General features: G+C 71.7%; 144 protein-coding genes, 1 pseudogene and 1 riboswitch. Of the genes and pseudogenes, 96 read left to right on the forward strand and 49 right to left on the reverse strand.

From position 1 onward, the window contains the following. On the forward strand, positions 1-228 hold a 228-nt coding region (locus ABZ857_RS28535; RefSeq protein WP_357048420.1), incomplete at its 5' end, for an MGMT family protein. Here ABZ857_RS28535 and ABZ857_RS28540 read toward each other — a convergent pair. From ABZ857_RS28540 to ABZ857_RS28560, 5 genes are read right to left on the reverse strand one after another with little or no spacing between them, the layout of a single operon-like run. Next, positions 191-1,813 (reverse strand): amidohydrolase, encoded by a 1,623-nt coding sequence (locus ABZ857_RS28540; RefSeq protein ID WP_357048423.1) that lies wholly within the window; start codon positions 1,811-1,813, stop codon positions 191-193. The two genes, ABZ857_RS28535 and ABZ857_RS28540, sit on opposite strands and share 38 nt — an antisense overlap. Positions 1,814-1,826: 13 nt before the next feature. Next, entirely contained in the window at positions 1,827-2,948 is a 1,122-nt protein-coding gene (locus ABZ857_RS28545) for an extracellular solute-binding protein (protein WP_357048426.1), read from the reverse strand. Positions 2,949-2,954: 6 nt separating this feature from the next. Next, on the reverse strand, positions 2,955-3,749 hold the full coding sequence (locus ABZ857_RS28550) for an ABC transporter permease (protein ID WP_357048429.1): 795 nt from the start codon (positions 3,747-3,749) through the stop codon (positions 2,955-2,957). Next, positions 3,746-4,777 (reverse strand): ABC transporter permease, encoded by a 1,032-nt coding sequence (locus tag ABZ857_RS28555; RefSeq protein ID WP_357048432.1) that lies wholly within the window; start codon positions 4,775-4,777, stop codon positions 3,746-3,748. Before ABZ857_RS28555 ends, ABZ857_RS28550 begins: the two co-directional genes overlap by 4 nt. 44 nt (positions 4,778-4,821) lie before the next feature. Further along, a complete protein-coding gene (locus ABZ857_RS28560; protein ID WP_357048435.1) occupies positions 4,822-5,913 on the reverse strand; it encodes an ABC transporter ATP-binding protein in 1,092 nt (363 codons plus the stop codon). Between the two features lie 167 nt (positions 5,914-6,080). On the opposite strand from ABZ857_RS28560, the gene ABZ857_RS28565 reads away from it, so the two are divergent. Beyond that, complete coding sequence (locus ABZ857_RS28565; protein ID WP_357048438.1) at positions 6,081-6,770, forward strand: TetR/AcrR family transcriptional regulator C-terminal domain-containing protein; 690 nt, start codon at positions 6,081-6,083, stop codon at positions 6,768-6,770. A gap of 9 nt (positions 6,771-6,779) precedes the next feature. Here ABZ857_RS28565 and ABZ857_RS28570 read toward each other — a convergent pair whose 3' ends face one another. The 5 genes from ABZ857_RS28570 to ABZ857_RS28590 form a co-directional block, all read right to left on the reverse strand. Then, complete coding sequence (locus ABZ857_RS28570) at positions 6,780-7,178, reverse strand: hypothetical protein (RefSeq protein WP_357048441.1); 399 nt, start codon at positions 7,176-7,178, stop codon at positions 6,780-6,782. A 798-nt stretch (positions 7,179-7,976) separates the two neighbouring features. Then, positions 7,977-11,594, reverse strand: coding sequence for a glycoside hydrolase N-terminal domain-containing protein (locus tag ABZ857_RS28575; protein WP_357048444.1), 3,618 nt, complete (start codon positions 11,592-11,594; stop codon positions 7,977-7,979). Between the two features lie 368 nt (positions 11,595-11,962). Then, a complete protein-coding gene (locus ABZ857_RS28580; protein ID WP_357048447.1) occupies positions 11,963-12,463 on the reverse strand; it encodes a hypothetical protein in 501 nt (166 codons plus the stop codon). Further along, positions 12,460-13,983: a HAMP domain-containing sensor histidine kinase gene (locus tag ABZ857_RS28585; RefSeq protein WP_357048450.1), complete on the reverse strand. Its 1,524-nt coding sequence runs from the start codon at positions 13,981-13,983 to the stop codon at positions 12,460-12,462. Before ABZ857_RS28585 ends, ABZ857_RS28580 begins: the two co-directional genes overlap by 4 nt. An 8-nt stretch (positions 13,984-13,991) precedes the next feature. Continuing rightward, on the reverse strand, positions 13,992-14,666 hold the full coding sequence (locus ABZ857_RS28590; RefSeq protein WP_357048452.1) for a response regulator transcription factor: 675 nt from the start codon (positions 14,664-14,666) through the stop codon (positions 13,992-13,994). 191 nt (positions 14,667-14,857) lie between these two features. Between ABZ857_RS28590 and vanY-N the strand changes: the two genes are divergently transcribed. Then, complete coding sequence (gene vanY-N / locus ABZ857_RS28595) at positions 14,858-15,430, forward strand: D,D-peptidase/D,D-carboxypeptidase VanY-N (RefSeq protein WP_357048455.1); 573 nt, start codon at positions 14,858-14,860, stop codon at positions 15,428-15,430. A 357-nt stretch (positions 15,431-15,787) separates the two neighbouring features. Next, on the forward strand, positions 15,788-16,510 hold the full coding sequence (locus tag ABZ857_RS28600) for a FadR/GntR family transcriptional regulator (RefSeq protein WP_357048458.1): 723 nt from the start codon (positions 15,788-15,790) through the stop codon (positions 16,508-16,510). A gap of 114 nt (positions 16,511-16,624) precedes the next feature. Here ABZ857_RS28600 and ABZ857_RS28605 read toward each other — a convergent pair whose 3' ends face one another. Both ABZ857_RS28605 and ABZ857_RS28610 read right to left on the reverse strand, forming a co-directional pair. Next, on the reverse strand, positions 16,625-18,604 hold the full coding sequence (locus ABZ857_RS28605; protein WP_357048461.1) for an alpha-L-fucosidase: 1,980 nt from the start codon (positions 18,602-18,604) through the stop codon (positions 16,625-16,627). A 453-nt stretch (positions 18,605-19,057) separates the two neighbouring features. Then, a complete protein-coding gene (locus tag ABZ857_RS28610) occupies positions 19,058-19,771 on the reverse strand; it encodes a FadR/GntR family transcriptional regulator (RefSeq protein ID WP_357048464.1) in 714 nt (237 codons plus the stop codon). Between the two features lie 470 nt (positions 19,772-20,241). Here ABZ857_RS28610 and ABZ857_RS28615 point away from each other — a divergent pair, with 470 nt between their 5' ends. Genes ABZ857_RS28615 through ABZ857_RS28625 form a run of 3 tightly spaced genes read left to right on the forward strand, consistent with a single transcriptional unit; the run spans position 20,242 to position 23,929 of the window. Beyond that, positions 20,242-21,309 carry a sugar ABC transporter substrate-binding protein gene (locus tag ABZ857_RS28615; RefSeq protein ID WP_357048467.1) on the forward strand — a complete coding sequence of 356 codons (1,068 nt, stop codon included), beginning with the start codon at positions 20,242-20,244 and terminating at the stop codon, positions 21,307-21,309. A 12-nt stretch (positions 21,310-21,321) separates the two neighbouring features. Next, entirely contained in the window at positions 21,322-22,890 is a 1,569-nt protein-coding gene (locus tag ABZ857_RS28620) for a sugar ABC transporter ATP-binding protein (protein WP_357048469.1), read from the forward strand. Beyond that, positions 22,883-23,929 carry an ABC transporter permease gene (locus tag ABZ857_RS28625; RefSeq protein ID WP_357048472.1) on the forward strand — a complete coding sequence of 349 codons (1,047 nt, stop codon included), beginning with the start codon at positions 22,883-22,885 and terminating at the stop codon, positions 23,927-23,929. Before ABZ857_RS28620 ends, ABZ857_RS28625 begins: the two co-directional genes overlap by 8 nt. Before the next feature lie 171 nt (positions 23,930-24,100). Here ABZ857_RS28625 and larE read toward each other — a convergent pair whose 3' ends face one another. From larE to ABZ857_RS28640, 3 genes are read right to left on the reverse strand one after another with little or no spacing between them, the layout of a single operon-like run. Then, complete coding sequence (gene larE, locus ABZ857_RS28630) at positions 24,101-24,964, reverse strand: ATP-dependent sacrificial sulfur transferase LarE (protein ID WP_357048475.1); 864 nt, start codon at positions 24,962-24,964, stop codon at positions 24,101-24,103. Next, complete coding sequence (locus ABZ857_RS28635; protein WP_357048478.1) at positions 24,961-25,677, reverse strand: FCD domain-containing protein; 717 nt, start codon at positions 25,675-25,677, stop codon at positions 24,961-24,963. Before ABZ857_RS28635 ends, larE begins: the two co-directional genes overlap by 4 nt. Before the next feature lies 1 nt (position 25,678). Continuing rightward, positions 25,679-26,971, reverse strand: a complete 1,293-nt coding sequence (locus ABZ857_RS28640; RefSeq protein ID WP_357048481.1) for an L-fuconate dehydratase — start codon at positions 26,969-26,971, stop codon at positions 25,679-25,681. Positions 26,972-27,141: 170 nt separating this feature from the next. On the opposite strand from ABZ857_RS28640, the gene ABZ857_RS28645 reads away from it, so the two are divergent. The 10 genes from ABZ857_RS28645 to ABZ857_RS28690 all read left to right on the forward strand — a co-directional run bounded on the left by ABZ857_RS28645 (position 27,142) and on the right by ABZ857_RS28690 (position 36,341). Then, complete coding sequence (locus ABZ857_RS28645; protein WP_357048484.1) at positions 27,142-27,990, forward strand: fumarylacetoacetate hydrolase family protein; 849 nt, start codon at positions 27,142-27,144, stop codon at positions 27,988-27,990. Next, positions 27,987-28,724 carry an SDR family oxidoreductase gene (locus ABZ857_RS28650; protein ID WP_357048486.1) on the forward strand — a complete coding sequence of 246 codons (738 nt, stop codon included), beginning with the start codon at positions 27,987-27,989 and terminating at the stop codon, positions 28,722-28,724. The genes ABZ857_RS28645 and ABZ857_RS28650 overlap by 4 nt, the downstream gene beginning before the upstream one ends. After that, positions 28,721-29,632, forward strand: a complete 912-nt coding sequence (locus tag ABZ857_RS28655; protein WP_357048489.1) for an aldo/keto reductase — start codon at positions 28,721-28,723, stop codon at positions 29,630-29,632. Before ABZ857_RS28650 ends, ABZ857_RS28655 begins: the two co-directional genes overlap by 4 nt. Further along, on the forward strand, positions 29,622-30,878 hold the full coding sequence (gene larA / locus ABZ857_RS28660) for a nickel-dependent lactate racemase (RefSeq protein WP_357048492.1): 1,257 nt from the start codon (positions 29,622-29,624) through the stop codon (positions 30,876-30,878). The genes ABZ857_RS28655 and larA overlap by 11 nt, the downstream gene beginning before the upstream one ends. Position 30,879: 1 nt before the next feature. Further along, positions 30,880-31,002, forward strand: a complete 123-nt coding sequence (locus ABZ857_RS28665; protein ID WP_357048495.1) for a hypothetical protein — start codon at positions 30,880-30,882, stop codon at positions 31,000-31,002. A gap of 156 nt (positions 31,003-31,158) precedes the next feature. Next, the gene (larB, locus tag ABZ857_RS28670) at positions 31,159-31,890 is read left to right on the forward strand and encodes a nickel pincer cofactor biosynthesis protein LarB (RefSeq protein ID WP_357048498.1); all 732 of its coding nucleotides are present in this window, start codon (positions 31,159-31,161) and stop codon (positions 31,888-31,890) included. Further along, positions 31,887-33,080, forward strand: a complete 1,194-nt coding sequence (gene larC, locus ABZ857_RS28675; protein ID WP_357048501.1) for a nickel pincer cofactor biosynthesis protein LarC — start codon at positions 31,887-31,889, stop codon at positions 33,078-33,080. Before larB ends, larC begins: the two co-directional genes overlap by 4 nt. Next, positions 33,077-33,925, forward strand: coding sequence for an amidohydrolase family protein (locus tag ABZ857_RS28680; RefSeq protein WP_357048505.1), 849 nt, complete (start codon positions 33,077-33,079; stop codon positions 33,923-33,925). The genes larC and ABZ857_RS28680 overlap by 4 nt, the downstream gene beginning before the upstream one ends. Positions 33,926-34,147: 222 nt before the next feature. Beyond that, a riboswitch (cyclic di-AMP (ydaO/yuaA leader) is annotated at positions 34,148-34,290 on the forward strand. 306 nt (positions 34,291-34,596) lie between these two features. After that, positions 34,597-35,259, forward strand: a complete 663-nt coding sequence (locus ABZ857_RS28685; protein ID WP_357048789.1) for a CHAP domain-containing protein — start codon at positions 34,597-34,599, stop codon at positions 35,257-35,259. 281 nt (positions 35,260-35,540) lie between these two features. Then, positions 35,541-36,341: an IclR family transcriptional regulator C-terminal domain-containing protein gene (locus ABZ857_RS28690; protein ID WP_357048508.1), complete on the forward strand. Its 801-nt coding sequence runs from the start codon at positions 35,541-35,543 to the stop codon at positions 36,339-36,341. Positions 36,342-36,377: 36 nt separating this feature from the next. Here the strand turns inward: ABZ857_RS28690 and ABZ857_RS28695 are convergent, their stop codons facing one another. The 5 genes from ABZ857_RS28695 to ABZ857_RS28715 form a co-directional block, all read right to left on the reverse strand. Continuing rightward, the gene (locus ABZ857_RS28695) at positions 36,378-37,340 is read right to left on the reverse strand and encodes a zinc-binding dehydrogenase (protein WP_357048511.1); all 963 of its coding nucleotides are present in this window, start codon (positions 37,338-37,340) and stop codon (positions 36,378-36,380) included. 111 nt (positions 37,341-37,451) lie between these two features. Then, positions 37,452-37,811 carry a hypothetical protein gene (locus ABZ857_RS28700; RefSeq protein WP_357048514.1) on the reverse strand — a complete coding sequence of 120 codons (360 nt, stop codon included), beginning with the start codon at positions 37,809-37,811 and terminating at the stop codon, positions 37,452-37,454. Beyond that, on the reverse strand, positions 37,808-38,671 hold the full coding sequence (locus ABZ857_RS28705) for an extradiol ring-cleavage dioxygenase (protein WP_142562453.1): 864 nt from the start codon (positions 38,669-38,671) through the stop codon (positions 37,808-37,810). The genes ABZ857_RS28700 and ABZ857_RS28705 overlap by 4 nt, the downstream gene beginning before the upstream one ends. Further along, positions 38,664-39,494, reverse strand: a complete 831-nt coding sequence (locus ABZ857_RS28710) for a citryl-CoA lyase (protein ID WP_357048517.1) — start codon at positions 39,492-39,494, stop codon at positions 38,664-38,666. The genes ABZ857_RS28705 and ABZ857_RS28710 overlap by 8 nt, the downstream gene beginning before the upstream one ends. Next, positions 39,487-40,671, reverse strand: coding sequence for a CoA transferase (locus ABZ857_RS28715; protein WP_357048520.1), 1,185 nt, complete (start codon positions 40,669-40,671; stop codon positions 39,487-39,489). The genes ABZ857_RS28710 and ABZ857_RS28715 overlap by 8 nt, the downstream gene beginning before the upstream one ends. A gap of 263 nt (positions 40,672-40,934) precedes the next feature. Between ABZ857_RS28715 and ABZ857_RS28720 the strand changes: the two genes are divergently transcribed. The 3 genes from ABZ857_RS28720 (at position 40,935) to ABZ857_RS28730 (ending at position 43,515) form a co-directional block, all read left to right on the forward strand. Continuing rightward, positions 40,935-42,395, forward strand: coding sequence for an amidohydrolase family protein (locus ABZ857_RS28720; RefSeq protein WP_357048522.1), 1,461 nt, complete (start codon positions 40,935-40,937; stop codon positions 42,393-42,395). Between the two features lie 90 nt (positions 42,396-42,485). Continuing rightward, positions 42,486-42,731: a hypothetical protein gene (locus ABZ857_RS28725; protein ID WP_357048525.1), complete on the forward strand. Its 246-nt coding sequence runs from the start codon at positions 42,486-42,488 to the stop codon at positions 42,729-42,731. A gap of 166 nt (positions 42,732-42,897) precedes the next feature. Then, positions 42,898-43,515 (forward strand): hypothetical protein, encoded by a 618-nt coding sequence (locus ABZ857_RS28730; RefSeq protein ID WP_357048528.1) that lies wholly within the window; start codon positions 42,898-42,900, stop codon positions 43,513-43,515. A 214-nt stretch (positions 43,516-43,729) separates the two neighbouring features. Here the strand turns inward: ABZ857_RS28730 and ABZ857_RS28735 are convergent, their stop codons facing one another. Beyond that, positions 43,730-44,233 carry a MarR family transcriptional regulator gene (locus ABZ857_RS28735; protein ID WP_357048531.1) on the reverse strand — a complete coding sequence of 168 codons (504 nt, stop codon included), beginning with the start codon at positions 44,231-44,233 and terminating at the stop codon, positions 43,730-43,732. Between the two features lie 191 nt (positions 44,234-44,424). Continuing rightward, a complete protein-coding gene (locus ABZ857_RS28740) occupies positions 44,425-44,832 on the reverse strand; it encodes a four-helix bundle copper-binding protein (protein WP_357048534.1) in 408 nt (135 codons plus the stop codon). A 246-nt stretch (positions 44,833-45,078) separates the two neighbouring features. Here ABZ857_RS28740 and ABZ857_RS28745 point away from each other — a divergent pair, with 246 nt between their 5' ends. Both ABZ857_RS28745 and ABZ857_RS28750 read left to right on the forward strand, forming a co-directional pair. After that, on the forward strand, positions 45,079-45,258 hold the full coding sequence (locus ABZ857_RS28745; RefSeq protein ID WP_193207189.1) for a DUF4236 domain-containing protein: 180 nt from the start codon (positions 45,079-45,081) through the stop codon (positions 45,256-45,258). A gap of 433 nt (positions 45,259-45,691) precedes the next feature. Then, positions 45,692-46,253: pseudogene (locus ABZ857_RS28750) on the forward strand (DUF1062 domain-containing protein). 110 nt (positions 46,254-46,363) lie between these two features. On the opposite strand, the gene ABZ857_RS28755 reads toward ABZ857_RS28750, so the two are convergent. Further along, positions 46,364-46,591 carry a DUF2945 domain-containing protein gene (locus tag ABZ857_RS28755; protein ID WP_357048538.1) on the reverse strand — a complete coding sequence of 76 codons (228 nt, stop codon included), beginning with the start codon at positions 46,589-46,591 and terminating at the stop codon, positions 46,364-46,366. Positions 46,592-46,764: 173 nt separating this feature from the next. Here ABZ857_RS28755 and ABZ857_RS28760 point away from each other — a divergent pair, with 173 nt between their 5' ends. The 4 genes from ABZ857_RS28760 (at position 46,765) to ABZ857_RS28775 (ending at position 50,142) form a co-directional block, all read left to right on the forward strand. After that, complete coding sequence (locus ABZ857_RS28760) at positions 46,765-46,989, forward strand: hypothetical protein (protein WP_357048540.1); 225 nt, start codon at positions 46,765-46,767, stop codon at positions 46,987-46,989. Positions 46,990-47,214: 225 nt separating this feature from the next. Beyond that, entirely contained in the window at positions 47,215-47,814 is a 600-nt protein-coding gene (locus tag ABZ857_RS28765) for a hypothetical protein (RefSeq protein WP_357048542.1), read from the forward strand. A 256-nt stretch (positions 47,815-48,070) separates the two neighbouring features. Beyond that, positions 48,071-48,742 (forward strand): fasciclin domain-containing protein, encoded by a 672-nt coding sequence (locus tag ABZ857_RS28770; protein WP_357048545.1) that lies wholly within the window; start codon positions 48,071-48,073, stop codon positions 48,740-48,742. Between the two features lie 608 nt (positions 48,743-49,350). After that, the gene (locus ABZ857_RS28775) at positions 49,351-50,142 is read left to right on the forward strand and encodes a hypothetical protein (RefSeq protein ID WP_357048548.1); all 792 of its coding nucleotides are present in this window, start codon (positions 49,351-49,353) and stop codon (positions 50,140-50,142) included. A 65-nt stretch (positions 50,143-50,207) separates the two neighbouring features. On the opposite strand, the gene ABZ857_RS28780 is transcribed toward ABZ857_RS28775, so the two are convergent. After that, on the reverse strand, positions 50,208-50,408 hold the full coding sequence (locus tag ABZ857_RS28780) for a transposase (protein ID WP_357048550.1): 201 nt from the start codon (positions 50,406-50,408) through the stop codon (positions 50,208-50,210). A 167-nt stretch (positions 50,409-50,575) separates the two neighbouring features. On the opposite strand from ABZ857_RS28780, the gene ABZ857_RS28785 reads away from it, so the two are divergent. The 7 genes from ABZ857_RS28785 to ABZ857_RS28815 all read left to right on the forward strand — a co-directional run bounded on the left by ABZ857_RS28785 (position 50,576) and on the right by ABZ857_RS28815 (position 59,378). Further along, a complete protein-coding gene (locus tag ABZ857_RS28785; RefSeq protein ID WP_357048553.1) occupies positions 50,576-52,786 on the forward strand; it encodes a glycogen debranching N-terminal domain-containing protein in 2,211 nt (736 codons plus the stop codon). 30 nt (positions 52,787-52,816) lie between these two features. Further along, complete coding sequence (locus tag ABZ857_RS28790) at positions 52,817-53,287, forward strand: DUF6157 family protein (protein WP_357048556.1); 471 nt, start codon at positions 52,817-52,819, stop codon at positions 53,285-53,287. Positions 53,288-53,479: 192 nt separating this feature from the next. Then, on the forward strand, positions 53,480-54,148 hold the full coding sequence (locus tag ABZ857_RS28795; RefSeq protein WP_357048559.1) for a dienelactone hydrolase family protein: 669 nt from the start codon (positions 53,480-53,482) through the stop codon (positions 54,146-54,148). Between the two features lie 24 nt (positions 54,149-54,172). Next, a complete protein-coding gene (locus ABZ857_RS28800) occupies positions 54,173-55,150 on the forward strand; it encodes an aldo/keto reductase (RefSeq protein ID WP_357048562.1) in 978 nt (325 codons plus the stop codon). A 96-nt stretch (positions 55,151-55,246) separates the two neighbouring features. Then, positions 55,247-56,359 (forward strand): carotenoid biosynthesis protein, encoded by a 1,113-nt coding sequence (locus tag ABZ857_RS28805; protein WP_357048565.1) that lies wholly within the window; start codon positions 55,247-55,249, stop codon positions 56,357-56,359. Continuing rightward, positions 56,347-57,915 (forward strand): FAD-dependent oxidoreductase, encoded by a 1,569-nt coding sequence (locus ABZ857_RS28810; RefSeq protein ID WP_357048568.1) that lies wholly within the window; start codon positions 56,347-56,349, stop codon positions 57,913-57,915. The genes ABZ857_RS28805 and ABZ857_RS28810 overlap by 13 nt, the downstream gene beginning before the upstream one ends. After that, positions 57,912-59,378: a glycosyltransferase family 2 protein gene (locus ABZ857_RS28815; RefSeq protein ID WP_357048572.1), complete on the forward strand. Its 1,467-nt coding sequence runs from the start codon at positions 57,912-57,914 to the stop codon at positions 59,376-59,378. Before ABZ857_RS28810 ends, ABZ857_RS28815 begins: the two co-directional genes overlap by 4 nt. Here the strand turns inward: ABZ857_RS28815 and ABZ857_RS28820 are convergent. Then, positions 59,329-59,943, reverse strand: coding sequence for a glycerol-3-phosphate acyltransferase (locus ABZ857_RS28820; RefSeq protein ID WP_357048575.1), 615 nt, complete (start codon positions 59,941-59,943; stop codon positions 59,329-59,331). The two genes, ABZ857_RS28815 and ABZ857_RS28820, sit on opposite strands and share 50 nt — an antisense overlap. Here ABZ857_RS28820 and ABZ857_RS28825 point away from each other — a divergent pair. Further along, a complete protein-coding gene (locus ABZ857_RS28825; protein ID WP_357048578.1) occupies positions 59,900-60,664 on the forward strand; it encodes a spheroidene monooxygenase in 765 nt (254 codons plus the stop codon). The genes ABZ857_RS28820 and ABZ857_RS28825 overlap by 44 nt on opposite strands. A 115-nt stretch (positions 60,665-60,779) precedes the next feature. Here ABZ857_RS28825 and ABZ857_RS28830 read toward each other — a convergent pair whose 3' ends face one another. Continuing rightward, complete coding sequence (locus ABZ857_RS28830) at positions 60,780-61,193, reverse strand: hypothetical protein (protein WP_357048581.1); 414 nt, start codon at positions 61,191-61,193, stop codon at positions 60,780-60,782. A 187-nt stretch (positions 61,194-61,380) separates the two neighbouring features. On the opposite strand from ABZ857_RS28830, the gene ABZ857_RS28835 reads away from it, so the two are divergent. Next, on the forward strand, positions 61,381-63,369 hold the full coding sequence (locus ABZ857_RS28835) for a GAF domain-containing protein (RefSeq protein ID WP_357048583.1): 1,989 nt from the start codon (positions 61,381-61,383) through the stop codon (positions 63,367-63,369). Beyond that, positions 63,353-64,039: a response regulator transcription factor gene (locus tag ABZ857_RS28840; protein ID WP_357048586.1), complete on the forward strand. Its 687-nt coding sequence runs from the start codon at positions 63,353-63,355 to the stop codon at positions 64,037-64,039. Before ABZ857_RS28835 ends, ABZ857_RS28840 begins: the two co-directional genes overlap by 17 nt. 46 nt (positions 64,040-64,085) lie before the next feature. Here the strand turns inward: ABZ857_RS28840 and plsX are convergent, their stop codons facing one another. The 3 genes from plsX to crtI are packed head-to-tail and all read right to left on the reverse strand — an operon-like array spanning position 64,086 to position 67,547. After that, positions 64,086-65,123: a phosphate acyltransferase PlsX gene (gene plsX, locus ABZ857_RS28845; protein ID WP_357048589.1), complete on the reverse strand. Its 1,038-nt coding sequence runs from the start codon at positions 65,121-65,123 to the stop codon at positions 64,086-64,088. 1 nt (position 65,124) lies between these two features. Further along, entirely contained in the window at positions 65,125-66,054 is a 930-nt protein-coding gene (locus tag ABZ857_RS28850; RefSeq protein WP_357048592.1) for a phytoene/squalene synthase family protein, read from the reverse strand. Further along, the gene (gene crtI / locus ABZ857_RS28855) at positions 66,051-67,547 is read right to left on the reverse strand and encodes a phytoene desaturase family protein (RefSeq protein WP_357048594.1); all 1,497 of its coding nucleotides are present in this window, start codon (positions 67,545-67,547) and stop codon (positions 66,051-66,053) included. Before crtI ends, ABZ857_RS28850 begins: the two co-directional genes overlap by 4 nt. A 328-nt stretch (positions 67,548-67,875) precedes the next feature. Here crtI and ABZ857_RS28860 point away from each other — a divergent pair, with 328 nt between their 5' ends. From ABZ857_RS28860 to ABZ857_RS28870, 3 genes are all read left to right on the forward strand, one after another. Next, positions 67,876-68,973: a MerR family transcriptional regulator gene (locus ABZ857_RS28860; protein ID WP_357048597.1), complete on the forward strand. Its 1,098-nt coding sequence runs from the start codon at positions 67,876-67,878 to the stop codon at positions 68,971-68,973. Positions 68,974-69,084: 111 nt separating this feature from the next. Continuing rightward, a complete protein-coding gene (locus ABZ857_RS28865) occupies positions 69,085-69,606 on the forward strand; it encodes a sigma-70 family RNA polymerase sigma factor (RefSeq protein ID WP_357048600.1) in 522 nt (173 codons plus the stop codon). Positions 69,607-69,617: 11 nt separating this feature from the next. Continuing rightward, positions 69,618-70,589 carry a DUF523 and DUF1722 domain-containing protein gene (locus ABZ857_RS28870; RefSeq protein ID WP_357048603.1) on the forward strand — a complete coding sequence of 324 codons (972 nt, stop codon included), beginning with the start codon at positions 69,618-69,620 and terminating at the stop codon, positions 70,587-70,589. 68 nt (positions 70,590-70,657) lie between these two features. On the opposite strand, the gene ABZ857_RS28875 is transcribed toward ABZ857_RS28870, so the two are convergent. Beyond that, positions 70,658-71,818, reverse strand: coding sequence for a pyridoxal phosphate-dependent aminotransferase (locus tag ABZ857_RS28875; protein ID WP_357048606.1), 1,161 nt, complete (start codon positions 71,816-71,818; stop codon positions 70,658-70,660). Positions 71,819-71,874: 56 nt separating this feature from the next. On the opposite strand from ABZ857_RS28875, the gene ABZ857_RS28880 reads away from it, so the two are divergent. Next, positions 71,875-72,423 (forward strand): XRE family transcriptional regulator, encoded by a 549-nt coding sequence (locus tag ABZ857_RS28880; protein ID WP_357048792.1) that lies wholly within the window; start codon positions 71,875-71,877, stop codon positions 72,421-72,423. A gap of 87 nt (positions 72,424-72,510) precedes the next feature. Here ABZ857_RS28880 and ABZ857_RS28885 read toward each other — a convergent pair whose 3' ends face one another. The 3 genes from ABZ857_RS28885 to ABZ857_RS28895 form a co-directional block, all read right to left on the reverse strand. After that, complete coding sequence (locus tag ABZ857_RS28885; RefSeq protein WP_357048609.1) at positions 72,511-72,702, reverse strand: hypothetical protein; 192 nt, start codon at positions 72,700-72,702, stop codon at positions 72,511-72,513. Positions 72,703-72,981: 279 nt separating this feature from the next. Continuing rightward, a complete protein-coding gene (locus ABZ857_RS28890) occupies positions 72,982-73,296 on the reverse strand; it encodes a hypothetical protein (RefSeq protein ID WP_357048612.1) in 315 nt (104 codons plus the stop codon). A 196-nt stretch (positions 73,297-73,492) separates the two neighbouring features. Continuing rightward, a complete protein-coding gene (locus ABZ857_RS28895; protein ID WP_357048615.1) occupies positions 73,493-74,005 on the reverse strand; it encodes a MarR family transcriptional regulator in 513 nt (170 codons plus the stop codon). Between the two features lie 86 nt (positions 74,006-74,091). On the opposite strand from ABZ857_RS28895, the gene ABZ857_RS28900 reads away from it, so the two are divergent. Further along, the gene (locus ABZ857_RS28900; RefSeq protein ID WP_357048618.1) at positions 74,092-76,392 is read left to right on the forward strand and encodes a phosphoketolase family protein; all 2,301 of its coding nucleotides are present in this window, start codon (positions 74,092-74,094) and stop codon (positions 76,390-76,392) included. Between the two features lie 148 nt (positions 76,393-76,540). Further along, on the forward strand, positions 76,541-78,517 hold the full coding sequence (gene thrS, locus ABZ857_RS28905; protein WP_357048621.1) for a threonine--tRNA ligase: 1,977 nt from the start codon (positions 76,541-76,543) through the stop codon (positions 78,515-78,517). Between the two features lie 127 nt (positions 78,518-78,644). On the opposite strand, the gene ABZ857_RS28910 is transcribed toward thrS, so the two are convergent. Then, entirely contained in the window at positions 78,645-79,166 is a 522-nt protein-coding gene (locus ABZ857_RS28910) for an Asp23/Gls24 family envelope stress response protein (RefSeq protein ID WP_357048624.1), read from the reverse strand. Positions 79,167-79,300: 134 nt separating this feature from the next. On the opposite strand from ABZ857_RS28910, the gene ABZ857_RS28915 reads away from it, so the two are divergent. Beyond that, complete coding sequence (locus ABZ857_RS28915; protein WP_357048627.1) at positions 79,301-80,002, forward strand: 2-phosphosulfolactate phosphatase; 702 nt, start codon at positions 79,301-79,303, stop codon at positions 80,000-80,002. Positions 80,003-80,034: 32 nt separating this feature from the next. Here the strand turns inward: ABZ857_RS28915 and ABZ857_RS28920 are convergent, their stop codons facing one another. After that, positions 80,035-80,793: a MerR family transcriptional regulator gene (locus tag ABZ857_RS28920; protein WP_357048629.1), complete on the reverse strand. Its 759-nt coding sequence runs from the start codon at positions 80,791-80,793 to the stop codon at positions 80,035-80,037. A gap of 10 nt (positions 80,794-80,803) precedes the next feature. Beyond that, the gene (locus ABZ857_RS28925) at positions 80,804-81,688 is read right to left on the reverse strand and encodes a DUF2268 domain-containing putative Zn-dependent protease (protein WP_357048632.1); all 885 of its coding nucleotides are present in this window, start codon (positions 81,686-81,688) and stop codon (positions 80,804-80,806) included. A gap of 255 nt (positions 81,689-81,943) precedes the next feature. Here ABZ857_RS28925 and ABZ857_RS28930 point away from each other — a divergent pair, with 255 nt between their 5' ends. Next, complete coding sequence (locus ABZ857_RS28930; protein WP_357048635.1) at positions 81,944-82,495, forward strand: HIT domain-containing protein; 552 nt, start codon at positions 81,944-81,946, stop codon at positions 82,493-82,495. Between the two features lie 54 nt (positions 82,496-82,549). Here ABZ857_RS28930 and ABZ857_RS28935 read toward each other — a convergent pair whose 3' ends face one another. Beyond that, positions 82,550-84,739: a hypothetical protein gene (locus tag ABZ857_RS28935; RefSeq protein WP_357048638.1), complete on the reverse strand. Its 2,190-nt coding sequence runs from the start codon at positions 84,737-84,739 to the stop codon at positions 82,550-82,552. A gap of 101 nt (positions 84,740-84,840) precedes the next feature. Between ABZ857_RS28935 and ABZ857_RS28940 the strand changes: the two genes are divergently transcribed. Beyond that, the gene (locus ABZ857_RS28940) at positions 84,841-85,092 is read left to right on the forward strand and encodes a TfoX/Sxy family protein (protein ID WP_357048641.1); all 252 of its coding nucleotides are present in this window, start codon (positions 84,841-84,843) and stop codon (positions 85,090-85,092) included. Between the two features lie 9 nt (positions 85,093-85,101). On the opposite strand, the gene ABZ857_RS28945 is transcribed toward ABZ857_RS28940, so the two are convergent. Both ABZ857_RS28945 and ABZ857_RS28950 read right to left on the reverse strand, forming a co-directional pair. Then, positions 85,102-86,781 carry a family 10 glycosylhydrolase gene (locus ABZ857_RS28945; RefSeq protein WP_357048644.1) on the reverse strand — a complete coding sequence of 560 codons (1,680 nt, stop codon included), beginning with the start codon at positions 86,779-86,781 and terminating at the stop codon, positions 85,102-85,104. A gap of 248 nt (positions 86,782-87,029) precedes the next feature. Beyond that, positions 87,030-89,159, reverse strand: a complete 2,130-nt coding sequence (locus ABZ857_RS28950; protein WP_357048647.1) for an elongation factor G-like protein EF-G2 — start codon at positions 89,157-89,159, stop codon at positions 87,030-87,032. Between the two features lie 268 nt (positions 89,160-89,427). Here ABZ857_RS28950 and pgsA point away from each other — a divergent pair, with 268 nt between their 5' ends. The 19 genes from pgsA to ABZ857_RS29045 all read left to right on the forward strand — a co-directional run bounded on the left by pgsA (position 89,428) and on the right by ABZ857_RS29045 (position 109,142). Beyond that, positions 89,428-90,033, forward strand: coding sequence for a phosphatidylinositol phosphate synthase (gene pgsA / locus ABZ857_RS28955; protein WP_193207158.1), 606 nt, complete (start codon positions 89,428-89,430; stop codon positions 90,031-90,033). Next, complete coding sequence (locus ABZ857_RS28960; protein WP_357048650.1) at positions 90,030-91,004, forward strand: phosphatidylinositol mannoside acyltransferase; 975 nt, start codon at positions 90,030-90,032, stop codon at positions 91,002-91,004. Before pgsA ends, ABZ857_RS28960 begins: the two co-directional genes overlap by 4 nt. Next, positions 91,001-92,134: a glycosyltransferase family 4 protein gene (locus tag ABZ857_RS28965; RefSeq protein WP_357048653.1), complete on the forward strand. Its 1,134-nt coding sequence runs from the start codon at positions 91,001-91,003 to the stop codon at positions 92,132-92,134. Before ABZ857_RS28960 ends, ABZ857_RS28965 begins: the two co-directional genes overlap by 4 nt. 58 nt (positions 92,135-92,192) lie before the next feature. Further along, entirely contained in the window at positions 92,193-92,732 is a 540-nt protein-coding gene (locus ABZ857_RS28970) for a hypothetical protein (protein ID WP_357048656.1), read from the forward strand. A gap of 135 nt (positions 92,733-92,867) precedes the next feature. Next, complete coding sequence (locus ABZ857_RS28975) at positions 92,868-93,869, forward strand: DUF3048 domain-containing protein (protein WP_357048659.1); 1,002 nt, start codon at positions 92,868-92,870, stop codon at positions 93,867-93,869. Positions 93,870-93,976: 107 nt separating this feature from the next. Beyond that, on the forward strand, positions 93,977-94,891 hold the full coding sequence (pdxS, locus tag ABZ857_RS28980) for a pyridoxal 5'-phosphate synthase lyase subunit PdxS (RefSeq protein ID WP_357048662.1): 915 nt from the start codon (positions 93,977-93,979) through the stop codon (positions 94,889-94,891). Positions 94,892-95,156: 265 nt separating this feature from the next. Beyond that, on the forward strand, positions 95,157-96,845 hold the full coding sequence (locus tag ABZ857_RS28985; RefSeq protein WP_357048664.1) for an alkaline phosphatase D family protein: 1,689 nt from the start codon (positions 95,157-95,159) through the stop codon (positions 96,843-96,845). Between the two features lie 86 nt (positions 96,846-96,931). Beyond that, positions 96,932-97,357 (forward strand): MarR family transcriptional regulator, encoded by a 426-nt coding sequence (locus tag ABZ857_RS28990; RefSeq protein ID WP_357048667.1) that lies wholly within the window; start codon positions 96,932-96,934, stop codon positions 97,355-97,357. 66 nt (positions 97,358-97,423) lie between these two features. Further along, entirely contained in the window at positions 97,424-98,014 is a 591-nt protein-coding gene (gene pdxT / locus ABZ857_RS28995) for a pyridoxal 5'-phosphate synthase glutaminase subunit PdxT (protein ID WP_357048670.1), read from the forward strand. Positions 98,015-98,017: 3 nt separating this feature from the next. Continuing rightward, a complete protein-coding gene (locus ABZ857_RS29000; RefSeq protein ID WP_357048673.1) occupies positions 98,018-98,770 on the forward strand; it encodes a YebC/PmpR family DNA-binding transcriptional regulator in 753 nt (250 codons plus the stop codon). Between the two features lie 142 nt (positions 98,771-98,912). Continuing rightward, a complete protein-coding gene (locus tag ABZ857_RS29005; RefSeq protein WP_357048676.1) occupies positions 98,913-100,118 on the forward strand; it encodes a GNAT family N-acetyltransferase in 1,206 nt (401 codons plus the stop codon). Positions 100,119-100,239: 121 nt separating this feature from the next. Then, complete coding sequence (gene ruvC, locus ABZ857_RS29010) at positions 100,240-100,860, forward strand: crossover junction endodeoxyribonuclease RuvC (RefSeq protein ID WP_357048796.1); 621 nt, start codon at positions 100,240-100,242, stop codon at positions 100,858-100,860. Beyond that, positions 100,857-101,477 (forward strand): Holliday junction branch migration protein RuvA, encoded by a 621-nt coding sequence (ruvA, locus tag ABZ857_RS29015; protein ID WP_357048679.1) that lies wholly within the window; start codon positions 100,857-100,859, stop codon positions 101,475-101,477. Before ruvC ends, ruvA begins: the two co-directional genes overlap by 4 nt. 79 nt (positions 101,478-101,556) lie before the next feature. After that, positions 101,557-102,606: a Holliday junction branch migration DNA helicase RuvB gene (gene ruvB / locus ABZ857_RS29020; RefSeq protein WP_357048682.1), complete on the forward strand. Its 1,050-nt coding sequence runs from the start codon at positions 101,557-101,559 to the stop codon at positions 102,604-102,606. Between the two features lie 260 nt (positions 102,607-102,866). Then, positions 102,867-103,223: a preprotein translocase subunit YajC gene (gene yajC, locus ABZ857_RS29025; protein WP_357048685.1), complete on the forward strand. Its 357-nt coding sequence runs from the start codon at positions 102,867-102,869 to the stop codon at positions 103,221-103,223. 98 nt (positions 103,224-103,321) lie between these two features. Then, the gene (secD, locus tag ABZ857_RS29030) at positions 103,322-105,055 is read left to right on the forward strand and encodes a protein translocase subunit SecD (RefSeq protein ID WP_357048688.1); all 1,734 of its coding nucleotides are present in this window, start codon (positions 103,322-103,324) and stop codon (positions 105,053-105,055) included. Next, positions 105,055-106,095, forward strand: a complete 1,041-nt coding sequence (gene secF / locus ABZ857_RS29035; RefSeq protein ID WP_357048691.1) for a protein translocase subunit SecF — start codon at positions 105,055-105,057, stop codon at positions 106,093-106,095. Before secD ends, secF begins: the two co-directional genes overlap by 1 nt. 83 nt (positions 106,096-106,178) lie before the next feature. Next, entirely contained in the window at positions 106,179-106,685 is a 507-nt protein-coding gene (locus tag ABZ857_RS29040; protein ID WP_357048693.1) for an adenine phosphoribosyltransferase, read from the forward strand. Between the two features lie 276 nt (positions 106,686-106,961). Continuing rightward, positions 106,962-109,142, forward strand: a complete 2,181-nt coding sequence (locus ABZ857_RS29045; RefSeq protein WP_357048799.1) for a bifunctional (p)ppGpp synthetase/guanosine-3',5'-bis(diphosphate) 3'-pyrophosphohydrolase — start codon at positions 106,962-106,964, stop codon at positions 109,140-109,142. Positions 109,143-109,291: 149 nt separating this feature from the next. Here ABZ857_RS29045 and ABZ857_RS29050 read toward each other — a convergent pair whose 3' ends face one another. Further along, complete coding sequence (locus tag ABZ857_RS29050; RefSeq protein ID WP_357048696.1) at positions 109,292-110,521, reverse strand: DUF349 domain-containing protein; 1,230 nt, start codon at positions 110,519-110,521, stop codon at positions 109,292-109,294. A gap of 59 nt (positions 110,522-110,580) precedes the next feature. After that, the gene (locus ABZ857_RS29055; RefSeq protein ID WP_357048699.1) at positions 110,581-111,429 is read right to left on the reverse strand and encodes a peptidylprolyl isomerase; all 849 of its coding nucleotides are present in this window, start codon (positions 111,427-111,429) and stop codon (positions 110,581-110,583) included. Positions 111,430-111,697: 268 nt separating this feature from the next. On the opposite strand from ABZ857_RS29055, the gene ABZ857_RS29060 reads away from it, so the two are divergent. Genes ABZ857_RS29060 through aspS form a run of 3 tightly spaced genes read left to right on the forward strand, consistent with a single transcriptional unit; the run spans position 111,698 to position 115,394 of the window. Further along, a complete protein-coding gene (locus ABZ857_RS29060; RefSeq protein WP_357048802.1) occupies positions 111,698-112,381 on the forward strand; it encodes an MBL fold metallo-hydrolase in 684 nt (227 codons plus the stop codon). Beyond that, positions 112,381-113,637, forward strand: a complete 1,257-nt coding sequence (gene hisS, locus ABZ857_RS29065) for a histidine--tRNA ligase (protein ID WP_139575019.1) — start codon at positions 112,381-112,383, stop codon at positions 113,635-113,637. Before ABZ857_RS29060 ends, hisS begins: the two co-directional genes overlap by 1 nt. Beyond that, positions 113,634-115,394 (forward strand): aspartate--tRNA ligase, encoded by a 1,761-nt coding sequence (aspS, locus tag ABZ857_RS29070; RefSeq protein ID WP_357048701.1) that lies wholly within the window; start codon positions 113,634-113,636, stop codon positions 115,392-115,394. The genes hisS and aspS overlap by 4 nt, the downstream gene beginning before the upstream one ends. A gap of 65 nt (positions 115,395-115,459) precedes the next feature. Here the strand turns inward: aspS and ABZ857_RS29075 are convergent, their stop codons facing one another. Beyond that, positions 115,460-116,383, reverse strand: coding sequence for a peptidylprolyl isomerase (locus ABZ857_RS29075; RefSeq protein WP_357048703.1), 924 nt, complete (start codon positions 116,381-116,383; stop codon positions 115,460-115,462). A gap of 213 nt (positions 116,384-116,596) precedes the next feature. Between ABZ857_RS29075 and ABZ857_RS29080 the strand changes: the two genes are divergently transcribed. The 17 genes from ABZ857_RS29080 (at position 116,597) to ABZ857_RS29160 (ending at position 133,610) form a co-directional block, all read left to right on the forward strand. Next, positions 116,597-117,064, forward strand: coding sequence for a hypothetical protein (locus tag ABZ857_RS29080; protein WP_357048705.1), 468 nt, complete (start codon positions 116,597-116,599; stop codon positions 117,062-117,064). 16 nt (positions 117,065-117,080) lie between these two features. After that, positions 117,081-118,388 (forward strand): replication-associated recombination protein A, encoded by a 1,308-nt coding sequence (locus ABZ857_RS29085; protein WP_357048708.1) that lies wholly within the window; start codon positions 117,081-117,083, stop codon positions 118,386-118,388. Positions 118,389-118,492: 104 nt separating this feature from the next. Then, entirely contained in the window at positions 118,493-118,963 is a 471-nt protein-coding gene (locus ABZ857_RS29090; protein WP_357048711.1) for a DUF948 domain-containing protein, read from the forward strand. After that, entirely contained in the window at positions 118,960-119,229 is a 270-nt protein-coding gene (locus tag ABZ857_RS29095; RefSeq protein WP_079316531.1) for a hypothetical protein, read from the forward strand. Before ABZ857_RS29090 ends, ABZ857_RS29095 begins: the two co-directional genes overlap by 4 nt. Position 119,230: 1 nt before the next feature. Continuing rightward, positions 119,231-121,903, forward strand: a complete 2,673-nt coding sequence (gene alaS / locus ABZ857_RS29100) for an alanine--tRNA ligase (RefSeq protein ID WP_357048715.1) — start codon at positions 119,231-119,233, stop codon at positions 121,901-121,903. A gap of 7 nt (positions 121,904-121,910) precedes the next feature. Further along, complete coding sequence (ruvX, locus tag ABZ857_RS29105; protein WP_357048718.1) at positions 121,911-122,414, forward strand: Holliday junction resolvase RuvX; 504 nt, start codon at positions 121,911-121,913, stop codon at positions 122,412-122,414. Next, a complete protein-coding gene (gene mltG, locus ABZ857_RS29110; RefSeq protein WP_357048721.1) occupies positions 122,411-123,445 on the forward strand; it encodes an endolytic transglycosylase MltG in 1,035 nt (344 codons plus the stop codon). Before ruvX ends, mltG (ABZ857_RS29110) begins: the two co-directional genes overlap by 4 nt. A 276-nt stretch (positions 123,446-123,721) precedes the next feature. Further along, positions 123,722-124,876, forward strand: coding sequence for an endolytic transglycosylase MltG (gene mltG, locus ABZ857_RS29115; RefSeq protein WP_357048724.1), 1,155 nt, complete (start codon positions 123,722-123,724; stop codon positions 124,874-124,876). Then, the gene (locus ABZ857_RS29120) at positions 124,873-125,712 is read left to right on the forward strand and encodes a shikimate dehydrogenase (protein ID WP_357048727.1); all 840 of its coding nucleotides are present in this window, start codon (positions 124,873-124,875) and stop codon (positions 125,710-125,712) included. Before mltG (ABZ857_RS29115) ends, ABZ857_RS29120 begins: the two co-directional genes overlap by 4 nt. A 306-nt stretch (positions 125,713-126,018) precedes the next feature. Then, the gene (gene infC / locus ABZ857_RS29125; protein WP_357048805.1) at positions 126,019-126,636 is read left to right on the forward strand and encodes a translation initiation factor IF-3; all 618 of its coding nucleotides are present in this window, start codon (positions 126,019-126,021) and stop codon (positions 126,634-126,636) included. 144 nt (positions 126,637-126,780) lie between these two features. Next, complete coding sequence (rpmI, locus tag ABZ857_RS29130) at positions 126,781-126,975, forward strand: 50S ribosomal protein L35 (protein WP_030504936.1); 195 nt, start codon at positions 126,781-126,783, stop codon at positions 126,973-126,975. Positions 126,976-126,997: 22 nt separating this feature from the next. Beyond that, complete coding sequence (rplT, locus tag ABZ857_RS29135) at positions 126,998-127,378, forward strand: 50S ribosomal protein L20 (RefSeq protein ID WP_139575007.1); 381 nt, start codon at positions 126,998-127,000, stop codon at positions 127,376-127,378. A 70-nt stretch (positions 127,379-127,448) separates the two neighbouring features. Then, entirely contained in the window at positions 127,449-128,282 is an 834-nt protein-coding gene (locus ABZ857_RS29140) for an RNA methyltransferase (RefSeq protein WP_357048730.1), read from the forward strand. Between the two features lie 157 nt (positions 128,283-128,439). Next, positions 128,440-129,474: an ATP-binding protein gene (locus ABZ857_RS29145; protein ID WP_357048808.1), complete on the forward strand. Its 1,035-nt coding sequence runs from the start codon at positions 128,440-128,442 to the stop codon at positions 129,472-129,474. 110 nt (positions 129,475-129,584) lie between these two features. Then, entirely contained in the window at positions 129,585-130,685 is a 1,101-nt protein-coding gene (gene pheS / locus ABZ857_RS29150; RefSeq protein ID WP_357048733.1) for a phenylalanine--tRNA ligase subunit alpha, read from the forward strand. Then, entirely contained in the window at positions 130,685-133,255 is a 2,571-nt protein-coding gene (locus tag ABZ857_RS29155; protein ID WP_357048736.1) for a phenylalanine--tRNA ligase subunit beta, read from the forward strand. The genes pheS and ABZ857_RS29155 overlap by 1 nt, the downstream gene beginning before the upstream one ends. A gap of 64 nt (positions 133,256-133,319) precedes the next feature. Then, complete coding sequence (locus ABZ857_RS29160) at positions 133,320-133,610, forward strand: hypothetical protein (protein ID WP_357048739.1); 291 nt, start codon at positions 133,320-133,322, stop codon at positions 133,608-133,610. Positions 133,611-133,618: 8 nt separating this feature from the next. Here the strand turns inward: ABZ857_RS29160 and ABZ857_RS29165 are convergent, their stop codons facing one another. After that, a complete protein-coding gene (locus ABZ857_RS29165; RefSeq protein ID WP_357048742.1) occupies positions 133,619-136,798 on the reverse strand; it encodes a penicillin acylase family protein in 3,180 nt (1,059 codons plus the stop codon). Between the two features lie 419 nt (positions 136,799-137,217). Here ABZ857_RS29165 and ABZ857_RS29170 point away from each other — a divergent pair, with 419 nt between their 5' ends. Both ABZ857_RS29170 and ABZ857_RS29175 read left to right on the forward strand, forming a co-directional pair. Then, positions 137,218-145,638: a DNRLRE domain-containing protein gene (locus ABZ857_RS29170; protein WP_357048745.1), complete on the forward strand. Its 8,421-nt coding sequence runs from the start codon at positions 137,218-137,220 to the stop codon at positions 145,636-145,638. A gap of 41 nt (positions 145,639-145,679) precedes the next feature. Next, positions 145,680-146,129: a hypothetical protein gene (locus tag ABZ857_RS29175; protein ID WP_357048748.1), complete on the forward strand. Its 450-nt coding sequence runs from the start codon at positions 145,680-145,682 to the stop codon at positions 146,127-146,129. Positions 146,130-146,197: 68 nt separating this feature from the next. On the opposite strand, the gene ABZ857_RS29180 is transcribed toward ABZ857_RS29175, so the two are convergent. Then, positions 146,198-146,809, reverse strand: a complete 612-nt coding sequence (locus ABZ857_RS29180; RefSeq protein WP_357048751.1) for a Uma2 family endonuclease — start codon at positions 146,807-146,809, stop codon at positions 146,198-146,200. Between the two features lie 594 nt (positions 146,810-147,403). Between ABZ857_RS29180 and ABZ857_RS29185 the strand changes: the two genes are divergently transcribed. Continuing rightward, entirely contained in the window at positions 147,404-148,189 is a 786-nt protein-coding gene (locus tag ABZ857_RS29185; protein ID WP_357048754.1) for a hypothetical protein, read from the forward strand. A 66-nt stretch (positions 148,190-148,255) separates the two neighbouring features. Here ABZ857_RS29185 and ABZ857_RS29190 read toward each other — a convergent pair whose 3' ends face one another. The 4 genes from ABZ857_RS29190 to ABZ857_RS29205 all read right to left on the reverse strand — a co-directional run bounded on the left by ABZ857_RS29190 (position 148,256) and on the right by ABZ857_RS29205 (position 153,306). Continuing rightward, on the reverse strand, positions 148,256-149,557 hold the full coding sequence (locus ABZ857_RS29190; RefSeq protein ID WP_357048757.1) for an MFS transporter: 1,302 nt from the start codon (positions 149,555-149,557) through the stop codon (positions 148,256-148,258). A 190-nt stretch (positions 149,558-149,747) separates the two neighbouring features. Next, on the reverse strand, positions 149,748-150,833 hold the full coding sequence (locus tag ABZ857_RS29195; protein WP_357048760.1) for a polysaccharide deacetylase family protein: 1,086 nt from the start codon (positions 150,831-150,833) through the stop codon (positions 149,748-149,750). A 364-nt stretch (positions 150,834-151,197) separates the two neighbouring features. After that, a complete protein-coding gene (locus ABZ857_RS29200; protein ID WP_357048763.1) occupies positions 151,198-151,563 on the reverse strand; it encodes a nuclear transport factor 2 family protein in 366 nt (121 codons plus the stop codon). 87 nt (positions 151,564-151,650) lie between these two features. After that, complete coding sequence (locus ABZ857_RS29205) at positions 151,651-153,306, reverse strand: class I adenylate-forming enzyme family protein (RefSeq protein WP_357048766.1); 1,656 nt, start codon at positions 153,304-153,306, stop codon at positions 151,651-151,653. A 194-nt stretch (positions 153,307-153,500) separates the two neighbouring features. Here ABZ857_RS29205 and argC point away from each other — a divergent pair, with 194 nt between their 5' ends. From argC to tyrS, 9 genes are all read left to right on the forward strand, one after another. Continuing rightward, positions 153,501-154,523 (forward strand): N-acetyl-gamma-glutamyl-phosphate reductase, encoded by a 1,023-nt coding sequence (gene argC, locus ABZ857_RS29210; protein WP_357048769.1) that lies wholly within the window; start codon positions 153,501-153,503, stop codon positions 154,521-154,523. Positions 154,524-154,631: 108 nt separating this feature from the next. Continuing rightward, positions 154,632-155,786: a bifunctional glutamate N-acetyltransferase/amino-acid acetyltransferase ArgJ gene (argJ, locus tag ABZ857_RS29215; RefSeq protein ID WP_357048772.1), complete on the forward strand. Its 1,155-nt coding sequence runs from the start codon at positions 154,632-154,634 to the stop codon at positions 155,784-155,786. After that, the gene (gene argB / locus ABZ857_RS29220) at positions 155,783-156,763 is read left to right on the forward strand and encodes an acetylglutamate kinase (protein ID WP_357048775.1); all 981 of its coding nucleotides are present in this window, start codon (positions 155,783-155,785) and stop codon (positions 156,761-156,763) included. The genes argJ and argB overlap by 4 nt, the downstream gene beginning before the upstream one ends. 41 nt (positions 156,764-156,804) lie before the next feature. Further along, positions 156,805-157,950, forward strand: a complete 1,146-nt coding sequence (locus ABZ857_RS29225) for an acetylornithine transaminase (protein ID WP_357048811.1) — start codon at positions 156,805-156,807, stop codon at positions 157,948-157,950. Further along, positions 157,943-159,016, forward strand: coding sequence for an ornithine carbamoyltransferase (gene argF, locus ABZ857_RS29230; RefSeq protein WP_357048777.1), 1,074 nt, complete (start codon positions 157,943-157,945; stop codon positions 159,014-159,016). The genes ABZ857_RS29225 and argF overlap by 8 nt, the downstream gene beginning before the upstream one ends. Then, entirely contained in the window at positions 159,013-159,597 is a 585-nt protein-coding gene (locus ABZ857_RS29235) for an arginine repressor (RefSeq protein ID WP_357048780.1), read from the forward strand. Before argF ends, ABZ857_RS29235 begins: the two co-directional genes overlap by 4 nt. A 522-nt stretch (positions 159,598-160,119) precedes the next feature. Beyond that, on the forward strand, positions 160,120-161,532 hold the full coding sequence (gene argH / locus ABZ857_RS29240) for an argininosuccinate lyase (protein WP_357048814.1): 1,413 nt from the start codon (positions 160,120-160,122) through the stop codon (positions 161,530-161,532). Continuing rightward, positions 161,514-162,197: a DNA-3-methyladenine glycosylase gene (locus ABZ857_RS29245; protein ID WP_357048783.1), complete on the forward strand. Its 684-nt coding sequence runs from the start codon at positions 161,514-161,516 to the stop codon at positions 162,195-162,197. The genes argH and ABZ857_RS29245 overlap by 19 nt, the downstream gene beginning before the upstream one ends. Before the next feature lie 132 nt (positions 162,198-162,329). Continuing rightward, positions 162,330-163,595, forward strand: a complete 1,266-nt coding sequence (gene tyrS / locus ABZ857_RS29250) for a tyrosine--tRNA ligase (protein WP_357048817.1) — start codon at positions 162,330-162,332, stop codon at positions 163,593-163,595. A 368-nt stretch (positions 163,596-163,963) separates the two neighbouring features. Here tyrS and ABZ857_RS29255 read toward each other — a convergent pair. Then, the coding region (locus ABZ857_RS29255; protein ID WP_357048786.1) for a hypothetical protein at positions 163,964-164,280 on the reverse strand (317 nt) is incomplete at its 5' end.

A 164,280-nucleotide genomic window follows, 5' to 3' on the forward strand; every position in this document is an offset into this window, starting at 1 on the left:
GCCGTGCCGTACGGCAGCGTCACCACCTACCAGGAGATCGCCGAGCGGATCGGACGGCCGCAGGCGCCCCGCGCGGTGGCCAACGCCCTGGCGCCCGCCATCCCGCCGATGGCGGGCCGAACCGGACAGGTCGGAGTCGGGCGGGCGGGGTCAGGCGGGCGGGTCAGGCAGGCGGGTCAGGCGGGCGGGGTCAGGCGGAGTACACCTGCCGTCCCGCGACGTACGTGAGCGCCGCGCGCGCCGCCGCGATCTCCTCGACGGGCGCCGCGAACGGGTCGCGGTCCAGGACGACCAGGTCGGCGAGCATGCCCGGGGCGATGGTCCCGGTCTCGTCGAGGTGGTTCACCCGGGCCGAGCCCGCGGTGTAGGCGGTGAGCGCGGTCGCCAGGTCGAGCGCCTGACCCGGGAGGAACGGCGTGGTGCCGCTCTCCCTGGCCCGGTTCACCGCGACGTGGATGCCCCAGATCGGGTCGGGGCTGCTCACCGGCCAGTCGCTGCCCATGGCGAGCGGCGCGCCGGCCCGGTGCAGGGCCCCGAACGGGTACTGCCACGCCGCCCGCTCCTCGCCCAGGTAGGGAATGGTCAGCTCGTCCATCTGCGGCTCGTGGCAGGCCCAGAACGGCTGCATGTTGGCGGTGACGTCCTCCTCGGCGAACCGGGGGACGTCCTGCGGCCGGACGACCTGGATGTGGGCGACGTGGTGGCGGTTGCCCGACGGGCCGTTGGCGGCGCGGGCGGCGGCGACCGCGTCGAGCGCGGCGGTGACCGCCCGGTCGCCGATCGCGTGGAAGTGGACCTGGAAGCCCTCGGCGTCCAGCATGCTCACGTAGCGGGGCAGTTCGGCGTAGTCCACGAAGCCGATCCCGCGGTTGCCCGTGACGCAGCCGCACCCGTCGAGGTACGGCTCGTGCAGGGCGGCCGTGAAGTTCTCCGCCACGCCGTCCAGCATGATCTTGACGCTCGTGGCGGCGAAACCGCCCTCGGCGGTCCTGCGGGCGATCAGATCGGGGATCTGCTCGGCGCCGCGGTCGCGCTCCCACCACAGCGCGCCCCGGACCCTGGCGGTGAGCCGCCCGGACCCGGCCACGTCGAGGTAGACGGGGGTGACGTCGCGATGCCCGGCGTAGTCGCCGAGGATCGCGTCCTGCCAGGCGGTGATGCCCAGGGAGTGCAGGTGTGCCTGGGCGACGAGCAGGGCCTCCACGTAGTCCTCGTGCGAGGTCTCCGGCAGGTGCGGCTCGACCAGCGCCATCGCGCCCTCGTGCAGGGTGCCGGTCGGCTCGCCGGCCGCGTCGCGCTCGATGCGCCCGCTGGCCGGGTCGGGGGTGTCGCGGGTGATCCCGGCCACGCGCAGCGCCGCCGAGTTCACCCACGCGCTGTGGTGGTCCCGGTTCGGCAGGAACACCGGGCGGTCGGGCACGATCGCGTCCAGGTCCTCCTTCACCGGGGTCCCGCCGGGGAAGGCGTCCATCGACCAGCCGCCGCCCGTGATCCACTCGTCGTCCGGACGCGCGGCGGCGTAGTCCGCGACGGCGTCCAGGTAGCCCCGGCGGTCGGTTATCCCGGACAGGTCGCAGCGCAGCCGTTCCAGGCCGCCCATCACCGGGTGCGCGTGCGCGTCCTGGAAGCCGGGTGCGAGCAACCGGCCCGCCAGGTCCACCACCTCGGTCCCGGGCCCGCGCAGGTCGCGTACGTCATGGTCGTCGCCGACCGCGACGACACGGCCGTCCCGCACGGCCACCGCCCGCGCTCGCGGCGCGGCGGGGTCGGCGGTGAAGACGTGGCCGTTCAGGAACAGCAGATCCGCGTGCATCGTCGTCGTCCTCTCAGCTCTTGAAGTCCGTCCAGACCTTGTCGTAGAGATCCAGGGCGGTCTGGGAGCAGGGCGGCACGGGCTGCGCGAGCGCGGCCTTGTCCGCGGGCGGACTGATCGCCGGATCCTTCGCGAGGTCCTTGTCCATGTACGCGTCCGAGCCGGTGACGGCGTTGGCGTAGCCCACGAAGTTGGTCGCCTCGGCGGCGTTCTTCGGGTCGAGCATCCAGTTGATGAAGATCTTGGCGTTGTCGACGTTGCGCGCGCCCCTCGGCACGGCGAAGTTGTCCTGCCACAGCGGAAGGCCCTCGGAGGGGTAGACCCAGGTGATGCCCTTGTTCTTCACCGAGGCCCGGTGGAAGGCGCCGTTCCACATCATGGCCAGCGTGGTCTCGCCCGACGTCATCCGGTCGATCTGGCCGTCGGAGCTGATCACCTTGAGCTTGCCCTTGACCCCGGAGAGCAGCGCCTGCACCTTCTGGTAGTCGGCCGGCGTCTCGCTGCACGGTTTGGCGCCGACGGCGCGCAGCGCCGCGGCGACCACCTCGTTGGAGTCGTTCAGCATGCCCATGTTGCCGCTCGCGCCGGCCGGCGGGTTGAAGAACTCCGCCCAGCTGGTGACCTTGCCGCCGACCTTCGCCTCGTCGACCGCGATGCCCGTGGTGCCGTGCATGTACGGAGCGGTGAACTTGCGCCCCTGGTCGAAGTACACGTCGTTGAACTCGGGCTCGATGTTCTTGCCGTTGGGGAAGGTCGCGGTGTCGATCTCCTGCAGCAGGCCGAGCTGGACCATCTGCTGCACCATGTAGTCGCTCGGCACGATCACGTCGTAGCCGGTGCCGCCGGCCTGCAGCTTGGCCAGCAGCCCCTCGTTGGACTCGAAGGTGTCCAGGTGCACCTTGATCCCGGTCTCGGACTCGAAGCGCTTGAGCAGGTCGGGGGAGATGTAGTCGGTCCAGTTGTAGAGGTTCAGCTCGCCGCTCCCCTTGGCGGGGAACGCCGCCGAGCCCCCGGAGGAGGAGCCGGAGCCCGAGGACGTGGCGGCGCCGGTCGAGCCGCCGCCGCAGGCGGCGAGCGCGAGCACGCCCGCCCCGAGCAGGGCCGTGAGGGGGAGGAAGCGGTGCTTGGAAACCATGTGCGGTCAGCCTCTCTTGCGGCCGACGAGATACGACGCCGCGAGAACGAGCAGGGAGACGAGGAGGATCAGGGTGGACAGCGCGTTGACGGCCGGGGTGATGCCGACGCGGAGCATGCCGTAGATGTAGATCGGGAGCGTGGTGGTGCCCGGTCCGGCGACGAAGAAGGTGATCAGGAAGTCGTCGAGGGAGACGATGAAGGCCATCAGCGCCCCGGCGACGACGCCGGGGGCCAGCAGCGGGAGGGTGACCCGGCGGAAGACCCGCCAGGGCGAGGCGCCGAGGTCGGCGGCCGCCTCGAACACCCGCTGGTCCATGTCGGCCAGCCGGGCCCGGATCGGCAGCAGCGCGAACGGCACGCAGAACGCGATGTGCGCGAGGGTCACGGTCGTCATGCCCAGCGGCACGTCGAGGAAGGCGAACATCGCCAGCGTCGCGACCGCGAGCACGATCTCCGGCAGCACCAGCGGCGCGCCGGCGACCAGCATGACCGCCCCCCGCGCCGTACGGCGCAGCGCGGCCAGACCGAGGGCGATGCCGATGGCCAGCACGACCGAGCAGACCGTGGCGACGGCCGCGACCTGGAGCGAGGTCAGCGTCGCGTTCCTGATGTCGGCGTTGGCCACCACGTCGCCGAACCAGTGGAGGCTGAAGCCCTCCCAGATCGTGGCGATCCTGCCGGTGTTGAACGCGTACACCACGACGACGAGCAGGGGGAGGTAGAGGAAGACGAGCAGCAGGACCGAGACGGTGGCGAAGGCGGGGAAGCGCCGCAGGTCGACACGGCGGGCGCGGTTCACATGAGGCTCACCTTCTGGTCGCCGCGGCGACCCGCCAGCGCGAACCCCATGAGGGTCAGCAGGGTGAGGACCAGCAGGGCGACCGCCACGGCCGAGCCGAGCGGCCAGTTGCGGGAGGCGCCGAACTGCTGCTCGATGAGGTTGCCGATCATCAGCGACTTGCCGCCGCCGAGCAGTTGCGGCTGGAGGAACGCGCCGAGCGACGGGATGAAGACCAGCACCACCCCCGCGACGAGCCCGGGCCGCACGGCCGGGTAGACGACCCGCCGCAGGACGGTCAGCCGCCGGGCGCCCAGGTCGTAGGCCGCCTCGGCCAGGCGGAAGTCGAACTTCTCCGCGCTGGAGTAGACCGGCAGGATCATGAACGGCAGCGACACGTAGACCAGCCCGACGGCGGTCGCGAACGGCGTGTAGAGCAGCTCGATCGGCGTGCCGAGCAGGCCGCTGACCGGCCCGTTGTCGTTGAGGATCAGCACCCAGGCGTACGTCCGAACGAGCGTGTTGGTCCAGAACGGGATCGTCACGGCGAAGACGAGCAGCGCCCGCGTGCGCGGCGACCTGGTGGCCATCCACACCGCCATCGGGAAGGCGAGGACGGCGCAGCAGACGGTCGTGAGCGCGGCGAGCCAGATCGACTGCCAGAACACGCCGATGTAGCGGGGGTCGAAGGTCTTCGAGCCGTCGAGCTGCGTGTCGAACAGCAGCCGCACGTAGGAGTCGACGGAGAACGGCCCGGCGACGCCGACGCCGAACATGCCGCGCGACAGGAACGAGTAGGCCACCACCACGACCAGCGGGGCGCCGACCAGTGCCAGCAGGAAGAGCGTGCCCGGCAGCACCGAGGACCGGGCGCCCTGACCGGCCGGCCGGTGGAGGCGGCGGGCTCCGGAGGAGGACCCCCGCCCTGGCCGATCGCCTGCCGTCCCGGAGGCGGCCGAGGTCGCCGCGCCGTCCGCCGGGGCCGACCCCGGAGTCGGCCCCGGAGCCGGCTCGGCTCCCGGCGTGCGCGGCGTCGGGGGGCCCGACACCGGGCCTGTCACTGGGCCCGTCGCTGGGCCCGTCACTGGGCCCGTCATGAGGCCACCGCCCAGCCCCGGCCCGGCAGCACGTCCAGGCCGATCCGTTTGCCGGGTTCGGGGAACGCGGCGCCGACCGGCAGCCGCACCACGACCTGCTCGCCGCCGGCGAGTTCCGCGCCGACGCGGACGTCGCTGCCGACGTAGACGGACTCGCGTACGACGCCGCGCAGCGGGGCGTCCTCGCCCCCGATCACCAGATGTTCCGGGCGCAGGGCGATCGTCACCTCGCCGCCGCCACCCGTGCCGCCCGTGCCATCCGCGCCGCTCACCCGGTCGGCGGGGAGCACGTCCCCGCCCCTGAGCCGGAAGCCGGCGTCGGTGCGCTCGGCGGTCAGGAAGCTGGTCTCGCCGATGAAGTCGGCGACGAACCTGTTGGCCGGCCGCTCGTACACCTCCTGCGGCGTGCCGATCTGCGCGACGGTGCCCTCCTGGAACACCGCCAGCCGGTCGCCGAGCGAGATGGCCTCCTCCTGGTCGTGGGTGACGAAGACGAAGGTCACGCCCGTCGTCTGCTGGATGCGTTTCAGCTCCGTCTGCATGCCCCGGCGCAGCTTGAGGTCGAGCGCGGCGAGGGGCTCGTCGAGCAGCAGCACCTCCGGCCGCTTGGCGAGCGCCCGGGCGAGGGCGACGCGCTGCTGCTGGCCGCCGGACAGCTGGGCGGGCCTGCGCCTGCCGTGCTCCGGCAGGCGCACCAGCTCCAGGGCCTCGGCCACGAGCGGGGCCGCCTGCCTGCGGCTCATCCCCTCCATCTCCAGGCCGAAGGAGACGTTCTCGGCCACGGTGAGGTGGGGGAACAGCGCGTAGCTCTGGAAGACGGTGTTGACCCGGCGCTTGTACGGCGCAAGCACGTCCAGTCGCTCGGAGCCGAGCCACACCTCGCCCTCGTCCGGGTATTCCAGACCGGCGATCGTGCGCAGGAGCGTGGTCTTGCCGCATCCCGAGGGGCCCAGCAGGACGAAGAACTCGGCGGGCTCGATCTCCAGGGAGACGTCGTCGAGCGCCGTGACGATCCCGCCCTCCGGCGCCGGGAAGCGGCGCGTGACTCCCTTGATGCGAAGCCCGTCATGAGACGCCGCTGAAGTCATGGGCGACCTCCGAAAGAGCAGCTGAGCGGCCTCGGCGGTGGGCGGGCCGCGAATGGGTGGGGAAAGAGAAGCACGGCGTAAACGGCGTTGTCAACGGTGATGACAACGCTTCTCGTGATGTGAAGAATGTGTCGCGACGATCACGTCTCACTGAGGAGAATGTGCTCATGCCCCCACGCCGTACCGTCGCGCTCTCCCAGGAGCGGATCGTCACCGCCTGTCTCGAACTCGTGGAAAGCGGCGGCCCCGCCGCCCTGACGTTCCGGAACATCGGCCGGCATCTCGGCGTGGACGCGACGGCGGTCTACCGGCATTTCCGGGACAAGGACGACCTCGTGCGGGCGCTGGCCGACCGGCTGTACGAGGAGGCGCTGACCGGGTTCGCCCCCGGGGAAGACTGGCTGGACACGCTGCGGGACGCGGCCATGCGCGTCTACCGGGCCTTCGCCGGCCATCCCCAGGCCGCGGTGCTCGCGGCCAGCCGCTCGACCCGGCGGGAGGCCGAGATAAACGCGATCGAGGTGCTGCTCGACGCGCTGCGCCAGGGAGGCTTCGAGCCGCCGGAGGCCGCGCGGTACGAGCGCGCTCTCGGCGACCACGTCCTGGCCTGGGCGGCCTTCGAGGCGTCGTTCGTGATGCTCCCGCCCGAGGTGCGCGAGGGCGACGCCGGGGCGCCGCTGGTCTACGCGGCGCAGAGCCGGGACCGCTATCCGCGGCTCGCCGAGTGCGCCCCCCACCTGCCGCCCGTCACGGTCCCCCAGTTCGAGACCGCGCTGGAGATCTTCCTCGTCGGCCTGCGTACGCTCGCGCCGGCCGAGCCCGCTTCCGCCGAGCCCGAACCCGCTGCTCAGACCTGAGCCGGCCCGTTACGGCACCCCGGCGGGGGTGGTCTCGCGGCGAGTGGCCGGGCGTACGGCGAAAGCGGCGGCGGCGAGTGCCGCCGCGACGAGCAGGTGCCAGCGGATCAGCATGCTCGCCTCCAGTTGGAACTCCTGCCAGAGCGTGCCGGCGTCCGCCAGGATCGCGACCGGGACATAGGCTTCGAACGCCGCGAGGACCAGGAGCGCCGCGACCGCCAGGGCGACACGGCGCCGCGGCCGGTCCGCCATGACCTGGACGGCCGTCGCGGCCAGGGTGACGAGCACGACCAGTAGTCCGTCCGCGTCGGCCTTGCAGCCCCAGAGCCCGGGGAACTCCCAGGCCGACCGCGGTTCGGGGAGAGCGAACCAGCCGGAGAAGCCACCGGCCTCCCCGTGCAGGAGCACGGAGAGCCGGAGCGGTCCCCAGGCCGCCGCGACGACGACCGCCCCCAGAGGGCGACCTCCTTCCCCGCCGCCGGGCGGGGCGCCCGTGGCGCCGCGAGCAGCAGGAGCAACGCCACTGCGTAACAGGCGAACGACGGCCAGGGCGACTCCACGAAAGGCAGCCGGACGGCGAAGGGACCGGCGCCGGGCGCGCGGACGGCGGCCAGCAGGCGGAACGCGAGGACGGCGAGCACCGCGCACCCGCCCAGGCGCGTGGCCCACCGGGAGGAGAGCTGGAGGAGCCCGGCCAGGATCACCGGAAGCAACAGCTCGGCCCAGGTCAGGAGTGTCCAGGTCGTGCCCCGGGACAGAAAGGACGGAAGGTGCATGGACCGCCCCCAGCAGATCATGGTGTCCATGTCCACCGGGCCGAGCGCGAGGGACCTCAACACGACGGGCCCGGAGGCGGCCAGGAGGATCCCGGCACGTAACAGCCCCGCCCGGCGGGCCGCCGGGCCGTCCGTTGCTCTGTCCACGCTGCTCCTTCACGGGCCCGCCGTAGATCGACTCGCCGACCGTAACGGACACACGCACTGCGGGGAAGCGGTGCGCTCCGCAGGAGAGGGGACGTGCGGCCGCTTTCGGCGATCGGCGTTCGCTCGCCCGGGCGATCGGGGACGACCGACCGCCTGAGGAGCGCCTCTTCGGCGCCGTCGCCACCGCGGCAGGTGGACCGCCGGGGGCGGGGCCGGCCCGGTTGGCCGGCCCCGGCATGCGACGCCGGTGTGGTCAGCGGCAGCTGACCGCGGTGTAAGCAGCTCAGCCGCAGGCGGCCGCGGTGTAGGCGGCGTCGTAGGTCGAGGTGACCTGCTTGCCGTCGATCGTCGCGGTTCCGGTCACGGTCACCGTGCCGGCGTCGATCTGGACGGCCCGGGTGTTGAAGGACTGGTAGGCCTGCTTGCCCGGGGCCACGTCGGTCACGGTCTTGGTGCCGAACGGGGTGGTCAGCGTGATCGTCGCCGGCACGTCGGAGTTGTTGACGGCCGTGACCGCCACGTACGCCGAGGTGCCGATGCAGCGGGAGGAGGCGGTGACCGTCAGCTTGACCTCCGGCGAGGACGGCGTGACGGACTCGAGCGAGACGGCGAAGATGTGCATGGTCGCGACCCCCGAGGCGGCCCTCGCGCTGATGTTCGGCAGGTCGACGCGGGAGACCTCCTTGTTCTGCAGCGCCACGCCCGAGTAGTAGACGGCGGCGGGGGTGTTCTGCCGCTGGTTGTTGGGCCGGTTCTGGTAGGCGGCGACGACGGCCGCGTCGCTCCCCGCGGCGGGAGCGCCGTACCAGTCCGGCGAGCTGAGGCTGAAGGTCTGCCTCGTGCCGTCCTTGTAGACGACGGTGGCCGGCCCGGACACGGCGCCGTAGGTGCCCGCCAGCAGGAAGCCGAGCGTCTTACCGGTGCCGGTCACCTTGATCGACTGTCCCGAGGCGATCGCGTTGTCGGGGCTGCCCACCGTGACCTTGGGCCAGGTGAACTTCACCCCGTTCTTGGTGACGGTGCTCCCCGGGGTGACACCGGCCGCCGCCAGCGCCTGGGCGGAGATGCTGGCGCCGTTGCCGTCGAAGTTCCCGGGAGCGGTGTTGGCGTCGTCGGTGACGGCGACGTTGCTGAACAGCTCCTCCAGCGGCTTCGCCTGGCCGGCCCACACCCGGACCCTGGCCTTCGCGGACGCGGTCCACTCGCTGCCGGCCTGGGTGCCGCTCGCCCTGCCGAGCAGGACCACGTCGCCCGCGGCCTGGCCCTGGGCGGGGGTGACGGTGAACTCCACGGTGGCCTTCGCGTTCGGCGCCAGGGGCCCGACGTCGGCCTTGGCGGGTGTCACGGTCCACCCTTCCGGCGCCTCCAGGGACACCGTCGCTCGGGGCGCCACCGGCATCTCGATCGCCCGGAGGGTGACGCCGACCTTCGCCTCCTGACCCGGGCTGACCTCGACGGGCACGCTCATCGTGACCTTCTGCAGCGCGTACGCGCGGTAGGTGTGCCCGGCCTTCCCGGTGAGTTCGATCAGGTCGGGCTCGGCCTTCTTCGCCTTGACCGTGCCGCCGCGCGTGTCGTCGACCACCTTGTAACGCCCGGCGAAGATCGCGCCGCGCACCCTGACCACGCCGTCGCGGTCGGGCGTGATGAGGTACTCGTCGCCCTGCCCGTCGCTCCACGCCGCGCCGACGGTGTGACCGCCGCGGCCCCGCAGGCCCTTGACCCGTCCCTCCGGCCAGGCCTCCGGCAGGGCCGGCAGCAGGTGCAGCTCCCCGTTGTGGCTGTGCAGCAGCATCTCCGCGATGCCGGACGTCGCCCCGAAGTTGCCGTCGATCTGGAACGGAGGATGCAGGTCGAACATGTTCGGAGCGAGCCTGGCCGGCGTCACGAGGAGGCGGACCAGGTCGTGCGCCCGCTTGCCCTCCTCCATCCGCGCCCAGTAGTTGATCTTCCAGGCCAGCGACCAGCCCGTGCCGTCGTCGCCGCGCAGTTCCAGCGTCCGCCGCGCGGCCTCGAACAGCTCGGGGGTGCCGCGCTTGCTGATCTGGTTGCTGGGATGCAGACCGTAGAGGTGCGAGATGTGCCGGTGGTTCCGCTCGGTCTCGACCCAGTCGTACAGCCACTCCTGGATGTTGCCGCGCGAGCCGATCTTCATCGGGGCCAGCCGCTTCCGGGCCTCGAGAACCCGGGCACGGAAGCCGGCGTCCATGCCGAGAACCTCGCTCGCCTCCGCGCAGCCGTGGAACAGGTCACGCAGGATCTGGTTGTCCATGGTGGGACCGGCGGCCACGCTGGCGTTCGCGTGGTGGCTGAGCTCGGGCGAGTTCGAGGGGTTCGTGACCAGGTATCCCAGCTTCGGTTCCTCCACGAGGGTGTCGAGGAAGAACTGGGCGGCGCCCTTCATCGCCGGGTAGTTCTTCCGGAGGAACTCGACGTCGCCGGTGTACAGGTAGTGGTCCCAGATCATGGTGGCCAGCCACGCGCCGCCGGTCTGCCACATGCCCCAGAACGCGCCGTCGACGACGGAGGTGGCCCGCCACGCGTCCGTGTTGTGGTGGGTGACCCAGCCGCCCGCGCCGTACTGCACCTGAGCCGTGCGTGCGCCGGTCACCGTGAGGTCCTGGATCATGTCGAACACCGGCTGGTAGCACTCGGACAGGTTCGTCGAGCCGGCGGGCCAGTAGTTCATCGGCAGGTTGGCGTTGATGGTGTACTTCGAGTCCCACGACGGGGTCAGGGAATCGTTCCAGATGCCCTGCAGGTTGGCCGGCTGGGTCCCGGGGCGCGAGCAGCTGATCAGCAGGTACCGGCCGAACTGGAACAGCAGCGCGGAGAACCGCGGGTCGTCCACGGCCGAGTGCTGCGCGATCCGGACGTCGGTCGGCTGGTCGGCCGCGTCGGTGCGGGGGAGTTCGAGCGTCGTCCGCCGGAACAGGGCCTGGTAGTCGGCCACGTGCCGGTCGCGCAGCTTGTCGTACGGCGTCTGCCGGGCGGCGTCGAGGTGCCGCCGGGCGATGCCCTGGTAGTCGCCGCCGACGTCCTTGTAGTTCACGTAGCTGGAGCCGATGGAGATCAGCAGTGTCACGCTGTCGGCGGCGGACACCTGGAGCGTTCCGCCGGAACTGGTGACGTCGCCGCCCTCGGCGAGGGCCTGGGCCAGCGCCAGGAACTTGACCGAGCCGGTGACGCCCTCGAAGTCGCCAGAGACGCCGTCGAGCGCCACCGTCGTGCCGTCCGGGCTGGACCTCGTCGTGCGCTGGGGGCTGTCGAACGTCGCGGTGAACGTGATCGAGCCGGGCTTGTCGGCCGTCAGGCGAACGACGATGACCTGGTCCGGTGCGCTCGCGAACACCTCGCGCCTGTACCGCACGCCGTTCAGGAGGTAGGTGACCGACGTGGTGGCGGTGGTGAGGTCGAGCTGGCGGTTGTACTCCGAGAACCCGCCGGTGCCGGGGAAGTTCAGCCTGAGGTTGCCGACGGTCTGGTAGGCCAGCTGGCCCGCGGGGCTCCCCAGCATGGTCTGGTTGATCAGGTCCTGGGCCTGGGTCCACTGGTCCTCGAAGACCAGGCGCCGGATCTCCGGCAGCGCCTGCGCTCCCTTCGGGTTGCTCTGGTCGTACGGGCCGCCGGCCCATACCGTGTCCTCGTTGAGCTGCAGTCGCTCCTGGTCGACGTTGCCGAACACCATGGCGCCGAGGCGCCCGTTGCCGATGGGGAGCGCACGGAGCCAGTCTGTGCCGGCGGCCCTGTCGTACCAGAGCGCCAGGTCGTCGGCGGCGCGCACCTCGGGGGGCGCCACCGAGGCGGCTCGGGCGACCGCCGTCCATTGCATCGGCAACAGCAGGGCTCCGGCCCCTGCTGTCCCGATCTTCATCAACTGCCTTCGCGTGAGGTCTGGCATCGCTTCTCCAAGCGCACGCGGCCTTGCAGGCGACCGGCACGCGTCAGGGCAACGACCGCTCGAAACCGGCGGGAGAAACGGGTTGCGCGGACCGGCAGCACACGAGGCTCCGTTAGGGGGTGACCGCAAAGCTACAAAGATTTGATGTATCGGTCAACGCTTGTTATCAAACCTCCCTAAACTTCGCGATCCCGTCGCCTCTCACGCGCAAACATCTAACCTTTGGCCTCGCTCAAGGCCCCCGACGCATGCGTGCGGAAGAGCGGTTCCGGACAGCCGCCCGAAGACGGGAGTAGCGGCCCAGCCATACGGCGGCCGCCCGTACTGACCAAGACCACGGCGATCTGTCCGAGGTGGCGAACAGGTCGCTACCGTAACTCCGGACAGTTCCGGGGGCCGACGCTCTGCCCGGCACCGACGACGGTGATCTGGGCAGGGCGTTCCGGCGCCGCGGCGGCGGCCGTGCACACGATCTGCTCGACGGCCAGCGCGGACAGTTCGCCGGCCGGAGTGGACAGGCTCACCGCCAAGTGGCCTGCCGGCCCGGCGGTCACCGAGAACGGGCCGGCTTCGGGCGGGACGTCGGTGGTGAGTCCGTCCGCCTGTTCCGTCGCGGTGGGTCCGGCAGCCAGCAGCGCGAGCGTGTCCGCTTGAGACAGCCGGCGGCCGGGCCGTGTTACCGCACTGAGCCGGCCGTTCTCCACCAGATAGAGGATGATCTTCATGGCTGGTGCGATGGTGGGTGCGACACCACCGCTCGGCGGGTCGCCGGCGCGGATGGCGTCGCTGGGTTGCACGCCGCAGCCGGCCACAGCGACGAGCGATACGAGGCCCGCGGCGAGCACGCGGCGGGCGGGCCCGGTCCTCACTCGGGGCCTCCGTCCGGATCAAGTGCCCGGCGTGGCAGGCGCAGCGTGAACACGGCGCCGCCGTCCGGGGCGTTGGTGACGGTGAGGTCGCCTCGATGTAGGCGCGCGTTCTCCTGCGCGATGGCGAGGCCGAGGCCGCTGCCCTCGGACCTCGCCCTGGCCGCGCTGGCCTTGTAGAACCGGTCGAACACGTGCGGCAGCACCGCTTCGTCCAGCCCCGGTCCATGGTCGCGGACCTCGAGAGCGATCCAGTCGGCGTCGGCGCGGAGCCTTAGCGACACCGGTGGCTCGCCGTGCCGCAGGGCGTTGCCGACCAGGTTCGCGAGGATGACGTCCACTCGGCGCGGGTCCAGCCGTGCCGTCACCGCGGATGGAAGCTCGGTGCGCACCTGCTCCGTCCAGCCCCGGGCACGCAGGGTCGCGCGCACCAGTTCGGCCACGTCGACCTCGTTCAGCGCGAGGGCCGCGACGCCGGAGTCGAACCTGCTGATCTCGATGAGGTCGTTCACCAGAGCGGTGAGGCTGAGCGTCTCCTGGCTGACCAGCCTGGCGGCCCTGCCGGCGGGCTCGGTCAGCCTGGCCGCCTCCTCGTCGAGGACGTCGGCGACCGCGGCGAGCGCGGCCAGCGGGGTGCGCAGCTCGTGGGACACATCGGCCACGAACCGGCGGGCGTCGGCCTCCATCTCGCGCAGCTGCTTGACGTGCCGTTCCAGCTCCGCGGCGGTGTCGTTGAACGTGCGCGCCACCTCGGCCAGCTCGTCGGAGCCGCGGACCGCGATCCTGGTCCGCAGCTCGCCCTGACCCAGCAGGCGTGCCGCCCGGCCGAGCTCGCGCACCGGGCGCAGCACGCCACGGGTGGCCAGCAACGCCAGGACGACCGCGAACGCCAGGGCCGCCCCGCCGGTGAGCCAGGCGCGTGCGGCGAGCCGGTCGATGCTGCGCTGTTCGGGAAGCAGGCTGTGCGCGACGTAGACCTCGATGCCGGACGCCCGCGCCGGCCGGCCCCGCTCGGCGATCAGCAACGGCGTGCCGATGATCAGGTGGGGCCCGTCCTGCCACACCACGCGTTGCCATGCCATGTTGCCGTCGGCCACCTGCCGCCGCAGCGCCTTGGGGATCATTTCGGTATCGAGGCCAGGCCGGCATGGCCTGCCGGAAGGCAGGCATGGCAGGCCGGGGCCGGGCTGGCAGCGTTGCCGGCCGAGAGGCGGGCATGGCAGGCCGGGGGCGGCCGGCGAGCGCGTCTCGTGGTAGACGGCGACCGCGTCGTTGTTCCCGTCGGCCACGGTGCCGGCGATCTCGCCGAGCTCACCCGCGTCCGGCGCCGGATTCCGCAACGGGAAGAGCGCATCCAGGCGGCTTCTCATCGCCTGCACCGCGGTATCCTGGGCCCGCTGCAGGATTTCGTTGCGGGCCTCGACGTACATCCCGCCCGCCACCGCCGCCGCGGTGACCACACACAGCAGCGCGAACGCGGACAACAGCCGGGCACGCAGACCCAGGCTCGGCCGAGATGCCACCGGCCGCTTCACACCGGCCCGAACCGGTACCCGAACCCGCGCACCGTCTGCACGTAGACGGGCGCCGCCGAGTCGTCCTCGATCTTCGCGCGCAACCGCTGCACGCACGCGTCCACGAGACGCGAGTCACCGAAATACCCGTGCTCCCACACCGACTCCAGCAGCTGCTGGCGGCTGTGCACCCGGCCCGGCGTACCGGCGAGCTCAAGCAGCAGGCGCAGCTCGGTCGGGGTGAGGCTGACCGGTACGCCGCGCTTGGTGACCACCAGCCCGGCCCGATCGATGGTCAGGTCCGCGTGCCGCTCCAGCTCCGCCTGGTCCCGGCCGATCCGCCGGAGCACCGCGCGAATGCGTGCCTCGAGCACCCTGGGCTGCACCGGCTTGACCACGTAGTCGTCGGCGCCCGCCTCCAACCCGGCCACCACGTCCATGTCGTCGCTGCGCGCGGTCAGCATGATGATCGGTACCTCGCCGGCGGCCCGGATGCGGCGACAGACCTCGAACCCGTCGATGCCAGGCAACATCAGATCGAGCACGACGACGTCGGGAAGGTCCGTACGCAGGCGGTCCAGCCCCTGCTCGCCGGACTCCGCCGCGCGCACCCGGTGCCCGTGCTGGGTCAGGGCCAGCTCAAGGCCCTCCCGTACGGCCGGGTCATCCTCGATCAACAACACTCGCGACACGCCGCCGAGTTTCACAGCACGCTCCGTAACTTGCCCGCCGGTCAATCCCGTCCACTGTCGACCGGCCGTGTCCCCGCCTCGTCCGCGCCATGTCATGGTTGTGTCACGGTCGCGCCGGCGGAGGCCGCCGTCGATGAACGGTGACATACGGCGGACAACCCACGGACATTCGATGCCAATCGTATGTCGTCATGAACGAACCACGCATCATCCCACCTCGGCCCCGAGACCGGCTGTTCGCGGTGGTCACGCTGGTGCTCGCCGTGCTCCTGCTGCCCGCGGCCTTCGTCCGGCATCCCCGCCGCGCCGGCGAACTGGCCTGTAACTGGGCGTTACGGATGCGATTCCCCGCCGAGGACCTCACCGGGCTCACCGACGGCGCCAGGGCGGCGTTCACCGCCGCGCGCACCGAGGCGCTCTGGCGTCACGGCCAGCTCATCGGCCTCACCTCGGGATACCGCGATCCCCTTGTCCAACAGCGAATGTTCACCGAGGAGGTGCGCCGTTCCGGGTCCCCGGCCTCGGCACGAATGCTCGTGTTGCCACCTGCGGAATCCTCCCACGTCAAGGGGATCGCGCTGGACGTGCGCCCCCACGAAGGCGCGCGCTGGCTCGAGGAACACGGCGCCCGCCATGACCTCTACCGGATCTACGACAACGAGTGGTGGCACTTCGAGTACCGGCCGGACTGCGGCGGCATACCGCCACGACGACGACCCCACCCCGGCGTGGGCTACGAAATGGAGAACGGGGACCAGCGGTAGCCCGGCCCACGAGTTTTCGGGTGAGGGGAAAGCTGTCCATGTCCCGAAAGCAAACCGGGGCATCGTGTGGCGAGGACCACCTCGACCGTGAAGCTTTCGTGAAGGGGAAAAGCAGGACCGGGAGCCTGGCCTGGCGCGTTTCAGGGTCCGGATCAGAGCGGTGTGATCTTCTCCAGGACGGCCGGACCTGTCCGCATACAATCGATGCCTTGGGAAGGTGCCGCCCCGGCGCATGGCCGGATTCGCCGGCTACCCGCGCGAACGCGTCACCGACCCGTGCGCCGTCCAACTGCTCCCGAGCCGCCCCCGGTGAGGGGCGAACCGGAAGCTCGGCCGGAACCCTTAGGAACTCCTGTCATGTCACGCGCAGACGACGTAGTAGACAGCATCAAGCGGATGATCCTGGAAGGGGTTCTCCGGCCCGGCGACCGCCTGCCTGTGGAGAAGGACCTCGCCGAGTCGCTCGGCGTATCACGCGGTGCGTTGCGCGAAGGCGTGTCGGCGCTGTCGATCCTCGGAATCGTCAGCACCCGCCAGGGCGACGGGACGTACATCACGAATCTCGACGCGACGCAGTTGCTGGCTCCGATGGGCTTCGTCGCCGAGCTGCACGGTCAGGGCGACCCGCGGCACGTGTACGCCGTCCGGCGCCTGATGGAGTGCGAGGCGGCGCGCCTGGCCGCGACCAGGATCACGGATGAAGCGCTCGGCCAGGCCAGGGAACTGCTCGACGAAGCGGCCCGGATCGTCGATGAGGCGCCCCACGACCACGAGCGTCTCATCGAGATCGACGTCGCCTTCCATCGGATCATCGCCGCCCACACGGACAACCCGGTCCTGGTCGGCCTGATCGAGGCGTTCGCCAGACGGACCGTCCGCGGGCGGCTGTGGCGGAGCCTGCACGAGGAGGACGCCGACCGCCGCACCCACGACGAGCACGTGGCGATCTGGACGGCACTCGCGGCGCGCGATCCCGAACGGGCCCGCATCCGGATGGCCAACCACCTGATCGGGGTCGAGGAGTCCCTGCAGCGCCTGCCCGACGACGGCGACCTGCCGTCCGCGCCCGGGGCCGGCTGACAGCCGGGAAGGGCGGGTGCGGCGCCGAGCAGGGGACCGCGGCGACGTCGCACCCTCGCGGGGAGCGGAAGGCCGCGCGGCCCGGTCGCCGGTTCGTCCGCGCGGCGGAGCGGGTCAGACCCCGATGACGGTCCACTGGTTGTTGGTGCTGGAGTTCGGCGCCCACATGGCCGCGGTGGAGCCGGCGGTGGTGTATCCCATGCCGTCGAGGGCGGTCCCGGTGCCGCGGTTGATGATCTGGTAGCGGCCGTTGCCCACGTCGTTGAGGCGCCACTGCTGGTTGTTGCCGCCGTTCCAGGGCGCCTGCAGGCAGGAGGCGCCGTTGGCGGTGTTGCCCCAGCTGTCGGCGACCATGCCGTTGGTGCGGTTGACGATGCGATACCACCCGCCGCCGAGGTCGACGAGCTGCCACTGCAGGTTGGTGCTGCCGTCCCAGTTCCACTGCTTCAGGTTCGAGCCGGAGGCGACGTTGCCGCCGCTGTCCAGCACCAGGCCGGTGCTGACGTTGGCGATCCGCACGAAGCCGGTGGGGGTGCCGCCGGAGCCCAGGGCGGGGATCTGGCCGTTGAAGGTCAGCTTCACCACGTACGCGGGGGCGCTGAACGGGGCGGTGGACGAGGGCATCGAGATGTGCAGGGCGGAGCCGTCCTGCGTGCGGTTGGGGAGCGTGACGTACTGGCCGGCCGAGGGGCCGAGCAGTTGCGCCGAGGCCAGGGTGCTCAGGTTGATCCGGTTGGCGCCCAGGGTCGTGATGTGCAGGGTGCTGCCCGGCCAGCCCAGCACGGTGGCGTACAGCACCGTGTTGTCCTTGCTGCGGGTGAAGCGGATGTCGGTGTTGGTGCCCGCCCGCGGCGTGGTGAAGGAACCGCCGCCCATCTGGGTGGGGCCCTCGCCGTAGACGGCCCAGGCCCGGGTGGCGTAGACGGACTCGCCGAAGCGCTTGAGGTAGTCGCCGATGCCCAGCAGGATCGACCGCTGCCCGGACGGGATGGTGCCGTCGGCCATCGGGGCGATGTTCAGCAGCATGTTGCCGTTCTTGCTGACCCGGTCGATCAGCGAGTGCAGCATGGCGTTGAGCGAGTAGTAGCCGATGCCGGCGGTGTAGCACCAGCTGGAGCTGGAGATGCTGTCGTCGGTCAGCCAGTAGGGGTTCTGGATGGCGGCCGGTCCGCCGCGTTCGTAGTCGAAGACCTCGCCCCTGGTGTTGAACCCGTCCTTGTAGGTGGCGACGACGTCCTTGTTCCAGGCGACGGCCTGGTTGTAGTAGTACGCGAGGAAGGCCAGCCGCCGCGACTCGTCCAGCCGGCTGAGGTTGAAGTCCTGCCAGATGATGTCGGGCTGGTAGCCGTCGATGACCTCCTTGAGCTTGTCGTACCACAGCTGCTGCTCGTCGGCGAAGCTGAGCTGGCCGTACAGCTTCTTGAGCGAGGTCGTCGACTGGGCCGGCACCCACTGGTAGAAGCCGGTGAAGTTGTAGGTGTGGTGCATGGCCACCAGCAGCTTCAGGCCCTTGGCCCGGATGGCGTCGGCGTGCAGCCGCAGCAGGTCGAGCCTGGGACCGGTGGCGACCGAGTTCCACTCGTTCACCCGGCTGTTCCACATCGAGTAGCCGTCGTGGTGCTCGGCCACCGGCCCGGCGAACCTGGCGCCGGCGTCGGCGAACAGCTGCGCCCATTCGTCGGGGTCGAAGTCGCCCCCGGCGGACTTCAGCTTGGGTGCGAACTGCACCCAGTTGCCGGCCTTGTCGCGGGCGCCGTTGACGAAGTTGTGGTACGGCCACACCGACGGGTCGCCGTAGACGCTCTTGTGGTGGTTGTTCTCGTTCGACCCGTTGTTGTACATGTTGCGCGGGTACCACTCGTTGGCGAACGCGGGCACGCTGAACACGCCCCAGTGGTAGTAGATGCCGAACTTGGCGTCCTGGAACCACTCGGCGGCCGGTGGATGCTGGTCCACCGACGACCAGTTCGGGCTGTAGCTCTGCGGGCCGGCGGTGGCCCACGCCGGGCCTGCCTTCAGCACACCGGCGGCCGTGGCGACCGCGGCCGCGGCGAGCAACCGGCGCCGGCTGAGCTGGAACGACGATGAAGACATGGGGGACCTCTCGCGACGGAAAAGCTCTCCCGGGTCACATGCGCTCGGCGGGTGAACCCTGCCGGCGGTACGCGTGGTGGAGGCGGTGGTGCGCATAGGACCCGAACCTCGTGGATGTTTCGCAGCGATGTAGGGCCTTCACCACGTGGACATGGGATGTTTGTAGGTCAGCCCTGGCCGTCTGTCCAGACCCTCGACCGCGTGGCGGGCCGCCGCCCGGTGCCGGGTCGCGGCCGGGGGCGAGATGAGGGCCCGAAGGCGACGCGGACGTTTCCGCATTCCGGGACGGCGCTGCCCGCGCTCGCTTCAGCGTCTCGCGCAGACAACCCATGTCTGCGCGGGCTGTCATCCAGTTCTCGTCCTGGAAACGGGATGTCTTGTAACTTTCATGGGCGGCCGGACCTCGCGGGCCCGAGGGCGTGCCGAAGGAGGGCTTCGGCGGTCACCGCCTGATCACTGCAGCGGTTCCGGAGCGGCACCGGACAACGAGCGGCCGAGGTTCTCCCGCAGCCAGGTCTCGGTGGTGCTGACATGCATGAGCGCGGCCGCCTGGGCGAGGGGTGCGTCGCCGTCCGCGAGTGCCTGATATATGGCGGCGTGCTCGGCGATCGTGCGGCCGGCCGCGTTCTCCTCGACGAGGCCGCGCCAGACGCGCGAGCGGAGAGTCCGGCCGGCGATTCCGCCGAGCAGGGCGCACAGTGCCCTGTTGCCCGTCGCGTCGAACACGGCGCGGTGGAAGGCGTCGTCGTGGTGGTTGAGCGCCTCCACGTCGCCCTGGGCCTCGATCATGGCCTTGAGGTGCCGTTCCACCTCCGCGAGCTGGTCGGGGGTGATGCGGGTGGCGGCCAGTCCCGTGGCCACGGGCTCGAACAGGCGCCGCACCTCGGTGATCTCGAGAAGGTCGTCGGCGCGCATCATCTCCACGGCGAGGCCCACTCCTTCGAGCAGCAGCTCCGGCGTGAGGCTCGTGACGTAGGTGCCGTCGCCCCTGCGTACCTCCAGCACGCGCGTGGTGACGAGGGAGCGGACGGCCTCTCTGAGTAGGTTGCGGGACAGGCCCAGCTCGGCGGCCAGGTCCTGTTCGGGAGGCAGCCGGGCGCCGGGGGGAAGGGTCCCGTCCTTGATGAGCTGCCTGATGCGTTCGATCGCCTGCTCGGTCAACGACATATCTGAATTTTGGTACGTCAGGACAGCGGACCTCCACACGCCCCTCCGTCCGGGCGGCGGGGCCGGACGCCCGCGGCGCTCGCGCCGGCTCCCCGCAACGGCGAGGAGACATCCGGCCGCCCTCGGCGGGAGGAGAGGCCGGCGCCGCATGAGCCGGGCGGCCCGGAGCGTGGCGCCCGAGACCCCTTCAGCGGAGGCGAACATGCGATGTATCTGTGTCCCTTCCGTGCTGTGAGAAGCGCGATACGTCGGATCCCTTGCCCTGAAGTGCCGGTAAACTCCCGGATTTTCGCGATTCTGGCCCGGGGGTCTGGACACTGGCCGGGGTTTGGTCATAGAAAGACATCCCATGTCCTGTCGTCGATGAGCCCGCTCAAGGAGGTCCTCGCCAGAGTCCGGAGCGAGGCCTCGCCCGAGTGCGGCGCGGTCGGCGACGGCATGGCAGCCGTGGTGCTTCAGAAGGAGAGACGATGGAACGCAGACGGTTCGCGCTCGCCGCGGCCCTGGCCATATCGGGGTCCCTCGCCGTGGCCTGCGGCGGGAACGGCGGCACCGGTGGCGGGACCGGCACGGCGGCGAAGCCGGTCATCGGTGTCGACTATCCGCGTTCGGACACCGACTTCTGGAACTCCTACATCAGCTACGTGCCGAAGTTCGCGGGAGAGCTGGGCTCGGAGATCAAGACCACCAACTCGCAGAACGACGTCGCGAAGCTCACCTCCAACGTGCAGACCCTGGTCGGGCAGGGCGTGAAGAGCGTGGTGATGGCGCCGCAGGACACCGCGGCGGTGGCCCCCACGCTCCAGCAGCTGGAGGGCAAGAAGATCCCCGCCGTGCTCGTGGACACCCGACCGGACACGGGGAACGCCTACATGGTCGTACGGGCCGACAACCGCGCGTACGGGGAGAAGGCCTGCCGGTTCCTGGGCGAGAAGCTCAAGGGCAGCGGCAAGGTGGTCATGCTGGAGGGCGACCTGGCCTCCATCAACGGCCGGGACCGCACCGAGGCGTTCAACGACTGCATGAAGCAGAACTATCCCGGCATCAAGGTCTTCGGCGAGGCGACGAACTGGGACGGAGCCGTGGCCTCCCAGAAGCTCTCCACGGTCCTGACCGCGAACCCGGACGTCAAGGGCGTCTACATGCAGTCGAGCTTCGCCCTCGCCGGCACGCTGCAGGTGCTCAAGCAGCGTGACCTCCTGGTGCCGCCGGGCGACCCCAAGCACGTCTTCGTCGTCTCCAACGACGGCATCCCGCAGGAGCTCAAGGACATCGCCGCCGGGAACATCGACGCCACCGTCTCCCAGCCCGCGGACCTGTACGCCAAGTTCGCGCTGTCGTACGCCAAGGCCGCGATCGAGGGCAAGACGTTCCAGCCGGGCGAGACCGACCACGACAGCACCATCATCCAGGTGCGGCCAGGCCTGCTGGAGGACCAGCTGTCCGCGCCGCTCGTCACCGCCGACGGCGGCACCTACGGCGGCATCCCCAGTCTCAAGCACGACGACAAGTCGTTGTGGGGCAACAACCTGAGCTGAGAGGGCGTGGCGATGGACGAGTTCGCGGGAGGGCCCGCGAGCCCTCCACCCGCCCGCGGCGGCGGGCCGGTCCCCGCAGACCGGCCCGCCGTCGCGGAGGCGGAGCGCATCACCAAGAGGTACGGCGAGACGGTGGCGCTCGACCGTGCCCGCATAACGGTCAGGGCGGGGGAGACGCACGCGCTGGTCGGCCGCAACGGCGCGGGCAAGTCGACCCTGGTCTCGATCCTGACCGGGCTGCAGGCACCCGACGAGGGGGAGGTACGCCTCTCCGGCGCCCCCGCTCCGCGGCTGTCCGACCGCGACGCCTGGCGGGAACGGGTCGCCTGCGTCTACCAGAAGTCCACGATCATCCCTGAGCTGACCGTGGCGGAGAACCTGTACCTGAACCGGCACGACCGCAACCGGCTCGGGCTGGTCGGCTGGAAGAGCCTGTGGCGGAAGGCGGCCGAACTGCTGGAGGAGTGGTCGGTGAACGTCGACGTGAGACGGCCGGCCGGGGAGCTCGGAGTGGAGCAGCGGCAGTTCGTGGAGATCGCCCGGGCGCTGTCTTTCGGCGCGAGGTTCATCATCCTGGACGAGCCCACCGCCCAGCTCGACGGCGCCGCGATCTCCCGGCTCTTCGAGCGGATGCGGGCGATGCGGGATCAGGGCGTCACCTTCCTGTTCATCAGCCACCACCTGCAGGAGATCTACGAGATCTGCGACACCGTCACCGTCTTCCGCGACGCCCGGCACATCCTCACCGCCCCGGTGGCCGAACTGCCGCAGGGGGAACTCGTCGCGGCGATGACCGGCGAGGCCGCGGGGCTGCGGGAGCACGCCGTCCGTCCGCCGGTCGGGGCGGACGCCCCGGTGGTCCTCGACGTCCTGGGGCTCGGCGACGGTGACACCTACCACGACGTGGACCTGCGGGTTCGCGCCGGGGAGATCGTCGGCCTGGCCGGCCTGGGCGGCAGCGGGAAGACCGAACTCGCCGAGACCGTCGTCGGGCTGCGGGCCCCTCGGGCGGGGACCGTGGAGGTGGCCGGACGCCGCCCGCGCCCCGGGAGCGTGCCGGAGTCGCTGGCCGCGGGCGTGGGATTCGTCCCCCGGGACCGCCACCATCAGGGGCTCGTCCCCTTGATGTCGATCGCCGACAACGCCACGATGACCGTTCCGGAACGGCTCGGCTCCGCGGGCTTCGTCAGCGGTCGCCGCAAGGACGCGCTGGCCCGCGAAATGATCACAAATCTCGCGATCAAGACGCCCGGCCCCGAACTGCCCGTCTCGGGGCTGTCCGGCGGCAACCAGCAGAAGGTCGTCATGGCCCGCGCCCTGGCCAACGACCCCCGCCTGCTCGTACTGATCACGCCCACCGCCGGTGTCGACGTCCGGTCGAAGGAGTTCCTGCTCGGCAAGGTCGAGGAGATCGCGGGCACCGGGACCGGCGTCGTGATCGCCTCCGATGAACTCGACGACCTGCGGCTGTGCGATCGGGTGCTGGTGATGTTCCACGGCCGCGTCGTCGCGGAACTGGCCGCCGGCTGGCACGACCACGAGATGGTGGCCGCCATGGAAGGAGTCGACCTCGATGCCTGAGACCACCGCCGCTCACGCCGCGACGGGACGCCCGCCGGGCTCCCCGGCGCCGCAGGACGCGGGAAGACGCCGCGTGGGGCCTTCCCTGGCGCGGTTGCGGGACTTCGCTCTGGTTCCCGCGGTCATAGTGATCGCGATCGTCGGGCAGATCGTCAGCCCGATCTTCCTGCAGAGCGACAACCTGATCAACATCCTCCAGACGATGTCGGAGATCTCGCTGCTCGTCCTCGCGCAGACGCTCGTGCTGATCGCCGGCAGGATGGACCTGTCGCTCGAGTCGACCTTCGGACTGGCGCCCGGCGTGGCGGCCTGGCTGACGGTCGCCGCCGGAACGGGGGCCGGGCTCGGGCTGCTGCCCGGGGCCTGGGCGATCCCGGTCACCCTCGCGGTGGGGGTGCTGGTCGGGGTGGTGAACTCGCTGTTCATCGTCCGCTTCGGGCTCAACGGCTTCATCGTCACGCTGGGCATGCTCATCGTGCTGCGCGGGCTGCTCACGGGCATCTCCGGCGGGCAGACCTTCTTCAACCTCCCGCCGTCGATGACCTACCTCGGCTCGGCCATGTGGCTGGGAGTGCCCGCGTCCATCTGGATCTGCCTGCTGCTGTTCGCGGCCGGCATCGTGGTCATGGGGTTCACCCGGTTCGGCCGGGCGCTCTACGCGATCGGCGGGAACGTCGACGCCGCCAAGGCGGCCGGCATCCGGACCGACCGGGTTCTCTGGATCACGCTGATCTCCGCCAGCCTGCTGGCCGCGATCGGTGGCCTCCTGCTGACGGGACGGCTCGCCTCCGTCGCCGCCGCTCAGGGCGACGGGGCGATCTTCACGGTGTTCGCCGCCGCCGTCATCGGCGGAGTCAGCCTCAACGGGGGCAAGGGCACCGTGTTCGGCGCGTTCACCGGCATCCTGCTGCTCTACATGATCCAGAACGTCCTCACCCTGGCGGGCGTGCCCGCCCAGTGGATCCAGGCGCTCAACGGGGCGATCATCCTCACCGCCCTGGCGATCTCCCGCCTCACCGGCGGCAAGTCGCAGGACTGACGGGTTCGGGCAGCCCCGGGCGCGGGCCGCCGCCGTACGCGCGCGGGCCGCCGGCGTCTTCGAGCCGAGGAGGCGCTGTGCGGGCGCGGCGGCCGTGCGGCCCGCGGGAGCGCGGCCGTCGGCCGAGCTCGTAGTGGGGGAGGCCTGGCCTCATCAAGGGCGAGGCCCTGTTCATGAAGAGGGCAGCAGCGGAAGTAGGGCGTTGAGCCGCCCGGAGGCGAACCCCGACAGATCCAGCGAGCAGAAGGTGAACCCGGCGCCGCGGACGGCGGCGTCGACGCGCTCACGCAACTCGCTCACCCGCGGGATCTCCGCGCGCGGCACCTCGACGCGGGCGAGCGTGCCGCCCGCGTGGGCGCGCACCCGGCACACCGCGAAGCCGAGGTCGCGCAGCGCGGCCTCCGCGGTCTCGATCCTGCGCAGGACCTCCGGCGTGACCGGGTCGCCGTAGCTCACCCGCGAGGCCAGGCAGGGCGCGGCGGGCTTGTCCGCGGTGACCAGCCCCAGTTCCCGGCTGACCGCGCGGACGTCGGCCTTGGTCAGCCCGGCGTCCACCAGCGGCGCGACGGCTCCGCGCTCGGCCGCGGCCCGCTGTCCCGGCCGGTGGTCGCCGAGGTCGTCGAGGTTGGTGCCGAGGGCGATCCGGGCGCCCATCGCCGCCGCAAGCGGCGCGAGCGCGTCGAACAGCGCCGACTTGCAGTGATAGCAGCGGTCGGGGCCGTTGGCGGCGTACTCGGGCCGGTCGGCCTCGTCCGTGCACACCTCCAGGTGGGCGAGGTCGTGGCTGCGGGCGAACGCCCGCGCCGCGGCCCGCTCGGCGGCGGCCAGGCTGGGGGAGACCGCGGTGACGGCGAGCGCCCGTGCGCCGAGCACCCGGGCGGCGGCGAAGGCGAGCAACGCGGAGTCGGCGCCGCCGGAGTAGGCGACCACGAGGCCGTTCTCCCGGCGCAGCCGGGCCGTCAGCCGGTCCATGGCGTCGCGCACAGCGCTCACGCGTTCCTTGGCCCCGCTCATGCGTTCCTCGGCCCCGCTCATGCGCCGTCACCCCGATTGCCTGCGAAGGGACGTGAGCCGCTGAGGCTCTCCTCGACGCCGAGCACGTGCAGGGCTGCGTGGAGCCTGGCCCGGTCGGCGTCCCGTGCCAGCAGGGCCCGATGGACGGCCCGGTGCTCCCGGAGGGTGCGCTGGACGGCCTCGGGGTCGCTCATGCCCCGCCAGATCCGGGCCCGTACGGTGCGGCCGGACATGTTCTGGATGACGGCGGCCAGGACGGCGTTGCCGCAGTGGGAGGCGATGAGGGAGTGGAAGTCCTGGTCGAGGGCGACCAGTTTCCCGTGGTCGATCGTGGTCTGCGTGGGGAGTCGTTCGGCCTCGTCCAGCAGGTCGCCCAGGTGGGCGAGATCGGCGTCGGGGATGCGGGTGGCCGCCAGCGCCGTCGCCTCGGCCTCCAGGATCCTGCGGACGTGCAGGAACTCCCCGGCCCCGGCGTCCAGGTGGATGTCGGCGACGAAGCTCATCCCGTCGAGCAGGAGGTCGGGGGACAGGCTGGTGACGTAGGTGCCGTCCCCCTGACGCGTCTGCAGGACCCGCATCGCGATCAGCGCGCGTACCGCCTCGCGCAGGGTGTTGCGGGCGACGCCGAGCTGTTCGGCGAGCTCCTTCTCGACGGGGAGCTTCTGTCCCGGGCGCAGCTCCCCGTCGATGATCATCTGCTTGATCGTGTCGATCGCGGTCTCGATGACGCCCACGTCAGCCTCCCCAGCGGTGGCCATCAGGGTAGCGGTAGGCGGCGACCGACTCGGGATGCATCCGGGCGCTGTAGCCAGGCGATCCGGGCAGGCGGTAACGGCCACGCTCGATGCGGACGGGATCGGTGAAGTGCTCATGGAGGTGGTCGACGTACTCCAGGACGCGGCCTTCGAGGCTGCCGCTCACGCACACGTAGTCGACCACGGACAGATGCTGGACCAGCTCGCACAGCCCCACACCTCCCGCGTGCGGGCAGACGGGCACGCCGAACTTCGCGGCCATCAGCAGGACCGGGACGATCTCGTTGACCGACGCCAGGCGGCAGGAGTCGATCTGGCAGAAGTCGATCGCGCCCGCCTGCAGGAGCTGCTTGAACATGACCCGGTTGTGGCAGTGCTCGCCGGTGGCGACGCCGACGGGGGCGACCGCCTTGCGGATGGCCGCGTGGCCGAGGACGTCGTCGGGGCTGGTCGGCTCCTCGACCCACAGCGGCTCGTACGGCGCGAGCCGGTTCACCCATTCGATCGCCTGGGGCACGTCCCACACCTGGTTGGCGTCGATCATGAGCGTGCGGTCGCCGATCTCCTCCCTGGCGATCGACAGGCGGCGGACGTCGTCCTCGATGTTCGCGCCGACCTTGAGCTTGACGTGGGTCCAGCCGCCGGCGACGGCCTCGCGGCACAGGCGCCGCAGCTTGGCGTCGTCGTAGCCGAGCCAGCCGGGGGTGGTGGTGTAGGCGGGGTAGCCGTGCTCGGCCAGTTCGGCGATCCGCTCCTCGCGCGTGGGGACGAGCCGGGCCAGCATGGCGACGGCCTCGGCGGGGGTCAGCACGTCGGACAGGTAGCGGAAGTCGCAGGCCGCCACCAGCTCCTCCGGCGTCATGTCGGCGACGAAACGCCACAACGGCTTGCCGGCCCCGCGGGCCGCGAGGTCCCAGGCGGCGTTCAGCACGGCCGCCGCGGACAGGTGCACCACACCCTTCTCCGGTCCCAGCCAGCGCATCTGGCTGTCGGACATGATCTCCCGGTAGAGGCCGCCGAGGTTCCCGGCCAGCTCGTCCACGTCCCGGCCCATGAGGCGTGCCCCGATCTGCCGGGCCGCGGCCACGCACAGGTCGTTGCCGCGCCCGATCGTGAACGTGAGGCCGTACCCGGCCAGGGCGGAGTCGTCGGTCTCCAGCACGACGTACGCCGCCGAGTAGTCGCCGTCCGGGTTCATCGCGTCCGACCCGTCGAGGGTGGCCGAGGTCGGGAACCTGATGTCGATCACGTTCACAGATGTGATCGTCGGCATGGGCCAGCTCCATGATTGATCCGATGAATATGACTCGAACAGTAGGGTCACGCCTGGAGAAGGTCAAGCAATTCCCCAGATATCCCCCTCAAAGGCCTTTACTCCAACCCGATGAATCTGGCAGGCTCGGCACAACATATGCCCCTGTGAACCAGCGGAGAAGGCAGATCGTGAAGCTGTTGCGGGTGGGTCCGCCGGGTGGCGAGCGGCCCTGCGTCATCGGGCCCGACGGCCGGGTGCTGGACCTGTCGTCACTGACGGCGGACATCGACGGCGCGTTTCTCGCGGGAGGAGGCGCCGAGCGCGTGCGGGCGGCCCTGGCGGAGGGCCGGCTGCCCGAGGCCGGGCCGTACGAACGAGTCGGCGCGCCGGTGGCCAGGCCGGGGAAGATCGTCTGCATCGGGTTGAACTACTCCGACCACGCGGAGGAGACCGGGGCGGTGATCCCCGCCGAGCCGGTGGTGTTCATGAAGGCGTCCAACACCGTCGTCGGTCCCGATGACGAGGTCCTGGTCCCGCGTCGCAGCGTGAAGACCGACTACGAGGTCGAGCTCGCGGTGGTCCTGGGCCGTACGGCTCGCTACCTGTCCTCGCCGGAGGAGGCCGCCGGTGTGATCGCCGGGTACGCGATCGCGAACGACGTGTCGGAGCGGGAGTTCCAGAACGAGCGCGGCGGCCAGTGGGACAAGGGCAAGTCGTGTGAGACGTTCAACCCGCTGGGCCCGTGGCTGGTCACCCCCGACGAGGTCGGCGATCCGCAGGCGCTGGGTCTGCGGTTGTGGGTCAACGGAGAGCTGCGGCAGAACGGGAACACCAAGAACCAGATCTTCGGCGTGCACCACGTGATCTGGTACCTCAGCCAGTTCATGGTGCTGGAGCCGGGCGACGTGGTGAACACCGGGACCCCGGCGGGGGTGGCGCTCGGCCGTGGCCCGCAGGCGTACCTGCGGGCCGGCGACGTGATGGAGCTGGAGATCGACGGCCTGGGCCGCCAGCGCCAGCAGGTGGGCCAGGCATGAAGAGCGAGTTCGACGGCCTGGTGGCCGTCGTCACCGGCGGCGCCTCGGGCATCGGCAAGGCGGTCGCCGACGAGCTGACCGCGCGGGGCGCCCGGGTCGCCGTCCTGGACCTGAAGGACACCGAGTTCGTCTGCGACGTGACCGACGACGCCACCGTACGGCGGGCGGTCACGGCGGTGGCCGACCGGTACGGCCGGATCGACGTGCTGGTGAACAACGCGGGCATCGGCGCGCAGGGCACGGTGGCCGACAACGACGACGCCGAATGGCTGCGGGTGTTCGACCTCAACGTGGTCGGCATCGCCCGCGTCTCCCGGGCGGCGCTGCCCTATCTGCGCCGGTCGCCGCACGCGGCGATCGTCAACACCTGCTCGATCGCCGCGACGGCCGGGCTGCCCCAGCGGGCCTTGTACTCGGCGTCCAAGGGGGCGGTGCTGGCGCTGACCCGGGCGATGGCGGCCGACCACATCCGCGAGGGCATCCGCGTCAACTGCGTCAACCCCGGCACCGTGGACACGCCGTGGGTCGGCCGGTTGCTGGACGCCGCTCCTGATCCCGAGGCCGAGCGGGCGGCGCTGTGCGCGCGCCAGCCGCACGGCCGCCTGGTGACGGCGCAGGAGGTCGCCGCCGCGGTCGCCTACCTGGCGAGCCCCGCGTCGGGCTCCACGGTCGGGATCGAGCTGGCCGTGGACGGCGGGATGGCGGGCCTGCGTCTGCGGCCGGTGTCGTCGTGAGGCTCCGGCTCGGGCCGTACGGACTGGGCACCGCGCCGCTGGGCGGCCTGTTCGCACCGGTGAGCGAGGAGCAGGCCGAGCAGGCCCTCGCCGCCGCCTGGGAGGGAGGGATCCGCTACTTCGACACCGCGCCGCACTACGGCACCGGGCTGTCCGAACAGCGCCTCGGGCGCTTCCTGCGCGGCCTGCCCGGGGGAGCCGCCGAGGCGGTCGTGTCCACGAAGGTGGGGCGGGTGCTGGTGCCCGGCCAGGGTGCGGAGGAGGGTTTCCCCGGCCGTACCGGATATGTGCGGGTGCGCGACTACAGCCGCGACGGGGTGCTGCGCTCGCTGGACGACAGCCTGGAGCGGACCGGCCTCGACCGGTTCGACCTGGTGTTCATCCACGATCCGGACGACCACTGGGAGCAGGCCGCAGGTCAGGCGTACCCGGCGCTGGCCGAGCTGCGCGACCAGGGCGTGGTCGGCGCGATCGGGGCCGGGATGAACCAGGCCGAGATGCTGACCCGCTTCGTCCGCGAGACCGACCTCGACGCGGTCCTGGTCGCGGGCCGCCACACTCTGCTCGACCGGTCCGCGGCCCGCGAGCTGCTCCCCGAATGCGAGCGGCGCGGCGTGGCCGTGATCGCGGGCGGGGTCTTCAACAGCGGCGTCCTGGCCGGCGGCAGCACCTACGACTACGACAGCGCCCCGCCCGAGGTGCTCGACCGGGTTCGCCGGATGGAACGCGTCTGCGCCTCCCACGGTGTGCCGCTGCCCGCCGCCGCCCTGCGCTTCCCCCACCGGCACCCCGCCGTCACCACCGTCCTCATCGGAGCGCGCAGCGCGGAGGAGATCGTCGAGGACCTGACGCTGGCGGCGACGGACATCCCGGATGCCCTCTGGGAGGAACTGGACCATGCGGGTTGACCTCGCCTACGGCACCGGGGGCCTGGTCGTGGACCTGCCGGACGACCGGACCACGGTCATCACACCGGTCGCCCGTCCCGCCGTGGCGGACGAGGCCGCCGAGCTGCGGCGGGCCCTGCGCGAGCCCGTCGCGGGCCCGCCGTTGCGCGAGCGGGTCAGGCCCGGCCAGACGGTGGCGATCTCCGCCTGCGACGGGACGAGGCCGCAGCCCAGGCACCTGATGATCCCCGCGATCCTGGCCGAGCTGGACGGGATCGTCGACCTCGGCGACGTGGTGATCCTTGTCGCCACCGGCACCCACCGCGGCAACACCGAGGCCGAACTGCGCGCGATGTTCGGCGACCAGGTCGTGGACGCTGTGCGGATCGTCAACCACGACGCGCGCGACACGTCATCCCTGAAGTGGATGGGCCGCCACGGCAGGGACGTCCCGGTGTGGCTGAACCGGGAGTGGGTGGACGCCGACGTTCGCGTCACGACGGGGTTCGTCGAGCCGCACTTCTTCGCCGGCTTCTCCGGCGGCCCGAAGCTGGTCGCGCCGGGGCTCGCCGCCCTGGAGACCGTGCTCACCCTGCACGACGCGGCCAGGATCGGCGATCCCCGGGCCACCTGGGGCGTGATCGAGGGCAACCCGGTCCACGACGACATCCGCGCCATCGCCGCGGCGACCGGCGTCACCTTCGCCCTCGACGTCGTGCTCGACCGGGAGCAGCGGATCGTGCGGGCGTTCGGCGGCGACCTGCCGCCGATGCACGCCGCCGCCACGGCCGCCGCCCGCGCCGCCGCGATGCGGCCGGTCGCCGAGCCCTTCGACGTGGTCGTCACGAGCAACGCCGGCTTCCCGCTGGACCAGAACCTGTACCAGTCGGTGAAGGGCATGAGCGCCGCGGCCCAGGTCGTCAGGCCGGGCGGGACGATCGTCTGCGCCGCCGAGTGCCGTGACGGCTTCCCCGACCACAGCTCCTACCGGGACGTGCTCACCTCGGCGGCCTCCCCCGAGGCGCTGTTCGAGGAGATCTCGCGCCGCACCGAGACCGTGCCGGACCAATGGCAGGTCCAGATCCAGGCCCGCATCCAGCGGCACGCCCGCGTGATCATGCACACCTCGTACCTGAGCGACGCCGACCTGGCCGCCGCACATCTGGAGCAGACCGGCGACGTCGCCGCCACCGTGCGCGGCCTGCCCGGACGGGTGTGCGTCCTGCCGGAGGGGCCCATGACCATCCCCTACCTCGCCGAGGAGTGACGTGCTCCGCCACCCCCTGATCCACCTGAACCCGCGGCCCGACTCCGCCTTCGCCGCGGCGACGGGGGACGACCGGCTCTACGCCGGCCCGCTGCCGGCCGCCGGATGCGTCGTCCCGGCATGAGCGAGCGAAGCGAGCGAATCAGTAGACACAGCGCGATTCGCTCATGCGGCTCCGAGCCGCCGGGTGAGGAGGTGGCATGAGCGAGCGAAGCGAGCGAATCGATAGACACAGCGCGATTCGCTCATGCGGCTCCGAGCCGCCAGGCGAGGAGGTGGCATGAGCGGGTCGCTGGATCTGGGGTACGCGCGGGTCGACCTGGACCGGGAGGCGCGTCAGGGGCTGCCGGAAATCGTCTACGGCCCGGGCAAACAGGTGGCCGAGATCGCCGGGATCGTCACCGGCCTGCTCGCCGGGAACACCGGCCCCGTCCTGGTGACCCGCGTCGAGCCCGACGTCGCCGCGGCCGTGATCGAGCGCGTTCCCGCGGGCGTGTACGACCGTGACGCCCGGCTGCTGGTCTGGCGACCTGCCCCGCGGCTCGGGCACACGGTGGCCGTGGTCACCGCGGGCACCGCGGACGGCCCGGTCGCGGCCGAGGCCGCCGCCGTCGCGTCCGCCCTCGGGCTTCGGACGGCGCTGATCAGGGACGTGGGCGTCGCCGGGCTGCACCGGCTGCTCGCCGCCGCGGAGGAGATCCGCTCCGCCGACAGCGTCATCGTCGTCGCGGGCATGGAGGGGGCCCTGGCCAGCGTGGTCGGCGGCCTGGTCGAGACGCCGGTCATCGCGGTGCCCACCTCCACCGGCTACGGCGCCGCGCTCGACGGCGTGACCGCGCTGCTGGCCATGCTCACCTCCTGCGCGGCCGGGCTGACCGTGGTGAACATCGACTCCGGCTTCGGCGCCGCCCTCGCCGCCTACCGCCTGACCAGAACGGTGGCGAGACGGACGCCGGGGTCCGCCGGGGGCGCGGCGGCGGGTCCGGCGACCGAGACGGAGGTGCGTGGGTGATCCTGTACGTGAATCCGTTCACCGGCCTGGCCGGGGACATGCTGCTCGGCGCGCTGCTCGACGCCGGGGCCTCGCTCGACGCGGTGCGGGAGGCGGTGGCCGCGACCGGGCTGACCGGCTGGCGCCTGGACGCGGGACGGGTGCGCACCGGAGCGCTGACCGCCACGCGTGTCCGGGTCGACGTCGAGGACGACGCCACCGAGCGTCCCGCATCGGTCCTGATCGAGATGGCCGCCCGGACGGGGCTGCCCGTCGCCGAGGCGGCGCTGACCGCGATAGCCGAGGCCGAGGGCGCGCTGCACGGCGTCCCCGCCGGGGAGGTGCACCTGCACGAACTCGGCGGCCACGACGCCCTCGTGGACATCGTCGGCTGCGCGGCGGCGCTCGGCGACCTCGGCGTGACGCGGGTCCACTGCGCGCCGCTCCCGCTGGGCTCCGGCACGGTCAGGACCCGGCACGGGGTGCTGCCGGTGCCCGCGCCCGCGACCCTCGCACTGCTCGCGGGGGCCCGGGTCCGGGGTGACGCCGCGGCGGGGGAGACGGTCACCCCCACGGGGGCGGCCCTGCTGCGCGGGGCCGGCGCGGTCTACGGCCCGCCGCCGGTGATGACGCTCCGCGCCACGGGGTACGGCGCGGGCAGCCGCGTGCTGCCCGACCGGCCCAACGTGACGGTCGCGATGCTCGGCACGCCCGAGCCCCAGCCCGAGCCCCAGCCCACGGCGCCGCCGGACCCATTGGAACCGGAGCCGGTTCCAGAGTCGGCTCCGGACCTGCCGGCCGGGACCGTCCGGCAGGTCGTGCTCTCGACCAACCTCGACGACGTGACCGGGGAGGTCCTCGCGTACGTCATCGAGCGCGCCCTCGAGGCCGGCGCGGCCGACGCCTGGGTGACTCCGGCCGTGATGAAGAAGGGCCGGCCCGCGCACGTCCTGCACGTGCTGGCGGATCCCTCGCTGGCCGGCGCCCTGAGCGACCTGGTCCTCGCCGAGACCGGCAGCCTGGGCCTGCGCCGCGTCGTGGTGGAGAAGACCGCGCTGCCCAGGCACGTCGAGACCGTCGAACTGCACGGGCAGGCCGTGCGGATCAAGCATGGGCCGTGGGGCGCCAAACCCGAGCACGACGACCTGGTCAGGCTGGCCGCCGCGACCGGGAAACCCCTACGGCACCTCGCGCGAGAGGCTCTCCGATGACGCGTATCGATGCCCATCACCACATCTGGGACCTGTCCCGGCGACCCCAGACCTGGCTGGACCCGCCGGAGATGTCGCCTGTCCGCCGTGACTTCACGCTCTCCGACTACGCGGACGCGGCGGCCGGGGCCGGGATCGGCACGTCGGTGCTCGTCCAGGTGCTGCCCGACGCGGAGGAGACCAGGGAGTTCCTCTCGACGGCGGCTCGGTCCGACGTCGTCGCCGCCGTGGTGGGCTGGGCGGACCTGACCCGGCCCGATCTCGCCGCCGAACTCGCCGCGCTGGCCGCCTCGCCCGGCGGCGACCTGCTGCGCGGCATCCGGCATCTCGTCCAGGGCGAGCCCGACCCGCGCTGGCTGGCCCGCAACGACGTACGGCGCGGACTGCGCCAGGTGGCGGCGGCCGGGCTGAGCTACGACCTGCTCGTCCTGCCCCACCAGCTGCCCGCCGCGATCGAGACCGTACGCGCGCTTCCCGAGCTGAGCTTCGTGCTGGACCATGTCGCCAAGCCGCCGATCGCCCGCGGAGGGATGGACCCCTGGGCCGGGCTGATCCGCGAGCTCGCCGCCTCGCCCAACGTGACCTGCAAGCTGTCCGGCATGATCACCGAGGCGCGGTGGGACGACTGGGACGCCGCGCGGCTGCGGCCGTACGCCGAGGTGGTGCTCGACGCCTTCGGGCCGGACCGGCTGATGTTCGGCTCCGACTGGCCCGTCTGCCTCCTCGCCGGGTCCCTGCCGGCCTGGGCCGGCGCCGCCGACACGCTCCTCGCCGGCGCGGGACTGTCGCCCGGCGAGCGCGACGCGGTGTTCCGGGGGACGGCGGCGCGGGTGTACCGCCTCTGACGCCGAGGGCGGGGCGCGGGCCAGGGGGTCCGCGCCGCCCGCGCACCCGGGCGGTTGTGTGGCGCATCTCACGGTTGGCGGCCCGCGACCGTGAGGACCTGCGGAAGCACTGGACGGCGGCGGCCAGAATGGTGCCGTTTGCCGCTTTTTGGGCCGTGTCTTACTTGTTATCTACTAAGCTTCCCGTGTATTTCGCCGGTGAGCGGTCCTCAACCCGAGGACGACCGGCGACCGCCGAATCCCGGATGTCTTCGATCCCGGGAACCGGGGACCCACGTCTCTTGGGGTGAATCCGGACCATCCGGTAGGGCTACTCCTGGCCCGAACCCGTCAGCTAACCCGGTAGGCGGCCAAGGAGAGGAGAGCGCGTGGAGTGTCGGCTCCACCTGCCCACCCGGTCCGCGTCACGTCGCCGGACCACATGCCCGCCCTGGAACGTCTCCAGGCTTCCGGGGTGATGGCGCGCCCGTGACGGGCTGCCACATCTCCCGTTTCTGATTCCGCCCCGCCGCGGCCGTGTCCTCGGGCGGTCATGCCGTCATGTCTCCATGCCGTCATGCCTGCCGTGACGCCGGCGGGCCGGTTCGTCATGTCTCGAAGCGCGCCATGAGGAGCCTCCGATTTCCACCGATCCGATAGCTCGACAGCTGCTCGACGCCGTCCGCCCCGAACTGGGCTACCGCGAACGAGCCGGGAAACACACGAAGTTCGGCGAGTGGTACGCCGACAACGTCGCCAAGGACCCCGACTTCAAGACCGCCCCCTGGTGCGACATGTTCGTCTCCTGGGCGGCGGACCGGGCCGGGCTGCGGGACCACGTCGGCGAGTTCGCGCTGACCACGCGGCACGCCAAGTGGTTCGAGAAACATCACGCCTGGAGCGACAGGCCCGAGCCGGGCGCCGTGGTCTTCTTCGCCTGGTCGGGGTCCAAGAAGATCCGCGACATCGACCACGTCGGCGTGGTCGAGAAGGTCGTCGGCGGGAAGGTCCACACGATCGAGGGCAACGTCGACGGAGTGTGGCTGAAGCGGAAGGTACGCGACAAGAGCAAGATCGTCGGGTATGGCCTGCCGCGCAAGGTCAAGGTGGAGCCGAAGGCGCCGGTGTCGGTCCAGCCCGTGGCGGCCGTGCACGCGAGCGTCCAGGGCACGGCGAGGCCGGCCGTCAGGAACATGGCGGCCACGCAGGGCCAGTCCCCCGACGCCGTGTGGTCGCCCGGCGACGCCGTCCTGCCGGCCGGTCTGCTGTTCGCGGTGGTCTCCACCGCCGTGACCGGGCTCCGGGTCAAGGCCGCGGCCGCGACGTCCGGCGGACGGCACCGCAGGCGCGGGTGACCTCCCGCGCTCCCAGGGCGATGGGCCGGTGCGGTGCCGGTGGTCCGCACGGGGCCGCCGTACGGCTTCGCGGCGGCCACACTTTCACCGTCCTGTCATGGCGCCGTTAATGCGGACAGAGGTCCGCTGCGCGGTCACGCTGGGGACGGGTCGCCGCCGAACGCCGCGTTACGGTGATGTGAAGCTGGGCATCCCGGACGACGCGGACCGCCGACAGGCGGACAGCCCGCCGGTGTCAGGGTCTAAAGTTGACTCGGCGAGTTCGAGCGGAAGAGGCGTTCATGGCACGAGGCGACACCGGACCTGACTTCATCGAGGCGCTCGCGCGCGGCCTCGATGTCATCAGGGCGTTCCAGCCGGGACGCCCGGTGATGTCCCTGACCGAGGTGGCGGCGGCGACCGGCCTGGCCCGGCCGACCGCGCGGCGCATCCTGCTCACGCTGCAGGAGCTGGGGTACGCCCGCTCGGCGCAGGGCGGTTTCGCCCTCACCCCGCGGGTGCTCGAACTCGGCGTGTCCTACGTCCGCTCCATGGGCCTGTGGGAGGTGGCCCGGCCGCACCTGGAACGGCTGGTCGCCCAGACGAACGAGTCGTCGTCGATCGCCCAGCTCGACGGGTCCGACATCGTGTACGTCGCCCGCGTGGCCGTGCCGAAGATCGTCGCCCTCTCGGTGCAGATCGGGACGCGGTTCCCCGCGCTCCAGACGTCCCTGGGCAAGGTGCTGCTCGCCGCGCTGCCGCCGGACGAGCTGGAGCGGGTGCTGGCCGAGCCGAGCCGGTCGGGCATCGAGCCGCGGTGGCGGCCCGGGCCGCAGGAACGCGACGCCATGCTGCGCGATGTGCGGGCGAAGGGCTGGGCGCTGACCGACGAGCAGCTCGCCCTCGGGATCCGGTCGGTGGCCGCGCCGCTGCGCGACGGCTCCGGCAACGTCATCGCGGCCGTGAACGTCAACAGCCACGCCGCCGAGACCTCGCTGGAGAAGCTGACCGAGGACCACCTGCCGCTGCTGCTGAAGACCGCCGGCGCGATCAGCGCCGACTGGGCCCTCTACGAGTCGGTGCCGCAGGTCACGGCCTCCTGACCCACCGGCCGCGCCTCGACGAGTGGTGAGCGGGTCTTAGGCGGACCCCGGGACGAGGACGATCCTGCCGGATGCGGTTCCGGCCGCCTGACGCCGCCAGGCGGCTTCGGCCTCCTCCAGCGGGACCGTCTCGTGGGCGACGGCCAGCCGCCCGAGCGCCGCCTGCCCGGCGACGAAGACGATCGAGGCGGCCCGCTGCTCGGGGGTCAGCTCGTTGTTGGTGTATCCCAGCAGCCGCAGCGACCTGCTGCGCAGCGTGGAGGAGTCGATCGGGCAGGTCTCGTCCGCCGAGGAGCCGAGGTTGACCCACCGGCCTCCCGGGCGCAGGGCACGGGCCGCCGCGGCCGCCGCCGGGCCGAAGAGCGGGTCGAGCACCAGGTCGGCGGGCCCGTCGCAGGCCTCGGCGAAGCGGGCGGCCAGCGTGGCGACGTCGCCGGTGTCGAGCGCCACCACGGCGTCCGCGCCCGCTTGGCGGGCGCGTTCCCCGGCGGCGGGGGAGCGGGCGCCCGCGACGACCCTGCGGGCGCCGGCGACGCGCGCGATCTGCACGGCGGCCTGCCCGACGACGCCGCCCGCCCCGAGCACCACCACCTGCTCGCCGGGGGCGAGCTCACCGCGCCACGTCAGCGCCATGTGCGCGGCGACCGCCGAGAGCCCGAGCGCGGCCACCGCGACCGGGTCGGTCCCGGCGGGCAGCTCGACGAGGTCGCGCGCGGGCACGGCCGCCGCCTGCGCCATGCTGCCGTCGCCCGGGGCCATTCCGGCCGACGTCGCGAACCACACCGGCCGCCCGTCCGCGACACCGGCCCCCTGCACCCCCGGCACGTACGGCGTGCGCGGCCTGCCGAAGTAGGACGTGCCGGTCGCGCAGAGCAGGTCGAGCGGCGTGACGGGCGCGGCGGCGACCTCGACCAGCGTCTCGCCGGGCCCGGCGACGGGTACGGGCAGGTCGGCCACCAGCGGCGGCCTGCCGGGTTCCACGATCTGCGCTGCGCGCATGTCCCACCCTCCGCTGAAGTCGTCGTCATCGGCGAGAGCCGCCGGCACGCCCCGCACGACATGCCCGGCGCCTCGCCGCCCCCGCCCGCGCTCGGTGGCGGGCAGGCTCGATCACGTCGCGATGTCGGGGTACGGCATCGTCACGTGGGCCAGCCGCCGGGCGTACTCGGTCTGGAAGCCCATCGGCTCGTGGTCGCGCTCGAACATCGCGATGAACAGCGTGAGCGTGAGGAACGGGTGCGCGCCCAGCTCGAACAGCCTGGGATAGTCATGTCCGGCCAGCGCCTCGCGCTCGGTGTCGTCGAAGCGCAGCCAGGTGGACGCCTCCCCGCCGTGACAGCTCAGCAGCCGGTTGGCGTACTCGGCCTCCCACCACTCCACCGTGCCGCGGGGGTCCTCGCGGTAGCGCTCGACCAGTTCCGGATCGCGGTCGACGGTGAACAGGAACTTGTTCAGCAGGTACTTGCTCACGCCACGCCTCCGTTGGGATACCAGGTGAAGTACGCCTCCATGGTGTGGAACAGGTCGTAGGTGTCGACGTAGTCGGCCTTGGCGCCCTCGCCGGCCACGCCCATCATCAGCATGAAGTCCATGAAGCCGTGGGTGGCGTTGCCGGGCAGGTGGAGGCTGTCGAGGGTGACCTCCGACAGGCAGCCCTCGATGTCGCCCGACGAGATCCACTCGACCGCCTTGCGGTCGAACTCGGGATCGGGGCCGTGCGGGCCGAACTGGCGCGGCCCGCCGAGCTCCAGCGACAGGTGCCCGGTGCCGATCACCGCCACCCTCTTGTCCGCCGGCCACGACTCCACCAGCTCGCGGATCGTACGGCCGAGCTGCACGAACCGCTTCGGCCGCGGCAGCGGCGGGGCGAAGATGTTGGTGTAGATCGGCACGATCGGCAGGTCGTTCTGCGGCCGGAGCGTGATGATCGGGCAGGTGATCGAGTGGTCGATCCGCAGCTCGTTGGAGAAGGCCAGGTCGAAGCCCGCGTCCAGGCCCTCCCGCAGGATGTACGCCGACAGGTCCTCCTGGCCGGTGAAGAACATGCGGGGCAGGCCGAACTCGCGTTCCTCGTTGTACCAGTTCGCGTCGTAGAAGGGCGCCTTGCCGACGAGGAACTGCGGCATGTTGTCGAGCCAGAGCTGGTGGAAGTGGTCGGAGCCGACCATGACCAGCACGTCGGGCCGCGCCTTCGTCAGCGTCTCCCGGAACGCCTCGACCTTGCGCACCCACTCGTCGGCGAACGGCGGGCGGTCCTCGCCGGTGGCGGTGCTGGCGCGGTAGTAGAACGGATGATGGGTGGACGCGATCACCGCGACCAGTTCAGCCATGCGAACCTCCAGTGGCGTCGGGGGTGTAGGGCTCGGGGTCGACGGACCGGTTGTTGAGGTCCACCGACAGGAAGATCTCGTTCGCCACCGGGTGGCGCAGTTCCTCGGCGAGCTGCCCGATCAGGCCGGCCGTACGGGCGAGCAGGGCGAAGCCGCGCAGCAGTTCGAGCGGCAGGCCGAGGTCGGCGAGCGCGGCGCCGCAGACGCCCGCGCCGTTGAGCGGCAGCTTCCTGCCCAGCACCTCGGGATGCACGCGGCCGATCGCGGCGAACAGCGACAGGTGCGGCCCGAACAGGTCCTCCTCGGCGGCGATCTCCAGCAGCCGGGGCGTGCGGGGGTCGCCCTCCTTGTGCACGTGGTGGCCGAGGCCGGGGATGAACCGCCGCGCCTGCCGCTGAGCCCGTACGGTCTCCAGGGCGAGGGCGTCCCAGCCGGCGTCATCGGACGGCAGCGGCCCGTCGTGCGCCGCCAGGACGTCGTGCAGGAACCGGCCGCAGTCCTCGGTCACGCCGAGGAAGCGGGACCCGCCGCCGAGCAGCCCTGCCGCGAGCGCGCCCTGGATCGAGTCGGGCGCGGACAGGTACGTCAGCCGGGTGACGATCGCGGTCGGGGTGAACCCGTGGTCGGCCAGCGCGGCGAGCACGGCCTCGAACACCCGGGTCTCGCCCGGCGTGGGCCGCCGCTGGGCGGCCAGCCAGAAGGCCAGCTCGCCGAACCCGACCTTCCCCATCACGTCCTCGGCGAGGTCGCAGCCGAGCAGGGTGATCGACTTCAGCGACGACGCGCCCAACGCGGTCGGGTACGACGGCCGTTCGTCAGACATCCTGGTTCTCCTCGGGAGTGCTCAGCCATTTGCGGATCTCGTCCCCGTGCTCGTCCAGCTCCGGCGGCGGCAGCCGGTAGGCGGCGGGGGTCGCGGAGAACCGGATCGGGTGGCGGGTGGTCGGGACCGCGCGGTCGCCCTCGCCCACCTCCACGATCGGGTCGAGCCCGAAGCGCTCGGCCATGGCGAACCCGCCGTCGATGGTGTTGATCGGCCCGCACGGCACCCCCGCGGCGACCAGCAGCTCGAACCACTCCAGCGCGCCGCGCGTGGCGAGCCGCCCGACCAGGATGGGCCGCAGCTCCTCCCGCCGCGCCGTACGGTCGGCCATCCGCGCGAAGCGCGGGTCGTCGGCGACCTCCGGGATGCCGAGCACCTCGCACAGCTTGCGGAACTGGCCGTCGTTGCCGGCCGCCACGATGAGGTCGTTGTCGGCGGTGGGCAGCGGCTCGTAGGGGAACACGCTCGGGTGGGCGTTGCCCATGCGGTAGGGGACGACGCCGCCTGCGACGTACGCGGAGCTGTGGTTGACCAGGCCGGTCAGCGCCGAGGACAGCAGGTTGACCTCCACGTGCTGGCCCCGCCCGGTCGCGTCCCGGTGGCGCAGGGCGGCGAGGACGCCGATGGCGGCGTGGTTGCCCGCCATCACGTCGAAGACCGAGATTCCCGCGCGGTACGGCGGCCCGCCGGGGTCGCCGGTGAGGCTCATCAGCCCCGACATGGCCTGCACCATGAGGTCGTAGCCGGGCACGTCGCGGCCCGCGCCGGAGCCGAACCCGCTGATCGAGGCGTAGACCACGCCGGGATTGGCCGCGCTCACCGAGGCGTAGTCGAGGCCGTACTTGGCGAGCCCGCCCGGCTTGAAGTTCTCCACCAGCACGTCGGCGCGGCGGGCCAGCTCCCTGGCCACCCGGGCGTCGTCGGAGTCCCGCAGGTCGAGTGCTATCGACCGCTTGCCCCGGTTGACCCCCAGATAGTAGGTCGACACGTCGCCGCGCACCGGGGGCATCCAGGTGCGGGTGTCGTCTCCCTTGGGCCCTTCGACCTTGACGACCTCGGCGCCCATGTCGGCCAGCAGCATCGTGGCGTACGGCCCGGCCAGGACCCGCGAGAAGTCGGCCACCAGCACGCCGGACAGCGGCCCGCGTCCCCGCTCGGGCGCGGTGTCGTCTGTCATCAGGCTCCCCTTCCTTATGGCAGCAGTGTCCGCTCAACGGACATCAGTCCGTGAGGCCGATTCTGGCATAGGCAGCCCTTCCGTCAAATGCGTGGCTGGCGCTTGGTCGCAGGACGAAGGGAAAACCCATGGTTGACAGTGGAGGCGGCGCTCGGGAAAGTGGCAGCGGAAGCAGTGCTGACCGTATAGCGGACAACTGTTCGTCATCACTGAGGGTGCTTGGCCAGTGGGACCCGGCCAGTGGGAAGGTGAGGAGTTCGACGATGAACGAGCCGACCGATTTCGGACCGGACCGGCCGGTGCTGCTGCGCGGCGGCACGGTGCTTCCGATGGACGACGGGCACAGCGTGCTGCCCCGCACCGACGTCCTCGTCGTCGGCGACCGGATCGCGGAGGTGGGGCAGGACCTGCCCGCGCCGGACGGCGCCGTCGTCGTCGACGCCACCGGCGGCATCGTCATGCCCGGCATGATCGACACTCACCGGCACATGTGGCAGACGGCGATGCGCGGCTACGGCGCCGACTGGACGCTGACGCAGTATTTCGTCTGGTACTACCTGGAGTACGGCAAGCTGTGGCGGCCGGAGGACGTGCACGCCGGCAACCTGCTGGCCGCGATCGAGGCGATCGACGCCGGCGTCACCACGGTCGTGGACTGGTCGCACGGGCTGCGGACCGTGGACCACGCCGACGCGGCCGTGGACGCGCTGCAATCGGTGCCCGGCCGGTTCGTGCTGGCCTACGGCAACATTCAGGCGCCGCCGGCCGAGTGGACCGGCGCGCCGGAGTTCCGCGACTTCGTCCGGCGCCGCATCACCGGCGACGACATGCTGGGCTTCCAGATCGCCTTCGACGTCACCGGCGACCCGGCCTTCCCCGAGAAGCCGGCCTTCGAGGTGGCCCGCGACCTCGGCGTCCCGGTCACGACCCACGCGGGCGTGTGGGGCGCGACCAGCGACGACGGCATCCGGCTCATGTACGAGCACGGCTTCATGACGCCCGAGACGGTGTACGTCCACGCCGCCTCGCTGTCTGCGGACTCCTACCACCGCATCGCCGCCACCGGCGGTTCCATCTCGGTCTCGACCGAGAGCGAGCAGAGCGCGGGCCAGGGCTACCCGCCCACCTGGGCCATCCGCGCGCATGACATCCCGGTCTCGCTGTCGATGGACACCAGCGTCTGGTGGAGCGGCGATCTGTTCTCGGCGATGCGCACCACGCTCGGCGCCGACCGCTCCCGGGAGCACATGGAGGCGCACGCCAGGGGGGAGACGATCACCCACTGCAGCCTGCGCGCCGACCAGGTGGTGGACTGGGCGACGCGCGGCGGCGCCCGCGCCATCGGCCGTGAGCACGACCTCGGCAGCGTCGAAGCGGGCAGGAAGGCCGACCTGGTGCTGATCAAGAACGACGCGTCGCCCGTGTCGTTCCCGCTGCTCAACCCCTACGGGCACGTGGCCTTCCAGGCGCAGCGCGGCGACGTCCACACGGTCCTCGTGAACGGGCGCGTGGTCAAGCACGAGCACCGTCTGGTCGGCGAGGATCTCGTCGGGGCCCTCGCCGCGGCCCGCCGCGAAGTGGAGCGGACCGTCGACTACCTGCGCTCGACGCTGGGCGAGGAGGCGTGGCGGAAGGGAATGAACCCCGACATCCCCGAGACGAAGATTCTCGACAACCCCTACACGTACACCGACTACCACAGCGCCGCGACGCACAGCCGCTGATCCCTCGTCCACTTTTGAGCAGAATCGGCGACCGCCCGCCGCCTACGGTGACGCCGGCCCAGGCGTTCTGAGGAGGCTGCGACGACGACGATGTACGAGCATGTCGGCGGCGAGGCGGCGCTGCGCACGTTCGCCGAGCACTTCGATGAGTCCGTGCTGCGGGATCCTCTGCTCACGAGGCTGTTCGAGTACGGGTCCTCCCACCACGCCGAGAACCTGATCGCGTCCTTCGTCGAGATGATGGGCGGCCCGAGCCGTTTCAGCGACGAGCCCGGCGAGTTCGAGGCGATCTCCCGGGCCCACCAGGGCCTGAAGATCACCGATGAGCGGGAATGAGCACACTCGGGGGACTTGCCGCGTGACTGCAGGTCACGGCCGCCGAGGAGATTCATGATTGTTTATGCGTCTATGTGAGATTTGGTCACCAGTGAGGTTAGGGTGGCTGGCTACCCGCGGAAGCCGTGGAGGTTTCCCCCGAAACGACCGCTGGGAGTTGTCTCACATGCAAGGGCGCGTCCCGTCACAGACGAGCCAGGATGACCGGTTCCGGCAGGAGATCCTCTCCAGCCAGGAGGAGCCGCCCACCACGACCAAGAACAGGAAGCCTCTCGTCATCGCCGCCGCGGCCCTGGTCGCCGTGCTGGCCGCCGGGGGAGCGGGCTTCGCGCTCCGCGGTGGCTCAGACCACGGTGGCTCGGACCCCGCGGACCCGCCGGCGGCGGGCGGCACGCGGCAGTCGGCGGCCCCCGCCCAGGAGGGCGACGCCGCTGCCGGCGCGGAGGGCGGACAGGACGCGCAGGGCTCAGGGGACCGGGCCTTGGGGGACCGGGGCTCAGGGGACCGGGCCTTAGGGGACCAGGGCGGCATCGGCTCCGGCGGGGACGGCTCCGGCGGAGGGCAGGCGTCCGGCGGGAGCGGCGCGGACACCGCCTCCGGGTCCTCGGGCGGCGCCTCATCCGGTCAGAAGAACGGCGCGGGCCGGGCCGGGACCGGCTCGTCGGGCAAGACGGGCGGCGCATCGAAGGGCGGCGCCGGCCAGCAGGACCAGGGTGAGGTGTCGTGGGACGCCGACGGCCCCCCGGGGCTCGTCCCCGGGGCCTGCGCCGCCTCCGGCTGCTGATCGGCCTTCGGCTCGCGATCGCCTCCGGCTGCTGATCGGCCTTCGGCTCGCGATCGCCTCCGGCTGCTGATCGGCCTTCGGCTCCTGATCGCCTTCCGGGCTGCGAGGGCCGGCACACGGTCTCGACCCCGCCAGGCCCCGGCCTTTCCGCCGCCGCGGGACCGCCAACCCGCCGGCAGGGCGTGCGCGCGGACAGAAAACGCGTGACGCGTGGTCAGGAGGACGGGCCGGGCCAGCCGAGCGGGAAGGCGATGCGGGCGGGCGGTTCGCCCGCCGCGTCGTTGAACTCCCGCATGGCGACGATGAGCGCCTGCCGCTGGGACGCCGGCATCCGGGTGAGGATCCCGGCGATCTCCTCCTTGCGCCGGGCGGTGACCTCGTCCACGATCCGCCGTCCGTTGCCGGTCAGCCGTAGCAGCGTCTCCCGCCGGTTCTGCGGATTCACCTCACGCTTCAGCAGGCCGGCGGCGGCGAGGCGATCGGCCATGCGCATGGCGGTCGACGGGTTCACGCCGAGCTTGTCGGCCAGCGTCACCAGCTTGGTCTCGCCCTGTCCGACCACCAGCAACATGCGGAACTGCGGCAGGGTGACCCTGTCCTCCGCGGCGGCGAGGGACCGCGCCGAGATCGCGACGAGCACGCGCGAGGCGGTGAGCACGGCGGCGGTGACGGCCTCCAGGTCGTCGCCGGTCGGCTCCTCGTCCGCTTGCTTTGCCATAAGCACCGTTTTTACACGGTCCCTCCCGCCGTCATGTCACCGCACCGGCAAACGTGTGTACGGTCCGGCGCGCCGGCCGTACACGCCCGCCCCGATGCGTGGCCGCGACCGTGAGCGGGCGCCCCAGCCATGGACGGTTCCGGGCCTCGGGCGAACCCGTGCCGTGGGGGCGGTGCGGGATCAGGCCGTGCTCAGCCGAGCGCGGCCAGCAACTCGTTGCAGGCCTGGGCGCAGCGCCGGCACGCCTCGGCGCAGACCCGGCAGTGCTCGTGTATGTGGGCGTGCAGCCCGCACTCGTCCCCGCAACTGCGGCACGCCTGCTCGCACGCCTCCAGCTGGGCGCGCGTCAGGTTCGCGTCGTAGCCCGTGTGCCGGGACAGCACTCGGCCCGTCGTCGCGCAGATGTCGGCGCAGTCGAGGTTGGTGCGGACGCAGCGGACGAGTTCCGCCACCGCGTGCTCGCTCAGGCAGGCGTCCGCGCAGGCCGTACAGGTCTGCGCGCAGTCGAAGCAGGCCTCGATGCAGTTCGCGAGCACCTGCCTGTCCACGCCGCCGAGGTCGGCGGGATAGGTCTCCAGCATCACTCCGGCGTGTCCCATGGCATCGCTCCTTCCGGTCTCGGGGCGGGTGTCTCCGTGAGGAGGGGGAGACACCGCCGGTGCGAACGGGTCCGTGAGCCCTCGGCGGTCCGGCGCGGAGTCCGCTCATGTTCCTGACGGCCGAAAAGCTCATCGCGTCCCGGGCCATACCCAGCGGGACGGCCGTAAACGGAGATGATCCGGCCGGCCGGTGTGCTGATCGCCGTCCGGGGTAGTCGCGGGGGCACGGAAAATCATGGAGGGACCATGGGCTGGAGCTACCGAAAATCGATCAAAATGGGACCGTTCAGGCTCAATCTCTCGCGCGGCGGCGTCGGGCACAGCTTCGGCGGACGCGCCTTCCGGGTCACGAAGACGGCGGACGGGCGCCGCACCCTCACCGTGAACCTGCCCGGCGGCTTCCACTGGAGGAAGACGCTGAACTAGAAGCCGGGGACGGTCGGCACGGCGGGCGCGGTCCCCGGCGCGCGCCCGCGGCCCCGCCCTTGCGTTCGACGGCCCTACTTCAGCGGGTCGTGGCCCCCAGCTGGGGGCGGCCGGAATACGGCAGAACTCCGGCACGGAAGTACCTGGCGCTGCTGTCGCCGGAGGCCTGGCCAGTCGTCCGGTGACCAGCGGCGCGCCGGTGGAAAACCGTTTGAGCCTTCCTTCCGCGTTCCCGTAGCGTGCCTGCGGCCCCGTCTCAGTGAGGACAGAGGACAAAAGCGCGTGACCCCGCCTGCTCTTTAGACCTGACACCTTCTTCCGCTCACCTTCAAGCCGACCCCTCCCGTCGGCTCTGCCGGGCTGCCCGCGTGCGCCCGGTCATACAGCGTTTGAGGCCGCGCGTGATCGGCCTCGTGTCAGGTCTAGAGAGATCATGTCTTCACAACCTCATACTGTGCTGCCCTGGGTCGTTCGCCGGACCAGGCTGCCTCTGCTGTCGTTGCGGTGCGTGGACTGCCGGTCGGAGCTGGCCACCACCGGGCGAGGGCAGGTTCCGCGTCAACGCCAACGGCAGGCTGCTGGACGTGTGGCTGCTGGTCCGCTGCGTGTCCTGCGGCCGGACGAGCAAGCTCACCGTGCACGAGCGAGCGCCAGTCACATCCTTCGATCTGGCCGAGCTCGACGGCTACCACGCCAACGATCCGGAGCTGGTGGCGTCCAGGCTGTTGGATCCGCTGCTCGCCCGGCGCAACCGCTTCACTCTGGACTGGAAGGGGGCCTGGCGGCTGGACAGCCCGCCGGCACGGCTCGACGAGGCGTGGCCGGCCCAGGTGGAGGTCGTCTTCGAGGATCCGGTGCCGGTGCGCCCGGACCGGCTCATCGCGCAGGGGCTCGGCCTCAGCAGGAACGAGGTGCTGCGCCGGATCAAGTGCGACATTCCGCTGCGCCGTCCGACGAGCGCCGGGTTCACCTTCACCGTGATGGCCGGGGACTAGCGGGGATTCAGCCGCAGCGCGCGATCCCCTGAAGCATCGATGCGACACACGCCTCGCCCCGGGGCGGCTCCGGCGGTCCGGAGTCGCCCCGGGCGGTGCCGGCGGTCACGTCACTCCTTCGGACGCAGGGCCGACGGCTTGTGCACCGCCGTCCCGCCGCTCTTCTCGCTGCGCACGAGGAACTGCGGGTCCTCGGGTGAGGCGGCCACGGTGCGGCCCGCCTCCTCCGTACGCTCGGTGATCTTCTTCTCGACCTTGCCGACCGCCTCGCCGCCGTGGCTCTTCCAGGTGACCTCGTCGCCCACCGACGGTTCTTCCTTCTTGTCTTTCCTGCCCATGAACCCGGCCCTACCCTGGGAAACGCGCCGTCCTACCGGCACGACACCGGCGCGGCTCCCTGTCAGGCAAAATTCCGGCGAACCGCGCGCGAGCCGGAGCCCGCGGGGGGAATCTCCGTACTGTTGCCCACGCGCCGGGATTACCCCGGTCCGCTCCCGCGCACGGTGGGAGCATGGGACGGACCGTGCGGCTGACCGCGACCGTCACCCCCGAAGACGGTGGCCTGTACTGCGCGCGGTGCGTCCAGGTCGAGGTGGCCTGCGAAGGGCATACGGTCGACGAGGCGCTCGACCGGCTCAGGAGTGCCCTGGTGCACTACTTCGAACGCCGGCCCGTGCCCCACCCGCCCCCGCACCCGCCGATCGTGGTGCCGATCGAGGTCAGGCTGCCGGACTGAGCCGTCCCGCTCCTCGCGGCCGACTCCTCCCGCCCGTGCGGCACAGCGTCCCGCGCCCGCCTCTTCCGGGAGCGTGCCGGGGCCGCTTGCGGGCGCGATGGGATCTTTACGGGTGAAGCGCCCGATCATCATGCTTGACCGGACATTGGTCGTCGGATGCGTGATCACTCCCCGGTGCGGCGCTTACCGTCGTGCTCGTACCATCCATGACCTCGGGGGAGTCTCATGCCTCTCTGTACAGCCGTACTGGCCGCCGCCCTGTTCTCCGGGCCGGCCGCCGTGCCGCCGGACCCGGCCCCGCCCGGGACGAGGGCCACCACGGACAAGAACAACGCCGCGCAGCCGTCCACGGGCCGGCCGCAACTCGCGTCGCTGCCCGGCATGGCGCCGCAGGCCGGGGAGTTTCCTTTCACCCTCCCCCAGTCGCCGCCATGGATGGCTCCCAGCGGGATGGACGGCAGGCGGAACGACTCCGCCACCGATTCCCGGTCGCCGGCCGGGGCGAGCGCGCCCGAAGCCACCGGCGCGTACGGCAAGCCGGGTGCGGACGCCGGGCGGCCCGCCGCGACCGCCGGTGACAGGGCGGACGGGGCGGAGACCGGGACCAAATTCGTCCCGGTGATCGATCCCAAGACACGCGACGTCTTCATCCAGCCCGTCTTCGCTCCCGGCACGTCCGGGCAGGCGCCGCAGCCGTTCACCTTCCGCCCGGTGCAGGGGGTCCAGACGACCAGGTCCTATCCGCCGTCCAGGGGGGAGCAGAAGACGGCGCGCCAGAAGACGACCACCCGCCCCCGCCAGCAGCAGTCGGCGCGCGGCTGGTGAGCCCGCCCCAGACGGCCTGATGGAAGAGGCCCGTGTGACCGGCCCGTCTGATCGGCCCGCCACACCGGTCCTGAGCCGGTGTGGCGGGCTCTTCCGGTGTCGCCGTCCGCAGGGGTCGCAAGGCGCGGGCGGTCGTGCGGGTGGCACGCCGGGCACCGCGTCCGGTCCCAGGACCGATCGGTGCGTTCGATGTGTCTCATCACGCACCCGACCCGCCACCCAGCAACGACCTTTCCACGACTAAGGAAGCACGATCATGAATACCCGTCTGCTCGCCCTTGCCGCCCTGACCGCGGCGCTCTCGATGTCCGCGGCGTGCGGCAGTCAGGGCGGCGGCAATCCCGCGGCTCCGGTCGCGGCCAACGAGACCGCCACGGACGCGGCCAGCGAGACCCCCGGCGCCGAGGCGAGCGAGAGTGTCTCCGCGACCCCGTCGGCGTCCGCGTCGCCGTCGGTCTCCGGGTCGCCGGTCGGGGCGGGTTGCTCCTCGCTCCCGGCCTCGGGCAAGGGCAGCCCCGCCGAACTCGCCAAGGTGCCGGTCGGCACCGCGCTGTCCGACATCCCGTCGCTGTCGACGCTGGCGCGCGTGGTGAAGAAGGCCGGGCTGGCCGAGACGCTCAACTCCGCCCAGGACATCACGGTGTTCGCGCCCACGAACGACGCGTTCAGCAAGATTCCGAAGAACCAGCTCGACCAGCTGATGTCGAACCGCAAGTCGCTCAGGGGACTGCTGGCCTACCACGTGGTCAAGGGACGCAAGGCGCCCACGGACATGCACGGCGAGCTGACCTCCCTTGAGGGCCGCAAGCTCACCGTCTCGGGGTCCGACTCCAGCCTCAAGGTCAACGACGCCGCTGTGACCTGCGGGAACATCGCGACGAGCAATGCCACGGTCTACGAGGTCGACAAGGTCCTCATGCCGAGGTAACCGGGCCGTCGTCCTGCGACAGCCTCACGGGGGTGAGCCGTTCACGGCTCACCCCCGTGCCGTTTCCCTCGAACGTACGCCCCGTGGTCCCAGCCGGCCGGGGCCCGGAGCGGCGTGTATTCCGGTACGGGTAGCTGTGGGCCGGTTGGAGGTCGTTTCCCGCAAACACGGCCGCCGTATTCCGGCACCCTACTTGCGGGTTCTCCCTGCCGCGAGGTCGGCGGCTCGTTCATCGCCGAGGAATGTACGGCAGAAGGGGGTTCGCATTCCCCGAACCTTGAATTCCCGCGCGGGCGTCCGGACCCGCCCCGGGCTGCTGGTCACGGCCGCCTCGCCGCCGGTCGCACCGGTTCCCCGGCATGTCTCCGGCGCTTCGGGCCAAGCCCATGCGTCTTCTGTGAGGATATTTGGCCTTTTATGGTCACTAACCCCTTTAATTCGTCCCGGGGTGTTTTCGGTATCCGTGAGCGGGGATGGCCTGTGGCCTATGTCCTGAAGCGGCTGATCCTCTTATTTGACCGGACACTGAGCATCGGGTCCGTGATCGCCCGGCATCGTGCGCTTACCTTCGTTCTTGTACTGTCCAGCAGATTTCGGGGGAAATTCTCATGCCTCTATGCACTGCCGTACTCGCCGCGGCTCTCCTGTCGGGTCCCGCGCCGGCGGACCCGGCTCCGCTGTCCGCCAAGGAGCCGATGTCGCCCGGCAAGCAGATCGCCGCGATGGCGATGAACCACCCGGAGGAGCCCGACTTCGTCGCGTCCAAGGCCCTGGACATCCTGGACAAGGGCGCGAAGGTCGGCCCGTTCTTCCCGGCGGACGACGAGGCCGACAACCGGGCGAACGGTCCGATGGCGAACGGCCAGAGCGCCAAGGGCCCGATGACCGGCAAGCAGGCGCCAGGCGGCGAGGCGGCCGGCGGCCGGCAGGCCGGCGCACAGCCGGCCGGTGGTCCCGCCGGGGGCAACCCGCTGGCGGGCGTCCCGGTGGTGGGCGGCCGTCCCGCCGGCGAACCGATGAACGGGAACCAGGCGAACGGCACGCAGCCGGCGAACGGCTCCATGTTCACGATGCCCGCCACCGGCAAGAACAACAGCCAGCGCTCGCCGCAGGACATCTTCCTTCACCCCACGTCGAACCAGCCGACGTACACCAAGCTGTCCGGCAACGACTTCGCGGGTAAGCCGCCGAGCAAGCAGGCCGACGACGAGGACGCCGGCGCCTGGGCGCGGCCGCTCCAGGGCTGGGGCATGCCGAAGGCCGGCAAGGCGAAGCCCGCCGTCGCGAAGGCCAAGGCCAAGGCCAAGGCCAAGCCCATGGCCCAGTCCAAGGTCCAGGCCAAGGCGCAGCCCAAGGCCGCGAACGCCGACGACTTCTGGAACATGCCGGGCTGGGACTGAGCGCCGGGACCGCGGTGAGGTGACGCGGTGGCACGACGGAGGGGTGAGCCGCACCGGCTCACCCCTCATCCTTGTCCACGGGCCCTGGCGGCGTGCCCCAGGTCGACGACCTCCACCAGGTCGGCGAGTTCGACGTGGGCCGCCACCTCCGCGACGGAGGCGCAGTAGCCGATGTGGAAGCCCAGGTGCCGTACGCGCAGCAACTGGCGGCCCTCGATGACGACCGGGTCCACCTCGTACCCCTCCGAGCTCACCCACCTGCGCATGCGGGAAGAGTAGGAAACGCCGGGTCATGGGTGGGTAAAGGGTGCCAGGGCCGAGCCGGTGGACCAGCTGATGCGGACATAAGACTGCAAACACGGCGAAAAATGGCTCGACCTCCGGGTATAGGGGCAACCGTCGGGACCGAGGGACCGGGGCCGGGGTGATCGGCATGACGAGCGGGTGGACGTTCGAGGGGCAGCCAAGCGCCATCGGCGGGGGCGCCATGACGCTCGTCGCCGGGGGATCGTTCTGCGTGTCGGCCCGCAACGGCGACATCCTGCCAGGGGCGGCGCAGGGGATCTACTACGCCGACACCCGGCTGCTGTCCCAGTGGGAGCTGCGCGTCGACGACGGCCCGATCGAGGAGCTCCAGGTCCTCGCCGGCGAGCCGTACCACGCGACCTTCGTCGGCCGGGCGGCGCCGCGGCCGGGACAGGCGGAGAGCACGCTGCTGGTGGTGCGCGACCGGTACGTCGGCGGCGGGCTGTCGGAGGACATCACCATCCGCAACATGTCCCACGAGCCGGCCGGCTGCATGGTGACCCTGCACGTCGGCTCCGACGTGTGCGACCTGTTCGAGGTGAAGACCCACCGGGTGCACTGGGTGGCCGACGTGACGACCGCGGCCGAGGAGCGGTCGCTGCGCATGTTCTCGATCAGCAAGGGCAGGGGGGTGCGGGTGGTGGCCAAGGCCGACGGCACCCAGGTGCTGCCGGTGACCGCCCCGCGCCTGCTCGTCTTCCGCGTGGTGGTGCCGCCGCGCGGCGAGTGGTCGGCCTGCGTGCAGGCCGACCCGATCATCGACGGGGTCGAGACCGAGCCGTGGTACTCCGAGAAACGGCTGTCGCCCGCCCTGGCCCGGCGGGCGGGACAGCTGTTCGAGTGGGACAAGCGCCTGCCCAGGGTGACGACGACCAACACCGCTCTGGCGGGAATCCTGCGCCAGTCCCACAACGACCTCGGCGCGCTGCGGCTGTTCGACCCCGTGCATCCCGAGCTGCCGCCCACCGTCGCGGCCGGGGCGCCCTGGTTCATGACGCTGTTCGGCCGCGACTCGCTGCTCACCTCGTGGATGGCCCTGCCGCTCGACCCCGACCTGGCGCACGGCACGCTGAGCCGGCTGGCCGCCCTGCAGGGCACCAAGATCGACCCGTTGACCGAGGAGGAGCCCGGGAAGATCATGCACGAGCTGCGCTACGGCGCCCGGCAGGACGACACGTCGGCCGGCGGGCACGCCTACTACGGCTCGGTCGACGCCAGCCCGCTGTTCGTCATCCTCCTCGGCGAGCTGCGCCGCTGGGGCCTGCACCGGGCGGCGGTGGAGCGGCTGCTCCCGCACGCGGACGCCGCGCTGGAGTGGATCGAGCGGTACGGCATGCGTGACGGATTCCTGTGGTACCAGCGGAAGACCGACCAGGGCCTGCTCAACCAGGGCTGGAAGGACTCCTTCGACGGCATCAACTTCGCCGACGGCACCATCGCCCGGCCCCCCATCGCCCTGGCCGAGGTGCAGGGATACGTCTACGCCGCCTGCATCGCCCGCCACTACTTCGCCCAGGAGGCGGGCGACACCGAGACCGAGCGGCGCTACCGGGACCGGGCCGCCGAGCTGCGCGCCCGGTTCAACGAACGGTTCTGGCTGCCCGACCGCGGCTACTTCGCCGTCGGGCTCGACCACGACGGCCGCCCGATCGACGCGCTCGCCTCCAACATCGGGCACTGCCTCTGGTCGGGGATCGTCGACCGCGACAAGGCCGCGGTCGTGGCCGAGCACCTGATGTCGCCCCGGATGTTCACCGGCTTCGGCATCCGCACCCTCGCCTCCGACATGGGCGCCTACAACCCGATGAGCTACCACAACGGGTCCGTCTGGCCGCACGACAGCGCGCTCGTGGCGGCCGGGCTCATGCGCTACGGATTCGTGGAGGAGGCCCAGCGCGTCGCCACCGGCCTGCTCGACGCCGCGCAGGCCTTCGACGACCGGCTGCCCGAGCTCTTCTGCGGGTTCGACCGGGCGGAGTTCCGGGTGCCGGTGCCGTACCCGACCTCGTGCTCCCCGCAGGCCTGGGCCTCGGCCACCCCGATCCAGCTCGTACGGCTCCTGCTCCGCATCGACCCGTGGGTGCCGTACCGCAAGGTGTGGATCGCGCCGGCGCTGCCCAAGGGGTTCGGGGAGCTGCGCATCTCCGGCTTTCCGCTGGCCGGTGCGCGGGTCGATCTGGAGGCCCGGGAGGACAGCGACGAGGTGTACGTGAGCGGCCTGCCCGAGGAGGTGCGGCTCATCCCGGAGCCGCGCCCGCCGGCGAGCGCCGGCGTCGGCGCCCGGCCTCGCTCCCCCTGGACTCCTCGGCCTCCGGGAGGCGCGGCCGGAGCGGAGTGAGCCGCCGATCGACTCGGGCATAGTGGAGTCGTGGCCGAGGATCTGAACTACTACTCGACGCTCATCGCTGTCGCCGACGACTGCCCGGTGACCGCCGCGGAGGTGCCCAGAGCCCGTGGCGGCAAGCCCACCGTCGCCGTCCTGCAGTACGAGCTGATCTCCGGCGCGCCGTACGGCCTGACGCAGGAGGACGTGCTGTTCGAGACCTGGCTGCGTCGCCAGGACCTGCCGGCGGACCTGCCCGGCGAGCGGCGCGCGGAGCTCAGGAAAGAGTTCTTCTCCCGTCCGCAGGCGTGCCTGAGGTCGTCGCCGCTGCCCAAGAAGTACGGCTGGGGGCTGCTGTTCGACCGGGACGGCCGGATCGCGCTGTGCCCGATGGAGTCGGAGGAATACCGGCGCCTGGTGGAGGGACCCGCCGGCGGGGCGGGGAAGGACGGGACGAGGGCCGGGGAGGACGGCGGCGTACGGGTGCTCAAGGCGCTCCGCTCGCGCCGCTCCTGATCGCTGCTCGCGCCGCTTCTGACACCCCGCGTTCCCACGCGGAGGCCACGTCGTCCCCGGTTTGCCGCGACCGGCCGGGGGTAAGCCCCCCGTTTGTCCAGCGCCGTCCCGGTTGTTCGGCGCCGTCTGGTCGTCCAGCCGTCTGGTCGTTCAGCGCCGCTCAGCCGGGCGCGGCCGGGGAGGGCGGGCGTCATGAGCGAGGTCGAACTCAGCGTACGGATCCCGATCGGCGAGGTCGTGCTCGACGCGGACGTGGCGGTCCCCCGGGAGGCCCGGGGAGCCGTGCTGTTCGCCCACGGCAGCGGCAGCGGCCGGCACAGCCCGCGCAACCGGTACGTCGCCAGGGAGCTGCAGCGGGCCGGACTGGCCACCGTCCTGGCCGATCTGCTCACGGCGGAGGAGGAGCGCGTCGACGCCGTCACCGGCCACCTGCGCTTCGACATCGGCCTGCTCGCCGAGCGGGTGGGCGCGCTGGCCGACCGGCTGCCCGAGGACGAGGTCGTCGGCGGTCTGCCCGTCGGCCTGTTCGGCGCCAGCACGGGCGCCGCCGCCGCGCTCGTCGCCGCGGCGACGCGACCCGGCGGTGTCGGAGCGGTGGTCTCCAGGGGCGGCAGGCCCGACCTCGCCGGGGGCGCGCTCCGCTCGGTGCGCCAGCCCACGCTGCTGATCGTGGGGGAGCGCGACTCCGTCGTCCTCGACCTCAACAGGGAGGCGATGCGGGCGATCACCGCGCCGGTCCGGCTGGAGATCGTGCCCCGCGCCACGCACCTGTTCGAGGAGCCGGGCGCGCTGGAGGCGGTCGCGCGGCTCGCCCGCGACTGGTTCCTGCACCACCTGGCGGGTGGAACGGCCCCCGCCTGAGCTGCCCCGCTACGATCTGACCTCATGGAACAGCGCGTGTTGGGCAGGACGGGCAGGCGGGTGGGCGTCGTCGGGCTGGGGGCGTGGCAGCTCGGGGCCGACTGGGGCGAGGTGAGCGAGGCCGACGCCCTGGCCACGCTCAACGCCGCGATCGACGCCGGGACCACCTTCATCGACACGGCCGACGTGTACGGCGACGGCCGCAGCGAGAAGATCATCGGCAAGCTGCTCAAGGAGCGGTCCGGCCTGACCGTGGCCACGAAGATGGGCCGCCGGGTGCAGCAGACGCCCGACGTCTACACGCTGGACAACTTCCGCGCCTGGACCGACCGCTCCCGCACCAACCTCGGCGTCGACACGCTCGACCTGGTTCAGCTCCACTGCCCGCCGAGCGCCGTCTTCGAAACCGACGAGGTCTTCGACGCGCTCGACACGCTGGTCGCCGAGGGCCGCGTCGCCGCGTACGGCGTGAGCGTGGAGACGGTGGCCGAGGCGCTGATCGCGATCGCGCGCCCCGGCGTGGCCACCGTGCAGATCATCCTCAACGCCTTCCGGCTGAAGCCGCTGGACGAGGTCCTCCCCGCCGCGGAGAAGGCCGGAGTCGGCATCATCGCCCGGGTCCCGCTGGCGAGCGGCCTGCTGTCGGGCAAGTACGGCCCGCAGACGGTCTTCGCCGAGGACGACCACCGCAACTTCAACCGCCAGGGTGAGGCGTTCGACGTCGGCGAGACCTTCTCCGGCGTCGAGTACGGCGTGGGCCTCCAGGCCGTCGAGCGGCTGCGCGGCCTCATCCCTGAGGGCATGACGATGGCGCAGTTCGCGCTGCGCTGGATCATCGACCAGCCCGGGGTCAGCGTCGTGATCCCCGGCGCCCGCAACCCCGGGCAGGCCGCGGTCAACGCGGCGGCGGCGCAGTTCCCGCCCCTGCCTGCCGAGACCCACGACGCGGTCCGCCAGGTCTACGACGACCTGATCCGCCCGCAGGTGCACCACCGCTGGTGACCACCCGCCGGTGCGGACGGCGGGGATGTCCCCGGCGGCCGCGCCCGCGTGAGGCGCAGCGCATCCGATCAGGGGGATCCGCTCGAATCACCCTACGTGGAGACGTGGGACACCACAGCGAAGGGGGCGGCCGAGACTGACGGCACGCTTCCCGGACGGCGCGGATCGCGTCCCGACGAGCCACGCCCCCGCCTGCCGCGCCTGATCAGCGCCCGTCTGATCAGCGCCCGTCTGATCAGCACTCGACTGATCAGGGCCCTGCTGCCCGAGGGGTGGCCGTCTGGGGGGTGGCTGCCCGCGGGGTGTCCTGGCGGGCCGCGGCCGAGCGGGCGGCCGGTGACGGGGACGTCGGCGAACGCGCCGCGCCTGGGGGGCGCGTGGCTGAACGCGATCGGCGTGGTCGCGCTGGCCGCGATGGTGGCCGCACAGATCGCGACGGGACTGAGGCCCCGGGACCCGCGCCTCACCACGGTGGTCGTGGTCCTGCTGGCGGTGACCGCGCTCGCCTTCGCGGCGGCGGCGTACACCCCGCGCAGGGCGGCGGGCGCGTTCGCGGCGGCGGTGGCGGCGGGGTACGCCGCCGAGTGGATCGGCACGAGGACGGGCCTGCCCTTCGGTGACTACCGCTACACCGACGCCCTGTGGCCGCGTCCCGGCGGCGTCCCGCTGATCGTCGCCCTCGCCTGGGGCGGCATGGGCCTGGCCGCCCACGCCGTCGCCCGCCGGGTGGCGCCGCGCGGCCGGCTGACGCCGATCCTCACCGGAGCCCTCGCGCTCACCGCGTGGGACCTGTTCCTCGACCCGCAGATGCTGAGGCTCGGCCTGTGGGTCTGGGCGGAGCCGGGGCCGTACCGCGGTGTGCCGCTCGGCAACTTCGCCGGCTGGCTGCTGGTGTCCCTCCTGGTCATGGTGCTCGCCGACCGCCTCACGGGCGAAAGGCCCGGCCACTCCGCCGCCGGCCGGTCCGTCCCCGGGCGGCCCGTGAGCGGCGTCGAGGCGGCGGGCCGCGGCGCGTGCGGCGGAGGCGGACGGGTGGCGGGCACGCCGGGCACGACCGGGCTCGCCGCGCTCTACACGGTGATGGCGGCGATGGAGACCCTCGGCTTCGCCGTGGTCTTCCGGCCGCCCGATCCGTTCGTGGCCGCCGCCGGAGGGCTCGCGATGGGCGCGTTCGCCCTGCTCGCGTGGGGGCGCGCATGGCGGAGGTGATCGTGGCCGGGGGCGGCGTCGGCGGCATGGTGGCCGCACTGCTACTCGCGCGGGACGGGCACGACGTGCGGCTCTACGAGCGGCTGCCCCGGCTCGGCGGCAAGCTGGCCGAGCACAGGCGGGACGGCTTCACGTTCTCGATCGGCCCCTCGCTGCTCACGCTGCCCGGCCTCTTCCTGGACCTCGGCGTCCCGCTCGACCTGCTCGAACTCGACGAGCTGTGCCGGTATCGCTTCGCGGACGGCTCGACGCTGTCCACCTACCGCGACCCGGAGCGTACGGCCGAGGCGGTGGACCGGCTCGCGCGGGGCGAGGGCCGCAACTGGCGGGCCTACCACCGCTGGGCCGAGCGCTGCCTGGACGCCTCCGCGCGCACCTTCTTCGCGGGCCCGCTGTCCGGGCCCGTCGTCGAGCCGCCGTTCCGGCCGGAGGGCCGGCGGCCCGGCGATCGGCCCGGCGATCGGCCCGGAGGTCGGCAGGGCGGACGGGCGGACGGGCAGCCGAACGGGCCTCTCCCGCGCCCCCGGCTGGGCGACCTGCTCGCCGTCGCGCCGGGCCGCACCCTGCATGCCCTGGCAGGCCGCTTCTTCCGGGACGCCCGCCTGCGCCAGTACGTCGACCGCTACGCCACCTACGCCGGGTCGAACCCCTACCGGGCGCCCGCGGCCCTGGGCTGCGTCCCCGCCATCGAGCACGGTGACGGCGGTTGGTACGTGCGGGGCGGGCTGCCCCGCCTCGCGGACGCGCTGGCCGCGTCGCTCGGCAAGGCGGGCGTCGAGATCCGTCTGGAGACCGAGATCACCGAGGTCGTCGCCGACGCGGAGCGGGTCGGCGGCGTCCGCACGGCCCTCGGCGAGGCGGTCAGGGCCGACATCGTGATCGTCAACGCCGACGCGGCCTCCCTCTACGGGCGGCTCCTGCCCGACCGCGCCCGGCTGCGCCGCATCGCCCGCCTGGGCCTGTCGTCGTCGGCCTTCCTGATACTCGCCGCCGTGGAGGGGCGGACCGAGGGCCTGCCGCACCACTCGGTCGTGTTCTCCGCCGACTACCGGCGCGAGTTCGGCGACATCTTCGACCGGCGGCGGCCGCCTGAGGACCCCACGGTCTACATCGGCTGCCCGGCGGTGGCCGACACCACCCAGGCTCCCGCGGGCGCGGAGAGCTGGAGCATGCTCGTGAACGTCCCCGCAGGTGACCCCGGGCGCTGGCCGAGGCCGCCGGAGGCGTACGCGGAGCTCATCCTCGACCGGCTGGCGAGCCGGGGGCACGACCTGTCCGGACGGCTGCGCTTCCTCGACCTGCTGACCCCGGCCGACCTGCGCGACCGGTACGGCGCGTGGGGCGGGGCGATCTACGGCGGCGCGTACGACGGCCCGTTCGCCCCCTTCCGCCGTCCCGGCAACCGGGGGCCGCGGCGCGGCCTGTACCTCGTCGGCGGGTCCACGCATCCGGGAGGCGGGCTGCCGCTGGTGGCGATGGGCGGGCGGATCGTGGCCGCGCTGGTGCGCCAGGACTTCCCCCGCTCCGCGCGGCGTCCGGGGGAGGCGGGACGGTGAGGGCCAAGCCGACCAAGACGGCCGGGCGCCCGTGGGCCAGGACCGCCGCACAGGTGCTCGCGGCCGCCCAGGCCGTCGCCGCCGTCGTCGTGCTCGTGCGGCTCGCCCGGGGTCGCCGGCGCCTCCCTCCGCTCACCGCGCCCATGCCCGACATGCGCCCCGGCCCCGGCACCGGCCCTGCCGCGTCCGGCGGAGGGGCGGTGCGGGCGCGCGCCGACGCGGCGTTCCAGGCGGACGGCGGCGGGGCTGCGGACGATGCCCGTGGCGGGGCGGCCGGGCCGGGTGGCGGCGGGGCTGCGGAGGGTGCCGGCGGCGGTCCGGCGCGGATGGGCCGTGGGATGGCTTGTGGCGGGACGCCGGGTGGCGGAAGTCAGGACATCTCGGTGGTCATCCCGGCCAGGGACGAGGAGCGGCGGCTCGGCCCCTGCCTGCGGGCGGTGCTGGCCGACCCCGCCGTCACCGAGGTGATCGTGGTGGACGACGAGTCCTCGGACGGCACCGCACGCCTCGCCGCCGCGTGCGGGGCGGCGGTGGTGCGCGGACGCCCGCTGCCGGACGGCTGGGTGGGCAAGCAGTGGGCGTTGCACCAGGGGCTGCGGGAGGCACGCGGCGAGATCGTGGTCACCCTGGACGCCGACACCCGGCCCCGGCCCGGCCTGTTCGGCGCGCTCGCCGCCGCCCTCGGGGACCACGACCTGGTCAGCGCGGGCCCGCGGTTCGTCTGCGGCGGCCTCGCCGAGCAGGCGCTGCACGCGTCGTTCCTCGCCACGCTGGTCTACCGGTTCGGACCCATCGGGCCCCCGGCCCCGCCGCCGCCCCACCGGGTGGTGGCCAACGGCCAGTGCCTGGCCTTCCGGCGGGAGGCGATGCGGCGGGCCGACGGCTTCGCCCGGGTGCGCGGCCACATGACCGATGACGTCGCCCTCGCCAGGGCTCTGGCCGCCGACGGCTGGAGGGTCGGCTTCCTCGACTCCGGGGGCCTGCTGGAGGTCGACATGCACGAGTCGGCGGCCGAGGTGTGGCGGGAGTGGGGGCGTTCGCTGCCGCTGCGCGACGTCACCCGCCCCGCCTGGCAGGCGGCCGACCTCGCCGTCGTCTGGCTCGCCGCCGCGCTGCCGGCGCTCCGCCTGGCCGCCGGGCGGCCGACCCGGCTCGACCTGGCGCTGCTCGCCGTACGGGTGCTGCTCACCGCCGCGCTGCGGCGCAGCTACGCCCGTCCGGGCGCGGGCGTGGCGCTGTCGTTCCTGCTCGACCCGGCCACGGCCGTACGGCTGACGCAGGCGACGCTGCGGCCCGTCAGGACCTGGCGGAGCCGTGCCTACCGCAACGCCTGCCACGGCGACGACCCCAGCGACCCCAGCGGCCCCCATGGCCCCAGCGACCCCGCCGGACCCGCGGCCTTCGGCGATGCCGTCAGGTGCGGCGCGCGGCCAGCGCCGCCTGGCCGAAACGCAGCCCGATGAGGCACATCAGCGCGCCGGTCGCGGCGACGTGGCCGATCGGGGCGAACGGCAGTTGCAGCAGCGGGATCGCGAAGACCCCGGCCCTGGCCCCGATCGCGAACGACCGCGTGAGCAGGAACGTCACCGCCAGAACGGCGAGCGCGAGCACGAACGCGGGCGGGCAGATCACCGCCATGCCGCCCGCGAAGGTCAGCACCGACCGCCCACCGCGGAACCCGGCGAAGACCGGCCAGGCGTGCCCGATCATCGCGGCCCCCACCGCCAGGTACGCGGCCGGGGCGCTCGGGCCGGTGACCACTCCCGGTCCGGTCGTGTGCGCGCCCCCGGCCAGCAGCCCGAGCAGCCCGGCGAGCACGCCCTTGGCCATGTCCCCGGCGAAGACCGGCGCGGCCGCCCGTCGGCCGAGCCGTTCGCGCACGTTCCAGAAGCCGGGGTTGCGATCGCCCACCTGCCGGGGATCGACGCCCCGTCGCCCCGCGACCAGCACCGCCACCGGGATCGAGCCGAGAAGGTAGCCGCCGATGAGCGCCACCAGCATGGGGACGAGCGGCGGGAGCGTCGTCACCTTCCACCTCCAGAGATACGCCGACCGGAGGGCGATGCGGCATATGGCCTTCGACCGCCCGGTGCTGCGCCGCACCGGCGGGCTGCTGTTCTGGCGGCTGCTCGGCACGGGCCGGGGGCCGTCGACGACCCTCGGCGCCGACCTGCGCCGCTGGGCGCTGCTCGCCGTCTGGCGGGACGAGCGGGCGCTGGAGGAGTTCCTGGCCCGCTCGCCGATCCCCGCCAGGTGGCGGCGCGAGGCGGTCGAGACCTGGCACGTACGGCTCACGCCGACCGCCTCGCGCGGGCGCTGGAACGGCGTCGAGCCGTTCGCCCCCGTGACCGGCGGCCCTGATGGCGAGCCGCGCAGCGGTCCGGTGGCGGTGCTGACCCGGGCGTCGATCCGGCCGTCGCGGCTGCCGGCGTTCTACCGGTCCGTGCCCGCCGTCGAGCGGTCGCTGCGCGCCCAGGAGGGCTGCCTCGCCTCCATCGGGCTGGGGGAGTGGCCGCTGGCCAGGCAGGCCACTTTCTCCCTGTGGCGCGACGCCGCCGCCGTACGCGCGTTCGCCTACGCCGGGCGGGCGCATCGCGAGGTCGTCGAGCGGGTCCGTGCTCACGACTGGTACTCCGAGGAGCTGTTCGCCCGGTTCATCCCCTATGCGAGCGCGGGCACCTGGGACGGCGCCGACCCCCTCGCCGCGCGGGGCATCGGACTCCCGCGAGGCGGGACGCCCGAGCGCTGAGCGGCCGGAGGAGACAGGGGCAATGCCCTGACGACACCCCGCAGGGTTGAGACTGCCATGGGCTCAGAGTACGCACCCGAGCCTCAAGTCTCCGGCAAGCGCCCGGCCTCGTCTCTCAGCGCGAGGCGGATCCGGCCGGAGACTCGAGTCCGCCGGGGGCCGCGGGCTTCCGCGTCGCGCGGGCGGACCTCCACAGCGCGACGGCGAGGATGACCGCGAAGATCGTCGGGACGACCGGGTCCGGCTCGATCACGACGACGGCCGCCAGGAACGCGAACTCGTAGAAGACGGCCCGCAGCGCCCACCGCTCGCCGCGGCGCAGTCCCGTCACCGCGACGGCGAGCATGGCCAGCGCGGACACCACGACGTAGCCGCCCCACACGGCCGCCGGCAGCGCGAGCACGCCTTCGGTCCTGTAGCCCGCCTTCACGACGTCCTCGCCCGGGAAGAAGATGTAGCTGAGGCCGAAGAACGTCACCAGGCCGTTGATGACGACGTAGGCGATCCAGCCCTTGCTGCGTGCGGTCATGTCGGGTCCCTCCAGGTGGGGGTCTGCGATGAACGACAGGGACGCTACGAGTCGCCGCCGCCGGGCGCCGCCCTGCCGGCCACCGTGTGCGGTCCGGGTGACCGCAACCGCGAACGGAGGTTGTCCGCAGCGGGGCCGGTGGGCCGCCCCCGTGCCCCTGGCGCGGCCGCCGTTCCACAATGAGCGGATGACGGCTCGGGTTGTGGTTGGAGCGCCGGCAGCGGCGGGCGCGGCCGGCGTCGCCGTGTGCGTCTGGGCGGCGCTGACGGCGTCGGCTCCCCAGGTGCTGTTTCCCGTCGCGCTGGCGGCGGTGTGGTGGCTGGCCGGTCTGGTGGCGCTGGGCGCGCGCCCTGAGCACGCCAGCGCGCGGTGGCTGGCCGCCGTCGGCACCTGCCATCTCGCCGGGTTCGGGATCGCGAGCGTCCTCGGCGTCGCCGTACCCGACGAGCCCGGCTGGCTGCCGTGGGCGGCCGCCGTCGCGTCGAACGTGGTCTACTGGGCGGGCTTCGCCGCCCTGGCGGTCCTCCTCGCCGTCTTCCCCGACGAACGCGTGCGGGGCCGCACGCAACGGGTGATGGTCGCGGTGAGCGTCGCCGCCGCGGTCGTCGTCCCGGTGGTCGCCGCCGTCACCTCTCGGCAGGCCGACCTCGCCCTGGAGGTCGGCCGGGCGGCGCAGACGGCGCCGGCCCCGCTGCCGTGGGGCCCGCGGCCGGTGGACCTGTCCGGCGCGCTGCCGCTGCTGGTGCTCGCCGGGCTCGCGATCCTCGTCGCCCGCGTCCGCGGGGCGGCCGGGGAGCGCCGCCGGCAGCTGCTCTGGCCGCTCACGATCGCGGCGGTGCTCGCGCTGATGCTCGTCGCGACGCCCGCCGGCGCATACGTGCTCGGGGACCGCTGGGCGCTGGTGTTCGTGCCGGTCGTCGGGGCGCTGCCGATCGCGCTGCTCGCGGGTGTCCGCCGATACCGGCTGCTGCAGGTCGAGCTGTACGCCGCCCGCACCCTCGCCTACGGCGGCGTCCTGGCTCTCGTCCTCGCCCTCTACGCGGCGGCCGCCGCCCTCGCCGGGCGCGGCGGCGCCCTGCCGGCCGTCGCCGTCGCGAGCCTGGCGGCGGTGAGCGGCCACCCGGTGCGCCTCCGGCTGGAAGCCCTCGTCGACCGCCTGATCAGCGGGGGCCGGGTCCGCGGTCACGCTCTCGTGCGCCACCTCGCCGAGTCGATCGAGGGCGCCGATCCGAGGACGCTCGCGGCCCGCACGGCCGACACGATCGCGACGGGGATGGACGTGGCCTGGATCGACATCCGATGCCGGCCCGGCATCCATGCCCACGCCGGGTCGCCGCGCGCCGGCGAGGCGCGGCTCGTCGTCCCGCTGGTGGCGGCCGGGGAGGACATCGGTGCCATCGAGTGCGGACCGCGGCGCGGCGGCTGGTCGGACGAGGACGTCCGGCTGCTCACCGTGCTGGCACGGCACGCCGCGCTCGCGCTGCGGGGCGCCGATCTCGCCGCCGCCCTCGCGCGCCGCGTCGAGGAGCTGGCGGCGTCGCGCGAACGGCTCGTACGGGCAGAGGACGACGCGCGCCGCCGGCTCGAACGCGACCTGCACGACGGCATCCAGCAGCAGCTCGTCGTCCTGCTCGCCCGGCTGGAGCTGCTCCGGGCGATGCTCGGCGAGCGGACGCCGGAGGGCGAGGTCGCGGCCCAGTCGCACGCGCAGGCGCAGCGGTCGCTCGCCGACCTGCGCAACCTGGTCCGGGGCATCCACCCGCCGCTGCTGACCGACCGGGGCCTCGTGCCGGCGATCGAGGCGCAGGCCGACCAGTTGCCGATCCGCGTCACGGTCGACGCCGACCCCCGGCTGGCGAGGACGCGGTTCTCACCTGCGGTGGAGACCGCCGCGTACTACGTCGTCTGCGAGGCCACCACCAACGTGATCAAACACTCGGGGGCCGGGCGCGCCCGCATCGTCGTCACTCCGCTCGCCGCCGACGGGCTGCGGGTGGCGGTGACCGACGAGGGCGCCGGCTTCGCCCCGGCCACGCCCGGTTCGGGACTGGCGGGGCTGCGCGACCGCGTCGAGGCGGTCGGAGGGCGCCTCGAGATCAGCTCGGCCCTCGGCGTCGGTACTACTGTCGTCGCATCGTTCCCGACATCGGTGATGGAAGATGCCACAACCGCCTGACACACCCCTGCGGGTCGTCCTCGCCGACGACCACTACCTCGTTCGCGAGGGCGCCCGGCAGTTGCTCGAACTCGACGGCCAGGTCCTCGTCGTCGCCTCGGTGGAGGACGCGGAACGCCTCATGGCGGCGGTCGACGAGCACCGGCCCGACGTCGTCGTCACCGACATCCGGATGCCGCCGACGCATACGCTGGAGGGCGTCGCCGCCGCGCACCGTCTTCGCGAGAGGCATCCGGCACTCGGAGTCGTGGTGCTGTCCAACCACGCCGATCCCGACTACGCGCTCGAACTCTTCAAGGACGGCATGACCGGCCTCGCGTACCTCCTCAAGGACCGCGTGGGCGACCGGAGCCAGCTCCTCGCCGCCGTACGAGCCGTCGCGAAGGGGGACAGCGTGATCGACCCTGTCGTCGTCGAAGGCCTCGTACACCGGCGCGCGCGTCAGGAGGCATCGCCGCTCAGCCGGCTCACCGAGCGGGAGCGCCACGTCATCGAAGGCATGGCGGCGGGGCGCAGCAACGCCGCCATCGCCGCCCACCTGCACCTGAGCGTGTCTGCCGTCGAGAAGAACGTCAACTCCATCTTCAGCAAGCTCGGGCTGACCGACGAACCGGCGGTTCACCGGCGTGTCGCCGCCGTGCTCGCGTTCCTGGCCCATCCTCCGTCGTGATCCGCGCCGGGGGGCGCGCGGCGCGCCCGGCCGGGGACAACCCTCGTCATCGGGCCGGAGGGATGGCGAGGCGGTCGCCGAGGCGGGCCACGACCTCGCCCTCGGCCAGGTCGCGCGCCACCACGCAGGCCCTGGCGATGGTCGCGGCCCGGGAGGAGCCGTGCGCCACGACGACGGTGCGGGTGAGCCCGAGCAGGGCCGCGCCGCCGTGCGTCTCGGGGTCGTAGCGGCGCGCCACCCGGCGGAGGCCGGTGGAACCGGTCACGCCCTCCGCCGCCGCGAGGGCGAGCGTGGCGCGCACGGTCCCCTCGACGTTCTTCAAAACGACGTTGCCGGTGAAGCCGTCGGTGACGATCACGTCGACGGCCCCGGTGAGCACGTCGCCGCCCTCCACGTTGCCGTGGAAGCGCAGCGGCATGCCGCGCAGCAGGGTCTCGGCCCTGCGGGTCAGCCGGTTCCCCTTGCCGGGCTCCGCGCCGATCGACAGCAGCCCGACGCGGGGGTCGGCCACCCCCAGCACGAGCTGCGCGTACGACGCCCCGAGCAGCGCGAACTGGGCGATCATGCCGGGCGTCGGGTCCACGGTCGCGCCGGCGTCGATCAGCACGGTGGCCCCGCCCGCCGTCGTCGGCAGCGCCACGGCCAGCGCGGGGCGCAGCACGGCGGGCGCGGCGCCCAGCCGGTCGGCCGCGCAGGCGACCACGGCCCCGGTGGACCCCGCCGACACGAGGGCCGCACAGGCTCCGTCCCGCACGAGGTCGAAGCCGACGGCCAGGCTGGAGCAGGCCATGCGGATCGCGCCCGCGCCCCGCTCGGTCATCGGCACGACGTCGGCGGCGTGCGCGACGTCGATCTCGCCCGCCGCTCCGAGCCGGGCCAGTTCCCCGCGTACGACCCCGGCCTGGCCGACGAGGACGACCGGCACGCCGTGCTGCCGCCACGCCTCGACCGCCCCCCGCACGATCTCCGCGGGCCCGTGGTCCCCGCCCATGGCGTCCACCACGACCGGCCTGGACATCACGTCCCGCTCGCGGGCGGGAATCCTCGGCCCGGGGACAGGACCGGTGTCCTGTTCGGGATCCACGTCAGGCCACCTTCCCCCGGCGCTCGGCACGCGCGGCGGCACGCGCGGCGATCAGGTACCGGGCGAAGATCGCGAGCCTGCGCCGCCGGGAAACCCTGGCCCGCCGCACCAGCACGTCGTGCCCGGCCGCCTCGATCGCGTGCAGGATGCCGCCGTACAGCTCGTACGCCGCCCTGATGCACGGCCGGGACGACGGCGCGAGCAGCGCGATCCCGTCACGGGCCCGCCGGTAGTGGTCGCGGGCGCGGTCGCACTCGTAGGCCACCAGCTCCCGCACCGCCGGCGTGGCGTACGGCGCGGCAAGGTCGGCCTCGCTCACGCGGAACTTGTCGAGGTCGGACAGCGGCAGGTAGACGCGGCCCCGCGCCAGGTCCTCGCGCACGTCGCGGATGAAGTTCGTGAGCTGGAAGGCCAGCCCGAGCTGGCGGGCGGGCTCGCGGGCCCGCGCCTCCTCGCCCGGCAGGGCCTCCAGCACCGGCAGCATCATCGTCCCGATGGCCGCCGCCGAACCCTCCATGTATCCCAGCAGGTCGTCGTAGGTCGCGTACCGGTCCACCGTGAGGTCGGCGCGCATGGACGCGAGGAACGCCCGCACGTCGGCGTGGTCGATCCCGAACGCCCGCACCGTGTGCGTGAATGCGGGGAGCACGGGATCGCGGACCCGGTCGCCGTCGAGCGCGGCGGCGAGCCGGGAGGCCAGGCGCTCCAGCGCCGCGGCCCGGTCGCCGGTCAGCGCGAGCGAGTCCACGATCTCGTCGGCGTAGCGGGCGAAACCGTACAACGCGTGGACGTGCGGCCGTTTCCAGGCGGGCAGCAGGCGGGTGGCCAGGTAGTAGGAGCGGCCGTAGGTCGCGTGCAGCCTGCGGCACCGCTCGTAGCCGGCCGTCAGCGTCGCGGCCGGCGCCCGGGATGGCGTGCTCGGCGTGCTCATGGGGCGCTCTCCAGGATGCGTTCCGCGGCCAGACGGCCGGAGATCAGCACGGGCGGCACCCCGACCCCGGGAGCGGTGTACATGCCCGCGAAGTGGAGACCGGGGACCCGCCGGGCCGCGCCGGACGGGCGGAACCACGCGGTCTGCGTGAAACGGGCGTCGAGCGCGAAGGGCGTGCCGGCCGAGTGACCGCGCCGCCGCCACGCGGGGGGATCGAACACCAGCCGGGGCGTGCCGGACAGATCGCCGTACCCGAGGCCGGAGAGCCGTCCCACGATGCGGTCCACGAGACGGGGGGTGAGGGCGGTCCAGTCGGCGCCGCCCCGCGTGTTCGCGGTGGGCTCCAGCACGCTGAGCACGGCGGCCCCGCCGCCGTCGGGCCCTTGGTTGTCAGGCCCGTGGTTATAAGGACAGGTCACCAGCAGGCTCGGGTCCGGCTGCGGCCTGCCCGCCTCCAGCGCCGCGAACGTCGCCTCCCACTCCCGCCCGAAGTGCAGGGTGTGATGGGCCTGCCCCTCCGGGCGCCGGTCGAGCGCGAAGTGCGCCACCAGGCAGGAGGGGGAGAAACGGGGCCGGCGCAGCCGCCAGTCGGCCGCCTCCTCCGGCAGCAGGCCGTCGCCGCCCCGCCGGCCGTGCGCCCGGACCAGGTCGCAGGCCACCACGGCGTGCCGGGCGGCGAGCCGTTCGCCGGTGTCGAGGCGGACGGCGACCACCCCCGCCCCGTCGGTCTCGATCCGCGTGGCCCGCACGCCGTACCGGAAGACCGCCCCGGCCTTCTCCGCGGCGGCGGCCATGGCCCGGGGGACGGCGTGCATGCCGCCCTCCCGGGGGAAGTAGACCCCGCCGACCGTGTCCATGTGGGCGATCACCGCGTATACGCCGAGCGCGCGGCGCGGCGACAGGCCGACGTACAGCGCCTGGAAGGTGTGCGCCCTGATCAGCCGCTCGTCGGTGAGGTGACGCCGCACGAGCCCGTCCAGCCGGCGGAAGCCGCCGAGCGCGGCCAGCCGCGCCAGCGCGTACGGCCGGGCCAGCGCCCGCAGCCGGGTCATGTCCCGGTCGATGAACGCGCTCCACTCGGCCTCGAACAGCTCTCCCAGCAAGCGCCGGAACCGCCGGTAGCGCCCGGCCTCCGCGGGCCCGCACAGCGCCCGCACCTGCTCGGCCATCGCGTCGGCCCCCGCCACCACGTCGAGCCGCGACCCGTCGTGGAAGGTCAGCCGATAGTACGGATCGAGCCGGCGCAGCGGCAGCCAGCGCTCCAGATCCTGGCCGGCGGCGGCGAAGGTGTCGGCCAGCACCCCCGGCATGGTCAGCACCGAGGGCCCGGTGTCGAAGCGGTGGGAGCCCAGGGTCGCCGTGCCGCAGCAGCCGCCCGGCACGTCGGCGGCCTCCACGACCGTCACCTCACGCCCCGCCCCGGCCAGGCGCATCGCGGCGGACAAGCCGCCCAGCCCGGCGCCGACCACCACGACCGGCCCGCCCGCGGTCATCAGCCGGCCCCGGCGGCGGGCCGGTCCTTCGCGCCGCCGCTTGGCCGGCGACGCGGGAAACCCGCCGCTTCAACGGTGAGTGGAGTCACGGGCACTGCTCCTTCGATCGTTACGGTGATCGGCGGCGCCGTCAGTAGAGTTTTCGCGCCCGCCCGCTCCGGCGGTTGCATCCGCGCCGGGGCCCCGGGCCGAAACAAGGTCAGGGGCGGCCACGGGCGGGCCGCGGCTCCCGATCGAGGGCGTGCGTGCCGGCGTGCCCTGTGCCGGCGGGCCCGCCGTTCCGAGCGCGGGCCGGCGGCTGGGAGGCTGGCCACATGGAGGCGTACGGGTGACGGGAGGACGGCGAGCGGCCGCGATGACCGGCCGGACGGACACGGGTGAGCACGTGACGCGCGAGGGCGCATCGGGGGCCGGCGAGAACGCGGCCGCCGGGGAGGAGCCGGGCTACGGCATCGGGGCCGTCTCCCGGCGGCTCGGCGTGCCCGCGTCCACGCTGCGCACGTGGAACCTCAGGTACGGCATCGGCCCGAGCAGGCGCAGCCCCGGCGGGCACCGCCGTTACGACGACGCCGACCTGCGCCGCCTGGAGGAGATGAACCGGCTGATCAGGGCCGGGATGCCGCCGGCGGACGCCGCCAGGCAGGCGCTGCGGCCGCGTCCGGCGCCCGGAGAGCGGGCGGCGCCCCGCGCCGGGGAGGGGGCCCCCGCCGCGCCGCCTGAGCCGCCCGGGCCGTTCGAGTCCCCCAGGCCGTTCGTGTTCCCCGGGCCGTTCGAGCCCGCCCCGCCGTCCGCCTCCGCCGTACGGCCGGCCGCGGAACCCGGATCGCTGTCGGCGGTCATGCTGGCCCGCGCGGTGTCGGCGCTGGACGCCACGACCGTGAACGCGGTGCTGGACGCGGCGCTGGCCGCGCACGGCGTGGTGTGGACGTGGGAGCGGCTCGTGCTGCCGGTGTTCGCGGCCGTCGGCCGCAGGCAGCGGGACACCGGCGCCGGGATCGACGTCGAGCACCTGTTCTCCGACCGGCTCCAGGCCGCACTGGCGCGGTTCTCCGCGCGTGCGCCCTCGCCCGTGCATCCCCGCCCGGTCCTGCTGGCCGCTGCGGAGGAGGAGCAGCACGCGCTGCCGATCCACGCGCTGGCCGCCGCGCTCGGCACGCTCGGGGTGGAGACCCGCGTGCTCGGGGCCCGCACGCCGTACACCGCGCTGGCGGACGCCATGCGCCGCCTCGGCCCCGCGGCGGTGTTCGTGTGGTCGCAGATCCGGGAGACGGGCGACCCGGCCCCGCTGGCGGGCCTGCCGAGGCTCCGCCCCGCCTGCCGCGTCGTGGTCGGCGGCCTCGGCTGGTGGGACGGCCTGCCCACGCATGTCGTCCGGGTGAACACGTTTCGTGATGCCATCTCGGCGGTAATGACCATTCTGCGGTGACTTGCGCTATTTGACCTTTTTTTACCCATCGGTACGACCGGCTCGGTTGTCACGTCCTCGCGCGGAGAGCTACGAATAGGTTTCGAATAGGTTTTCTGCCAAGGGGGCCCGATGGAGGAGACCCTGGAGTCCCGTCTCGCCGCGGGGGACGCGGGAGCGCTGGGGGAGTGCTACCGCGCCCACTCGCCGGCCGTGCGCTCCTATCTGCGCAAACTCGTGCCGGCGCAGGACGTTGAGGACGTCCTGCAGGTCGTCTTCACCGAGGTGTGGCGCTTCCGGCACCGCTTCGACCCGGGCCGAAGCCTGTCGGCCTGGCTGTTCGGAATCGCCCGCAACCGCGCGGTGGACCACCTGCGGGCGCGTACGCCGGCGACGGTGCCGCTGGAGGCGGTCCCCGACCTCGCGGGGCGCGACGGACGGCTGGACGGCGACGAGTTCGCCGACCGCGACCGGATCCGCCGCGCGCTGGCCGCGCTGCCGCAGGTGCAGCGTCAGGCGATCGAACTGGCCTACTACGCGGACCTGACCCAGCGTCAGATCGCCGAGCACCTGCGGGTCCCGCTCGGCACGGTCAAGGCGCGCACGGCGCGCGGCCTGCACCGCCTGTCCACGCTGCTGCGGCCGGCGGCCTGACCGTGGAACCGGTGGAAGGGATCAGGCCCAGGGTGGCCGTGTCGAGCTGCCTGCTCGGCGCTCCCGTACGGTTCAACGGCGGCCACAGCCGTGACCGGTTCCTCACCGGAGAGCTGTCGGAGCACGTGGACTGGGTGCCGGTCTGCCCCGAGATCGAGATCGGCCTCGGCGCCCCGCGCGAGACGCTCCGCCTGGAGCGCTCCCCGGACGGGCCCCGGCTCGTGACCCGCCGGACGCGCGAGGACCTGACCGCCCCGATGGCCGCCCTCGCCGCCGAGCGCGCGGCCGGTCTGGCGGACGTCGACGGGTGCGTGTTCAAGTCGAGGAGCCCGAGCTGCGGGCTGCACGGCATTCCCGTGTACACCGGATCCGGCGCCGCGGCAGACCGACGCGGCAGGGGAGTCTTCGCCGCAGTGGTCACCGCCGCTCGCCCGGAGCTGGCGGTCGAGGACGAGGGGCGGCTGCACGACGCCGTGCTGCGGGAGGCGTTCGTCGAGCGGATCTTCGCCTCGGCCCGGCTGCGGGCCCTGCTGGCCGGCGACTGGCGCCCCCGCGACCTGGTCGCCTTCCACTCCCGGCACAAGATGCAGATCCTCGCGCACGCTCCCGTGGCGTACCGGCGGCTGGGGCGGCTCGTGGCCGCGGCGGGCGACCTGCCGCGGGAGCGGCTGGCCCGCGAGTACGCCCGGACCTTCCGCACGGCCTTCCTGGTCAGGGCCACCGTCGGGCGCCACGTCAACGTCCTGCACCACTGCCTCGGCATGATCGGCGGGGACCTCGACCCGGTCCGCCGGGCCGACCTGGCCGAGGTGATCGCGTCGTACCGGGCCCGCCGGGTCGCCCTCGCGGTGCCGCTCGCCCTGCTCCGCCACCACGCGAGGGGCGGGGGAGCCCGGTACGCCCAAGCGCGGTACGTCCGCGACCAGACGTACCTGACCCCGTATCCCGACGCGCTGTGCCTGCGCAACCACGTCCCCGCGTGAGCGCCGAGCACGGGGCGGGAGAAAGACCGATGCAGCCGGAAGCCCGGCGCGACCCTAAGGTCTGAGGGTCAGCCGATCGCGCGGCGGAAGCGCTCGCCGAGCCCGGCCAGCCGCTCGACCGGCTCGTTGGCGAACACGAGCCGCAAATAATGCGCCCCCGAAGGGCCCCAGCCGTCCATGGGCGTCGCGGCGACCTTCCCCCGGTCGAACAGCAGCCGGGACAGCTCGGCGGGCGTCAGCCCGAGCGGGCGGGTGTCGACCAGGGCCGACCAGCCGCCGTGCGGCGGGACGACCGGATAGCCGGCCAGTTCGCGGAGGACCGCGTCCCGGCGGCCCGCCCACACCGCGGTGGCCGCCGCCACGTCCGCCTCGGCGTCCGGCGCGTCCAGGGCGGCCGCCACCGCCTCCTGGGCGATCCCCACCTGGCAGACGACGTTGGTGAGCCCGACCAGGCGGATGTCGGCGAGGACGGCGGCCGGTCCCACCACCCAGCCGACCCGCCAGCCGATGAGCCGCAGCTCCTTCGACGCCGAACCGACGGTGATCGTGCGCCCGGCCAGGTCGTCCCGGGCGGCGGGATGGCTCGCGGGCCGGCCGTCGAAGCGGATGCGCTCCATCGCGGCGTCGTAGACCAACCAGGCGTCGTGCCGCTCGCAGGCGGTGGCGAGCGCGGCCCAGTGCCGGTCGTCGAGCACGAGCCCGGTCGGCATGAGCGGGCTCATCATCAGTACCGCCGCGGTCCGTCCGCTGACCGCCGCGGCCAGCTCCTCAGGGTCGAGCGTCCAGCCCTCGGCCGTGGCCCTGGCGGGCACGAAGCGGGGGACGCCGCCCGCCAGCCGCACCCGGTTGACCAGCCCCGCGTAGACGGGGTCGCACAGCACGACCTCTTGGCCGGGCTCGACGGTGGCGAGCAGTGTGTTCAGCACGCCGTTGAGCCCGCCCGCGACGCTGACGCACTCGGTGTCCGGGTCGTACGATCGCCCGGCCATGCGGCCCACGTGCGCGGCGGCGGCCGTACGGAGGGAGCGGCGGCCCTGGAACGGCAGGTAGCTGTTGGCCGCGTCGTCGTCGAGGGCGGCCCGGGTCGCCTCGATCGCGACGGCGGGCGGCCGGAGGTCGGTGTCCAGGTTCTCCAGCCGCAGCAACTCCGGATCGTCCGCCGCGTCGGCGGCGTCGCCGACGGCGTCGACCCCGATGCCGGGGATGTCGCGGAGCCGGGACACGGTCATGAGGTCTCCGTTCGTTATGCTGATATCCGCGTACCACTATGCTGATACGCGTGAACATGGCGCAAGTGGTCGGCGACAACGTCCACCGGCTGCGGGCCGCGGCCGGCATCTCCCTGGCGGACCTCGCGGCGGCGGGCGGGATCAGCAAGACGACCCTGCACGGCATCGAGCAGGGCGCGGGCAACCCCACGCTCGGCACGCTCTGGGCCCTCGCCGCCGCGCTCAAGGTCTCACTGGGGGAGCTGATCGAACCGCCGGCTCCCGTGGTGGAGGTCGTACGCGCGGACGACGAGCGGCCCGCCGTGACCGGCGACGCCGTGGGCGCCCGTCTGCTGCACCGCATCCGGCTGCGCGGCACCGTGGAGGTCTACGCGATCGAGGTGGCCGCCGGCGGGCAGGAGTCGCAGGCCCACCTGCCCGGGGTCGAGGAGTGCCTGGTCCTCACGGGCGGCCGGATCACGGCGGGGCCCGCAGCCGCGCCCGTGGACCTGTCGGAGGGCGACTCTCTGCGGTTCGAGGCCTCTCGGCCCCACGTCTACCGGGGCCACGACGAGCACAACCGGGCCGTGCTGCTCATGCTCCACCCCGACCCGCCCGGAGCCTGAGCCCGAAGATCGGCCCGTCGCGCGGGCCGATCCGCCGCGACGGCGGCCCGGGACGGCCGCAGGACGCCCGCGCCCGCCTCCGCCGGCTCAAACGGTGGCGACCCGCGCGGCAGGCGGAGCCTTCACCACGGTCCGCGCACCCCAGCGGGCATAGTACGTGTCGGTTCGCTCACCGCCGCCGACCACGCCTTTGCGGCTGTCGCTCTTGCGCGACCACTGCGTGGTCAGCCGCACGACCCGGCCCTTGCCGTCCAGCCACAGGCTCCAGCCGATCTTCACGGGGCTCGACCTGCCGCTCCCGGCACGCCGCCGACACCGTGCACAGCGCCTTCGCGGTGACGGTGCCGCTGTAGCGCGTGGCCGCGACGCCCTTGACGCTCTGGTGCACCGCCCCGCCGCTCCGGGTGGCGTACACCGCGCAGTGTCGCGGGTTCGAAGACGTCGATCGTCTGGCCGGACGCTTGATACGGCTTGAGACGGAGGTCCCGGCTGCGTGCCCGGCTCTTGCCCGCGGGCAGGGCGTCCGACCAGAACCCGCCCTGGGCATAGGTCTTGCCGCTAGGGGGTTTCCCCCGCTCCGGACACCGACAGCACCTCGCCGGTACGCGGATCCAGATGCACCGTCTTCCCGCGTACGGCGGCGGAGTTCCCCTCCGACACCGACAGCACCCGCCCGGTGGTGGGATCCAGCACCACGGTCATCGGCTTGCCGGACCGCGGGAGTTCCCTCTCCTGGTCGCCGAGCGCCGAGGTGTCCGCGGACGGAGCCGGCGACGGGCCGGCGGCGCTGACGACGGACGCCGAAGACAGGGCCGTCCCGACAGCAGCCGCACCGACGGCCGAAGCCAGAGCGAGACGTCGCGTTCCAGGCATGGACACCTCCGAGGATCGATGGGACGTACAGGGGCGGACGCGCCGGACGCCCCCGCCGGCCGTTCGACCCCAGCCTGACACGTCCGGCCAGTGAGGGGTGTGCGATCGGATCGGCGGCCTTGGCGGTCGGGTTCCGTCACCGACGCGGACGCGAGCCCGGTACGCCGAGCATCGGTGCGCCCCCTCAGGGCGGCTCTCACGCCAATCGGGTGGCGGCGTCGAGTTCGCGGGAAGGCTCGGCCTCGATGGCTCTCTGGCACTCGAAGGACGCGAGGATCGTGGCGAGGATCTCGCCGAACTGCCGCACCTGGCCGGGGGTGAGGGGGTCGAACAGCACCCGGCGGACCTCCGCGACGTGGCCCGGCGCCGCGTCCACGAGAGCGGCGAAGCCCTCGTCGGTGAGCTCGGCGACGGTCGTGCGCCGGTCCTCCGGCCGCTTGAGCCGCCGCACCCAGCCCTTCTCCTCCAGCCGGGAGACGGCGTGGGACAGGCGGCTGACCGAATACTGCAGGATGGCGGACAGCTCCGTCATCGTCATGGTCCGCCCGGGCGACTCGGACAGGACCACCAGGATCATGTAGTAGGCGTGCGGCATGCCCGAGTCGCGCTGCAACTGCCGTTCGAGGGCCTCCTGGAGGAGCTGGCTCGTCCGCAGGTAGGCGCGCCAGGTGCGCTGCTCCTCCTCGTCGAGCCATCGGGTGCCGGACATGGCGCCAAGACTACCGGTCGGGGGCAGGCTGGATTGTGGGCGAAAGACCCTGGTTCGGCCGCCCTCGCTGGGAAAGTGTCAGGGGCATGGACGCATACGGGAACATCGACGCCTACTGGCGGGCCGCGAACTATCTGTCCGTCGGCCAGATCTATCTGATGGACAACCCGCTGCTGACCGAGCCGCTCAGCCCCGAGCACGTCAAGCCGCGGCTGCTCGGCCACTGGGGCACCACGCCCGGGCTCAACTTCTGCTTCGCCCACCTCAACCGGATCACCCGGGAGCGCGGCCAGGACATGATCTACATCGCCGGTCCCGGCCACGGCGGCCCGGCGGCGGTCGCCCACGCGTGGCTCGAAGGCACCTACACCGAGCGCTACCCCCATGTCACCCAGGACGCCGAGGGCATGCGCAGGCTCTTCCGCCAGTTCTCCTTCCCGGGCGGCATCCCCAGCCACGTCGCCCCCGAGACTCCGGGCTCCATCCACGAGGGCGGCGAGCTCGGCTACGCCCTGTCCCACGCGTACGGCGCGGCCTTCGACAATCCGGGCCTGGTGGTGGCCTGTGTGGTCGGCGACGGCGAGGCCGAGACCGGGCCGCTCGCCACCGGCTGGCATTCCAACAAGTTCCTCAACAGGGACACCGACGGGGTCGTCCTGCCGATCCTGCACCTGAACGGCTACAAGATCGCCAACCCCACCGTGCTGGCCAGGATCCCGGAGGAGGAGCTGGTCAAGCTCTTCGAGGGGTACGGCTACCGCCCGCACATCGTCTCCGGCCACGAGCCGGCGGAGATGCACGAGATCATGGCCGGCACCCTCGACACGGTCTTCGACCAGATGGCCGACGGCGGCCCGCTGCCGATGATCATCCTGCGTACGCCGAAGGGCTGGACCGGGCCCCGCGAGGTCGACGGGCTCCCGGTCGAGGGCACCTGGCGCGCCCATCAGGTGCCGCTGACCGACGTACGCAACCGGCCCGACCGGCTGGAGGCCCTGGAGGAGTGGATGCGCTCCTACCGGCCGCAAGAGCTGTTCGACGCCGACGGACGGCCGGTCGAGACGATCACGCGGACGGTCCCGGACGGGCCGCTGCGGATGAGCGCCAGCCCGCACGCCAACGGCGGCGAGCTGCTGCGCCCGCTCGTGCTGCCCGACTTCCGCGACTACGCGGTCGAGGTCAAGGCCCCGGCGGCCTCCTCAAGCGAGCCGACCCGCGTCCTCGGGGGCTTCCTGCGCGACGTCATCGCGGCGAACCCGGCGAACTTCCGGCTGCTCGGCCCGGACGAGACCGCCTCCAACCGCCTGTCGGCCGTCTTCGAGACGACGGACAAGGAGTGGGAGGCCGCCCTGCTGCCGACCGACGAGAACATCGGTCCCCGGGGCAGGGTCATGGAGGTGCTCAGCGAGCACCAGTGCCAGGGCTGGCTGGAGGGCTACCTGCTGACCGGCCGCCACGGGCTGTTCAACTGCTACGAGGCGTTCATCCATATCGTGGACGCGATGTTCAACCAGCATGCGAAATGGCTGGAGTCCTCCCGCAAGATCCCCTGGCGGCGGCCGGTCGCCTCGCTGAACTACCTGCTGTCGTCCCACGTCTGGCGGCAGGACCACAACGGCTTCAGCCACCAGGACCCCGGCTTCCTCGACGTCGTCGTCAACAAGAAGGCCGAGGTGGTCCGCGTCTACCTGCCGCCGGACGCCAACACCCTGCTGTCGGTCGCCGACCACTGCCTGCGCTCGCGCGACTACGTCAACGTCGTCGTGGCGGGCAAACAGCCCGTGCTCGACCTGATGAGCATGGACGAGGCGATCGTCCACTGCACCCGCGGTCTGGGCATCCTCGACTGGGCCTCAACCGACCAGGGCGCCGAGCCCGACGTCGTGCTCGCCTGCGCCGGTGACGTGCCCACGCTGGAGACCCTCGCCGCCGCCGCGCTGCTCCGCGAGCACCTGCCCGAGCTGCGGATCCGGGTGATCAACGTGGTCGACCTCATGCGGCTGCAGCCGGCCTCCGAACACCCGCACGGCCTGCGCGACGCCGAGTTCGACGCGCTGTTCACCACGGACCGGCCGATCATCTTCAACTTCCACGGCTATCCGTGGCTGATCCACCGGCTCACCTACCGGCGTACCGGGCACGAGAACCTGCACGTGCGCGGATACAAGGAGGAGGGCACCACGACCACGCCGTTCGACATGGCGATGCTCAACGACATCGACCGCTTCCACCTGGTGATGGACGTGATCGACCGGGTGCCCGGCCTGGGCAGCAGGGCGGCCCACCTGCGCCAGCGCATGGCCGACGCCCGGTTGCGCGCCCGCGCCCACACCCGCGAGTTCGGCGAGGACCCCGTCGAGATCCGCGACTGGACGTGGCCCTACTGATCCCCCGGGGCGGGCGAGGCGGCGGGCGCGGCGGATCACCGCCACTTCGGGGGCGGCGGCACCGGTAGCATCGGATGCGACCGGAGCCGCCGCCTCGCGTGCGCGCGGCTACCGAGATCCACGCATCGACCTGTCCTAAGGAGCCACCGTGTCCGCCGCCCTTGAGATACGCATCACCCTCGCCGGAGCCGAGCGCGTGGTGGCGGCGGGCACGACGGCCGGCGAGGCGCTCGGCGCCGACGGCAGGTCGGTGATCGCCGCCCGGATCAACGGCGAGCTGCGCGACCTGGCCGCCGAGGTCGCCGAGGGCGACGTGGTCGAGCCGGTCGCGATCGACAGCCCCGACGGCCGGGCCATCCTGCGCCACTCCACCGCGCACGTCATGGCCCAGGCCGTCCAGGAGATCTTCCCCGAGGCCAGGCTCGGCATCGGCCCGCCGGTCGAGAACGGCTTCTACTACGACTTCGACGTCCGCGAGCCGTTCACCCCCGACGACCTCAAGCGCGTCGAGAAGCGCATGCGCGAGATCGTCAAGCAGGGGCAGACCTTCCGGCGCCGTCCGGTCGGCGACGACGAGGCCCGCGAGGAGCTCGCCGCCGAGCCGTACAAGCTGGAGCTCATCGGGCTCAAGGGCGGCGCCGCCGAGTCCACCGAGGGCGCGAGCGTCGAGGTCGGCGGCGGCCAGCTCACCATCTACGACAACCTCGACCCGAAGACGGGCGAGCTGTGCTGGAAGGACCTGTGCCGGGGGCCGCACCTGCCGAGCACCCGGGTCATCCCGGCCTTCAAGCTCATGCGGTCCGGCGGCGCCTACTGGCGGGGCAGCGAGAAGAACCCGCAGCTCCAGCGCATCTACGGCACCGCCTGGGAGTCGCGCGAGAAGCAGGACGAGTACCTCAAGTTCCTGGAGGAGGCCGAGAAGCGCGACCACCGCAAGCTCGGCGCCGAGCTCGACCTGTTCTCGTTCCCCGACGAGCTGGGTTCCGGTCTGCCGGTGTTCCATCCGAAGGGCGGCATCATCCGCCGGGTCATGGAGGACTACTCGCGCCGCCGGCACGAGGAGGCGGGCTACTCCTTCGTCAACACCCCGCACATCACGAAGGACAACCTCTACAAGATCTCCGGCCACCTCGACTGGTACGCCGACGGCATGTTCCCTCCGATGGAGCTGGAGGGCGCGCGCTACTACCTCAAGCCGATGAACTGCCCGATGCACAACCTGATCTTCGGGGCGCGCGGGCGGTCCTACCGTGAGCTGCCGCTGCGGCTGTTCGAGTTCGGCACGGTCTACCGCTACGAGAAGTCGGGCGTGGTGCACGGCCTGACCCGCGTACGCGGTCTCACCCAGGACGACGCGCACATCTACTGCACGCGTGAGCAGATGCGCGACGAGCTCACCTCGCTGCTGCGGTTCGTGCTCGACCTGCTGCGCGACTACGGCCTGGAGGACTTCTACCTGGAGCTGTCCACCAAGGACCCGGAGAAGTACGTCGGCACCGACGAGACGTGGGAGGAGGCCACCCAGACCCTGCGGGAGGTGGCCGAGTCCGAGAAGCTGGAGCTGGTCCTCGACCCGGGCGGCGCCGCCTTCTACGGTCCCAAGATCTCGGTGCAGGCCCGGGACGCGATCGGCCGGTCCTGGCAGATGTCGACCATCCAGCTCGACTTCAACCTGCCCGAGCGCTTCGGGCTGGAGTATCAGGCTCCCGACGGCACCCGGCAGCGGCCGGTCATGATCCACCGGGCGCTGTTCGGGTCGATCGAGCGGTTCTTCGGCGTGCTGGTCGAGCACTACGCCGGCGCCTTCCCGGCGTGGCTCGCCCCGGTGCAGGTGGTCGGCATCCCGATCGCCGACGCCCACGTGCCCTACCTGCAGGACGTCGCCAAGCGGCTCCGCGAGCACGGCATCCGGGTGGAGGTCGACGAGAGCGACGACCGCATGCAGAAGAAGATCCGCAACGCCCAGAAGGCCAAGGTGCCGTACATGCTCCTGGCGGGCGACGACGACATCGCCGCGGACGCGGTCTCCTTCCGCTACCGCAACGGAGAGCAGAAGAACGGCGTCCCGATCGAAGAGGCGATCAACGAGATCGTCGACGCCGTCCGCCGCCGCATCCAGGTCTGACGGCCCACCACATCGAACGCGGGCGCCCCACCCGGGGCTCCCGCGTTCTCACTTCTCCCGGCGGAATGGGACGGCCAAGGAGCTCCCCGGGTGATCAGGGGAAGCCCTCCGGGGCGGACCGGGCGGCTCAGGCGGCCGGGGCGGCCTCGGCGGGGGAGTCCTGACCGGGGAGGCGGACGTCGTCGACGGTCACGTTGACCTCGACCACGCGCATGCCGAGCATCCGGCTCACCGACCGGGCGACGTTGACCTTGACCTCGGTGGCGACGTCCATGACCACGTGGCCGTACACGATGACGATGGTCACGTCGACCGAGACCTGCTGGTCCTGAATCCTCGCCTGCACGCCCTGGGTCGCCCGCTTGCTCCCCACACCGATGCGGTCGCGTACGGATTCGAAGGCGCGCTCGAAGTCGCCGCCCAGGTCGGCGACGCCGGGGATCTCCAGGGCGGCGAGCGCCGCGACCTTCTCCACCACCTCGTCGGCGACCTTGATCCGGCCCTTGAGGACGTTCGCGGTCGGCGCCTCGGGCCTGGGGGTCTCCACCGGCGCGGGCGGCTCCACGCCGCCCGGCTCGTCGAGGCTCCCCTCGGCGTACGCGTCGGTCTGCTCTTCCACTCGCTCCTCGACGGCGGCGGCCTCGCTCATGTGACGGCTCCTCGGCCCTGTTCTCGTATGGCTGCGGAGACGGAAATGTAGCACCGTGTGACTGCCCTGCTCCAGGCTGGCGCTCCAGCTCGGCGGTGAGGTGCTTCGGGTGAGGCATGCGCGATCATGACCGGATGGACACTCGTTTCCTCGCCATCGCCGAGCTGGTCGAAGCCCCGTCCACGGCGGTCGTCGTCGATGTCATGCGTGCCTTCACCGTGGCCGCCTGGGCCTTCGCCCGGGGAGCGGAAAAGATCGTTCTCGCTGAGTCGCCGGACGACGCCCTGGCGCTCAAGGCTCGCCACCCGGATTGGGTGGCGCTCAAGGACGGTCAGCCGGCGACCGGGTTCGACACCGTCAACTCGCCGGGCCTGCTGCGGTCTGCCGACCTCGGCGGACGGACCGTCGTGCAGAAGACCACGGCGGGGACGGTCGGCGCCCTCGCGGTCAAGGAGGCGTCGCTTGTACTGTGCGCCGGATTCGTGGTGGCGGAGGCGACGGCTCGGGTCTTGCGGACACGCGGGTGCGGCAGCGTCACGTTCGTGGTCACCGGCGACGACGGGCGCGCCGAAGAAGATCTGGCGTGCGCTCAATACATCGCCCAGAGGGCCACCGGTGCCTCGGTGGATGCGGCCGAGTTCCTCCGCCGCGCCGGCGAGTCACGCGCCGCCGCCGAGTTGGCGGAGGGCGTGCGCCAAGGATCCCATCCCGATGACGTCGCACTCTGCCTTGAACTCGACCGGTTCCCCTTCGCCATGGTGGCGGCCTTGGAGGACTCGCTCATGGTCGTCCGCCCGTGCGCCGTGCCCTCGCTGACCGGCGAGGCATCGCTGTGATCGCCGGTGAGGTCCGGCCCTCGCCACTCGAGCTACATCCGGGTCCGCGCGTACGCCCGCAGTGCGTCGCGGACGAATCTCGCGCCCGCGGCGTCGTCGTACATGGCGGTGAAGCGGGGGTCGTCGACGTACATGTCCCCCAGGCATTCCACCATCTCGATCGAGCGCTCCCGGTCGCCCTCGGCCGTGGGGGTGCCCGGGATCTGGCTCAGCCACTGGACGTGCCGGGCAGCCAGTGACTGAGCGTGTTCCGATGTCGGAGAAACCCCGGCCTTCACTGCGGCGACCCATGCGGCGACGAGGTCTTCGGCGGCCTGCTTCCAGGCCCGCTGCTGGTCGAGGGTCTTGCCGTGCCACCAGTCGTTGCTCGCCTGGAACGCGTGCTCGCCCCAGCGTGATATCACCTCGTCCTTGTAGTGGTCGTTGAACCCCGCCAGCATGACGTCCATCCGCGGTTCCGCTCCCGACTGCAGGGCCTCGAGCGTGTGGCGCGCCGATCGGATCTGTCGTTCGATGCGGTCCCGTTCCTCTTCCAGTGCGGTGATGTGGGCGCGGAGCCCGTCGCACGTGTCCACCTCGTCGGCCAGGACCCCGGCGATGGCCGGCAAGCCCATGCCGAGCCGGCGCATGAGCAGGATCCGCTGGAGCCGGGCGACCGCGGTGGTGTCGTAGTAGCGGTACCCGTTCGGTCCGACCCGGGACGGGGCCAGGAGCCCGACGCTGTCGTAGTGACGCAGGGTGCGGCTGGTGATGCCGGCCCTCGCCGCGAGTTCCTGGATCGTCCACTCCATCGTTCCAGTGTCACCCTCGGCGGAGTGTGGCGGCGATGATCTCCGAGCTGCCGGCGTGCAGGGCCTGCGCCGCGGTCTGCCCGGTCGCCGCCAGGTAGGTGTCGACCAGCCGGTTGCCCGCGGCGTACCCGGCGCCCATCGGCAGCCCGACCGGGGTGAGGCCGAAGCGCTCGGCGCTGGGGTCGCCGTGCACCCAGGCGGTGAAGTTCTGCATGCCTGTCACGTCGAGCCCGGTGAGCACCTTGCCGAAGACCCCGTCGTCGTGCAGGTGCGGCACGCCGATGCGGGTGGGGCCGAGTTCGTCGCCGTAGAGCTGTCGGGCGAAGGCGTCGGCCAGGCCCTCGGAGACGATGTGATCGCCGACCGTGACGGTCATCGGGTCCCACACGACCCCGCCCGGGCCGAACCGCAGGTTGTGGTGGAGTTCGTGCACGGCGGTGGCCTCCAGCCGTTCCACGTTCTCGGGGAAGGGCCAGAGCGTGATGGCGATGTGGCCCGAGATGCCACCGAACCCGGTCACTCCTTGGCAGGGACCCATGAAGTGCTCGTCACCCGGATCGCCGAGGACGAACAGCACGGTGATGTCCGGGGCCTCCAGCCCCGGCGTCGCCTCCAGCAGTACGGCGAGAGCGTGGTCGAGCGCGCGTTGCATCCGCTCCCAGGCCCCGGCCGCCGCCAGGGTTTCGAGCGCGTCGAGGCAACGCTCCTCGTCGCGGTCGATGGGGAACCCGGACGCATCGAGGTGCACGGCGACCAGGTCGAGCTCGCCGGGGTGGTAGCGGTACATGCCCCTGTTGGCCTCCAGCATCGAACGCAGCAGGTCGGCGCGGTCCGCGACCGGGGCCAGCAGGATCCGCCGCATGGTGGAGTAGGTGTCAAGAACAGTGATCGACATGGCCGCGATGCTAGAAGTTGACGCAGCGTCAAGGTCAATCCGGTGGCGCTCCTCGTCGAGGTACGGCCGGCATGCCGTCCCCAGTCCCGTCATGACCGGCGGTTCGCCGCCGCGATGGACTTACACGGCATCCTCGGTGGGGCGTCGGTCGTTGCCCGGTCGTGGCACTGGTGCAACCCGGCCGGTGAGAGGAGATCCGCGAGGTCATATGCTGCTGCCAGTGCTGAGTGCACATGAGCGGAGGAGATCGCGGACGTGGATTCAGAGCCGATCGAGCAGGCGGGCGCCGGGGTTCCCGACGACTTCCAGCGCTTGTGGACCCCGCACCGGATGGCCTACATCAAGGGCGAGAACAAGCCCAGCGGGTCCGGCGCGGACGACGGCTGCCCGTTCTGTGAGATTCCCAAGCTTTCTGACGAGGACGGGCTGATCGTGGCCCGGGGGTCGGCCGTGTTCGCCGTGCTCAACCTCTACCCGTACAACTCCGGGCACCTGATGGTCTGCCCCTACCGGCACGTGTCCGACTACGCCGACCTCGACGGGCCCGAGACTGCCGAGCTGGCCGAGTTCACCAAGCGCGCGACGCAGGCGCTGCGCAAGGCGAGCGGGGCGCAGGGCTTCAACGTCGGCATGAACCTGGGCGGCGTGGCGGGCGCGGGCATCGCCGCCCACCTCCACCAGCACGTCGTGCCCCGATGGGGCGGCGACACCAACTTCATGCCGGTGGTCGGGCGCACCAAGGTGCTGCCGCAGCTGCTGCGCGACACGCGCGACCTGCTCGCCGACGCCTGGCCCGCCGCCTCCTGACCGCTCCTGGGCCGAAAGCCCGATCTCCGCGCCCCAGAGCGGGAGAGAACGGTGTCAGGCCGCCGCCGGGCTCGCAGGCGGGCCCGGCGATCCGGCGGCCGGGACCGGCTCGCCGTGCTGCAGCGCGCGGATGCCCGCGCTGAGGACCAGCGGCACGGCCAGGGCCAGGGCCATGGACAGCACCGCGGCCCCCGAGTCGTTGACGAGCATGCCGACCAGGCCGCTCACGAGCGCGCCGAGCAGGCCCGCCCTGAGCATGGGCGCCCGTTCGAACGCGATCGGCAGGACGCCGGCGCTCGCCGCCCCCGGCCGCAGCAGCGCGAAGACGAGGAACGCGAAGGCGGCGATCACCACGGGCATCAGGTTGGGGCTGAGCAGCGTGGAGAGCATCGCCCCGAGCTTTCGAGAGATCACCGGCAGGAACGTGCCGTCGGCCACCTGCCCCACGAAGCGGCCGAGGTGCGTCTGGCTGGCGGGGGGACGCAGGTAGTCGAGGTAGGCGATCGCCATCACCAGGACGCCGCCCGCGGCGCAGAAGGCGCCCAGCTTGACGATCGACACCCGCCTGCCCGCCACGATCAGCGCGGTGACCGCGATGCCCGGCACGAAGGCGATGACGCCGCCGAAGTCGCTGCCCACGCCCGGCCAGCCGTCGAGCAGCATCGCGAACGCCCCGAGCGCGGCGACCAGGGCCACCGCGACGGCCTTGCGGCCCGCTCTGACCAGCCGGTCGGCGGCGGACGTGGTGACGAGCAGCACTGCCGTGGCGAGCAACGCGAAGGGGATGTTCCCCAGGCCGTAGTAGCGGGCGCCGACCACGCCCGTGTAGCCCATCAGGCTGTTGAGCTGCAGGGGCGTGCCGGTCAGCAGGTCGCCGAGCAGCACGGCCGCGGTCACCGCCGCGATCACGGTCAGCGGCCCGAGCACGCCGCGCCGCCACGGTCCCGCGAGGGCCGCCACGGTCAGCGCCGCGGCGATCGCCGCGATCGAGGCGAAGAGCGTGACCGCGGGCTGTGCCGTACGGGCCCACGGGGTGAGGTTGACGAGATAGGTCGAGACGGGGATCGAGGCGAGCGCCACGGCGGCGGCCCGTACGGCCGGCAGCCCGTCGCGGCGGCGCAGCAGCAGGAACGCGATGACGTAGAAGACCACCTGGAGCACGGCGAGCGTGGTGAAGAAGACGCCGGTCGTGTCACGGATCGTCTGCCCGGCGACGTCGGCGGTGCGGAGGGTCTCGACGCGCTCGCCCAGGTTTCCGCCGGTCGCGTGGGTCTCGACCGGCACGCCGACGACGGCGGGGGGAGCGGCCACCCCGGTCCTGGCCAGGATCGTGGCGGTGAGGTCGGGAAGGATGATCATGTCGTCCCGGTGGGTGGACCGGGCGCCGAGCGTCCCCGCCGGTCCGCCGCCCGGTGCGCCACCGGGTCCGCTGCCGGGTCCGCTGTCAGGGCCGTGCAGCATGGCGGTCCTGAGATGGGGGACCGAGCCGTGATCGGAGAGCCCGGCGACCAGCACCGTCGCCGATCCGAGCCGCGGCAGGAACGAGCCCAGCTTCGCGTCGGCCGCCCGCGCCGCGGCCCGCCGCGCGTCGGCGGACAGCCGCTCGGGCACGTCGCTCAGACGGTCACCGGAGACGTAGGGCGCGACGAGGTCGGGGATCTCCACGGCGACCACGTCGCCGCGCGACCACTGCGTGACCTCGGCGGGGGAGGAGGCGTAGACGTCCACCCGGCCCTCGCGGTCGGCCAGCGCGAGCGCCGCTCCCGGGCCGACGGCCATCGTCGTCCGCCCGGCCGCGTGCAGGGCCTGCCCGAGCGTGCCCGCGTCGCGCTGCTCCCGCACCTCCCACAGCCAGGAGAACTCGGGGACCACCGCTCCCTCGCCGTCGGCCTCGGGCGTGGGGGCCATGCCGCACGCTCCTCCCACCGCCGACCGCACCCCGGCCGAGACCGTGAGCCAGGCGTCGTACGGGCAGGTGTCCCTGCGTACGGCCCGCACCGACAGGGAGCCGAGGGCGGAGTCGCCGGCGAGCCGCCAGAGGTTCGGAGTGTCGGCCGGGGTGACGTCGCTCCACATCAGCCCGGGGATCCCGACGAGCACGACCCGTTCACCGGCCGCCGTCGCCGGCCCGGCCGCGAAGGCGGCGGACGCGGCCGCCGCGGAAGCGGAGGCCGCGACCGACACGCCGAACACGATGGCGACGACCGCGCGCTTCACCCACGTGCCACCCACCGGTGCCCCCAACGCATACATGATCTTGGGAAAACTCGCGACCACGCTACCGGACCCGCCGACGCCCGCGCAGCAAACTCGGCCGCGTCCCGGACGCCCCGCACAATGAACGGATGAGGCTGGAGGACATGCGCAATCTGGGACCGAAGAGCGGGGAGTGGCTGGAGCGGGTGGGCATCGTGGATCCGGGGCAGCTCGCCGAGCTCGGCGCCGTGGAGGCGTACCGGCGGCTCAGGGACGCCGGCATCCCCGGACTGTCGCTGAACGCGCTGTGGGCGATGGAGGGCGCGATCGAGGACGTCGACTGGAGGCTCATTCCGGCCGGGCGCAAGCGGGAGCTGCTCGCCGAGCTCGACGAGGGGTGACGCCCGGGGTCAGGCGGCGCGGGTCGCGGGGCTCTCGTTGCCCAGCCGGTCGACGGCGGTGACGTAGTAGGCGCCTGGGCCGCCGGCGGCGTACGACGGGGCGACGGAGGCCGGGACGACGGCCACCAGGTTGCGCGCGTCCGCCGTGGCGCAGGAGGCGTCCTTGCCCGTCACCCGGTAGATCCCGTACGCCTGGGCGCCGGGCTGGGCCTGCCAGGTCAGCGTCCCGCCTGCGGCCTTCACCCCGCGCGGGGCGGCGGGCACGGCGGACCCTTGCCTGAGCACCGGCGGCAGCGCCGGGCGGGCGTAGTGGCTCTTCACGATCCGGTCGAGCACGCCCAGCGGGTTCTTCACCAGTTGCGCGGCGCTGAAGTAGACGTCGCCCGAGATCTCCGGATACTTCTGGTTCAGCGTGAGGTGAGCGGGCAGTTCGCCGGCCTTGGTCCAGGCCGGGGTGTCGGCGGCGCCCACCCGGTAGAGCGCCTGCCCGATGTAGAGGTCGACGTCGGTGCCCTTCACCGCGTCGGCCCACCACTTGGCGAGCACGGAGTAGTCGGCCGCGGCGAAGCCCCGGGGCCAGTAGAGCTGGGGCATCACGTAGTCGACCGAGCCCGCCTTGATCCACGCCCTGGCGTCCGCGTAGATCGAGTCGTAGGCCGACATGCCCTTGGTGGCCGAGCCCGCCGGGTCCTCGGCCTTGTTGCGCCAGATGCCGAACGGGCTGATCCCGAAAGCGGCGTACGGCTTGGCCGTGTGGACCGCCCGCGAGACCTGGGCGACCAGCTGGTTCACGTTGCGCCGCCGCCAGTCGGCCAGCGTCAGCCCCTTGCCGTACTTCTTGTACGCGGCCTGGTCGGCGAACCGCGTGCCCTGCCCCGGGTAGGGGTAGAAGTAGTCGTCGAAGTGGACGCCGTCGACGTCGTAGCGCTTGACGACGTCCGTCACGACCTTGGTCACCCAGTCGCGCACCTGCGGCAGGCCGGGGTTGTAGTAGAGCTTGCCCTCGTGCTTGACGGTCCAGTCGGGATGCAGGCGCGCCGGGTGTCCTTCCGGCAGGTTCGAGGAGGCCGAGTCGGCCGCCCGGTAGGGGTTGAACCAGGCGTGGAACTGCAGGCCCCGCTTGTGGGCCTCGTCCACGAGGAACGGCAGCGGGTCCCAGCCCGGGTCCTTGCCCGCGGTGCCGGTCACCCACTGGGACCACGGCTCCAGCGACGAGCGGTAGATCGCGTCCGAGGCGGGCCGCACCTGGAAGAACACCGCGTTCAGGCGCCGCTTGACCGCGTTGTCGAGGATCTTCACATATTCGGCCTTCTGCCGGTCGGGCGACAGCCCCGGCTTCGACGGCCAGTCGAGGTTGTGCACGGTGGCGATCCATACGCCGCGAAGCTGGCGCTTGGGGTATTTCTCGCTGGTGGCGCAGGTGTCCGCCGCCGTGAGCGTCTCCGCCTCGACCTGCTGCCGCGTCGCCTTCGGCGCCGCCGAACGGCCGGCCTTGTCGGTGCCGGCCTTCTCCGCGCCGGCCTTCTCCGCGCCGGCCTTCTCCGCGCCGACCTTTTCCGTGCCGGCCTTCTCCGTGCCGACCTTCTCGGCCCGGGCGCCCGGGCCGAACGTGTACGCGGCTCCGACGGCGACGGCGGCGATGACGGTGGTCGCGATCAACGGGCGGACGACCTGTCCCCGCTCGGTCACGTGGCTACCCCTCTGAATTGCCAGTAAGTCCGGCCATAAGTCTTACACCGGCAAAAGAGCGGTTTAGCCAGAAAAACGAAATGAACTTGTGATACGCATGTGACGCGAGGCACCCTCTGGGGCTCCCCTTGCCCCGGAGGTGCGAAACCCGCACGCGGCGACGGTGCGGGTGAGCTGCGCGGACGCGGCCGGGCCCCGGCGGCCGGGAGGCGGGCCGCCGGGTCTCCGACCGTTCCCGATCGGACTACTTACTCGCCCGCCGCGGCCACCTTGTCGGCCAGGTGCGCGGGCAGGGGTTCGTACCGCAGGAAGGAACGGGTGAACGTGCCCGCCCCGTGGGACAGCGAGCGCAGGTCGATCGCGTACCGCGTGATCTCGAGCTGCGGCACCTCGGCGCGCACCAGCGTGCGGCCGGTGCCGACCGGCTCGGTGCCGAGCACCCTGCCACGGCGGGAGGACAGATCGGACATCACGGCCCCGACGTACTCGTCCGACACGAGCACCGACACCTCGTCCACCGGTTCGAGCAGGTGCGTCGCCACCTTGGACGCGGCGTCCTTGAGCGCGAGCTGACCGGCGATCTGGAAGGCCATGTCCGAGGAGTCGACCGAGTGGGCCTTGCCGTCGTAGAGCGTGACGCGCACGTCGACCATCGGATAGCCGGCGACGACCCCCCGTTCCATCTGGGCCCGCACGCCCTTCTCCACGGACGGGATGAACTGCCTCGGCACCACCCCGCCCACGATCTTGTCGACGAACTCGAACCCGCCGCCCGAGGGCAGCGGCTCGACCTCGATGTGGCAGATCGCGTACTGCCCGTGGCCGCCGGTCTGCTTGACGTTGCGCCCCAGGCCCTGCGCCTTGCCGGCGAAGGTCTCCCGCAGCGGCACGCGCAGGTCGATCTTCTCGACCTCGACCCCGTGCCGCTTGGCCAGGCGGTCGAGCAGGACGTCGGAGTGCGCCTCGCCCATGCACCACAGCACGAGCTGGCGGGTCTCGGCGTTGTTCTCCAGCCGCAGGGTCGGGTCCTCCGCGACCAGGCGGCCCAGGGCCTGGCTGAGCTTGTCCTCGTCGGCCTTGGACCTCGCCCTGATCGCGACCGGCAGCAGCGGTTCCGGCATGGTCCACGCCTCGACCAGCAGCGGGTCGTCCTTGTCGGAGAGCGTGTCGCCCGTCTCGGTCCGCGACAGCTTGGCGACCGCGCAGATGTCCCCGGCGACGCACTTGCCCATGGTCCGCTGCAGCTTGCCGAGCGGCGACGACAGCGTGCCCACCCGCTCGTCGACGTCGTGGTCCTCGTGCCCCCGTTCCGCCAGGCCGTGGCCCGAGACGTGCACGGTCATGTCCGGGCGCAGCGTGCCCGAGAAGACCCGGACCAGGCTGATCCGCCCGACGTACGGGTCGCTCGTGGTCTTCACGACCTCGGCCACGAGCGGGCCGTCCGGGTCGGCGCTGATCTCCTTGCACGGCTTGCCGTCGATCCCGGTGATCTTCGGCAGCGGGTGCTCCAGGGGCGACGGGAAGCCCTGCGTGACGATCTCCAGCAGCTCCAGCATGCCGACGCCGGGCGCCGTGGCGAGGACCGGGTAGAAGCCGGCCCGCGCGACCGCCTTCTCCAGGTCGTCGATGAGCACCTTGGTGTCGATCGTCTCGCCGGAGAGGTAGCGGTCCATCAGGGACTCGTCCTCGCTCTCCTGGATGATCCCCTCGATGAGGTCGCCGCGGTACTGCTCGATGAGCGCCAGTTGGTCGGCGTCCGGCTCCCGCTCGGTCCGGCGCCCGCCGCCGTAGTCGAACAGCCGCTGCGACAGCAGGCCGAGCAGCCCGGTGCCGTCCACCGGCAGGTAGAGCGGCGCCACGCCGTCGCCGAACGCGTCCTGGCAGGTGGCGAGGACCTCGTCGAAGTTGGCCCGCTGATGGTCGATCTTGGTGATGACCACGGCGCGGGGCATCCCGACGAGCGCGCACTCCTCCCAGAGCATCCGGGTGAGCCCGTCCACGCCCTCGGCCGCCGAGACGACGAACAGCGCCGCGTCGGCCGCGCGCAGCCCGGCCCGCAGGTCGCCGACGAAGTCCGCGTACCCCGGGGTGTCCAGGAAATTGATCTTGATGCCGTTGTGGACGACGGGGGCGACCGACAGGTTGACGGAACGCTGCTGGCGCACCTCCACCTCGTCGAAGTCGCTGACCGTGGTGCCGTCCTCGACCCGGCCGGGACGCTGGACGGTGCCCGTCTCCGCGAGCAGCGCCTCGACCAGCGTGGTCTTCCCGGCCCCGGAATGGCCGACCAGCACGACATTGCGCACCATGTCCGGCCGATCGGCCGCGGGTGCCCTGCCCGCGGCCCCTGTTGTCGCGCCGGTTGATCTTTCGGCCACATCGCCTCCCGAATCTCTGAGCGGTCGGGATGGGCACGTGGCACGCACCCCGCGCCGGCCGCTCGTGCCGTCGCTGTTCCCGCGCCCGGGGGCCGCCCTCTCACGACCGTGCGGCCGCTGACACGGGGGTTCACCTCCGTGACATCTCCGCGCGGCCCTGCGGGCGCGTGCTCTTCACCCTTTACCCATGTGGCGCATATCACAAGACTTTTCGGCGGAATGTGCTTGCGAGGTGCGGCGGCGCTGGATGGCCTACGATCGGACCGCGATGTTGAACATCCTGCGCCCCGCCGTCACCCGAGTCATGACCCCGCTGGGGCGAGCCCTCGCCCGCTGGGGGATCTCGCCCGACGTGATCACAACGATCGGCACGCTCGGAGTGGTGGCCTCGGCTCTCGCCTTCTACCCGCTCGGGCATCTGTTCGCGGGAACGCTCGTCATCACGTTCTTCGTGCTCGCCGACCTCCTGGACGGCGTGCTGGCCCGGATGACGGGCAAGGGGAGCACGTGGGGCGCCTTCCTGGACTCCACGCTCGACCGTCTCGGCGACGCCTCGATCTTCTCGGGGCTGATCCTCTACTTCGTCCTCAAGGACGAGCCCGAGATCGTCCTCGCGACAGTCGCGCTCTTCTGCCTCGTCGCGGGAGCATTGGTCTCCTACGCCAAGGCCAGGGCCGAGGGCCTCGGCATGACCGCGAACGTCGGCATCGCCGAACGGGGGGAGCGTCTCGTGGTCGTGCTCGTCGCGGCCGGCCTGTCCGGCCTCGGCGTGCCGTACGTCCTGGCGGCCGGGCTCTGGCTGCTCGCCGCCGCCAGCGCCGTCACGGTGGTCCAGCGGATGGTGCACGTCTACAGACAGGCGGTGGTCAGATGAAGGGCACGGCCGGCCCACCCCCCGGGCGGCCCTCGCGACCCGGCGCGGCGGCCCTCGCCGACCGGCTGGTCGCGGCGGCGTACACCGTCGGCTGGGCCGTGGTCCGATACGTGCCGGAACGGCTGGCCGCCTGGTTCTTCCGGGTCCTCGCCGACTGGCTGTGGCGCAGGCGGGGCAGGTCCGTGCGCCGCCTGGAGGCCAACCTGGCCCGCGTCGTCGGCGGCGACCCCGTCGACCACGCCGTACGCGACCTGAGCCGGGCCGGCATGCGCTCCTACTTCCGCTACTGGATGGAGTCGTTCCGCTTCACCGCCTACACCCGCGAGCGCATCCTCGACGGCACCCGGGCCACCGGGGGCGAGCACATCTTCGACAACCTCGCCCGGGGCAGGGGAGTGGTGGTCGCGCTGCCCCACATGGGCAACTACGACCTCGCCGGGGCCTGGCTGGTCCACATGGGGCACCGCTTCACCACCGTCGCCGAGCGGCTGAAGCCGGAGTCGCTGTTCGAGCGCTTCGTGGCCTACCGTGAGCGGCTCGGCATGGAGGTGCTGCCGCTGACCGCCAGAGACGGCGGCAGCGCGATGGCGTTCGGCACGCTCGCCAAGCGGCTGCGCGAGGGCAGGCCGGTCTGCCTGCCCGCCGAGCGCGACCTGACCGCCTCCGGCGTCGAGGTCGAGTTCTTCGGCGCCAGAACGCGCATGGTCGCCGGACCGGCCGTGCTGGCGATCCAGACCGGAGCCGCGCTGCTGCCCGCCGTGCTGTGGTTCGACGGGGACGGCTGGGGCATCCGGATCCACGAGGAGATCCCGGTCCCGACCGAGGGGACGCGGGAGGAGAAGGCCCGGGTGATGACCCAGGCCATGGCGGCGGTGTTCGAGAAGGGCATCGCCGAGCATCCGGAGGACTGGCACATGCTCCAGCGCCTGTGGCTCGACGACCTGGAGCCCCGCGCCGGGGCCGGGTCGTGAACGTCGGCATCGTCTGCCCGTACACCTGGGAGGTCCCCGGGGGCGTGCAGGCGCACATCAGGGACCTCGCCGAGGCGCTCATCGATGACGGGCACAAGGTGTCCGTCATCGCCCCCGCGGCCGACGACGCCGAACTGGAGGCGTACGTGACCCCGGCGGGCCGCGCCGTGCCCGTGCCGTACAACGGATCGGTCGCCCGCCTGGCGTTCGGGTTCCTGTCGGCGAACCGGGTGCGCAAGTGGATCAGGGAGGGCGGGTTCGACGTGCTGCACGTGCACGAGCCCGCCGTGCCGTCCCTCGGCGTGCTCGCCTGCTGGGTCGCCCGCGGGCCCATCGTGGCGACGTTCCACGCCTCCTACGAGCGGTCGCGGGCGATGTCGGTGGCCGCGCCGATGCTGCAGAGCGCGCTGGAGAAGATCACGGGCAGGATCGCGGTCTCCGACGCCGCCCGCAAGACGCTGGTGGAGCACCTCGGCGGCGACGCGGTGCTGATCCCCAACGGCGTCACGGTGCGCAGGTATGCCGAGGGCGAGCCGCTGCCGGGCTGGGGCCCGGACGGCAACGTGATCGGGTTCCTCGGGCGGATGGACGAGCCGCGCAAGGGCCTGGCCGTGCTGCTGGAGGCCTTCGCCCTGCTGGCCCCCGAGCGGCCCGGGCTGCGGTTGCTGATCGCCGGCCCGGGCGACCCCGACGACGTGCTCGGCCGGGTGCCCAAGCCGTACCGGGACAGAGTCGGGCTGCTCGGCATGGTCAGCGAGGCCGACAAGGTGCGCGCCTACCATTCCGTGGACGTCTTCTGCGCGCCCAACCTCGGCGGGGAGAGCTTCGGCATCGTGCTCACCGAGGCCATGTCGGCCGGGGCGCCGATCCTCGCCAGCGACATCCCCGCCTTCCGGCGCGTGCTGGGCGAGGGGCAGGCGGGGGCGCTGTTCGCCACCGGGGACCCCGCCGCCCTGGCCAGGGAGGCCGCCCGGCTGCTCGACGACCCCGAGCGCCGCGCGAAGCTCTCCGACGAGGCCCGCCAGGCCGTGTGGAAGTACGACTGGTCGACGGTCGCGCGGGAGGTCGTGCGCGTCTACGAGACGGTGACCCACTCCAGCACGGGTGTGGTGGAGGACGTGCTGCCGTGACGATCGACACAGGCGCGGCCGGGCGCGGCGGCCCGGCGCCGCGCGGGGAGGTGCCGGCGTGACCACGACCCTGATCCTCGTGGCGGCCGTGGTCGTCGTGCTGTTCGCCGTCTACGTCTCATGGCGGGCCGGGCGGCTCGACCGTCTCCACATCCGACTGGAGACCGCGCAGGCCGCGCTCGACGCCGCGCTGCTGCGCCGCGCCGCGGTCTGCCTGGAGCTCGCCGGCTCGCGCATCCTCGACCCCGCCACCTCCCTGGTGCTCGCGGCGGCCGCCCACGAGGCCCGTACGGCCGGCCCGGACGAGCGCGAGCACGCCGAGAGCGACCTGTCCAGGACGCTGCGCGCGGTGGTCGACCAGGAGCGGTTCCGGGAGAAGCTGGCCGAGCACCCCGCGGGGGAGGCACTGCTGGAGGAGCTGGACACCGCGGTCGCCAAGGTCGTCTACTCGCGCAGGTTCTACAACAACGCCGCCGGCGTCACCCGTACGGCGCAGCGGCGCTGGCTGGCCCGCACGCTGCGCCTGGCCGGGCACACCGATCCGCCCCGCTTCTTCGACATCGACGACGAGCCGCCCGAAGCCCTCGCTACTGGATAGTCACTTTTTGTCGGGCATTTCGGGTCAATCCCGGTAAGCTCATGCCGTTTCATTGCCATGCTGGTCAACGGGTCCGCGTGGGCCAGGTCCGTCGTGCCTGGTGGCGGGGCTCTCCACCGGGAGGAGCGGGATACGGTGCGGGCAGGGATCGGCTTCACGCTGGCCATGGCGGTCATCCTGACCGGAACCGCGTGTTCGGGCGACGACAAGCCCGCCGCCCAGTCCCAGGACGCGAGCCCGCTGGCGTCCCCGTCGCCGACGCCGCCTCCCGAGCACCCGTTCACCGGCCGCCCCGTCGCCGCCCGCAAGCCGGTCCTCGCGGTGAAGATCGAGAACACCCACGCGGGCAAGCCGCAGATGGGCCTGCGCAGCGCCGACATCGTCTTCGTCGAGCAGGTCGAGGGCGGGCTCACCCGGCTCATGGCGATCTTCTCCTCGAAGCTGCCCGCGCAGGTGGGGCCGGTCCGCAGTGCCCGCATCTCCGACCTGCACATCCTCCCGATGTTCGGCAAGCCCGCCCTGGCCTACTCCGGGGTGCAGACGAAGATGATCCCCTACGTCCAGAAGGCCTCGCTGTTCGACGTGTCCGACAGCCGGGTCCCCGGCGCGTACACCCGTGCGCAGGGCCGGGTCGCGCCGTACAACCTGGTCGGCAGCCCCAGGAAGCTGCTCGCCAAGGCGCCGGAGGCGAGCAAGGCCGACGACATCGGGTTCGTCTTCTCCGACGAACCGCCGGCCGGGGGCACGCCGCAGAAGAGCGTCTCCGTCCGCTACCCGGCGGCCCGCTTCACGTTCGCCTGGTCGGCGGCCCAGAAGCGCTGGCTGGTGACGCAGGACGGCGAGAAGGACATGGCCGCGGAGGGCGGCCAGCAGGGCGCCCCCACGATCGTCATCCAGTGGGTGAAGACCGACCGTTCGGAGTTCCACGACTTCACCGGCAGCTACACCCCGCTCGTGCACACGGTGGGCAAGGGCACCGGCGTCGTGCTCAGGGACGGCCAGGCCTACCGGGTGAAGTGGTCGCGCGCCTCCGAGAAGGAGGGCACCACCTACACCATGGCCGACGGCTCACCCATGCCGTTCGCCCGCGGCCAGGTCTGGGTCGTGCTCGCCTCGCGCAAGCCCGTCGCGCCATGATGGACAAAAGGCCTGCTCGATCCTGACATATGGGTGCGTCTGGGGCGGGATCGGCCAGCACCTACCATGGAGGGGATTCCGTAGGCCCGCCGTCGTGAGGTAGCACCGTGTCCAGCAGCACCCCCGAAGTCAACGAGACCACCGCCGTCGGCACCGCCCGCGTGAAGCGCGGCATGGCCGAGATGCTCAAGGGCGGTGTCATCATGGACGTCGTCACCCCGGAGCAGGCCAAGATCGCCGAGGACGCCGGAGCCGTCGCCGTCATGGCGCTGGAGCGCGTCCCCGCCGACATCCGCGCCCAGGGCGGGGTGTCCCGGATGAGCGACCCCGACATGATCGAGGGCATCATCAACGCCGTGTCGATTCCGGTGATGGCCAAGGCCAGGATCGGCCACTTCGTCGAGGCCCAGGTGCTCCAGGCGCTCGGCGTCGACTACATCGACGAGTCCGAGGTCCTGACCCCGGCCGACTACGCCAACCACATCGACAAGTGGCAGTTCACCGTCCCCTTCGTGTGCGGGGCCACCAACCTCGGCGAGGCGCTGCGCCGCATCACCGAGGGCGCCGCGATGATCCGCTCCAAGGGCGAGGCCGGGACCGGCGACGTCTCCAACGCCACCACCCACATGCGCAAGATCCGGGGCGAGCTCAAGCGCCTCACCTCGCTGCCCGAGGACGAGCTGTACGTCGCCGCCAAGGAACTGCAGGCGCCGTACGAGCTGGTGGCCGAGGTCGCCAAGACCGGCAAGCTGCCGGTGGTGCTGTTCACCGCGGGGGGCATCGCCACCCCGGCCGACGCCGCGATGATGATGCAACTCGGCGCCGAGGGCGTGTTCGTCGGCTCGGGCATCTTCAAGTCCGGCGACCCCGCCAAGCGCGCCGCCGCCATCGTCAAGGCCACCACGTTCTACGACGACCCCGACGTGATCGCCAAGGTCTCGCGCGGTCTGGGCGAGGCGATGGTCGGCATCAACGTCGACGACATCCCGGTGCCGCACCGCCTCGCCGAGCGCGGCTGGTAGACCTCTCCCGGAAGATTCAAGAAGCCGTCGAGAGCGGCGTGCCGGCCGGCGACTGCCGGAGGTGAGGCGAGACGCTCGGCTGGGACATCCCAGCCGAGCGTTCTGCGTGTACGGCTCCTTTTCGGCGTTATGCCGGAATTGTTCTGACCGGGGGGGTGATGCCGCCTTTTGGGGGACCGATATCGTTCCGCGGATCTTTACTGTGCCGTCACGATCGATCGTCAGGCTGCGGGCGTCCCGCCTCCGATCGTCACAGGGAGCCCAATTGCCCGGCCTCGATCGTCGTGCCTTCCTCGTCACCGGACTCGCCGCGGGCGCCGTCGCCGCGCTCCCCGCCGCCGCCTCGGCGGCCCCCGCGCCCACGCCTGAGGCGGCGGGCGAACCGGCCTCCCGCGGCCCGCGTTCCGACCCGTTCACGCTCGGCGTGGCCTCGGGCGACCCCGACCACGCCGGCTTCGTGATCTGGACCCGCCTCGCCCCGCAGCCGCTGGCCGAGGACGGGCTCGGCGGCATGCCGCAGCGGACGTTCGCCGTGCAGTGGCAGGTCTACGCCGACGAGCGCTGCCGCCACGTGGTGCGGGCGGGTGTGGCCGAGGCGAGCCCGGAACGGGGGCACAGCGTCCACGTCGAGGTGGACCACCTGGAGCCCGGCAGGGAGTACTGGTACCGCTTCCGCCTCGGGCCGTACGTCTCACCGGCCGGAAGGGCCCTGACCGCGCCGCACCCCCTGACGTTCGGCGGCCCGCTCACGATGGCCTTCGTGTCCTGCGCGCAGTACGAGCACGGCTACTTCACCTCCTACCGGCGCCTGGCCGAGGACCACCCGGACCTGGTCCTCCACCTGGGCGACTACCAGTACGAGTACACCAAGAACACCTACGTCGCCCCCGGCGGCAACGTACGCGACCACGAGGGGCCGGAGACGGTGACGCTGGCGGACTACCGCCGGCGGCACGCGCAGTACAAGACCGACCCCGACCTGCAGGCCGCGCACGCCGGCGCGCCGTGGCTGGTCGTCTTCGACGACCACGAGGTGGACAACAACTGGGCCGACGAGATGCCGGAGCGCCCGGAGGAGCAGCCCACCTTCCTCGAACGCCGGGCCGCCGCCTTCCGCGCCTACTACGAGAACATGCCGCTGCGCCGCACCTCGGTGCCGCGCGGCGTCGACATGCAGCTCTACCGGCGCGTCAGGTGGGGGGCGATGGCGAACTTCCACATGCTCGACACCCGGCAGTTCCGCGACGACCAGGGCTGCGGCGACGGCTACAAGGACTGCCCCGCGGCGGTCGACCCGGCCCGCTCGATCATGGGCTTCGAGCAGGAGGCGTGGCTGCTCGACGGGTTCCGGCGCTCGCGGGCGCGCTGGGACGTCATCGGCCAGCAGGTCTTCTTCGCCCAGCGCGACAACAACGCCGGACCGGCGAAGATCACCAGCCAGGACGCCTGGGACGGCTACGTCGCGTCGCGGCGGCGGGTCACCCAGGGCTGGATCGACGCCGGCGTGCGCAACCCCGTCGTGCTCACGGGGGACGTGCACGCGCACTGGGCGAGCGACCTGAAGCTGGACTACGACGACCCGACCGGTCCCACGGTCGGATCCGAGCTGGTGACGACCTCCATCAGCACCACCGGCGACGGTGCCGACTCCGACCCGGCGGCGCACCCGTTCCTGCAGATCAACCCGCACCTGAAGTTCTACAACAACCAGCGCGGCTACGTCCTGACCACGATCGACAGGGACGCGCTGACCGCCGACTTCAGGGTGGTGCCCGTCGTCTCGGTCCCCGGCTCCGAGGTGCACACCCGGGCGACGTTCGTGATCGAGGACAGGGTGCCCGGCGTGCAGCGGACCTACCTGCGCCCGCTCGACCCCGCGATCGCGGCGCGGCGTGAGATGACGGCCGAGGACATGGCGGAGGCGACCGTGCGGCAGGAGACCGAGCGCCCCTGACCTCGCGCTCAGGCGGGCGGCGTCCCCTTTCCGGGGCGCCGCCCGCTTCGACTGCCGCCGACCGGCCACCGTTATCGTGACCTGCTATGACGACCGACGACACCGGACGGCTCGCCGAGAACCTGTCACGTGAGCTGCGCCACATCGTGATGCTGCTGCGCCGTACGACGGCGGGGCAGCCGGTCACCGCCCAGCAGTACTCCGTGCTCGGCTCCCTGGAGGACGGCGCGCGCCGGATGACCGAGCTGGCCGAGGAGCACGGCGTGCAGCTGCCGACGATGAGCGTGCAGGTCAACCGCCTGGAGGAGGCTGGCCTCGTCGCGCGGGGCACCGACGCCTCCGACGCGCGGGTGCGCACCGTCGAGCTGACGGGCGAGGGCCGCGACCGCCTCCGGGCCGTACGGCAGGCCAGGATCGCCTATCTTTCCGGCCGGCTGGGCGCGCTGACCCCCGAGGAGCGCTCGGCCATCGCCCGCGCCCTTCCCGCCCTGGCCAAGCTGGGTCGTGTCTGATTTATCGTTTTGGGCGCGCAAGACCGCGGCCATACCCTGAACAGGGCCACCACAGGAAGGGAAACCGTGACGTCCGCACCCAAGATCGGCGTGCTCGCCCTGCAGGGCGACGTGCGCGAGCACATCCGCGCTCTGGAGGAGTCGGGCGCGACCGCCACGCCGGTGCGCAGGCAGGAGGAGCTCGCCGCGGTGGACGCGCTGGTCGTCCCGGGCGGGGAGTCGACCACGATGTGGAAGCTCGCCACCACCTTCGAGCTGCTCGAACCGCTCCGGCTGCGGATCAAGGAGGGCATGCCCGCCTACGGCTCGTGCGCCGGGATGATCATGCTGGCCGACCGGATCGAGGGCGGCATCGAGGGTCAGGAGACGCTGGGCGGCATCGACATGGTGGTCCGCCGCAACGCCTTCGGCCGCCAGGTCGACTCGTTCGAGGCCGATCTCGACTTCGCCGGGCGCGGGACGATCAGGGCCGTGTTCATCCGCGCGCCCTGGGTCGAGTCCGTGGGGCCCGATGTGAAGGTGCTGGGCCGCACCGAAGCTGGGGATAGGATCGTCGCGGTCCGACAGGGACCGTTGCTCGCGACGTCCTTCCACCCGGAGCTGACCGGCGACGCGCGGGTGCACTCGTATTTTGTCGAAATGGTGAGGGAGCTCTAGGCGATGTCCGGCCACTCCAAATGGGCGACGACGAAGCACAAGAAGGCGGCGCTGGACTCCAAGCGCGGCAAGCTTTTCGCCAAGCTCATCAAGAACATCGAGGTCGCGGCCAGGACCGGCGGGCCCGACCCGGACGGCAACCCCACGCTGTTCGACGCCATCACCAAGGCCAGGAAGAACTCGGTCCCGATCGACAACATCGAGCGGGCCCGCAAGCGCGGCGGCGGCCTGGAGGCCGGCGGCGCCGACTGGCAGACGATCATGTACGAGGGCTACGCCCCCGGCGGCGTCGCGGTCCTCATCGAGTGCCTCACCGACAACCGCAACCGCGCGGCGTCCGAGGTGCGCGTGGCGCTGACCCGCAACGGCGGCTCGCTCGCCGACCCCGGCTCGGTGTCGTACATGTTCAACCGCAAGGGCGTCGTGATCGTCCCCAAGGGCTCGCTGACCGAGGACGACGTGCTCATGGCCGTCCTCGACGCGGGGGCCGAGGAGGTCAACGACCTCGGCGAGAACTTCGAGGTGGTCTGCGAGGCCTCCGACCTCATCCCGGTGCGCAAGGCGCTGCAGGACGCGGGCATCGACTACGAGTCGGCCGAGATGAGCTTCGTCCCCACGCTCAACGTCCCTCTCGACGAGGATGGCGCCCGCAAGGTCTTCAAGCTCATCGACGCGCTCGAGGACAGCGACGACGTGCAGAACGTGTGGGCGAACTTCGACGTGAGCGACGAGGTCATGGAGAAGGTCGAAGCCTGACGCCGGAGCCGGGCACGGGCCCTCGGCCCCAGGGAGGCACGGGCCCTCGGCCCCAGGGAGGCACGGGCCCTCGGCCCCAGGGCGGCGAGGGGGCGGAAAACCGGTGGCAGAGTCCGCCGGGGCCCGCATAGCTTGGCCGGTTGTGGAAATCCGTCATCTCACCAGCGACGATCTGGACGCCGTCCTCGACAACCGCAGGCGCGCCTTCGGCCCCTTGTCCGGCGGCGGCGCCGAGACCTGGCGCAAGCTCGTCTCCCCGATGCTGCCCGAGGGCCGTTACCTGGGCGCCTTCGACGGCTCCCGCCTTCTCGGCACCGCCAGGGTCAACCCGTACGTCCAGTGGTGGCACGGCCGCCCGCAGTCGATGGGCGGCGTGGCGAGCGTGACGGTGGCGCCGGAGGACCGCGGCAGGGGAGTGGGCCGGGCGCTCATGGACGCGGTGGTCGAGCGCTGCGCGGAGCTCGGCCACGCGGTCTCCGCGCTCTACCCGGCCACCACGCCGCTGTACCGCAGCGCGGGCTACGAGCACGCCGGCGTGCTCCACCGGATCACCGTGCCCGCCGAGGCGCTGCGTACGCTGGGCGGCCCCGGCGGCCCCGGCGGCGCTGTCAACGGCGTCGACGCGGTCAAGCTGCGCCGGATGGGCCCCGCCGACGCGGCCGAGCTCGTGGCCCTGATCGGCCGGGTGCACGCCGCCACCCGCGCGAGCGGGCCGCTGTGCTTCGACGAACGGACCTGGCGGCTGTGGCTGGAGGACGACGACGACTTCTGCTACCTGGCCGACGACGGGTTCGTCGTCTACCGGTGGAGCGACGGGGACATCGAGGTCGACAACCTGCTGGCGGGGTCGGAGGCGACGGCCCGGGCCCTGTGGTCGATGGTCGGCAGCGCCTCGTCCGTCGCGAAGTCGGTGACCGCCTGCGTCGACCCGGCCGACCCGGTTCTCTGGATGCTGCGGGAGCGGTCGAAGGACGAGGTCAGCCAGACCCGGTGGATGTTCCGGCTGATCGACCTGCCCGCCGCGGTCGAGGGGCGCGGTTTCCCCGCAGGGGTGTCCGTCGAGACCCCCGTCGAGGTGACCGACTCCCGGCGCCCGGGCAACACGGGCACGTGGCTGCTGCGGGTGGACGGCGGCTCCGGCTCGGTGACGCGGCGGGACGCGGCGCGTGGTGAGGGGGCACACGGGGACGCGACGCGGCTCACGATCGGCGGGATGTCCGCGCTGTTCGCCGGCGTGCCCACGGCCACGCTCCGCCGCGCCGGCCTGCTGACCGGCGGCTCTCCCGAGGCCGACGACGCGCTGGACGCCGCGTTCGGCTGCGCCGCGTACATGGTCGACTACTTCTGACGCACCCGCGCGGCCGCTGATCGCGATAGAGTGACCGACCGAACAGATGTTCGGCGCAGTGGCGGCCGCGCCGTGGCCGCGCCGCCGGGATCAGGGAGGCGTGCCGGTGCGGTTGCCCCAACTGCGGGTGATGGGCGTGGACCCGGGGCTGACGCGGTGCGGCCTCGGCGCCGTGGAGGGCCGTCCTGGCGCGCCGCTGAGCCTGCTGTCGGTCGGGGTGGTCCGCACCCCGGCCGACGACGACATCGGGTCCCGGCTGGTCGTCATCGAGGCGGAGATCGAGCGCTGGCTCGACGAGATCAGGCCCGACGCGGTCGCCGTCGAGCGGGTCTTCGCCCAGCACAACGTCCGCACGGTCATGGGGACGGCCCAGGCGTCGGCCGTCGCGATCGTCTGCGCGGCCCGGCGGGGGCTGCCGGTCGCGCTGCACACGCCGAGCGAGGTCAAGGCCGCCATCACGGGCAACGGCAACGCCGACAAGAAGCAGGTCGGCACGATGGTCACCCGGCTGCTGCGGCTCGACGCCATGCCCAAGCCGGCGGACGCGGCCGACGCGCTCGCCCTGGCCATCTGCCACGTCTGGCGCGGCGGCGTGCAGCACCGCCTGGCCGACGCCCTGGCCCGGGCCCGTTCCGGGGGTGCGGGCACTACTGGCACCACTGGCACTGGGGGCTCTGGTAGGACTGGGAGGCCCGGCGACGTCGCGGCCGGGCGTCCGGACCGGGGAGGGGACACGCGGTGATCGCATCCGTTGCGGGGCAGGTGGCGGCGATCGGGGCCGACAGCGCCGTGGTCGAGGTGGGCGGAGTCGGGATGCTCGTCCACTGCACCCCGGGCACCCTGGCCGGGCTGCGCGTCGGCGAACCCGCCCGGCTGTCCACCTCGCTCGTCGTCCGCGAGGACTCGCTCACGCTGTACGGCTTCGCCTCCGACGACGAGCGCACGGTCTTCGAGCTGCTCCAGACGGCCAGCGGGGTCGGGCCGCGCCTGGCCCTGGCCATGCTCGCGGTCCACGCGCCCAACGCGCTGCGGGTCGCGGTGGCGAGCGGCGACATCAAGGCCCTGACGATGGTGCCCGGCATCGGCCAGAAGGGCGCGCAGCGCATCGTGCTCGAACTCAAGGACAAGCTCGGCACCCCGGCCGCGGCCGTCGACGCCGCGATCAACGGCGCGGCGGCGCCGCCCGTCTGGCGCGACCAGGTCCACTCGGGACTGGTCGGGCTCGGCTACTCGTCACGGGACGCCGACGAGGCGGTCGCGGCGGTCAGCGCGGAGGCCGAGGCGGAGGTCGCGGCCGGCCGCACCCCGCAGGTGGCCGCGCTGCTCAAGTCCGCCCTGCGCGCGCTGAGCGCGCGGTGACCGCGTGACTGGCTGACGGTTCGATGAAAGTTTCACCGGGAAGCGGACGGGTCCCGGCAGGCCGAGCGGATGGTGTCGAGTGAGCTTCGAGCGGGATCTCGTGTCGCCGGAACCGGAGGGCGACGAGCGGGTGATCGAGGCCGCGCTGCGTCCCCGGCGCCTGGACGAGTTCATCGGGCAGGGCCGGGTGCGCGAGCAGCTGTCGCTGGTGCTGGAGAGCGCCCTGCGCCGCAACCGCCCGCCCGACCACGTCCTGATGAGCGGCGGCCCCGGGCTCGGCAAGACGACGCTCGCCATGATCATCGCCTCCGAGCTGGGCGCGCCGCTGCGGATGACCTCAGGCCCGGCGCTGGAGCGCGCGGGCGACCTCGCCGCGATCCTGTCCACGCTGACCGAGGGCGAGGTCCTGTTCATCGACGAGATCCACCGCATGGCCCGGCCGGCGGAGGAGATGCTCTACCTCGCCATGGAGGACTTCCGGGTCGACATCGTCGTGGGCAAGGGTCCCGGCGCCACCTCGATCCCCCTCGACATCGCCCCGTTCACGCTGGTCGGAGCAACCACCCGGGCGGGGTTGCTGCCCGCGCCGCTGCGTGACAGGTTCGGCTTCACCGCCCACATGGACTTCTACGAGGTGGCCGAGCTGGAGCGGGTGCTGCGGCGCTCCGCCCGGCTGCTGTCGGTGGAACTGCCGGACGAGGGCGCCCACGAGATCGCCCGCCGCTCGCGCGGCACGCCCCGGATCGCCAACCGCCTGCTCCGGCGGGTGCGCGACTTCGCCGAGGTCCGCGCGGAGGGCGTGGTCACCAGGGAGGTCGCGGCGGCGGCGCTCAACCTGTACGAGGTCGACGCCGAGGGGCTCGACCGGCTCGACCGGGCCGTGCTCGAGGCGCTGCTGCGCAAGTTCGGCGGCGGCCCGGTGGGCCTGTCGACGCTCGCGGTGGCCGTGGGGGAGGAGCCGGAGACCGTCGAGGTCGTGGCCGAGCCCTTCCTGGTGCGTCAGGGGCTGCTGGCCCGCACCCCGAGGGGCCGCGTCGCCACCGCCGCCGCGTGGACGCACCTCGGCCTGACTCCGCCTCCTGACGCCGTCGGCTCGGTGGCGGTGCCCACGCTCTTCGACGAGGCCTGAGCGCTCCCGGGCGGCGGCGCGGAGGCTGGAAGGGGAAACCGGGGCAAATAGGTAACAGACCGATTGCGAAGCCCATTAAACGGGAACTTTCCTGCCCGCCGGGCCGTGGGTTCGTTGCCGGGCTTCTGCGGGCTCGCATACACTTCGTGGCTTGACTGGCCGCTCACGCCGACACGAGAAGCGTCGCGGTGGCCCGCGTGAGAAGCGCACAAGACCTCCGGCGTCAGGCCGGTTCATCACGTTACGGAAGGGTGGCCCCCGTGGGTAACAGCCCGCTTGGGACGTTCCTGCCACTGATCTTGCTGGTAGTGGTGTTCTACTTCCTCCTGATCCGCCCCCAGCGCAAGCGGCAGCAGGAGCAGATCCAGATGCAGAACTCCCTCACCCCGGGCGTCCGGGTCATGACCACGACAGGCCTGTTCGCGACGGTCGTCGCCCTCCAGGACGACGACGTCGTGCTGGAGGTGGCCCCCGGCGTCGAGACCCGCTGGGCCAAGGCGGCGATCGGCCGGGTGATCACTCCTGTGGACGAGGTGACGGGCGGGGAGGCCGAAGAGACCGTGACGGATGGTCCCGACACGGGGAACGGTGACGATACAAGCACCAAGCAGTCCTGAGTGGCCTGATCACAACCTTTCGACGAAAGAACTGACCTCCAGTGGCCCCACCGACCAGTAGCCAGAGCAAGCCTGGACGCACACTCCTGCTGCTCCTTGTGCTCATCCTCGTCATGGGCGCGACGGTCGCCCTCCAGAAGGCGTTCACTCCCAAGTTCGGCCTCGACCTCGCGGGCGGCACCACCGTGACGCTCTCGCCGGTCACGGCGAACGGGAAGGCGCCGTCGCAGGAGAGCCTCGACCGTGCCGTGACGATCATCCGGCAGCGCGTCAACGGCACCGGCATCTCCGACGCCCAGGTCGCGAAGTCGAACGAGAACATCGTGATCCAGATTCCGGGAGCGGGCCGAGACGAGGCGCTCCGGCTGGTGTCGACCACCGCCGAACTGCGCATGCGGCAGGTGCTCGCGGTGGCCGCCGCCCAGGCGCCGCCGGCTCAGGTGCCCACGGCGGCGCCCACGCCCAGCGGTTCGGCCGCGGCGACGCCGGCGGCCACTCCGGCCAAGTCCACGCCGGCCAGGGAGAGCACCGCCCCGAACGGGAACGCGACCCCGGCGGGCCGTGCCCTGTCGAAGGCGCTGACCGCGCCGTCGCCGGAGCCGAGCACCTCGACGAGGGCCACGACCCACCACAGGGCGGGCGCCGGGACCGCCCGGGGCGCCCGGGCCAAGGCGTCGCCCTCGGCGGCTCCCAGCCCCACGCCGACGGCGAGCCCGGAGGACAACAGCGACCCACTGGCCGGTCAGGACACCAGCGGCATCGACCCGGCGCTGCTCGCCGAGTTCCGCAAGATCGACTGCACCGCGAAGAACCGCGGCCAGGGCGCCATCGACGACCCGAACAAGCAGATCGTCGCCTGCAGCGACGACGGCTCGGCGCGGTACATCCTGGACAAGGCCGCGGTGCAGGGCACCGAGATCAGCGGCGCGCAGGCGGGCACCGACCCCACCACCGGTGAGTGGATCGTCCAGGTCGACTTCAAGTCGAAGGGCGCCACGCTGTTCGCCGACATCACCCGGCGCATCACCAGCCTGCCGGCCCCGCGCAACCAGCTCGCCAACGTGCTGGACGGCGTGGTCATCGTCGCTCCGACGATCGAGGAGGCCATCCCCGGCGGCAGCGCCCGCATCTCCGGCAGTTTCACCCAGAAGACCGCCACCGAGCTGGCCGACCAGCTCAAGTACGGCGCGCTGCCGCTGAAGTTCCAGCAGAGCTCCGTCGTCTCGGTCTCCTCGACCCTCGGCCAGGACCAGCTTCACGGCGGTCTGATCGCCGGCGCGCTCGGCCTGATCGTCGTCGTGATCTACCTGCTGCTCTACTACCGCGGCCTGGGGCTCATCGGCATGGCCAGCCTGTGCGTGGCCACGGTGTTCACATACCTGACGGTGGACGTGCTGAGCCACAACGCCGGCTTCCGGCTCTCGCTGCCGCACATCATCGGTCTGGTGGTCTCGATCGGCATCACCGCGGACTCGTTCATCGTCTACTTCGAACGGATCCGCGACGAGATCAAGGAGGGTCACCGCACGCTGCGCTCGGCGGTGGAGGTGGCCTGGCGGCGCGCCCGGCGGACCATCCTGGTCGCCGACGCCGTCATGTTCATCGCCGCGGTGGTGCTCTACTTCCTCGCGGTCGGCGACGTCGCCGGCTTCGCGTTCGCGATGGGCCTGACGACGCTCATCGACATCGTGGTGGTGTTCCTGTTCACCAAGCCGCTGATGTCCCTCGTGGCGCGGTTGCGGTTCTTCTCGAAGGGCCACAAGCTGTCCGGACTCGACGCGGAGCGCATGGGCCGCACCAGCCCCGCCGAGCAGACCCTGCAGGAGGCGTGATGCCCGGAGTGATCAGCCGCCTCTACCGCGGCGACATCAACATCGACTTCGTCGGCAAGCGCAAGATCTGGTACGGCCTGTCGGTGTTCCTGCTGGCCGTCTCCATCCTGGGCCTGGCGCTGAACGGGCTGAACCTGGGCGTGGAGTTCCGCGGCGGCTCCGTCTTCGACTTCAAGCGCACTCCCGGCTCCAGCATCGAGCAGGTGCGCGAGACCGTCGCGGACGTCGGAGTCCACCAGGTCATCGTGCAACAGGCCGGGCCGAACTGGCGGGTCACCACCGAGAGCCTCAAGGGCGACGAGGTGACCAAGGTCCAGCAGACGGTCGCCCGGAAGTACGGCATCCAGGAGGAGCAGGTCAGCTCCCAGGTCATCGGCGCGACCTGGGGTGGCGAGGTCTCCCAGAAGGCCTGGATCGGTCTCGCGGTCTTCATGATCGCGATCATGCTGTACCTGTCGGTGGCCTTCGAGTGGCGGATGGCGCTCGCGGCGATCGTCGCCCTCGTCCACGACCTCGTGATCACGGCAGGCGTCTACGCCTGGTCGGGCTTCGAGGTCACCCCGGCCACCATGCTCGGCTTCCTCACGATCCTCGGTTACTCGTTGTACGACGCGGTCGTCGTCTTCGACATGATCAAGGAGGTCACGGGCAAGCTCGGCACGAGCGCGAAGATGACCTACACGCAGGCCGCCAACAACGCGCTCAGCCACACGCTGATCCGGTCGCTGAACACCTCGCTGGTGGCGATCCTGCCGGTGGCGGCGATCCTGTTCATCGGCACCACGCTGCTCGGCGCCGGCACGCTGAAGGACCTGTCGCTGGCCCTGTTCGTCGGCATGATCGTCGGCACCTACTCGTCCCTGTGCGTGGCGACGCCGATCCTGGTCACGCTCAAGGAGCGGGAGCCCAAGTGGCAGGCGCTGGCCCAGCGGGTGCACGCCAAGCAGGTCTCCGCCGCCAAGGCAGCCGCCAAGGAGCCCGTCTCCGCCGGCTCGCAGAACGTCACCACGACGGCCGCGGACAAGCGCAAGAAGCGCTGACCCCGTCCCGTCGCAGGCGCCCCCGGAACCCGCCCGGTTCCGGGGGCGCCGTCGTGTTCCGGTCTCCCGCTAGGGTGAGCGTCGTGACTGACTGGACGGCTCTCATCAGGGATGTCCCGGACTACCCCAAGCCGGGCATCCTCTTCAAGGACATCACCCCGCTGCTGGCCGACCACGCGGCCTTCACCCAGGTCGTGGACGAACTCGGGGACGGCCTGGCGTTCGACAAGGTGGTCGGCATCGAGGCGCGGGGCTTCATCCTCGCCGCGCCGGTGGCCTACCACAGCGGCGCAGGGTTCGTACCAGTGCGTAAAAAGGGCAAATTGCCCGCCGACACGTACGAGGCGTCCTATGATCTGGAGTACGGCTCCGCGACGATCGAGGTGCACGCCGACGCCTTCGAGCCCGGCGACCGGGTCCTGATCGTGGACGACGTCCTCGCCACGGGCGGCACGGCCCGGGCGGCCGTGGAGCTGGTCAGGAGGACGGGCGCGGAGGTCGTGGCCGCGTCCTTCCTGATGGAGCTGTCCTTCCTCTCCGGCCGCGACCGGCTGCCGGGCCTGGACGTCCGCACCCTGCTCGCCGTCTGAGCCGCGCGGGCCGGTCAGGGGGCACGTGGCCGAGAGTGCTGTGGCAGCACGGATACACTGTGGAATCTGGACTCGACGTAAGGAGTCTGTGTGCCCCGTGATGTGGTCGTGCCCGACAGCGCGCGGGTCGATCGCGGAGTGATCTCCCGCGACGCCCCCGAGCCCGTCGCAGACGTGCCCCCTGACGCGGCGCGCGACCCGGCGGCGGGCCCGGAGGACAGGCCGGCTTCGGCCACGCGACGGAGGCTCGCCCGTTTCGGGGGGCAGTGGGGTGCTATGAATCCGGTGTTGGAACCGCTCTTCAAGACGGTCCGTGCCACCCATCCCAAAGCCGACCTGCGGCTGATCGAGCGCGCGTACGACGTCGCCGCCTACCACCACCGGGATCAGAAGCGCAAGAGCGGCGACCCGTACATCACCCACCCGCTCGCGGTGGCGACGATCCTGGCGGAGCTGGGCACGGACGACGAGACGCTGTGCGCCGCCCTGTTGCACGACACGGTCGAGGACACCGCCTACAGCCTCGACGAGTTACGAGCCGACTTCGGCGACAACATCGCGTTGCTCGTCGACGGCGTGACCAAGCTCGACAAGGTGAAGTTCGGCGACGCGGCGCAGGCGGAGACCGTGCGCAAGATGGTCGTCGCGATGTCGCGCGACATCCGCGTGCTGGTGATCAAGCTGGCCGACCGGCTGCACAACATGCGGACCATGCGCTACATGCCCGAGCACAAGCGCCAGCAGAAGTCCCGCGAGACGCTGGAGATCTTCGCGCCGCTGGCCCACCGGCTCGGCATGAACACCATCAAGTGGGAGCTGGAGGACCTCGCGTTCGCCATGCTCTACCCCAAGCGGTACGACGAGATCGCCCGGATGGTGTCGGAGCGCGCGCCGCGCCGCGACCTGTTCCTGCACGAGGTCATCGAGAAGGTCTCCGCCGACCTGCGTGAGGCGAAGATCAAGGCGACCGTGCGGGGCCGTCCCAAGCACTACTACTCGATCTACCAGAAGATGATCGCCAAGGGCGTGGCCTTCGACGACATCTACGACCTGGTGGGCATCCGCGTCCTGGTCGACACGGTCCGCGACTGCTACGCCGCGCTCGGAACGATCCACGCTCAGTGGAAGCCGGTGCCGGGGCGGTTCAAGGACTACATCGCCATGCCCAAGTTCAACATGTACCAGTCGCTCCACACGACGGTCATGGGACCCGAGGGCAAGGCCATCGAGCTGCAGATCCGCACGCGGGCCATGCACAACCGCGCCGAGTACGGCGTGGCCGCGCACTGGAAGTACAAAGAGGAGATGACCGGGGCGGGCCCCGGCAAGGTCAAGCAGGTCAACGACATGGCCTGGCTGCGGCAGCTGCTCGACTGGCAGAAGGAGACCTCCGACCCCGGGGAGTTCCTGGAGTCGCTGCGCTTCGACCTGTCGGTGTCGGAGGTGTTCGTCTTCACCCCGCGCGGCCAGGTGATCGCCCTGCCCGAGGGCGCCACCCCGGTCGACTTCGCGTACGCCGTGCACACCGAGGTCGGCCACCGATGTATCGGCGCGCGGGTGAACGGCAGGCTGGTCCCGCTGGAGTCCCGCCTCGGCAACGGCGACACCGTGGAGATCTTCACCTCGAAGTCGCCCGACGCGGGGCCGTCGAGGGACTGGCTCAAGTTCGTCAAGAGCGGCCGGGCCCGCAACAAGATCCGCCAGTGGTTCACCAAGGAGCGCCGCGAGACCGCCATCGAGGCGGGCAAGGAGGCGATCGGGCGGGCCATGCGCAAGCAGGGCCTGCCGCTGCAGCGGCTGATGTCCGGCGAGGCGCTGCTGGCCCTGGCCAGGGACCTGCGCTACGCCGACGTCTCGGCCCTGTACGCCGCCGTCGGCGAGGGGCACCTCACCGCACAGTCGGTCGTGGACAAGCTCGTACAGGCCCTGGGCGGCGTCGAGGGGGCCGAGGAGGACATCGCCGAGGCCCAGGTCCCCACGCGGCTCAAGGGCCGTCTGAGGGCCAACTCGAACGCCGGCGTGATCGTCGCGGGCGACCCGGACGTGTGGGTCCGGCTGTCGCGCTGCTGCACCCCGGTGCCGGGGGACGAGATCGTCGGGTTCGTGACGCGGGGGCACGGCGTCTCCGTCCACCGCACCAACTGCCCGAACGTCGAGCAGCTGAGCAACCATCCCGACCGGCTGGTGGAGGTCTCCTGGTCGCCCGGGGACGACTCTGTGTTCCTCGTCGCCATCCAGGTGGAGGCGCTCGACCGGCCCCGCTTGCTGTCGGACGTCACGCGGACCCTGTCCGACCAGCACGTGAACATCCTGTCGGCCTCGGTGACGACCAGCCGCGACCGGGTGGCGATCAGCAAGTTCACCTTCGAGATGGGCGACCCCAAGCACCTCGGCCACGTGCTCAAGGCGGTGCGCAACGTCGCGGGCGTCTACGACGTCTACCGCGTGACCAGCTGACGGCCCCGCCCGGCCGCAACCACGGCCCGGCGGGCCGATGGCCGGACGGCCCCTGCCCTGCGGCGGGGCGTCCTCAGGAATCCGCGGATATGCGAATCCCGGCGTGACACGAGGTCACGCCGGGATCCTGGGATGGTCCTCCGGGCCGGTCAGGAGAACTCGGCGAGCGTGCGTTCGGCCTCCTGGAGCCAGGAGCGGCGGGCGGCCAGGGCCTCCTCCGTCTCCTTGACGTCCTTGTCCCGGCCGGCCGTCTGGGCCTTGGCCAGCCGCGTCTCCAGCTGGTCGATGGACCTGCGGAGCTGGTTGACCGTGTCCTGGGCGCGGGCCCTGGCCTCGGGGTTGGAGCGCTTCCACTCGGTCTCCTCGGCCCTGCGGACCGCGTCGTCGACCTTGCGCAGCCCGCCCTCCAGGCGGTCGCGCTGGTCGCGCGGCACCGGGCCCGCGGCCTCCCAGCGCTCCAGGATGCCCCGCAACGCCGTACGGGCGGCCCGCGCGTCGGTGACCGGCAGCAGCTTGTCGGCCTCGGCCAGCAGCGCCTCCTTCACCTCCGCGTTGGCCGCGAAGGAGGCGTCCCGCTCCGCGAACACCGCCGAGCGGGCCTGGAAGAACTGGTCCTGGGCGCCCTTGAAACGCGCCCACAGCTCGTCCTCGACCTCACGGGAGGCGCGTCCCGCGGCCTTCCACTGGCGCATCAGCTCCCGGTAGGCCGCCGCGGTGGCGTTCCACTCCGTCGAGTCCGCCAGCGCCTCCGCCTCGCTCACGATGCGCTCCTTGGCGTCGCGCACCGCGTCGCGCTGCTGGTCGAGCGAGGAGAAGTACGCCTTGCGCCGCTTGGCGAAGGCCGTACGGGCCGTGGACAGCCTCTTCCACAGCGTGGCCTCGGTGGCCCGGTCGACCCGCTCCGCGGCCTTCCACTCCTCGACGAGCTGCCGCAGCCGCTCGCCGCCGGACTTCCAGTGCGTCGTCTCCTCGGCGATGCGCTCGGCCTCGGCGACGATGCGCTCCTTGACCTCGCGCGCGTGCGCCCGGGCCTGGTCGCGTGCCGCCCGCAGCTCCTCGCGCCGCTTGCCGACCAGCTCGGTCAGCGCCGTCAGCCGGTCCTGCAGCGAGCCGAGGTCGCCGACCGCGTGCGCCTCGGCCACCGTCTCCCGCAGCTTGGCGATGCTCGCCTCGGCCTGGGCCGGCGCGAGGTCGGTGCCGCGCACCCGCTGCTCCAGGAGCTGCACCTGGCCCGCCAGCTCGTCGAACTTCCGGCGGTAGTAGGCCAGCGCCTCCTCCGGCTCACCGGCCTGCCAGGACCCGACGGCCCGTTCTCCCTCAGCCGTACGCACGTAGACGGTGCCGTCCTCGTCTACCCGGCCCCACGGGTCGGTGCTCACCGTGTCCTCCCGCACTTGAATCAGCCTCCAGGGCTCGATGTGCCCTTGGTTGTATTACGTCAGCTCTTGCTGGTGATTGTCACGTCTTTGATGACCACGGGCTGCTTCGGGGCACCAGTGCCGTCCCCGCCGGCACTGGGGATGACGCCCTTCTTGGCGACCTTGTCCACGATTTCGAGTCCTTTGGTCACCGTACCGAAAGGCGTGTAGTCGGGCGTCAGCCCGGTGTCCCCGAACACGATGAAGAACTGGCTTCCGTTGGTGTTCGGGCCGCTGTTCGCCATCGCGATCACGCCCCGCGTGTACTTCGCGCCCGTCAGGTTCTCGTTGGCGAAGCGGTAGCCGGGGCCGCCCTGGCCGTCGGTCGGGTTCTTGCCGTCGGCCTTGGCCAGCGGGTCGCCGCACTGCAGGATCGGGAAGCTCGTGCCCATCCGGTGGCACTTCGTGTTGTCGAAGTAGTCCTTGGAGGCCAGGAACCTGAACGAGTTGACCGTGCAGGGCGCCTTCTCGCTGTCCAGCCGCGCGACGATGTCGCCGAGGTTGGTCTTGATGGTCATGGTCGCCGGGGCGGTGCTCACCTTCTCCGGCGGCATGCCCACGTTCTTGACCTGCCCGCCGCTCTCGTCCGTGACGTAGCCGCAGGTGCCCTTGGCCGGGTCGTACGGCTTGGGCTCGGCCACGGCGGGCTTGATGCTCGCCGACGGCGACGCGGCCGCCGTGGCGTCGCTGTCGTCGCGACCGAGAAGGGTCGTCGCCGCCACCACGCCGCCGATCACCACCACCACGGCCGCGGTGGTGCCGATGATCGCGGTGCGCCGCGACTTCTGCTCGCGTTCCGCGCGTGCCCGCAGCTGCCGTTCGTAGTGTTCCCGGGCCAGCTGCTTCTGCCGGTCCTTGCCGGTGACCACTTCGACCTCCCGACTTTCCTGTTTCCCATGGTCGTACGCCCGGACGCGATCTCGCCGGCGCGTGCCCGCCACACCCGGGAGGTGCTCCGGGAACGGCGGCCCGTTCTATAGCATCCGGCTCGACTGCTCCAAGAATGACTATTGAGGTGGGCGAATCGTATCGGCTGACGGGTATTGGTTCGCAGCCTGCCGACCCGCACCGGTACCCTTCGGTTACATTCGCTCGCGCAATCCTTGATTGATCCGTAGAGACGCAGAGGCCGCTTCCGTGCTCGTCGCCGGGTTTCCCGCAGGGTCGTTCCAGACCAACTGTTACGTCGTCGCTCCCGCAGCAGGCGAGGAGTGCGTGGTCATCGACCCAGGTCAGGACGCCGTGGAGGATCTCGACGCGCTGCTGCGCGAGCATCGGCTGAAGCCGGTCGCGGTGCTGCTCACCCACGGCCACATCGACCACGTGTGGTCGGTGGCCCCGGTGTGCGGCGCCCGCGACGTGCCCGCGTGGATCCACCCGGAGGACCGCGACCTGCTGTCGGACCCGGCGAAGGGGTTCCCGCCGCAGGCGGGCCAGGTGTTCGGCGGGCTGAAACTTTCCGAGCCGGACGACGTACGGGAGCTGGCCGACGGGGCCGTGCTGTCGCTGGCCGGGCTGGAGCTCACGGTCGAGCACAGGCCGGGCCATACCAGGGGGTCGGTGACGTTCCGGACGCCCTTCGAGGACTCCCAGGTCCTGTTCGCGGGCGACCTGCTGTTCGCCGGCTCCATCGGCCGTACCGACCTGCCCGGCGGCGACCACGCCGCCATCCTGCGCAGCCTCGCCAAGACGCTGACGCTGCCGGACGAGACCACGGTCCTGCCCGGCCACGGACCTCAGACGACCATCGGCCGCGAGCGCGCGACCAACCCCTTCCTCAGGGACGTCGCGCCGCACGCAGGCCCGACCAGGGGATTGTGATGACCTTTCAGGCGCCCAAGGGCACCTTCGACTGGATGCCCCCGCGTTCGGAGTGGGCTCTCGCCGTACGGGACGCCCTGGCCGCGCCGGCCCGCCGCGCCGGTTACGGCTACATCGAGACGCCGGCCTTCGAGGACACGGCGCTGTTCTCGCGCGGCGTCGGCGAGTCGACCGACATCGTGACCAAGGAGATGTACACGTTCACGAGCCGGGGCGGGCAGTCGCTGACGCTGCGCCCCGAGGGCACCGCGAGCGTGATGCGTGCCGTGCTCGAACACGGCCTGTACGGCGGGCCGCTGCCGATCAAGCTCTGGTACTCGGGCAGCTACTTCCGCTACGAGCGGGCCCAGGCGGGGCGCTACCGCCACTTCTCCCAGGTTGGGGCGGAGGCCCTGGGGGCCGAGGACCCGGCGCTCGACGCCGAGCTGATCGTGCTGGCGATGGACGGCTACGCCTCGCTGGGCCTGCGCGGCGTCCGGCTGCTGCTGAACTCGCTCGGCTGCAAGGAGTGCCGCCCGGCCTACCGCGCCGCGCTGCAGGACTTCCTGCGCGGCCTGGACCTCGACGAGCCGACCCGCAACCGGATCGAGATCAACCCGCTGCGCGTGCTCGACGACAAGCGCCCCGAGGTGCGCGCGCAGCTGGAGAACGCGCCGCTGGTCACCGACCACCTGTGCGGGGCCTGCAAGGCCTACCACGAGGAGGTCAGGGGCCTGCTGACGGCCGCCGGCGTGGCGTACGAGGACGACCCCCGGCTCGTGCGCGGCCTGGACTACTACACGCGTACGACCTTCGAGTTCCTGCACGACGGCCTGGGCGCCCAGTCGGCGGTCGGCGGGGGAGGGCGCTACGACGGGCTGAGCGAGCAGATCGGCGGCCCGGCGCTGCCGAGCGTGGGCTGGGCCCTCGGGGTGGACCGCACGGTGCTGGCGATGGAGGCCGAGGGCCTGCTGGCCGAGCGGCCCCGCGGCGTCGAGGTGTTCGCCGTACCGCTCGGCGAGGAGGCCAGGCGGCGCGTGTTCCCGCTCGTGAGCGAGCTGCGCCGGGCCGGTCTCGCGGTCGACATGGCCTTCGGCGGCCGTGGCGTCAAGGGCGCGATGAAGGCCGCCGACCGCAGCGGCGCGCGATACGCGCTCATCCTCGGCGACCGAGATATCGAGGCGGGAGCCGTGCAAGTGAAGGACCTGACCACAGCCGACCAGACCGCGGTTCCGCTCGCGGAGGTCGTCGAGTTCTTGAAGGGGAAACTCTCGTGATCCGCACCCACGAGGCAGGCACGCTCCGCAAGGAGCACGCGGGCCAGAAGGTGACGCTGGCCGGATGGGTGGCGCGCCGGCGCGACCACGGCGGCGTGGTCTTCATCGACCTGCGCGACGCCTCCGGCTCGGCCCAGGTGGTCTTCCGCGAGGAGGACCACGCCCACGACCTGCGCGCGGAGTACTGCGTCAAGGTCACAGGCGAGGTACGCCGGCGTCCGGCCGGCAACGAGAACCCCGATCTGCCCACGGGCGAGATCGAGGTCGTCGCCTCCGAGGTGGAGGTGCTGAGCGAGTCGGCGCCGCTGCCGTTCCCGATCGAGGGCAGCTCCGGCGTGTCGGAGGAGGCGCGGCTGAAGTACCGCTACCTCGACATCCGCCGCCAGCGGATCGCCGACGCGCTGCGGATTCGCTCGCAGGCGACCTACCTCGCCAACGAGGTCATGCGCGAGCGCGGGTTCGTCTACGTCGAGACCCCGAACCTGACCCGCTCGACGCCCGAGGGCGCCCGCGACTTCCTGGTGCCGGTACGGCTCCAGCCGGGCAACTGGTACGCCCTGCCGCAGTCGCCGCAGCTGTTCAAGCAGCTCCTCATGGTCTCCGGTCTGGAGCGCTACTACCAGCTCGCCCGCTGCTTCCGGGACGAGGACCTGCGGGCCGACCGGCAGCCCGAGTTCACCCAGATCGACATCGAGATGTCGTTCGTGGACCAGGACGACGTGATCGAGCTGGGCGAGGCGCTCATCGGGCGGATCTGGAAGGAGACGCTCGGCTACGAGCTGCCCACGCCGCTGCCCCGGATGACGTACGCCGAGGCGATGGCGCGGTACGGCTCGGACAAGCCCGACCTGCGCTTCGGCGTCGAGCTGACCGACCTCACGGACTACTTCTCCGGCACCTCGTTCCGCGTCTTCCAGGCGCCGTACGTGGGCGCGGTCGTGATGCCCGGCGGCGCCGCGCAGACCCGCAGGGAGCTCGACGCCTGGCAGGAGTGGGCCAAGTCGCGCGGCGCCCGCGGCCTGGCGTACGTGCTGGTGCAGGAGGACGGCACGCTGGGCGGCCCGGTGGCCAAGAACCTGTCGGAGACCGAGCTGGCCGGCCTCGCCGAGGCCACCGGCGCCAAGCCCGGCGACGCGGTCTTCTTCGCGGCCGGCGCGCCCGCGGCCTCCCGCGACCTGCTCGGCGCGGCCCGCCTGGAGATCGGCCGCCGCTGCGACCTGATCGACGAGTCGCAGTGGTCGTTCCTGTGGATCGTCGACGCCCCGATGTTCGAAGAGGACGGCGAGGGCGGCTGGACCCCGGTCCACCACCCGTTCACCTCCCCGAAGCCGGAGTGGGCCGAGAACTTCCAGGACCACCCCGGCGAGGCGCTCGCCTACGCGTACGACATGGTCTGCAACGGCATGGAGATCGGCGGCGGCTCCATCCGTATCCACCGCGCCGAGATGCAGCAGCGCGTGTTCGACGTGCTCGGCATCTCCAAGGAGGAGGCCGAGAGCAAGTTCGGCTGGCTGCTGGAGGCGTTCAAGTACGGCCCGCCGCCGCACGGCGGCATCGCCTACGGCTGGGACCGCGTCTGCATGCTGCTGGCGGGCGGCGAGTCGATCCGGGACGTGATCGCGTTCCCGAAGACGGCGTCCGGCTACGACCCGCTGAGCGGGGCGCCCACCCCGATCAGCCCGGAGCAGCGCAAGGAGGCAGGCGTGGACGCCACGCCGAAGGGCGACAGGCCCGAGCCCGCCGCGCAGAGCCAGTAGCTCCAACAGGACGGCCCCCGCGGCACCTCTCGGTGCCGCGGGGGCCGTCCTGTGTTCTGAGGCGGTCAGACGATGGCCAGGTCCTTGATCACGACCTTCTTCTTGGGGGCGTTGGAGCCCTCGCCCCGCACGTCGGCCGTGGGGTCGCCGTTGAAGGGGATGATGCCGCCCTTGGCGATCTTGTCGATGACGTTCATGCCCTTGCTCACGACGCCGATCATCGTGAAGGCGGCGCCCGAGGCGGTCAGCTGGGTGTTCTCGTCGGTGAACGAGATGAAGAACTGGCTGCCGTTGGAGTTGGCGTCCTCCGTGGCCTGTGCCAGCCCGACCGTGCCGCGGTTGAGCGGCATGCCGCCGAGGTTCTCGTCGTCGAACAGGTATCCCGGGCCGCCCGCGCCGTCGTCCTTGCTCTTGCCGTCGCCCTTGGCCAGGGGGTCGCCGCACTGCAGCATGCCGAGGCCGACGGTCTCCACCGTCGCGAGGCGGTGGCAGACGCTGCCGTCGTAGAAGTTCTTGTCGGCCAGGAACACGAGCGAGTTCACCGCGCACGGCGCGTCCTTGGTGGCCAGGTCGATGACGATCTCGCCCTGGTTGGTCCTGATGATCATCTGCTTGGCGAGGATGACCCTCCTGGTCAGCTTGCTGGGCGGGAGGCCCACGAACTTCGACGGGCTGCCCGAGTCGTCCTTGCGGTACTGGCAGGTGATCTGGCGCAGGCTGGTGGGCGGGGCCGTCGGCTCCGTGGGCTCGCTCTGCGTCACGGTGGGACCCTCGGCGGAGGCCGACGCGGAGGCCGACGCGGAGGCCGAGGGGGTGGCCTTGGACGCCTGGTCGGCCGAGCCGTCACTGCAGGCCACCAGGCTGCCCGCCAGCGCGAGGAGTCCGAGCCCGGCACCGAGGGTGCCACGCAGGCGGCGACGGGGTGTGGTCGCGCGCCCGGCCGTGCTCACGCGCCAAGCCGGTTGCTTCTGCCGATCAGTGTCGGTCACCGCTATGCCTTCCCTTTCCCCTTTTATTACGACTGATGCGCCACTCTATCCGTGATCCCGTCGGCTTCGTGTAAAGCAGGCGTCCCAGGGGTATCACGACTGTTTGCGCTCATCTTGCTCTCAGATCTCCCTGGGAACCTCCTGCCGAGCGAATCCGTACAGGGGGTACGGTTCGCGATCCGCGCCCGGTTGCCGTCTCAGGAGCGATGCACGATGTTCGACCAGGTCTTCGGACTCCCGGCCCATGCTCTCCTCGTCCACGCGGCGGTGATCTTCGCGCCGCTGCTCGCGGTGCTGTCCATCGTGTACGCCGCGCTGCCCCGCCTGCGGCACAAGCTCGACTGGGCCCTGGTCGCGACCGCCGTGGTGGCCCTCGGCTCGGTGTTCGCGGCCAAGGAGAGCGGAGAGGCGCTGGAGCACCGGATGTTCCAGGGCCGGCCCTCACCGGCGATCGGAGTCCACAGCGGGCTCGCGGACATCCTCGTGCCGGTGACCGCGCTCCTGACCGTCGCGTCTCTGCTGATGGTGTGGCTCACCCGGGCCCGCCGCGCCCCCCAGGGCGCCGGCTCGCGGGCGGGCGTCCTGGTCGTGTCGGCCGCCGCCGTGATCCTCGCCGTGGCCGTCGGCTACTACGCCGTACGGACCGGGCACACGGGGGCGACGGCCGTTTGGGGCGGCTGACGGTAGTGTCGGCGCTGTGGAGAGCCTGTTCGATTCGGCCGCCGAGGAGGCGCACCGGGGCCAGGAGCCGCTGGCCGTGCGGATGCGGCCGCGCTCGCTGGAGGAGGTGATCGGCCAGCGGCACCTGCTGGGACCCGGCACGCCGCTGCGCCGGCTGGTGGAGAGCGACGCCCCGATGTCGCTGTTCCTGTGGGGGCCTCCGGGCACCGGCAAGACCACGCTGGCGTACGTCGTGGCGGGCGCGACCAAGCGGAGGTTCGTGGAGATCTCGGCCGTCTCCGCCGGGGTCAAGGACGTGCGCGCCGCCATCGACCAGGCCCGCCGCGAGCTCGGCATGACCGGCAGGCAGACCGTGCTGTTCGTGGACGAGGTCCACCGGTTCAACAAGGCGCAGCAGGACGCGCTGCTGCCCGCGGTGGAGAACCGCTGGGTCACGTTCATCGGCGCGACCACGGAGAACCCGTTCTTCTCCGTCATCTCCCCGCTGCTGTCCCGCTCGCTGCTGCTCACCCTGGAGCCGCTGGCCGAAGACGACGTCCGCGCCGTCCTGGAGCGGGCGGTGGCCGACCCGCGCGGCCTCGGCGGGCGCGTCACGCTGCACCCGGACGCCCTCGACCAGCTCGTACGGCTGGCCGGCGGAGACGCCCGGCGCTCGCTGACCTACCTGGAGGCCGCGGCGATGCTGGCCGACGACGTCACGGTCGAGGTGGTGGAGAAGGCCGTCGACAAGGCCGCCGTGCGCTACGACCGGCAGGGCGACCAGCACTACGACGTGGTCAGCGCGTTCATCAAGAGCATGCGGGGCTCGGACGCCGACGCGGCGCTGCACTACCTCGCCCGGATGGTGGAGGCGGGGGAGGACCCGAGGTTCATCGCCCGCCGGATCGTGATCTTCGCCAGCGAGGACGTGGGGATGGCGGACCCCACGTGCCTGCAGGTCGCGGTGGCCGCCGCCCAGGCGGTGGAGTTCATCGGCCTGCCCGAGGGCAGGATCAACCTCGCCCAGGCGGTCATCCACTGCGCGCTGGCGCCCAAGTCGAACGCGGTCGTGAAGGCGATCGGGGCGGCCTCCGACGACGTGCGGCGCGGCATGGTGGGCCGCGTCCCCGACCACCTGCGCGACGCCCACTACCCGGGCGCGAAGAAGCTCGGCCACGGCAGGGGCTACCAGTACCCGCACGACTTCGAGCACGGCCTCGTCCGCCAGGACTACGCGCCGGAGGAACTGCGGGAGCGCCGCTACTACGAGCCGACCACGCACGGCGCCGAGGCGCGGTTCGCCGAGCGCTGGGCGAAGATCCGGAGCTTCCTGCGCGGAGGCTGAGCGCCGCACGTATGCGGTCCGGGGTGTGTGGTGCGGAACTGCGGGCAGGGCGTTCGCGGTAAGGTCTTGCCATTCCAGCTCCGTTGATCTAGGGAGATCGGCACATGCTTACCGCGGGAGAGCTGGCGGGCCTCGTGGTCGCCATTTTCTGGGTGATCCTGGTCTGCTTCATGGTCGTCGTGCTGGTCAGGCTGGCCAGACTGCTGACCGAGACCCGCAAGTCCGTGGCCGAGCTGAGCGACCGCATCGCCCCGCTCCTTGACGACATGAGCCAGACCGTCTCCGAGGCCAACCGGCGGCTGGTGGCGGCCGAGGAGATCACGCACAACATGCGTGACGTCAGCGGCAACATGGTCAAGATCACCGGAGTGGCCTCCACGCTGTTCGCCGGTCCGGTGCTCAAGATCTCCGCCTTCCGGGACGGCTTCCGCCTGGCGCTGGCCCGGCGCGCCGCCCGCAGGGTCCCGGCCCGGCGGGTCGCCCGCGGCGGCCCTCGAACCAGGGACAGGATCAGCGAGCGGCACGCGGCCGAGCGCGCCGTGGAGCGCCGGGCGATCGGGAGGGGACGCGGATGATCCGGCGGCTCTTCTACATGTCCCTGGGCGCGTTCCTCACGGTCTGGACCATGCGTAAGCTTCAGTCGTTGCGGCCCGACCACGTGGCCAGGCGCACCGCCGACCGCGCGGTGACCCTCGCCGACCAGCTCAGGGACTTCGCCGGCGAGGTGCGCCACCTGTCGGCGAGCAGGGAAACCGAGTTGCGCGCCGAGTTCGGGCTCGACACGGTTGATGGAAACACCACCGGCAAGAACAGAATCTACGACGTAAAGGACGGCCGCTGAAATGGAGTCGGCAGAGATCGCGCGCCGCTTCCTGCGCTTCTTCGAGGAGCGCGGGCACACAGTCGTGCCCTCGGCCAGCCTGGTCGCCGAGGACCCGACACTGCTTCTCGTGAACGCGGGGATGGTCCCGTTCAAGCCCTTCTTCCTGGCGCAGCAGACGCCGCCGTACCGGCGGGCGACCAGCGCGCAGAAGGTCATGCGCACCCTCGACATCGACGAGGTCGGCAAGACCACCCGGCACGCCAGCTTCTTCCAGATGCTCGGCAACTTCTCCTTCGGCGACTACTTCAAGGAGCAGGCGATTCCGTTCGCCTGGGAGCTGCTCACCCGGCCCGAGTCCGACGGCGGCTTCGGCTTCCAGGAGGACCGCCTGTGGGCGACCGTCTACCTGGACGACGACGAGGCCCAGGACATCTGGCACCGCAAGGTGGGCCTGCCGCTCGACCGCATCCAGCGCCGCGACCTCGCCGACAACTACTGGCACATGGGCGTCCCCGGGCCCGGCGGGCCGTGCTCGGAGATCTACTACGACCGCGGCCCCGAGTACGGCCGCGAGGGCGGGCCGATCGCCGACGAGAACCGCTACCTCGAGGTGTGGAACCTCGTCTTCATGCAGTTCCAGCTCAGCAAGGTCCGCAGCAAGATCGACTTCGACGTGGCGGGCGAGCTGCCGGCCAAGAACATCGACACCGGCATGGGCCTGGAGCGCATGGCGGCCATCCTGCAGGGCGTCGACAACATCTACGAGATCGACACGACGTACAAGATCCTCGACACGGCGGCCGAGCTCACCCGGTCGCGCTACGGGCGCGACAAGCGCGCCGACGTGTCGCTGCGGGTGATCGCCGACCACATGCGGGCGGGCGTCATGCTCGTCGGCGACGGCGTGCTGCCGTCCAACGAGGGCCGCGGCTACGTGCTGCGCCGCATGCTGCGCCGCGCGATCCGCAACCTCCGCCTGCTCGGCGCGGGCGAGGAGCGGCACATGCACGCGCTCACCGCCGTCACCATCGACGTGATGGGCCAGCAGTACCCCGAGCTCAAGGCCGACGCCGCCAACATCCACACGGTCATCGACGCGGAGGAGGCGTCGTTCCTCGGCACGCTCCGCACCGGTACGGCGATCTTCGACGTCGCGGTGGAGGAGACCAAGCGCAAGGGCGTCTCGACGCTCAGCGGCGACCAGGCGTTCCAGCTCCACGACACCTACGGCTTCCCGATCGACCTCACCCTGGAGATGGCGGCCGAGCAGGGCCTCCAGGTGGACGAGGAGGGTTTCCGCCGGCTCATGAAGGAGCAGCGGGACCGCGCCAAGGCCGACGCCGCGGCGAAGAAGACCGGCAACGCCGACATCTCGGTCTTCACCGGCATCCTGGAGAAGGCCGGGAAGGTCGACTTCCTCGGCTACGACCACACCACCGCCGAGGCGAACGTCATCGGCCTGCTCGTCGACGGAGCGGCCGTCCCGGCGGCCGGCGCGGGGACCACGCTGGAGGTCGTGCTCGACCGCACCCCGTTCTACGCGGAGGGCGGCGGTCAGCTCTCCGACCAGGGCCTGATCCGCACCGGCGGCGCGGAGATCGAGATCGTGGACGTCCAGTCGCCGGTGCCCGGCCTGGTCGTGCACCGCGGCAAGGTGCGCACCGGCGAGGTGCGGGTCGGTGACCAGGCGCAGGCCGACATCGACCTGGAGCGGCGCCGCGCGATCTCGCGCAGCCACACCGCGACCCACCTGGTCCACCGCGGGTTCCGCAACGCCCTCGGCGAGTCGGCGGCCCAGGCGGGCTCGGAGAACTCCCCGGGCCGCTTCCGCTTCGACTTCACCGCGGCCGGGGCGGTCTCCCCGTCGATGCTGCGCGACGTCGAGGACGAGGTGAACGCCGTCCTGATCAACGACCTCAAGGTCAACGCCTTCTACACCAGCCAGGCGCAGGCCCGCGCGATGGGCGCGCTCGCGTTGTTCGGCGAGAAGTACGGCGACGAGGTCCGGGTGGTCGAGGTCGGCGACTACTCGCGCGAGCTGTGCGGCGGCACGCACGTGGCCAGCTCCGGCCAGCTCGGCCTCGTGAAGGTGCTGGGCGAGTCGTCCATCGGCGCGGGCGTGCGCCGCGTGGAGGCGCTCGTCGGCCTCGACGCGTTCCGGTTCCTGGCCCGCGAGAGCGTGCTGGTCGCCCAGCTCAGCGAGCAGCTCAAGACCCGCCGCGAGGAGCTGCCCGAGCGCATCGAGGGCATCGTTTCCCGCCTGCGCGCCGCCGAGAAGGAGCTGGAGAAGCTGCGCTCGGCCCAGGTGCTCGCGGTGGCCGGCGAACTCGCCGCGCAGGCCCGCGACATGCAGGGCGTCTCCGTGGTGACGCACCGCGCGCCTGATGGCACCTCCGCCGACGACCTGCGTAAACTCGCCCTCGATGTGCGCGGCAGGTTCCCTGGCGACCGCGCCGCGGTCGTCGTCGTCTCCGGCGTCCCCTCCGACCGGCCGGTCGTCGTCGCCGCGGTCAACGAGGCGGGACGCGAGCGGGGCCTGAAGGCGGGCCGGCTCGTCGGCGTCGCCGCCAAGGCACTCGGGGGTGGCGGTGGCGGCAAGGACGACGTGGCCCAGGGCGGCGGCACGCGGCCCGAGGCGATCGGCGACGCGCTGCGCGCGGTCGAGGAGGCCATCTCCTCCGCCGTGGCGTGAGCGGCCGATGAGGCACGGCGTCAGGATCGGGGTCGACGTCGGCTCCGTCCGCATCGGCGTGGCCCGCTGCGACCCGTCGGGTCTGCTGGCCACGCCGGTGGAGACCGTACGGCGCGGCCGGGGCGACCTGGCGAGGATCGCGGAGATCGCGGCCGAGCACGAGGCGATCGAGATCGTGGTCGGGCTGCCCACGTCGCTGTCGGGCAGGGAGAGCCACGCCGCCGGGGCCGCGCGCGACTTCGCCGCGCGGCTGGCCGCCCGGGTGGCTCCGCTGCCGATCCGGCTGGTGGACGAACGGCTCACCACGGTCAGCGCGCAGCAGGGCCTGCGTTCCAGCGGCGTGAAGGCCCGCAACCAGCGTGACGTGATCGACCAGGCGGCGGCCGTCGTGCTGCTGCAGGCCGCGCTCGACGGCGAGCGGGCCACCGGCAATCCCCCCGGCAGACCTCTCGAACCACCGCGGCCCGGCGCCGGGCCCGGTGAGGAAGCGAGCGGCGGGACCGCACGGTGAGGCGGACCGCGGCCGCCATGGCTGGCGGCCTCGCCCTGGTCGCGGTGGCGGTGGCGTACGGCGTGCATCAGGTGGTCGGGCAGTCCGACAAGGCTCCGGACTACTCGGGCGGCGGCTCGGGGACGGTCACGGTCGAGATCACGCCGGGGGCGAGCGCCGCCGAGATCGGCGAGACGCTGGCGAAGGCCGGCGTGGTGGCAAGCGCCCAGTCGTTCGTCGAGCAGGTGATCGCGCGCTCCAAGGAGAGCGGCCTGCATCCGGGCCGTTACACCCTGCGGCGTCGCATGGCCGCCGCCAGCGCCCTCGATCTGCTGCTCTCGCCCGCGAGCAGGGTCGTGCGCACGGTCACCGTGCCCGAGGGGCTGCGCACGAGCGAGGTGCTGCGCACGCTCGCGGACCGGACCGGCATCCCGCTGAAGGACTTCACCGAGGCCGTCGCCGAGCCCCGGCGCCTGCGCCTGCCCGCGTACGCCGAGGGGGCGGCCGAGGGATTCCTCTTCCCCGCCACGTATGAGATCGAGCCGGGGATGACCGCCGCCGATCTGCTCAGGAAGATGACGGCCCGGTTCCGCGTCGCCGCCCAGAAGGTGAAGCTGGAGGAGCTGGCTCCGCGCGTGCGGCTCACGCCCAAGCAGGCGGTGACGGTCGCGAGCATCGTGCAGGCCGAGGGCGGTGTCCCGGCCGACTACCCCAAGATCGCCAGAGTGGTGTACAACCGTCTCGCGCGCGGCGCGAAGCTGGAGATGGACAGCACGGTCAACTACGCGCTGAACCGTCACACCCTCAAGGTCAGCACCGAGGACACGCGGGTCGACTCGCCGTACAACACCTACGCGCGCACCGGGCTGCCGCCCGGACCCATCGGCAACCCGGGGGAGAGCGCGCTCACGGCCGCCCTCCATCCCGCCGAGGGCACGTGGTACTGGTTCGTCACCACAGATCCCCGGCGTAAAATCACCAAATTCACTGACAAAGAGGCGGAGTTCAGGAAATATCGGGAGGAGCTGAACAGGTATCTCGGGACGAACTGATCGCCTCCGGGGCATCCGCGCGGCGCCGTCCCGCGGGGGTTCCGGAGCGGTGGGCGCGTCCGCACGGCCCCGCCGCCCCCGGGCGGGGCTCCACATATCGGGGACGACCCGCAGGACCCCCACTGCCCCCGGCACCCTCGCGGCGAATCCCCCGTTGCCCCGATTCCCCCTTGCCCCGAATCCCCCTGCCCCGAATCCCCCCTGCCCCGAATCCCCTCGGTCTGGCACACTCGCTTGACGGGAGGCCTCTCGTACCGAGAGATTGGCCAGCGCACTATGAATGATCTGGACATGGACTTCCTGCTCGGCGCCGAGGACGACGACGGTTCTCCCCGGCGCCGGTCCTCCGGCAGCCGGATGCAGCAGCGGCGCAGCCGCAGGCGCCGCAAGAAACAGCGGCGCAAGGGCAGGGTCGCCACGCTGTTCGCCATCGCGATCATCATCGGAGTCCTCGGCGGCCTCGGCTATTTCGGATTCACCTGGGCGCGCGGCGTGATGATCCCGAAGGACTACACGGGGGAGGGACGCGGGGAGGTCGTCGTCGAGATCGAGGAGGGCGCGAGCGCCACCGACGTCGCCCAGATGCTGGAGGACGAGGGCGTCGTGGCCAGCGCGCGGGCGTTCATCAACGCCATCGGCGCCGCGGGGAAGAGTTCCTCGCTCCAACCGGGCCAGTACGAGATGCGCAAGGGCATGTCCGCCGAGTCCGCTCTGGCCCTGCTGGACCCCAAGAACCGGGTGCTCAACCGGCTGACAATCCGCGAGGGGCTGCGGCTCAGCAAGATCTACGAGGAGCTGTCCACCGCCACGGGCAAGCCGGTCGACGACTTCAAGAAGGCCGCCCGCGCCGACATCGGGCTCCCCGCCTACGCCAAGGGCCGCCTGGAGGGCTTCGCGTTCCCGGCGACGTACGAGATCAGCAGCAAGCTCACCCCGCAGCAGATCCTCACCAAGATGGTCGACCGGTTCAACCAGACCGCGGATCGGGTCGACCTGGAGAGACAGGCGAAGCAACTCGGCTTCAGCGCCAGGCAGATCATCATCATCGCCAGCATCGTGCAGGCGGAGTCCGGCAGCGCCGAGGACATGCCGAAGGTCGCCCGGGTCATCTACAACCGGCTGACCTCCAACCCCCAGATGAAGCTGGGCATGGACAGCACGGTCATGTACGGCCTGAACAAGTACGGCATCGCGGCCTCGCACGCCGACCTGGAGAGCACCTCGCGGTACAACACCTACAAGTACTTCGGCCTGCCGCCCGGCCCGATCGCCAACCCGGGCGACCACGCGATCGAGGCCGCGCTGCACCCGGCGGACGGCAACTGGCTGTACTTCGTGACGGTCGACCCGAAGCGGGGCATCACCAAGTTCACCGACAAGGAGACGGAGTTCTGGAAGCTCCGCGACGAGTTCAACAGGAACAACAAATGACCGCGACCGGCCGGCGGGCCGCCGTGCTGGGCTCACCGATCGCCCACTCGCTCTCCCCGGTCCTGCACCGGGCGGCGTACGCGGCGATGGGCCTGCATGACTGGCGGTACGACGCGATCGAGTGCGCCGAGGGCGGGCTGGCCGACCTGATCGGCGGGCTCGGCCCGGAGTGGGCCGGGCTGTCGCTCACGATGCCGCTCAAGCGCGCCGTGCTCCCTCTGCTCGACAGCGTCTCGGATCTCGCGCTCGCGGTCGGCGGCGCCAACACAGTGGTGTTCCGCGACGGCGCGCGGCACGGCGAGAACACCGACGTGTACGGCATCGTCCAGGCGCTCGCGGAGGCGGGTGTGCCCGCGCCGTCCTCCGCGGTCGTCCTCGGTGGCGGCGCCACCGCGGCTTCAGCCGTCGCCGCCCTGCGGGAGACGGGGCTCGCGGAGGTCACGCTGGTCGTGCGCGACCCGGGCCGCGCGGGAGAGACCCTGCGTGTCGCCGAGCGCCTCGGCACGGCGGTGACCGTGCGCTCCTACGACGACTTCGACCCCGGGGCCGACCTGGTCGTGTCCACGCTGCCGTCCGGCGCGGCGGACGCGCTGGCCGAGCGGGTCGCGGCCCGCCTGCCCGAGAAGGCGGCGCTGTTCGACGTCGTCTACGCGCCCTGGCCGACGGCGCTGGCCGCGGCCGCGGGCGCGCGGGGGCGCACCGTGGTCGGCGGCTTCCCGATGCTGCTGCACCAGGCGGTGCGGCAGGTCGAGCTGATGACCGGGCGCGCGGACGTGCCGGTGGAGGCGATGCGCGCCGCCGGCGAGGCCGAGATCGCGCGGCGCGCGGCCGTCTGACCGGCCCCGGGTTTCTGATCGGCACCCGGTTTCTGACCAGCACCGGGTTTCTGACCAGCACTGGGCGGCCCCGGAATACGTCGAGGGACGTTCGGGTTTTGTGATAGCGTAAGAACTCGATCGGTCCGGCATGAGCTGGACGCGCAAGCGGAGGTCCTCCTCCCACCTGCTCCGCCGAAAGGCGGACGGGTTCAGGATCACACCGGAGTTTTCGGCAGGAGAGCTCAGTGACCCCGCATGCGTGACGTGCGGGGTTTTGTTTTTGTCCCGCGCGGTCGAGACAAGCGGAAGTCTTTTGGAGGTCCCATCAGCACCGAGCCCCGCATCAACGACCGTATTCGCGTGCCCGAGGTGCGCCTCGTCGGCCCGAACGGCGAACAGGTCGGCATCGTCTCCATCGGCGACGCGCTGAAGCTGGCCCAGGAGAGCGATCTCGACCTGGTGGAGGTCGCGGCCACGGCCCGCCCGCCCGTCTGCAAGCTCATGGACTACGGCAAGTTCAAGTACGAGTCGGCCATGAAGGCGCGCGAGGCCCGCCGTAACCAGGCGCACACGATCATCAAGGAGATCAAGCTCCGGCCGAAGATCGACCCGCACGATTACGAGACCAAGAAGGGTCACGTCGTGCGCTTCCTGAAGGCGGGAGACAAGGTCAAGGTCACGATCATGTTCCGGGGCCGCGAGCAGTCCCGGCCCGAGCTGGGCTTCCGGCTCCTGCAGCGCCTCGCCGAGGATGTCACCGACCTGGGGTTCGTCGAGTCGCAGCCGAAGCAGGACGGTCGCAACATGATCATGGTGATCGGGCCGCACAAGAAGAAGGCCGAGGCGAGGGCCGAGAAGGCCGCCGCCAAGGCCCGCGGCGCCGACCAGCAGGCGGCGGAGCCCGCCGAGGAGCATGCCGAGCAGGCCGCGCAGCCGCAATGACGCCCGCCGCCTGGACCACCAGGCGGGGCGCCGCAAACGTACACGGAAACCGAGACCGGGACGGTCTCGCGGAGTAAGGCAGGCCGCCGGCCCGGGTCACCGGCCCGGGCCGTCGGCACGGACGAAAGAGGAGAGACGGCTGAGATGCCGAAGATGAAGACGCACAGCGGTGCGAAGAAGCGGTTCCGGCTCACCGGATCCGGCAAGGTTGTCCGCCGCCGCGCCAACCGGCAGCACCTGTTCGAGCACAAGCCGTCCACTCGCACGCGCCGTCTCGAGGGCGTCGTCGTCATGTCCGACGCCGACACCAAGAAGATCAAGAAGCTGCTCGCGAAGTAACGACCCGGGGAGATAGAACAACATGGCACGCGTGAAGCGGGCGCTCAACGCCAAGAAGAAGCGCCGGGTCGTCCTCGAGCGGGCGAGCGGTTACCGCGGGCAGCGGTCGCGGCTCTACCGCAAGGCCAAGGAGCAGATGCTCCACTCGATGACCTATGCGTACCGGGACCGCAAGGACAAGAAGGGCACGTTCCGCCGGCTGTGGATCCAGCGGATCAACGCCGCCGCCCGCGCGAACGGCATCACCTACAACCGGTTCATCCAGGGCCTGCGCCTGGCCGGCATCGAGGTCGACCGCAAGATCCTCGCGGACCTCGCGGTGAACGACACCCAGACCTTCGCCACGCTGGTCGAGTCCGCCAGGAAGGCGCTCCCGTCCGACGTGAACGCGCCGGTCGCCTGACACCTGCTCAAAGACGAGGGCCCGCCGCCTGCGGTGGGCCCTCATCCACGTCGAGGGGGGACAAGCGGGCATGGCGGAGCTCACTAACATCAAGTCGCCGCGTGTCAAGGCGGCCCGCAGGCTGACCAAGCGCGCTTTCCGGGACCGCGACCGGGCGTTCCTGGCGGAGGGGCCGCAGGCGGTCCGCGAGGCCCTCGCGCTCAAGGACGTCACGGTCGAACTGTTCACGACGGTCGAGGCGGAGACGCGGCACGCCGACATCGTGGCCGCCGCCGTCGCGGCGGGCGTCCCGGTCCACCGCGCGAGCGGCGAGGTCATGGCGGAGCTGACCCAGACGGTCACCCCGCAGGGACTGCTGGCCGTGTGCCGGTTCGTGCACGTCCCGCTGGCCGAGGCGGTGCCGCGGGGGACGCGACTGGTGGCGATCCTCGCCCACGTGCGCGATCCCGGCAACGCGGGCACGGTCCTGCGTACGGCCGACGCCGCGGGCGCCGACTCCGTCGTGTTCACCGACGCGTCGGTGGACCCGTACAACGGCAAGTGCGTGCGGGCCAGCGCGGGCAGCCTGTTCCACCTGCCGGTCGTGACCGGCACTCCCGTGGCGGACGCCGTACGGCACGCGCGGGAGGCGGGGCTGCGCGTGCTCGCGGCCGACGGTGCGGGCACCCGGACGCTCGACGAGGTCGCCCTGGACGTGCCCACCGCCTGGCTGTTCGGCAACGAGGCGTGGGGGCTGCCGCCCGAGCTCCTCGCGCTGGCCGACGAGGTGGTGCGCGTCCCGATCTACGGACGGGCGGAGAGCCTCAACCTCGCCACCGCGGCCGCGGTCTGCCTGTACGCTTCCGCGCGCGCTCAGCGGCAGACCTTACATTCCGTGGAAGATCCCACTACCCCCGCGCTCTGAGGCTGCTGCCGGGCACGGGAAACCCGCTATTGTCGGCGAAGGAGTCGCGCAGGAGGCGTTCGGCGCGCGCAGTTCCGGAGCTCGAGGAGGCGGTCTCGTGCGAGGTGACGACACCCCCGGCGGCACCCTTGAGGGGGACGCCGGAGGGCGGGCGCACATCGATGTCGACGACCTTCCCGACGGCCTCGTCGCCACCGACGCCGACGGCGTGATCCTGATGGTCAACCGGGCCGCCGAGCGGCTGACGGGCGTGGCCCGTGAGGCGGCGGTGGGCAGGCTCATCGGCGACGTGCTGCCGATGCGCGACCAGGACGGCCGCGACTGGTGGAAGTGGCTCGACCCGCAGGGCGGGCTGTCCATCCGCAGCCGCCAGCCGGAACGGCCGCTGCACCTGCCCGGCCGCCAGGAGATGCTCGTCGCCGCGCGCTTCGTCCGCACGCCGCCGCGCGGCGGCCGCGTGGAGCGCGTCGTGATCACACTGCGCGACGCCTCGGCGCGCGCCCGGATCGAGCGCAGCCGCGCCGACCTGGTCTCGACCGTGGCCCACGAGCTGCGCTCGCCGCTGACCAGCGTCAAGGGGTTCACCGCGACACTGCTGGCCAAGTGGGAGCGCTTCACCGACGCCCAGAAGCGCGTCATGCTGGAGACGGTCAACGCGGACGCCGACCGGGTGACGCGGCTGATCACCGAGCTGCTCGACGTCTCGCGCATCGAGTCGGGCAGGGTGGAGATCCACCGCCAGATCGTGGACGTGCCGGCCAGGGCCCGCAGGATCATCGCGGGCCGGGTGGCGGCGGGGGAGCCGGAGGACCGCTTCCGGCTCGAGGTCCTCGGCGAGCTGCCCGAGATGTGGCTCGACCAGGACAAGATTGACCAGATCCTCGCGAACCTGGTGGAAAACGCGGTGCGCCACGGACGCGGTACGGTGACCATAGTGGTGGAGCCGGTCGAATGGGGTGTGGCGGTGTCGGTGCGGGACCAGGGTGAGGGCGTGGCGCCCGAGCTGGTCGGCCGCGTCTTCCGCCAGTTCTGGCGGGGCAACGGCCGCCGCCGCGGGGGGACCGGCCTCGGCCTGTTCATCGTCAAGGGTCTCGTCGAGGCCCACGGCGGCACGATCAGCGTGCAGCGCGCGCCCGGCGGCGGCGCCGAGTTCCGATTTACCTTGCCCACCGGCACCCCTGATTTCGCCTGAGGCTTTTCCACAGGCCGATCGCGCGGAGGACGGCCCGGTGGGCTGATCGGACTAGACTCGTTGCCGCTGAGCGCAGGGCGCTCGCAGGCCCCTGGATACGGAGCTCTCTCTTGTCGAACACCTATGACCCGGTCGAGGTGACGCCGCTGCACGCCGACGAGGTCGCGCGGGCGCAGGCCGACGCCCTCGCCGCCATCGCCGCGGCGCGCGACCTCGACGATCTGAAGCAGGCCAGGCTCGCGCATGTGGGTGACCGCTCGCCCATCGCGCTGGCGAACCGTGAGATCGGCGCACTGCCGCCCGCCGCGCGCGCCGAGGCGGGCAAGCGGATCGGCGCCGCGCGCAAGGCGATCGGCGAGGCGCTCGCCGCCCGCCAGGCCGAGCTGGAGGCCGAGCGGGACGCGCGGGTCCTCATCGAGGAGACCGTCGACGTCACGCTTCCCTGGGACCGCGCGCCGCGCGGCGCCCGGCACCCGCTGACCACCCTGCAGGAGCGCATCGCCGACGCGTTCGTGGCGATGGGTTACGAGGTGGCCGAGGGGCCCGAGCTCGAAGGCGAGTGGTTCAACTTCGACGCGCTCAACATCGCCCCCGACCACCCGGCCAGGTCCGACCACGACACGTTCTTCGTGGAGAGCGTCGACTCCGGCAAGGTGCTGCGCACCCAGACCTCGCCGGTGCAGATCAGGGCCCTGCTGTCGCGCCCGCTGCCCGTGTACGTGGTGTCGCCGGGCAAGACCTTCCGCACCGACGAGCTGGACGCCACGCACACGCCGGTCTTCCACCAGGTCGAGGGCCTGGCGGTCGACAAGGGGCTGACGATGGCCCACCTGAAGGGCACGCTCGACCGGTTCGCCGAGGTGATGTTCGGCGCGGGGATCACCACCCGCTTCCGGCCGCACTACTTCCCTTTCACCGAGCCGTCGGCCGAGCTCGACCTGCGCTGCTTCGTCTGCCGCGGCTCCTCGGCGGTGCCGGGCAACCCGCCCTGCCGCACCTGCAAGTCGGAGGGCTGGATCGAGTGGGGCGGCTGCGGCATGGTCAACCCGCGCGTGCTGCTCGCCTGCGGCGTCGACCCCGCCGTCTACTCGGGCTTCGCCTTCGGCATGGGCGTGGAGCGGACGCTGATGTTCCGCCACAACGCCGAGGACATGCGTGACATGGTCGAGGGCGACATCCGGTTCACCCTGCCGTTCGGGATGGAGGTCTGATGAAGGTCCCGCTTTCATGGCTGCGGGAGTACGTCGATCTCCCCGCGGTCACCGCCCAGGAGGTGGCCGACCGGCTCACCGCCGCCGGCCTCAAGCTGGAGGCCATCCACTCGCACGGCCACGAGATCAAGAACGTCGTGGTCGGCCGGGTCCTCGAGATCGAGGAGCTGACCGGGTTCAAGAAGCCGATCCGGCACTGCAAGGTCGAGGTGGGGGAGGCGACGCCGCGCGAGATCGTGTGCGGCGCGACCAACTTCTCCGAGGGCGCCGTGGTCCCGGTCGCGCTCCCCGGCGCGGTGCTTCCCGGCGGTTTCGAGATCGGCTCCCGCAAGACCTACGGGCGCCTGTCCGACGGCATGATCTGCTCGGAGGCCGAGCTCGGCATCGCCGAGTCCTCCCCGGGCATCCTGCTGCTGCCGCAGGACACCCCGATCGGCGCCGACGTGGTCGAGCTGCTCGGCCTGCGTGACGACGTGCTCGAACTGGAGGTCGCCACCGACCGCGGATACGCCCTGTCGATCCGCGGCGTCGCCCGTGAGGCGGCCATCGCGTTCGGCGTGCCGTTCCGCGACCCGGCCGCGAGCGAGGCGGAGTCCGGCGGCGGCGAGTCCTGGCCCGCGTCGATCGCCGACCCCACGGCCTGCGACCGGTTCGTGCTGCGCTCGGTCACCGGCTTCGACCCGGCCGCCGAGTCCCCGCTGTGGATGCGGGTGCGGCTGGCCCGCGCCGGCATGCGCTCGGTCTCGCTGGCCGTCGACATCACCAACTACGTGATGCTGGAGCTCGGCCAGCCCCTGCACGCCTTCGACCGGTCGCGCCTGTCCGGCCCGATCGTCGTGCGGCGGGCCCGGCCGGGGGAGACGCTGGAGACGCTCGACCACGTGGTGCGCACGCTCCACGAGGAGGACATCCTCATCACCGACGACTCGGGCCCGATCTCGATGGCCGGCACGATGGGCGGCCTGCACACGGAGATCTCCGAGACCTCGACCGACATCGTCATCGAGGCGGCGCACTTCTCCGCCACCGGCATCGCCCGCGAGTCGCGGCGGCACAACCTGGTGAGCGAGGCGTCCAAGCGGTTCGAGCGCGGCGTCGACCGCGAGCTGCCGCTGACCGCGTCGTGGCGTGCCGTCCAGCTCCTGGCCGAGCTGGGCGGGGCGGTCGCCGACCCCGGGGTGACCCACGCCCAGGTGGAGGTCTCGCCGGTGCGGATCACCATCCCGGCCGACCACCCCAGCCGGGTGGCGGGCGTGCCGTACGAGCGGGAAGCCGTGATCCGCAGGCTGGAGCAGATCGGCTGCGTGGTGACGGAGGGCGCCGCCCCCGCGGCCACGGCCGGACACGGCGTCGCGGCCACCGGCGTGCTCGCCTCCGGCGACCTCGCCGGCCGGCTGGCCGTCGACGGCGACGACCTGATCACGGTCATCCCGCCGACGTGGCGCCCCGACCTCACCGACCCGAACGACCTCGCCGAGGAGGTCATCCGGCTGGAGGGGTACGACCGCATCCCGTCGGTGCTGCCGCCCGCTCCGGCCGGGGGCGGGCTGACCGAGGCGCAGCGGCTGCGCCGCCGCGTGGGCCGCGCGCTGGCCCACGCGGGATATGTGGAGGTGCTCGCCTACCCGTTCATGGGGCCGCGCGACCTCGACACCCTGCTGCTGCCCGAGCAGGACCCCCGCAGGCGGGCGACCCGGCTGGTCAACCCGCTCAGCGAGGACGAGCCGTACATGCGGACCACGCTGCTGCCGGGCCTGCTGAAGACCCTGGTGCGCAATGTGGGCCGAGGCTTCGCCGACGTGGCGCTGTTCGAGTCCGGGCTGGTCTACCGGCCCGAGCCGCAGGCTCCCGCGACGGCTCCGGTCCTCCCGGTCGACCGCAGGCCCACCGAGGAGGAGCTGGCGGCGATCGAGACGGCGCTGCCGAGGCAGCCGCTCCGGGTGGCCGTGGTGCTGGCGGGAGAGTTCGAGCGCTCCGGCTGGTGGGGCGAGGGCCGGCAGGCGACCTGGGCGGACGCCGTCGAGGCGGCCCGCACGGTCGCGCGGGCGGCGGGCGTGGAGCTCGGCGTCCGGGCCGACCAGCACGAGCCGTGGCATCCTGGACGGTGCGCCGCGCTGACCGTCACCGACGCGGAGACCGGCGAGCCGGTGCTGGTCGGTCACGCCGGCGAGCTGCACCCCCGGGTCGTCGAGGCCTACGGGCTGCCGCCGCGCACCTGCGCGATGGAGCTGGAGCTGTCGCTGCTGAGCCCCGATGGGCCGGTGCAGACGCCCGCCGTGTCCGCCTACCCGGTGGCCACGCAGGACGTCGCGCTGACCGTCGCGGCCTCGACCCCGGTCGCCGAGGTCGAGGCCGCCCTCCGGGCGGGGGCGGGCGACCTGCTGGAGTCGATCAGGTTGTTCGACGTCTACACCGGCCCGCAGGTGGGCGAGGGCAACAAGTCCCTGGCGTACACGCTGCGGTTCCGGGCTCCCGACCGCACGCTCACGGTCGAGGAGACCACGGCGGCGCGCGACGCCGCCGTCGCCCTCGCCGCCGAGCGCACCGGAGCCCAGCTCCGCGGCGCCTGAGCATGATCGCCTGAGCGGGTGCCGGCACGGTGCGAATGAGCATGCTCCTGACGAGCACGTTCTTATGAACACAGTGCCGGCACCCGCGGTCGTCTCTCCCGGAGGAGCGGTGCGTCACCTGCTGGTGTTCCCCGAGCGGGACAGCGCGGAGGAGTCCGCCGAAAGCGTGGCCGAGCTGTTCCCGGCACTCGGCGTCCCCACCGTCGTCCGTGAGTTGCTCGCGGGCGAGGACGACGCCGAGGACGCCCAGTGGGTGGTCGTCGTGGACGATCCGGGCGGCGCCCTCGGCCCGGTCGACCTCGCCCGGCTCGACGCCCTCGCCGAGGAGGGCGAGGGCTGGCGCGAGCCGGGCTGATCGTCGTCCTATCTGCCGTACACCTCCAAGGAGTACAGCGAGTAGCCGTAGCCGGTGGCGCGCTTGACGCCCTGCATCCGCACGTACCGCGCGCCGACCGGCGCGAACGTGACGTTGTCCACGCCGCCGTCGCCCGTGGTCGTCTGCGCGACGGTGGTCCACGTGGCGCCGTCCGGCGAGGTCTGGATCCGGTACGACGAGCCGTATGCCGCCTCCCAGCGCAGGATCACCCGGCCCACGGTCTTCGCCGAGCCGAGATCGACCTGGACGTACTGGTTGTCGCTCCACCCGCTGGCCCACCGGCTGGCCGGGTCTCCGTCGACGGCCTTCGCGGGGCTGTAGGAGCCCTGGGTGCTGGACGCGCTCGCCGTACGACCCAGGGCGAGGTCGGTCACGTCGTCTCCGCGATGCGCGGGGAACGAGACGACCTGCTGGTAGGTCGGCCGGTTCTGCCAGGAGATCAGCGAGTGCTTGACACCCCCCAGTGGTGACTGCCTGACGGCGTCGGCGCACCACTGGTCGCCCGCCGAGCAGGAGTCGTCACCCGGGTAGGTCGTCGCCGCCGGTTCGGCCAGCGCCGCCGACAGGCTGTCCAGCAGGACCGTACGGCAGGCCGCCACGGTCGCCCCGCAGTACTTCGCCGGCAGGGGAGCGGCCACCGGGTCGCCCAGCACGGCCCGGATGTCCTTGTCCACGTAGCCCCACCAGCCGTACTGGAACGACGACCCCTTGTGGGCCTGCGCCTCGTTGGCCGAGCCGGGCAGCGAGGAGACGTCGCCCTGCTGGTGCCCGGACGGCGACTCGTTGATCTGCAGTGCGTTGACCAGCGCCTGGTAGAGGTCGTCGCCCAGCCCGGGCCGGAACTGCGCCCGGACCAGCTTCGGCCACCATGCGTCGAAGATCCGGATGGCGTCGGCGTGCGCGTACGTCTTGCTGCCCTTGGCGGTCTCCTCCCGCCTGGCGCCCGCGGCGGCCCAGGCGGACAGCTTGGAGACGGCCGGGGCGAGGGCGGGGTCGGAGACGGAGGCGCTGTTGATCACACGCAGCAGCCTGGGCAGCACCTTCCACCCGCGCAGGTCGGTCGTCGCGGCCGACGCCATGATCTTCACGACCCCCGCGCGGTCGAGGGTGCCCGAGGACAGGGCCGCCTTGACCGGGGCGTCGAGCAGGTCGCCCCGGTGGACCGAGCCGAAGCTGAAGTTGCCGTCGGCCGCGCCGAAGTCCTTGGCCTGCTTGTTGTTCCAGCTCACGAAGTAGTCCTGGTTGACCGCCTGGGGATGTGCCGCGGGCGGGACGTAGGACGCCGTGTTCGCCGCCGGGTCGAAGCCGCTCCACTCGTGCGCGGCGTCGCCTGTCATGGGCAGGTTCGGATCGGACACCGCCGACCGCAGCGGGACGTTGCCGGACATGAAGTACGCCGCGTCGGCGGAGTTCACGTAGAACCAGTTGAACGCGAAGCCGATCTTCGACGCGGAGTTCTGGAAGGCGGCGGCCGAGCCCATCTCGGCCGGGTCGTTGAACATCTGGAAGCCGATCGCGGAGTCCGCCTCGTGCTGGTAGGTCGAGCGCAGCGTGGTGAACGCCGTCGGCACGCCGCCGACCGTGCCCCGCCAGGTGACCAGGCCGTACTCGGTGCGCTTGATGACCAGGTCGTACGAACCCGCGGCGGTGGAGTCGGCCGTGTTGGGCTTCCAGGAGTTGGTCTTCTTCAGCGTCTCCATCGGCGTGCAGACGCCGTGGTAGAGGTAGTGATCGCTGGAGACGGCGGGCGTGCCGCCGTTCGGGTCGCACAGCGTCACCGCGTACGCGTCGGTGATGTCCTCGGCGGCGGAGGTGGCGCTCCAGGCGTAGTCGGTGCCGCGTCCGAGCAGCACGTAGAGGTTGAGCCCGGCGAAGGCGGCGCCGCGCGCCCGGATGCCGGGCCCGGACAGCTCCTCGAGCATGAGCAGCTGCGGCGCGAAGTAGCCGGTCTGCGGGCCGAACACGGCGATCGGGTGGCCGCCGGTCGCCTTGGCGGCCGAGACCACGATGGCGTTGGACATCTCCGGCTTGGAGTTGTCCACCGTGAGCCCGGTCAGCGCGCTTCTGACCTGCGTGGTCGCGGACGTCGCGGTGCCGGTCTCGTTGGCCGTGATGTCGACCGGCGCGGTCGCGCCGGCGTCGGGTAGCACCACCCCGGTCGCGCCGGCAGGGGCCGCCCCGAAGGGGAAGCTCTGCCCGGCGTGCAGGGTCAGCACGGTCTCCGGGTCGTTCTGCGAGCGGAAGGCCGCCCAGACCCGGTCGCCCTCGGCGGCGCCGTACTTCGCCCGCGCGGCCACGCGCACGAGAGCGGACTGCATCTCGGCGCCGCCGCCACCGCCGAACAGACCGCCGATCACGCCGGAGATCGCGATCAGGTCGGTCATCCGGAAGTCCTCCGGGCCGCCCTTGTTCGTGATCGCGTCGAGGTGTCCGGTCAGCACGTACTCGCCCGGGCAGTCGCGGTTGGCCATGCAGTGGTCGATGTACGCGTTGATCCCGGCGACGTAGTTCTGCACGTCCGAGTAGAGCTGGGCGCCCCGGGTCCCGGTCGTCTTCAGCCGGTCGATCTGGGCCTGGAGGTCGGCTTCCGTATAGGGGGAGTTACGCCAGACGCTCTGCTCCAGCTCCCTGTTGCCGGCGGCGCCGCCGGCGAACGGCGTCAGCTCGCCCCGGCCGACGTGGCGCATGAGGTCCATCAGCCACAGGCGATCCTGCGCGCCGGCGTATCCGGCGCCGAACATGGTGCCCTCGCGGGTGGTGCCGGTGATGTGCGGGACGCCGGTCGCCTTGTCGCGGACGATCGTGACGTCCGAGCGCGGGCTCACCGTGCTCTCGACCTGGTTCGCCGGCACGCCGAACGCGCTGTCGTCGAAGAACGCGGAGATCTGCTCGTCGGTCAGGCCGCTGTAGCCCGAGATCAGGTCGGCGTACTTGCCGAGCTGGTCCTTGCTGTGGGCCGGGTACGTGCCGAGGGTCTGGTTGCCCAGGATGTCCACGAGCGTGGCGTTGCCGTTCTGGCCGGGCGGAAGGATGTCCGCGCACTGGCCCAGGCAGTAGTCGTCGGGCGGGTAGTAGGGGGCCGCTGCGGCCGGCGCCGCCGGCAGGCCGACGGCGACGAGGGCCAGCGCGGCGGCAGCGGTGATCGCCCGTCGAAGGCGCGCGTGCATGGGGGGACTTCCCTTCGCGGTGTCGGGGGGTGAAGGGACCACTGTCTGTGCACATAACGTGAGCACTGCTCAACTCTGGACGATACGCGCGGGTAACCAGAGGGGCAATGCCCAGTTCGAGGTGATCACGGCCCCGTCCGAGCGCGGCCGACGCTCCGAGTTCGGGAAGGCGGGCGAGCGGGCCGTCTTCCCGGCATTCACCCGCGTGTCATCCCGGTTATTTCTCTAGATGAAATCTAGAGAAATGGCGGATTTTCTATATGGCGCAGATCACATTATTTTCGTGTGGACTCTGTTGATTCTCTGCGGGTAAATTCCGGTCGGTTATGTGATTCACCGGTCCAGTGGATTAAATTCTCGGGGTGCTGGAACGGCTGCAGGGCTTCTCGTCGGTTGGACCGGATTCCAGGGATGGCTCCATGCGTCTTTTTCAGCGCGTACGTTTCCTTTCGGTTTCGGCGTCGCCGGGACATGGGGCATCCGGGCGTCCGGCCCTGACACCGAAATCCCGGCGCGGCCGGTGGTACGCCCGGGTCCAGGCCCTGGCGCTGGCGGTCGCCCTGCCGGGGCTCGTGCAGCTCACGGCGCTTCCCGCCGCGGCGCAGGCGGTGCGGACGACGCTCGAGGCGCCCGGTTCCGTGGCGGGCTCCGTGACGGAGCCGCCCGTTCAGCAGTCGGGTTCCGCCGCGGGGCTGCCGCACCTGGTCGACTCCGCCGCCACCCGGGCGGCCGGCGTCTCCCCGTCGCAGGAGAAGGCGAAGCGTCCCGCGGGCGGCCTGCCGCTCGACGAGCGCCACAAGACGTCCGGCGAGCCGGCCAAGGGCGGGCTCGCCTCCCCTCCGCCGTTACCTCCCGAGTTGAAGCCGTCGCCGGCCCCTGACGCCGGTAAGCCGGCCCGGGAGGCGGAGAAGAAGGCATCGGCGAAGGAGACGACGGAGCTCGCCGCCGCGCTGGAGACCGCGCGGCGCACCAAATCCCAGGTCCTGGTGGAGAGCGCCACCACGGAGAACTCCCAGACCTTCGCCAACAGCAATGGGACGCTGTCCACTCAGGTCACCGCTTCCGTCAGCACGGACACGTACGTGGAGACCACCGTCTACCAGGACGGTACATACCAGCTCGGGTCCGGTCATCCCTCCTCCTCTTCGCTGTGGGTGGGGACGAGCGCCAACACGTACGAGATTCCCACCAGCTATGTGCGGGACCGGGCGTTTGTGCGGTTCAACGTATCGGCCGTGCCCGCGGGCGCCACGGTGACCGCCGCCGAGATGAAGCTGTGGAATTCCAGCTCCAACGCGTGCAGCAGCGTTTCTGTGACGGCCTCCAGGGTGATGTCGTCGTGGTCGTCGAGTATCGCCTGGTACGACCAGCCGTCGGCCGACCGATCGGCGATCTCCGGCACGAACGTCTCCCCGTCCTCGGGGTCGTGCGGCAGTTCCAGCCCCAGGGCGATGAAGTGGGACGTCACCACGATGGCGGCGGGGTGGGTCTCCGGCACGTCCGGCAACTACGGGGTGCGGCTCATGGGCCCGGAGGGGACGAGCAGCCAGACGCGGACCTTCGCGTCCGCCGAGTCGTCCACCAAGCCCGTCCTGACCCTGACCTACACTCCGCCGAACACCGCGCCGACGGTGGCGGCCCCGGCGGCCGCTCCCACGGTGACGGGGGAGACCGGCGGGGTGGTGACCTCGCTGACGCCGGTGCTGTCGGCCGTGCTGTCGGACGTGGACGGTGGCAGCCTCAGCGGCGAGTTCCAGGTGCAGGTGGGCAGCTCCCTGGTGTGGAGCGGCACCGCCAGCGGGGTCGCCGCCGGAGGCAAGGCGACGGTGGCCGTCCCCGCCGGGAAGCTCTCCGACGGGCAGTCGATCCAGTACCGGGCCCGCGCCTACGACGGCGCGGCCTACTCGGCCTGGTCGGACTGGCAGACCGCGCGGGTGACCGCCATGCCGCTGGACACCGTGTCCTTCCAGCAGTTCACCCCGGCAGACAACACGCAGGTCGGTTCGCTCACGCCGGCCCTGTCCGCCTATGCGCAGGTGCCCGGCGAGGCGGCGACGTCGTACTGGTACCAGGTGTGCGCGGGCCCCAAGGACAACTGGACCTGGTGCGAGTCGTCGACCTGGGTCAAGGGCGCGTGGACGATCCCGGCCGGCAAGCTGCAGTGGGGCAAGACCTACTGGTGGTACGCGCAGGCCGCGACCAGTGCCGCGACGGCGACGTCGTCCTGGCGCAGCTTCACCGCCGTCCCGGAGCAGGACTCGATCAACGCCCTGCTGGCCGCGGGCACCGACGGGCGTGAGTTCAACCACGTGACCGGCAACTACACCCACACCGAGACCGACCTGACGGTCGCCGCCGTCGGACCGCCGCTGTCGGTGGTGCGCACCTACAACAGCCTCGACCCCCGCACCGACGGGGCGTTCGGGGCGGGCTGGACCACACGCTGGGACACCCGGCTGGAGAACGAGCCGCTCAGGTCCACCGTGTTGATCACCTACCCCGACGGGCGGCAGTGGCGGTTCGCCGAGAAGGGCGACGGCACCTACGCGTCCCCGGCCGGGACCTACGCCACCCTGGCCACGCAGAGCGGGGGCGGCTGGCGGCTGATGGACAAGGAGTCCACCTCCTACTGGTTCGACTCCGCGGGACGGCTGGTCAAGGTCACCGACAGCCGGGGCCGCACGCAGACCCTGCAGTACGGCACGGACGGGAAACTGGCCAAGGTCATCGGGGCGGGCGGACGCTCGCTCACCTTCACCTGGAGCGGCGGCCACGTGACCGGTGTGGCCTCCGACGCGGTGGACGGCGCTCCGATCACCTGGAGCTACGCCTACGACGGGGACTATCTCGTCAAGGTCTGCCCGCCGTCGTCCGGCGGCGCCTGTGTCCGCTACGAGTACGGCGACCGTTCCCAGTACCGCAGCTCGGTCATCGACGGCAGGCCCGTCGGCTACTGGCGGCTGAACGAGACCGGCACCGGGCTCGGCAGCACGATCGGCAACGCCATGAAGTCGATCTCCGGCGTCGGCGACGCGACGATCGCCGGGAGCACCGCGGACGCCACCGGCGGCACGCCGGCTCCGCTGGACGGCTCGTCCGACACCGCGATGACCTTCAAGGGCGCGACCGGCTCCGCGTACGTCTCCCTGCCCGCCGGAGTGATCAACGGGCTGGGCGGCGACACCACGATCGAGGCGTGGTTCAAGACCACCGGTTCGGGCACCATCCTCGGCTACCAGAACTCGGCCACCGACGCGCCGAGCATGTACACACCGGCGATCTACGTGGGCACCGACGGCAAACTGCGCGGCCAGCTGTGGACCGGAACCGTCGCCCCGATCACCTCCGCCACGGCCGTCAACGACGGAAACTGGCACCACGTGGCGCTGTCGGGGGCCAGGACCACCCAGACCCTCTACCTGGACGGCCAGCAGGTGGGCACCCTCGCCCAGCAGATCACGAACCTGGGCCAGTGGGACGCCCGAATCGGGTACGGCTTCGCGTCCTCCAGCTGGCCGGGCACGGTGACCTCCAGCCGGCCCTTCCCCTTCGCCGGCTCGATCGACGAGGTCGCCGTCTACGGCAAGCCGCTGCGTCTGGAGCAGATCCTCACCCATTACCGCACCCGGCAGGTCCGGTACCAGCTCACGAAGATCACCAAGGCCTCGGGCCGTGTCGCGGCGGTGAACACCTACGCCGCCGACGGCGGACGCCTGCTGACCCACACCGACGCGAACGGCGGCCTGTGGAAGCTGTCGTCCCCCGCGTACACCAAGGACTCCACCGGGGCGACCCTCGCGACCATCACCGTGGCCGACCCCCACAACGGCACCCTGACGTACGTCGACGACGCCTCACGCGACGACAGGCTCGTCTCCTCCGCCGACCAGCTCGGCAAGAAGACGACGTTCGAGTACGACACCGGCGGTTTCGTCGCCAAGGTCACCGACCCCAACGGCAACGTCCGGCAGTCCGTCAACGACGGACGCGGGAACGTGCTGGCGAAGACCGTCTGCCGGACCGCCGGGTCGTGCGGCACGGAGTACCGCACCTATCACGTGGACGGCGACGACCTCTTCGATCCCCGTAACGACCAGCCAATCGAGATCCGCGACGCCCGGTCGTCGGGACTCGCCGACGACACCTACCTCACCAGGATCGAGTACGACGAGCACGGTGACAGGATCAAACTGACCGGGCCGCCGACCCCCGGCTTCCCCTCGGGCCGGTCGGCGAGCTGGACGTACACCGACGGCACCGAGGCGGCCGTGGGCGGCGGCACGACCCCGGGCGGGCTGCTCAAGACGCAGACCGACCGCAAGGGCAACACGACCACTTTCGCCTACACCTCGGCCGGCGACCTCGCGACGGCGACGCAGCCGTCCGGGCAGGTCCTGAAATTCACACATGACCCCATCGGCCGGGTGACGGCCACGACGAAGATCTCGTCGGCCGTGCCCGGTGGGGTGACCACCTCGTACGGCTACGACCCCGTCGGGCGGCTGGTCCGCACCACCGGGGCCGGCGTCAGGAACGAGGTCACCGGGGTGACCCACACCAGCGAGCAGCGCACGACCTACGACGCCGACGGGAACAAGCTCACCGAGGTGTGGGCGGACCTCACCGGCGGCGACCCCGACCGGACCGTCACCTACACCTACGACGGCTACGGGCGCCCCGAGACCGTCACCGGCGCCGAGGGCGGCGTCAAGCGGTACGCCTACGACCACAAGGGCCGCAAGACCAGCTACACCGACGAACGCGGCACCGTCTACCACTACGCCTACACGGCCCGCGACGAACTCGCCTCCACCACCCTCGCCGGCTGGACCGGCAGCCCGGTCGCGCCCACCCCGGCGGCGGACGTGGTCGTCGAGTCCCTCGCCTACGACCCGGGCGGGAGGCTGGCGAGCAGGACCGACGCCATGGGCCGTACCACCGCCTTCACCTACTACGCCGACGACCGCCAGGCCCAGAAGATCGCCAAGGGCGCCCGGCTCAACGGCGCCGCGACCGGCGCCGACGTCGTCCTCGAAGAGGACGTCTACGACGCGGCAGGCAATCTGACCAGGCAGACCACGGACGGCGGCCTCACCCGGGTGGACGCGGCCTACGACGCGGCCGGCCGGCTGATCTCCAAGACCCTCGATCCCGACAAGCTGGGCCGCACCACCACCTACGCCTACGACGCCAACGACAACATCTCCGAGATCAGCCAGACCGCGGCCGGAGCGGGCCGTACGGAGGTCACCGAGTTCGCGTACAACGAGCTCGACAAGCCGGTCCGCAAGACCGTCAGGAACGACGGCGAGGACCTGGTGACCACCTACGCGGTCGACGACCGCGGCCTCACCGTCGGCATCACCGATCCGCGTGGCAACGCGTCGGGCGCCACCGCGGCCGACTACACCACGACCATTCGCTACGACCTCGCCGAGCGGGCGGTCGAGGCCGCGTACCCGCCTGTCATGGTGGAACGCGGCGGCGGCACGCCGGCCCGCACCCGGCCCACCGCCAAGATGGGCTACGACACCGCCGGCGAGCTCACGCACGTGGTGGACCCCGAGGGCCGCACCTCGGTCGCGGCCTACGACAGGGCAGGGCGGCTGACCTCGGAGTCCAGGCCGGCCTACACGCCGCCGGGAGGGGCGGCCGTCACCCCGGCCGTCAAGTACGGCTACGACGGGGCCGGCCAGCAGGTCAGCGTCACCGACGAACGCGGCCAGGTCACCACGGCGACCTACGACGGCCTCGGCCGCCGCGTCCGGAGCACCGATCCGAAGGTCGGCGCCGCCGATCCCGGCCAGTGGACCTATACCTACGACCTGGCGGGAGAGTTGCTCTCGACGACCGACCCGACGGGCGCCCGTACCGAGTCGACCTACGACGACCTGGGACGGGTGATCACCAAGACGGCCGTCGAGCGGCGGCCGGCCGCGGGGGTCTACGTCACCCGGCTCGAGTACGACACCGCCGGACGGGTCACCAGGCAGATTCGGCCCGCGGGGGACGTCCTGACCCGTGAGTACGACGCGGCCGGCGCCGTCACGGCCGAGACCGACGCCCTGGGCAACACGAGCACCATCGCCTACGACCTCGCCGGGCGACCGGCCAAGGCCACGACGCCCACCGGGACGAGCACGGTCAACGAGTACGACCGGGCGGGCCGGAAGGTGGCGGTCAAGCAGTTCGCCTCCTCCGGGGACCTGCTCCGCACCCAGGCGCTCGGCTACGACGCCGCGGGCAACCTGATCAGCCAGACCACCCCCGAGGGGCACACTCTCCGCCAGGCCTTCGACGCGGGCAACCGGCTCGTCGAGGTCAGGGAACCGGTCTCCGCCGACGAGACGATCACCACCCGCTTCGGCTACGACGCGATCGGCTCGCGCACCCGCGTCACCGACGGGCGCGGCAACGCCACCATCACCACCTATAACTCCCTCGAACTGGTGGAGTCGGTCATCGAGCCGTCGACCACCGCTCATCCCAACCCGGCGGACCGCACCTGGACCACGATCTACGACAGCGCCGGCAACCCGGTCGTGGAGATCGCACCTGGCGGGGTCCGGGTCAACCGCACCTTCGACGAGCTGAACCGGCTCACCAAGCAGACCGGAAGCGGTGCCGAGGCGGCCACCGCGGACAAGACCTTCGGCTACGACCTCGCGGGGCACCTCACCAGCGCAGGCGACCTCGCGTTCGCCTACAACGACCGCGGCCTGCTGCTCAAGGTGACCGGTCAGAACGGCGACCTCAACGCGTACGGCTACGACGCCAATGGCCGGTTGACCCAGCGCCTCGGGGCGAGCGGGACGGCGTCCTTCTCCTGGGACGGCGACGACCGGCTCACCCAGGCCACCGACCCGGTCACCGGGACCACGGTCAGCTACGGGTACGACCGCGCCTCACGCCTCACCAGCCTGGGCTACGGCACGGGCGGCGCGAGCCGCACCTTCTCCTACGACCCGCTGGACCGGCTGATCAAGGACGAGCTGAAGTCCGGTTCGGGTGGTCAGATCGCGGCCACCGAGTACGGCTACGACCGCGACGACAACATGGTCTCCAAGACCACCAGCGGCACGGCCGGCGCGGGCGCCAACAGCTACACCTACGACTGGGCCGGGCGGCTCACCTCGTGGACCGCCCCGGACGGGAAGACCACGGACTACGGCTGGGACGCGGCGGGCAACCGCATCCGGGCCGGTGACGCGACCTACACCTACGACGAGCGCAACCGCCTCCTGTCCGGCGGCGGCAGCACCTACACCTACACGGCGCGCGGCACGCTCGCCGAGAAGAACACCGGCGGACGGGTCTCGATCAGCAAGTTCGACGCCTTCGACCGGCTGGTCCAGGACGAGGACGTCCAGTACGGCTACGACGCGCTGGACCGGATGACCACCCGCGTCAAGGGCCAGGACACCGGACGCTTCACCTACGACGGGCTGACCAACAACCTGCTGACGGTCACCGGCGCCGACGGCGCCGCGAAGGCGGCGTTCGGGCGCGACGCCCTGGGCAACCTGCTGAGCGTCTCCGACGCCGGCGGGCCCCAGATGGCCCTGACCGACCTGCACGGCGATCTCGTCGGCGCCTTCGCCGCCCAGGGGACGAGCCTGGCGGGCTCCACCGCCTTCGACCCCTTCGGACAGGTCGTCGCCCAGACCGGAACCACCCACGATCTGGGCTATCAGGGCGGCTACACCGATCAGGGCAGCGGGAAGGTCAACATGGCGACCCGCTGGTACCAGCCCGGCAGCGGCACCTTCGCCTCGCGCGACACCGCGACCCTGGACCCGGTTCCCTCCGTCCGGGCCAACCGCTACACGTACGGCGACGCGGCGCCCCTCACCACCGCCGACCCCACCGGGCACTCCGGTGTCGAGGTCTGCCTCGCCGGCTACGCCTGCGGCGGATACGTGTGCAGCGGCGACACCTGCTACATGACCGACGCCGCCTGGAACTGGTGGATCAACTACATGTACTCGCCCGAGTACCAGGCCACGCAGCCGAAGTTCACCGACGAGCGGGCCAAGGAACTCGGCGTCATGCCGAACGGCCGGGAGGCGCCCAAGGGCTATTGGGATGCGTCGAAGGTGCGACGTGACGCCTACATGACGGCGTACGACCCGCGGCTGAGCTACGACGAACTCGACCTCATGTGGAAGATCGTCAAGAACGTGAAGATCTCCAAGGACGGCACGATCGACCCCGAGGCTTTCCTGCCCTCGGGTAAGTCCGAGGCCTTCATGGCCAAGCTCAAAGCGGCCTTCTCGAAGAAGGGCTGGATCGAGGTCAGGGAAGCGTTCTGCAAGGTGATCACCGGCCAGGCCGGCAGCTGCGGCATGCTCGAAACGGCTTCAAAGGAGATCTACCAGAAGTTCAAATACGGCCTCGGCAAGGCCGCGGAAATCATCATGCGGACCTTCGTCTCCCTGGTGGGCGCGGGAGTGGAGTTCAGTAGTGACGTCCAGCTGCGAGTCGTCGAGTCGAAACTCCTCGAATGGGCCAAGCTGAAATTCGGCAGTCCCTGCACACCGGCTTCGGGCCTGTTCGTCTGCGGCGGCCTGCCTAAATGGATGTTCCCCGAGGGCCGCATCGGTTACACGATCGGCAGGGTGTTCCTGACCTCGCTGACCATGAAGGAGGCTCTCAGCGACGACAAGCGCCCCCTTCTGCATCACGAATATCGGCACGCCCAGCAGTGGTACCACTATGCGAACAAGACGGGCCTATGGTTCACTTTCGCAATCCTGTACTTCCTGGAAGGCAGCGATCCGTGCGGGAACAGGTTCGAAGAGCAGGCCGGCTGGAAAGACGGAGGATATCCACAATGCTAGTGGGCAGGGCGGCGGCCGCCGCCGCGACCGGCCTCACGCTGATGGCCGTGCTCGCCGCCTGCACGCAGCGAGAGGGGGGCGCGGTCAGCATCATGCGGTCCCAGGACGGCGCCCCCTCCGTCGCCGTCGCCTGGTGTGACGACTCCCCGCCCCGCCAGATCACGGTCTCTATCGAGGAGAAGGAGTCGGAGAAGCCGGTGGCGAAGCTCAGCACCACGAAAGGCCGCGACCATTTCGCGTCGTTGAATCCGAAGTCACCGGGATCGGACTGGACCCTGGTCTCCGGCGATGCCCGCCTGGTGCCCGGCGTCACCTACCGCCTCATGGCCTGGCCGGATTCGGGCAAGGAGATGTACTACGGTCAGGTGTCCTTCACGCTGGCGGATTTCGACGACCTGAAGCCGGGCCAGATCAACGGCCGTTATCCGGGGGAGACCTTCACAACGAGCGGATTCATCAAATACGCGCAGGGCGTCTGCTCCTCGTACTGACGCCGGCGCCCTCATTCCCGGCCGTACGACGTTTCCGCGTCCGGGGAAGGTCCAGCGTGGGCGCGGGCTCAGAGGGCGTCGATCTCGGTGAGGTCGATGTCGATCTCGAAGGGCACCGACAGCTTGAGCCGGTCGTGGTAGATCCCGGTCACCGCGTACGACGCGGTGGCCGGGTCGAGTTCGTAGACGTACACCGCGGGCCGGTCGGACTGGTTCTCGACCCGCCAGAAGTGGGCGATCCCCGCCTCCGCGTAGAGCTGCGGCTTGCGCTTGCGGTCCCGCTCCTCCGAGTCCGGCGAGACGACCTCGACGGCCAAGAGCACATCACTCGCCTCGTACGAGGTTTCACTCGTCCCCTGCACCGCCTCGGCGCGAAGGATCACCAGATCGGGCTCGGGCCTTTGGCGAAGCCCGAGGACGACACTCATCTCACGGCGCACGCGCAGGTGGGCGGGGCAGAACCGGCGCAGTTCCCGCTCCAGCAAGAACAGCATGAGGCTGTGAAAGGAGGCTTGGGGGCTCACGAAGACCAAGCTTCCATCGATCAACTCTGTGTGCGCGGGAAGTTGCGGCATGTGATCGAGGTCGGCCGCCGTGAAGCCTTCCGCCGGAGGGAAGACCCAGCTCGGGAGGCCGTGTGTGTCACTCAATGGCGCTTCGCTCCATGCCTCTGCCGTCATGCGCTCACCGTAGCAAGCGTCGCGTCACGCCGAAGTGATTCCCCAAACGCGCGTTTTCGTGCGGAGGCGCTCCGCTGTCAGGCGTGATGTTCCCTGCGCCTGAAGGCGCGTTCGCGGGTGCGGCCGACAGGGCCACGCCCGCGAGCGTCGCGGTCAGAACACTCGCGATCGCGGTGGCGAGCGTCATGCGTAAGCGGAGACGTCTTCCGATGGGTACGGCACTGTCGACCATGTCTGCTCCTCCAGTCGGGACCCAGATCGGGCATCGGGGGGACAGGCGGCGTATCGCCATGCGGGGAAGGCGCCGCCCGGCCGCGGGGATCCGCCGGGGCGCCATTCTTGACTATGCCCTGATAACGCTGGCGCATTGAACGTTCCCACCGGCCGTGCAAGTCTTGGTTGTACCTCCGAGTTCAAGCGGGGATCGAAGGGTTACGGCTGAAGTGCGGATGGCTGGCCATCCTGAGAGAAGCCGGCTGAATTCACGGATGTCTCGTGGGGGCAAGCCTCATACTCCCGGTGAAGGGCCAGAGGCCCCGTGCGCGCGCAGTTCATGGTCGAGTCCGGAAACAGAGACCACCAAGGAGTAGCCTCGTGGATTCTCCCCTGCCGTTAACGATGAAGCCCTGGACGCGCATTCTGATGGGCGTGCTCGGTGCGGTGTCTTTCGTAGCCGGAGCGATCGCGGTCTTCGTCACCGAGAATGGGCTCGGTGCCGCCGTGCTGGTGGTGTTCGGCGGAGTCGTCATGGTGCTTGCGCTGTTGGGAAGCTCCATCGAGAGTCTGGAGTTCGGCGGGGCGAAGCTGGTAGTCCGCGCCGTCCATGAGAAGCTCCAACTCGCCGACGCGTCGGAAGGGCGAGGGGACATCGCCGAGGCCGGTCGGCTGCGCGCGGAGGCCAAGGCGTTGCTGGAGACCATAGGGCCGGTCGCGACCGAATACCGATCCACACGCAGATCCATGCCTGCCGGTCCTGCGCGGACAGAGGCGATGGAAAAGGTGGTGAGCGATGTGCGTCGTCTCTCCGCGGAACTGCCTTTGGATTCGGCCGAGGTGCTGCGCTGGCTGGAGCAGGGAGCCGAGGAGCAGCGCATCGCGGCATTGGCGATCATGCAGGCCAGGCCGGAAACGCGGAACTTCGACGCTGCGCTGGAGGCGATCGAAAACTCGCGGAGCGCTTTTGAGCAGTATCACGCGATGCTGCTCTCCCTCCAGATGGTGGACGACCTCGACCAGGAGCAACGACGCCGGTTGGCTGAGGTGATCAGGTCAGAGCGTGATGCTCGTTTCCGTAAGGACGGGGACCGTCTGTGGCTCAGCGAACACATCCTGTCGAGGGTGGACCCTCCCTCACCGTCCCATCGAGGCGGAAGCAACTGATCGGCGCAGGTCGGAACTCCTGCACGTGAACCGGATGGCGAGGCCGGGCCGGGTGGGAGCCGATTCTCATCGCGCGGCGGCTTCGCGGCGGGTGCGTTCGGCCAGGGCATGCTCGTCGGTCCTGGCGTCGTACCGGCGGAACCTGGGCAACGCGGCCGCCATCACGCCGACCACTGCCACGCAGAGCAGGCCGCCCGCCCCCAGGGAGAAGCGGGGGCCGCCCAACTGGGCCATGAACCCGGCCCGCGCGTCGCCCAGCATCGGCCCGGCCGAGTAGGACAGCAGTTCGATGCCGGCCAGCCGTCCGCGGTAGGAGTCGGGAATCGTCTGGTTCCAGATGGTGCCGCGGAACAGGCCGCTCACCATGTCGGCGCCGCCGGCGACGGCGAGGAGCAGGAAGACCAGCCAGATGTCGGGCATCAGGGCCGCGAGCGCCACGGCGGCGCCCCACAGGATGGCCGAGACGATGACGGCGAGCCCGTGCCGATGGACGTGGGCCGTCCAGCCCGAGGTGAGCGAGGCGATCACCGCGCCCACACCGCCGGCCGCGTACAGCACTCCGACGGCCTTGGACGCGCCGAGGTTCTCCGCCAGGAAGGGGAACAGCGCGGTGGAACTGGCGAAGGCCATCGCGGCGATGTCCACCAGATAGGTGCCCATCAGGTCGGGCCGACGCAGCGCGTACCGCATGCCTTCCAGCAGGGAGCGCAGCGACGCGGGGGTGGGCTCCTCGGCGCGGGGGACGGCGCCGACCCTGACCAGCAACGCCAGGGAGACGAGGAAGGTGGCGACGTCGACGCCGTAGGAGGCGGCCGGGCCGAGCGAGGCCACGATGAGACCGCCCGCCGCCGGTCCTGCGATCATGGCGGCGTTGCGGACCAGGCCCTGCAGGGCGAACGCCGCGGGCATCCGGTCCAGCGGCAGCACACGGTTGATCATCGCCTGCTCGCTGGGCCCGCGTATGCTGCCGAGCCCGGCGGCCAGCGCCCCCGCGGCGTACAGCACCCACACCTGCGGCCGGGGCAGCAGCGCGTTGACGAGCAGGAGCGCAGAGGAGAGGCACAGCCCCAGCTCGCTGAGTATCACGATCGTGCGCCGGTCGCGCGCGTCGGCGATCGCGCCGCCCCACAGGCCGCACACCACCATCGGTACGAACTCGGCCATGCCCACTAGGCCCACCGCGACGTAGGACTCGGTGAGCTGCTTCATCTGGTACGGCACGGCCACGGTCGTGATGACCGTGCCGAGCATCGTGATCAGCCCAGAGCCGAGCAGGAGGCGGAAGTCGCGGAACTCGCGCAGGGGGCTGAGATCCAGCCTCAGCCGTCGCGCCAGGGATCTGAGGGAACGATCAGGACTTGCCGGCACGATGAGTCATCTCATCGATCCACCTCTCCGGAGGCAACTGCTTTTCCTGAGGCATCCCAGCAGGCGACGCTCGATGGACGCGGGCGTGAGTGCTCTCACGCCGCTTCCGCAAGAGCCACGGCCGGGAACGCCGACGGCCGTACGGCGAGGAGGTCGTCCCCTCCCGCCGTACGGCCGTTGTCGTGGTCCGTCAGGACGCGCTGCAGGTCAGTGTCGGCGTGGCGGCGGTGCCGTTGGCGACGAAGCCGAAGGTGGTGGAGGCGCTCGCGCCCAGGCCGCCGTTCCAGGACTCGTTGCGCACGCTGACGGAGGAGCCGGAGCCGGACTGGAGGCCTCCCCACAGCTGGCTGATGGACTGGGAACCGGGCCAGTTCCAGGTCACCGTCCAGCCCCTGATCGCCGAACTGCCCGCGCGCACCGTCACAGTGGACTGGAACCCGCCGGTCCAGGAGTTCACGGTCTGCATCGTCGCGGTGCACCCGCCCTGGCCCGGCGGAGGCGTGAGCGTGGGGCTGGGGCTGGGGGACTGCGGGCTCGACGGGGACGGAGAGACGGGGCCCCCGCCGTCGGGCGCCACGGCCCGTCCGGTGGACGGCGAGATCATGCCCGGGCACAGGTTGCGGCTGCGGAGGTTCGCGGCGATCTGGGGGATGGCGGCGACGGTGGTGGCGTACTGGTCGTGCATGAGGATGATCTGGCCGTTCTGGAGCTGGCTTGCGGCCTGCACGATCTGGGTGGTGCTGGCGCCGTTCCAGTCCTGGGAGTCGACGTCCCAGAGGATCTCTTTGAGGCCGAGTTGCTGTTCGATCGACTTGAGGGTGGAGTTGGTCTCGCCGTAGGGCGGGCGGAACAGTTTGGGTGCGGAGCCGGTGGCCTGCTGGATGGCCTGCTGGGTCTGCTGGAGTTCGGACTGGATCTGGGAGCTGCTCATCTGGGTCAGGTGGGGGTGGGTCCAGCTGTGGTTGCCGACCCACATGCCCGCGTCGATCTGGGCTCTGACCAGGGAGGGGTTGTTTTGGGCGTTTTGTCCGATGTTGAACATGGTGGCCCGCAGGCCGTTGGCCTTCAACGTGTTCAGCAGGGTGGTCGTGTTGCTGGGGTTGGGGCCGTCGTCGTAGGTCAGGCCGACGTATCCGGCGCTGCAGTCGGCCGCGCTCGCGGGTGCGGCCGACAGGGCCACGCCCGCGAGCGCCGCGGTCAGAACGCCCGCGATCGCGGTGGCGAGCGTTCTGCGTAAGTTTGTACGTCTTGCGATGGGCGCGGTGCTGTCGGCCATGTCTGCTCCTCCGATCGGGGGAGGGCCGGGCGGCGCGAATCGGCGGTAGGGGAGCGCCGCCGAGGCCCCCGGGGGTTCGCCGGAGGATCATTCTGGGAACAGATCCTGAAACGTGTCAAAGATCGACTGAAAAGTTTCGAATCGATGAACCGATAAAAGAGGGTCTGTAATGCTGAAAGCCCAATGAACCTTTCATGCCGATGAGGCTGTGCCCGGCGACTCTGCGATGCCCGCAGGGCGGCCCTGCCCCAGCGGGCCCTCAGACGCGCGACGGGCAGCGCGGGGAACGCGGCGCGCTGGCCGGCCTTCCGGAGCCGCCCGGGAGGCGAAGCCCGGACGGACTCCGGAGAGCCCACGAGCATGGTCAGGCGGGGACCTTGTCGAGGAAGCCGTACACGTTCCGGATCCGGCCGTCCTCGGCGAGCGCCACGACGTCGAAGCCGATCACGACCGGCTCGGCCGCGCCTTCCGGGCCGAGGTGCCAGGTGAAGCGCGCGGTGTCGTGGTGGCCGTCCACGGGCCCGCCCAGGGTGAAGACGAACCCGGGGAACATCTCCTGCGCGCCGGCGATCACCGCGGCGATCCCGTCGTGCCCGGTGACGGCGGCCAGCGGGTCGGTGTAGCCGCCGTCCTCGGTCCACAGTTCCGCCACCGCCTTCGCCCTGGCCTCGGTGTCGCGCTCGTTCCAGGCGGCGACGTAACGCTCGGCCAAGGCGGTGTAATCGGTCATTGTCCACTCCTTCGGGGATTTCCTCCGTGACGACACGTGAACGGTGTCACGGAGGCCCGAGGGGAGGCGATTACGCGGGAGGTAAACCTAAAGGCCCAGGGTCTCCTTGCGCAGGTGGGTCTTCAGCACCTTGCCGCCGGGGTTGCGCGGCAGTTCGGTCTCCCTGAACCAGAACCGCACCGGCACCTTGAACGCCGCGATGCGGCCGCGCAGGAACTCCTGGAGCTCCTCGTCGGTGGCGCCGGCGCCCTGCTTGAGGCGTACGACCGCGCCGACCTGCTCGCCCAGCTCGTCGTCCGGGATGCCGATCACGGCGGCGTCGTCCACGGCGGGATGCTCGAACAGGGCGGCCTCGACCTCGGCGCAGTAGACGTTCTCGCCGCCCCTGATGACCATGTCCTTGGCGCGGTCGACGATGTAGACGTAGCCGTCCTCGTCGATGCGGGCCAGGTCGCCCGTGTGCAGCCAGCCGTCCACGAACGTCTCCGCCGTGGCCTCCGGGCGGTTCCAGTAACCCATGATCACGATCGGCCCGCGCATGCACAGCTCGCCGACCTCGCCGGGCGGCAGCTCGGTGCCGAGCGGGTCGCAGACCTTGACGTCCACGACGGCGAGCGGCAGCCCGATGCTGTCGGGCTTGGCCAGGTAGTCCCCGCCGCTGTTGTAGATCGCGAGCGCCGTCGTCTCGGTCATGCCGTACCCGTTGGCGGGCGTGCGGTTGGGGAGCGTCTCGGTGATCCGCTCCAGCAGCTTCGGCGGGGCCGGGGCGCCGCCGTACGAGATGGAGCCGAGGGAGGAGACGTCGTGCTTGTCCAGGTCGGGGTGCGACAGCAACTGCCAGGCGTTGGTCGGCACGCCGCTCATCACGGTGACCTTCTCGCGCTCGATGAGCTCCAGTGCCCGCTTGGGGTCCCACTTGTACATCAGCACGAGCCCGCCGCCGCTGAACATCGTGGTCATCAGTACGGCGAAGCACCCGGTGACGTGGAAGAGGGGCACGGTCAGCAGGGTGATCCTGCGCTTCTCGGCCGCCGCGGCCACGTCCCGGCCGGCCATCGCCACCGTGCGCATCATCGCGTACGCGACGGTCATCGGCGCCTGGCCGAGGTTGCGGTGGCTGCCGAGGGCGCCCTTCGACCTGCCGGTGGTGCCGGAGGTGTAGAAGATCGTGGCGGGGTCGTCGGGGCCGACGTCGACCTGCGGCAGCGTCACGTCGGGCCGGACCTCGCCGAGGACCTCGCCCCAGTTGGTCCCCTCGCCGCGGGTGACGATCATCGGCAGGCCGCTGCCGGCCATCCGGGCGGCGCGCTCGCCGTCGGCGATCACGACCTTGGCGCCCGAGTCGCTCAGGCCGTACTCCAGCTCCTGCTCGGTCCACCAGGCGTTGAGCGGCACGGCCACCGCCCCGGCGGCGAGCACGGCGGAGAAGGAGATGATCCACTCGGGGTAGTTGCGCATGGCCACGGCGACGCGGTCGCCCCTGCGTACGCCGTAGTCGTCCACGAGGCGGTTGGCGAGCGTCGCGGCCAGCCGGAAGTGCTCCTCGTACGTGATCCGCTCGTCCTCGTAGACGACGAACACCTTGTCCCCGTGGAACCGGGTGATCTCCAGGAGGGCGCGGAAGGTCGCCGGAGCGTGCTTCCATGCCCGGATCTTGTGACCGCCGACCTCGACCTCTTCCATCTCGAAGAGCTGCCCGGGCGCCGTGAGCTGGGCCTGGACCTGTTCGTTCGTGATCGTCATGCTGGCGCACTCCCGGATTCGTTCGTTAACCGGAGGTTTCACGATACCGACCGGTAGGTACGTCGGCTAGATGTCCATCCCTCGGAACGCTGCTTGCATGCTCATGCTTTGCGATGCATACTCTCTCTACACCAGCAAGAACATGAGGTCTCCTGCATGATCATGCAGGGATCGCGGAGAATCGGGGGGCGCGGATGAGGGCGGCCATCGCCGGAGCCAGCGGCTACGCGGGAGGAGAGCTGCTCCGCCTGCTGCTCGGCCACCCCGCCGTCGAGATCGGCGCGCTGACCGCCGCGTCCAGCGCGGGCACCAGGCTCGGCGCCCACCAACCCCACCTGCCGTCGCTGGCCGACCGGGTGATCGAGCAGACCACTCCCGACGTGCTCGCCGGTCACGACGTCGTCTTCCTCGCCCTCCCGCACGGCCAGTCGGCCGCGGTCGCCGCCGAACTCGGCGACGGCACGCTCGTCGTCGACTGCGGCGCCGACTTCCGGCTGACCAGCGCGCAGGAGTGGACAGCATTCTACGGCGGGGTCCACGCCGGCACGTGGCCCTACGGCCTGCCCGAGCTTCCCGGCCAGCGCGAGGTCCTGCGCGGCGCCCGGCGCATCGCCGTCCCCGGCTGCTACCCGACGGCCGCGACGCTGGCGTTGTTCCCCGCCTTCGCGTCCGGGCTGGCCGAGCCCGACGTCGTGGTCGTCGCCGCGAGCGGCACATCCGGAGCCGGCCGGGCGCCCAAGGCCAACCTGCTCGGCAGCGAGGTCATGGGCTCGGTCAGCGCGTACGGTGTGGGCGGGGTGCACCGGCACACCCCGGAGATGGAGCAGAACCTGTCGGCGGTCGCCGGGCGGCCGGTCCGGGTGTCGTTCACGCCGACCCTCGCGCCGATGAGCCGCGGCATCCTCGCCACCTGCACGGCTCCCGCCGCCTCCGGCGTCACCCCCGCCGCGGTGCGGGAGGCGTACGAGACGGCGGTGAAGGACGAGCCGTTCCTCCACCTGCTGCCCGAGGGGGTCTGGCCGGCGACAGCGATGACGGTCGGGGCCAACACCGCGGTCCTGCAGGTCACCCTCGACGAGCGGGCCGGGCGGATCGTCGCCGTCGTCGCCATCGACAACCTCACCAAGGGCACCGCGGGCGGCGCGATCCAGAGCGCCAACCTCGCTCTTGGCCTTCCGGAAGAAGTCGGCCTTCCCACCAATGGAGTCGCCCCGTGACCACGATCGTCCCCTGTGAGGAGCGCGCATGAGCGAGCGAAGCGAGCGAATCGTTAAGCACAGCGCGATTCGCGAATGCGAACTCGAGCCGTCAGGCGAGGGGGCGGCATGAGCGTGACCGCACCGCTTGGCTTCCGCGCCGCAGGAGTCGCCGCCGGGATCAAGAGCGGCGGCGCCCGCGACCTGGCCCTGGTCGTCAACGACGGCCCCTCGCGTGCCGCGGCCGGCGTCTTCACCCGCAACCGCTTCAAGGCCGCGCCCGTCCTGTGGTCGACCCAGGTTCTGAGCGGCGGCCGGGTCAGGGCCGTGGTCCTCAACTCCGGCGGCGCCAACGCCTGCACCGGCCCGCTGGGCTTCCAGGACACCCATGCCACCGCCGAGAAGGTGGCGGAGGTCCTGGACGACTCCGCGGCCGAGATCGCCGTCTGCTCCACCGGCCTGATCGGTGAGCGGCTGCCGATGGACGCGCTGCTCGGCGGCGTGGGGACCGCGGCCGCCCAGCTGAGCCGCGACGGCGGCCTGGCGGCGGCCGACGCGATCCGGACCACCGACACCGTCAGCAAGATCTCCTTCCGCCGGGGCGAGAGCGGCTACATGGTGGGCGGCATGGCCAAGGGCGCCGGGATGCTCGCGCCCGCGCTCGCCACGATGCTGTGCGTGCTCACCACCGACGCCGACCTCACGTCCGAGGAACTCGACACGGTGCTGCGCAGGGCGACCTCGGTGACGTTCGACCGGCTCGACAGCGACGGATGCATGTCGACCAACGACACCGTGCTGCTGCTCGCGAGCGGCGCGTCGGGCGTGCGCCCCGACCTCGCCGAGTTCGAGAAAGTCGTCACCGCCGTCTGCGCGGACCTGTCCCGGCAGCTTCTGGTCGACGCCGAGGGCGCCTCGAAGGCGATCGCCATCGAGGTCGTCGGCGCGGCGTCGGAGGAGGACGCGGTGGCGGTGGGCCGTGCGGTGGCCCGCTCGAACCTGCTCAAGTGCGCGATCCACGGCGAGGACCCCAACTGGGGCCGGGTGGTCAGCGCGGTCGGCACCACCGACGCCGTGTTCGACGCCGAGCGGGTCAACGTGGCGGTCAACGGCATCTGGATCTGCCGCGGCGGCGCGGCCGGAGACGACCGTGCCAAGGTCGACCTGCGGCCCCGCGACGTGACCATCACCATCGACCTGTCCGCCGGCCCGCACACCGCGACCGTGCACACCACGGACCTCACGGCGGCGTACGTGCACGAGAACTCGGCGTACTCGTCATGAGCGTCAGGCGGAACGGCGCCCTGGACAAGGCGCACACCCTGATCGAGGCGCTGCCCTGGCTGGCGCGTTTCCACGGCGCGACCGTCGTCATCAAGTACGGCGGCAACGCGATGACGGAGGAGCACCTGCGGGCCAAGTTCGCGGCCGACGTGGTGTTCCTGCGCTACGCGGGCCTGCGGCCGGTGATCGTGCACGGTGGCGGCCCGCAGATCCAGTCGCACCTCGACCTGCTCGGGATCGACAGCCACTTCGTGTCCGGGCTCCGGGTGACCACCCCCGAGGCGATGCAGGTCGTCCGGATGGTCCTGGTCGGCCAGGTCAACCGCGACGTGGTCGGGCTGATCAACGGGCACGGGCCGTTCGCGGTCGGCATGTCCGGCGAGGACGCCCACCTGTTCACCGCCGAGCGCAAGCACGTCGTGGTGGACGGCGTCAAGGTCGACATCGGCCAGGTCGGTGAGATCGTCCGGGTCGAGGCCGGAGCCGTGCGGGCTCTGCTGGACGACGGCCGCATCCCGGTGGTGTCGTCCGTGGCCCGCGGCGAGGACGGCGGGATCTACAACGTCAACGCCGACACCGCCGCGGCCGCTCTCGCCGTGGCGCTCCAGGCGTCGAAGCTCATCGTCCTCACCGACGTCGAGGGACTGTACGCCGACTGGCAACCTCCTGCCGAAGGCGGGGAATCAGGCTCGGGTGAGGAGGTCGTCAGCCGGATCAGTGCGTCCGAACTCGCCGCGTTGCTGCCCTCGCTGTCCAGTGGCATGGTGCCGAAGATGGAAGCATGCCTGGCTGCCGTGCGCGGCGGCGTCCCACAGGCCCACGTGCTCGACGGGCGGGTGCCGCACGCGCTGCTGCTGGAGGTCTTCACCGACGAGGGCATCGGGACGATGGTCGAGCCCGACGACGCCGTCCCGGCGGTGCGGGACAGGATGGGGGCGACGGCGGAGGGCGCCGCGAACGGGGAGGTTGCCAGGTGACCACCAACGACGAACTGCGCGCACGCTTCGAGGCGGCGTTCATGCGCAACTACGGGGTGCCGCCCGTCGCCATCGCCCGCGGTGAGGGCTGCGCCGTCTGGGACGTGGACGGGCGCCGCTACCTCGACCTCATCGGCGGCATCGCGGTGACCTCGCTCGGCCACAACCACCCGGCCCTGGTCGAGGCGGTGTCCCGGCAGGCGGCCACCCTCGCGCACAGCTCGAACCTGTTCCTGCACGAGCCCGAGGTGCTGCTCGCCGAGAAGCTGCTCGCCCTGCTCGGGGAGCCCGCGCGGGTCTTCCTCGCCAACTCCGGCACCGAGGCCAACGAGGCGGCAGTTAAGATCGCCATCAAGTACGGCAAGACCCACGGCCGCGGCTACATGGTGGCGGCGGAGAACGGCTTCCACGGCCGCACGCTCGGCGCGCTGTCGCTCACCGGCAAGCCCTCGATCCGCGACCAGTTCGGGCCGTTCCCGCTCGATGTGCGGTTCGTCCCGTACGGTGACGCGGACGCGCTCAAGAACGCGGTGACCGAGGACTGCGCGGCGGTGTTCCTGGAGCCCACCCAGGGTGAGGCCGGAGTCGTCCCGCCGCCCGAGGGCTACTTCCGGGCCGCCAGGGAGATCTGCTCCGCAGCGGGCGCGCTGCTCGTGGCCGACGAGATCCAGTCGGCCATCGGCCGCACCGGGCACTGGTTCTCGCACCAGGCGGAGGGGGTCGTGCCCGACGTGCTGACGCTGGCCAAGGGCCTCGGCGGGGGCCTGCCGATCGGAGCCTGCATCGGCTTCGGCGAGGCCGGCGAGGTCTTCGCCAAGGGTGACCACGGCTCGACCTTCGGCGGCAACCCGGTCTCGTGCGCGGCGGCGCTCGCGGTGCTGGAGACGATCGAGCGCGACGGACTGCTCGGTAATGTCGTGAAGGTGGGAGCGCTGCTGTCCGAGGGCATCGCCGCCGTGCGGCATCCGTTGCTCAAGGGGGTCAGGGGGCGCGGGCTGTGGCTGGCCGCCGTGCTCACCGCGCCGAAGTCGGCGCAGGTGCAGGCGGCGGCGCAGGAGGCCGGTTTCCTCGTCAACGCCCTTCAACCCGACGCGGTACGGCTCGCGCCGCCGCTTGTGATCACCGAGTCCGACGTGCAGACCTTCCTCGACGCGCTGCCCGGCATCCTGGAGGCCGCGAATGCCTGAGAACGACCTCGTGAACCCCGCCCCCGGCCGGAGCCAGGGCGGTGATATGGGGCGGGTGAGGCAGGGCGCGGACCCGGCGCGGGTGAGGCAGGGCGCGGACCCGGCGCGGGTGAGGCAGGGCGCGGACTCGGCGCGAGTAAGACACTTCCTGCGGGACGACGACCTGTCGCCGGAGGAACAGGCGCAGGTGCTCGACCTCGCCGAGGCGATGAAGAAGGACCGGTTCGGCTACCGGCCCTTCGAGGGCCCTCGCACGGTCGCCGTGCTGTTCGACAAGCCGTCCACCCGCACCCGGGTCTCTTTCACGGTCGGCGTCGCGGAGCTGGGCGGCCAGCCTCTGATCATGGACCTCGGCACCTCGCAGATGGGACGCGGCGAGCCGATCGAGGACACCGCCCGGGTGCTGTCCCGGCAGGTCGCGGCGATCGTGTGGCGGACGGCGGGTCAGGAGCGCATCGAGGCGATGGCGGCCCACTCGTCGGTGCCGGTGGTGAACGCGCTGACCGACGAGTTCCACCCCTGCCAGATCCTCGCCGACCTGCAGACGATCCGGGAGCACAAGGGCTCGCCGCGGGGCCTCACGCTCGCCTACCTCGGCGACGGCGCCAACAACATGGCCCACTCCTACCTGCTGGGCGGGGCCACCGCGGGCATGCACGTCCGGATCGGCGCGCCGGTGGGCTACCTGCCCGACGCCCTGGTCATGGAGCGGGCGGCCGAGATCGCGGCGGTCACGGGCGGGTCGGTCACGGCGGTGAGCGATCCGGAGGCCGCGGTGGCCGGGGCGCATGTCGTCGCGACCGACACCTGGGTGTCCATGGGCCAGGACGGCAAGGACGAGCGGGTCGCCGCCTTCGCCTCCTACCAGGTGACCACGGCCCTGCTCGGCCTGGCGGACCCGGACGCGATCGTGCTTCACTGTCTCCCGGCGTATCGGGGATTGGAGATCGCCGCGGACGTCATCGACGGGCCGCAGAGCGTGGTGTGGGATCAGGCGGAGAACCGGCTGCACGCCCAGAAGGCGCTGCTGCACTGGCTGGCGACGCGGGGTGCGGAGGGGTCGTGACCATCCCGCTGACCAAGGCGGCCCGGCACGCGCGCATCGTGGAGCTGCTGACCAGGCACAAGGTCCGCTCGCAGCCCGAGCTGGCCAAGCTCCTGGCGGAGCAGGGAGTGGAGGTCACCCAGGCCACGCTCTCCCGCGATCTCGACGAGCTGGGCGCGCTGAAGCTGCGGGCCGACGACGGCACGCTGGTCTACGCGCTGCCCGGCGAGGGTGGGGGACGGATACCGCTCTACCGGACCGGTGCCGCCAACGGCTTGCCGGAGAACCCCGACGCGCGGTTGCGGAGGATCGCGGAGGAGCTCCTGGTGTCGGCCGAGGCGTCGGCCAACCTCGTGATCCTGCGTACGCCCCCGGGAGCGGCACAGTTCCTCGCCTCGGCGATCGACCACGCGGGCTGGGAGTCCATCCTCGGCACGGTGGCCGGCGACGACACGATCCTCGTGATCAGCCGTGATCCGACCGGGGGGCAGGCGCTGGCGGAGTCACTGCTCAACCTGGCCACCCGCCGCCCGCCCGACGTGACCAGGCACAAGCTCGCCGTCGAGGTTCGTGACCACGGCGGTGAGAAGCAGGAACCATGACGGACAGGGCCGGCTCCCGTGCTCGGGCGAAGCCGGCGCGCCGGCGGCCATCCCCTTCCTCGCCGGGCGGACCGGCGCGGAGGCCGTGGACGTCGGCCGGCGCGGCGAGGACATGAAACGCGATCCGTCAGCCGGGCGCTCGGCTGCGGTGCGTGAAGTCGGTGGTGGGGGAGGCCCGCGAGGAGATCGCCGCGGAGAAGGGCCGCCGGCCGACGTCATCGGGAGATCGCCCCACTCGACGGACCAGAACGAAATCGCGGCCGCGCGGGACGCCCGCCAGGCCTGATTCACCCGGCGTACGCCCCGGTTCCGGTGCAGGGACCGGGGCGTATGTCGGCTAAGGTCGCGGATTAGTCCCGCAGAAGGATCCGCGTGAAGGATTCGCGCCGAAGGTTCGTCCGAGAAAACCGGAGAAGGCGCAAGGATCCATGGACGGCGGCCCCGGGCGGGAACGGCGGGCGGTCATCTTTTCGGCAGCGACTCGAATATCGGAGGGAGAAGACGGTGGCGGACAACAAGCCGATGCGGCTCTGGGGTGGCAGGTTCGAGGGGGGACCCGCGGACGCCCTCACGCGCCTGTCGGTGAGCGTGCAGTTCGACTGGCGGCTCGCGCCGTACGATCTGCTGGCCTCGCGCGCGCACGCGCGCGTGCTGCACCGCGCCGGGCTGCTGACGCAGGAGGAGCTCGACCGCATGCTGGGCGCGCTCGACGACCTCGACCGGGCGTGCCGCACCGGGGAGTTCCGCCCCACCGTGGCCGACGAGGACGTGCACACGGCGCTGGAGCGCGGTCTGCTCGAACGGCTCGGCTCTCTGGGCGGCAAGCTCCGCGCGGGCCGCAGCCGTAACGACCAGATCGCCACCGACCTGCGCCTCTACCTGCGTGACCACGTCCGCGTGATCGTCTCCCGGCTCGTCGAGCTGGAGACCGCGCTGATCAGCCAGGCCGAGGAGAACGCCGACGTCGCCGCCCCCGGCATGACACACCTGCAGCACGCTCAGCCTGTGTCGTTCGGCCATCAGCTTCTCGCCCACGTCCACGCGCTCACCAGGGACGTGGACCGCCTCCGGGACTGGGACAGGCGCGCCGCGGTCTCGCCGCTCGGCTCGGGTGCGCTGGCCGGGTCCTCGCTGCCGCTCGACCCCGCTGCGGTCGCCGCCGAACTCGGGTTCGACGCCCCCGCGCCGAACTCGATGGACGCGGTGGCCGACCGCGACTTCGCGGCCGAGTTCCTGTTCTGCGCGGCGCTGATCGGCGTGCACATCTCCAGGCTCGGCGAGGAGATCGTGCTGTGGGCCTCGCAGGAGTTCCGGTGGATCGAGGTGGACGACGCCTACTCCACCGGCTCGTCGATCATGCCGCAGAAGAAGAATCCCGACGTCGCCGAGTTGGCCAGGGGCAAGAGCGGCCGGCTGATCGGTTCGCTGATGTCGCTGCTGACGACCCTCAAGGGCCTGCCGCTCACCTACAACCGCGACCTGCAGGAGGACAAGGAGCCGGTGTTCGACGCGGTCGACACCCTGCTCCTGGTGCTCCCCGCCGTGTCGGGCATGGTCTCCACCATGCGCGTGAACAAGGCCAAGCTGGAGGCCAGCGCGCCCGACGGATTCGCCCTGGCCACCGATCTCGCCGAACTGCTGGTCCGCCGCGGGGTGCCCTTCCGCGAAGCGCACGAGGCCGTCGGCCACCTCGTGGTGTGGTGCCAGGTGAACGACAAGGACCTCGGCGAGCTCACCGATGACGAGCTGGCCAAGGTCTCGCCGCACTTCGCCGTCGACGCCACCGGTGCGAGCGTCCGTGACGTGCTGAACGTGCACGGCGCGCTGGCCGCCCGCAGCGCCTTCGGCGGCACCGCGCCCGACCGGGTCCGCGACCAGATCGCGAACCTCCGGGAGGTCGTCGACGGTCAGGCGGCATGGGCGAGCGAGAACTGATCGAGGACGTCGCGGGCGCCCCGCTCGGCCGCGACTTCTTCGACCGCCCTTCGGACGTGGTCGCCCCCGACCTGCTCGGCCGCGTGGTCGTGCACGGGTCGGTGGCGGTGCGGCTGAGTGAGGTCGAGGCGTACGGCGGGCCGGGGCAGGACCCGGCCTCCCACACCTACCGGGGACGCACTCCGCGCAACTCGGTCATGTTCGGGCCGCCGGGGCATCTCTACGTCTATTTCACGTACGGCATGCACTATTGCGCCAATCTCGTGTGCATGCCCGCGGGCACCGGCTCGGCCGTCCTGTTACGTGCCGGCGAGGTGATCGCGGGCGTGCACACCGCGCGCGTCCGGCGTATGCCGCACGCAGACGGCCCGGACCTGAAGGGGATGGTGCGGCGCGTCCCGGATCGCGACCTCGCGCGTGGGCCGGCCCGGCTCGCGGTGGCGCTCGGCCTGGTCCGGGAGCACAACGGGACGGACTGCTGCTCCGGCGGCCCGATCCAGGTGCACGAGGGCCGGCCTGCGCCGTCGGACCAGGTCAGAACGGGTCCTCGCACCGGAGTGTCGGCGGGCGCCGAGACGCCCTGGAGGTTCTGGATCGACGCTGACCCCACCGTCTCGCCGTACCGCGCGCACGTTCCGCGGCGCCGAGGCCGCGCCACGAGCTGACGCGCCGGTATGAAGTGGCGATAAGGTTCCGTGATCAGGCAGGCTTGTACGGAAGCCCGTACATCCACCATTCGATAAGCGAAAGCCACGACCGTGACCGCAACTTCAGGCAACCTCGTGCCGACGTCGGAGATGGCTGACATCATCGACGAGCTCGAGTGGCGCGACGTGATCGCGCAGACGACCGACATCGACGCGCTGCGCAAGGCGCTGGCCGACGGTCCGATCACCGTATATGCGGGCTTCGACCCGACCGCACCCTCGCTGCACGTGGGCAACCTGGCCACGCTGCTCATCCTGACCCGCTTCCAGCGGGCGGGCCACCGGCCCATCGGTTTGGTAGGAGGTGCGACCGGTCTGATCGGCGACCCGAGCGGCCGCAGCACCGAGCGGGCGCTGAACTCCAGCGAGATCGTCGCCGAATGGGTGTCGCGAATTCGCGTGCAGGTCGAGAAGTTCCTGTCGTTCGAGGAGGGACCGACAGCGGCCACGCTGGTCAGCAACCTCGACTGGACCGCGAACCTGTCGGCGATCGACTTCCTCCGGGACGTCGGCAAGCACTTCCCCGTCAACCGCATGCTGGCAAGGGAGTCGGTTTCCGCCCGGCTCGCCGGCGAGGGGCTCAGCTACACCGAGTTCAGCTACCAGATCCTGCAGGCCAACGACTACCTGGAGCTGTTCCGGCGGCACGGATGCACGTTGCAGCTCGGCGGCAGCGACCAGTGGGGCAACATCACCGCGGGCGTCGACCTGATCCGCCGGGTCGAGGGCGGCCACGTCCACGCGCTCACCGGCAAGCTGATCACCAAGGCCGACGGGACGAAGTTCGGCAAGACGGCAGGCGGGGCGATCTGGCTCGATCCCGCGCTGACCTCGCCATACGCGTTCTACCAGTTCTGGCTGAACGCCGACGACCGCGACGTGGTGCGTTTCCTCAAGGTCTTCACCTTCCGGACACGGGAGGAGATCGAGGACCTGGAGAAGGCCGTGGCCGAGCGGCCGGCGGCCCGGGAGGCGCAGCGCGCCCTGGCCGAGGACCTGACCACTCTGGTCCACGGCTCCGACGAGCTGGCCCGGGTGATCGCCGCTTCGCGCGCGTTGTTCGGCCAGGGCTCGCTGGCCGAGCTCGACGCCCGCACACTGGAGTCCGCTCTCGCCGAGGTGCCCAAGGCGGTCGTGTCAACCCTGGGAGCCCCGTACGTCGAGCTGCTCGCGCAGAGTGGCCTGGTGGAGTCGAAGTCCGCGGCGCGCCGGGCCGTCAAGGAGGGCGGCGCGTACCTGAACAACACGAAGATCACCGATGAGGAGTACGTGCCCTCGGCGGACGATCTGCTGCACGGCCGCTTCCTCGTGTTGCGCAGGGGCAAGAAGACGGTCGGCGGCGTCGAGGTCGCCTGAACTTCCGTACCGAGCAGCCGCTTCGGCCTCAGGCCGAGGCGGCTGTTTCATGGTCAAAAGTCGTTGTGACGTAGGTAACAATCGTATGACGTCGACAGCGGCCGGCGCCGGAAGTTCCCGTCTGACCTAGGGTTTCGGCCATCTCGGCGTGATTTGACGGCCGAGTCGGCGTTGCCTAATGTTTTCTTCGCCCCCGGGGAGAGCGGGACGCCGAGAGGCGGCCGGACCCCGACGGGCAAGCCACTCTGACAACCACCCAGACGAGGCGTCCACGTCGAGTCCGGGTCGTCCGTGGCGCGGCCAGACCGGAAGGTTTGACGCGAGGCGGGCGAGGGTTTAAGATGGAGTGGTTGCCCCGAGAGGGGTGGTCACTCTAACAAGAGCATCGGCCGAGATCGCATGGCTCTCAAGGCCTGCGGCGCGGCGATCGTCGTAGAGTCGGCCGAACGGAAGTCATCGCCCTGGATCTCGGGACTCCTTGGTGGGTTTCGGGTGATGGTGGTCGCGTCCGTTTCTTGAGAACTCAACAGTGTGCTAAAAGCCAGTGCATGAATCATGCATGACCCCGTCATAGCGGCACTTTTGTGGTGTCGGTGACGGATTCCTTTGACGGCATCCTTCTTTAGCTGGGGGGTGTCGGCCAGGGAGATTTCTTCAAGCATTGTTTGGAGAGTTTGATCCTGGC

The sequence above is a fragment of the Microbispora sp. NPDC046933 genome (assembly GCF_040644635.1).
GTDB lineage: Bacteria > Actinomycetota > Actinomycetes > Streptosporangiales > Streptosporangiaceae > Microbispora.

Coding starts and splice junctions, on each gene's coding strand:
- ABZ857_RS28540 (WP_357048423.1), bottom strand. CDS start 1,813: ATGCACGCGGATCTGCTGTTCCTGAACGGCCACGTCTTCACCGCCGAC.
- ABZ857_RS28545 (WP_357048426.1), bottom strand. CDS start 2,948: ATGGTTTCCAAGCACCGCTTCCTCCCCCTCACGGCCCTGCTCGGGGCG.
- ABZ857_RS28560 (WP_357048435.1), bottom strand. CDS start 5,913: ATGACTTCAGCGGCGTCTCATGACGGGCTTCGCATCAAGGGAGTCACG.
- ABZ857_RS28565 (WP_357048438.1), top strand. CDS start 6,081: ATGCCCCCACGCCGTACCGTCGCGCTCTCCCAGGAGCGGATCGTCACC.
- ABZ857_RS28575 (WP_357048444.1), bottom strand. CDS start 11,594: ATGCCAGACCTCACGCGAAGGCAGTTGATGAAGATCGGGACAGCAGGG.
- vanY-N (WP_357048455.1), top strand. CDS start 14,858: ATGAACGAACCACGCATCATCCCACCTCGGCCCCGAGACCGGCTGTTC.
- ABZ857_RS28600 (WP_357048458.1), top strand. CDS start 15,788: ATGTCACGCGCAGACGACGTAGTAGACAGCATCAAGCGGATGATCCTG.
- ABZ857_RS28605 (WP_357048461.1), bottom strand. CDS start 18,604: ATGTCTTCATCGTCGTTCCAGCTCAGCCGGCGCCGGTTGCTCGCCGCG.
- ABZ857_RS28610 (WP_357048464.1), bottom strand. CDS start 19,771: ATGTCGTTGACCGAGCAGGCGATCGAACGCATCAGGCAGCTCATCAAG.
- ABZ857_RS28615 (WP_357048467.1), top strand. CDS start 20,242: ATGGAACGCAGACGGTTCGCGCTCGCCGCGGCCCTGGCCATATCGGGG.
- ABZ857_RS28620 (WP_357048469.1), top strand. CDS start 21,322: ATGGACGAGTTCGCGGGAGGGCCCGCGAGCCCTCCACCCGCCCGCGGC.
- ABZ857_RS28625 (WP_357048472.1), top strand. CDS start 22,883: ATGCCTGAGACCACCGCCGCTCACGCCGCGACGGGACGCCCGCCGGGC.
- larE (WP_357048475.1), bottom strand. CDS start 24,964: ATGAGCGGGGCCGAGGAACGCATGAGCGGGGCCAAGGAACGCGTGAGC.
- ABZ857_RS28640 (WP_357048481.1), bottom strand. CDS start 26,971: ATGCCGACGATCACATCTGTGAACGTGATCGACATCAGGTTCCCGACC.
- ABZ857_RS28650 (WP_357048486.1), top strand. CDS start 27,987: ATGAAGAGCGAGTTCGACGGCCTGGTGGCCGTCGTCACCGGCGGCGCC.
- larA (WP_357048492.1), top strand. CDS start 29,622: ATGCGGGTTGACCTCGCCTACGGCACCGGGGGCCTGGTCGTGGACCTG.
- larB (WP_357048498.1), top strand. CDS start 31,159: ATGAGCGGGTCGCTGGATCTGGGGTACGCGCGGGTCGACCTGGACCGG.
- ABZ857_RS28680 (WP_357048505.1), top strand. CDS start 33,077: ATGACGCGTATCGATGCCCATCACCACATCTGGGACCTGTCCCGGCGA.
- ABZ857_RS28690 (WP_357048508.1), top strand. CDS start 35,541: ATGGCACGAGGCGACACCGGACCTGACTTCATCGAGGCGCTCGCGCGC.
- ABZ857_RS28695 (WP_357048511.1), bottom strand. CDS start 37,340: ATGCGCGCAGCGCAGATCGTGGAACCCGGCAGGCCGCCGCTGGTGGCC.
- ABZ857_RS28705 (WP_142562453.1), bottom strand. CDS start 38,671: ATGGCTGAACTGGTCGCGGTGATCGCGTCCACCCATCATCCGTTCTAC.
- ABZ857_RS28710 (WP_357048517.1), bottom strand. CDS start 39,494: ATGTCTGACGAACGGCCGTCGTACCCGACCGCGTTGGGCGCGTCGTCG.
- ABZ857_RS28715 (WP_357048520.1), bottom strand. CDS start 40,671: ATGACAGACGACACCGCGCCCGAGCGGGGACGCGGGCCGCTGTCCGGC.
- ABZ857_RS28720 (WP_357048522.1), top strand. CDS start 40,935: ATGAACGAGCCGACCGATTTCGGACCGGACCGGCCGGTGCTGCTGCGC.
- ABZ857_RS28725 (WP_357048525.1), top strand. CDS start 42,486: ATGTACGAGCATGTCGGCGGCGAGGCGGCGCTGCGCACGTTCGCCGAG.
- ABZ857_RS28730 (WP_357048528.1), top strand. CDS start 42,898: ATGCAAGGGCGCGTCCCGTCACAGACGAGCCAGGATGACCGGTTCCGG.
- ABZ857_RS28735 (WP_357048531.1), bottom strand. CDS start 44,233: ATGGCAAAGCAAGCGGACGAGGAGCCGACCGGCGACGACCTGGAGGCC.
- ABZ857_RS28740 (WP_357048534.1), bottom strand. CDS start 44,832: ATGGGACACGCCGGAGTGATGCTGGAGACCTATCCCGCCGACCTCGGC.
- ABZ857_RS28745 (WP_193207189.1), top strand. CDS start 45,079: ATGGGCTGGAGCTACCGAAAATCGATCAAAATGGGACCGTTCAGGCTC.
- ABZ857_RS28755 (WP_357048538.1), bottom strand. CDS start 46,591: ATGGGCAGGAAAGACAAGAAGGAAGAACCGTCGGTGGGCGACGAGGTC.
- ABZ857_RS28760 (WP_357048540.1), top strand. CDS start 46,765: ATGGGACGGACCGTGCGGCTGACCGCGACCGTCACCCCCGAAGACGGT.
- ABZ857_RS28765 (WP_357048542.1), top strand. CDS start 47,215: ATGCCTCTCTGTACAGCCGTACTGGCCGCCGCCCTGTTCTCCGGGCCG.
- ABZ857_RS28770 (WP_357048545.1), top strand. CDS start 48,071: ATGAATACCCGTCTGCTCGCCCTTGCCGCCCTGACCGCGGCGCTCTCG.
- ABZ857_RS28775 (WP_357048548.1), top strand. CDS start 49,351: ATGCCTCTATGCACTGCCGTACTCGCCGCGGCTCTCCTGTCGGGTCCC.
- ABZ857_RS28780 (WP_357048550.1), bottom strand. CDS start 50,408: ATGCGCAGGTGGGTGAGCTCGGAGGGGTACGAGGTGGACCCGGTCGTC.
- ABZ857_RS28785 (WP_357048553.1), top strand. CDS start 50,576: ATGACGAGCGGGTGGACGTTCGAGGGGCAGCCAAGCGCCATCGGCGGG.
- ABZ857_RS28795 (WP_357048559.1), top strand. CDS start 53,480: ATGAGCGAGGTCGAACTCAGCGTACGGATCCCGATCGGCGAGGTCGTG.
- ABZ857_RS28800 (WP_357048562.1), top strand. CDS start 54,173: ATGGAACAGCGCGTGTTGGGCAGGACGGGCAGGCGGGTGGGCGTCGTC.
- ABZ857_RS28810 (WP_357048568.1), top strand. CDS start 56,347: ATGGCGGAGGTGATCGTGGCCGGGGGCGGCGTCGGCGGCATGGTGGCC.
- ABZ857_RS28825 (WP_357048578.1), top strand. CDS start 59,900: ATGAGCGCCACCAGCATGGGGACGAGCGGCGGGAGCGTCGTCACCTTC.
- ABZ857_RS28830 (WP_357048581.1), bottom strand. CDS start 61,193: ATGACCGCACGCAGCAAGGGCTGGATCGCCTACGTCGTCATCAACGGC.
- ABZ857_RS28835 (WP_357048583.1), top strand. CDS start 61,381: ATGACGGCTCGGGTTGTGGTTGGAGCGCCGGCAGCGGCGGGCGCGGCC.
- ABZ857_RS28840 (WP_357048586.1), top strand. CDS start 63,353: ATGCCACAACCGCCTGACACACCCCTGCGGGTCGTCCTCGCCGACGAC.
- ABZ857_RS28850 (WP_357048592.1), bottom strand. CDS start 66,054: ATGAGCACGCCGAGCACGCCATCCCGGGCGCCGGCCGCGACGCTGACG.
- crtI (WP_357048594.1), bottom strand. CDS start 67,547: ATGACCGCGGGCGGGCCGGTCGTGGTGGTCGGCGCCGGGCTGGGCGGC.
- ABZ857_RS28865 (WP_357048600.1), top strand. CDS start 69,085: ATGGAGGAGACCCTGGAGTCCCGTCTCGCCGCGGGGGACGCGGGAGCG.
- ABZ857_RS28875 (WP_357048606.1), bottom strand. CDS start 71,818: ATGACCGTGTCCCGGCTCCGCGACATCCCCGGCATCGGGGTCGACGCC.
- ABZ857_RS28880 (WP_357048792.1), top strand. CDS start 71,875: ATGGCGCAAGTGGTCGGCGACAACGTCCACCGGCTGCGGGCCGCGGCC.
- ABZ857_RS28890 (WP_357048612.1), bottom strand. CDS start 73,296: ATGCCTGGAACGCGACGTCTCGCTCTGGCTTCGGCCGTCGGTGCGGCT.
- ABZ857_RS28895 (WP_357048615.1), bottom strand. CDS start 74,005: ATGTCCGGCACCCGATGGCTCGACGAGGAGGAGCAGCGCACCTGGCGC.
- ABZ857_RS28900 (WP_357048618.1), top strand. CDS start 74,092: ATGGACGCATACGGGAACATCGACGCCTACTGGCGGGCCGCGAACTAT.
- ABZ857_RS28910 (WP_357048624.1), bottom strand. CDS start 79,166: ATGAGCGAGGCCGCCGCCGTCGAGGAGCGAGTGGAAGAGCAGACCGAC.
- ABZ857_RS28915 (WP_357048627.1), top strand. CDS start 79,301: ATGGACACTCGTTTCCTCGCCATCGCCGAGCTGGTCGAAGCCCCGTCC.
- ABZ857_RS28920 (WP_357048629.1), bottom strand. CDS start 80,793: ATGGAGTGGACGATCCAGGAACTCGCGGCGAGGGCCGGCATCACCAGC.
- ABZ857_RS28925 (WP_357048632.1), bottom strand. CDS start 81,688: ATGTCGATCACTGTTCTTGACACCTACTCCACCATGCGGCGGATCCTG.
- ABZ857_RS28940 (WP_357048641.1), top strand. CDS start 84,841: ATGAGGCTGGAGGACATGCGCAATCTGGGACCGAAGAGCGGGGAGTGG.
- pgsA (WP_193207158.1), top strand. CDS start 89,428: ATGTTGAACATCCTGCGCCCCGCCGTCACCCGAGTCATGACCCCGCTG.
- ABZ857_RS28960 (WP_357048650.1), top strand. CDS start 90,030: ATGAAGGGCACGGCCGGCCCACCCCCCGGGCGGCCCTCGCGACCCGGC.
- ABZ857_RS28990 (WP_357048667.1), top strand. CDS start 96,932: ATGACGACCGACGACACCGGACGGCTCGCCGAGAACCTGTCACGTGAG.
- ABZ857_RS29000 (WP_357048673.1), top strand. CDS start 98,018: ATGTCCGGCCACTCCAAATGGGCGACGACGAAGCACAAGAAGGCGGCG.
- secF (WP_357048691.1), top strand. CDS start 105,055: ATGCCCGGAGTGATCAGCCGCCTCTACCGCGGCGACATCAACATCGAC.
- ABZ857_RS29045 (WP_357048799.1), top strand. CDS start 106,962: ATGAATCCGGTGTTGGAACCGCTCTTCAAGACGGTCCGTGCCACCCAT.
- hisS (WP_139575019.1), top strand. CDS start 112,381: ATGACCTTTCAGGCGCCCAAGGGCACCTTCGACTGGATGCCCCCGCGT.
- ABZ857_RS29080 (WP_357048705.1), top strand. CDS start 116,597: ATGTTCGACCAGGTCTTCGGACTCCCGGCCCATGCTCTCCTCGTCCAC.
- ABZ857_RS29090 (WP_357048711.1), top strand. CDS start 118,493: ATGCTTACCGCGGGAGAGCTGGCGGGCCTCGTGGTCGCCATTTTCTGG.
- ABZ857_RS29095 (WP_079316531.1), top strand. CDS start 118,960: ATGATCCGGCGGCTCTTCTACATGTCCCTGGGCGCGTTCCTCACGGTC.
- alaS (WP_357048715.1), top strand. CDS start 119,231: ATGGAGTCGGCAGAGATCGCGCGCCGCTTCCTGCGCTTCTTCGAGGAG.
- ruvX (WP_357048718.1), top strand. CDS start 121,911: ATGAGGCACGGCGTCAGGATCGGGGTCGACGTCGGCTCCGTCCGCATC.
- mltG (WP_357048724.1), top strand. CDS start 123,722: ATGAATGATCTGGACATGGACTTCCTGCTCGGCGCCGAGGACGACGAC.
- ABZ857_RS29120 (WP_357048727.1), top strand. CDS start 124,873: ATGACCGCGACCGGCCGGCGGGCCGCCGTGCTGGGCTCACCGATCGCC.
- rpmI (WP_030504936.1), top strand. CDS start 126,781: ATGCCGAAGATGAAGACGCACAGCGGTGCGAAGAAGCGGTTCCGGCTC.
- rplT (WP_139575007.1), top strand. CDS start 126,998: ATGGCACGCGTGAAGCGGGCGCTCAACGCCAAGAAGAAGCGCCGGGTC.
- ABZ857_RS29140 (WP_357048730.1), top strand. CDS start 127,449: ATGGCGGAGCTCACTAACATCAAGTCGCCGCGTGTCAAGGCGGCCCGC.
- ABZ857_RS29155 (WP_357048736.1), top strand. CDS start 130,685: ATGAAGGTCCCGCTTTCATGGCTGCGGGAGTACGTCGATCTCCCCGCG.
- ABZ857_RS29160 (WP_357048739.1), top strand. CDS start 133,320: ATGAACACAGTGCCGGCACCCGCGGTCGTCTCTCCCGGAGGAGCGGTG.
- ABZ857_RS29165 (WP_357048742.1), bottom strand. CDS start 136,798: ATGCACGCGCGCCTTCGACGGGCGATCACCGCTGCCGCCGCGCTGGCC.
- ABZ857_RS29170 (WP_357048745.1), top strand. CDS start 137,218: ATGCGTCTTTTTCAGCGCGTACGTTTCCTTTCGGTTTCGGCGTCGCCG.
- ABZ857_RS29175 (WP_357048748.1), top strand. CDS start 145,680: ATGGCCGTGCTCGCCGCCTGCACGCAGCGAGAGGGGGGCGCGGTCAGC.
- ABZ857_RS29180 (WP_357048751.1), bottom strand. CDS start 146,809: ATGACGGCAGAGGCATGGAGCGAAGCGCCATTGAGTGACACACACGGC.
- ABZ857_RS29195 (WP_357048760.1), bottom strand. CDS start 150,833: ATGGCCGACAGCACCGCGCCCATCGCAAGACGTACAAACTTACGCAGA.
- ABZ857_RS29200 (WP_357048763.1), bottom strand. CDS start 151,563: ATGACCGATTACACCGCCTTGGCCGAGCGTTACGTCGCCGCCTGGAAC.
- ABZ857_RS29205 (WP_357048766.1), bottom strand. CDS start 153,306: ATGACGATCACGAACGAACAGGTCCAGGCCCAGCTCACGGCGCCCGGG.
- argC (WP_357048769.1), top strand. CDS start 153,501: ATGAGGGCGGCCATCGCCGGAGCCAGCGGCTACGCGGGAGGAGAGCTG.
- argJ (WP_357048772.1), top strand. CDS start 154,632: ATGAGCGTGACCGCACCGCTTGGCTTCCGCGCCGCAGGAGTCGCCGCC.
- argB (WP_357048775.1), top strand. CDS start 155,783: ATGAGCGTCAGGCGGAACGGCGCCCTGGACAAGGCGCACACCCTGATC.
- ABZ857_RS29225 (WP_357048811.1), top strand. CDS start 156,805: ATGCGCAACTACGGGGTGCCGCCCGTCGCCATCGCCCGCGGTGAGGGC.
- argF (WP_357048777.1), top strand. CDS start 157,943: ATGCCTGAGAACGACCTCGTGAACCCCGCCCCCGGCCGGAGCCAGGGC.
- argH (WP_357048814.1), top strand. CDS start 160,120: ATGCGGCTCTGGGGTGGCAGGTTCGAGGGGGGACCCGCGGACGCCCTC.
- ABZ857_RS29245 (WP_357048783.1), top strand. CDS start 161,514: ATGGGCGAGCGAGAACTGATCGAGGACGTCGCGGGCGCCCCGCTCGGC.
- tyrS (WP_357048817.1), top strand. CDS start 162,330: ATGGCTGACATCATCGACGAGCTCGAGTGGCGCGACGTGATCGCGCAG.